General features: G+C 38.9%; 192 protein-coding genes, 1 tRNA gene and 1 pseudogene (1 of these 194 cut by a window edge). 107 read left to right on the plus strand and 87 right to left on the minus strand.

The genetic code is table 11. The annotated features are described in order from the left end of the window. The first annotated feature begins 314 nt into the window (after window positions 1-314). Together ACE1ET_RS08825 and ACE1ET_RS08830 are read left to right on the plus strand one after the other, a co-directional pair. A complete protein-coding gene (locus ACE1ET_RS08825; RefSeq protein ID WP_375728025.1) occupies window positions 315-2,207 on the plus strand; it encodes a fasciclin domain-containing protein in 1,893 nt (630 codons plus the stop codon). 102 nt (window positions 2,208-2,309) lie between these two features. Then, window positions 2,310-5,963: a BNR-4 repeat-containing protein gene (locus ACE1ET_RS08830; RefSeq protein ID WP_375728026.1), complete on the plus strand. Its 3,654-nt coding sequence runs from the start codon at window positions 2,310-2,312 to the stop codon at window positions 5,961-5,963. Window positions 5,964-6,045: 82 nt separating this feature from the next. Here the strand turns inward: ACE1ET_RS08830 and ACE1ET_RS08835 are convergent, their stop codons facing one another. After that, complete coding sequence (locus ACE1ET_RS08835) at window positions 6,046-6,966, minus strand: malate dehydrogenase (RefSeq protein ID WP_375728027.1); 921 nt, start codon at window positions 6,964-6,966, stop codon at window positions 6,046-6,048. A gap of 323 nt (window positions 6,967-7,289) precedes the next feature. Here ACE1ET_RS08835 and ychF point away from each other — a divergent pair, with 323 nt between their 5' ends. From ychF to ACE1ET_RS08860, 5 genes are all read left to right on the plus strand, one after another. Next, window positions 7,290-8,390 carry a redox-regulated ATPase YchF gene (ychF, locus tag ACE1ET_RS08840; RefSeq protein WP_375728028.1) on the plus strand — a complete coding sequence of 367 codons (1,101 nt, stop codon included), beginning with the start codon at window positions 7,290-7,292 and terminating at the stop codon, window positions 8,388-8,390. A gap of 204 nt (window positions 8,391-8,594) precedes the next feature. Next, the gene (locus ACE1ET_RS08845; protein ID WP_375728029.1) at window positions 8,595-10,115 is read left to right on the plus strand and encodes a hypothetical protein; all 1,521 of its coding nucleotides are present in this window, start codon (window positions 8,595-8,597) and stop codon (window positions 10,113-10,115) included. A gap of 55 nt (window positions 10,116-10,170) precedes the next feature. Then, window positions 10,171-11,103, plus strand: a complete 933-nt coding sequence (locus tag ACE1ET_RS08850; protein ID WP_375728030.1) for an endonuclease/exonuclease/phosphatase family protein — start codon at window positions 10,171-10,173, stop codon at window positions 11,101-11,103. A 25-nt stretch (window positions 11,104-11,128) separates the two neighbouring features. Continuing rightward, window positions 11,129-11,944, plus strand: coding sequence for an N-acetylmuramoyl-L-alanine amidase-like domain-containing protein (locus ACE1ET_RS08855; protein ID WP_375728031.1), 816 nt, complete (start codon window positions 11,129-11,131; stop codon window positions 11,942-11,944). Window positions 11,945-12,042: 98 nt separating this feature from the next. Next, on the plus strand, window positions 12,043-14,037 hold the full coding sequence (locus tag ACE1ET_RS08860) for a T9SS type A sorting domain-containing protein (protein WP_375728032.1): 1,995 nt from the start codon (window positions 12,043-12,045) through the stop codon (window positions 14,035-14,037). On the opposite strand, the gene ACE1ET_RS08865 is transcribed toward ACE1ET_RS08860, so the two are convergent. Continuing rightward, window positions 14,030-14,710: a pseudouridine synthase gene (locus ACE1ET_RS08865; protein WP_375728033.1), complete on the minus strand. Its 681-nt coding sequence runs from the start codon at window positions 14,708-14,710 to the stop codon at window positions 14,030-14,032. The genes ACE1ET_RS08860 and ACE1ET_RS08865 overlap by 8 nt on opposite strands. A 260-nt stretch (window positions 14,711-14,970) precedes the next feature. On the opposite strand from ACE1ET_RS08865, the gene ACE1ET_RS08870 reads away from it, so the two are divergent. The 6 genes from ACE1ET_RS08870 to ACE1ET_RS08895 all read left to right on the plus strand — a co-directional run bounded on the left by ACE1ET_RS08870 (window position 14,971) and on the right by ACE1ET_RS08895 (window position 22,110). Further along, window positions 14,971-16,107: a serine hydrolase domain-containing protein gene (locus ACE1ET_RS08870; protein WP_375728034.1), complete on the plus strand. Its 1,137-nt coding sequence runs from the start codon at window positions 14,971-14,973 to the stop codon at window positions 16,105-16,107. 97 nt (window positions 16,108-16,204) lie between these two features. Then, entirely contained in the window at window positions 16,205-18,985 is a 2,781-nt protein-coding gene (locus tag ACE1ET_RS08875; RefSeq protein WP_375728035.1) for a sensor histidine kinase, read from the plus strand. Window positions 18,986-18,990: 5 nt separating this feature from the next. Beyond that, entirely contained in the window at window positions 18,991-19,734 is a 744-nt protein-coding gene (locus ACE1ET_RS08880; RefSeq protein WP_375728036.1) for a LytR/AlgR family response regulator transcription factor, read from the plus strand. A gap of 32 nt (window positions 19,735-19,766) precedes the next feature. Further along, a complete protein-coding gene (locus tag ACE1ET_RS08885) occupies window positions 19,767-20,123 on the plus strand; it encodes a DUF4180 domain-containing protein (protein ID WP_375728037.1) in 357 nt (118 codons plus the stop codon). A gap of 96 nt (window positions 20,124-20,219) precedes the next feature. Further along, window positions 20,220-20,843 carry a hypothetical protein gene (locus tag ACE1ET_RS08890; RefSeq protein ID WP_375728038.1) on the plus strand — a complete coding sequence of 208 codons (624 nt, stop codon included), beginning with the start codon at window positions 20,220-20,222 and terminating at the stop codon, window positions 20,841-20,843. Window positions 20,844-20,940: 97 nt separating this feature from the next. After that, window positions 20,941-22,110, plus strand: a complete 1,170-nt coding sequence (locus ACE1ET_RS08895) for a hypothetical protein (RefSeq protein ID WP_375728039.1) — start codon at window positions 20,941-20,943, stop codon at window positions 22,108-22,110. Window positions 22,111-22,332: 222 nt separating this feature from the next. On the opposite strand, the gene ACE1ET_RS08900 is transcribed toward ACE1ET_RS08895, so the two are convergent. Beyond that, window positions 22,333-23,742 (minus strand): ligand-binding sensor domain-containing protein, encoded by a 1,410-nt coding sequence (locus tag ACE1ET_RS08900; protein WP_375728040.1) that lies wholly within the window; start codon window positions 23,740-23,742, stop codon window positions 22,333-22,335. 315 nt (window positions 23,743-24,057) lie between these two features. Between ACE1ET_RS08900 and ACE1ET_RS08905 the strand changes: the two genes are divergently transcribed. Both ACE1ET_RS08905 and ACE1ET_RS08910 read left to right on the plus strand, forming a co-directional pair. Next, the gene (locus tag ACE1ET_RS08905; RefSeq protein ID WP_375728041.1) at window positions 24,058-24,987 is read left to right on the plus strand and encodes an ROK family protein; all 930 of its coding nucleotides are present in this window, start codon (window positions 24,058-24,060) and stop codon (window positions 24,985-24,987) included. Between the two features lie 37 nt (window positions 24,988-25,024). Continuing rightward, complete coding sequence (locus ACE1ET_RS08910; protein ID WP_375728042.1) at window positions 25,025-26,203, plus strand: MFS transporter; 1,179 nt, start codon at window positions 25,025-25,027, stop codon at window positions 26,201-26,203. A 511-nt stretch (window positions 26,204-26,714) separates the two neighbouring features. Here the strand turns inward: ACE1ET_RS08910 and ACE1ET_RS08915 are convergent. Both ACE1ET_RS08915 and ACE1ET_RS08920 read right to left on the minus strand, forming a co-directional pair. Then, window positions 26,715-26,788: transfer RNA gene (locus ACE1ET_RS08915), tRNA-Pro, on the minus strand. A 256-nt stretch (window positions 26,789-27,044) separates the two neighbouring features. Beyond that, window positions 27,045-28,049 (minus strand): DUF2027 domain-containing protein, encoded by a 1,005-nt coding sequence (locus tag ACE1ET_RS08920; RefSeq protein ID WP_375728043.1) that lies wholly within the window; start codon window positions 28,047-28,049, stop codon window positions 27,045-27,047. 41 nt (window positions 28,050-28,090) lie between these two features. Here ACE1ET_RS08920 and ACE1ET_RS08925 point away from each other — a divergent pair, with 41 nt between their 5' ends. From ACE1ET_RS08925 to ACE1ET_RS08970, 10 genes are all read left to right on the plus strand, one after another. Then, complete coding sequence (locus tag ACE1ET_RS08925; protein ID WP_375728044.1) at window positions 28,091-29,293, plus strand: S-adenosylmethionine:tRNA ribosyltransferase-isomerase; 1,203 nt, start codon at window positions 28,091-28,093, stop codon at window positions 29,291-29,293. Between the two features lie 69 nt (window positions 29,294-29,362). Further along, window positions 29,363-31,360 carry a tetratricopeptide repeat protein gene (locus ACE1ET_RS08930; RefSeq protein ID WP_375728045.1) on the plus strand — a complete coding sequence of 666 codons (1,998 nt, stop codon included), beginning with the start codon at window positions 29,363-29,365 and terminating at the stop codon, window positions 31,358-31,360. A gap of 462 nt (window positions 31,361-31,822) precedes the next feature. Next, window positions 31,823-35,008: a SusC/RagA family TonB-linked outer membrane protein gene (locus ACE1ET_RS08935; protein ID WP_375728046.1), complete on the plus strand. Its 3,186-nt coding sequence runs from the start codon at window positions 31,823-31,825 to the stop codon at window positions 35,006-35,008. 20 nt (window positions 35,009-35,028) lie between these two features. Further along, the gene (locus tag ACE1ET_RS08940) at window positions 35,029-36,507 is read left to right on the plus strand and encodes a SusD/RagB family nutrient-binding outer membrane lipoprotein (protein WP_375728047.1); all 1,479 of its coding nucleotides are present in this window, start codon (window positions 35,029-35,031) and stop codon (window positions 36,505-36,507) included. A 17-nt stretch (window positions 36,508-36,524) separates the two neighbouring features. Next, window positions 36,525-37,232 (plus strand): BT_2262 family domain-containing protein, encoded by a 708-nt coding sequence (locus ACE1ET_RS08945; protein WP_375728048.1) that lies wholly within the window; start codon window positions 36,525-36,527, stop codon window positions 37,230-37,232. Between the two features lie 18 nt (window positions 37,233-37,250). After that, window positions 37,251-37,742: a lipid-binding protein gene (locus ACE1ET_RS08950; RefSeq protein ID WP_375728049.1), complete on the plus strand. Its 492-nt coding sequence runs from the start codon at window positions 37,251-37,253 to the stop codon at window positions 37,740-37,742. Between the two features lie 158 nt (window positions 37,743-37,900). Beyond that, entirely contained in the window at window positions 37,901-38,602 is a 702-nt protein-coding gene (locus ACE1ET_RS08955; RefSeq protein WP_375728050.1) for a hypothetical protein, read from the plus strand. 11 nt (window positions 38,603-38,613) lie between these two features. Further along, a complete protein-coding gene (locus ACE1ET_RS08960; protein ID WP_375728051.1) occupies window positions 38,614-41,367 on the plus strand; it encodes a TonB-dependent receptor in 2,754 nt (917 codons plus the stop codon). Continuing rightward, on the plus strand, window positions 41,357-42,511 hold the full coding sequence (locus tag ACE1ET_RS08965; protein ID WP_375728052.1) for a DUF4249 domain-containing protein: 1,155 nt from the start codon (window positions 41,357-41,359) through the stop codon (window positions 42,509-42,511). Before ACE1ET_RS08960 ends, ACE1ET_RS08965 begins: the two co-directional genes overlap by 11 nt. Next, window positions 42,504-44,108 carry a hypothetical protein gene (locus ACE1ET_RS08970; RefSeq protein ID WP_375728053.1) on the plus strand — a complete coding sequence of 535 codons (1,605 nt, stop codon included), beginning with the start codon at window positions 42,504-42,506 and terminating at the stop codon, window positions 44,106-44,108. Before ACE1ET_RS08965 ends, ACE1ET_RS08970 begins: the two co-directional genes overlap by 8 nt. Before the next feature lie 14 nt (window positions 44,109-44,122). On the opposite strand, the gene ACE1ET_RS08975 is transcribed toward ACE1ET_RS08970, so the two are convergent. After that, on the minus strand, window positions 44,123-45,520 hold the full coding sequence (locus ACE1ET_RS08975; protein ID WP_375728054.1) for a S41 family peptidase: 1,398 nt from the start codon (window positions 45,518-45,520) through the stop codon (window positions 44,123-44,125). Between the two features lie 138 nt (window positions 45,521-45,658). Between ACE1ET_RS08975 and ACE1ET_RS08980 the strand changes: the two genes are divergently transcribed. Beyond that, window positions 45,659-46,330 (plus strand): B3/B4 domain-containing protein, encoded by a 672-nt coding sequence (locus ACE1ET_RS08980; RefSeq protein WP_375728055.1) that lies wholly within the window; start codon window positions 45,659-45,661, stop codon window positions 46,328-46,330. A 182-nt stretch (window positions 46,331-46,512) separates the two neighbouring features. On the opposite strand, the gene ACE1ET_RS08985 is transcribed toward ACE1ET_RS08980, so the two are convergent. The 4 genes from ACE1ET_RS08985 to ACE1ET_RS09000 form a co-directional block, all read right to left on the minus strand. Then, complete coding sequence (locus tag ACE1ET_RS08985) at window positions 46,513-47,322, minus strand: hypothetical protein (RefSeq protein WP_375728056.1); 810 nt, start codon at window positions 47,320-47,322, stop codon at window positions 46,513-46,515. A gap of 59 nt (window positions 47,323-47,381) precedes the next feature. Then, window positions 47,382-48,659, minus strand: coding sequence for a tRNA (N(6)-L-threonylcarbamoyladenosine(37)-C(2))-methylthiotransferase MtaB (gene mtaB, locus ACE1ET_RS08990; RefSeq protein ID WP_375728057.1), 1,278 nt, complete (start codon window positions 48,657-48,659; stop codon window positions 47,382-47,384). A 25-nt stretch (window positions 48,660-48,684) separates the two neighbouring features. Next, complete coding sequence (miaB, locus tag ACE1ET_RS08995) at window positions 48,685-50,028, minus strand: tRNA (N6-isopentenyl adenosine(37)-C2)-methylthiotransferase MiaB (protein ID WP_375728058.1); 1,344 nt, start codon at window positions 50,026-50,028, stop codon at window positions 48,685-48,687. Window positions 50,029-50,113: 85 nt separating this feature from the next. Beyond that, the gene (locus ACE1ET_RS09000) at window positions 50,114-50,764 is read right to left on the minus strand and encodes an FAD-binding oxidoreductase (RefSeq protein WP_375728059.1); all 651 of its coding nucleotides are present in this window, start codon (window positions 50,762-50,764) and stop codon (window positions 50,114-50,116) included. Between the two features lie 107 nt (window positions 50,765-50,871). On the opposite strand from ACE1ET_RS09000, the gene lipA reads away from it, so the two are divergent. Then, on the plus strand, window positions 50,872-51,729 hold the full coding sequence (gene lipA / locus ACE1ET_RS09005) for a lipoyl synthase (RefSeq protein ID WP_375728060.1): 858 nt from the start codon (window positions 50,872-50,874) through the stop codon (window positions 51,727-51,729). A 3-nt stretch (window positions 51,730-51,732) separates the two neighbouring features. Here the strand turns inward: lipA and ACE1ET_RS09010 are convergent, their stop codons facing one another. The 7 genes from ACE1ET_RS09010 to ACE1ET_RS09040 are packed head-to-tail and all read right to left on the minus strand — an operon-like array spanning window position 51,733 to window position 58,540. Next, window positions 51,733-52,929: a hypothetical protein gene (locus ACE1ET_RS09010; protein WP_375728061.1), complete on the minus strand. Its 1,197-nt coding sequence runs from the start codon at window positions 52,927-52,929 to the stop codon at window positions 51,733-51,735. A gap of 14 nt (window positions 52,930-52,943) precedes the next feature. Further along, the gene (locus ACE1ET_RS09015; RefSeq protein WP_375728062.1) at window positions 52,944-53,603 is read right to left on the minus strand and encodes a CAP domain-containing protein; all 660 of its coding nucleotides are present in this window, start codon (window positions 53,601-53,603) and stop codon (window positions 52,944-52,946) included. 28 nt (window positions 53,604-53,631) lie between these two features. Continuing rightward, the gene (locus ACE1ET_RS09020) at window positions 53,632-54,315 is read right to left on the minus strand and encodes an ABC transporter ATP-binding protein (protein WP_375728063.1); all 684 of its coding nucleotides are present in this window, start codon (window positions 54,313-54,315) and stop codon (window positions 53,632-53,634) included. An 18-nt stretch (window positions 54,316-54,333) separates the two neighbouring features. Then, a complete protein-coding gene (locus ACE1ET_RS09025; RefSeq protein WP_375728064.1) occupies window positions 54,334-55,761 on the minus strand; it encodes an ABC transporter permease in 1,428 nt (475 codons plus the stop codon). Window positions 55,762-55,771: 10 nt separating this feature from the next. After that, a complete protein-coding gene (locus ACE1ET_RS09030; RefSeq protein ID WP_375728065.1) occupies window positions 55,772-57,187 on the minus strand; it encodes an ABC transporter permease in 1,416 nt (471 codons plus the stop codon). Between the two features lie 16 nt (window positions 57,188-57,203). Then, entirely contained in the window at window positions 57,204-57,953 is a 750-nt protein-coding gene (locus ACE1ET_RS09035) for an outer membrane lipoprotein-sorting protein (RefSeq protein WP_375728066.1), read from the minus strand. Continuing rightward, window positions 57,950-58,540: a TetR/AcrR family transcriptional regulator gene (locus ACE1ET_RS09040; RefSeq protein ID WP_375728067.1), complete on the minus strand. Its 591-nt coding sequence runs from the start codon at window positions 58,538-58,540 to the stop codon at window positions 57,950-57,952. Before ACE1ET_RS09040 ends, ACE1ET_RS09035 begins: the two co-directional genes overlap by 4 nt. Before the next feature lie 318 nt (window positions 58,541-58,858). Here ACE1ET_RS09040 and ACE1ET_RS09045 point away from each other — a divergent pair, with 318 nt between their 5' ends. Then, entirely contained in the window at window positions 58,859-59,296 is a 438-nt protein-coding gene (locus ACE1ET_RS09045) for an Hsp20/alpha crystallin family protein (RefSeq protein WP_375728068.1), read from the plus strand. A gap of 49 nt (window positions 59,297-59,345) precedes the next feature. On the opposite strand, the gene ACE1ET_RS09050 is transcribed toward ACE1ET_RS09045, so the two are convergent. The 3 genes from ACE1ET_RS09050 to ACE1ET_RS09060 all read right to left on the minus strand — a co-directional run bounded on the left by ACE1ET_RS09050 (window position 59,346) and on the right by ACE1ET_RS09060 (window position 62,639). Then, window positions 59,346-60,722: an MATE family efflux transporter gene (locus ACE1ET_RS09050; RefSeq protein ID WP_375728069.1), complete on the minus strand. Its 1,377-nt coding sequence runs from the start codon at window positions 60,720-60,722 to the stop codon at window positions 59,346-59,348. Between the two features lie 87 nt (window positions 60,723-60,809). After that, complete coding sequence (locus ACE1ET_RS09055; protein WP_375728070.1) at window positions 60,810-61,271, minus strand: Lrp/AsnC ligand binding domain-containing protein; 462 nt, start codon at window positions 61,269-61,271, stop codon at window positions 60,810-60,812. Window positions 61,272-61,370: 99 nt separating this feature from the next. After that, entirely contained in the window at window positions 61,371-62,639 is a 1,269-nt protein-coding gene (locus ACE1ET_RS09060) for a mechanosensitive ion channel family protein (RefSeq protein WP_375728071.1), read from the minus strand. A gap of 50 nt (window positions 62,640-62,689) precedes the next feature. Here ACE1ET_RS09060 and ACE1ET_RS09065 point away from each other — a divergent pair, with 50 nt between their 5' ends. Then, window positions 62,690-63,973 (plus strand): M64 family metallopeptidase, encoded by a 1,284-nt coding sequence (locus ACE1ET_RS09065; protein ID WP_375728072.1) that lies wholly within the window; start codon window positions 62,690-62,692, stop codon window positions 63,971-63,973. A gap of 3 nt (window positions 63,974-63,976) precedes the next feature. Here the strand turns inward: ACE1ET_RS09065 and ACE1ET_RS09070 are convergent, their stop codons facing one another. Further along, on the minus strand, window positions 63,977-66,373 hold the full coding sequence (locus tag ACE1ET_RS09070; RefSeq protein ID WP_375728073.1) for a transglycosylase domain-containing protein: 2,397 nt from the start codon (window positions 66,371-66,373) through the stop codon (window positions 63,977-63,979). Between the two features lie 136 nt (window positions 66,374-66,509). Between ACE1ET_RS09070 and ACE1ET_RS09075 the strand changes: the two genes are divergently transcribed. Beyond that, window positions 66,510-67,886, plus strand: coding sequence for an MATE family efflux transporter (locus tag ACE1ET_RS09075; RefSeq protein ID WP_375728074.1), 1,377 nt, complete (start codon window positions 66,510-66,512; stop codon window positions 67,884-67,886). Here ACE1ET_RS09075 and trmD read toward each other — a convergent pair. Beyond that, entirely contained in the window at window positions 67,876-68,553 is a 678-nt protein-coding gene (trmD, locus tag ACE1ET_RS09080; RefSeq protein ID WP_375728075.1) for a tRNA (guanosine(37)-N1)-methyltransferase TrmD, read from the minus strand. The two genes, ACE1ET_RS09075 and trmD, sit on opposite strands and share 11 nt — an antisense overlap. Before the next feature lie 133 nt (window positions 68,554-68,686). Here trmD and ACE1ET_RS09085 point away from each other — a divergent pair, with 133 nt between their 5' ends. Together ACE1ET_RS09085 and ACE1ET_RS09090 are read left to right on the plus strand one after the other, a co-directional pair. Next, window positions 68,687-69,793: a universal stress protein gene (locus ACE1ET_RS09085; protein WP_375728076.1), complete on the plus strand. Its 1,107-nt coding sequence runs from the start codon at window positions 68,687-68,689 to the stop codon at window positions 69,791-69,793. 32 nt (window positions 69,794-69,825) lie between these two features. Further along, a complete protein-coding gene (locus ACE1ET_RS09090) occupies window positions 69,826-70,176 on the plus strand; it encodes a helix-turn-helix domain-containing protein (RefSeq protein ID WP_375728077.1) in 351 nt (116 codons plus the stop codon). Between the two features lie 167 nt (window positions 70,177-70,343). On the opposite strand, the gene ACE1ET_RS09095 is transcribed toward ACE1ET_RS09090, so the two are convergent. The 5 genes from ACE1ET_RS09095 to cyoA form a co-directional block, all read right to left on the minus strand. After that, window positions 70,344-71,147, minus strand: a complete 804-nt coding sequence (locus ACE1ET_RS09095) for a M90 family metallopeptidase (RefSeq protein WP_375728078.1) — start codon at window positions 71,145-71,147, stop codon at window positions 70,344-70,346. An 87-nt stretch (window positions 71,148-71,234) separates the two neighbouring features. Further along, window positions 71,235-71,519, minus strand: a complete 285-nt coding sequence (cyoD, locus tag ACE1ET_RS09100; RefSeq protein ID WP_375728079.1) for a cytochrome o ubiquinol oxidase subunit IV — start codon at window positions 71,517-71,519, stop codon at window positions 71,235-71,237. Between the two features lie 28 nt (window positions 71,520-71,547). Next, on the minus strand, window positions 71,548-72,147 hold the full coding sequence (gene cyoC, locus ACE1ET_RS09105; protein ID WP_375728080.1) for a cytochrome o ubiquinol oxidase subunit III: 600 nt from the start codon (window positions 72,145-72,147) through the stop codon (window positions 71,548-71,550). 13 nt (window positions 72,148-72,160) lie between these two features. Then, entirely contained in the window at window positions 72,161-74,140 is a 1,980-nt protein-coding gene (gene cyoB / locus ACE1ET_RS09110) for a cytochrome o ubiquinol oxidase subunit I (RefSeq protein ID WP_375728081.1), read from the minus strand. Window positions 74,141-74,152: 12 nt separating this feature from the next. Further along, window positions 74,153-75,100: a ubiquinol oxidase subunit II gene (gene cyoA, locus ACE1ET_RS09115; RefSeq protein WP_375728082.1), complete on the minus strand. Its 948-nt coding sequence runs from the start codon at window positions 75,098-75,100 to the stop codon at window positions 74,153-74,155. 274 nt (window positions 75,101-75,374) lie between these two features. On the opposite strand from cyoA, the gene ACE1ET_RS09120 reads away from it, so the two are divergent. Next, entirely contained in the window at window positions 75,375-75,749 is a 375-nt protein-coding gene (locus ACE1ET_RS09120; RefSeq protein WP_375728083.1) for a hypothetical protein, read from the plus strand. Between the two features lie 98 nt (window positions 75,750-75,847). On the opposite strand, the gene ACE1ET_RS09125 is transcribed toward ACE1ET_RS09120, so the two are convergent. From ACE1ET_RS09125 to ACE1ET_RS09195, 15 genes are all read right to left on the minus strand, one after another. Next, window positions 75,848-76,204 (minus strand): heavy-metal-associated domain-containing protein, encoded by a 357-nt coding sequence (locus ACE1ET_RS09125; RefSeq protein WP_375728084.1) that lies wholly within the window; start codon window positions 76,202-76,204, stop codon window positions 75,848-75,850. A gap of 120 nt (window positions 76,205-76,324) precedes the next feature. Beyond that, complete coding sequence (locus tag ACE1ET_RS09130) at window positions 76,325-79,375, minus strand: copper-transporting P-type ATPase (RefSeq protein WP_375728085.1); 3,051 nt, start codon at window positions 79,373-79,375, stop codon at window positions 76,325-76,327. A gap of 12 nt (window positions 79,376-79,387) precedes the next feature. After that, window positions 79,388-79,615 (minus strand): SHOCT domain-containing protein, encoded by a 228-nt coding sequence (locus tag ACE1ET_RS09135; protein ID WP_375728086.1) that lies wholly within the window; start codon window positions 79,613-79,615, stop codon window positions 79,388-79,390. A 54-nt stretch (window positions 79,616-79,669) separates the two neighbouring features. Continuing rightward, complete coding sequence (locus ACE1ET_RS09140) at window positions 79,670-80,164, minus strand: hypothetical protein (RefSeq protein WP_375728087.1); 495 nt, start codon at window positions 80,162-80,164, stop codon at window positions 79,670-79,672. Between the two features lie 122 nt (window positions 80,165-80,286). After that, entirely contained in the window at window positions 80,287-80,544 is a 258-nt protein-coding gene (locus tag ACE1ET_RS09145) for an SHOCT domain-containing protein (protein WP_375728088.1), read from the minus strand. 61 nt (window positions 80,545-80,605) lie between these two features. Next, the gene (locus ACE1ET_RS09150; RefSeq protein WP_375728089.1) at window positions 80,606-80,797 is read right to left on the minus strand and encodes a hypothetical protein; all 192 of its coding nucleotides are present in this window, start codon (window positions 80,795-80,797) and stop codon (window positions 80,606-80,608) included. Between the two features lie 119 nt (window positions 80,798-80,916). Next, window positions 80,917-81,477: an AraC family transcriptional regulator gene (locus ACE1ET_RS09155; protein ID WP_375728090.1), complete on the minus strand. Its 561-nt coding sequence runs from the start codon at window positions 81,475-81,477 to the stop codon at window positions 80,917-80,919. Window positions 81,478-81,485: 8 nt separating this feature from the next. Continuing rightward, a complete protein-coding gene (locus tag ACE1ET_RS09160) occupies window positions 81,486-83,312 on the minus strand; it encodes an efflux RND transporter periplasmic adaptor subunit (RefSeq protein WP_375728091.1) in 1,827 nt (608 codons plus the stop codon). Window positions 83,313-83,315: 3 nt separating this feature from the next. After that, the gene (locus tag ACE1ET_RS09165) at window positions 83,316-84,548 is read right to left on the minus strand and encodes a TolC family protein (RefSeq protein WP_375728092.1); all 1,233 of its coding nucleotides are present in this window, start codon (window positions 84,546-84,548) and stop codon (window positions 83,316-83,318) included. Then, window positions 84,535-88,359 (minus strand): efflux RND transporter permease subunit, encoded by a 3,825-nt coding sequence (locus ACE1ET_RS09170; protein WP_375728093.1) that lies wholly within the window; start codon window positions 88,357-88,359, stop codon window positions 84,535-84,537. The genes ACE1ET_RS09165 and ACE1ET_RS09170 overlap by 14 nt, the downstream gene beginning before the upstream one ends. 59 nt (window positions 88,360-88,418) lie before the next feature. Then, window positions 88,419-88,793, minus strand: coding sequence for an HYC_CC_PP family protein (locus tag ACE1ET_RS09175; protein WP_375728094.1), 375 nt, complete (start codon window positions 88,791-88,793; stop codon window positions 88,419-88,421). 76 nt (window positions 88,794-88,869) lie between these two features. Further along, window positions 88,870-89,640, minus strand: coding sequence for a patatin-like phospholipase family protein (locus ACE1ET_RS09180; protein WP_375728095.1), 771 nt, complete (start codon window positions 89,638-89,640; stop codon window positions 88,870-88,872). Between the two features lie 4 nt (window positions 89,641-89,644). Then, complete coding sequence (locus tag ACE1ET_RS09185; RefSeq protein ID WP_375728096.1) at window positions 89,645-91,870, minus strand: TonB-dependent receptor; 2,226 nt, start codon at window positions 91,868-91,870, stop codon at window positions 89,645-89,647. Window positions 91,871-91,874: 4 nt separating this feature from the next. Then, entirely contained in the window at window positions 91,875-93,260 is a 1,386-nt protein-coding gene (locus ACE1ET_RS09190) for a PQQ-dependent sugar dehydrogenase (RefSeq protein WP_375728097.1), read from the minus strand. Between the two features lie 153 nt (window positions 93,261-93,413). Continuing rightward, window positions 93,414-94,430 carry a sugar ABC transporter substrate-binding protein gene (locus ACE1ET_RS09195; RefSeq protein ID WP_375728098.1) on the minus strand — a complete coding sequence of 339 codons (1,017 nt, stop codon included), beginning with the start codon at window positions 94,428-94,430 and terminating at the stop codon, window positions 93,414-93,416. A 261-nt stretch (window positions 94,431-94,691) separates the two neighbouring features. On the opposite strand from ACE1ET_RS09195, the gene ACE1ET_RS09200 reads away from it, so the two are divergent. The 7 genes from ACE1ET_RS09200 (at window position 94,692) to ACE1ET_RS09230 (ending at window position 100,335) form a co-directional block, all read left to right on the plus strand. Continuing rightward, window positions 94,692-95,294, plus strand: coding sequence for a TetR/AcrR family transcriptional regulator (locus ACE1ET_RS09200; protein WP_375728099.1), 603 nt, complete (start codon window positions 94,692-94,694; stop codon window positions 95,292-95,294). Between the two features lie 48 nt (window positions 95,295-95,342). Beyond that, the gene (locus ACE1ET_RS09205) at window positions 95,343-96,266 is read left to right on the plus strand and encodes an ABC transporter ATP-binding protein (protein ID WP_375728100.1); all 924 of its coding nucleotides are present in this window, start codon (window positions 95,343-95,345) and stop codon (window positions 96,264-96,266) included. Beyond that, window positions 96,263-97,045, plus strand: coding sequence for an ABC transporter permease (locus ACE1ET_RS09210; RefSeq protein ID WP_375728101.1), 783 nt, complete (start codon window positions 96,263-96,265; stop codon window positions 97,043-97,045). Before ACE1ET_RS09205 ends, ACE1ET_RS09210 begins: the two co-directional genes overlap by 4 nt. 381 nt (window positions 97,046-97,426) lie before the next feature. Then, window positions 97,427-98,365, plus strand: coding sequence for a hypothetical protein (locus ACE1ET_RS09215; protein WP_375728102.1), 939 nt, complete (start codon window positions 97,427-97,429; stop codon window positions 98,363-98,365). 207 nt (window positions 98,366-98,572) lie between these two features. Beyond that, the gene (locus tag ACE1ET_RS09220) at window positions 98,573-98,953 is read left to right on the plus strand and encodes a hypothetical protein (protein WP_375728103.1); all 381 of its coding nucleotides are present in this window, start codon (window positions 98,573-98,575) and stop codon (window positions 98,951-98,953) included. Window positions 98,954-99,287: 334 nt separating this feature from the next. Further along, window positions 99,288-99,680 (plus strand): hypothetical protein, encoded by a 393-nt coding sequence (locus tag ACE1ET_RS09225; RefSeq protein WP_375728104.1) that lies wholly within the window; start codon window positions 99,288-99,290, stop codon window positions 99,678-99,680. Between the two features lie 160 nt (window positions 99,681-99,840). After that, complete coding sequence (locus tag ACE1ET_RS09230; protein ID WP_375728105.1) at window positions 99,841-100,335, plus strand: hypothetical protein; 495 nt, start codon at window positions 99,841-99,843, stop codon at window positions 100,333-100,335. Window positions 100,336-100,598: 263 nt separating this feature from the next. Here the strand turns inward: ACE1ET_RS09230 and frr are convergent, their stop codons facing one another. Together frr and pyrH are read right to left on the minus strand one after the other, a co-directional pair. After that, window positions 100,599-101,162 carry a ribosome recycling factor gene (frr, locus tag ACE1ET_RS09235; protein WP_375728106.1) on the minus strand — a complete coding sequence of 188 codons (564 nt, stop codon included), beginning with the start codon at window positions 101,160-101,162 and terminating at the stop codon, window positions 100,599-100,601. A 47-nt stretch (window positions 101,163-101,209) separates the two neighbouring features. Next, on the minus strand, window positions 101,210-101,923 hold the full coding sequence (gene pyrH, locus ACE1ET_RS09240; RefSeq protein ID WP_375728107.1) for a UMP kinase: 714 nt from the start codon (window positions 101,921-101,923) through the stop codon (window positions 101,210-101,212). A 435-nt stretch (window positions 101,924-102,358) separates the two neighbouring features. Here pyrH and ACE1ET_RS09245 point away from each other — a divergent pair, with 435 nt between their 5' ends. From ACE1ET_RS09245 to ACE1ET_RS09275, 7 genes are all read left to right on the plus strand, one after another. Further along, entirely contained in the window at window positions 102,359-103,666 is a 1,308-nt protein-coding gene (locus ACE1ET_RS09245; RefSeq protein WP_375728108.1) for an acetyl-CoA hydrolase/transferase family protein, read from the plus strand. 235 nt (window positions 103,667-103,901) lie between these two features. After that, window positions 103,902-105,413 (plus strand): GH3 auxin-responsive promoter family protein, encoded by a 1,512-nt coding sequence (locus ACE1ET_RS09250; RefSeq protein WP_375728109.1) that lies wholly within the window; start codon window positions 103,902-103,904, stop codon window positions 105,411-105,413. A 65-nt stretch (window positions 105,414-105,478) separates the two neighbouring features. Then, a complete protein-coding gene (locus ACE1ET_RS09255; protein WP_375728110.1) occupies window positions 105,479-106,093 on the plus strand; it encodes a deoxynucleoside kinase in 615 nt (204 codons plus the stop codon). A gap of 9 nt (window positions 106,094-106,102) precedes the next feature. Further along, entirely contained in the window at window positions 106,103-106,870 is a 768-nt protein-coding gene (gene argB, locus ACE1ET_RS09260) for an acetylglutamate kinase (protein WP_375728111.1), read from the plus strand. Window positions 106,871-106,873: 3 nt separating this feature from the next. After that, window positions 106,874-107,926 carry a M20 family metallo-hydrolase gene (locus tag ACE1ET_RS09265; RefSeq protein ID WP_375728112.1) on the plus strand — a complete coding sequence of 351 codons (1,053 nt, stop codon included), beginning with the start codon at window positions 106,874-106,876 and terminating at the stop codon, window positions 107,924-107,926. Window positions 107,927-107,993: 67 nt separating this feature from the next. Next, window positions 107,994-109,922, plus strand: a complete 1,929-nt coding sequence (locus tag ACE1ET_RS09270; protein ID WP_375728113.1) for a sensor histidine kinase — start codon at window positions 107,994-107,996, stop codon at window positions 109,920-109,922. A 62-nt stretch (window positions 109,923-109,984) separates the two neighbouring features. After that, window positions 109,985-110,743 (plus strand): glycosyltransferase, encoded by a 759-nt coding sequence (locus ACE1ET_RS09275; RefSeq protein ID WP_375728114.1) that lies wholly within the window; start codon window positions 109,985-109,987, stop codon window positions 110,741-110,743. A 5-nt stretch (window positions 110,744-110,748) separates the two neighbouring features. On the opposite strand, the gene ACE1ET_RS09280 is transcribed toward ACE1ET_RS09275, so the two are convergent. The 6 genes from ACE1ET_RS09280 to ACE1ET_RS09305 all read right to left on the minus strand — a co-directional run bounded on the left by ACE1ET_RS09280 (window position 110,749) and on the right by ACE1ET_RS09305 (window position 116,780). Then, a complete protein-coding gene (locus ACE1ET_RS09280) occupies window positions 110,749-111,162 on the minus strand; it encodes an SRPBCC family protein (RefSeq protein ID WP_375728115.1) in 414 nt (137 codons plus the stop codon). A 12-nt stretch (window positions 111,163-111,174) separates the two neighbouring features. Beyond that, a complete protein-coding gene (locus ACE1ET_RS09285) occupies window positions 111,175-111,615 on the minus strand; it encodes a VOC family protein (protein WP_375728116.1) in 441 nt (146 codons plus the stop codon). 105 nt (window positions 111,616-111,720) lie between these two features. Continuing rightward, window positions 111,721-113,211 (minus strand): carboxypeptidase-like regulatory domain-containing protein, encoded by a 1,491-nt coding sequence (locus tag ACE1ET_RS09290; RefSeq protein WP_375728117.1) that lies wholly within the window; start codon window positions 113,209-113,211, stop codon window positions 111,721-111,723. A gap of 55 nt (window positions 113,212-113,266) precedes the next feature. After that, the gene (locus ACE1ET_RS09295; protein WP_375728118.1) at window positions 113,267-115,108 is read right to left on the minus strand and encodes a carboxylesterase family protein; all 1,842 of its coding nucleotides are present in this window, start codon (window positions 115,106-115,108) and stop codon (window positions 113,267-113,269) included. Between the two features lie 14 nt (window positions 115,109-115,122). Continuing rightward, complete coding sequence (locus ACE1ET_RS09300; RefSeq protein WP_375728119.1) at window positions 115,123-116,442, minus strand: serine hydrolase domain-containing protein; 1,320 nt, start codon at window positions 116,440-116,442, stop codon at window positions 115,123-115,125. Window positions 116,443-116,447: 5 nt separating this feature from the next. After that, the gene (locus ACE1ET_RS09305; protein WP_375728120.1) at window positions 116,448-116,780 is read right to left on the minus strand and encodes an MliC family protein; all 333 of its coding nucleotides are present in this window, start codon (window positions 116,778-116,780) and stop codon (window positions 116,448-116,450) included. A 182-nt stretch (window positions 116,781-116,962) separates the two neighbouring features. Between ACE1ET_RS09305 and ACE1ET_RS09310 the strand changes: the two genes are divergently transcribed. The 7 genes from ACE1ET_RS09310 (at window position 116,963) to ACE1ET_RS09340 (ending at window position 122,226) form a co-directional block, all read left to right on the plus strand. Further along, window positions 116,963-117,826: a mechanosensitive ion channel family protein gene (locus ACE1ET_RS09310; protein ID WP_375728121.1), complete on the plus strand. Its 864-nt coding sequence runs from the start codon at window positions 116,963-116,965 to the stop codon at window positions 117,824-117,826. Then, the gene (locus ACE1ET_RS09315; RefSeq protein ID WP_375728122.1) at window positions 117,816-118,871 is read left to right on the plus strand and encodes a DUF2891 domain-containing protein; all 1,056 of its coding nucleotides are present in this window, start codon (window positions 117,816-117,818) and stop codon (window positions 118,869-118,871) included. The genes ACE1ET_RS09310 and ACE1ET_RS09315 overlap by 11 nt, the downstream gene beginning before the upstream one ends. Before the next feature lie 30 nt (window positions 118,872-118,901). Continuing rightward, window positions 118,902-119,477 carry a Crp/Fnr family transcriptional regulator gene (locus ACE1ET_RS09320; RefSeq protein WP_375728123.1) on the plus strand — a complete coding sequence of 192 codons (576 nt, stop codon included), beginning with the start codon at window positions 118,902-118,904 and terminating at the stop codon, window positions 119,475-119,477. Window positions 119,478-119,585: 108 nt separating this feature from the next. Next, window positions 119,586-120,140, plus strand: a complete 555-nt coding sequence (locus ACE1ET_RS09325; RefSeq protein WP_375728124.1) for an ester cyclase — start codon at window positions 119,586-119,588, stop codon at window positions 120,138-120,140. Window positions 120,141-120,217: 77 nt separating this feature from the next. Beyond that, complete coding sequence (locus tag ACE1ET_RS09330) at window positions 120,218-121,060, plus strand: SDR family oxidoreductase (protein WP_375728125.1); 843 nt, start codon at window positions 120,218-120,220, stop codon at window positions 121,058-121,060. Between the two features lie 96 nt (window positions 121,061-121,156). Then, complete coding sequence (locus ACE1ET_RS09335) at window positions 121,157-121,636, plus strand: hypothetical protein (RefSeq protein WP_375728126.1); 480 nt, start codon at window positions 121,157-121,159, stop codon at window positions 121,634-121,636. A gap of 221 nt (window positions 121,637-121,857) precedes the next feature. After that, window positions 121,858-122,226 carry a hypothetical protein gene (locus ACE1ET_RS09340; RefSeq protein WP_375728127.1) on the plus strand — a complete coding sequence of 123 codons (369 nt, stop codon included), beginning with the start codon at window positions 121,858-121,860 and terminating at the stop codon, window positions 122,224-122,226. 188 nt (window positions 122,227-122,414) lie between these two features. Here ACE1ET_RS09340 and ACE1ET_RS20655 read toward each other — a convergent pair whose 3' ends face one another. Together ACE1ET_RS20655 and ACE1ET_RS20660 are read right to left on the minus strand one after the other, a co-directional pair. Next, complete coding sequence (locus ACE1ET_RS20655) at window positions 122,415-124,400, minus strand: lipocalin-like domain-containing protein (protein WP_473774475.1); 1,986 nt, start codon at window positions 124,398-124,400, stop codon at window positions 122,415-122,417. A 48-nt stretch (window positions 124,401-124,448) separates the two neighbouring features. Continuing rightward, window positions 124,449-124,997: pseudogene (locus ACE1ET_RS20660) on the minus strand (family 43 glycosylhydrolase); the annotation flags it as partial. 1,281 nt (window positions 124,998-126,278) lie between these two features. Here ACE1ET_RS20660 and ACE1ET_RS09350 point away from each other — a divergent pair. Then, window positions 126,279-126,854, plus strand: coding sequence for a Crp/Fnr family transcriptional regulator (locus ACE1ET_RS09350; RefSeq protein WP_375728129.1), 576 nt, complete (start codon window positions 126,279-126,281; stop codon window positions 126,852-126,854). Window positions 126,855-126,896: 42 nt separating this feature from the next. Here ACE1ET_RS09350 and ACE1ET_RS09355 read toward each other — a convergent pair whose 3' ends face one another. Continuing rightward, window positions 126,897-127,670: a class I SAM-dependent methyltransferase gene (locus tag ACE1ET_RS09355; protein WP_375728130.1), complete on the minus strand. Its 774-nt coding sequence runs from the start codon at window positions 127,668-127,670 to the stop codon at window positions 126,897-126,899. Between the two features lie 334 nt (window positions 127,671-128,004). Between ACE1ET_RS09355 and ACE1ET_RS09360 the strand changes: the two genes are divergently transcribed. Both ACE1ET_RS09360 and ACE1ET_RS09365 read left to right on the plus strand, forming a co-directional pair. Further along, on the plus strand, window positions 128,005-128,931 hold the full coding sequence (locus ACE1ET_RS09360; protein ID WP_375728131.1) for an alpha/beta hydrolase: 927 nt from the start codon (window positions 128,005-128,007) through the stop codon (window positions 128,929-128,931). Window position 128,932: 1 nt separating this feature from the next. Next, window positions 128,933-129,817: a leucine-rich repeat domain-containing protein gene (locus ACE1ET_RS09365; protein WP_375728132.1), complete on the plus strand. Its 885-nt coding sequence runs from the start codon at window positions 128,933-128,935 to the stop codon at window positions 129,815-129,817. 555 nt (window positions 129,818-130,372) lie between these two features. Here ACE1ET_RS09365 and ACE1ET_RS09370 read toward each other — a convergent pair. After that, a complete protein-coding gene (locus ACE1ET_RS09370; RefSeq protein ID WP_375728133.1) occupies window positions 130,373-130,678 on the minus strand; it encodes a hypothetical protein in 306 nt (101 codons plus the stop codon). Between the two features lie 401 nt (window positions 130,679-131,079). On the opposite strand from ACE1ET_RS09370, the gene ACE1ET_RS09375 reads away from it, so the two are divergent. From ACE1ET_RS09375 to ACE1ET_RS09420, 10 genes are all read left to right on the plus strand, one after another. Next, entirely contained in the window at window positions 131,080-132,993 is a 1,914-nt protein-coding gene (locus tag ACE1ET_RS09375) for an InlB B-repeat-containing protein (RefSeq protein ID WP_375728134.1), read from the plus strand. 401 nt (window positions 132,994-133,394) lie between these two features. After that, entirely contained in the window at window positions 133,395-134,663 is a 1,269-nt protein-coding gene (locus ACE1ET_RS09380) for a peroxiredoxin family protein (protein ID WP_375728135.1), read from the plus strand. 445 nt (window positions 134,664-135,108) lie between these two features. Next, entirely contained in the window at window positions 135,109-135,759 is a 651-nt protein-coding gene (locus ACE1ET_RS09385; RefSeq protein WP_375728136.1) for a class I SAM-dependent methyltransferase, read from the plus strand. A 66-nt stretch (window positions 135,760-135,825) separates the two neighbouring features. After that, on the plus strand, window positions 135,826-136,890 hold the full coding sequence (rsgA, locus tag ACE1ET_RS09390) for a ribosome small subunit-dependent GTPase A (protein ID WP_375728137.1): 1,065 nt from the start codon (window positions 135,826-135,828) through the stop codon (window positions 136,888-136,890). Window positions 136,891-137,020: 130 nt separating this feature from the next. Further along, window positions 137,021-138,652, plus strand: a complete 1,632-nt coding sequence (locus tag ACE1ET_RS09395; RefSeq protein WP_375728138.1) for a T9SS type A sorting domain-containing protein — start codon at window positions 137,021-137,023, stop codon at window positions 138,650-138,652. 241 nt (window positions 138,653-138,893) lie between these two features. Further along, on the plus strand, window positions 138,894-139,613 hold the full coding sequence (locus ACE1ET_RS09400; protein ID WP_375728139.1) for a DUF7151 family protein: 720 nt from the start codon (window positions 138,894-138,896) through the stop codon (window positions 139,611-139,613). Between the two features lie 60 nt (window positions 139,614-139,673). Next, window positions 139,674-140,159: an energy transducer TonB gene (locus ACE1ET_RS09405; RefSeq protein ID WP_375728140.1), complete on the plus strand. Its 486-nt coding sequence runs from the start codon at window positions 139,674-139,676 to the stop codon at window positions 140,157-140,159. A 111-nt stretch (window positions 140,160-140,270) separates the two neighbouring features. Continuing rightward, window positions 140,271-140,855, plus strand: a complete 585-nt coding sequence (locus ACE1ET_RS09410; protein ID WP_375728141.1) for a hypothetical protein — start codon at window positions 140,271-140,273, stop codon at window positions 140,853-140,855. Between the two features lie 100 nt (window positions 140,856-140,955). Continuing rightward, on the plus strand, window positions 140,956-142,209 hold the full coding sequence (locus ACE1ET_RS09415) for a M14 family metallopeptidase (protein ID WP_375728142.1): 1,254 nt from the start codon (window positions 140,956-140,958) through the stop codon (window positions 142,207-142,209). A gap of 179 nt (window positions 142,210-142,388) precedes the next feature. Further along, window positions 142,389-142,715, plus strand: coding sequence for a hypothetical protein (locus ACE1ET_RS09420; protein ID WP_375728143.1), 327 nt, complete (start codon window positions 142,389-142,391; stop codon window positions 142,713-142,715). Window positions 142,716-142,777: 62 nt separating this feature from the next. On the opposite strand, the gene ACE1ET_RS09425 is transcribed toward ACE1ET_RS09420, so the two are convergent. Further along, window positions 142,778-142,927, minus strand: coding sequence for a hypothetical protein (locus ACE1ET_RS09425; protein WP_375728144.1), 150 nt, complete (start codon window positions 142,925-142,927; stop codon window positions 142,778-142,780). 330 nt (window positions 142,928-143,257) lie between these two features. Between ACE1ET_RS09425 and ACE1ET_RS09430 the strand changes: the two genes are divergently transcribed. From ACE1ET_RS09430 to ACE1ET_RS09455, 6 genes are all read left to right on the plus strand, one after another. Further along, window positions 143,258-143,581, plus strand: coding sequence for a hypothetical protein (locus tag ACE1ET_RS09430; RefSeq protein WP_375728145.1), 324 nt, complete (start codon window positions 143,258-143,260; stop codon window positions 143,579-143,581). Window positions 143,582-143,597: 16 nt separating this feature from the next. Continuing rightward, window positions 143,598-144,251 carry a hypothetical protein gene (locus ACE1ET_RS09435; RefSeq protein ID WP_375728146.1) on the plus strand — a complete coding sequence of 218 codons (654 nt, stop codon included), beginning with the start codon at window positions 143,598-143,600 and terminating at the stop codon, window positions 144,249-144,251. Between the two features lie 59 nt (window positions 144,252-144,310). Next, a complete protein-coding gene (locus ACE1ET_RS09440) occupies window positions 144,311-144,874 on the plus strand; it encodes a Crp/Fnr family transcriptional regulator (RefSeq protein ID WP_375728147.1) in 564 nt (187 codons plus the stop codon). Window positions 144,875-144,948: 74 nt separating this feature from the next. Continuing rightward, window positions 144,949-145,848: an SDR family oxidoreductase gene (locus ACE1ET_RS09445; protein ID WP_375728148.1), complete on the plus strand. Its 900-nt coding sequence runs from the start codon at window positions 144,949-144,951 to the stop codon at window positions 145,846-145,848. A 74-nt stretch (window positions 145,849-145,922) separates the two neighbouring features. Beyond that, window positions 145,923-146,435: a flavodoxin family protein gene (locus tag ACE1ET_RS09450; protein WP_375728149.1), complete on the plus strand. Its 513-nt coding sequence runs from the start codon at window positions 145,923-145,925 to the stop codon at window positions 146,433-146,435. Between the two features lie 27 nt (window positions 146,436-146,462). After that, complete coding sequence (locus tag ACE1ET_RS09455) at window positions 146,463-147,440, plus strand: alpha/beta fold hydrolase (RefSeq protein ID WP_375728150.1); 978 nt, start codon at window positions 146,463-146,465, stop codon at window positions 147,438-147,440. 92 nt (window positions 147,441-147,532) lie between these two features. Here ACE1ET_RS09455 and ACE1ET_RS09460 read toward each other — a convergent pair whose 3' ends face one another. After that, the gene (locus ACE1ET_RS09460; protein WP_375728151.1) at window positions 147,533-150,058 is read right to left on the minus strand and encodes a pectinesterase; all 2,526 of its coding nucleotides are present in this window, start codon (window positions 150,056-150,058) and stop codon (window positions 147,533-147,535) included. A gap of 218 nt (window positions 150,059-150,276) precedes the next feature. Here ACE1ET_RS09460 and ACE1ET_RS09465 point away from each other — a divergent pair, with 218 nt between their 5' ends. Beyond that, window positions 150,277-152,478 carry a CotH kinase family protein gene (locus ACE1ET_RS09465; protein WP_375728152.1) on the plus strand — a complete coding sequence of 734 codons (2,202 nt, stop codon included), beginning with the start codon at window positions 150,277-150,279 and terminating at the stop codon, window positions 152,476-152,478. Between the two features lie 70 nt (window positions 152,479-152,548). On the opposite strand, the gene ACE1ET_RS09470 is transcribed toward ACE1ET_RS09465, so the two are convergent. The 21 genes from ACE1ET_RS09470 to ACE1ET_RS09570 all read right to left on the minus strand — a co-directional run bounded on the left by ACE1ET_RS09470 (window position 152,549) and on the right by ACE1ET_RS09570 (window position 185,119). After that, on the minus strand, window positions 152,549-153,871 hold the full coding sequence (locus ACE1ET_RS09470; protein WP_375728153.1) for an SPFH domain-containing protein: 1,323 nt from the start codon (window positions 153,869-153,871) through the stop codon (window positions 152,549-152,551). A 235-nt stretch (window positions 153,872-154,106) separates the two neighbouring features. Then, on the minus strand, window positions 154,107-155,690 hold the full coding sequence (locus ACE1ET_RS09475) for an arylsulfatase (protein WP_375728154.1): 1,584 nt from the start codon (window positions 155,688-155,690) through the stop codon (window positions 154,107-154,109). Window positions 155,691-156,426: 736 nt separating this feature from the next. After that, window positions 156,427-157,155 carry a hypothetical protein gene (locus ACE1ET_RS09480; protein WP_375728155.1) on the minus strand — a complete coding sequence of 243 codons (729 nt, stop codon included), beginning with the start codon at window positions 157,153-157,155 and terminating at the stop codon, window positions 156,427-156,429. Between the two features lie 75 nt (window positions 157,156-157,230). Continuing rightward, window positions 157,231-158,340, minus strand: coding sequence for a PrsW family intramembrane metalloprotease (locus ACE1ET_RS09485; RefSeq protein ID WP_375728156.1), 1,110 nt, complete (start codon window positions 158,338-158,340; stop codon window positions 157,231-157,233). A gap of 154 nt (window positions 158,341-158,494) precedes the next feature. Then, window positions 158,495-160,513, minus strand: coding sequence for a fibronectin type III domain-containing protein (locus tag ACE1ET_RS09490; protein ID WP_375728157.1), 2,019 nt, complete (start codon window positions 160,511-160,513; stop codon window positions 158,495-158,497). A gap of 23 nt (window positions 160,514-160,536) precedes the next feature. Continuing rightward, the gene (locus ACE1ET_RS09495) at window positions 160,537-167,424 is read right to left on the minus strand and encodes a hypothetical protein (RefSeq protein ID WP_375728158.1); all 6,888 of its coding nucleotides are present in this window, start codon (window positions 167,422-167,424) and stop codon (window positions 160,537-160,539) included. Then, on the minus strand, window positions 167,408-169,108 hold the full coding sequence (locus ACE1ET_RS09500; protein ID WP_375728159.1) for a hypothetical protein: 1,701 nt from the start codon (window positions 169,106-169,108) through the stop codon (window positions 167,408-167,410). Before ACE1ET_RS09500 ends, ACE1ET_RS09495 begins: the two co-directional genes overlap by 17 nt. A 191-nt stretch (window positions 169,109-169,299) precedes the next feature. Next, window positions 169,300-170,862: a T9SS type A sorting domain-containing protein gene (locus ACE1ET_RS09505; protein ID WP_375728160.1), complete on the minus strand. Its 1,563-nt coding sequence runs from the start codon at window positions 170,860-170,862 to the stop codon at window positions 169,300-169,302. A gap of 304 nt (window positions 170,863-171,166) precedes the next feature. Beyond that, window positions 171,167-173,665 (minus strand): carbohydrate-binding protein, encoded by a 2,499-nt coding sequence (locus tag ACE1ET_RS09510; RefSeq protein WP_375728161.1) that lies wholly within the window; start codon window positions 173,663-173,665, stop codon window positions 171,167-171,169. A 212-nt stretch (window positions 173,666-173,877) separates the two neighbouring features. Then, entirely contained in the window at window positions 173,878-175,431 is a 1,554-nt protein-coding gene (locus ACE1ET_RS09515; protein WP_375728162.1) for a S41 family peptidase, read from the minus strand. 229 nt (window positions 175,432-175,660) lie between these two features. Next, on the minus strand, window positions 175,661-177,112 hold the full coding sequence (locus ACE1ET_RS09520; RefSeq protein WP_375728163.1) for a serine hydrolase domain-containing protein: 1,452 nt from the start codon (window positions 177,110-177,112) through the stop codon (window positions 175,661-175,663). A gap of 161 nt (window positions 177,113-177,273) precedes the next feature. Then, the gene (locus ACE1ET_RS09525; RefSeq protein ID WP_375728164.1) at window positions 177,274-178,626 is read right to left on the minus strand and encodes a hypothetical protein; all 1,353 of its coding nucleotides are present in this window, start codon (window positions 178,624-178,626) and stop codon (window positions 177,274-177,276) included. A 377-nt stretch (window positions 178,627-179,003) separates the two neighbouring features. After that, window positions 179,004-179,567: a hypothetical protein gene (locus ACE1ET_RS09530; protein WP_375728165.1), complete on the minus strand. Its 564-nt coding sequence runs from the start codon at window positions 179,565-179,567 to the stop codon at window positions 179,004-179,006. Window positions 179,568-179,669: 102 nt separating this feature from the next. Next, entirely contained in the window at window positions 179,670-180,617 is a 948-nt protein-coding gene (locus ACE1ET_RS09535) for a hypothetical protein (protein WP_375728166.1), read from the minus strand. 129 nt (window positions 180,618-180,746) lie between these two features. Beyond that, on the minus strand, window positions 180,747-182,309 hold the full coding sequence (locus ACE1ET_RS09540; RefSeq protein ID WP_375728167.1) for a rhomboid family intramembrane serine protease: 1,563 nt from the start codon (window positions 182,307-182,309) through the stop codon (window positions 180,747-180,749). A 386-nt stretch (window positions 182,310-182,695) separates the two neighbouring features. Next, window positions 182,696-182,983, minus strand: a complete 288-nt coding sequence (locus tag ACE1ET_RS09545) for a type II toxin-antitoxin system RelE/ParE family toxin (protein WP_375728168.1) — start codon at window positions 182,981-182,983, stop codon at window positions 182,696-182,698. Next, window positions 182,976-183,215 carry a ribbon-helix-helix domain-containing protein gene (locus ACE1ET_RS09550; protein WP_375728169.1) on the minus strand — a complete coding sequence of 80 codons (240 nt, stop codon included), beginning with the start codon at window positions 183,213-183,215 and terminating at the stop codon, window positions 182,976-182,978. Before ACE1ET_RS09550 ends, ACE1ET_RS09545 begins: the two co-directional genes overlap by 8 nt. An 85-nt stretch (window positions 183,216-183,300) precedes the next feature. Beyond that, window positions 183,301-183,543, minus strand: a complete 243-nt coding sequence (locus tag ACE1ET_RS09555) for a hypothetical protein (protein WP_375728170.1) — start codon at window positions 183,541-183,543, stop codon at window positions 183,301-183,303. A 77-nt stretch (window positions 183,544-183,620) separates the two neighbouring features. Next, on the minus strand, window positions 183,621-184,145 hold the full coding sequence (locus ACE1ET_RS09560) for an SDR family NAD(P)-dependent oxidoreductase (RefSeq protein WP_375728171.1): 525 nt from the start codon (window positions 184,143-184,145) through the stop codon (window positions 183,621-183,623). Between the two features lie 302 nt (window positions 184,146-184,447). Then, window positions 184,448-184,777 carry a helix-turn-helix domain-containing protein gene (locus ACE1ET_RS09565; protein WP_375728172.1) on the minus strand — a complete coding sequence of 110 codons (330 nt, stop codon included), beginning with the start codon at window positions 184,775-184,777 and terminating at the stop codon, window positions 184,448-184,450. Between the two features lie 12 nt (window positions 184,778-184,789). Beyond that, window positions 184,790-185,119, minus strand: a complete 330-nt coding sequence (locus ACE1ET_RS09570) for a type II toxin-antitoxin system RelE/ParE family toxin (protein ID WP_375728173.1) — start codon at window positions 185,117-185,119, stop codon at window positions 184,790-184,792. A gap of 632 nt (window positions 185,120-185,751) precedes the next feature. Here ACE1ET_RS09570 and ACE1ET_RS09575 point away from each other — a divergent pair. The 6 genes from ACE1ET_RS09575 to ACE1ET_RS09600 all read left to right on the plus strand — a co-directional run bounded on the left by ACE1ET_RS09575 (window position 185,752) and on the right by ACE1ET_RS09600 (window position 192,054). Next, the gene (locus ACE1ET_RS09575; RefSeq protein WP_375728174.1) at window positions 185,752-186,549 is read left to right on the plus strand and encodes a glycyl-radical enzyme activating protein; all 798 of its coding nucleotides are present in this window, start codon (window positions 185,752-185,754) and stop codon (window positions 186,547-186,549) included. Between the two features lie 5 nt (window positions 186,550-186,554). Then, complete coding sequence (gene hypD, locus ACE1ET_RS09580; RefSeq protein ID WP_375728175.1) at window positions 186,555-188,918, plus strand: trans-4-hydroxy-L-proline dehydratase; 2,364 nt, start codon at window positions 186,555-186,557, stop codon at window positions 188,916-188,918. A 154-nt stretch (window positions 188,919-189,072) separates the two neighbouring features. Next, window positions 189,073-189,558 (plus strand): hypothetical protein, encoded by a 486-nt coding sequence (locus ACE1ET_RS09585; protein WP_375728176.1) that lies wholly within the window; start codon window positions 189,073-189,075, stop codon window positions 189,556-189,558. A gap of 252 nt (window positions 189,559-189,810) precedes the next feature. Continuing rightward, window positions 189,811-190,239, plus strand: coding sequence for a pyridoxamine 5'-phosphate oxidase family protein (locus tag ACE1ET_RS09590; protein WP_375728177.1), 429 nt, complete (start codon window positions 189,811-189,813; stop codon window positions 190,237-190,239). A gap of 55 nt (window positions 190,240-190,294) precedes the next feature. Further along, a complete protein-coding gene (locus tag ACE1ET_RS09595) occupies window positions 190,295-191,428 on the plus strand; it encodes a class-III pyridoxal-phosphate-dependent aminotransferase (protein WP_375728178.1) in 1,134 nt (377 codons plus the stop codon). Window positions 191,429-191,607: 179 nt separating this feature from the next. Continuing rightward, window positions 191,608-192,054 carry a hypothetical protein gene (locus ACE1ET_RS09600; protein ID WP_375728179.1) on the plus strand — a complete coding sequence of 149 codons (447 nt, stop codon included), beginning with the start codon at window positions 191,608-191,610 and terminating at the stop codon, window positions 192,052-192,054. On the opposite strand, the gene ACE1ET_RS09605 is transcribed toward ACE1ET_RS09600, so the two are convergent. After that, entirely contained in the window at window positions 192,024-193,340 is a 1,317-nt protein-coding gene (locus ACE1ET_RS09605) for an exo-beta-N-acetylmuramidase NamZ family protein (RefSeq protein ID WP_375728180.1), read from the minus strand. The genes ACE1ET_RS09600 and ACE1ET_RS09605 overlap by 31 nt on opposite strands. A gap of 114 nt (window positions 193,341-193,454) precedes the next feature. Between ACE1ET_RS09605 and mtaB (ACE1ET_RS09610) the strand changes: the two genes are divergently transcribed. The 9 genes from mtaB (ACE1ET_RS09610) to ACE1ET_RS09650 all read left to right on the plus strand — a co-directional run bounded on the left by mtaB (ACE1ET_RS09610) (window position 193,455) and on the right by ACE1ET_RS09650 (window position 201,915). Further along, a complete protein-coding gene (gene mtaB, locus ACE1ET_RS09610) occupies window positions 193,455-194,771 on the plus strand; it encodes a tRNA (N(6)-L-threonylcarbamoyladenosine(37)-C(2))-methylthiotransferase MtaB (protein WP_375728181.1) in 1,317 nt (438 codons plus the stop codon). Between the two features lie 3 nt (window positions 194,772-194,774). After that, window positions 194,775-195,572, plus strand: a complete 798-nt coding sequence (locus tag ACE1ET_RS09615) for an inositol monophosphatase family protein (RefSeq protein ID WP_375728182.1) — start codon at window positions 194,775-194,777, stop codon at window positions 195,570-195,572. Further along, window positions 195,569-196,468: a lysophospholipid acyltransferase family protein gene (locus tag ACE1ET_RS09620; protein ID WP_375728183.1), complete on the plus strand. Its 900-nt coding sequence runs from the start codon at window positions 195,569-195,571 to the stop codon at window positions 196,466-196,468. Before ACE1ET_RS09615 ends, ACE1ET_RS09620 begins: the two co-directional genes overlap by 4 nt. Window positions 196,469-196,525: 57 nt before the next feature. Then, a complete protein-coding gene (locus ACE1ET_RS09625) occupies window positions 196,526-197,536 on the plus strand; it encodes a glycosyltransferase family 2 protein (RefSeq protein ID WP_375728184.1) in 1,011 nt (336 codons plus the stop codon). Window positions 197,537-197,587: 51 nt separating this feature from the next. Further along, window positions 197,588-198,163, plus strand: a complete 576-nt coding sequence (locus ACE1ET_RS09630; protein WP_375728185.1) for an ATPase — start codon at window positions 197,588-197,590, stop codon at window positions 198,161-198,163. An 11-nt stretch (window positions 198,164-198,174) separates the two neighbouring features. Further along, on the plus strand, window positions 198,175-198,375 hold the full coding sequence (locus ACE1ET_RS09635) for a hypothetical protein (protein WP_375720266.1): 201 nt from the start codon (window positions 198,175-198,177) through the stop codon (window positions 198,373-198,375). A 143-nt stretch (window positions 198,376-198,518) separates the two neighbouring features. Beyond that, a complete protein-coding gene (locus tag ACE1ET_RS09640; RefSeq protein ID WP_375728186.1) occupies window positions 198,519-199,361 on the plus strand; it encodes a universal stress protein in 843 nt (280 codons plus the stop codon). A 69-nt stretch (window positions 199,362-199,430) separates the two neighbouring features. After that, on the plus strand, window positions 199,431-199,970 hold the full coding sequence (locus ACE1ET_RS09645) for a hypothetical protein (RefSeq protein ID WP_375728187.1): 540 nt from the start codon (window positions 199,431-199,433) through the stop codon (window positions 199,968-199,970). A 43-nt stretch (window positions 199,971-200,013) separates the two neighbouring features. Continuing rightward, window positions 200,014-201,915, plus strand: coding sequence for an amidophosphoribosyltransferase (locus ACE1ET_RS09650; protein WP_375728188.1), 1,902 nt, complete (start codon window positions 200,014-200,016; stop codon window positions 201,913-201,915). Window positions 201,916-201,976: 61 nt separating this feature from the next. On the opposite strand, the gene ACE1ET_RS09655 is transcribed toward ACE1ET_RS09650, so the two are convergent. Continuing rightward, on the minus strand, window positions 201,977-202,219 hold the full coding sequence (locus tag ACE1ET_RS09655; RefSeq protein WP_375728189.1) for a CDGSH iron-sulfur domain-containing protein: 243 nt from the start codon (window positions 202,217-202,219) through the stop codon (window positions 201,977-201,979). 157 nt (window positions 202,220-202,376) lie between these two features. On the opposite strand from ACE1ET_RS09655, the gene ACE1ET_RS09660 reads away from it, so the two are divergent. Next, window positions 202,377-204,599 carry an APC family permease gene (locus ACE1ET_RS09660; protein WP_375728190.1) on the plus strand — a complete coding sequence of 741 codons (2,223 nt, stop codon included), beginning with the start codon at window positions 202,377-202,379 and terminating at the stop codon, window positions 204,597-204,599. Between the two features lie 26 nt (window positions 204,600-204,625). Here ACE1ET_RS09660 and ACE1ET_RS09665 read toward each other — a convergent pair whose 3' ends face one another. Beyond that, window positions 204,626-205,123 carry a YciI family protein gene (locus tag ACE1ET_RS09665; protein ID WP_375728191.1) on the minus strand — a complete coding sequence of 166 codons (498 nt, stop codon included), beginning with the start codon at window positions 205,121-205,123 and terminating at the stop codon, window positions 204,626-204,628. Window positions 205,124-205,301: 178 nt separating this feature from the next. On the opposite strand from ACE1ET_RS09665, the gene accC reads away from it, so the two are divergent. From accC to ACE1ET_RS09680, 3 genes are all read left to right on the plus strand, one after another. Beyond that, entirely contained in the window at window positions 205,302-206,813 is a 1,512-nt protein-coding gene (gene accC, locus ACE1ET_RS09670) for an acetyl-CoA carboxylase biotin carboxylase subunit (protein ID WP_375728192.1), read from the plus strand. Between the two features lie 10 nt (window positions 206,814-206,823). After that, the gene (locus ACE1ET_RS09675) at window positions 206,824-207,327 is read left to right on the plus strand and encodes a biotin/lipoyl-containing protein (protein ID WP_375728193.1); all 504 of its coding nucleotides are present in this window, start codon (window positions 206,824-206,826) and stop codon (window positions 207,325-207,327) included. 115 nt (window positions 207,328-207,442) lie between these two features. Further along, entirely contained in the window at window positions 207,443-208,984 is a 1,542-nt protein-coding gene (locus ACE1ET_RS09680) for an acyl-CoA carboxylase subunit beta (protein WP_375728194.1), read from the plus strand. A gap of 302 nt (window positions 208,985-209,286) precedes the next feature. Here ACE1ET_RS09680 and ACE1ET_RS09685 read toward each other — a convergent pair whose 3' ends face one another. Further along, entirely contained in the window at window positions 209,287-209,478 is a 192-nt protein-coding gene (locus ACE1ET_RS09685) for a cold-shock protein (protein ID WP_375720276.1), read from the minus strand. 146 nt (window positions 209,479-209,624) lie between these two features. Continuing rightward, window positions 209,625-210,503 carry a hypothetical protein gene (locus tag ACE1ET_RS09690; RefSeq protein ID WP_375728195.1) on the minus strand — a complete coding sequence of 293 codons (879 nt, stop codon included), beginning with the start codon at window positions 210,501-210,503 and terminating at the stop codon, window positions 209,625-209,627. Window positions 210,504-210,839: 336 nt separating this feature from the next. Here ACE1ET_RS09690 and gdhA point away from each other — a divergent pair, with 336 nt between their 5' ends. From gdhA to ACE1ET_RS09745, 11 genes are all read left to right on the plus strand, one after another. After that, window positions 210,840-212,171 carry an NADP-specific glutamate dehydrogenase gene (gdhA, locus tag ACE1ET_RS09695; RefSeq protein ID WP_375728196.1) on the plus strand — a complete coding sequence of 444 codons (1,332 nt, stop codon included), beginning with the start codon at window positions 210,840-210,842 and terminating at the stop codon, window positions 212,169-212,171. 438 nt (window positions 212,172-212,609) lie between these two features. Beyond that, entirely contained in the window at window positions 212,610-213,158 is a 549-nt protein-coding gene (locus ACE1ET_RS09700; RefSeq protein WP_375728197.1) for an ORF6N domain-containing protein, read from the plus strand. Between the two features lie 304 nt (window positions 213,159-213,462). Then, window positions 213,463-214,338, plus strand: coding sequence for a hypothetical protein (locus ACE1ET_RS09705; protein WP_375728198.1), 876 nt, complete (start codon window positions 213,463-213,465; stop codon window positions 214,336-214,338). A gap of 123 nt (window positions 214,339-214,461) precedes the next feature. Then, the gene (locus tag ACE1ET_RS09710; protein ID WP_375728199.1) at window positions 214,462-215,064 is read left to right on the plus strand and encodes a hypothetical protein; all 603 of its coding nucleotides are present in this window, start codon (window positions 214,462-214,464) and stop codon (window positions 215,062-215,064) included. 57 nt (window positions 215,065-215,121) lie between these two features. Then, window positions 215,122-215,706: a hypothetical protein gene (locus ACE1ET_RS09715; RefSeq protein WP_375728200.1), complete on the plus strand. Its 585-nt coding sequence runs from the start codon at window positions 215,122-215,124 to the stop codon at window positions 215,704-215,706. Next, window positions 215,696-216,097: a hypothetical protein gene (locus ACE1ET_RS09720; protein ID WP_375728201.1), complete on the plus strand. Its 402-nt coding sequence runs from the start codon at window positions 215,696-215,698 to the stop codon at window positions 216,095-216,097. The genes ACE1ET_RS09715 and ACE1ET_RS09720 overlap by 11 nt, the downstream gene beginning before the upstream one ends. Before the next feature lie 157 nt (window positions 216,098-216,254). Next, window positions 216,255-216,530 (plus strand): hypothetical protein, encoded by a 276-nt coding sequence (locus tag ACE1ET_RS09725; protein ID WP_375728202.1) that lies wholly within the window; start codon window positions 216,255-216,257, stop codon window positions 216,528-216,530. A gap of 123 nt (window positions 216,531-216,653) precedes the next feature. Next, window positions 216,654-217,148 carry a hypothetical protein gene (locus ACE1ET_RS09730; protein WP_375728203.1) on the plus strand — a complete coding sequence of 165 codons (495 nt, stop codon included), beginning with the start codon at window positions 216,654-216,656 and terminating at the stop codon, window positions 217,146-217,148. A gap of 6 nt (window positions 217,149-217,154) precedes the next feature. Continuing rightward, a complete protein-coding gene (locus ACE1ET_RS09735) occupies window positions 217,155-217,892 on the plus strand; it encodes a hypothetical protein (RefSeq protein ID WP_375728204.1) in 738 nt (245 codons plus the stop codon). Window positions 217,893-217,975: 83 nt separating this feature from the next. Next, window positions 217,976-218,245 carry a hypothetical protein gene (locus ACE1ET_RS09740; protein WP_375728205.1) on the plus strand — a complete coding sequence of 90 codons (270 nt, stop codon included), beginning with the start codon at window positions 217,976-217,978 and terminating at the stop codon, window positions 218,243-218,245. Window positions 218,246-218,661: 416 nt separating this feature from the next. After that, window positions 218,662-219,567 carry a hypothetical protein gene (locus tag ACE1ET_RS09745; protein ID WP_375728206.1) on the plus strand — a complete coding sequence of 302 codons (906 nt, stop codon included), beginning with the start codon at window positions 218,662-218,664 and terminating at the stop codon, window positions 219,565-219,567. Window positions 219,568-220,025: 458 nt separating this feature from the next. Here ACE1ET_RS09745 and ACE1ET_RS09750 read toward each other — a convergent pair whose 3' ends face one another. Further along, window positions 220,026-221,642, minus strand: a complete 1,617-nt coding sequence (locus tag ACE1ET_RS09750) for an ABC-F family ATP-binding cassette domain-containing protein (protein ID WP_375728207.1) — start codon at window positions 221,640-221,642, stop codon at window positions 220,026-220,028. 235 nt (window positions 221,643-221,877) lie between these two features. Continuing rightward, complete coding sequence (locus tag ACE1ET_RS09755) at window positions 221,878-222,867, minus strand: T9SS type A sorting domain-containing protein (protein WP_375728208.1); 990 nt, start codon at window positions 222,865-222,867, stop codon at window positions 221,878-221,880. 474 nt (window positions 222,868-223,341) lie between these two features. On the opposite strand from ACE1ET_RS09755, the gene ACE1ET_RS09760 reads away from it, so the two are divergent. From ACE1ET_RS09760 to ACE1ET_RS09770, 3 genes are all read left to right on the plus strand, one after another. Next, on the plus strand, window positions 223,342-225,276 hold the full coding sequence (locus tag ACE1ET_RS09760; RefSeq protein ID WP_375728209.1) for an LTA synthase family protein: 1,935 nt from the start codon (window positions 223,342-223,344) through the stop codon (window positions 225,274-225,276). Window positions 225,277-225,453: 177 nt separating this feature from the next. Then, a complete protein-coding gene (locus tag ACE1ET_RS09765; RefSeq protein WP_375728210.1) occupies window positions 225,454-228,219 on the plus strand; it encodes a phosphoenolpyruvate carboxylase in 2,766 nt (921 codons plus the stop codon). A gap of 219 nt (window positions 228,220-228,438) precedes the next feature. Beyond that, window positions 228,439-229,116, plus strand: coding sequence for a hypothetical protein (locus ACE1ET_RS09770; protein WP_375728211.1), 678 nt, complete (start codon window positions 228,439-228,441; stop codon window positions 229,114-229,116). 81 nt (window positions 229,117-229,197) lie between these two features. On the opposite strand, the gene ACE1ET_RS09775 is transcribed toward ACE1ET_RS09770, so the two are convergent. The 3 genes in view from ACE1ET_RS09775 to ACE1ET_RS09785 are tightly spaced (at most 60 nt apart) and all read right to left on the minus strand, a layout consistent with a single transcriptional unit that may run on beyond the window. Next, window positions 229,198-229,512, minus strand: coding sequence for a hypothetical protein (locus ACE1ET_RS09775; RefSeq protein ID WP_375728212.1), 315 nt, complete (start codon window positions 229,510-229,512; stop codon window positions 229,198-229,200). A gap of 5 nt (window positions 229,513-229,517) precedes the next feature. After that, complete coding sequence (locus ACE1ET_RS09780; protein ID WP_375728213.1) at window positions 229,518-230,360, minus strand: alpha/beta fold hydrolase; 843 nt, start codon at window positions 230,358-230,360, stop codon at window positions 229,518-229,520. A 60-nt stretch (window positions 230,361-230,420) separates the two neighbouring features. After that, on the minus strand, window positions 230,421-230,686 hold the final stretch of the coding sequence (locus ACE1ET_RS09785; protein ID WP_375728214.1) for a Crp/Fnr family transcriptional regulator. The gene runs 301 nt beyond the window's last position; the window shows 266 of its 567 coding nt (coding positions 302-567); its start codon lies off the right edge, out of view; it ends in the stop codon at window positions 230,421-230,423.

Consider the following 230,686-nt stretch of genomic DNA (forward strand, 5'->3'; position numbering starts at 1 on the left):
AAAGTTGTTAAGCAGGTTGTACCATCTTCAGGCAAAGAAAACATTAGTATTGACGGCTCAGGATTATATATCATTAAGGCTGAAAGTGCTGGTGCAAGTAAATTGTTTAAGGTTGTTAAAACTAACTAGTATTATTAAAATATTTTATTTGAAAGGGTTGCCGTTTGGTAACCCTTTCTTTTTATTGTATTCATCGTTATTTTTAAAATAATTGTTAGTTATTCTTGTTTTTGTTTTATTAATTTTCTTTTAAATTGGATACTTTTGAATTGGCTTAGGTTCAGGGCAACTATTACAAAATACAATCATGTGATATGAAAATGCAATTTTCAGGTAACAGTTTTAAATATATTATTTTATCAGTTTTAGTATCATTATTTCTGCTTCAGGCGTGTAACAGCGATAAAATTGAAGAGAAAAGTTACTACACATTTACAGGTGAGCTAGTTGGGCAGTACCTTCGGACACGTCCGGATGTTTATTCAGAATTTGTAAAGCTTCTGGATACCACTAAGGTGATGAGTTTGCTGAATGCCTATGGAGAATTTACCTGCTTTGCACCTGACAACGAAGCGATGAGAGCCTTTTATAAGGAGAAGGGCAGGAATGATTTGTCTGAATTTCCATTGGATACGCTGACAAAAATTGCATATGACCATATTATTAACGGTTTTGTGGTTTCCAGTGATTTATTTGTGGAAGGCAGGTTGACACAGAAAACGATGAGTGACAGGTTTATTTCAATTTCCTACGCAAGTTTTAATACGGGTGATCTCACAATAAAGGTAAATAAAACTGCTCCAATCCTTCAGCCTGATATTGAACTTCATAATGGCGTAATTCATGAAATAGGAGAGGTGCTTAAACCAAGCGAAAAGACCCTTGTGGAAGCGTTATCGTCTGATCCGAAATTCAAGCTTTTTTATAAAGCTTTGGTAGCTACTGATTTGGATAAGATGCTCACTCCTATTGAGGATGAATCTTACGATCCGGATGCTTTTTATATTGATCAGTCGGCTGCTAATGTCAGAGTCCCCAAAACCAGAAAATATGGTTTTACAGCAATGGTGGAAAGTGATTCGACATATGCAAGCTATGGAATTACAACTCTTGATGAAATGGCAGCTTATGCCAAACAAATATATGACGTTGTATATCCTTCGGATGCTGGCATAACTGATATTACTGACAGGAGAAACAGCCTGAACCGATTTGTTGCATACCATCTGATTAACAAGGAAATAAATTATGTGAATTTCATTATTCACTGGGATGAAACCAACCATTCCATTAAAACGTATAATATGTTCGAATACATCGAAACCATGTGTCCGAATACACTGATGGAGGTACGCACAAACAGGAGCTCAAGTGAAACGAATCTTTTTAATATGGTTAATCCGGATGATCCTCAAAGTGCAGTCAGGCTAAATCCTGACAACTACGATAATGATGCGATCAATGGCGTTTATCATGAAATTGATAAAATTCTGGCGTACGATTTTAAGTTTGCCAGTTATATCTCCAGTAAGAGGTTAAGAATGGATGCGGCCAGTTTTTTCCCTGAATTCATGAATAACAATATTAGAGGTAAGGTCAATGTGGCAGGCATTAACTCTGAACTATGGAAATTTCCTCCGGGTTATATTGAAAGGGTACAGGTCTCTGAAGGAACCGAATTCGGATATTTTAATGCAGACGACAGATATCTTGATTATCAGGGGGACGAAGTTTATTTAAGAGGATTGTACAATTTTACAATAACAACACCCGCTGTCCCGGCCGGAACTTATGAGGTTAGATTTGGCTGGAAAGTTGAAACAAAACGTGGGGCCGCCCAGCTTTACTGGGATGGTATTCCATGTGGAATCCCACTGGATTTAAGAATTTTTGCAACAGATCCAAGCATTGGCTATGAAGTTCCGGGTTCAAACTCTGCTGATCCACAGGGATTTGAGAATGATAAAATGATGCGGAACAGAGGATATATGAAAGGGCCAGCCAGCTTCCAGGCAGCTAATACAACATGGTTTACCGGTAATGCACGTATAAACGATGGCTATTTGAGGAGAATTCTTGGAATTTATACATTTAAGGAAGCCAGCACACACACATTTACGGTAATAGCAGCACGTTCGGGTGAATTCATGTTCGATTTTCTCGAATTTGTTCCGGTTGAGGTGATTGAATCAGAAGGAATTGATTAGTAAAATATAGTGCATGATTATATGCATGCTGAGCAAAACGTCTTTTAAACTCCTCGGCAGTATTCAGTTCAAATGAAATGAAATAACTAATATTATTGATATATGAAACTTAAACTTCTACGTAAACGTCTATTAGGTGTATTAATCATAACAGGACTGTTGTCAGCTGTCGATTCAGGGGCTCAGGATAATTATGGCATTTATCTTCCCGGCGGAAATGGAACATCAAGTAACATTGATATTTCAGGTCTAAACCTGACAACATTACCATTTACGGTTGAAATGTGGATAAAGCCTGAAGGTACGCAGGCGGCTTATGCTGGCTTGTTTTATCACAGGGGTACCTCAAATGCCGGTCTTTATTATGCGGCAGACTGGGAAGGTGTTAACATGCTCAGGTTGGATTACGGTGGCGATAAGGTTGTAACTCCCGCTATTTCAACAGATGAATGGCACCACGTGGCAGTTGTCGTTACCTCCGGTTCAAAAACGATTTATGTGGATGGGGTGTCACTTGCATCCAATACAACGGCAAATTCACCTTATGATTTTACCGGTGGAGAGCTTTATCTGGGGTATGATAAAGCTATTATTGACAGAACTTTTAAAGGGATAATGGATGAAGTGAGGGTTTGGAACACCGAGCGTACCCTTCAGGAGCTTGAGGATAACAGGACTAAAACGCTTAATGGCGATGAAGCAGGACTGGTGGCATATTATAATTTTAATGATCAGGCTGCAGAAGCAACAGATCTGACAGCCAATCATAATAACGGAACCATAACCGGCGGAACCTACGTGCCATCAATAAGTCTGGCCGATGATGATGGGGATGGCATACCCGCATATAAGGATAACTGTCCGAATGTTTCCAATCCCGATCAGTTTGATTTCGATAATGATGGTATTGGTGATGAATGTGATGATGATCTGGATGGTGATGGTATTGTAAACGATCTTGATAATTGTGTGGATCTGCCTAATCCCGATCAAACGGATGTGGATGGCGATGGGATAGGAGATGATTGCGATCCTGTAGTTCCCGAAGGGCTGAATTACGGCCTTACTTTCCCTGGTGATGGTAATGCTACAAGTAATGTTGATATGTCAGGATTAGACCTAAACACGTTGCCGTTTACGATTGAAATGTGGTTTAAACCCAATGGTAACCAGGTTGATAATGCCGGCCTGTTGTTTAATCGTCCCGGAAACTTCGGGTTGCAATATGCTTCCGGATGGCAGGGATCAGGCAGAATACGGTTTATTACAGGTGCAGATATGATTCCGGGAACCTCTGAAGTTGATTACGGAACGGTGTCTGAAGCCATCGTTACGCCAAATGAATGGCATCATGTAGCATTTGTTTTAACCGATTCAACACGTCTTTTGTATCTGGATGGTGCTCTTGCGAAATCAACACGGGCTGGAACAGCTGATTCAAAATATGCACCATTTGATTTTTCTTCAGGAAATCTATTTATGGGATGGGATAGTGATGTAGCCAGCCGTACGTTTAAAGGTATGGTCGATGAGGTCAGGATTTGGAAGTCTGTGAGGACTCCGGAGGAAATTGAAGCAAACAAACTTGTTGTGCTTAATGGAGATGAAACGGATTTATTCGCTTATTATTCCTTTGATGACAGGGGTGGAATATTCAATGCGGATATAACAGATGTTACAGCTAATGATAATACATTTAGCAGAAGTGAAGCAACATACTTCTCCTTGTCAGATCTGTTCAGTCAGATGGAATTCAAAAGTTCTGACGCTTCTCAGCCAACCACGTATGTAAATACGGCAACACAGGATAATGTGGTGATGTGTGTTGAAGTGGTCACTCAGAATATGTTTAATCCGCTTTCTCTTGGTGCGATGTATCTTTCTACAACAGGTACGACATCTTTGTCGGATATTCAAAATGTGAAGATATACGCTACAGGAAATGATTCAACATTCAGTGCTGATGCATTGGTTGCAGAAACAGGTTCAGCACCGGGCACGTCTGTAGAACTTGTTGCTGATTATCCGCTTGTAAAGGGTAATAACTTCTTTTGGATTACTTATGATATCAGTTCATCTGCGTCTAAAGGTGATATTCTGGATGTTGTATGTGATTCCATGCTGATTACCGGTGATGTTGAGAAAACATATATCCCCGAAACTACAGATCCTGAAGGGGCACTGGAAATTAATCCGGATATCTTTATTCATTTTGTAAAAGAGCCAATTGATGTAATTACAACCAATGGTTTCGTGACTGCTAACGGATCAAACTTCGTTTCATTTCAGCAGGATGCTGTAACGACTTACAAGGGCTATCAATATGTTGCTTACTGGAATAAGGCTAAACATGTTTGTCTTGCACGTAAGCATTTGCCTGATGGTAACTGGGAGGAAATAGATTTTACAGACTATACCTCCAACCACGATTTAGCTGACAACCATTATACCATTTCATTTGGAATATGTGAAAAGGATGGTTCCATACATATTGCGTTCGATCATCACAATGATGCTCTCAGATACAGAATGTCTGATCCTGGATTGGCTAATAATCCTGAAACTGCAGATTGGAGTGCAACTTCTTTTGGTGCTATTCAAAATTACCTGGTAGATGGACAGCAGTTAACTGATGCTACGTTTCCAGGTGCAGTAACTTATCCACGCTTTATTTCAGAACCGGATGGGAATCTGTTATTTGAATGTCGAACGGGATGGAGCGGTGATGGTAATTCTCATCTGTGGGAATACAACGGAAGCTGGAGTTATGTTGGCGAGTATCTTCATGGAAGAGAGGACGGTATGCCGGCAGGATATACAAGTAAATGCGGATATATAAACGGTTTGCACTACACGCCGGGCGGTACACGTTTACATGTTTCCATGGTGTGGCGTGAAACACCTACAGCCTCAACGAATCACGATGTATCATATGCATATAGCGATGATAATGGTCGTACCTGGTATAATGCAGCAGGTACTAAGATTGCAACAACCGGCACCGATCCGCTGAACTATAACAAAGCAGGGTTTAAAGTATATAATATTGGTGAAAACCGGGGATTGATTAACCAGGAAGCTCAGGCCGTAGACAGTAAAGGAGGAATACATATCCTGCAATCTTATATGCTGGATTCGCAGCCCGATAACAGTGCATGGCCCGGATCACGTCAGCCGGCATGGTTAAGACATATTTATCAGGATGAGTTCGGTACATGGCATAGTGACCCGATTGCACCGGTGATGGTGGATAGAAGTGATATTGCAGTAGATGCTAATGATAACCTTTATGTGGTTGCACCGGGATATATGGTTTATTTTGCTTCTGCGGCAGATAACTGGCAGACCTGGACTGAATTTGACGTTTCTGAGAGCAATACTGCTACGGCTGAAGGTCTGGTTGATCGCGAATTGCTGCTGAACCAGAATATCCTGTCTTTTGTATTTGCACACAAGGATCTTGATGGAAAACTTATAATTCCTTACTATAAACTGGGGACGAGTACTTCGGTAGATAACGTGTTTACGGATAAGAATCTTGACGTTAAATGCTATCCCAATCCATCGGAATCTACTTTCAATCTGGTCGTAAAAGGTACTTTCAGTTATCAGGTATTTGATATTAATTCACGATTGATTGAAGTAGCAGTTGCAAAAGATAGGTGCATTATTGGATCATCACTTGATAAAGGACTTTACATTGTTAAAGTGATTCAGAATAATAACCAAAGTGCAACCCTGATAATTAAAAATTAGAAGGATGTAATCTGAAAATAAAATAGGGATCTTCAAATTTGAAGATCCCTATTTTATATATGTTGAAATTAAATTTCTGTTTTTATAGAAGACCGTTAACTTTTCTTACGCCCTCAGCAGAAGAAGCCAACTTTTCTTTCTCAGCATCGGATAAAGAAATTTCAACGATTTTTTCAATACCGTTTTTACCCAGTACGCATGGAACACCTAGAGATATGTCGTTTAGACCATATTCACCTTCAAGGAGTGCAGAACAGGGGAACATTTTTTTAGAATCCTGCGCAATGGCTCGTACCAGTTCTGATACAGCAGCACCGGGAGCATACCAGGCACTTGTGCCTAACAGTTTTGTAAGGGTTGCACCACCAACTTTAGTCGCTTCCACAACTTCAGACTGAACATCAGCACTCAGGAATTCAGAAACAGCAACACTGTTGCGCGTTGCTTTTTCAATCAACGGAACCATACCTGTATCACTGTGGCCACCGATTACCATACCTTCCACATCAGAAGCAGGACAACCTAACGCTTCAGCAAGTCTGTATTTAAAACGGGCACTGTCAAGGGCTCCACCCATTCCGATAATTCTGTTTTTAGGTAAACCTGTAGCTTTGTGTGTTAGATAAGCCATTGTGTCCATCGGATTACTTACAACAATAATGATAACTTCAGGAGAGAACTTAATCAGGTTTTCAGCAACTGTTTTTACAATACCTGCATTAATACCAATTAATTCTTCACGTGTCATTCCTGGTTTGCGGGGAATACCACTTGTAATAACTGCTACATTACTTCCTGCTGTTGCTGAGTAATCATTGGTAACACCTGTAACTTTTGTGTCAAAACCATTCAAAGAGGCAGTTTGCATTAAATCCATGGCTTTACCTTCAGCAAAACCTTCTTTAATATCCACCAATACTACTTCTTCTGCAAAATTTTTAATTGCAATGTACTCAGCACAACTCGCACCTACGGCACCTGCACCTACTACTGTTACTTTCATCTTTTTTGAGTTTTATTGTTCGTTATATTCGTTTGTTTTCAGGAGTGGCAAAGATATTAATTATTTCAATTACAGAAATATTTCTTTAATCTCAATTAACCTTTCACTGTATTTTATACACATTACAAATAAAACAATGAATTGTTATTATAGTTTCATCTTTATTCCTGTTTTATAACAGCTTAGTCATGCTCTTGATATAAAACGTTCCATAAAAATACAGCAAGCTTTTTATTGGTGCAAAATAGTTAACTATTTTAAGGATTAGTGTTAAAAAAGGATATGAAACACTACTTTTGCAAAAAAATATAATTTATACAATAATGGCGTTACAGTGTGGAATTGTAGGATTACCGAATGTTGGGAAATCAACCCTTTTTAATTGTTTGTCGAGCGCGAAGGCTCAGTCGGCAAATTTTCCGTTTTGTACCATTGAACCGAATGTTGGTGTTATTACGGTTCCTGATGAGCGGTTGAACAGACTTGCTGAACTGGTGAAGCCGAAACAAATTGTTCCGGCAACAGTTGAAATTGTTGATATCGCGGGTTTGGTAAAGGGTGCCAGTAAAGGTGAAGGCCTGGGGAACAAATTTTTGGCAAATATTCGTGAAACAGATGCTATAATCCATGTGTTGCGTTGCTTTGATAATGATAATATCGTTCATGTGGACGGTTCAATAAATCCGGTTCGTGATAAAGAAGTAATCGACACGGAGTTGCAGTTAAAGGATCTTGAGACTGTTGAGAATCGCCTGCAAAAGACAGAAAAAATCGCCAAGGTCGGTAAAGATGCAGAGGCCAAACGTCTGGTTGATGTATTGAAGCGCTACCAGTCTGCCCTGCTTGAAGGCAAATCGGCGCGTACCGTTGAATTATCAGATCAGGAAAAAGCAGTAACCAAAGATTTGTATCTGTTGACCACCAAACCTGTGCTGTACGTCTGTAATGTTGACGAATCGGCTGTGAAAACAGGAAATGAGTATGTGGAGGCCGTTAAGAATGCTGTAAAAGATGAAAATGCAGAAGTTATGCTTATTGCTGCGGCTACAGAATCGGACATTGCGGAACTGGAGGATTATGAGGAGAGGAAAATGTTCCTTGATGATCTTGGCCTGGATGAACCCGGTGTTTCAAAACTTATAAAAAAAGCGTATTCATTGCTGAACCTTAAAACATATTTTACAGCAGGCCCCCAGGAAGTAAGAGCATGGACGTTTCACGATGGTGACAAGGCGCCGCAGGCGGCGGGCGTTATCCATTCTGATTTTGAAAAAGGTTTTATCCGGGCAGAAGTGATCAAATATGACGATTATGTGAGTTTGGGGTCTGAGGCTGCATGCAAAGAAAAAGGAAAAATGGCCATTGAGGGAAAAGATTACGTGGTACATGACGGCGATGTGATGCATTTCAGGTTTAACGTGTAGCCCCTTATTTAGAATGACTTATTGATGCATTTGGAATAGATTGCCTGATCATTTTGTCAAAAGTTACATCTCATCTGATAACTAAAGGTTTCTTTACTGATACTTTTTAGGTCTGTTAAACGTTATAATTTAGAAAGATTTTCACTAAACAGAAATTTGATTTTTTTAAGATATTTTAATAAATTACGAATAAAATAAGTAAGCTTGAAACACGCTCTGAAAATCATATTACTTGCGCTTGTTGTCATCTTTTTTGCCTGTGAGCGCGAGGATGTTAATATGGATCCTAACGCCAGGTTGCAATTCTCGGTTGATACATTGTCTTTTGATACCGTTTTCACAACAGTTGGTTCAGTTACGCTTAATTTCAGGGTATACAACCCTTATGATAAAGACGTTGAAATTTCTGAGGTAGCTTTAAGTGGAGGTGAATTATCACCATTTCGGATCAACGTGGATGGATATGATGGTGGAGTTGATAAAAAGGTCAGTAACATCATTATCAGGGCAAGGGATAGTATGTATGTTTTTGTGGAAACTACACTTGATGCCAATAACGGAGATCTTCCATTGGTTATAACTGATTCGTTGTCTTTTATAACTAATGGTAATCAGCAGTTCGTGCAACTGTTGGCCTTCGGACAGGACGTTCATCATTTGAGTGTGGAAAATGCAGAATTTACCGTTGGTATTCATAGCGGAGATAATACGATTAAGGCAATTCTTTTAAAAACAACTGAACTTACCAGTGATAAGCCATACTTAGTGCATGATCATATAGTAGTTGATTCGTTGGAGACGTTGACTTTAAATGAAGGCGTTGTTCTTTACCTGGAAAAAAATGTCAGTATTCTAGTTAAGGGAACACTTAAAATTAACGGTACATTGGATAATCCGGTCCAGGTAAGGGGTGCCAGATTGGATGAACTATTTGATGGACTTCCATATGAAAAGGTTCCCGGGCAGTGGGGATATATAAGATTGCTTGCGGGAAGTATGAATAATGAAATTGATTACGCACGGATCAGAAATGGAATAATTGGTATTCAGGTAGACTCAGTTGTTACAGAGGATAAACCAACTCTGAAAATTACAAATTCTATTATTCAGAATATGACGGCGGTGGGGGTCTATGGTCAGGGAGCAGTTATAGATGCATCCAATTGCATCATTTCAAATTGTGGACAGTTTAATGTTTATCTGGGTATCGGAGGAAGTTACAGTTTTAATCAGTGTACCATTGGAAATTACTACACCTGGGGACGTGGGAAAACACCTGCTGTAGCGTTGAATAATTATTATTTGACAGAAAATAAGCGAGTTATAGCAAGGGATCTGGTTAAGGCAGATTTCCTGAACAGTATAATTTATGGTACACTTCAAACTGAAATTGCCCTTGTAAATACTGTGGATCAGGAGCCGGTAGATGCTGAATTTAATTATCTGTTCAATTACTGTATAATAAAAGGAGGTGCACCGGATGTGGATACATTAGACGGAGCCCATTTTAAACATGTGATGTGGAACAAAGATCCGAGGTTTGTTAGTCCGGCCGATGATTTTGATTTCAGTCTGGATTCTTTGTCTCCTGCAATAAATGCTGGTAATCTGGATTTTGTTACAGAAGATCTGGAATATGATATTTTTGGAAATTACCGCTTAAAAGATGAAGCACCCGACCTTGGAGCCATTGAGTTTGTTCCAAAAGCCAAAAAGGAAGAGTAACGTCTTATATTTAATTTTAATCTTTTTTTCGTTTTCATCGCTTTATGCACAGGAGGTGGACGAAAATAGTGTTAAAGTTATGTTTTATAATGTGGAGAATATGTTCGACCACATGAATGACTCCCTGACAAACGATGGTGAATTTACTCCTGAAGGACAACGGCACTGGACTTCCTATAAAGCTGGAAAGAAAGTTAATGCCGTTGCTAAAGTAATAATTGCGGCAGGAGGTATGCAGCCTGTTGAGCTGATTGGGATGGCTGAAGTCGAAAACCGAAATATCCTGAATAAACTAATTTTATATTCCCCTTTAAAAAATTACCGGTATGGACTGATCCATAAAGAATCTCCGGACCGACGTGGAATTGATGTAGCTTTATTGTATTTGCAGGAAACTTATTGTCCGATTGTCAGCAGGTTTATTATGGTAACTACCGATGACCCGGACTTCAGAACACGTGATATTCTTTATTCCAAGGGAATATTAAATCAAAAAGACACTGTTCATCTTTTTGTCAATCACTGGCCTTCACGGTATGGTGGAGTAGTTACATCAAGACCTCTCCGGTGCAGAGCGGCGGAAGTGCTAAAATCAATGACTGATTCACTGATACTCAATGATAGCAACTGCAATATTATCATTATGGGGGACTTTAATGATTACCCCGAAGATGAAAGCCTTACCAACTGTCTTGGGGCATCACAGAACGGAGCACTTATAAATTTAGCTTTGTACTCCAGTGATGAGGGGTCGTACAAATATCAGGGTCGGTGGGGTTATCTGGATCAGTTTATTGTCAATAAATCATTGTTTGAACGCAAAACCAATGGCCTGATTGTGAAGGAGTATGAAAAGGTTATCAGCTTTCCTTTTATGATGGAAAAGGATGATAAGTTTACAGGGGAAAGACCTTACAGAACATTTTCTGGATATAAATATAATGGTGGTTTTTCCGATCATCTTCCCGTTATGATTATTTTGAAATAAGCGGTGAATATCGTTAATTTACTTCATGTTAAAATGGATTATCAATAGTTTACTTGCATTTTCATTCATAGCCTGTCAGGCTCAGGAACAATCTGTGTATTATGCCGGCAGTTCAGAAAAAATGCTGGATTCAGTTTTGGCCGAACACAACTTTAATTCTCCCAAACAGGTTGCTTTTACATTTATAAATTATCCGTATAAATCGCATTCATTGGAAATTCCAGGCAGGGAAAGATTGGTTGTAGACCTCACCGGATTCGATTGTGTTACGCTGGTTGAGAACAGCATCGCATTATATCTGAGTGGAGGATCAGAAAATGATTATTTGAGTAATCTTAGGAATCTGCGCTACAGGGAAGGGATAATAAATGGTTACCTAAGCAGGTTGCATTACTTTACGGATTGGATTATTAATGCGGAAAAATCCGGCATAGTCAAGGATGTTACCGGTGAACTCGGAGGAAAACCGTATGCACCCCCGGTTTATTTTATGAGTGCGCATACTGATCTGTATCCAAGGCTGGAACGGCCAACACAGATTGATTCACTGAAACTGATTGAAGAACGTATAGGTAAAGCAAATGTGCGTTTTATTCCAAAGTCCTCCTTAACGTCTGAAGGAGTAGGGATTAAAGATGGAGATATTGTCGCCATTGCAACCAATATTAAAGGGCTGGACTTTACTCATGTTGGGTTTGCATTACGAAAGAATGATATCTTATATTTTTTACATGCATCTTCACAATTTCATAAAGTAATGGTTTCTGATGTACCTCTGTCAGAATATCTGGATGCACATACACACATGTTGGGGATAGTGGTTTTAAGGATGAAACAATAGAGGTTATTTTTATGTAAAAGCGAAGCCCCAGTGTAAATATTTTATTAATATTATGTTAAAATCGATAATTTTTTGTAATTTGCACAAAAAATCTACCAATGCTTAAATTGTACAGAGTATTAGCGCTATTGTTTCTTATTGACTTTAGTGTCGTAGTAATGGCACAGTCAGTATCACAAAATGACTCGTTGGCTTTAGTTGCTTTGTATAACTCTACCGCTGGTGAGAACTGGGTGAAGTCGGATAATTGGTTGGTCGGTAACGTTAATACATGGTACGGAATAGTCTGCGAAAATCAGAAAGTTAAGGCAATTAACCTCAGTGGAAATAACCTTAAAGGAGTTCTGCCGGATGAGATTTACACCTTAACGGATTTACGATATATTTACATTTCGTTTAATCAGGTTAGTGGTTCACTGAAAGAAGGTATCGCGAATTTGAATATGCTGGAGGTTTTGTGGGCCTCCAACAATCAGATGACCGGTCATATTCCGGCGGGCATCGGATCTACGGATAGTCTGAAAACATTGTATTTGAATGATAATAAGTTTGACGGATCTGTTCCTGAAACAATAGGAACATTACACAAACTGGAAAATATCAATTTAAGCAAAAACAGTTTTTCGGGAGCCATACCTCATAGCGTAGGGAATCTGTTAAATCTGAAATATCTTATTCTCAATGATAATGCTTTTACCGATTCTATTCCTGATGAACTGGCCAATCTTACGAAGCTTAGAACTTTAAAACTTAATAATAATTATTTCTCTTATATTCCGGATCTTTCAGGATTGATGCAACTCACCAATATACCAGGTAATGTTGTATTTACGATTCATACAAACTATCTTGACTTTACCGATCTGGAAAAGAACATGAGCATCATTGGCGATCAAGCCAATTATTACCCTCAAAGAACATTTCCGTTAACTACCTTAAAAAACCTGCATCCTGGTGATTCCGTGTATCTGAATATGCCTAATTCCAGTTTTATCGATACAGCCGATAGTAAAACAACATATCGGTATTTGTTGGATAATAAACTGGTTCAGGACTGGTCTGATGAAAGTGGCTATGTTGTTAAATCTGCAACATATGTAGATAATGGCTCATATATTTGTGAGGTTCGTCATGGGGATTTCCCTGATATGTCAATTAAAATAAGTAATGTAAGATTGTTGCCTCCGGCCGGATACTCCTGGTTGTCGCTTGGAGTAAAAATTGATGGTGCGTTGCTGGATACAATTGACTATGAGATTGTGGCTCTGAAAAAAACGGACGGTATTTATGTGCCCGTTCCTGTTCAGGATACTATAATGGGTATGCGGAAGGAGTTTTTGATTCCAACGGGAACCTATCTTTTTAATTTGGTTCCGGTGGGCAACGACACAGTACTAATGACCAGGTATCATAAAAATAGTGTACGATGGGTTAATGACCAGGAATCTGTTCTTGGAAACCGTAGAGACTACGCATTCAATATCAGTCTGATCCCTAAAGTATATCCGCAGGGTATTTGTTCGGTAAGTGGTACCGTAAATGAACTGGATGCTTTCTCAACCGATAATGGTGTTTCAGGCAGTGCCGCAAAAATGAACGCCATGGTGCTACTGTATTCTGTTTCGGAAGACAAATGGATTAACGAGCAACTTACTGATATAAACGGAAACTATTCATTCTCTGGACTGGATGAAGGACAATATTCTGTTTATGTGGATTATCCCGGATTCACACAGGATCAGATTAGGAAATTTAATGTGACAGCTGAAAATCCGGATCGTTCCGATATCAATTTTACCATGTATCTGCAGGATAATGTGATTATGGATATTGATCAACCAAAGTTTGCACAGGCAAGTATGAGCAATTTATCGGTATTTGCTGATTATTCAGGGAAAGTCCATGTCAGATTAAATCCTCCGGTTAAAAATGTAAATATTTCTATATTTAATCTTTCAGGAAAGCAGGTATATACACAGGTAAGTTATAGCGCTGAAGAAACGGTTTTGCCGGTTAATTTAAACAGTGGAATTTATATTTTTCAGCTGCAGTCGGGAGAAAATAAAATTGCGAAAAAATTTATGGTCAGATAAACTCTGAATGGAGCAACTGATTAAAAGATACTGGAAGTTCGGATGTGTATGTCCGGACTTCTTTTGTTATGGGATGTTCAAACTGCAACGATGATGCATGAAGCAACAGCCGGCTGATGTCAGTTTTTTCAGCGATAATCTTGTTCAGCATCCGGTCGCCGTGGTTATTATCACCAATAATATCGAATCGACCCTGTGCAAAATGTTGCCTTATCTGGTGCCAGCGACCGGTTTCGGGTGTAACTTCAACCCGACTCAGTGATACATTCTCAAATTCTTTGTAGCAGATAGTTGTAGAGACCGTTTTCATGGTATTGTAATGCGTGACAGCATTTTTTGAACCGCGCTTGCCCTGGTTCTTTACCTTGTTATCAAATGTTCCTGATCCCGGATTTTCCCTGACAATGGCATGATAAGTCTTGGTTATTTTCTTTTGTTCGAACAAAAGCGTTAATTCATGGGCAATTTCGGGACTTAAAGCAAGTAGCACTATCCCTGAAGTTTTGGCATCAAGACGATGAACATTATATACTGAACAATTCAGTTGTTTGCCAATTACCTTAGTCAAATAATCAGCATCGTGCGGCATTCCCTGTGTCATATGTATGGGCAAACCTTCCGGTTTGTCAACAAGTACCAAATAATCGTCTTTGTACAGAATATCAATTTCCATAATTGGTACAAAAGAACATAAATTATATATGTTCAGAAAGCTGAACCAAAAATCTTTTGTAAATTGCTTTTTTTAAGACACAAGACACAAGATTGTTTTACTTATTAAAATAGTGCGCTCTTAAGTCCTCTTTTTTTATCCCGAAGCTTCGGGAGAGGTTTCCTGACCGAAGCGTCAGTACGGAGGATTTCTCGAAAAATCTTATATCTTGAGTCTTGGTTCTTGGTTCTTGATTCTTATTATCTATAAAATATAACCCAATGAAACGAAAAGGCTTAAAAATTACAGGTGCTATTATTTTGCTGATCTTAGTGGTTTATGCATTTCTCCCACGATATGCACAAAGAGCATTGATCTATCTCACTGTTGATATTGATGATTATAAAATTTTTAATAACCGGGAGGTTGTGGCAGCTGATCCGGAACCCTGGGAGAAAGATGCGTTATATGGGGAAGTGAAAATTCCGGATAACTGGGTTGATAGTCTGGCTCAGTATAACACTGTGGCTTATGCCATCATTAAAGACAGTATGTTGTTTTTGGACGAATACTGGATGGGATACTCGGATTCAAGTTATTCCAATTCTTTTTCAGCAGGTAAAACCATTGTCGGATTTTCAATATTGTCTGCTATCGATCACGGGTTTATTGAGTCGCTTGATCAGCGCGTATCAGATTTCGTGCCTGAATATGATAATCCTGAAAACAAGGATCTGCGGATCAGGGATGTGATGACCATGTCGTCCGGACTTAACTGGGTAGAGAGTTATGGCGGTCTTTTTAACACAACCACGGAATCCTATTATGGATCAAACCTGATGAGCCTGATAACCGGCTTAAAAGTTGTGGAAGAGCCGGGAAAAGTATTTAAATATAAAAGTGGAAATACACAGTTGCTTTCGCTGGTACTGGAAAATGCAACAAATATGACCATGTCAGATTACGTGAGCAGGTATTTCTGGACACCTATGAATGCGCAATACGATGCCCTTTGGAGCCTGGATAAAAAGAACGGTGTTGAAAAAGCCTACTGCTGTTTTAATTCCAATGCAAAGGACTTTGCACGTTGGGGTGAGTTAATGTTGAGCCATGGCAACTGGAACGGGAAACAGTTGGTGTCGAAGGAGTTGATGACCGAAGCCTTGACACCCGCAACATATCTGGTTGGTGAGGATGGCGATCCGGTGGATTATTACGGCTATCAGCTATGGATCCTGAATTACAAGGGCATGCATATCCCTTATATGAGAGGCATTCTGGGACAATATGTGTTCGCCATTCCCGAAAAGAATATGGTGGTGGTTCGCCTGGGTGAGAAAAGAAGCAGAACATATATCAACCACCATCCTAAAGATGTGTATACATATATTGATCTCGCACTGGAGTTGACAAAATAATTACCGCATACAAATCCGGTAGTACATTACATAAATTATCAGAAGCACTGAACAGGATTTTTATGGAGATTCGTAGTGAATCTTTAAATGTGAATGTATGAAAAATTACCATGCTATTGTTTGTATTTTAATTCTATTCATTCAGTTATCTGCTGTAAAAGGACAAAATCAAAATAACCAGTTTAAGCCCGGTGATTGGTTTGAATGTGAAATGGAATTTGAAGGTGTACCTGTATTTCGTAATCATACGGTTCACCAGGGAAGTGAACCTAAAAACACCCAGTTAATTTCACTCCGTTTTACCTGTTCTGAAATTGAAGACGGACAACCGGTAAAGTGGAGCTACAAAGTATTGCGCTATAAAGAAGTTGGTCCTACTTTTAGAATGAAGAAATATAGAAAAATGGACAATGTTTTTGACTTTGACTCATGGTATCCTGATTTTTTTATGGAAGATATAGATAGTATTAGAAAATCATTAACTGGAACAATAAGCATAGATGATCATGGTACTATTCTTCATGATTATAGGTATGATGTTCAATTTAACCTAAGAAATTTTCTTCCTTATAAATCCGGTAGTAGGGGGTTAGTCTCCTATTATGTAACAAGAAGTATTCCAAATAACAACAATACATTCCCAATGTTGATCGAAAAGACCTCCAAAATTATTTTTAACGCTAAAAATTATAGAAAAGAAGTATCAGATACTTCAGGATTAAGACAGTTGGATTATCTCGGGAATGCTATAAACTCAGAAAGGAAATATTTGATTAGAGGCATGAAAGAGTTTGGTCGTACTGTTTGTACAGCCTATTTTTTATTCAATGATTTACCTTATGCGTTTATGGATCAACACCAGCATAAAGTATTTGCCATTACCAATGCCAGTTTCCCCTTACCAACAAAGGCTAAGATTGAAATAGTGGATAAAAGAACGGAGGCATCTCAAAAACCAAACAGTTTTAATAATATTATTAGGATAGCTTCGGGGAATCCCGCATTTGTAATGGATGAATCAGGAATTCCCGGATTGATCATATTCGATTCACGTAAGGCTGAAAAAACCTATGCATTGAAATGCGGGACTTCATTTAGTTTTTTTCCGGGTAGTAGACATGCCATTAATTTATTTCTTGAACCTGGTGATTCTATCCAGGTAACTTTAATGGATGATAGTGTGATTATCCGGGGGAGTGACAACAGCAGTTGGTGGAACAATAATCCGGAGTTAAATGCAAAATTGGTTGAAGACGCAGCAATAGATGCAGAATTTAAAAGTTATTTGCAACTTTTAATGCTATTAAAAATGAGATATTTTGCGTTAGACAGTCTTGAACCAGAGCAGTTCAAAACATCTATTCTGGATTTTTTTACGTTGAAATCCTATTACTACACTGGCCTTCCCGGTCAAGGTATGCCGGGAATATTCCATTTCGTAAGGCAATATAATAAAAGAAAAGACTACCTGATTAATGCTGTAGGTTCACCAACAAAAAAGGGGTTTGATTACGAGTATTACAAAAGTATTATTCAAAATACAGATTTTCCGCTCTACTTCGAATTGTATAGAACTTTAACGCGTGACGATAGCTATAATCAAATTGGTAAGGATATAAAGAAGTACGAAAATTTTAAAACAGTATGTGGTGATACCATATTAAAGAAGTATATTACCCAAATTCTTAATGGATATAAGGCATTACAGGTTGGTGAGATGCTACCCTTTCAAGATGTATTAACAGAAAATAATCAGAAGATAAGCATCCTTCCTGCCAGAGGTAAGTACGGTCTCGTATTTTTATACAGAGAAACAGATAGGGTAGATGAGTTTAAACTGCTTGTGGATAGTATTCCGGATTTTGTGCAAACAGTCTCTTACCGTGTAAATCATGATCTGTTGAAATTTTCAGATGGACTTCTTTCTTATAAATCTTTGAATGACGCGGATCATCTGGAACTCTATGGACACCCTTCACAAACCCGAAAGCTTGATAAATATATTATCGAGTCCCAACGTCCGATGCTGCTACTTTATAATGATAAGGGCAGGATTCTGTTAAATGAAAGTTTTGAAAGGGTGTACGGAAATGATATAGGATCATACAAAACGAAAATATTAAATGCTATTGATGACTATGAAGACCAGTCAAAAAATGAGACAGCAGGTTTATTGCTATTGATAGCAATATCGGTAATTGCAACAGGACTTCTGGTAATGATGATTTACCGGATGCGAATTAACCGTTTGAAGAAGCGCAATGCACAGCAACAGTTGCTGCAGGAACTTAAGTTAAAATCGGTTCAGTCGCAGTTAAATCCCCATTTTATTTTTAATGCACTGAACTCTATTCAGCAACTTATAAATTCAGCGCAATCTGAACTGGCTAACCAATACCTGGTTGGTTTCTCAAACTTACTTCGCGGTGTGTTGAAGAATGCAGACAAGAAACTGGTACCACTGTCCGATGAACTTGAAATGGTTAACAGTTACATGGAACTTGAAAAATTAAGGCTTGATTTTAAATTCCGTATTGATGTGGATTCCGACGTTTCAACAGAGCTGACAGAAATTCCGTATATGTTGTTTCAACCCTTAATTGAAAACAGCGTTAAACACGGGATTTCTAAAATCCCGGGGGGAAGAGAGATCAACATAAAGATTGAGGAAAATGGATCTGATATTGTGATAAGAATCCGGGACAATGGTCCGGGATTTGGCCATTTAACTCTGGATCAGTGCACGGAAAAAGGGAAGGGCCTGGTTTTAATTCAGGAAAAAATTGACAATATTTACGGAAATGATGGTCGGCTTGAACTTTCTTCAGGAGAATCGGGGAAAGGGGCAGAGGTCATAATTACGCTTAAAATCGGTTAGGGAGCATGATACATTGCGTCATTATAGATGATGAGGTCAGGGGCAGGGAAAATCTTGTCACTCTTGTAAAATTACATTGTCCTGAAATTAGTGTTACCGGAACTGCAGATGGTGTTTCTGACGGATTTGAACTTTTGAACCAAACAAAACCGCAGTTACTGTTTTTAGATATTGAAATGAAGGATGGAACCGGCTTTGATCTGTTAGCCAAATTTAAAAATCCGGCGTTTGAAGTCATATTTGTTACTGCATTCGACCACTATGGTTTAAATGCGGTAAAATTCAGTGCTGTTGATTATATTTTAAAACCCATTGAGTCAAATCAACTCGTGAAAGCAGTTGAAAAGGCTAAACAACGGATTAAGCTAAAAGAAGAAAATATACGTTTGCAGAATTTGTTGCATAATATCTCACAGCCTGACAGAAATAAGAGAATCGCTCTTCCATTTGTTGATCATATTGATTTTGTGGAGGTAAAGCATATCATACGTCTGGAAGCCGATGGGAGTTATACCAGATTTATCACAACAACAAGTAAGGAACTTATGGTGTCGGGGAGCCTGAAAGAATTTGATGAGATTCTCTCGGTACATGGTTTTATACGCACACATCAGGCCCATCTGATTAATCCAGAATTTGTTAAGACTTTAATAAAATCGGACGGTGGTTACCTGATTATGATGAATGGGGATAATGTGCCGGTTTCCCGGCTGCGGAAAACTGATGTGATTCAAAGTTTAAAGGGATAATTTGTATATAATCAATAGGAAGTAAGCTGACGATGAAAATACACAAACATAAAACAGGTGAAGGACATATTGCTGAAGTCGAATCAGAAGGTATCGTAATTAATTCCGCGGAAGATGCACTGAATTTGCTTGGCAATATGTATTACCAGGGCATAGAAAAGATTATCCTGCATCAAAAGAATATTACCAATGAGTTTTTTAAACTGAAAAACGGGATGGCCGGAGAAATACTGCAGAAATTCTCAAATTACCGGATGCGGCTGGCCATAGTTGGTGATTTTACTAAATATGATAGTAAGAGTCTGAACGATTTTATTCGCGAAAGCAACAAAAACAGGCACATTAATTTTGTTGGTTCGCTGGATGATGCACTTTCGGTATTAAACTAAACTAACTTTTGAAGCACTGTTCTGATGACATTTTTAGTCCGCTGCGATGTAAGGGTATAAACTGAACGAACGGTTTATCATCTAACATCAAGGCTAATGAAATACTTAAATGGTGAAAAACGTCTTTTACTGCTGATTTCGGTAGTATTCATTTCAATAAACAGTCCGGCACAATACTGGAAAACAAGGGACCAGTCTCAGCTGAAAAACTCTGTCAATATAGGACTGAATGGTTTTTATACATCCTCGCTGTATATTAATTACGGAAGGATGATATGGCCAAATCATGAAATAGTTATCGGTATTCCGCTTATTTCGGTGCCTGATTATCCGGAAAAAGGTTTTTTTCTGAATTACCGCTATCATTTTAAACCAAAAATCAATTCGCTGTTTGCAGGTCTGTTTTATAATTATTCTCAAATTGATGGTATAGTCAACTACTCCACGTATAATGGTGATATCCTGACCTCGTCACATGATTATCCCCATGTGACTTCCAACAGGTCTTTTGGTGTTAATGTGGGTAAAAAATGGGTGACAAAGCCTGGAATCTGTTTTACAGCCAGAATTGGATATGGTTTTAACCGATTTAAATCTGAGTGGAGTGAAGGCTATCCTGATGTTGAATTTATGAATGATACAGATAATACGATGAACGTTCTGGGGCACATTGATTTTGAACTTTCAGTAGGGTATGCCTTTAATTTTGTGCGGAAATAACGCAAAGGTTATTCAGGACAAATAAAAATGGACATCATTTTCTGATGACATTATCCCATGCTTTCGATGTAATGATGTAGTCACTTAATTTTTTGTTATGAAACGCATTCAGTTTATACTTATATCAATTCTCGTGCTTCTTGCTGCATGTAATGGAGGCAGATCGCAGAATACTACAGAAAACGGAGCGGCAACAGAACAGTTTGGTTTAGATGCCAAAACAGAAAAAACAGGTTGGTTTTCCGGATCAAATAAAAAACAGATACATGAATTTAAGGATGCCCGAACCGGTCTGGTGGTTTATACCGAAGAGTTTCCATCTGCATGGCAGGTGATCAGCAAGCCCAGTTATACCATGGATCAGAAATTGCCGGTGTTTTTAATGCAGATACAGGGCCCGGATAATCTGAAGGTTTTCAATACGCCAATTAAAATGTACTTTACCTACGATAATCAGCAGATGAACCAGTATTTAATGAATTCCGGAATGTCACAGATGGTAAGCCCTGAAGCATCTAACCAGCAGATATTGCAATATGAAGTGCAAGGCAGAATGCAAAAAAGCGGATTTGTCTATCAGGGCGAACGGAATATCCCGGAACTGAATAATTTTATTCAGGGAAAGATAAATGAGATGAACATTCCAAATTTTTATTTCAAAATATTAAATACCGAATGGACCAATAATAAGGGTGAAAAGGCTTTGGTTATCATTTCAAAATATATCCTGAAGCAACCGGACCCTTTTATGGGTGGTTCAACGGTTTGGTATTATTCTACGGAATATTTGTTTTCCAGAGAATCGGTTTATGAGAATGCCGTGACCCAACTGACCGGGTCTGCCATCAGTATGAAAGAAAATCCGAAGTGGGTGCAATACAGAAACCTGTTGACCCAGCAACGTATACAGGAATCCATGCGGCAGCATCAGGCTAATATGCAAAGCCGTCAGGCCGCATTTGATGCCCATCAGCGTAAAATGAAAGGCATATATGCCGCTCAGGATGCGAATTATAAATCATTCATGAACCGGAACTTTGGGAGCGGAAGTGATAATTCTCAACACCAGTTTCTGAATATGATCAACGAACAGGAAACGGTTTATAATCCCGCAACCGGGAATAACTACCAGGTAGATGCCGGTTCCACGGAATACTGGATGGACAGCCAGGGGAATTATATTCAGAATGATGACTTGTTTTATAATCCTAACGGCGATATCAACCTGAATGACCGTGAATGGACAAAGGCTCAAATTGTTCCCTGATAAGTTGTCAAATGAAACAGATTTAGTTAAACATAAATAGCTTTCAATTTTATACCTGTTAGCCTGAATTATCCGATATAACATGTGATTTACACAGTGACTCATCCGGGAACGACCGTTTTCGGATGAGTTCTTTGTGAATTTATTTTGCTTAGTTTTTTTAAAGTCAGCAGGATTGACAGTATCGTAGAAAATTTACCAGCGAAAATTTCAGCATTGAGTTTATTTGAAACAAACAGAAACGCCGTTTTCGGTTATGACCCATATATTTTCCTGTTTATCTTCAAAAATATGTTTTATGGTGTTAGACGCTAATACATCCTCTTTTGTGTATCGGGACCAATTATCACCGTCAAATTTATAGATACCTTTATTATTTACACCGAGCCAAATATTGCCGGTACTATCCTTAAATCTGTAATTATACCACCAGGCTTCATCATCGCTTTCCGTTACAAAAACCGGATTCCATGTATCTTCTTCCAGTTTTTGCAGGTATTTGTTGTCGCTGCAGGCCCATATATGGTCGTTACGATCTTTGATGATCCAGTTGTATTTGCCTTTTAACAGTCCATTGTTGGTTGTGTAGGTTTGCCAACTGTTCCCATCGAAAACAGAAACACCATTTTCTCCTCCAATCCAGAAATTTCCGTCACCAGGACTATTTGCAGAATAGATAGGAAATACAAAGCCATCTTTTTCAAAATTATAACTGGTCCATTTATTATCCTGGTAAAAACTCAAGCCTCTAAATACATTATAATTATGTGACTTTGTAAATGCCCATATTCTGTTTTTGTCGTCAACATAAAGAAAATATACCCAGTCAGCAGCAAGTCCGTTCTTTTTTTTGTAGGTTGTCCATTCACTTCCGTTATAACTTTGTAATCCATATTTATTGCCCAACCATATATTACCATCATTGTCCGTTACCTGGCAATCCAGTTCTGTTTGTTTTACTCCATTATAAATCTGCCAGTTTTCACCGTTCCATATACGGAATCCATTGTAGGTCAATACCCAAAAGTTCTTATATTTATCTGTAAAGAACTGTTTGAAGTGTTTGTTTTTTTCTAATGTTCTCATAGCTGTTCTTCCTGCCATGCCAGGATAAATTTCCCACTCTGTGCCGTTAAACCTGTACATTAACCCGATAGTCCATTTCTGAGTAAAATCTCTGGGAAACAGTTCAAATTTTTCTAAAAATGCCCAGATATAACCCTGTGCGTCCATACTATAATATTTAATGGTAAAACCCTGCCAGCCAAATCTTTTGTTCCATTGTTCCCTGTGGAACTGCCACTGTTTACCATCATACTCAATAAGGCCTGTTTTTGTGCCTAACCAAACATGTTCGCTAGGATCTTCGTTCATATACATAATGTCTTCAAATACAACCTGCTCACCAGTAACGGTATCTGTTATTTGATCAATATTTTTCCAAACATTGCCATCATAGATATTCACGGTATGACCTGTGAGTAACCATACATCTCCTGATTTACAAACCAGATGTTTTCTTGCATAATTGCCATCCAGTCCATTTTCAGTATTGAAGCTTTTCCAGTTGCTTTGACTTAAGACTGAGAAAGAGGCTAAATAAAACATGATAAATAAAAACAGATTTTTCATTTTAATTTGGTTTAAACCTGAAAATCAGAATATATTTAAATTATATTAAGCGATGAATTGATTTTGTGATTGGTATTGATTTTCAGATATTTATTACCTATAAATTTAGGCAAAAAAAATAAATGTTTTATCCTGAGGGTGATAAAACAAAATATTTTATTGTCTTTAATTTTTTGAAATTTATCTTAAATAGGTAATCATAAAATTAAGGAGATTCGGCATCTTTATTCTTTTAGATTAATGAGTAACAGGATGTGCTAAATTGTACTAATTTAGATAAAACACTATTATTAATAAAGCATTCGAATTTTAATAATGAAGCGATATTCAATAGGAGTTGATATTGGCGGAAGCCATATTAGTTGTGCCCTGGTCGATATGTACGAGGGCCACATTATGAAGGATAGTCATACCGAAAGAAAGGTTGATAACAAAGCAACGGCAGATGATATTTTATCAGCCTGGGCTGATGCTTTAAAGGCAACGGTTTCGAAAGTTGGAGAAGATAATGTTGCAGGTGTTGGCTTTGCCATGCCCGGACCATTTGCCTACGATACGGGCGTGGCCATGTTTGATGCATCAGTTGATAAATTTGAAAAGCTGTACAAGATTGATGTGGCTAAGGAATTAGCATCACGTTTAGGATTGGATGTGCCATATCGTTTTATGAACGATGCCTCGGCTTTTGCAGTCGGTGAAGCCTGGTTGGGCGAAGCCGCGGATGTCAATGCCAGTGTTTCGATAACCCTTGGAACGGGTTTCGGGTCAGCATTTATTTCTGATGGTGTACCGGTAGTGGAGGCAGAAGGTGTTCCCCCGATGGGTTGCGTGTGGCATTTACCTTTTAAGGATGGCATCGCGGATGATTATTTTTCTACACGCTGGTATATGGCCCGCTGGGAAGAAATATCCGATGAAAAGGTAGATGGTGTAAAGCCGGTGGCAGAAAAAGCTGAAACTGACGAAAGGGCACAGGCCGTATTTGCCGAGTTCGGAACCAACCTTGGAACCTTTTTAGGCCCCTGGCTGAAAAGCTTCGGAGCAGGAAAACTGGTTATCGGCGGTAATGTGACCGGTGCTTACAATCTATTTGGTCCTGCCTTCGAAGATGTATTAAAACAACAGGGTGTCACAACCCAAATTGTCCTGTCCGGACTTAAGGAAGATGCGGCTATCATTGGCAGCGCCCGGATGCTTGACGCAGATTTCTTTGCAAAGATTAAACCGGTTCTGCCGAAAATGTAACTAACAACGATACTAACCACTTAACACATCAGATACTATGGCTAAAAAATCAACATTTATAAAACTACTTCCTGTTTTGTTCGGATTCTTTGTAATGGGATTCTGCGACATCGTAGGCTTTTCATCCGATTATGCCCAGGAAGCCTTTGGGTGGTCCAATACAATGACAGGCTTTATACCATCCATGGTGTTCGTCTGGTTCCTGTTCCTGGGAATTCCCATTGGCACCAAAATGAACCAGTGGGGAAGGAAAAATACCGTGATGATCAGTATGGTGATTACCGTACTTGGAATGATCATACCCTTGGTAAACTATAACGGTGTCACCACAATGATTGCCTATGCACTGCTTGGAATAGGTAATGCCATATTGCAGGTATCACTGAATCCCCTGCTGAGCAATGTGGTTCCCGATCAGAAATTTCTCACCAGTAGTCTTACGGCAGGTCAGGTGGTAAAAGCCATCTCATCGTTATTGGGACCACAAATCGTATTATTGGCGGTTAATAAATTCGGAAACGGCGATAACGAACTGTGGTATTACAGCTTCCCGATTCTGGGTGCGATCACTCTGTTCTCGGCTATCTGGTTACTGCTGACCCCGATTCCCAAAGAAGTTGTTGCTGATGATGAGCATACCACCTCGTTTAAGGATACCTTTGCCTTGTTAAAGGATAAAAAGATACTGATCCTGTTTTTTGGAATTTTCTTTGTGGTAGGTGTGGATGTGGCCACGAACTTTATCAGCTCCAAACTCATGACCACACGCTTTGGATGGGAAAAGTCGGATGCAAGTATCGCCCCGCAGATCTATTTCTTCAGCCGTACGGTTGGTGCTTTGCTCGGCGCATTCCTTATGACAAAGATCTCGGAGATGCGGTATTTTAAAATCAATATCCTGCTTGCCATAGTAGTTGGCCTGGTGCTGGCCTTTGTGGAGGTGGAGATGGTAAACCTTGTGGCCATCGGCGCTATTGGTTTCCTGGCGTCCTGTATCTTCCCGATCATCTATTCCATGGCAGTACAGGCAAGGCCGAAAAAGGCGAATCAGATATCCGGTTTAATGATCACAGCGGTAGCCGGTGGAGGTGCAGTTACGCCATTGATAGGTGCCGCAACAGATGCTATTGGAATCATCGGTGGTGTATTTGTCATTCTCGCCTGTATTCTTTATCTGACATACTGCGCGTTTGGTGTAAAAGTTGAAAATGCATAATAATAGTGATCACGCTAAAATATGCAAAGGGTTTCGCTGCTGCGAAACCCTTTTTGTATTAAAGTCAGGAGGACCGACATTTCTGTAGAAAACAGTTTGTGTGAAAATAACAGAAACTCTGAAGGAGTGAAAGAATGTATTTACCGGATTACCTATTGTTGGTCGGTGATCAGGAATGGGGGAGATGCTCAAACAAAATCCCTGATTCACTATCGTGAATCTCTTTTATTTTGTGTAAAATGAATCATTAGCAAATAAGGTGAATAAGTCCGAAGGACTGACATTTTTGTAGAAAACAGTTTGTGCAATAATCACAGAAACTCTGAAGGAGTGAAAGAATGTATTAACTGGATCACCTCCTGCTGGTCGGTGATCTGATATTAGGGGAGATGCTCAAACAAAATCCTGAATGCTACGCATTCTTTAATTTTTTATTTTCCTCCATCTTCAAATGAATTTGGAATGTCGTCAAATAACAAAATCCTTTCGCATTGCGAAAGGATTTTGTTTGTCGGGGTGGCCGGATTCGAACCGACGACCTCGTCGTCCCGAACGACGCGCGCTACCGGGCTGCGCTACACCCCGTACTCTTTTCCGGGCGCAAATTTATAAAAAATTAGTTTGGTACGGATTTAAATTTCTGTTTTTTAAAATAAATATTCCTTAATGTCCGATTAAAGCTTCAGTGATTCCTCGCTACACTCGGAATGAACCTAATATCATGTCATTCTGAGCGTAATAAAATGAAGTGAAGAATCCTAAGTTATATTGATTATTAACCGGACAAAAATAGAAATTCCCCAAATTTTAAATCTTGGTTCTTGTGTCTTGGTTCTTGCGTCTACATAATTACCATCGTTGCTCCAAATCCGTATTCCCTGAACGATGCATCCTGGTGTCGCATTTTTTTGCGGTCCAGTTCTTTGCGTAATTCGGTTTTTAACGTGCCGTTTCCAATCCCATGAATAAACACGATGCGTTTGCCCTTATTGGTTTTATTTTCTTCCAGCACTTCTCTGAATTTTGCCATCTGATAATTCAGAATATCTGCATTGCTCAATCCCGATAAGTCGTCCAGCAATTCATTAATATGCAGGTCCACTTCCAGAATGGCATTTTTATCCTGAACCGGCTTAGTTTCCTTTTTAGGCGTAAAATCTTTTTCCAGCTTTACGTTTTCAATACTTTTTTCTGATAGTTGTTCAATTCCCTCGTAAAAATCATTTTTAATAATCGGGTTGATTACTGCAGGTTCATCAAAATAGTCGTTTGGTTTAAAACGCTTTGGTTCAAATTTTTCCGGTTTCAGGGTGACCGCAAAATCAACAACCCGTTTCTTTTCAAAAGGCTTGTCAATTTTAAAGAACTGTCCGTTTATCCATAGTTTCTGATTTTCCAGCAAAACCCTTTTTTCGTACGAATCCAGAAGAATTTTTGTGTTGGGTTCAATTACACCGTGAGCGACAATCTGTGATTTGTTGCCTTTTATCAATGCACACAAATACTGGCAAAAATAGTTGCTGTCGTTCACAAGATAAAGGTCCGTGTCGTCAACTTCAAAACTTTTCGGATCGCCTGGTATCCATGCAAAAAGAAGGTTAAGCTGTTCATTTTCAGGAGAATTTATTTCGGTATACTGGTACGTTTCTTTTACGGGTGCCTGAATCTGCTGCCTGACCGGTTCCGGCTCTGAATCCTCAACCTTAATACACTCGGTGATTAAAACAGGCACTTCAAAACCGTCATCCTGCAATACCACGGCAATCTTTTTATCCCTGATAGAGATTACTTTACCACCTCCCACATCATTCAGATACTTTATCTGGTCACCAACTCTGATATTCATGATTAATATTTTAGACTATTTTTGTAGCAAAATTAAGATAAATGGATGACCCGCAAAAAATAGATATCAACTTATTCAATTATTCTCTTCCTGATGAAAAAATTCCACAATATCCTTTAAAGGAAAGGGATGCATCAAAATTATTATTGTATAAGGGCGGACAGATTTCAGAAACCGTATTTAATAAAATAGGGGAACATCTTTTGCAGGACTCCTTGCTGGTGTTCAATAATACAAAAGTTATTCATGCACGGCTGCATTTTCGAAAAGCTACCGGTGCGCTCATCGAGGTTTTTTGTTTGGAACCTGTTCATCCTACCCAGCATCTCCTGGCCTTGCAGGCAACAGGCGAAGTAACCTGGAATTGCATTGTGGGGAACCTTAAAAAGTGGAAGTCCGATGTATTGAAAATGGAACTTTCTGTTGAAGGTAAAGCAACAGAGTTGAATGTTGAAATCGTAGAACGTAAGGAAGGTTCGGTGAATGTAAAATTCTGGTGGGACAACAATGTAGCTTTCTCCCAGATTCTGGAAGTAGCAGGTAATATTCCCATTCCACCTTATCTTAACCGTTCTTCGGAAGAGTCGGACAAAAATACCTATCAAACAGTTTATGCAGAAATAGACGGCAGTGTGGCTGCTCCAACAGCGGGTTTGCATTTTACAAAAAAAGTATTGAATGATCTTTCGAAGCGCGGTTTTGAGCAGGCAGAGGTGACCTTACATGTGGGAGCCGGAACGTTTCAGCCGGTGAAGAGCGAAAAGATTGGTGATCATAAAATGCATAAAGAAACCATCTTTGTATCTAGGAATGTTATTGAAAAACTGATTAAAACCGCTGGGCCTGTTATTGCCGTTGGTACAACATCTGTAAGAACGCTGGAGTCGTTATATTGGCTCGGTGTAAAAGCCTTAAAAGGACTCTGTATTGATGTGCTTGACCAGTGGGAACCATATAATCTGGGTGATGAAATTGCAGTGAAAGATGCTTTGTCTGCGCTATTGAACCATATGAAACTGAACGATCAGGAGTTTGTTTCGGCTTCAACCGGAATAATTATAGCACCTGGTTACAATTTCAGAATTGTGAAGGGCATTGTAACTAATTTTCATCAGCCCCGCAGTACCTTGTTGTTACTCATTTCCGCTTTTGTAGATTCGGATTGGAAAAATATTTACGATTATGCCCTGAACCATGACTTCCGGTTTTTAAGTTATGGTGACAGTTCATTGCTGTTGAAATAATGTAAGAACTCCCTTCCCGGCGAATAGGTATCTTCTGTTTTCATCCTTATATTTGCTTTTTATCGAAAAATGGGGTTGAGAACGCAACATATAGATACGGATAACAAGGAGTTTCAACAGGCGCTTCAGATTATTGAAAAAAGCAGTCAAAGCCTTTTTTTAACTGGGAAAGCCGGTACCGGTAAATCTACGTTTCTGAAATATATCTGCGAGAAGACCCGGAAGAAATATGTGGTACTTGCGCCAACCGGGATTGCTGCCATCAATGTTGGCGGTCAAACCATTCATTCTTTTTTTAAAGCGCCTTTCAGACCTGTTTTGCCCGATGATCCGGATTTATCAACTGCCAAGGGACGTATTTTTGATTTTCTCAGGTACAGAAAAAAACACAAAAAGCTTATTAAGGAACTGGAGCTCGTGATTATAGACGAGATTTCTATGGTTCGGGCTGATCTGGTGGATTTTATCGACAGGGTTTTAAGGGTCTATTCACAAAATATGCGGATTCCTTTTGGTGGAAAGCAGGTGTTGATGGTAGGAGACGTGTTTCAGCTTGAACCGGTGGTCAGGCGTGATGACTGGAATATTCTCGGACGGTTTTATAAGTCGCCGTTTTTCTTTTCTGCCAATGTGTTCAGCCAGATTGACCTGGTATCGGTGGAATTGAAAAAGGTTTACCGTCAGAAGAATGAGAATTTTGTTAAACTTTTGGATTCTGTTCGGATTAACAATTTGTCAGAAGAAGCACTGCACGCACTTAACTCAAGAGTTAACAGGTCGTTTGAACCGGACGAAAAGTCAAAAGAGCTTTTTATTACACTGGCTACACGCAAAGATACCGTGGATTACATCAACGAAAAGAACCTGAAAGATCTGCCGTCTGTCAGTTTTGAGTATAAGGGAAAAATAGAGGGCGAGTTTAACGAAAACAACCTGCCCACATCGTTGAACCTGGAGCTAAAAGTGGATGCTCAGGTTATGTTCATTAAAAACGATCCGGAAAAGCGTTGGGTAAACGGATCGCTTGGAAGAATTATACATTTGGATGATGAAGATATTGGTGTGATGCTTGAAGACGGGAACGAAGTTCTGGTGGACAAAATGGTGTGGCGTAACATTAAATATGAATACAATGAAAAGGAAAAGCGGATCGAAGAAAAAGAACTGGGGAATTTTGTGCAGTTTCCTTTGCGTTTGGCCTGGGCCGTTACTGTGCATAAAAGCCAGGGGCTGACGTTTGATCGCGTTATTATTGATATGGGTGAGGGCGCTTTTGCTGCCGGTCAGACTTATGTGGCGCTTAGCCGCTGTACATCGCTTGAAGGAATCGTTTTAAAACAACAGTTGAGACGAAAAGATGTATTTGTGAAAAAGGAGGTAGCTGATTTTTCACATCAATTTAATAATGAGCAGCTCATTAAGGGAAGCCTTCAGAAAGCGGAATCTTTCGGGAATTATCTGAAGGCACTTGAAGCTTTCAATACAAATGATTTCCAAAATTCGCTGGAATTTTTCCAAAAGGCGCAATTACAAAATGATATCACAAATCAACCATTAATAAAACGTTTTATAGCCATTAAACTGGCAGGGCTTGCTGCCTATAAAGAAAAACTGAAGAAGGAGAGCCTCAAGAAAATGGATATGATATCTGATTTTTCAGATATGGCAAAAGAGTTTTATGTGATGGGTAATGAATGTGCGACAAAAATTAAGGATCATAAATCAGCTTTGGCCAACTACAATAAGGCCATAAAGCTTAATCCGTTATTTTACGATGCGTATATCCGGAGAGGAAATACCTATATTAATCTAAAGGATTATCATAAGGCAGAAGAAGATTTTTCAAAAGCTATCCAGTTAAAACGTAAGGAATTTAAAGGCTATTTTAATCGTGGAAAGCTCTTTTTGAGCCTGAAAAGATATGAAGCTGCCATTGACGATTTAAAAGAAGCCACCTATCTTAAACGTGATCATGCACAGTCTTTTAGGCTACTCGGTGATGCCTATTCAAAAAATGGCGAACCGGTTTTAGCTGCAGAAGCCTGGGAAAAGGCTCAAAATTTGTGAATTTAACATAATAACATGACATATGTCATATAATTGAGATTGTTGCTTTTAAATTGACATTTTGATAGTAAAATTTCTGTATGGAAATTTCTTTTATTTAAAATTTGAATTATATTTGACACATGTAGATTTGTGAATGTGTAGTAGTACAGGATATCACATTAATTTTTTTAACAAATTTGGTTCTTACTTAATATTTTTTAACTTTGCTATTTAGGGTTCAGAAAGAAATTGATGTTAAGAGAAACAAAGAAATTCCATTTAGCAGTTGACTATTAATGAAAACTTTAGCGTTATTGTGAAAAAATATATTTCTTTTCCTTTAAACCACTTTGAGTTTTTAATGTTATTTAGTTTTCCTGTTAAATAAGGGGTTTCATATTTGTCAATAATTTAAAATTTTTAACTTTGCTTAAAGTCGTTTAACTAAACAAGGTAAATTAATAATTAAAATCAAGTTTTATGAGAAAGCTATTACTAATGTTTACCTGGTTGTTTTGTGTGATGGCGTTTGTTAATGCACAAACCAAACAGATTACAGGTACTGTTTATTCTTCAGAAGATGGCGGTACCTTACCTGGCGTGACAATCCAGGTTAAAGGGACAACCCTCGGGACCATCTCCGATGCTGATGGTAAATATTCAATTCAGGTTCCCGATGATGCAGCAGTTCTTAGTTTCTCCTTCGTTGGAATGGAGACTATGGATGTTGAAATCGGAAGTAAAACCACAATTAATGTTACACTTGAACCTTCGCAGGTTTCTATTGATGAGGTCGTTGTAACTGCTTTGGGTATTAAGAGGAAAGAAAAAGCACTGGGTTATGCTGCTACATCTGTTAACAGCGATGAGATTGTAAAGTCTCAAACCAACGATGTTATGAGTGCTCTTTCCGGTAAAATTGCCGGGGTGGACATTTCTACAAGTTCATCTTCACCTGGTGCATCAAATGCGGTTATTATTCGTGGTATGTCCTCATTAGGTGGTGCTAACCAACCACTATATGTTATTGATGGTGTACCTATCATTAATAATACTGTGGCGAGTACATCTTTAAACGGTGGTTACGATTTTGGTGCAGGTAACCAGATGATCAACCCCTACGATGTGGAGTCAGTAACAGTACTTAAAGGTTCTGCAGCATCTGCACTTTATGGTAGCCGTGCAAAGAATGGTGTAATTGTTATTACTACTAAAAGCGGTAAGAAAGATCAGGATATCAAAGTTGAAATTAACGGAACTGTACAGATGAGTGATATCCTCAGACTTCCTGAATACCAGAATGAATTTGGTATGGGTTGGGATGGTCACCACACATTGATTGAAAATGGTTCATGGGGACCAAAATTTGACGGTTCTATGCGTCTCTGGGGTACAATATATAATAACTCACAGAAATTAAAGCCGTTCGTTGCACAACCTAATAATCTGTATGACTTTTTCGATTATGGAATGAAATATTCAAGTAATATCTCAGTGTCCGGAGGTAATGGTAATACTACGTATTATGCTTCTTTATCTCAGGTTGATGATAACGGAATTATTCCTGAAGATCATGACAGACTGAAGAGATATACAGCAAAATTCAGAGGTACACATGAATACAAGAATTTCAAAATTAGTACCAACGTAAATATATCAAAGCAAAATAACGCTTTTGTGCCCACAGGTCAGGGATTTACTATAATGAATAACCTTTCTCAGATTCCAAGGGATATTAGCATTGTTAGTTTAAGGGATTATAAAACAGATGCGTTTAATAGTCTGGACTATTATTTTACTCCTTATGGTGTTATCAACCCATATTACGCGTTGGATAACCTGTACACTACTTATAGTTCACAGAAGGTGTTCGGTGGTATTGAAATGGAATATAAAATTACCAATGAGTTATCTGTTCGCAACCGTTTAGGTTATGATGCGACAGATTATGAGCAAAAGATTGCCAGCCCAAGATTGGTAACTACACCAGGAACACCAAACTTTGAGGAAGTTTCTGATCCGGGAGGTGTATTAAAATCAATGACCAGAAGAAATGAAATTAACAATGACTTTTTCATTAATTATATGAAAGAAGTTGGTGATTTTGATTTCACCTTGATTTTAGGTACTTCACTTCTTTCAAGAACATATAGTGATGTTAGTGCAAGTATTGCGAACCTTTCTATTCCTGATTTTTATGATTTATCAAATACAGCAGAAACGCCAACTGTTGGGGAGTATTACTCTAACTACAGGGTATTTGGTGCATTTTTTAACGCAGAAATTGCTTACAAGGATTTGTTATTTCTTACTTTGACAGGAAGAAGAGACTATTCTTCTACTTTGCCTAAGGAAAACAACTATTATGATTATCCTGCAGCACAGGTAAGTTTTGTATTTTCTGATCTTTTGTCGGATGACTTACAACGTGTTATCTCACTGGGTAAAGTAAGGGCTTCCTGGGGACAGACTGGTGCCGACGCGGGACCATATTTATTGGATCCGTATTTTGTAGCGGCTTCCGTAGGCAATCCATTCGGAAATATTAATTTTCCGTTGAGCCAGGTTAATGCTTATGAAGTGGGTAACAGACTTGCTAATATTACATTACAGCCAGAGATTCGTACGGAATATGAATTTGGTTTACAGATGAATTTTTTCACCGGACGTGTTGGTTTTGACCTGACTTATTATAATGGTGTATCAAACAAACAGATCTATAATCTGGAAATGGCACCATCAACCGGTTATACTTCACAGACGACAAACCTTGGTGAAATTACAAATAAGGGTATTGAGCTGCAGGTAGATCTCGTTCCAATTAAGACTCGGAATTTCAGATGGAACCTTTCCTATAACTACTACAAAAACGATGAAAAACTCGTATCCTTACCCGATGAGTTGGGTAATAAAGTTAACCTAGGTGGATTAAGTACTGTTGGATTTGTGGCCATAGTCGGAGAACCTCTGGGATTATTTGAACTGACTGTTCCTCAGAAAACAGCTGACGGAAGAATAGTTGTGGATAGTGATGGTTTACCGGTAGCTGCAGCAGAAAAGGCGATTGTGCCAAAAGCTGCGTATGACTATAGCATGGGTATGACCAACACATTTACCTATAAGGATGTAAGTTTAAGTTTTGATATCGATTACCGGCAGGGTGGTTTGATTTATTCCAGAACTAAAGACATCAATATGTTTACTGGTAACCTTAAAGAAACTATTTATAACGACAGAAATCCATTTGTTGTACCGAATTCTGTTAACGAAATTGCAGATGCTGATGGTGTAATGGATGCTGATGGCAGCGAAGAATTTGATTATGTTGAGAATACTGTTCCTGTAAATAACTCTACAATTGTTTCCTTCTTTATGGACGGTCGTGAAGAACTGGACAGGGCTTTCTTGTTGCCCAGAACATTTGTTAAGTTAAAAAACGTTTCGTTGAGTTACAGTTTGCCTAAAAAGCTTTTAGCTTCTACACCGCTTTCAGGTGTGAGTGTTTCGGTCTATGGTAACAATCTGTGGCTCTGGACACCAACGGAAAATTATCTGATTGATCCTCAGGTAACAACATTTGGTAATGATATTAACAGTAGATATGGTGAATTCTCTGCTAATCCACCTACAAGAAGCTGGGGTGCAAATGTGAAAATTACGTTTTAATTGAAAAAATGAAATATATCATGAAAAAGATAGTATTATTAATAACAATTACAGCTCTGTTTCTTGGAGGTTGTTCGGATTGGCTGGATGTCAATAAAGATCCAAACGTGCCGACAGATGTGAATACGGAGTTAATCTTACCTGCAGCAGAAGCTTCTATTGCGGTAAGACTGGGTGGTAACCTGTTCAATGTTACAGGATTTTTTGCACAGTATTGGACACAGGCTCCGGAAGCGAACCAGTATAACTCAATCACTACGTATGATTTACGTACTGATTTTATGGATAATGATTATACTGAAATGTTCGCAGGTGCTTTGAACGATCTGGAAAGAATCAGAACAAAGTCTGTTGATGCTGAGGACTGGGGTAATTATTTAGTTGCTACCACACTTAGAGTTTATGCTTATCAGATTTTAATCGATATGTTTGATCAGGTTCCTTTCACAGAAGCTTTAAAGGGAACGGAATTTCCACAGCCTAAATGGGATAATGGTCAGACTGTTTATGCAGCTTTACTTGCGGAAATTGATGAAGCAAAAAGCAAACTGAATTCTGACTCAGAAGTTGCAAATACAGACCTTATCCTTGATGGAAGTCTGGATGAGTGGATTGGATTTGCAAATGCATTAAAACTGAAACTGCTGATGCGTGAAAGCGATGTGGTTAATGTAACATCTCAGGTGAATGCTTTAATGAGTGAAGGCATGTTCATGACTCAGGATGTTGCTTTTTCTGGTTTTCAGAATGAAGTAAATAAGCGTAATCCATGGTATGAAACGACCAAACAGTTAAATACAGATGCTAACCACGTGGCAACAGTTAATATTATTCGTTTTATGGCTTCAAAAAGTGATCCAAGAATTGGCACTATTTTTAATCTTGCAGCAAACTCTGATACTTATGAAGGTATGTATCCTGCACTTAAAGAGATTGAACTTGGTCATTTAACTGGTGACTATAGCAGACCTTTCCTGTCTCCTACTCAACCGGTTTATCTATTCACAATGGCAGAACTCCATTTATTCATGGCTGAGGCTGAATTAATGTTAAATAATAGCGCTGCAGCAGCTAAACCGCATTTTGAAGCGGCCATTGACGCCAGTCTTGCTCTTCATGGTTTAGATGCAGATCCAACATTATATAATGCACCGGGTAGCAGTTATTATTTTGATGAAACTGCTTCACAGAATGCATTGCACGAATTGATTTTTATGCAGAAGTGGGTTTCATTGTGTGCTGTAAATAATTATGAGGCTTGGTGTGAAATGAGAAGGTCTGACGTTCCAAAATATTTTGGAAACATGGATGATTTTGGTGATGGTTCAACATATGTTGCAGGTCAGTATCTTGACCCGGCTAAAAACTTATTGCCCGATGGAGTCTATTATCCATACAGACTTCCATATCCGGATGCAGCTAAAAGTACAAATGAAAATACTCCAAGTTTAACTGGTACAACCGGATTTACAACTAAAGTATGGTGGGATACTAAATAATAAAATGAATTAGAATTATGAAAAAAGGAATATATATATTAGGACTTTTCACCGCGCTGATAGTTGTACTGTCAGGCTGTGAGAAAAAAATTACCTCCTGGGATAATTCAAAAATTACCTATTTTGTAACTTTTGAGCTTGAAGGTGATCAGGTAATGACAATTCCGGTAGGACAGGCCTATGCCGAGCCTGGTTATAAGGCTATGGAAGGTGAAACCGATGTAACTGGTGATGTTGATGTATCAGGTTCTATTGACCAAAACAGTTTGGGAGTGTATACTTTGACTTATTCTGCAGTGAATGGGGACGGGTATTCTTCAAGTGTTTCAAGAACAGTTATTGTTTACGATCCTTCTGCTCCTTCTGATGATTTTTCCGGAACTTATACAACTGCAATTACCCGAACTGAAAGTGACGGTACGAATCCAAGGGATTATGCGGCAGAAATGACAATTACAAAAGTTGCTCAGGGTATATTTTATGTGGATTGTCTTTTAGGCGGTACATATTCTATTGGTTATGGATACGGTGCAAGTTATGCAATGACAGGTTATCTTTCACTGAATTCTGATTACACGCTAACGCTACTTTCCAGTTACGTGCGTGGATGGGGCGACGGTTTGGAAGGATTCCAGAATGGTGTTTATGATCCTGTAACAGGATTACCTTACTGGGAGTCAATTTATGCAAGTGGCGATATTTATGCAGTTACAGCTAGTAAATAATTTTAAAATTGAATTACAATGAATAAGTTTATAAAATACATTATGGTTCTTGCTGTTATTGTTGGATTTGCAGCATGTCAGGAAGATTACGAGCCAGGTGGTACAGCCGTGCAGGATATGGCTGGTACCTGGTGGGTTAATATGTCTGTTATGGACGCTGATGGTAACCTTCTCGGAAGTTATGGCTATTATCAGTTATTAACTTACAATACATCTGATAATAGTACAGATAGTATGTGGGTGACAGATGATGGAAATTTCTGGGATTATAAAGTGAAAGTTGGAATAAATTATTCCAATAAAACTTTTACTATTAATGAAGGTAAAGATCTCATCTGGGACGATAATACAACTATCGAAAATGGTAAAATAATGGCTGGTGCAGCAACTGCTCCTTCAGGAACAGTCACCGACAGTATTTACTTTGAAGTTCAATGGGCAAGTGACCCGGGATATACCTATATCGGTTCAGGATACAGGTATACAGGATGGCCTGAAGATGATCATTAGTAAATAAATCTAAGTATTAATATAGATAGAGAGCTGTATTGTATAAATACAGCTCTCTCTGTTGTGTAACTAACCTATGATGTATATCACAAATATGACGTAAGTCGTATATATTGTCTATAAGTTATGTTATCTTTGTTTCCTTTTGAAAAAAATGCATGAAGTACAAAATATTTCTACCACTAATTTTAGTTTGGGGATTGTATAGTTTTGCTGCAAATAGCCAGATAAATGCTAATTCTCTTATGGAATCAGAACAGTGTGATAAGAGCATCCCACAGTTTATAACTACTGGAGTGGAATATCTTAATCCAAATCCGCAAGCTGAAGGCAATCCTTTTTTATTTAACGAAGTATTTATAAATTCTGATCTTTATTTCAGAGGCACATATATAAATGATGTGCTAATGAATTATGATGTTTTTAATCAGTCTTTTGTTTTAAACTATAAAAATGTTCTCGGAGGAGAGGTTAGGGTCATTTTACCTCAGGAGTATATTGATTCGGTTTATTTAGGGGATTTACTTTTTATTGCGGTTGATTTGGACTCGGCCAACACCAGGTATTTCAATGTTTTTGCGGAAAGTGGAGAACGAAAAATTATGATTGCTTATAAAAAGTTATATCAAATATCCAGTGGTCCGTCACAGAGTAGTTATCATTTTTCTGATTTGATTCAAACTTATTTTCTGATGGAGAAAGGTAAACTATATAAAATCAATAGAATAGGACATATTCGGAAATATCTGAGCGAAGAAGAAAATGCGCGTTTTAAGACTTTTATAAAAGGACACAGGTTGAGGTTAAGAAAATCTACACCAGAAGAGTTTAAGCAACTCCTTCAATATATTAATAATTGAAATTTTGTGTTATGAGGAGTGCACTTTTTGTGATATTGGTTTTATCATTTTATACCGGAATTAGTTTTGGACAGGATAGAATATCTGGTAATTATTATAATACCGACTGGAATGATTTTGTTAACGAAATTGAAGGCCAAACCAACTTCCATGTTTTTTATGATTCAATACAAACCAGGGAGATTCTTGTTAACGCTTTGTTGAGTAATACTCCTGTTGAAAGAGTTCTGTCTTCGGTATTAAAGCCTGTATCCTTAAATTTTCTTATTCGGGACAGCAGCATATATATATATAAAGGAGAGCCAGTTATTACAAAACTGAATTTCATTAATGTTGCAGATACTGCGGTTGAAATAAAGTCGTATGATATGGATTCTGAAAACGGTTTTATGCCTGGGCAGTATCGTTTTGAAAATATAGAAAAAGTTATTGTTGGAGAAAACCAGGGAAATTATTCAAAACCAGTCTCGGTTAAAATATATATTCAAAGCATGGAGGATGGAGCACCGATTCCGGGAGCCAGCCTGTATTTTGATGAGGAAGGAAAGGGGACAATATCTGATCTTGAAGGATATATAAATCTTGATTTAGTTCCGGGGAAGTATAATGCGACATTAAATTATATAGGCCGGGATGAAAAAAACATTGAACTGGATGTAAGGGGGCCTGGAATAGCGCATATTGAACTCATGAAAAAGGCTATCCCCATCAAGGAAGTCACAGTAAGGCAGTCAGTCAATAACACCGTGGCTAATATGAATACGGGATTTGAACGAATGGAATACAAAACATTAAAAGATTTACCAACTATGTTGGGGGAGAATGATGTGCTCAAAGCCGTACAAATGCTTCCCGGTGTTGAAAGTGTTGGCGAAGGAACCAGTGGGTTGTATATCAGAGGGAGTAACGCTGATCAGAATTTGGTATATTTTAACAGTATTCCTGTTTATAATACGTCACATTTATTTGGTTTTTTCTCAGCGTTTAACGGAGAGCTCATTAATGACCTGAACCTTTATAAAAGTCATATGCCAGCCAGTTATGGAGGTCGTCTGGCATCTGTTATGGAATTAAATTCCAAGAATGGTGATCTTCGAAAATTTAAAATGAGTGGTGCGATAAGTCCGATAACTGCAAGTATAATTGCTGAGGTGCCTGTTATTAAAGATAAAGCTTCAATTATAGCATCTTACCGGTCAACGTTTAGTGACTACATTTTATCACGCTTAGAATCGCCACTTTATAAACAAAGCAGTGGTGGGTTTAACGATCTGTCAGTATCAGCTAATTATCTACTTTCTTCAACATCTTCAATTAAAGGAACAGTATATTACAGTAAAGATCAGTTTCAACTGGGTACGCTTAATAAATATGAATATTCCAATAAGGGATATTCTGTGGTATGGAAAAAGGTATATAATACAAACCTGGCAACAAAGCTGGAGTTGGCGGGTACTGATTATTTTAATCAGAATTTTACACTGGACCCTGTAAGTCATGGATATAAAAAGTCATATTCCTTATTACATAATGAAGCTAAATTTATATTGACATATTCTAAGATTAAAAACAACATTTTCAAAGCCGGGTTAGATGGTATTCTTTATAATATTAACAGAAGTAATGTAGAGCCCCTTGAAGGATCAGTTATAACCGAAATTCCTATAACCAACGAGAAAGCAGTTGAAACAGCTGCCTTTTTAAGTGACGAGATAGAATTGACTAAATTCCTGAAACTATACCTGGGAATAAGGTATAGTGACTATTTTTATTTGGGTCCGAAAGATATTAATACATATATAAGTGGTATTCCAAGAAGTGATCAGAATATTGAGAAAGTAACTTCGTATGCAAATAATGAAGTAATTAAGAACTATTCGGGGGGGGAATTAAGAATGGCCATGAATTATATGCTTAACGAAAATAACTCTATTAAAGTATCGTTCGATCAGGGACAACAATACTTGTATCTGCTTTCAAATACGAATGCCATATCTCCACAGGATCAATGGAAACTGAGTGATAGTTTTCTTAAACCATCAAAAGGTTATCAGATGTCACTTGGATATTATAGATCAATTAATTATCCATCAATGTCTTTGTCTCTGGAGGTTTACAAAAAGAGTATTGATAATGTTCTGCAGTATAAGGATGGTGCTAATTTGATAACAAAGGATAATATTGAAACCGAAGTTTTGCAGGGGCAGCAGGATGCATATGGGATAGAGTTTATGCTTAAGAAGAATAAAGGGATTTTAACCGGCTGGTTTTCATATGCCTATTCAAACTCGTCAATACTTGTAGATGGAAATGAACCCTGGCAAAAGATCAATAACGGATTAAAATATCCATCAGATTATGATATACCGCATTCTGTAAATTTCTATTCCGTGTTAAGGGCGAGTAGAAGATTGAGCTTTGCTACAAATGCCGTATATGCTACCGGACGGCCTATGACATATCCACAGGGACTATATTATGTAAACGGTTTGCCATTTTTTGATTACAGTAGCAGAAATGCAGGAAGGATCCCTGATTATTTCCGAGTAGATATGTCAGTTAATCTGGAAGGTAATTTGAGGCGAAAAAAAGCATTTCATAGTTGGTGGAGTGTCGGAGTATATAATGTTACCGGAAGAAAAAATGCTTATTCTGTATTTTTCAGATCTGAGGAAAAAGGTTTACAAGGGTATAAGCTTTCCATTATAGGAGTGCCTGTATTTACGGTTACCTGGAATTTTAAACTGGGGAATTATGAGAATTAGTATAATAACCATAATAATTACATTTCTGCTAAGTTCATGCATTGAACCATTTATGCCGGATACTGATTCTGTAAACAGTGGAATTGTTATAAATGGTTCAGTAGAAAATAGAGAAGGATATCAGTTTATTTACGTTTCAAAGACATCGTTAATTACTGAGCAGATAAACAATCCGGTTTCAGGTTGCACAGTATTTGTAGACGACAATGCCGGAAATGGCTACTATTATGATGAAATTGCCCCTGGAGTTTATCAACGTTGGTATGCCGGCGATGATTTTGTATATAACAGGATATATACGTTACATGTTAAGACTCCTGAAGGTGAAGAATATGAAAGCGCACCGGAGACATTAGCTTATGTAGCGGAACTTGATACAGTTATGGCGGAAAGAGGGGTTGAAATTACTACAATACCGAAACTGTATTATGAAGGATTGCAGTTTACAGCGGACGTGAATTTCAACTCAGCTGCAAGTCCGTATGTTTTATTTGAGTTAACCGAAACCTGGGAATTTGAAGTGCCATTACCTATTGATTTTCTTTTTGATGATTCCGGTATTTACATGGCTCCGAATTCCTACAAGCAATTGAAGAGATGCTGGAAAACCCAAAAGGATAATCGGATTTACCTGGGCAGTTTAGCTGGAATAACCGGGAGTACTGTCGATGATATCCCTTTACAGTTTGTAACGATTGAATCCTCTAAGTTGCAAAAACGATATAGTGTGCTGGTGAAAATGAAATCTATAAGCAGCGATGCGTATATTTATTTCGAAGAACTTAAAAAACGAGTGCAGGAGTCAGGTTCTCTTTATGAGACACAACCTTCACAGCTTTATGGCAATATTAAGAATATAAACAATGAAAAAGAAAAGGTACTGGGGTATTTTTTCGCATCAGGAGTTACAGAAAAAAGGTACTTTATTAATAATGATTTTGGTTTTAGAACACATGAATTTGATGGCTGTATTTTAACTGTTCCAACAGATATTGCGGATTTAAATGAGTCGTTATATCCATATTATTTGTCGACAATAAGATTCGGCGAAAATGCAGGAGAGATGGGGATTGCTCAAAAGTACTGTTTTGATTGTATTCTTGCCGGAGGAACAACACTTAAACCGGATTTCTGGAATGAATAATAGGTTAACATACATAGTGTTTTTTGTGATTCAGTTTTTAGTTGCTGCATCAGGACAAAACAAACCAGACAGGAATGTACTGACAGAAGAGTACGTTTTTAGTATTGACAGGACGGTATATGTGGCAGGAGAAGATATATTTTTCAGTGCATACAATCTCCAGCAGCATTCTATTTCAAGTACGGTATTTTATGTTGATATTGTTACAGAAGAAGGGACCGCTGTATCTAAAGCATGTTATTTTATTAATTCCGGAAAAACTTCAGGAAAAGTAAGACTTCCTGCTGATCTGCCAGACGGAATTTATAAGGTTAGAGGTTACACCAGAGTGATGAGGAATTTTGGGTTAAATTCTTTCAATACCGTCATCATAAATGTTATAAATCCAACTTACAAAAACAGTAAGTATTTTTATTCTGATAGTAACGTTGTGAAAAATATGGGAGGTATTTTATTCCATGATTCCATTTTAACTCATACACGTAGCGAGGTAAGGCTGTCAGTAAAGTCAAAACATAGGTTTAACAAAATTCTTTCCATTAGTGTGGTACCTGAGGTTTCACTGACTGCAGGCACTTTTTCTCAAAGTAATTTAATTAGTGGAGATAGCTTCAGCATTTCGCCCGAATTGCGTGGTCAGATGGTGTCAGGAAAGGTGGATATGAATTCAGTTTCAAGCCAGTCATATGATATTCGGATGTATTATTCTTCGCCGGGTAGTTATCCGGTTTTTCTCATTTCACGTATTGATTCCCTGGGTCAGTTCTGTTTTGAACTTCCCCCTGGTCTGGGCAAACAGATATATATCGTTAATTCGGATCTTCAATATTTAAGTTTTAAAGTGCTTGCTGAATATGAAACAGAAGGTAATTCTTTTTCTGTTCATAAAACTATGATTGAAAATGAAAAGATACTGGAATTGTACAAAAAAATGATGCTAAATGCCCAGATCGCGAACAGATTTGTAGAGAAACATGAAGAGGAAAAGAGCAGGTCTTTTTACGGAAAACCTGAAATAATAATAGATACGGATGACTTTATTGAACTACCTTCTGTAACAGAATATATAAATGAATTATCAACTCATGTATTAATTCAGTCTCAGTCGGATACAAAAAAATTCTTAATTCTTGATGGATTGAAAAAGATTGTGGATCGCTCATATTCACCGTTGGTTTTAGTTGACGATATATATTATTCTAATATCAATAACATTTTGGAGATAAATCCTCTTTTGTTAGACAGATTTGAAATCATAGACAGAAAATTTATTGTAGGTGATTATACCTTCAGTGGCTTAATCAATATTAAATCAGATGACAGAAATCTGGCTGGTCTTAAGTTGCAGAAAAATGCTGTTACAGGAACTATTGAATATTGCCAGCAACCCTTTTATGGGAAATGGATATCAGATTCTGATATAAATTCAGTGAAACCTTTGGTACAAAACTGTATATACTGGAATACTGATATATCCCTGAATGAAGATGTTCGATTTAATACAGGAGATATCAAAACAAATTATGTAATTAAAATATGTGGTTTGGATAGTAATAATAAGCCTCTGATACAATATCAAAGGCTTATTGTTAACTGATGTTGTTATTTTTACTAATGATTTAATCTTTTTATTAAACCTTTCTTATCGTAGTTCAGTAATCCTTCCTGTATTCTGGGATTTCTGCCAGTTCGTCCAAAATACTTTAACGAATTTTTATGTTCTGCTATTACAGAGCTTTTTGTTGAAATGCCAGTTATGGCTTCAATGGCTTTATTTATCATAGGGTCATTTGTGTCTGCTATACCATATGCGTAGCTGTCATTAACTAAATAATCCGGTGCCAATCCTTTATAAAAACTTGTAAATCCATCTGCATTTGAGTACTGAATGACAATAGGCTGCATAGCCCAGGTGGAATCGGCATTGGGTAGGGTAATAGATGCTACATATTTCCCGTGTGTTGTGTCTCCGACACAAACAACATCCATATATGGTCTGAGACCTGTGATCGTTAACTCACTGGCAGATGCAGTGCCGTTTGTAGTCAAGACATAAATTTTCGATAAATTCAGATTATTTGTTACGGTATCAGTCATATTTATGTACAGGTTGTCTGTCCAGCCCTGGCTTTCAATATAACTTTGAAGATCTGAATTCCAGTTAAAATTAACAAGCCTGCTTTTCGCTGTCACCGCAGAAACCGGTGCAATATTGCTACACATATAATTTGCTGCACCTAAATCTCCACCAGGATTGTATCTTAAGTCCAGAATCATATCAGTTACGCCGCCGGTTTTAAAACGATTAAATACACTGTTTAAACTGGAATTAAAATCACTGATAAAACCAACATACATAAGATATCCTATTTTTTTGTCCCCAATGGTATACACAGTATCTTTAATGACAGGATTCTCTACAATCTGTTCTGCAATAACATGTTTGTTATCAGGGAGTTCTACGAGTGAATTCCCCTCATATCGGGATAATGTTAATACCTGATCATCAGTATAATAAAGCAGATCAAGATAATTGTTGACAGTAACAACCTGTGAGTTTACTTTAGTAATGATATCACCTCTCTTGATGCCAGCTCTAGCCGCTGGTGTGTTGGGATATACAAATTCAACAATACCAATTACATCAACATGCCTGCTGTCTTTATAGTATAAAGCAAGAGAGTAGCCCGCAGCTTTTTCAATACCTTTGAAACTATTTACAAGATCTTTATAGTTCTCTGTCAAAAAACTCCACTTATCTCTGTCACTGTATAACAATGAATGGAAATAATCAAATGGATCCTGATTTGTTTTAGCATAATCAGGCATCAGATTCCTCCATAAATAATAGAGATCCATGTCTTCCCAAATCCATTTATTTACCGGTGTGTTAACGCCTACAATTGTTGTGTCAATTTCAACAACTTCGCCACCTCCTGTGTTTGTTTTCTTCTCACAGGAGAAAAGTATTAGACTAAACAATACAAAAACTGGAAATATATATTTCATGATTTAAAATTTTTACGCGAACTAAATTACAAAAAAAATGCACTTAACGAAGTTAAATAACGTGAAGCAAAAGTCATGCCTGTTTGTCAGACATTTAAGGATGGTTAAATTTGTGGTTGATAACATAAAAAGTAAGAAATGAAAGAACCTGTCATCTTATTTCAGGATAATTTGAGATATGCCGTTCCGAATTTATTGTTAGGTGATATCGTTTGCACTGTTACCAACAGCGAATATAATCAGGAATTATGGGATGAGATCAAGGCATATGAAACTGAATTAAGAGAAAAACTAAAGATTGAAAGCGTAAAGCATATTCCGACTATCAAGGCAACGCGTGAAGCTTATAAGTCTTGTGGTAAGGATCCCAACAGATACCGGCCATCCGCAGAACAGTTGAACCGAAGAATTCTTCAAGGAAAGGAGCTATACCACATTTCTACTTTAGTCGATTTAATAAATCTCGTATCCCTTAAAACCGGGTATTCCATCGGGGGATTTGATTATGAATCTGTTGCGGGAGAGTTAAAATATGGCATTGGTCAAACTAATGAAAAATATGAAGGTATTGGAAGGGGCAAATTAAATATTGAGGGGCTACCGGTATTACGGGATGAGCTTGGGGGAATAGGAACACCCACCAGTGATGAGATACGTACCAGAATTAGGGGAAACAGCCGGTTATTGCTTATGAATATAAATGCATTTGATGGAGATACTGACAGGTTAAATGATACAATAAACTGGTCGGTTGCTCTTTTAAAAAAATATGTATCTGCAGAGATTCATTTTTTAACTGTAAACCGTTAATTGTTTATAGCTGAGTAAATAACTGTAAACCGTGATACTCACATTTATGGTTTTCCGTGAAAAAAAATACAGAAAATGGTTGTAAGTTTGAAACATCAAATAACATCAGATACCCTAAACTTAAATGTAAGAAAACGCCATCGTCGAATGCAGATGGCGTTTTTCATTTTATACTTTTATGCTTAGTTGCAGTCCTGATCATATCCATCACTATCCCAACAATGCCAGTCTTCGTCGTTGTAGAAGGACGGTGACTTTACCTGACCATCAAATACAGACCTATTCCATTGAATATTGACATCCACAAAATCTGAAACCTGGTCGTTAAAAATATGGATATCATAATATGCGTTGTAGTAATCCTCAGTTCTTCCGTAATGAATATAGGCACCCATATTCTTTTCCGGCACTCTGTAATCATTTAATTTACGGACAATTGTGAACTGTATGTCACCAACGTCATTGTTTTCGTATTTCCAGTCAATACGCAACATCTTTTCAGGGAATTCATTATTCCGGTTTAAAACCCAATAGCCTCCGCTTCTGTCAGTTGCCGATTTTCCACTGTACCACATAAATTCATCGAAACCTCCGACTCCTGTTTTTGTAATATACATTTTCCACTCAACAGAATCTGTCATAACTTCTCCTGTTAATCTTGCGGTATATGCTCCGCTAAAACCTTCAACAGTATAGGTCCATTCCCACATTTTTTCACCTGTCTTGACAGGAACATGACTGAAGGCGGTCTTAAATGATGCAACCGGAACAGCAAGATTTACATAAAGGATTGTATTCCAGAATGCAATGTTTATTGCGGCATAAGCATGATTTATAATTGTTCCTTCTGTAATTTCTGCTGATTTGGTTGATGTAAATGAACTGAAATCCATTTCCATGCTATTTTCAGGGGGCAGTACCAAAGCATCTTCCTTTTTTGTACAGGATGCTATAATAATCACTAATGATAAAAATAATGTTAAATTTTTCATAATCTGAAATATTTATCGAAATAAGTTTAATCAAAATTAATGAATTATTTACAATTTAACTAGTGTTCTGTTAGAAAAGGTTCCCCGTTTATGAAGATCAAAGTATTTAATTTAGTATCAATGATCTGGTTTTTTTGAGTGGCGCGGGTGTTAATTATAGGAATATAATGTTCTCCATATCCATGAAACCCTTCATTTGAGTGTGTTTCGGTTAAAAGTTTTTCTGTTTTGCCAATGAACCGTTTCAGGTAATTCAATTTGTTTTCATCCGATAAATCACGAATGACTTTACTGCGTTCTTCTTTTAACTTTTCATTAATATGATCCGTCATCCTGTCTGCCCTGGTTCCTGTCCGCCGGCTGTATTTAAACGTGTGGATATGGCTGAATTCAGCCTGATGGGCAATTTTTATGGTTTGCTCAAAGTCTTCGTTTGTTTCCCCCGGAAATCCTACAATGATATCAGTTGTAAAATTAAAATCAGGATACCTGGTTTTAAACGTTTCAATGACATTCATATATGTCTGTACATTATACATTCTTCGCATTCTTAGAAGTACTTTATCCGAACCGCTTTGTAAACACAGGTGGAGGTGTGGCATTAACTTTTCGTGTTGAAACAGGTCTGCGAACCGTTCTGTAAAACCATCCGGTTCAAGCGACGAAATTCTGAGTCTGAAATCTTCCGGCATATCCAGAATTTTTTCAATCAGATCTTCAAAGGTTTTTCCTTCGTAAGAATATCTGCCGATATTAACCCCTGTCAGCACAATTTCTTTGAACCCGTTTTCCAGGTTATGTCTGATATTGCGTATCACCTGTTCTGGTGAACGGCTTACAGCTCTTCCTCTTACCGTAGGAATAATACAGAAAGTACACATGTTATCGCAGCCATCCTGAATTTTAATCATGCTTCGGGTGTGGAACATTTGCTTGGCTGAACCATAGGAAAATGAATCCGGTTTGAGAAACTGTTCAGGAAATATTTCTCCCCTGAAATGGGCATCCAGCAGGTTGGGAATACTGGTCTTATGTTCGTTTTTAACGAGGTACGAGATGACATCTTTTTCCTTCAGCCTTTCTTCATGGTTATTGACCATACAACCCGTTACAACCAGAACAGGTTTATTGTTGCGCTTTCCGGCGCGGTTTATGTAATAGCCTGATTTTTGATCACTCTGTCCTGTTACGGTACATGTGTTAATAACATACGCATCAGCAGCATGATTAAAATCAACTACTTCGTATCCTTTTTCGTTGAATGACGTCGCCAGAGCCTCAGTTTCATACTGGTTTAAACGGCATCCAAGAGTTTTGAATGCTACTTTTTTTTGCATTTTTGTTTGGTTTGATCTGGTTGTATTAACCGGCAATAAGTGCATTAACAAGTTCTCCTTCAATTGAAAATGCTCTTGAGGAGGTAACTTTTATAGTTACGATTGATCCGATCAGACCCGGATCATCTTCTTTAATCTGAACGTTTATTTTTCCTTCAGTAAGTCCGGTCATATAACCTTCCTTACGGTGTTTTCCCGTAATTAAAACATCTATGGTTTTTCCTTCCAATGTTTTATTGTATATTTCACTGACTGCTTTTAAGTCTTCAGAGAGCTGATGCAGTCTTTGTTTTTTTGTATCAAGCGGAATATCATCCTGCCATCTGGAACTTACAGCACCGGGACGCGACGAATACATAGCGATATAGGCCATGTTGTACTGAAATTCTTTCAGGATTTTACGTGTATTTTCAAACTGTTCATCTGTTTCGCCTGTGAACCCGACTATAATGTCCGTGAATAAGGTAGCTTCCGGTATTATATTTCTGATTTCATCCACCAGTCTGCGATATTCCTCCACACTGTGTTTCCTGTTCATTTTTATCAAAACTTTGTCGTCTCCTGACTGAACAGGTAGGTGCACCTGTTTGGCAAGGCATTTATATTTTGCCATTACATGGAAAACATTCGGTTGCATATCCCGGGGGTGCGGTGACGTAAAGTAGATCCAGAGTTTTTTACCGGATGCATCGCCTATCTGACCAATTTTTTCGAGCAGTTGGGCAAATGAAAGTTCTTCTCCCTTTTTATCCAGTCCGTATGAATTTACGTTTTGCCCAAGAATGGTGATTGATTTATAATCGTTATCTATCAAATTCTGAATCTCATCCAGTATTTCAGCCGATGGCCTTGAAACCTCCCGTCCACGGGTGTAGGGTACGGCACAAAATGTACAGAATTTGTCACATCCGTTCTGGATCGGAACAAATGCCTCGTATGAGGATTTATAGTTTGGTTCAATATGCCAGAAAGTGGATAAATTATTATTGACCTTGAACGCAAAATTTGTGTTCAGACTGGCAGGAGTAACAATACCGTATTGTGCAATAATTTCCGGTAGCTTTGGTAGTTCACTCATCTGAAAAACAATATCAAACAGATCAAGAAATTTTTCTTTGTCTGATGGTAGAATACAGCCCGATATAAACGTGATCAGGTTTTTGTTGTTTTTCCATTTATTCCATTTGTGAATTCTGGAATAGACCTTGTCGATGGCTTTTTGTCTGACTGAACAGGCCAGAATTCCAATAACCTGGGCATCCTCTTCTTTATCAGTCCACTGATAACCCATCTCCTCAAATACAGCAGTGACCCTCTCTCCGTCGGAAAGGTTCATCTGACAACCCAGCGTTTCTAAATGAAATTTCATTTTTTATAAGATAAAAAGACAAAAGATTTAAGAATAAAGACCTCTTTTATGAAAAAGGAGGTGTCCCGATTTGCCGGGAGATGTATCAGAAATATACTTCCGTATGAATCTGATCCTGTTTCACACCTTTATCCTTCAGAATATCAAATACATCGTAAATCATATTTGAATTTCCGCATAAAAAATATTCGGATTTTGCGTCCGCTCCATGCCTGCTGAGATAATCGGTTACTCTGCCGTAAAAATCACCTTCAGTTTCACGGGATGTACATTGAATATAGCGGTAAGGATGGTACGCATGTCTGTCGTAAGATTCAAAACTGTACTTTACACCATGCAATACCATATAATCCAGTTTTGGATTGCTTCGAATCAGACTGTGGCAGGGTGAAATGCCTGTACCCGAAGCAATAAATATAATCTTTTTATCGCGTGGTGTTCCGTTGAGTATGAAATGGCCGTAAGGGCCTTCAATTTCTACGTCATCACCTACTTTTAGTTTGTGCAGTTTTTTTGAGACATCTCCTTCCAGAACTTCTTTTATCAATACCTCAAGGTACTCATCCTTTTCTCCACTGTAAATTGAGTATTCTCTTTTCTGTATATCGCCTTTTTTGCCTAAAGCCAGATACTGCCCGGACTGAAATTCAAATCCATTGCGTTCAACTCTTAAAACATAAACAGTATCAGTGAGTTCCCTTACCTCGATTACCTTATGCAAACTTCCTTTGTTCATCTCTTTTTAATTATTATTTAGACTATTTCTAAACATTTGGCAAAAGTAATTGTTCAGACTCATAAATGCAAGCTGAGTAGCATTTTAAACCAGTATAGAAAGTTGAGATGAGCTTAAAAAATGATACGATGCGCCTTCCCCGATGGATGAAGGTGCCCATGCCGAAAGGAACGAATTATTCACAGGTCAGGAACCTTATCAGAGAACACGATTTACATACAATATGCACCAGCGGAAACTGCCCGAATAAGGGGGAGTGTTGGAATGCCGGAACTGCCACTTTTATGATCCTAGGTGATAAATGTACCCGTAATTGCCGCTTTTGTTATGTTGATTTGCAAAAGCCGGATGAGGTGGACTGGGCTGAACCCATACGGCTTGCTAAAAGTATTCAGACGCTTCAGTTAAAACATGCGGTTATCACATCAGTGGCCCGGGACGATTTGAAAGATGGCGGTGCTGAGTTTTGGGCTCAGACGATACGTGCTGTAAAACGGCATAATCCTGGTTTAACGATGGAAGTTCTAATTCCCGATTTTGATGCAAAACCGGAGTTGCTGGATGTGGTAATTAAAGAAAAACCTGAAGTCATTTCGCACAACATCGAAACTGTGGAGCGTATTTCTCCGAATATCAGGAGTAAGGCCACATATGAAAAAAGTCTTCGTGTGCTTCGTTATATCGCAGGTTCCGGTCTGATTGCCAAATCCGGTCTTATGCTTGGTTTAAGTGAAACCGAAGATGAGGTAATACAGGCATTGCGTGATTTAAAAGATGTTGGGGTGAAGGTTGTCACCATTGGGCAGTATTTACCGCCGTCGGAACGTAATACTAAACTGGTGGAATACGTAACACCTGAAGTATTTAAACACTATGAGGAAGTAGGGCTTGCGATGGGATTCAGGCATGTAGAGAGCGGCCCCCTTGTGCGGTCATCATATCATGCAGAAAAGCATGTATTATAATTTCTAAAAACTGTATTTGAACCGGATATTGAAAAGGTGGCCTATGTTACCAAATTCATCGTCGGATGACCCATTAAATATCTGACCGATAAACGAGAAATCCACATTTTGAGCCATATTCCAGCTGATAGTTGGGCTTAGAAAGAATGAACCGTCTATTGGATTAACCATTCCGGCCAGATCCGCATTTACGATTGGAGAAAGCGGGTAACTAATCTGACCAAACAGGGACCATCTCGCAAATGACAATGTTTTAGGTGAAAGATCCGTGTTTAGTAAATAATTTATATCTCCAAAATTTCCGGTTCTGCCTTTGGAATTAAAAAGTACGGCAGCATGAAGGTACAAACTGTTGGAAAACATGTAGTCCAGGCTGACTGAACCCACAAACTGTTGAGCAGCCGAGCCTGTGGAATCAGGATTATAAAAGAAGGTTCCTTCACCACGAAAGCCCGCACCTTTAATGTCACCTGACCACCCGCCACCGGCTACAAGATCCTGTCGCATCTTACCGCTGAGTATCTGAAAATCATAATTTAAGGCATTGAACCGGTATAATCCGGCCATAGACATCTTGTCAAAATTTTCTTCCAACTGATACACCAATTCGAGTGATGATGCGTAACCCGTGTAATACTGAACCCGGACTGCATCAATGCCCGGTCGTTCTTCGTAATCAAAATCAAAAAACGAAAAGGCATTAAAGATATCATTCGGATTCCATACCAGGTTCACGCCCCAGTTGATGCGTTGCCTTCCGATTGTTACCTGCCATTTCCCTTTTGAATAATCCAGGTAAAGTCTGTCCAGAGTTGTATTCAAAATGAAATCAGGAGACTGGTCAGCAACATTCCATGACATGTTGAAATACCCATTATCGGCTTTCATAATATCTGCATAATTGAAGGCTGATCCAAGATTTAAAGCGTCGCCAAGCTTCAGAAAATCTCCCCATGTAAGGCGGTTGCGCATGCCTACATGAAATGTCAGATTATCGGTGGCATAATAATTAAAATTTAACCGGTTATGGATCAGATTATTGGAGATTAAAGGAATGTCTTTGGCTTTCCATAAGGTCTGCATGTCCTTCAGATAACCATCTACCGTAAACTTCTGCGCTTTTACAATGCTGAAAGGAACAGATAAAAGCATCAGTAAATAAGCAATACGGGCGAACCGGTATTTGAATTCTAATTTCACAAAGTGGTTATGTTTTACTTTTCAATATATTCACCGGCCATATCCATTACGCACATATGTCCATAATACGGATGCGGGCCGTATGCAATGCCGATGGCTGAAAATACGCCGTTCAAAAGATTTTTACGGTGTCCTCTTCCTGGAACTCCATCGTCAATGAGTAATGAGAGCACAATCCAGCGTGCTGAATTGTTGCCGTAGTCCACATTCTCTGCAGCTGTTTTTTTCCACTCGCCGTAACGTTTCATGCGTTCAAACGGGTTTGATCCGTCGCCGCCTGTATGGCCAACTTTCCCTGACCTGCCCTGATCGCGCATCAAATCCTGTGACGATCGGGTCAGCCCTTTTGATGCGTGTAATATTCCAACAGGATCAGCCTCATTAAGAGCGTCCACGCAATCGAGTAACGCTGATTTACCTTCGGCAGTAATTACCGGTACCTGTCCCGGATACCTGAAATACAGACCTTCGTAAAACTGTAATAAAGGTTTGATATAAATCTCTGCATATTTCTCAGGATTCGTTCTTACCATGTTGATTTCCAGGATCACTTCTTTTTCCAACTCCGACAGGTATTTCACATCTTTTGCTGTGTTCAGCTTTTCAATGTCCCAGGTTGCCCTGGAGTTTACCTGTGCAAAAAATGAATCGGAAGGCATTAAAATTGACATCATAATGATTAGGTTTTTAATAATTATACTTCTACTTTTTTTCATCGCTTACAATTTTCCCATCGTCTAATACGATGACGCGCCGGGCTTTATCAACCACACGCTGGTCGTGTGTACTGAATATAAACGTTATTTTTTCGTCTTTATTTAGTTTTTCCATGATTTCAAGTAAATTTCTTGTGGACTCCGAATCGAGATTAGCTGTTGGTTCGTCGGCCAAAACAAATTTCGGTTTTGATGCCAAAGCCCTGGCAACGGCTACACGTTGTTGCTGTCCGCCGGACAACTTGTTGGGACGGCTGTCAAGACGGTCTCCCAGGCCAACGGCACCAAGCAGTTCCTGCACTCTCTTGTCACGTTCTTCCTTTGGTTTCTTCTGCAGGTGCATCACAAACTCTGTATTTTCTTTTGCGGTCAGAACCGGGATAAGATTGTATGCCTGAAATACAAAACCTATATTGTGCAATCTGAAATCCACCATTTGCGAAGGTGACAGTGTGCCGATATCTGTTCCGCCTATATTGATATTACCGCTTGTTGGTTGATCTAACCCTCCCAGCATGTTCAAAAAAGTTGTTTTGCCGGAACCGGATGGTCCTACGATTGCAGTAAATTCACCTTCTTCAATTACAAGATCAACACCTCTTACAGCATGAACCTTGATTTCTGAATCGTTGTATATTTTTTCGAGTTTCTTTACTTCAATTACTTTCATGATCCGTATATTAAGGTGTTACATATCAATTCTTAAGGCATCTGCCGGTTTTAACTTTAATGCTTTTCTTGCAGGCATAATAGACGACAGGATAGCTGTCAGGATCACCATAAGTGTGATGCCGAAGAAAAAATGCCACTCTATGCCCGGATAAATGACGGATGCCCAACCCATAGCTTCCATACCTTCTCCAACACTGCTGAGGTTGATGCCGGTTCTACCGGTGATGTAAATGATGACTGCTCCCAGGATCATTCCAATAATGGCACCAACCAGTGTAAGGAAAATGGTTTCGAGCATGATCATGCTAAAGACTTTTTTCTTATTCATTCCGATCGCTAAAAGCATTCCAAGTTCTTTCAGTCGCTCAAGAATGGCCATTAGCATGGTGTTAATGATTCCAAAGGCCAGGGCAAAAAGGATAAATCCCATGATGATGTAATAGTAAAAATTCATGTATTGCGATAACATACCTGCATCGGGTGCCAGTTCTTTCCAGTCGAGAATGCTTAGATCGCTGAATTTATCCTGTAATTCACTCTTGAATTTCTTTAAGTCGTTACCGCTATTCAATATAACGGCTGTCTCATGAAAAACGTTACCGTTAAAACCTGCTAAATTTGCCAGATCGTCGTAAAGTACATACGCATTCATCTGATCGAACATGGTATTTGTGGTTTTGTAAATACCGCACACCCGAAATGCTTGGTACACCATTTGACCATCCTTGCCCGTAAAAGTGAACACAATTTTGGTTCTCAGCCTGTAATGTCGGGATGTTTCTGTGATGATCCTTCCGTAATTGTTCTGATCCTTTTTGCTTAGAATTTCTTCGAGTTTGCTCTGAAACAGTTTTTTTGTATTGAACCGTGTGCCTTTTATCTCTTCAAGTGTTGTGAGTGCATCCTGTGGCACTTCCAGTTTTTTCAGACTGTCCAGTACTTCATCGGTCACCATGTAAGTTTTGATCCGGAGTTGTTCTGCTGTTTTATCACTGATTACAACCCTGTTTTTCTCTCCCGCCTGCAGGAAGGTGCCTCCGTCAGGTTGAATTTTTTTATAGATATCTGATACGGCTTCTTCATCCTTCAGGTGAATGCCCTGGAGTTTTAATCCTGTATTTCCGAGGGATGTGGAGGCCATTGCCATGACCTTAAGCCGGTTGGAAAACGCTTTAACTTCATCGGAATTTTTTAAGAACTGAATCAGTTTTTCAGGCTGAGGAACCGTGTATTTTAGTTCTTCATTGATCAGATAATTTTTATTGTGGATCTGAATATGTGATACTTCCGTAAAAATGGCTGACTCAATACGTTGATCCACCCAGCCTTTCATCAGGCCTGCGGTAAAAACACCGGCTATAGTCCCAATGGTTACGGCTATGATAACCACCAGGCTTCTACGCTTACTGCGCCATACATTTTTCCAGGCTATTGACCAAATCATTGTTCTGTATTTAGTTTCTGAGTGCTTTAATTGTATTTAGTTTTAGAATGCTCCTTACCGGAAACCAGCAGGCCAGTGCTACCATCACAACTATGATGATGCCTTGTTTGTAAAAGTAACTGCTGAACCATTCCATCGGCATTACAGGATCCCATCCCATATCCTCAAGCATTTTGGCCATATCACCTCCAAGCTGAATGGGATGGTAATACCCGAAAAGTATGACCGGAACGCTCGCCAGCATACCCGAGGCAGCTCCAATAAATCCCAGTAAGGTCATTTCGATCGCAAGTATCCAGGCAAGTTTGGACCGTCTCATGCCGATGGCAACCAGCATGCCGAACTCCCTTTTGCGTTCAGCCACCATCATGAGCACTGTTCCGAAAATGCCAAAAAACACAATGGCATACAATATGCCCAGCATAATCTGACCACTCACATTATCACCTTCAATTTGTTGTTTGATAACCGGAATGAGTTCTTCCCAGTTTTTAACCACATAATTTTTACTGCCTATGACATCCTGAATCTTTTGTTGTGTCTCATCCATTTTGTCCGGATCTTTCAGGTTAATTGCCAGTGAGGTGATGTTGCCCTGCATGCCCAGAAAGATATTGGCTTCCTTCAGTGTCATGTAAATCAGTTTATTATCCAGATCCGGAGACGGTATGCTAACAATTCCCCGTACAGGGTAAATGCCAGCAGCACTTACACCATGGTAACCCTGTCCTAACAATACAACGGTATCGCCTACAGCAGCTTTCAGGTATCTGGAAAGTCGGTCAGACAGCAATACTCCGTTATCTTCTTCAGTGAGATAGTTAGACTTGAAAGCTGTTGCTTTGGTGATGATGTCAAGATATTTTTTAATTTCTTCTTTTGACAGCTGAAGATCAAGCTCTATTCTGGCAGTAGTGGAATAGGAGTAGTTCTTAAATTTTTCAATATTCTTTTTGATGTTGTCCGGCAACTGATCTGATTTGGATAATTGATCTACAGCTTCAGGAGTAAAGCGGTAATGGATCAGCTTGTGTTTGGGATTGGACAGCTGCAGTTCTTTTTCGGGTGAAATGCCAATCAACATTATTCCTTTGGATTGTGTGCCGTTGGAAGCTAGCGCGAAGGATTCAATGCGGGGAACGGTGGCCTGTACATTATCTATGTTGTTGATTTCATTTTCGAGGTTTTCGGTGTACTCAAAAGAATGGTTTATGTTGGGATCATTATAATATTCAGGCTGTTGTATCTGAAGGTAACCCGAGAAGGACTCAATGCTCTGTTTTATCATATGTCCATATGTTCCGAGTTGAAAAGAGCGCATTACAATGGCAATGAAAATTGCAAAAAAGATAGAGGTTGCCGTTATCAGCGTCCGTCTTCTGTTACGCCACAAATTTCGCCATGCAAGTTTTATAATATCATTCATATTGAATGTTTTTTATTTATCTGATCCGTTTCATATTTTGCTGTGAGAAGAAGTTATCCTGAATCGGAATGTTAAACGTTATCTTCAGAATTTCAACAACTGTTTTCTGATTGTCTTTGTCCTCTGGAATAATTTCAAGTCGTGTTGGTATGATGCGGCCATCCATTTCCTTGATGTTGTAGGCCAATTGAGTTCTTACCAGGTAATTGTCCTCATCGAAATATTCTGTTTTCATTTGCAAAAAATCCTTTTTTGATATCCACTGAAGAACTTTTCCCCATACAACGGCTGCATCAGGATTCGGGATCATCTCTATTTTGTAGCACGAATGGCCGTCAATATCTTCTTCGCCGATAATTTTGTGGGAATAATCTACGACAATGGATGATTCCTTTAGTATATCGTCATTGGTGTAATCAGAACCCATCCATCCCTGTGACATCATCGAAGGTGGTAGTTTGATTAATCTGCTGATTTTAGGATTCCAACTCCACATTTCGTTGCCTTTTTTCATAAACGATTGCCCCTTTTCCTGGGCAGGAGCAGTAATGTAGGTCAGTGAATTTTTCGTTCCCTCTGTCCAGCTTTTAAATTCTATGGTTCGTTCATACGTAGGTCGCTGGATGGTCATTTTCATTTCGATGTAACTCGATTTTTCACCTTCCATTTTATCGTTGGCCTTTTTTACAATGGCTTTGGCATCCTGGGCAGATGTGTTAGCCAGGGATATTACTAACAGTGAAATAACTGAAACTAAGTATTTCATGATACTGGTTTTTTGCAATATTTCTGAATAATTTCTTCTACAATTTCATCTATAGGAAACATAGTGGGATTTAATACATAATTAAAGGTGACGCCATCCAATAATGATCCAAACATTACAGCTTCTACCTGTGGATGTTTGAAACCCATATTTTGGAAATATTTCATCAGGCTGTGCATAAAAGTGACGATCATTTCTTTCATTTTAACCTGTAGTTTGTCTATGACATCCGGTTGGACGCTGACCTGGAAATATAACTTCCAGAAATTTGTATTGGTCTTGATCCTGTTGAATATTTCCCGGATGAAGTATTCCATTTCATGTATTTCAAGCTCGCCATCCTTGTTCAGATCATAGATTTCAATAATCTCATCAAATCCGTAAGATAAAATACTTTCAAGCAGATCATCCTTGCTTTCAAAATAATTGTAAAGCAGCCCTTTTGATATTCCCGCCTTTTTTGAAATCATGCTGATGCTTGTGTTAGCATATCCCTTGTCAGCAAACAAGCTGAGAGCGGCTTCAGAAATCAGTTTGATTTTTTCTGTACGTATTTCTTTGAATTGATCAGGTGTTCTTGGTGACATTTTTTTTGACTGAACGGTTGGTCAAAATTAAAAACAAATTTTTAATTAGGCAATAAAAGCGTTGATTTTTTATTTTTTTAAAGAGTGTTTATAGTTGGTTGTGGTTGTATGCAGTTGAAGAAAGTTTTAAAGAATAGGAGCTTAATAGTATGAATTCAGACTATATGGCATAGATATTTGAGACAAAATGTCATAATGACATGTTTTATAAACGAAATATGAAGTATTTTCCGGATTTTTTGTTTGGCGTCAGTTTTGAAATATGTAAGGCAAAACATAAAAATTGAATGTATAACAAAACAATAGGAGGATTAAATTATGACACTCGTAAGATTTAACAACAGTCCAAGAAGAGCTTCATTTCCGGAATTTTTTAACGATGTAATGGAAAATATGTTTAACGGTAATGAACCAGGCTCACCTTCGTACGACACCCCTTTATGCAATGTGGTAGAAAATAAGGAAGGTTTCAATATTGAGTTTGCTTTACCTGGTTTCAGCAAAAAAGAAGTGACCATAGATGTTGATAACAACGTATTGACAGTTAGCGGTAAGAAAGAAGAAAATAAAAACGAAACAGAAATGAATTATACCCGAAGAGAATTTAATTACGGAGAATTCAAACGTTCATTTACATTACCGGAAACCGTGGATCAGGATACAATTAAAGCAACATTCAGCGATGGGATTTTAAATGTTGAAATTCCTAAAAAACCGGAATTGCAACCAAAATCGCTGAAGATCAATATAAATTAATCAATATATTTTCTGATTCTTAAAGGGTGGCTTTACAGTTACCCTTTTTTTATTCATGTTCCAGATCAATTTCGGGAATAATGATGCGTTGATTTTTTCGCACGACTGCTTTTTTACGCCAGGCGCCAAATTTGTGATAAATTATAGAAAGAATTAATCCAACGGACCAGGCAATTGGGATGGCCCACCAGATGCCTTTTTCTCCCCAGATACTGCTCAGCCACCAGGCAAGAGGAATTCGTGCAATCCACAAAGATGCCAGTGTAATAAACATTGGAACCAATGTGTCTCCTGCGCCTCTGAATAACCCCTGATAGGTGAACATGGTAGCAAAAATGATATAAAACGAGCAGACGATGCGCAGATATTCCTTACCCGCATTAACCACATCGGGAGCATCTGTAAACAGATGCATCAGTTGATCATCGAAAAGGATGACAAGCAGTGAAACGGCAATGGAAATACCGCCAGCCATAATTACTGTGGTTATGTGTCCTTTGTTGACACGATCCATACTTCCTGCTCCTACATTTTGTCCCACAAAAGATGACAGTGCTGATCCAAAGATCATCGCCGGCATAGATGCGATGGCATCAATTCTGCCAGCCACAGTATATGCTGCAAGTACGCTGGTTCCGAATTTACTGACTATCGTAATCAATGCAGCCATTCCAAGTGCTACAAATGTTTGCTGAAAACCGGTTGGAAGACCGATGCGTAAACTCTGACGGAAGAGCAGTTTGTCGAAAACCATCTCTTTAATTTTGAAAGAAATGATTTCATGTTTCCGGTTCAGATATATGGCAGCACTTATAAAAGCTGTGCCGTGTGCTATAATGGTTGCCAGCGCTACGCCACTTACACCCATTTTGAAAACAACTACAAATAGCACGTCAAGCACTATATTTACCACGGTTGCCAGAATTGTAAAGATAAGTGGCGTGCGTGAATCTCCTAAACCCCGTAAAACTGAAGTAACGCCATTATAACCAAAGAAGAAGATTTGCCCGGCTACATAAATTCTGAAGTAGACAGTTGCATCATCAAACACGTTATCGGGTACATTTATCAGGCGAAATAAAGGATTGCTGAGCGATACGCCTAATACTGATACAACTATCGCGGCAAAGAACAGGAATATAAATATGGTGGACACGGCCTTTTTTACCTGGTTCATTTCTTTGGCTCCGTAATATTGTGAAATGACCACAGATGCACCGCTTCCCACGCCAATTACCATGGCGATCAAAACGTAAATAACCGGAAATGAGGATCCGACAGCGGCAAGCGCCTCCTTCCCGATAAACTTCCCCACAACAATACTGTCAACAATGGAGTAAAGCTGTTGGAAAACGTTTCCCAGAACCATGGGAAGGGCGAACGTGAAAATTTGTTTGCTCACAGAGCCTTTGGTGAGATCTCTCATAAATGAATCACAATATGCCTAAGTCTGCAAAATTGCAAAGGTGTGAGTTTTCAGGAAAAGAAGAAAATTATGGCAGAAAAATTGACGTTATTTAATAGGCGGTTGTTTGCTGTATGCTTCTTCCATGGAAATAATCGTTTCGGTAGAAGAAATTCCTTCAATATTCTGAAACTGATCATGAATAATACTCAGTAAATGGCGGTTGTTTTTGGCATAAACTTTTAAAAACATGGCATACTTTCCTGTTGTATAATGTACTTCCACCACTTCCGGTATTTTGTTAAGTTCTTCCACGACACCATGAAAAAGTGATGCCTTTTTAAGGAAAACCCCAACAAAACCACAGGTTTCGTATCCCAATGACGCCGGATTTAACACAAACTCAGAACCCTTTATCACCCCCATATTTATCAGCCTCTGTATACGCTGATGGATAGCCGCACCGGAAACATCACACTCACGTGCAACTTCTAAAAACGGAATACGTGCATTTTCACAGATAATGGATAAAATTTTCTTGTCAAGTTCGTCTAATTCGCGGTGTGCCATAGTTTTAATATAGTTTACAAATTGGATAGATGTACATTCTACCAAATAACAAATCTAATATTTTAATTATAAATTGTAAGTAAAATAGCGAAAAAAATATCAAACTCTAAGATTTTTAAAATCAGAACCTGTCGGTGCCTGAAAGACTCTCAAGCCGAATTCGGGTATTATGGCCAGAACATGATCGAAAATATCTGCCTGAATAGCTTCGTAGTTTGCCCAGGCCTGATCATTGCTAAATACATAAATTTCAAGTGGAATGCCTTTGTCTGTCGGTTGTAACTGTCTGACAAGAAAGGTCATATCCTGATGGATCTTCGGATGTTGCTTCAGGTAGTTTTCGAGGTATTTTCTGAAAATTCCCAGGTTGGTCATCCGCCGTCCGTTATAAACCTCATTTTCTCCGATTTTAAGTTTCTTATTGTATTCTTCAATTTCAATCTCTTTCTTGTTCACATAATCTTTCAGCATGTGAAAGGTTTTAAATTTTTTAAGCATCTCCGGAGGCGCAAACATTACACTGCTCATATCAATATTGATGGACCGTTTAATTCTGCGTCCACCTGATTCACTCATTCCGCGCCAGTTCTGGAACGAGTCAGAAACCAGGGCGTAAGTTGGAATAGTTGAAATGGTTTTATCCCAATTTTGAACTTTAACGGTTGTCAGATTAATTTCAATTACGTCACCGTCAGCATTGAATTTCGGCATGGAGATCCAGTCGCCCGGTTTTACCATATCATTTCCACTAAGCTGAACACTGGCGACCAGCCCCAGTATGGTATCTTTAAATACCAGAATAAGAACTGCAGCGAGTGCACCAATCCCGGTAAAGATTTTGGTCATGTTAATGTTGAAAATAATTGAAATAATGGCCAGAAATGTGAAGATGTAAAAAATGATTTTGAACAACTGGACATATCCTTTGATGGATCTGTTTTGTGAAATGGGAAACTGGTTGTAAATATCGTGCAGTGCATCCATAAAAGCGATCAGTACAAATAATATATTAAACGCAATGAACACAAAACATATATCTTCGAGGAACGACAGGAACAGATTGGAATCCGGGAATGCCGTTGGAAGTAGAAAATAAACAACCAGAACGGGAGCAATATGTGCCAGCTTACTGAAAACTTTTCGTTCCAGAAAAATATCATCGTATTTGTTTTTTGTTTTCTTTATGATCCGGGCAACAATCGCAATGATGATCTTTCTGAAAACAAAATCTACAGCTATGCTTAAAATAATTATAACTGCAAATATGCTGATAGTACGAAGAGTTTCTGCTGTAGACTGTGCAAAGCCGTGATTTGTAAACCAGCTGAGAATTGTGTCACTGAGCTTCTGATAAAATTCAATATCCATTTGACTTAAATTTGCTATTATTGTGGAAAACAAAATTATAATAAAGACACATGAAAAAAAAAGGTCTTATCATTCTCTTTACTTTTTACAGTGTAATTCTTTTCGCTGAAGTTAATTATAACGCTTTTTTTACAAATAAGGTGCTCCGGGTCGATCTGGTTTTGTCCGGTAACAAAACATCTCAAATGGCATCTGTTTCCCAGGTTTACGAAGAAAAACAGTGGGGTGGGCGTACTACAAAACTGGATGAGTTTCATGGGAAAGGAACCTATAAATATGATTTATATGATTTGAATACTGGAAAACTTATTTATACCGATGGGTTCAGTACACTTTTTCAGGAATGGCAGACAACAGATGAAGCCGAAAACATCGAACGGTCCATGGAAAACACAATTTATGCTCCATTACCCCAAAAAGATGTGAGGTTTGTTCTTGTTCATCGTGTGGATGGATTATTTACCGACACACTTCTAAATATTAATCTGAATCCTGAAGGTGAAATTGTTCGACCTACAGAAACTCCTGACTCAAAGACAAAAGATATATTAATCAGTGGAAAAACAGATGAATGTATTGATATTGTTCTGATTGCTGAAGGATATACCAAATATGATGAAAAATTGTTTTTTGAAGATGCGCAAAATTTTGCAGATGCCTTATTTACGTCAAAGCCATTTGCAGAAAATAAAGGTAAGTTTAATATCCGTGCCGTTATGTCGTATTCAGAAGAGGAAGGAGCAGATGATCCAGAACAGGCTATTTATGTGAAGACAGCTCTTAATTCGTCTTATAATACGCTTTACAGCGACAGGTACTTAATGACAAATGACCTGTATGATGTCAGCAATTACGCCTCCCTTGTACCGCATGATCAGATCATTATTCTGGTAAACAGTGAGAAATACGGAGGTGGGGGTATTTATAATTTTTACAGTATAAATTCAACCCGGGGACGCAAAAATCAACAGGTTTTTATTCATGAGTTTGGACATTCGTTTGCTGGTTTGGCGGATGAATATTATACATCAGATGTATCCTATAACGATTTTTTCCCGGCAGATATAGAGCCATGGGAACCGAACGTTACAACGCTTGTTGATTTCGATAGTAAATGGAAGGATATGCTGGATCAGGACACCCCGGTTCCTACACCTGCAAAAAATAAATATAAAAATACCATCGGTGTGTATGAAGGAGGAGGCTATGTTGCCAAAGGAGTGTACCGTCCGTTTATTGATTGCAGGATGAAAACAAATGAGGCAGAAGACTTTTGCCCGGTATGTGCCAGGGCAATAGTGCGTACCATAAACTTTTATACTAAAGGAGACTAATTTCTACCAGAAGTCATCCGGAGAATCCGGTGTTTTACCGCTTTCATTCTGTGATGGAACTGTGAATTTACCACAATCAAGATCTGTATTAAAGCCGGCTGGTTTTTCAAAGTCCTCCATGGGGTCGTAGCCCAATGTAGTATCGGCATATACACTCTTGAGAAACAAAGCAAAAATTGGCAAAGCCATCTCCGCTCCCTGCCCGTATGTAATATTATTGAACCGAATAGAACGTTCTTCTCCGCCCACCCAAACTCCTGTTACAAGGTTGGGTAAGACACCCATGAACCAACCATCAGACTGATCCTGTGTGGTTCCTGTTTTACCTCCAATCGGGCCCTTGAACTGGTATTTCCATCTTAGTCTGCTTCCTGTCCCACCTGGAGTGTCAACGACACCTTCCAAAAGGTTCAGCATCAGATAAGCTGTGTTTTCGTGGATCACTTCTTTCTTATACGGTGCAAATGTTGCGATGATATTTCCGTCCTTATCTTCAATTCTTGTTACAAATACCGGATCGGTCATGACGCCGTGGTTGGCAAATACCCCGTAAGCTTTTACCATTTCCTTAACTGAAAAATCCGGTGTCCCAAGACACATGGATGGGACGGCATCAATACTACTTGTAATACCCATGGAATGAATCAGATCTGCCAGTGTTTTAGGCTTAAACTCATTCATTAATCTGGCCGAGATGAAGTTGTTGGATTTCGCCAGACCCCATTTCAGGGTTACCATTTCGTTCAATCTTTCATCGTCACTATTATCAGGTGTCCATGGTCGGCCCAGATCATCATAAATGGTTATTGGTGCATTCAGAAAACGGGAACAAGGTGTATAGCCTTCCTGCATTGCCAGTGTATATAAAAATGGTTTAATGGTTGAACCAACCTGTCGGTGGCCGAGCGATACCATATCATACTGGAAGTAGGAATAATCAATGCCCCCCACATAAACTTTTACATGACCGTTCAGTGGATTCATAGACATCATGCCGGACCGCAGATAGTATTTCATATAGCGTATGGAGTCCATTGGACTCATCACGGTATCAATATCTCCATTCCATGAGAATACAGTTGTGCTGACGGGCGTGTCAAAGATCTTCAGAATTGAATCCCGTTTAACACCTGCTGCTGCTAAACGTCTGTATCTGTCGGTATTCTGCATAGCGCGTTCCAGAAAATCGTGCATGCGTTCAACACGTTCTTCAGGACTGTTTCCAATTTTGCTTGAGTAAGGTGCATACGGGCTGTTTGCTTCCTGTTTGAAGAATCTTGGCTGGACATCTTCCGACAAGTGTTTGTACATGGCCTGTTGCGCATATTTTTGCATGCGGGAATCAATGGTCGTATAAATCTTTAATCCATCGGTATACAGGCTGTAGTTTGATCCATCTGGTTTGAAATTTTTGTTACACCAGCCATAAAGAGGATTTGTTGCCCATGATATGCTGTCAGCAAGGTATTTACCGCTTCTGATATCCCAGCCTCTGTAATTCTTTTTAAGGGGTTTTTCAGCGGTCATAAACTGACGGATGAATTCCCTGAAATAAGGAATCGGGCCAACCTTGTGATCAACTTTATGATAATCCAGCTCTATTGGTAAGGTTTTAAGCGAGTCAAATTCATGCTTGTTGATGTAGTCAGCATTCATTAACTGTCCCAGTACAATATTTCTTCTTTTTTGTGTTTTTTCCGGAAAGCGTTTTGGGTTGTACAATGTTGGGTTTTGCAACATTCCTACAAGCATAGCTGCCTCCTCTATTTTCAGATCTTTAGGCGTGGTGTTAAAATAAACCCTTGAAGCCGTCTGAATACCAGTTGCATTATTGTTAAAATCGAACTTATTCAGATACATGGTCAGGATTTCCTCTTTGGTGTAGAAGCGCTCCAGCTGAACCGCGATCACATATTCATTCAGTTTCTGAAAAATACGTTTTATAAAGCTCACATTGTATGCATTTTCTGTGAACAGCTGTTTGGCAAGCTGTTGTGTAATGGTGCTGCCTCCTCCTGAATTTCTTCCTGTTACAACACCTGTCACGGCACGTAATATCCCTTTGGCGTCAATCCCTGAGTGTTTGGCAAAGCGGATATCTTCGGTTGAAATAAGTGCATTTACCAGATATGGTGAGAGATTGTTGTAATTTACTTTTGTGCGGTTCTCTCCCTGAAAATATATGGATCCCAGAATGACATTATCTGAAGAAATAAGTTGAGTTTCATATTTGTTTTTGGGGCTTTCAATTTCCTGAATGGGTGGAATATAACCAAGATATCCTTTTGAAATTGCCCAAAACAGTAAAATTACAGCAGCAATACCAAAAACGAATATCGACCAGAAAATAAGAACGTATTTTTTATAACTGGTTGGTTGTTTGAATTTTGTCTCGTTCATTAACGTATTTTTTATTACTGATACAGATCAATGCAAAGGTAGAATATACTTTCTAAAAACCAATTTTATAAAAACGTTGTAATTCTTTAATTATTGGCTCAGGATATTAATTTACCTTTGCACCTGAATTTTTCTGATGGATAAGACAAAAGCACTCGAAAAAGAAGGGATTGGCAAATTAATGTGGAAATTTTTCGTTCCTGCATTTATTGGTGTAATTGCCAATGCATTATATAATATTGTCGACAGGGTATTTATCGGGCAGGGGGTAGGATCGCTTGCGCTATCAGGCATCGGTGTCATTTTTCCGGTCATGCTCATAGTGATGGGGTTTGGTATGTTGATTGGCGTTGGCGCAGGCGTATTGGTCTCTATACGCTTAGGAGAGCGAAGCAGAGACGGGGCTGAACAGGTTCTGGGGACGACCCTACTGCTAATTTTAATCGTTTCCACTTTTATTGTTCTGGTAGTTTTTCTCATAAAGAAACCTTTACTTGAATCGTTTGGTGCAACTGCAGAGACGCTTGATTATGCCAACAGCTATCTGAATATTATTTTGTTTGGAACCTTTTTTACAATGCCGGGTTATTCGCTGAATAATATGATCCGAAGTGAGGGAAACGCCCGGATTGCCATGTATTCAATGTTGCTGAGTGCATCTGTGAATATTCTTCTGGACTACCTTTTTATTATGGTTTTTAAATGGGGTGTTGAAGGCGCTGCATGGGCTACCGTTATTTCAATGTTTGTGCTTTTTGTGTGGGTATTTATGCATTTTCGAAGTTCACGGAGCGTAATAAACCTCAGACCTGAACTGGTCCGGTTTGACTGGTCAATTGCAAAAAGTATAATTGCCATTGGAATGGCTCCGTTTGCGATGCAGATCGCTTCCAGCGTTGTGCAGGGGCTGGCCAATAAAATGCTGATAAAATACGGTGGAGACATTGCGGTAGGAGCATTTAGTATTGTAATTAGTGTGGTAAGTCTTGTTGTTATGTCCGTCATCGCAATCAATATGGCTGCTCAACCTATCATTGGATTTAATTTTGGTGCCAAAGTGTTTGTACGTGTTAAAAAAACGCTTCGTATTGCTTTGATAACAGCTACACTGGTAAGTATTTTTGCATGGATATTTACGCAGTTTTTCCCGGAGTACATTATTATGATGTTTAACGATGAGGATCCGCATCTTCTTGAAATTACATTAAGAGCCATAAAGATTATTACCATGACTTTCCCGATTATCGGTTTTCAGATTGTTGCCGGTAATTATTTTCAGGCTGTGGGGAATGCAAAAACAGCTATGTTTCTTACATTGTTGAGACAGGTGCTGGTACTTATTCCCTTACTTTTTTTATTGCCGGAATTCTACGATCTGGATGGCATATGGCTCAGTTTCCCTGTATCAGATACTGTATCGGCACTTGTTGTAATGGTATTTATGATCAGGGAATGGCGCAGGTTAACAAGTCTGTCCGGACCTGAGCTTGTCGCTGAAACGGTTAATCCTTGAGCAAATCAGGACGTAATTTTTTTGTACGTTCAACAGATTGTTCAAATTCCCATTCTGCTATTTTGGCTTCATGACCCGATAACAAAACATCCGGTACTTTCCATCCACGGAATTCTGCAGGTCGCGTATAAACCGGTGGAGACAGAAGGTTGTCCTGAAAACTGTCTGAAAGGGCTGATTGTTCATCCGAAATTACGCCGGGTATAAGCCTTACAACCGCATCGGAAATAATGGCTGCAGCCAGCTCGCCACCAGTTAGAACATAATCGCCTATTGAAATCTCCCTCGTTATAAAGTGATCACGAATGCGTTGATCGATGCCTTTGTAATGACCGCAAAGAATAATGATGTTCTCGTAAAGGGACATGGAATTGGCCATTTTCTGGTTCAGCACTTCGCCATCAGGAGAGGTATAAATAATTTCATCGTATGCACGTTTGGCTTTCAGTTCTTCAATGGCTTTTGCCACTGGTTCTATCTGAATCACCATGCCTGCACTGCCTCCAAATGCATAATCGTCAACACGTTTTGTTTTGTTCGTAGAGTAGTCCCTTAGGTTCACAACATTAAATTCAACAAGCCCTTTGTCCTGCGCTCTTTTTAGAATTGAAGTGTGCAGGGGGCTTTCAAGAAGTTCAGGTAAAACGGTGATGATATCTATTCTCATGGCAATATTTTTGGCAAAAATAGAATACATATAGCTAACTCCCTAAATGTTTAAGATAATTTAAATTGACTGTAAATTGAAAAATGCGTAATTTTAATCTGAGTCTGCGGACTTAAACTTTAAAACGACCGTCATGAAAGATAAATTGATCACCGTAGCCACTCACAGTTATGAAAAAGCTCAGTTCATAAAAATGGAACTTGAACGGGAAGGTATTGAATGTTATCTCAGCAATATCAACCTTATTCAGGGAGCATTTTCAGGGGGTGTAAAAGTCCGGATCAGTGAAGAAGATCTAGACAAAGGTCTTAAAATTATTGAGCACATTAATGAGGTATATTTTAAGGAAGAAAAGTTACCTGAATTTCCTAACCGGGTTCTGGTACCTGTAGACTTTTCTGAATACTCGTATAATGCCTGTGTTTTTGCCATTAGTCTTGCTAAAACCATTGGTGCTGAAATTGATCTGATGCATACCTACTTCAGTCCGCTGATCAATACACTACCGTATACCGAAACGTTTTCTTACGATCTGAACGTTGATAAAACCCTGAAGCAGATCGAAGATAAAGCCAAAAAGGATATGGATCATCTTCATGCCAAGCTGAAAAAACAGATGAAGGACGGCAGTCTTCCTACCCTTAAAACCAAAGTTATTCTGAATGAAGGTGTGCCGGAGGAGGAAATTCTGAGTTACGCAAAAAAATACAGGCCACAGATCATTGTAATGGGTACCCGTGGAAAAAACCGTAAGAATGATGATCTGATAGGCAGCGTAACAGCTGAGGTCATTGAACGGGCAAAAGTTCCGGTTCTGGCTATACCTGAAGATACACCTTTTAATAACATCAGTCAGGTTAAAACTTTGGCGTATATTACCAGTTTTGCTGATAATGATCTGGAGGCAATTGACAAGCTCATGCGGATTATTGGAAGGAATGATATTGATCTGCACTGTGTGCATTTGGGACATGAGGGAGAAGATCCCTGGGATGAGGTACAGCTAAGCGGATTACAGGATTACCTGAATAAAAAATATACCGGTAAGAAAATTGAATGTGAACTGATGGAGGGCGATGATCTACTGGTATCTATGGATAAACTGATTAGAGAAAAGAAAATTGATATTATTACATTAATTACTAAACGGCGTAACATTATAGCACGAATGTTTAACCCGAGTATAGCCCGCAGAATGATCTTTCATACAGACACTCCGTTGCTGGTATTTCATGCATAATGCATTTTGTAGAACCCCACAAAAACAGGAATATGAATACCCTGACGTTTAAAGAAGTATATGATTATATACTGGATAACAAACTTTACAGGGATCCAACGCTCACCCCATCCCGGCTTGCTCACAAACTTAAAATGTCTACAGCGGACCTTAAAAAGCTTTGCGTTGATTATTGTGGAAATGACTTTACCCTTTTCGTTACAGAATTGAGGGTTAAGGAAGCCAAACGAATGATTGAAGAAAGTTGTTACAGTGGATTTTCCATTGATGCCATTGGCAGGATGGCAGGATTTAACTCTAAAAATGAATTTGTGACCAGTTTTAAAGAGTTGGTTGGACGTATGCCCTGCGACTATAAGGCAAGTTATAAGTATATATTCTGATCCATATATTTGATGGATCAGGAAATGGCTGATGATTAAATCAGGCTTAAAAGGGGATTAATGGTCCTGTTTGATTGGGAATATTTTTTTATAATTATTTGACTATAAGTGTTCAGCGATTTTTTAAGCGCTATTGTATCTTGTTCTGTAGCATTTTATCGCATAAATTATATCACCGGGTTTTGTCGGAATATTTTAACCAGGTAGTTATACAACTCCGGATGACGCATCTTCATTTTATCAGGATCATCAAAAAAATACTCGGCTACAACTGCCAGAAATTCTGCATTGTTTTTTAGTGCGTATGGATTGATATCTGAATGGCCGTTTTTTATCGTGTTAATTTCCTTTTTGATCTCCCTGAGCCATGAAAAGGCAAACGAATTGTCAAAAAGAATTTTTGGTATTCCGTCAGTAACTCCATCAGCCATATCAATAAGATGGATGAATTCATGAATGCCGACGTTCTGTTTATGGCGAGTGCCGTCAAAGGCTGCTTCAAGATCGGGTCGTGATAATAAAACATGGCCACTTAAAAAACCATTACCTACCATTCCAAGGACGTTTCTGCCTTCCACTTCATTATTTGTCTGAAATTTCTTGTCAAAAGAGTTTGGATAGAGCAATATTTCATGTACCTCAGGATAGTTATAATATGGAAAGGCAAACATAGGAATAATTGCGCTTGAGGCAATCAGCAACGTATCTTCTTCTGAAACATCCGTGTCTATACCTGTAATCTTTTTTTCTGTCAGGAATTTTAATAGTCTGTTTTCAAACTCTATTTTATTGTCATCTGACAGATTACGGTAATATCTTACCCTTGACGATAATATTTTTTTGAATTCATCCGGTAAAGATTTTATATTATTTACGGGAGGACTTTTGTATGGCTTTGCAATGTACCTGAATGTGATGAAAATCCCTGTCAATACTGAAATAACAGAGAAAATGGTAATGACTTCCTGCATTTATCTGCGCTTTATGAATATTTTAAATTTCTCCATGCTTACAGATAATAGTTGCGTTCATCATCACTGCTGTTTTAAGACATGTTTTTACATCATTCGCTGATTGAGGGTAAACATGACCCAAATTGTCCCACCGATAAAAAAGGCGATCAGTAAAAAAGCAAATAACAGGGAGTATACATTCCAACGAGCACCGGATGATGTATCCAGATGAAGGAAAAAATGCAGGTGAACTAACATCTGGGCAACAGCAGCAATAAGGATTCCTACAATGATGATGTGTTTTGAAACCATTCCGGTTGCAGCCAATAAAAACGATGTGCCCGTTAATAAAAAGGCCAGAATAAATCCGATGATGTATTTTTTAGTCATTTCTTTTTAACTATTGTTATACTTCATATTAAACCACGCCAAGCAGGTACACTACAGAAAATACGCCTATCCACACAATATCAAGAAAATGCCAGAACATACTCAGTCTGTATATTCTGGATTTAACAGCCTGGGTCATCCCTTTTGAATACACCTGGAACAGCATGATCAGAATCCAGAGTAAACCAAATGTTACATGTGTGCCGTGCATCCCTACAAGTGTAAAAAATGACGATAAAAAACTGCTTCGCTGCGGACCGTATCCTTCGGATATTAAATGATGGAATTCATTAAGCTCCATAATAATAAAGCCTAGTCCCAGTATAAAAGTTATAATCAGTCCGATCAGTAAAAACTTCTTATTATCCTTTAGCATGGCAATAATGCTGAATCCCATAGTTACACTGCTTACAAGGAGGAATGTGGTCTCTCCAAAAAGATAAGGCAGGTTGAATAAGTCTTTCGGAGAAGGTCCGCCTGCATAATTGTGCCCTACTACAGCAAATGCAGAAAACAAAATGGAAAATAATATCAGGTCGCTCATTAAATAAATCCAGAACCCAAAGGCTTTAAGATCTGCTAAACCTGAATTATGTATTTCATCGTTATGTTTGACACTTTCATTCATTATCATATCAGTTTTATTCCGGGATTTTAAATGTGGGTTTTACGCGTTCCGATTCGATCCGCTGAACCTCGGCAGCAGGAATGGTGTATTCATCATCGTCGTTTGCCGATGAAATAATGATCATTGTAATAACTGCAAGAATACTGATAATCGCTAACCACCAGATATACCATACCATGGCAAAGCCAAAAGCCAGAACCAATATTCCTGTTACTGGCCCGAAAGCTGTGTTTTTCGGCAATTTGATATCAGTATATTTCTCTTGTTGATTATCAGTTGTTTTTTTTGATTTCATGACCCAGAAAGCATCCAGATCATCTACATGTGGAATAACCGCAAAGTTATAACTTGCAGGTGGTGAGGATGTGGCCCATTCCAGGGTTCGTCCGTTCCATGGATCCCCCGTGAGATCACGGTTTTTATTTCTTTCCCGGATGCTGACGTAAAGCTGAATTCCCATGAAAAGGATACCCAGGGCTACTATGAATGCTCCTACGGCAGCAATAATCAGATAAGGTTGCCATTCCGGATTCGGATAGCTTTCCAGTCGGCGCGGCATACCCATAAACCCAAGAATATATAATGGCGCAAATGCAACTACAAATCCGATTAACCAAAACCAGAACGATCGTTTACCCCATTTCTCATTTAATCTGAACCCGAATGCTTTTGGAAACCAGTAATTGAACCCTGCAAAATAACCGAACAACGCTCCTGGGATCAGTACATTATGAAAATGGGCAACGAGAAACAGACTGTTATGAACCACATAGTCGGCAGGTGGAATGGCCATCAAAACACCAGACATACCACCAAAAACAAATGCAATAAAAAAGCCAAGTGTCCAGTACATTGGCGTGGTGAGCCTGATACGTCCCCGGTACATGGTGAAAAGCCAGTCGTAAACTTTAACACCTGTTGGAATTGCGATCAGCATAGTGGTAATTCCAAAAAAAGCATTTACATCTGCCGTATTTCCCATAGTGAAAAAATGATGCAGCCATACTGTAAATGATAAAATCATTATGGCCACGGTAGCATACACCAGCGATTTATAGCCGAACAGTCTTTTACCTGAGAAAGTGGCAACTACTTCAGAAAAAACGCCGAAAGAAGGCAAAACAACAATGTAAACCTCAGGGTGCCCCCACATCCAGAACAGATTATTCCAGAACATCATATTGCCACCCATGGTATTCGTGAAAAAATGCATCCCCAGGTACCGGTCCATTGTCAGGAGTAGCATAGCACCGGTAATGACCGGGAAGGAAAAAACCATCAGTACGTTGGTGGTTAATGTCGTCCATGTAAATAATGGCAGCCGCATAAACTTCATGCCCGGAGCCCGTAACTTAATAATGGTTACCATGAAATTTATTCCCGTAAGGGTGGAACCTATACCAGCTATCTGGAAGGCCCACAACCAGTAATCAACCCCGGATCCCGGATTATATGTTTTTTCAAACAGAGGAGCCAGACCACTCCATCCGGTAGGTGTAAACTTACCAACACCGAGCGATATCATTATAAGGCCGGCAGCTGCAACTGTCAGCCACAGACTTATTGAATTAAGGAGAGGAAAGGCGACATCGCGTGCCCCTATTTGCTGTGGAACAACAATGTTCATTAATCCTACCAAAAAAGGCATTGCAACGAACACAATCATAATGGTTCCGTGTGACCCGAATATCTGATCATAATGGTCGGGCGGTAAAAAGCCTCCCGAGGAACTTGCCGCAAGTGCCTGTTGCGAACGCATCAAAACGGCATCTGCAAAACCACGCAGCAACATCACCTGCGCAAGAATGATGTACATGATGCCGATTTTTTTGTGGTCAAGACTTGTCAGCCATTCATTCCATAAATAGGACCATTTCCGGTAGTAGGTGATAAGAATGATGATCACTAATCCTACCAGAGTTGCTGAGCCAACTGCGATCATTATAATCGGATTGTCGTACGGTATATCGGATAACCTTAATCTTCCTAACACGTTATTTGTTTTTTATTTATTCAAATATGATCTATTATTACTTGAATTCTTAACTTCTATAGCATTATCAGAGCCATTATCGGGAGGTTTCATCTTTTCGTTTTTCATGAATTTTTTTATCAACTGATTGAATAAATCAGGTTCAACCTCTGAGAAAAGTTTAACGGAAGAATTATCCGATGGTTTTTCCAGATTTTTAAACGTTTTTAAATCCAGTTTTAAAGGGGATTGTTGTACCTTTTTTACCCACGCTTTAAATTCATCAGTTGTAACAGATTTAGCTTCAAAAAACATTGATTCATATCCCACTCCGCTGAATTCCTGGTTTTGCCCGGTAAGTGTCGCTGTATCTGATGCAATCAGGTTAAGATGTGTCTCCATACCGGCCATGGCATACATCTGGCTTCCGAGTTGTGGGATAAAGAAAGAGGTCATAACACTGGCAGAAGTCAGCCTGAATTCAAGCGGGGTATTTTCAGGAAATACCAGTTGGTTAACTGTGGCTATATCGTATTCCGGGTATATGAATAACCATTTCCAGTCGAGCGATATAACTTCAACCTGAACCGGATCGTTCGCATGCTCAATGGGTTTGTACGGATCAAGCTGAGACGTTTTAGTCCATGTTAAATAGGATAGTATGAGAACGATGCCCAAAGGTACAGCCCATATAAACCATTCTATTCGTGTTGAACCAGACCAATCGGGTGTATACTTTGATTTCTTGTTGCCGGCTTTGTATTTAAAAAGGAACCAAAAAGTTAATACAATAACAGGAATAACAACGATCAGCATTAACAGGAAAGCAATGATTATCAGATTTGACTCTTCCTTTCCTATAGCACCTTTTGACTGAAGGACGATAAATTTATCACAACCGGTAAGGAAGAATGAAATTAACGTCAGTAATAGCAGTGGTATTAATCTGATAGTATGATATTTATGATAAAAATTATTCAAGGAGAGTATAAAGTTTTTCGAATTAGTAGATATGTTTAAAATTAATATATAAAGATTTTAATATTTGATGGAGAATACCAAAGTATTTAAATAAAATTACGATAAAGTATGTGAAATTTGGTGTGTGTTAAAATTAAACAATGCCCTGCTTTGAAAAGCAAAAATCATTAAGGACTATAAGATAATTTGTTTAGCTTTGGGAAGATGATGATTATCAGACAGGACGCTTGATTAATTTTGACCTGGATTTGAAACAATGCCCAAGAGAGATATTATGAGTAAAAAAAATATTAGTGTAAAAATATTGTTGGCATTTTTAATAATAATACCAACTTTTTTAGTGGTTAGTGTTTTATTTCAAAATAATTATACGAAAGATGTTTTTAAAGAATATCCATTAATTAATTCTACGCAGCCGGTTAATAAAGTTATAATAAAAAGTGGCAGATACAGAGGAACAACTCTTCTGGAAGATGAGGACGGTAAGTCATTTAGTATTCGGGCATGGAGTTTTTCAAAAGGGCCAGGTAATTTAAGTTTTTATATTGACCCGGGAGACTCGATCGCATTAGAAAGAGGAAACGATACGTTATATCTTTATAAAAAAACAGGCGGGGTAATTCCTTTTGAAGTGCAATATCCGGAATGAAAATAGATGAATGCCGTAGTGAGAAACACTACGACATCCCTGATTGGTATTCTTTTCCAATCATTTTTATGATGAATTTTGCTTCTAAAAAAGCCCGATTATTTATCACTTTTTTCAACCGGACTAGTTCTGTCGTATTTGCAGCAGGCCGGCAGGTTATTATATGTTTCATCCTTTGCCTTATGCTTTCCGGTATCATGTCCTGCTTTGGCTATGGCTGTCTGGATTTTGTCCTTATCCGTTTTGCTGTCGTCAAATTTTACCTCCATCATTTTGGTGTCCTTGTTCCATTCTGCAGAGGTAACACCTTCCACGCCATTGGCAGCTTTTTCAATGCGTTTTTCACACATGCCGCAGTTCCCTGATACTTTAAATTTCTCTGTTTTGTTTGCTGCAAATGATGTAAACGAAGCCGTCAACATTACTGCTACTAAAATTAAAAAATTACGTTTCATATTAATTTGTTTTTATTGGTTATTAATTTAGATATAAGATATAAGACATAAGACATAAGATGTAAGACATAAGATATAAGACGTGAGACTTTTTTTATCTTGGTTCTTGTGTCTAATAAATCATTGTTTTCTCAATCGTAATGCATTTGATATTACCGATACAGAGCTGAAACTCATGGCGGTTGCTGCAATTACCGGCGATAGTAAAATGCCAAAGAACGGGAAAAGGATCCCCGCTGCAATGGGCACTCCGAGTGCATTGTAAACAAAGGCAAAGAACAGGTTTTGTTTAATGTTCCGCATAACCTTATGACTCAGTTCCCGTGCCCTGACAATGCCGTTAAGATCGCCTTTAACCAGTGTGATTTCTGCACTTTGCATGGCAATATCTGTACCCGTTCCCATGGCAATACCTATGTTGGCCTGGGTCAGGGCAGGAGCATCGTTAATGCCATCACCGGCCATGGCTACAATGCGTCCCTGTTCCTGCAGTTCTTTCACTTTTTTATATTTGTCTTCAGGAAGGCATTCGGCAGTATAACTGTCCAGATTAAGTTCTTCGGCAACCGTTTTGGCCGTAAACTGATTATCTCCCGTTAACATGTGTATTTTTACACCCATATGGTGCAGCGCCTTAATGGCTTTCGCTGTAGATTCTTTAATGGAATCAGCAACGCTAATGATGCCTTCAACGGTATGATCCGTGACAAGAAACATGACGGTCTGTCCTTCGGATTGCCATTTTTCAACAGTATCTGCAACTGTTTTATCCGGCCTGACGCCAAATTCTTTCAGGAAGCGTTGGTTCCCGAGTCCGGTTTTCTTCCCTTTATATACGGCATGAACACCTTTTCCTGACACAGACTCAAAGTTATCAACTTCAAAAAGACGAATCTTTTTCTCTTTGGCGCCTTTAACTATGGCATCTGCCAAAGGATGCTCACTGTTGGCATCAATAGACGCCGCCAGTTGTAGCACTTCCTCATCACTAAGTTTACCGAACGATTTGTACCGTTTAAGTTTTGGTTTTCCTTCGGTTAACGTTCCTGTTTTATCCACAATAAGTGTATCAACCTTATTCATTTCTTCAATGGCACGGGCTTCTTTTACCAGCACGCCGGATTGGGCGCCTCGTCCGGTTCCCACCATAACGGACATTGGTGTGGCCAGACCTAAGGCACAGGGACAGGCAATGATTAATACCGATACGGCATTAACAAATGCATACACATATGCAGGTTCCGGTCCCCAAATGGCCCAAAGTGCAAATGTGATTAATGCAACAGACACAATAATCTGTACAAAATATTTAGCTACTGTATCTGCAATATTTTGAATAGGAGCCCTGGTACGACTGGCCTGATTGACCATGTCAATGATCTGGGAAAGTAATGTATCTGATCCTACTTTCTCGGCTTTCATACGAAAAGTGGTTTTCCCGTTTATGGTTCCGCCGGTAACTTTATCTTCTAACGATTTGTCCACCGGAATCGATTCTCCTGTGATCATGCTTTCATCAATGGTAGCTTCACCTTTAATTAATGTGCCATCAACCGGAACTTTTTCACCGGGTTTTACAATCAGAGTATCTCCAGCCTGAACGTCTTCCAGAGGAATATCCTCTTCCTGGTTGTTGCGCAAAACATGAGCCAAGGGAGGCACAAGATCCAGAAGTGCTTTTATAGCAGAATTTGTTTTGTTATGTGCCCTAAGTTCCATTGCCTGGCCCACTAACACCAGTGTCAGGATCATGGCAGATGCTTCAAAATACACGTGAACATTTCCCTGATTGTCTTTAAACTGATCAGGAAAAATACCCGGAATGATCAGTGCCAGTACGCTGAAAATATAAGCTGCTCCAACACCCAGTGAAATAAGTGTCCACATGTTTGGGGATCGCCTGCGAACCGAGCTGTAGCCGCGTTTGAAAAAGTCCCATCCTGCATAAAAAACTACCGGCGTTGAAAGCGCAAACTCAATCCAGGACCAGACTTTCTTCGGGGCCAGACTCTCAAGGTTCAGAAAGTTAACCATCCCAGACATGGCAATAATAAACACAGGAACGGTAAAGGCGAGTGCAACCCAGAATTTTTTTGCCATTTTAAGATAGGCCTTTTCTGTGTCGCTTTTTTTCTGCTGTTTTTCAGGTACCAGATCCATTCCGCATTTGGGACACGAACCGGGATGATCCTGTTTCACTTTCGGATGCATCGGACAGGTATAGACTGTTTCCGTTTGCGATGCTTTTGAAGCCGATTCAATTTTATTCAGGTGCATACCACAAATCAGACAGTCGCCTGGTTCATCATATGTTTTATCACCTTCGCACTGCATCGGGCAATAATATTTCCCTTCGTTATCTTTTTTATGCACATGCGCTTTATGTTCCAGCATTTTCATTTTTTCACCAACCGGAATCAGATGCATGCCACAAACCGGGCAGTCACCTGGTTCATCGTATGTTTTGTCCCCTTCGCATTTCATAGGGCAGTAATACATCTGGTCTCCGGCTTTTGTATCCTTATGGTGTTGATGTTCATGGTGCGTGTGGGAGCCGGAATGCGTATGAGGTTTGGATCCAACCGGAACAAGATTCATTCCACAGACCGGACATTTACCTTTTTCATTGTAAGTTTTTTCACCCTCACATTTCATGGGGCAGTACCATAAATCGCCGTCTTGTTTTGGCATCATTGCAAATGATGGCTTACCGTTTCCCGAAGTTTCTGTATTTGTTTCTTTCAGGTTCATACCGCACACAGGGCACTTCCCGGGTTCATCGTATGTTTTGTCCCCTTCGCATTTCATCGGGCAGAAGTACGTTTTGCCGGTTTTTTGAGGAGCCATTACAAAGGCATGTTGATGCCCGTTCATGCCTGCTTGTTTTTCTCCTTTTTTTACAAGGTTCATTCCACAGACAGGACATTTACCCGGTTTATCGTAAGTTTTCTCACCTTCACATTTCATGGGGCAATACCAGATATCATCACCAGGTTTGCCGTCATTTGAATGTGGATGATGGTGTGAATGTGAATGACCCTGCTGGTTATGTTGAGAACCTGTGGGAACGAGGTGCATTCCGCACACAGGACAGTCGCCCGGACCGTCATATGTTTTTTCACCTTCACATTTCATCGGGCAGTAATATGTCTTTATATCTGTGTTCTTCATATTCAGAAAATTTTAGCTTTGTTTTATCCGTTTAGCTTTTTCTTCGTACTCTTTGTCGTTGATCTCTCCTTTTGCATATCTCTCATTCAGGATATCCATGGCTGATTTGCTGCTGTGTACTGTGGTACCAGAACTACCGTTCACAGTCCTGAAGATTATCCAGATTATCAGTATCATCAATGCGATTCCGATAATCCAGCCAAATCCCATTCCCCAATTCATTCCATTATAACCATACATGATATTATATTTTTCGTTTTAGAAAATTCATTTCTACGTATATTAACAGAAATATCAGTTATTAGAGTTCATCTGCCCATGATGGTTTTGATTCATCATCATACCATGACCATAAGAACCCATGTTCCCATGATGATTCATCATGTACATCATCTGAGGATGTTGCATCATCTGGTTAACCAGGTGCTGGCTCATAACCGTATCTGTGGCACTAACATTGACCATATTGTTCATCAGCGCCTGCATCATTTGTGGATTATTGTGCATTAAACTCAACATTTGGGTCCGGTTCATCATATACTGTCCCTGTGCCTGATCATTACTATTGTTTCCATTCATTTGCGCATTATTCCACATCATCAAGGCATGTTGATTGCCGTGCATGTTTTGCATAAACTCTGACATGAGTTGGTGATCATTCTGAATGGCATTAAATACTTCCTGCCTGCTTTCTTTAATTTCAAGCAGGTTGTTGATCGTCTTTGTTTGTCCAAAAATGTTCATTGTCATCAGGGCAAACATTGAGATTATTATCATTAATGTTTTCATGACATTGAATTTTTAAGATAAAAAAATATTAAAACATCGTATTGATACGATATACTATACTGTGCTTTCACACTTTAAAAAGGTTGGTACATCTGTATTTTTTTTGACATACCAAGTTTCTGTTACTTCGATTGATCTTTGATCAATTCTGATTTTTTCTCGTATTCACTGGTTCCAATTTCACCTTTGGCATATCTTTCTTTTAAGATGTCCAAAGCCGATTTTCTTCTTTTGATATTGGGATACATTTCCGGTTCGATGACCCGGAATATGATCCATGCAAGGACAAACATCAGGATGATTCCTGCCATCCATCCGTATCCCATTCCCCAGTGCATTCCATTAAAACCGTACATTTTAACCTCCGTTTTAGTTACCATAAAGTTACGCTCGTTTAAGCCCGGAAACGTTACACTATTTTTAGTTTGTGTTATATCATTTTCAGGTTTCCTGTTTTTCTTCCGCACATTCTGTAGCGTCTGTTATCTGGCACTTATCACAGTTTCCGTTGTCATCCATAGAACATGACCGGATATTGATTTCGGCATCCTTTTTGAAAAACAGTTTGATGCTGAAGATCAACAATAAAACAGCCATGACCACAACTGATAATATAATTGTTTTAAGTATCATTTTAGTTTGTTTTAATATTCAATATCTTCATTATCAATAACATTACAGATGTCGAAATGCTTATTTATTTCACCTTATTTAGTGTAAAAAAGTTTAAATGCAGGTATTACATTACCTGTTCATATATTATCAATGGACTGGCGTTTTTGGTCACCAAGATTTTTAAAATACGAAGGTGTAAACCCTGTGACTTTTTTAAACTGACCCGAAAGATGAGCCACGCTGCTGTATCCCAGTTCAAAAGCAATTTCACTCAGTGTTTTTTCATCGTAAACCAATAACTCTTTTACTCTTTCAATTTTCAGACTAATCAGATGTTTCTCAATGGTTGTACCTTCTACAGAAGAGAAAAGCGAACTCAAATAATTATAATCCAGGTTAAGCTTATCCGTTAAGTAGTCAGAAAAATTTTGTGTTTTGTCTCCCTGTCCATCGTATACATATTCTATTGTCAGTTTTTTAATTTGTTCTATCAAACGGCTTCGTGCATCGCTGATCAGTTCAAAACCAGTATCGTTCAATGCTTTTTCAATTTTTTGCATCTCAGCATCGGATATTTCAGAATCAACAGATACCTTGCCCATATCTACCTTTGCATTGCTGTACCCGGCATCTGAAAAGATACCGGAAACAGCCATGATGCATCGGTTACAAACCATATTTTTAATGTAGATCTTCATGGTATTTTTTATTTTAAAACTTCTTCAGTAGCTCCGCAGGTCAGCATATCTTCACCAAAATACGGATTACGGATATCTTCCGTATTGCTGAACCAAAAGGCGCCTTTATCATTATTAGCCATTGGACAAAACTGATAATATGTTGTAACATCCTTTAAACCAAATGTTTTAACAGTTTTATAGAATGTTTCATTAAAGCCAACAAATGCAGTCCGTTGTTTTTCAATGTCATTGGATTTTATCATATCCGATAGTTTCTCTTTCAACACATTTAACTGCTTCATCCACACCATATGACTTTCCCCTTTCAGCAGTTCCATGTTTACCTTACTCATTGCATTCTGAACATCAGATGCATCTTTACTGACTGCTGCCGGATCTGACGCCACAAAGGCATCTTTCATTTTCAGGTATGCCTGGTAAACGTCGGTAAGCTGTGATTTAAAATCCGGGTTAATATTATCAGGTTGGATTTTATTATTATTACTGGAGAGAGTTTCACTTTTTTTCTTACTTCCTCCCATGTCCATCCCGGGCATACTTCCTGCTCCCGAATCGCCGCCATCAGGGTTCATCATGCTTGTTGCACCCTGAAGCTGAGCTGCTGCATCAATTTTGAATACACCATTCACTGCAATTTCCTCACCTTCGGTCAGACCACCTGCTACCACATAAAAGTTTCCGGCCTCCGGCCCCAGATCAATCTGCCGGTAAATAAACGTCGGGTTTTCCCTGTCAGGAACTTTGACGTAAACAACGGACCGTTTGCCTGTCCATAATACGGCTGTTTTAGGTATCAGCAGATCGTTGCTACTGGCAGCTATTTCTGATTCAACAGTGCCGTTAACAAACATTTCCGGCTTCAAGACATTATTTTTATTATCCACATTGACCCTGACTTTTGCCACGCGGGTCGAACTACTGATAAACGGATCAATATAATTTACTTTCCCTGTGTAGGTTTTACCCGGAATGGCCTGCACCGTAAAACTCACTTCATCACCGTCTTTTATCCAGGGCAGATCACTTTCATAAGCATCAAAAACAACCCAGAGATGAGAGAGATCTGCAATGCGGAAAAGTGGACTTCCTTCTTTTATATAATCACCCAGTGCCACATGACGCATCATTACCGTGCCGGAAATAGGAGAGAGGACATTAAAATAGACCTGAGGCTCACCCTTTTCCTCAATGGCTTTAATCTGCTCGTTGCTAAGATCCCAAAGTTTTAATTTCGATTTGGCAGCATTATAAATGGCCGGTCGGGTATCTTTAAATGTAATTGCCTCCAGAAGTTCGCGCTGAGCCGCAATCAGTTCCGGTGAATAGATTGATGCCAGTTTTTCACCTTTTTTTACGTTCTGCCCGGTAAAGTTGATAAATAGCTTTTCGATGCGCCCGCCATAGCGTGCTGTCAGCTCTGCAATATTGCGTTCGTCAACCTGTACTTTCCCCTGGAGATAAATGGTCTTTTGTGGTGTGCCTTTTGTGACAGTCATGGTTTGAACATCGGCCAGTTTTGCCGCAGATTCGGTCATACTGATTTCATTTGGATTAATAGTCTCATCTGCCTGCAAAGAACTTAAGGGAATCAGATCCATACCACAAATAGGACATTTCCCGGGTTTGTCACTCCGCACCTGTGGGTGCATGGAACAGGTCCATATGGTTGTTTCTTCCGCATGGGAATGTCCCTCATGTAATTCGGTAAAATTTTGTGTTGTTGCCTGATGATGATGATTGTGAAAAAATAACCATCCCAGTATCAGTCCGACAATTAGTGTTCCCAACACCAGTTTATAATTCTCTTTAATATTTTTTATTATCTGTTTCATGATTTAATTGCCCATTAAATAGTTGAAAAATGATATGGAGGCCTGTTTGTCTGTTTTGGCCTTTTCCAGTTCAAGATTATATGTCAGAACCTTGCGTTCCATGCGAAGAATCTCTTCAAAGTTCCGGTTGCCGGTAGCGTAATCCGTTTCCAGCAGGGATAACGATTTTCTTGCCAGATCCAATTGTGTATTGTAAAGCTGTATCCTTCGCGATGCATCCTGGTAGTCCTTCCAGCCGTTTTCAAAAAGTACGGAAAGCTGATTCTCCTTTTTGATCTTCTCATTCTGTTTGGCTGATTCAAGATAGTTGGCCTCTTTTATCATCGCCTTGTATTTATTCCGGTAAAGCGGAATTGTAACACCAATGGTAGGAAACATGAAAGCATCGGTTCCTGCAAGATTATTTTCCCCTTTACCGATGATGGTATAATCCAGTCCGACCTTAAATGAAGGTTTACCCATATCAGAAGCAATATTTTTACGGTAATCCAGTGCATTCTGTTCGTAACTTATCACAGATAGCTGATGATTGCGGGACAAGACAGAATCCAGCGCTGCTTCCCGGTTCAACTTAAAATCGTTGGTCCAGATTGAATCCGGCAAATCTATAAGAAACGTGCCATCATCATTCAACAGTTTGTAGAAAGTGGTTTCCAACACCTTCTGTTTGTCATTCAGCAAGGCCAGTTGATTTTCCAGATCATTAATTTCAATGGTGATCCGGTATTCATCAAGTGAGGACACGAGTCCTGCTTCCACTTTTACTGTGGCCAGTTTACGAAACGTTTCCAGAATACCGATATTCTCTTTTGTGATATCGATCGCTTTCCGGTTCAGATAGAGATTGTAATAGGTATTGCGTACATCGTTGAATAATCCGGATTTGGCTTCTTTAAAACCTTCATACTTTGATTTCGCATTTTGAAGGGCTGCATTTTCTTTATTGGCCAGTGATCCAAACCAGGGAAACATCTGGGATGCAGAAAGTTTGAGCCGTTGGGGTCCCAAACGCGTTTCAACCGGTTGAATAAAGTAACCGAATGCCACCTGAGGATCGGGTAATGCTTTTACCTGGGGCGCCACTTCAAGTGCAGCCATGTAAGCGTTGAACTTCATCTTTAGTTCCGGATTATTTTCCGCGGCTTTCTGCAGGTAGTTGTTCAATGCTTCCTGCGCCCATATTCCTGAAGAAAGCATCAGGAAAAGGATTCCTAAAATGATCTTATGCTTCTTCATTATCTTTTATTTTAAGTGTTTTCATTTCTTTCTTTACCTTTTTTTCCTGCCACATGCTGTAAAAAACAGGCACCACGAACATGGTCATAACCTGAATGATCATACCTCCGAAAAGCGGGATAGCCATCGGAACCATGATATCAGATCCTTTACCGGTTGAAGTCAGTACCGGAATCAAAGCAATAATGGTGGTTGCTGCCGTCATCATTGCAGGGCGTACGCGTTTGGATCCGGCTTCCAGAACGGATTTTCTGACCTGCTGTACGCTGGAAGGGCTGTTTTTTTCAAAGACCTGCTTCAGGTAGGTGCCAACGATAACACCATCATCTGTTGCCACACCGAACAGGGCAATGAAACCTACCCAAACAGCCACACTCAGATTTATGGTTCCCATCTGGAACAGTTCATGGATATTGGTTCCTGCAATACTGAAATTCATGAACCAGGGCTGACCGTAAAGCCAGATCATCATAAAACCGCCTGAAAATGCGACAAGAATTCCTGAGAATGTCATTAATGAAACAGTAACAGAACGAAACTGGAAGAACAGGATCAGGAAAATGATGACCAGGGAAACAGGGACAACAATCATCAGACGTTTCGTTGCCCTGATCTGGTTTTCGTAATTACCCGTAAACACATAATTGACTCCGGCAGGTATCTTCAATGAACCTTTTGCAATCTGGTTGTTGAGATATTTTTGTGCATTTTCCACCACATCCACTTCGGCATATCCGGGTTTTTTATCAAAAATGACATAGCCGACCAAAAATGTATTTTCACTTTTTATCATTTGTGGGCCACGCACATATTTTATAGTTACCAGCTGACCCAAAGGAATCTGGGCGCCCGTCGGTGTGGGGATTAATATTTTTTTCAGATCTTCAGGATTGTCCCTGAATTCACGGGCATAGCGCATTCGTATGGCATAGCGCTCACGGCCTTCAACGGTTGAGGAGAGTTTCATTCCTCCAACGGCTCCGCTCAAAACGTTCTGAAGCTGTTGTATGCTCAGTCCGTAACGGGCAACGGCGTCCCGGTTAATCTCCATTTCCAGGTAAGGCTTTCCAACCACACGATCTGCAAATACTGACATGGGTTCAACCCCATCTACTTCTTTTAACGCGTGTTCCAGTTCCAAACCTGTTTTCTCAATGGTTTCCAGATTGGGACCAAAAACCTTAATCCCCATTGGCGCCCGCATGCCTGTTTGTAACATAACCAGTCGTGTTTGAATGGGCTGTAGCTTTGGTGCAGATGTCAATCCCGGAATGGTGGCCTTTTTGATGATCTCGTTCCAGATATCGTCAGGTGTTTTAATGTTATCTCTCCACTGCCGGAAATATTCGCCGTGCTTATCTTCAATTAACTGAGACTGATCAATAGTACGATATCCGTCCCTGTCCGGTTTGTAGGTTGAACCATCCTTTAACAGAAAGGCGTCATCCTTATCCGTTTTGAACCGCATCCGGTGTCCGTTTTCGTTCAGGATGTATTCCGGTTTGTAATTGATAACATTTTCGTACATGGATGTCGGTGCCGGATCGAGTGCTGAATTGACACGGCCCCATTTCCCGACAACATTCTCAACTTCCGGTATTGCGTTGATCCGTTTATCCAGCAGGGCAATAACATCCAGATTTTCTTCTATGCCCGAGTGGGGCATAGTGGTTGGCATCAGCAGGAAGGAACCTTCGTCCAGTGTTGGCATGAATTCCTTTCCTACACCGGGAAATGTTTTTTCTGCAGCCTGCCACACTGAAGTATCTTTGATGGCATTCGGCATAAATCCGAATACTTTTCCAAGTCCCTGCCAGACTACTATCCCGAACAGTACCACGATGACCGGAACAGAAAGAAACTGCCATTTATGACTCAGGCACCATTTCAGGATCACAGGATAAAAATGTACGATGGACATAAGGGTCCCAAGGATCATTCCAACCAGTACAATTGCAAACACATAGTTGACAAAAAAGCTGGTCTGAGCACCCAAGGGCATCCAGATCTGTGTAAGGTAAAAGATGACTACAAACAGGGTCAGAACCACATTGATGAGATTCACATACTTCCGTTTATTTTCGGGCCAACGGTTTTCATACAGGTTGTTGATGCCAACGGCCAGAAGAACCAAAGCAACCAGGTTCCCGGTGAAAACAGCAAGCAGCAGACCGGCTACGGCCAGTATGATATTAAAGATAAATCTTATCTTCTTTTTATCGAAGCGAATGGAGAAGATCAGATTCGCCAGCATCGGGATAAAAACAACGCCGATAAACAGCGCCGATAACATGGCAAATGTTTTGGTAAAAGCCAGTGGACGGAATAGTTTTCCTTCGGCAGCCTGCATGGCAAAAACAGGTAAAAAGCTGACCACAGTTGTGGCAAGTGCTGTGATTACGGCTCCGGCAACTTCCACGGTAGCGTCGTAAACCACAGTAAACAGCTTTCGTCCTTTAGCACCCTTATTCTCCGGCATGTCCAGATGCCGGATGATATTTTCAGTGAACACCACGCCAACATCCACCATAACACCAATGGCAATAGCAATACCTGACAACGCCACAATATTGGCATCTACACCAAACCGTCGCATAACGACGAAGGTCATCAGAACACCAATGGGCAGGAGGCTGGAGATCAGAAACGATGCGCGAAGGTTTAACACCAGGACAATAACAACCAGGATGCTGATCAGAATTTCCAGTGAGAGTGCTTCCTCCAAGGTTCCCAACGTTTCTTTAATCAGACCGGTACGGTCGTAAAAAGGAACAATGGTTACTTTTGAAACGGTCCCGTCTGCAAGCGTTTTGGATGGTAAGCCCGGTGCTATTTCTGCAATTTTGGCTTTCAGGTTTTCAATGGTTTTCATAGGATTGGCGCCATACCTTGCAACCACAACACCGCCAACAGCTTCGGCTCCACCCTTGTCAAGTCCCCCGCGACGGGTTGCAGGTCCGTAATTGACTTTGGCAACATCTTTTAAACGAACAGGGACGTTATCCCTTGTGGTGACCACGCTCTCTTCAAGATCCTTGATGTTTTTTATATAACCCAATACCCTCACCAGATATTCTACCCGGTTATATTCTATGGTTCTTGCACCGATATCGAGGTTGCTGTTTTTTACTGCAGCCATAATCTGGGCCACATTAACGCCATAAGCTTTCATGGCATTCGGGTCAATATCCACCTGGTATTCTTTTACAAAGCCTCCTATGGATGCCACTTCGGAAACTCCTTTGGCTGAAGTAAGTCCGTAGCGCACATAAAAGTCCTGGATGGTCCGGAGTTCCTGTGGATCCCATCCTCCAGCAGGATTTCCATCTTTATCCCGGCCTTCGAGCGTGTACCAGAAAACCTGGCCCAATGCAGTGGCATCCGGTCCCAGTGCCGGCGATACATCCTGAGGAAGTGTGCCTGCCGGTAAGGAGTTCAGTTTTTCCAGAATACGTGTGCGACTCCAGTAAAAATCCACGTCATCATCAAAAATGATGTATATACTGGACAATCCGAAAATGGAATTACTTCGAATGGTTTTGACTCCCGGAATACCAAGTAAAGCCGTTGTCAGCGGATAGGAGATCTGATCTTCTATATCCTGTGGTGACCGGCCCGGCCATTCGGTATATACTATTTGCTGGTTCTCGCCAATATCAGGGATGGCATCTACAGGAACCGGATCGGAGGGAAGAATACCTGTTTCCCAGCCGAAGGGAGAATTAATGATTCCCCAACTGATGAAAACAACCAGTATTAAAAATGTAACCAGTTTGTTTTCGAGAAAAAAACGGATGATTTTATTAAGCATAATTTACCAGTTATTGTTCTTGGATCAGTTTATAAAACACTGAAAAACAATTTGGTAAATCAAATTAGGAAAGTTTGTATTTTGGAAAGCCTGGATATTGTTGTTACCGGTGGTGGTCCGGTGCTAAGTTCTGTAAAATGTTGATTTTCAACGCCTGTTGTAGCTTCAGTTATATCGATAACAGCGTTCAGATAAAGTTGAATAACTGTTACAGGAAGTGAAGCTAATACATCTGCACCCATAAAGGTATCGGTAACCTTATATGATGCAACTTCATCCTTGCATGAGTTACATCCTGTATCACAACATTTATCTGCATGATGGTTTACTGAAACATCAACCAAATGGTTGTGGCAATAGTGTTTTGATATGGTAACGCCAGTTGTGGCTACCATAAGAATTAAACTTACTGTTATGTTCAGTATTAATCGCATACACTTAAAACGTGATACAAAGGTAAATGTTTATTCATTATCAGATACTTAAATAATCTAAAAAATGCTACAAAAATTATAGGATTGGAATTTTAAGGTCTTTAAGTTTTTCAATGCCAGCCCGATAACCCAGGTTGAAAAGTTTGTCCGGTTCCTTGATCTGTAATATGTCGTACTGGTTCAGTTCGCTCGGTTCAATGATTACGTCACAGGCTTTTTTACTTTCCCGCGTGTTCGATTCCACGCTTAAATGAAATGTCCGGACGGCAACCTGGAACAGGTTTTCTATTTTTTGTTTATTAATATGAGGTTCAAGGTTGACCGCAATAATTCTTTTGCAATCGTCTTTTATGGGTTCTACCGGGAGATTGTCATATAAGCCGCCATCCACATACATCGTACCATTCATTTTCACCGGTTCAAAAATTATCGGGATACTGGATGATGCCATCACCAGTTTATAAATGGAACCGGAATTGAAATACTCAACTTTACCATCAGTTATGTTCGATACGGCTATCCAGAAATCGATCGGAAGATCCTCAATGTTTTCCTGACTGATCTCTTTTTGTAACAATTCAGCCAGCCCGGTCAGCTTAAACAGCCCTGTTTTAGGAACTACAATTTTTGAGTATTTCAGGAATCCCCATTTTTTTATAAGTTCATACACATGTTCCGGATCAAGACCGGCAGCTAAAAAGGACCCGGCTATTGAGCCCGCACTGACCCCGGAAATAACATCCGGTTTCAAACCGAGTTCATACATGGCTTTTGCAACACCCAGATGGGCGATCCCTCTGGCACCACCGCCTCCCAATACCAGGCCGACTTTGTATTTTTCGAACATAAATCTAAAATGTTAAACGAATACCTGCCTGCATATTTCTGGGTTCACCAGGATAATAATAACGTGGTTCACTGCCATTAAACGATGGTGCATTCACCAGTATCATAGATGCAAAACGGGTATCTAATATGTTGTTTACGTGTCCAAATATACTAATTTTCAGACTTATTTGCTGGTAGAGCAAACAGGATATTTGGGCATTTATTAGCGAAAATCCGGCAGCTTTTCCTGAGTTACTGTCGTTAAGATATTGTGTCCCTGATATGAACCAGTTTGAGCTTAGGGTCAAACGCTGCTTGTATGAAATTTTAAGTTTATTATCAGAAGTAAATCCGGGAATCCCCGGTAATTTATATCCCGAATAATCCACATTGTCATCGGTAAAACTTGTAAAGTAATGATCGGATAAAGATAAACTACCGGTATAACTTATGCCAAAACCATCTTTCTGATCCACTATCTTCTGATGAAGCAAAAGTTCTATTCCCTGATGTTCCGTTTTACCCGCATTCACGGCATAAAACACATCCTCGGTTTCACGTTTGATCACTAACAGATTATTCATATACATTTTATACACGGTAAGCTCTGCATAAGTTAAACCGCGAAATAAATTCATGCGCAGACCGGCTTCTATATTGTAGCCCTGTTCCGGTTTAAGATTTGGATTAACCGTTCCTTCAGGGAGCAATGTTTCTTCCAGAGAAGGATGTGAAAATCCGTGCCCTGCAGAGAGATAGAATGAAATATCTTCAGATGCGGTATATGTCCATCCTATTTTGGGAGATAAAATTGGTTTATACGTATAATTTCCACTGACATCCATGTTGTCCTGAACGTAATTGTCTGTCAAACTGTAATTCAGAATATTCAGATTCAATCCGGCATCAGCTTTTAAATCTGATAAAATATCATACGAAGCATAGGAGAAGAAATTAATGTATTGCCTGACTTCGTTATTTGAATTTTTTAGTCCGTTTCGTTCTCCTTCATTCGTAAAAAAGAGGTTGTAGCCATATTTTTCTCCATAATATTCTGTGCCAAGCAACGCTTTAAACTTATTATTTTCATAGATGAGACGCTCCCTGAATCCCCAGAATACAGATTTATCACTTAAAATATCAAACGGACGTGATTCATACTGATTAAAAGTGCCGCCATATGCACTGGCTTTATTTGTCCAGTTCTTACGTATATTCGTTGTTGCTGATATCCCGCCAAGAAGTTTATGGTACTTTTCGTAACCTTTTACTGCCAGCCAGTTTGAAGCCGCTGTTTCAGGATGGTTTTTGTAATCTTCATACGAAAGGGAACTTGGAATCTGTGCATTGAGTTTAGTGTAAATCATATGCAGCAAAAGATGCGTTTTGCCGCTGTGGAAATTTGAATTCAGAAAAATATTGTGTCGTCTGTACTTATTATTCTCTCTAAAACCGCCAGAGGTGAGGTTACTGTAATTAACCATTGTATTAAAAGCACCTTTGGAATAGCCTGCTGTTGCACTGTGCCGAAAGGTGTTAAAGGACGCGGCTGATGATTGCAGGGTAAGACCGTTGTATCTGTTATTCTCAGGCAGAATCCGGATGACTCCCCCCAGACCGGAACCGTAGATTGCCGATGAAGGCCCTTTCAGTATTTCTATTCTGCTAATACCACTCAGATCCATATCTTCGATAACAGAAACACCATCACCGTTTGTAAGCGGGATATCACCGAAATAAGCTTTGATCCGGTTTGTGGCGTAAGGCGTTCTGGAACCGATGCCACGAATCGTGATCCTGTTGGTATTTAAAGTTCCCTGCTGCACATAAATTCCCGGCACCTGATTAAGCAGACTGACCGATGATAAGTCCGACTGTTTTTCAATGGTACTAACCGGGATCATAAAGTTGCTGCCGGAACTTTGTTTAAGCGGATCATTAAAAGGTGTGATACTTATCCTGACTTCAGGCAGGAAAGCAGGTTCAGCAGATAACGATATAACCAGGTTAGAAGCATTATTCCGTATAGCTACAATCTTATCCTGATAACCAATAAGACTTATTTTCAGTGTATCAGTGGAATTGCTTAAGGTAAAATAACCGTCCTGGTTTGTGGCAGCATGCTGTGAACCGGAACTTACAATTGCACCTTCCAGCGGTTGTTGTGTATCTTCATCAATGACCAGACCACTAATCTGTGCACTTATGATAAATGGAAAAAAGCTTAACAGCGAGAGTAAAACTTTCATTATATCAGTCTACTGGTACAAGTCTAAGAACTCCTATTCCTTCTACCGAAACATAAATCAGATTGTCTGGTCCCATTTTAACATCTCTGACGCGTCCAATGTCTTCAATCAATTTCTCCTGATGAATCACTTTATCGTTATTAAGCACAACCCGAACCAGATGTCTGAAGCGCAAAGAACCGATTAGAATATTTCCTTTCCAGTTAGGGTAGTTAGTCCCTTCCACAAAATCCATTCCGCTAGGGGCAATTGATGGATCATAATAAATTACAGGTTGTTCCATACCAGCTTTTGCAGTATCTTCTGTAATAATTGTACCATTGTAGTTTATTCCAAAGGTTATTTCAGGCCAGCCGTAATTTGCACCCCTTTTCTCAATATTAATCTCATCACCACCCCGTGGACCATGTTCATGCGACCATATTTCGCCACTTTCAGGGTGCATTGCCAGTCCCTGTTGGTTGCGATGCCCGAAATTATATATGGTCTTATCCGCACCTTCAACATTATAAAACGGATTATCAATTGGAACAGAACCATCATCATTTATCCTGTGCAACTTACCATTTGAATTCCCAAGTAGTTGAGCATTTTCCTTGTGGCCTCTTTCACCTATCGTAAAATAGAGATAGCCATTTCTATCAAATTCAATTCGGCTGCCGAAATGTTGCCCCCTTCGCGTAGCAGGATGTCCTGCATACAGTTCTTCAATGTTTGTAAGCTTATTGCCGTCCAGTTTAGCTCTTATTAGTGCCGTGTTCCCTCCATCTTTATCAGGATTTATAGCCGGTTTGGAATATGTGATATAAATCCAGCCGGTATTTTCATAATTAGGGTGAAGTTCAATATCCAGCAAACCACCCTGTCCAAATACAAATACAGGTGGAAGGCCTTCAATTGTGATCAACTCATTATTGGCAAAACGGTACAACGTTCCTGATCGTTCCGTTATTAACATATTACCATCAGGTAACCATGTCATTCCCCATACTACACTAAGACCTGAAATAACGGTATCAACGTAAAAATTCTGAACCTCTGAACTGATGATCATTTTATCTGAGGTTAGGATTTTATCATTATCGTTATTTTTTTCAAGAAGGTAATTAACCATGGCATCTATTTCATCATCTGAAAATGCAGCTTCAAACGAAGGCATGCCCATTTCCTCGCGTCCATATTTTACAGAATAAAACACTTCTTCATGTTCTTTCCCGTAGATCCATTCTTTATTAACAAATTTTTCTTTAGCTGGACCATGGCAGCCCATACAGTAATTGTTATAATTATCTTCAGCTTTTTTTACCGCCTTTATATCGGAAAAGCATGATAAAAGTGGAAATATCCCTGTAAATAAAAAAAGATGGCGAAATAAGTATGATCCGTTCATATATAATTATTGTTTTTTTTAAAACATTGATATATTGAATTGGTTCACTAATAACCTGTTGATTAATAAATAAAAAGCCCTCCTGAATACATCAGGAAGGCTAAAATAACTAAGCTGTATTAATAAGAGAATTGCTGTTAAGTAAAGCAAATATTATTCTTCATCGCCAAAGACTTCTTTTCGGTCAAGGTATCCATCCGCAATCACAGTCATTCTGATGTTTCCCTTATGCACCTGGATCATCGATGGAAGTAACAATGCCGGCACCATGGTTGCCCCGTTATTCATGGTGACATAAGAATTTGGTACCGGTTCATCTTTTGCCATTAACATGGCTATATTGGCAGTGGAATTTGCCAACGATTCAATGTATTTGTAAACTGTCATGGTTTGTTTTCCTTCTGCAATTCGTTTGCAGGCATCTGCCTGTGCATCCTGTCCTGACAAGAGCACTGTTTTACACAGATTATGTTCTTCCAATGCGCGTGATGCACCATTTGCGATTTCATCACTCGAAGCAACGATGGCATTTAGTTCTTTTCCCTGATTCAGGTAGTTGTTGATGATTTCGTAGGCATTGTCTGCATTCCAGTCGGCCACAAATTTATCCAGAACTACCGTAATGTCACCTTTTGTGATCAGAGGTTGAAGAATATTCATTTGTCCCAGTTTAAGTAACTGGGAGTTGTTGTCATTTGGTGATCCGCCTAGTATGGCATACTTCCCGGTTGGTTTGATCCGGGTTAAATAATCCGCCTGAAGTTCACCAACCTTGATGTTGTCGAAGGAAACATAAAAGTCGAGATCGCAGTTCTTGATGATCCTGTCGTAGGCAATAACTTTAAGATCCGGATACTGTTGCTTGGCTTCATTAACAATTACACCACAGGTTTCACTGTTTACAGGTGCAATAATGAGCACATCGATATTACTTTTTAATAAGTCCTCAATTTGTTCTGCCTGCACAGTTTCGTCATTCTGAGCTTCTTTAACCAGTACTTTGGCACCTGCATAATCCAATCGTTCAGTCATCAGATCCAGGTCTTTTTGCCACCGTTCCTGGTTAGGTCCTAAACTAATGCCTATTACCACATCTTTTTTCTGGGAACAACCCGCAAGAAGCATAACAGACATACTGAAAATAATAATTTTACGTAGAGTAGTTTTCATACTTAATCTGTTTTGTTACTATCCCGAAATGTTAGTGTAATAAATTTATGAAAAACAAGTGGTTAATATGAAATATGAAAAGTAGTTCTTGGACATGTTTTTAAGGTGTATTCCATACATTTAACCCATTACATTTAGGTTGTATGTTAGTTGGTGAATACGCAAATAGAGGCTGAAGATATTTAAGTATGAATATTTTTGGTTTATGTTTTGATAATTGAGAATAATAGTCATATTTTTGACAAACCAAACGGTCGGTTTATGCAGGACACCAGGACATACATTCTTAAAACATCATTGATACTTTTCCTTCAGAAAAGCTTTAAAGATGTGACAATGAATGAGATTGTACAGAAAACAGGATTGTCTAAAGGTGCCTTTTATCATTATTTTAAAAGCAAGGATGATCTGTATAAGGAGATTGTATCCATGTTTTTTAATTTTGGATCAGTTGATTATAACGCATTTGATCAAAATTCTCTGCTTGGTTTTTTAAAAAGCTATATCCGGAATATTGATGTATCGTTTAAAAAGATATATGAATTTACCGGAAGCAATGAAAATGATGATGTAAACCTGAACTTTATGATGATTATGTTCGAAGCCGTTAAGAAATTTCCTGAATTTCTTAAAATGGAGTCCGAGCAGTATGAGAAAAGTATGGCGGCGTGGGTCCCGGTAATTGATAAGGCTAAGGAAAGTGGTGAGATTAAATCGGAAACGTCATCTCAACAGGTAGCGGATACCTTCCTGTACCTTACTGACGGGGTTTTCATCAGATTTATTAACAGCAATAAATTTGAAAGTTATTCTAAAGCTTTAGAAGAGGCATTTAATGCGGTGTATGAAAATATGAAAGCGTAAAAAATTTTATAAGATAACAGACCGAACGTTCGGTATAAATATACAGGTATGGAAAGTATAATTCAAACCGCTTCTCTTGCAAAACATTATAAAGATGTGGTAGCTGTATCAGAATTGGATCTGGATATAAAAAAGGGAGAGATTTACGGCTTTCTTGGTTTAAACGGGGCTGGAAAAACAACTACGATCCGAATGCTGCTGGGATTAATTAGTCCTTCTTCGGGAAGCGTGTATTTAAAAGGCCAAAGAATGCATCCCGGGTATGCCGAAGGTTTAAGGTTAACCGGCAGTCTGGTGGAGATGCCACATGCGTATCCGAATCTTTCGGTCAGAGAGAATCTGGAGATTATTAGAAGACTGCGATTCATAAAAGACAGAAAGGCAGTAGATACTATATTGAAATTACTGGAACTGGAAAAATATGCCAACCGGAAAGTTAAGAATCTTTCTTTAGGCAATGCGCAGCGTTTGGGACTGGCAAAGGCACTGATTCATCAACCGGAAATACTGATCCTGGATGAACCGGTCAACGGGCTGGACCCGGAAGGTATTCATGATATTCGGGAAATGCTGAAGACTCTGGCAGCGGATCGTGGTGTAACCATCTTTATTTCAAGTCATATCCTGGGCGAAATTTCTTTAATGGCTAAGCGGATAGGAATTATTCACGAAGCAAGGCTGATCAGTGAATTCAAAACATCTGAACTGAACCGGTTGTGCGAAAAATATATGAAGGTTCAGACGGCAGATAATGCGCTTGCGGTAAAAATTCTGAAAAATAGCGGCATTCAAAAGTGTAAGGTTGCTGATGAAAGTATAAAAATAGAAGATCAAGGCGCCCTGAAATCACCATCTGATATTGCTGTATTGCTGGTAAATGAGGGGTTGCCACCATCTTTGTTAAAAGTGGAAGAGGAGAACCTGGAATCTTATTTTCTAAGAACCATTAATGCAAAAGGAGGTCCGCAATGAAACAGTTTAAAGCAGTTTTTATTACAGAATGGTTGAAACTCCGACATGCCAATTTATTTTGGATCACCATCTGTTTTTTCATTTTCATTCCATGCATGATGGGTTTTATGATGTACCTGAGTCAGCATCCTGAGATTATTGCCAAAATGGGAATTGTAGGTGCCAAGGCTAAATTCTTTGAGGATAATTCGTGGCAGGGGTATTTTGATATTTTAAACCAGTCCGTGGCGGCCATAGGCCTGATCGGTTTCGGTTTTGTGATTTCATGGGTGTTTGGCAGGGAGTTCACGGAAAAAACAATAACCGATGTCATGGTGATGCCGGTCAACAGGGCATTGGTTGTGATGTCGAAGTTTCTGGTTGCCATGCTATGGAACCTGTTGCTGATTATCGTGTTCTTTGCGGCATCCATTTTAATCGGACAATGGATGAATCTGCCGGGATGGTCGGCACATCTATTTAATTCAGCACTTATAAAATTTACAATTACCGCATTGTTGACCTTAATAGTCACAACACCGGTGGCATTTATTGCTGTTGCCGGAAGAGGCATCATTTTACCTATAGCCTTCGTCATTCTGGTACTTATTCTGTCTCAGTTTCTGGCAATGGCAGGCTTCGGACCGTATTTCCCGTGGGCCATTCCGGGTGTATTTACCGTGTCTGATCCGGCTCAGGGGATGGCGCTGGTTAATACAAGCTATGTTATTTTGATCCTAACCTTTGCGCTGGGAATTACCGGAACTGTTTTGTGGTGGCGTTATGCAGACCAGAAGTAAATATTTTGTTCGGCGCGAATATTTATATATCCTTTGAGCCTGTTTGATAAATGTAATTGAATTATTATTTTTGGGTATGAGTGACGTAGCTGAAAGCTACGCCTAACATATGGGACATTTACCCAACCAGTAAGGAATCCGAATAATTCTAACAGTAATGGTTTTCAAATAGATGATGTACAGGCTGCTCAAAAAGTCTTTAAATTTACTGCTGATAATTCAACAACACAAAGTGGACATCCTATTGAATTTGGATTAGTGACTTTTAAGGAAGGGAATAATGATCAAGCTGTTGTATTAACTGACTAAGAACCGGGATGATTCTTCACACTTAATAAGGAACTTTGAGAAATAAATTTAAACTTATATTATTTGCACAGGATGAAAAATAATATTGTTTTATATATATTCTTCATAGTAATTAATTTTGGCTGTACTCATAAAAGTATTGAGTTTAATTCAAAATCTCGTACGACAACGTACTCTTATAAAAAACTGTTTGATAAATCTCCGTATTTAATCCAAGAAATAGATAGTGTAGGGGAAATAGTTAGTCAAGTAAATTATGTTGATGATGAACTTTATTCTTCCTTTGTGTTAGACTCAATAACAGGTGATAGTATTTATAATACCTATTATAAGAATGGAGAATTTTGTTATACTGAAGTTTATAATCAAAGTGATACCACAATTTTTTTTCCGTATAAGAACAAAAAACTCTATGGTATTGCTAAATACTACCTAAAGGGAGAATTGGTACAGCGAATTCTATTTTATAATGACAGGGAGCTTGCATATGATTTAAATATTCCCATAGATAAGGATGATGTTTTATTTTTTGTTCTAAAGGATATTTCTAATACAAAGAAAGATTCAGTTATCGAAATTGTAAATGAAAGCCTTAAAACTTATGTATATCAATATAGTAGTTCCAATACGAAACATGAAATATATTCGATTGGGGCATATTTTATTGATAATCATAATAACATAGTTGATTCAATAAGTGACTATATTAATTTAGTAACTCCAGACAGCTTATCATTAAATAGTGCTTTAACCGTTAAGATTATGGGGCGAAAGATGTTTAAGAATTCTATAATTAACGTACATTTTTCGGAGATAGATTCTTTTTGTATAGATTCTTTGGGTAAGTATAAAATAAATTCTAAACTGAATGTTTTAGATTCTGTTTTAATCCCTTTAAAAAATATCGATGTCGGACATCACTTTTTGATTGGAGTTGTTGAGATTTTGAATACGGATTCAACGTTATTACAAAACTTTTATGTTTATAATGATTTTTACGTGGCAAAGTGACAACTTTCTAATGAGTGATTAATTAATTATTTTGTATTTAGATAATAGCTTCTGTGTATTCGGCGTTTTGTTAGGATTTTAGTTTCAGAGTTACATTTGGAGATTAGCCTATAGTTACAGATGATAGTATAGGAGTTACAACTCAAGATGACAATCCGGAATATGGTGGTGTAATTGCATCTAATGCTCAGGTGAAGGTTTCGACATATGGTTAGTGAAAGATCATGCCGCATTTGGAGTACAAGTTATTATATTTCAAGATGTTCCATCAGTAAAAGAAGGTACTTCTCATCGTTATCCTGTGGAAATGTATCAGTAGTCTCAAATCCGGTGGCATTTATTGCTGTTGCCGGAAGAGGCATCATTTTACCTATAGCCTTCGTCATTCTGGTACTTATTCTGTCTCAGTTTCTGGCAATGGCAGGCTTCGGACCGTATTTCCCGTGGGCCATTCCGGGTGTATTTACCGTGTCTGATCCGGCTCAGGGGATGGCGCTGGTTAATACAAGCTATGTTATTTTGATCCTAACCTTTGCGCTGGGAATTACCGGAACTGTTTTGTGGTGGCGTTATGCAGACCAGAAGTAAATATTTTGTTCGGCGCGAATATTTATATATCCTTTGAGCCTGTTTGATAAATGTAATTGAATTATTATTTTTGGGTATGAGTGATGTAGCTGAAATCTACGCCTAACATTGGGATATGGTGCAATAATTGTAGTTTTTAGAGATAAAGTGTTTGGATTTAGACCATGTAGGTCTTGTACCTGTAAATAAAGCATCCCCTATAATTACTTTAAAAGAAGCATATCCAAATGGGAGTGTTAGTGGACATCCGGATACACTTTTAAATCAAGTAGTAGATTTGAAGCAAATTCCAGTGAGTGTTAGAAATGGATCGTTCTAATTAATATAATACCAGATGAGTAGAAAAATAATTTCAACGATTGTTATTTTATCATTGACCATGTTTGGGAGATGTTCAATGTTAAAAATAAATATCAAGGAGTTGAGTCCTGTAGGTGAATACAATTATCATCAAAAAGGATTATACTCCGCTACTTTAAAGATTAATCCGGATAATACATTTGTGTACGAAAAGGTAGAAGCAGAATTACATTCTGTTTGCAAAGGAAATTGGAAAATTGTATCAGATAATGAATTGTTATTAAACTGTAAGAATACAAGGAGTTATCAAAATCCCATAGATAGCAGTTTTTTTCCACCTTTTAATATGATGGATGAAAAAATTATTTTCCTGAATAAGAATAAGATTAAGCACAATAAAATAATATTAAAAAGGATATTTGAATAACTAAATCCCTTGTTTGCATAGAGCATTTCGCTACGGCGTTCATTCTTCTGTTTATTAATTCTATATCTGTGTTTTCTAAGATTGGCTGGCGTTGATAATTATACCTTATCCTGAACATAATCGATCGCAGCAGAGTTCTATATGCAATTCACCGTTGGTTTTGGAAGAATTAGACAAACAATATTTACGCTGGGTGCAGATGGTGCAGTGGGAAGCATTTTCGTTGTACTGGATGTCGAACCTGATCCTGTGGTTTCCCTGGAGTTTTAGTCCGCATTTGGGAATGATACTGATGCTCACATCAGGAACGTTTATCTGGACGTGGGGCAGTTTCCATGCCTTAAGAAGATTCCCGGGAGAACTGTTGTACAAGGCAGCACTGATTGTGGCCATTCTGTTTGTCTCCATATCAGTGTTTATGAATTATATCTTTTTTGATGTGATCCGGAATGGCGCTGAAGATCTTTATCAACCAACTACGTATTATGGTTATGCTTTTGTTGCAGCCGTTCCGTTTCTCGAAGTTCTTATTCTTAAAAACCGCTTACAACTTAAAAAACTCGTCCTTAAAAAAGGATTGATTCTATATGGTGCGCCTGGCATCATAAGCATTATACTTTTGGCACTCATTATCCTTCTGGATATTAAGCTATGATCTTGATCGTAATAAAATTTTTAAAAAGTTACAGATAAATATCTGTGCCATTAAGGATTTGGTATAGCGTCACACTAAATGGTTAAATAAAACCTAAGTTGGCGCGGATATTTATCTCTAGCGTTCGGCGTATGGCTCTGGCCTACTCCGAACTATATGTAGAAGTTGTATTTTAACCTGGTGCAGATGAATATCTGCACTAACAAAGGATATTAAGATTTGATCGTGGACTAAACAAAAAAGCGGCAATTGCCGCTTTTTTATTATACTGTTAAAACTTCTTTTTCTTTCTTTTCAACCAGGGCATCAACCTCTTTAGAGAATTTATCTGTCAGTTTTTGAACCTGAGCTTCCGAGTCTTTTTCAATATCTTCAGAAAGGCCGTCTTTAACCAGTTTTTTCAAATGGTCGTTGGCATCACGTCTTGAATTACGAATACTGATTTTGGCTTCCTCACCAACATGTTTCACCTGCTTTACCAAATCACGGCGTCTTTCTTCAGTCAACGGAGGAATGCCGATACGGATCATTTCACCGTTATTATCCGGGTTAAATCCGAGATTGGCCACCATAATGGCTTTTTCAATGTCGTTAATCAGACTTTTTTCCCAGGGCTGAATGGCAATGGTCTTGGCATCGGGGGTGGAAATATTGGAAACCTGACTCAGCGGTGTCATTACACCGTAGTATTCTACCATGACTGAATCTACCAGCCTGGTATCGGCTTTTCCGGCACGAATATGAACCAGTTCCTGATCCAGATGCTTTACAGCATTTTCCATGCTTTCTTCAGCTTCCGCAATAATTAATTCTACATCGTCGTTCATGGCGATAATTTTTTTGTTTAAACAAAAATAATAAAAATTCAGAATATTCAGGGATGAACGTAGGTCCCGATATTTTCTCCCATAATGACTTTGTGCAGGTTTCCTGGTGTGTCCATATTAAAAACCACTATGGGCAAATTGTTCTCCTTACACATGGTTGTAGCCGTCAGATCCATCACCTTAAGTCCCTTGTTATAAATTTCATCATAAGAGATGGAATCGTATTTTACGGCATTGGGGTCTTTTTCGGGATCAGCCGTGTAAACTCCGTCCACACGGGTTCCTTTAAGCATTACATCTGCTTCAATTTCTATTCCTCTCAGCGATGATCCGGTATCCGTAGTAAAATACGGATTTCCTGTTCCGGCTGAATATATGGAAACATATCCATTGTTGAGGTATTCGATGGCTTTGTCCTTTGAGTAGAATTCGCCAACAGGTTCCATGCGTATGGCAGTCAGAACTTTTGAGGGAACACCTATGGCCTGTAATGCAGAATTCAGCGCCAGACTGTTGATGACTGTTGCCAGCATTCCCATCTGATCACCTTTTACTCGGTCAAAACCTTTGGCAGAACCGCTCAGTCCGCGAAAGATATTACCGCCACCAATCACAATACCAACCTGAACACCAAGGTCGTAAATTTCTTTGATCTGATTCGCATAGCTGTTAAGATGGTCCGGGTCGATACCATACTTCTGATCACCCATTAATGATTCCCCACTGAGTTTTAGCAGGACACGTTTATATTTACTGCTCATTGTTCCTTATACATTAGGTTTTTGCGGCACTAAAATACGAATAAAAGGTGGGTTCTGAAATATGGCTACAGAATGAGTGTATAAAATACATGTTTTCTAACAGTTTCTGAAAACGATTGCATCGTTGACTTTATCGGATGTTATTCTTAAATTTGGATGACTTTCTAAGGTAATTTTTTCATAGGTTAAGGTTTAGGTTTATTAAGAGAGGATAATACCTGTTATCCTCTCTTAACTTTTTTAAGTGCCTTTTATAAAAGGATTTAAGGTGTTATATTATATGCCTTGAAATAGGACGAAAATTACTGTAATTTAGTTTCATTATTCGTAAGGTTCGTATTACATTTGCAGCAATTCAGCTTAATTAGATAAAAAATTCTTTAATTAGGTAGGGATGCACCTCTTACAATCGCAAATAACAAAAATTATATATAGATGAAGACTATCAAATTTGTTTCACCGGAAGAAGCCGTAAAGGTTATAAAGACCGGAGACCGAGTTCATTTAAGTAGTGTGGCTGTTACACCTCATACGCTTATAAAACCGATGGTTGAGCGAGGAAGGAATGGCGAAATCTATGATGTTAAAATCCAGCATATTCATGTAGAAGGAGAGTTGGAATACGCCAATCCTGAATTTGAAGGAATATTCCTGGCCGAGCAGTTTTTTGTGGGTGGTAACCTAAGAAAACAGACACAGGCTGGTTATGCAGATTACATTCCGGTTTTTCTGAGTGAGACTCAAAAGCTGATCCGAGACGGTTACCTGAAAGTAAACGTTGCCATGGTGATGGTTTCTCCTCCTGATAAACACGGTTTTGTTTCGTTAGGAACATCTGTAGATGCCACAAAAGCTGCCATTGAATGTGCTGATACAGTTATTGCTGCTGTTAATCCCAATGTGCCACGTGCATGGGGTGATGCCCAGGTGCATGTAAATGATATAGATTTATTTGTTGAGGATAATATTCCGTTATATACGCACGATATGGGCGTTTTGACCGAAGTTGATACACAAATAGGTATAAATGTGGCAGAGCTTGTTGAAGACGGAGCGTGTTTACAGATGGGTATAGGAGGTATTCCAAATGCTGTGCTGGCTCAGTTGGGAAACCATAAAGACCTTGGTATTCACACCGAGATGTTTGCAGATGGCGTGTTGCCATTGGTGGAAAAGGGTGTGATAACAGGGAAGCACAAATCTATAGACCGTGGTAAAATGGTGGCATCTTTCCTGATGGGAACCCAGGCGTTATATGATTTTATTGACGATAATCCAATGGTTGCCATGATGGACGTTGCACATACAAATGGCGTTCATGTCATCCGTAAACTGGATAAAGTAACGGCTATTAACTCAGCACTGGCTATTGACCTCACCGGTCAGGTTTGTGCGGACTCTATCGGAACAAAACATTATTCCGGTGTTGGTGGTCAGATTGACTTTATCAGAGGTGCAGGGCATTCAAAAGGTGGTAAGCCGATAATTGCACTGCCTTCTGTAACGGCTAAAGGCGTTTCAAAAATCTCTCCGATTCTGTTGCCCGGTTCTGGTGTGGTGAGTACGCGTGCAAATATGCACTGGATTGTAACGGAATATGGTGCTGTTAACCTTTACGGGAAAACAATGCAGGAACGTGCCAAACTGATCATTTCCATTGCACATCCAAGTCATCGCGAATCACTTGATCGTGCAGCATTTGAACGTTTTGGCCCACACTATCACTTCGTAAGTAAAAAATAATAGAAGACGTCGTCTTTTATAACTCATAGTTATTAACCCCGGTTTTTCCGGGGTTTTTGTTTTTAAAGAATCATATTTTATTAATGTATCTACCCTGAGAAATGATCGTTTATTAAATTGGAAATAACTTGGATGTAAGTGATAAATATAAAATGCGTAACAGAAAGATCGTTATTTCATAGTTTCGTAACCCGGCGTATGAATGATTTTTCTATTTTTGTTAAAAACATAGAACATGCCCTTTATCAATTCTTTATTTTCATGGATCAATATAAAACGATTGAACCAGATCGATGAAATGCGTAAGGATCCCGTGTTTTTTCAACACGAGGAATTTAATAAACTTATTAAAAAGGGTGAGCGGACAGAATTCGGTAAAAAATACGATTTTGAATCCATTACACATATCAAAACCTTTCAGCAAAGGGTTCCTTTTCATAAATACGATGACCTGAAACCGGATATAGAACGGATGATAAAGGGAGAGGCCAATATATTATGGCCTAAGGAGGTGAAATGGTATGCCAAATCATCGGGAACAACCAGTGATAAAAGTAAATATATCCCTGTTAGTAAGGATTCTATGGAGGATTGCCATTTTAAAGCTGGTAAAGATGTATATGCTATTTACACGGATATTTACCCCGATAATAAAGTTTTTTCAGGTAAAAGTCTCACACTGGGAGGAAGTCACCAGGTAAGTCCGTTCAGTGACAGATCACAGGTGGGCGATCTTTCTGCTATATACCTGCAACATGTTCCGTTCTTTTTTGATCTGTTCAGAACGCCGGATACATCTATCGCATTACTGGATGAATTTGAAGAGAAGATCAATAAAATAGCAGAGGTCTCGGTGGAAGAAAATGTGACGAGTATTGTGGGTGTGCCATCGTGGAACCTGATCATGTTAAAACGTGTGCTTGAGGTAACCGGTAAATCAAATATACTTGAAGTATGGCCTAATTTTGAACTGTTTGTACACGGAGGCATCAACTTTGATCCTTACCGCGAACAGTTTCGACGAATCATACCGAGAGAAGATATGCGGTATATGGAGACATATAATGCATCGGAGGGGTTTTTTGCTATTCAGGATGACCTGAGTTCGCCGGATATGTTACTGATGATGGATTATGGTATTTTTTATGAATTTATACCGATGGAGGATATTGAGTCTTCCAATCCCAAGGTATATACGGTTGATGAAGTTGAAACCAATAAGAATTATGCCGTTGTTATAAGCACTAATGGTGGTCTTTGGCGTTACATCATAGGCGATACCGTTCAGTTTACATCACTTTACCCGCATAAGGTTAGGATAAGCGGCAGAACCAAACATTACATCAATGCATTCGGGGAGGAACTGATGGTGGATAATGCCGAAAAAGCGCTGAAAGAAGCCTGTCAAAAAACGGGGGCTATTATTCACGAATATACGGTAGCACCTGTGTTTATGGGAGATAAAAGCAAGGGACGGCATCAGTGGATGGTTGAGTTTGATCATGAACCGGATGATCTGAATATTTTTTCCGAAATTCTGGATCAGGCCTTACAAAAAGTAAATTCCGATTACGAAGCCAAGCGCAGGAGAAATGCAACGCTAGAACCACTCGAACTGGTTGTGTCGCGTAAAGGTCTGTTTCTGGACTGGATGAAAAAAAGAGGAAAACTGGGTGGACAAAACAAGGTACCCCGGCTGGCAAATTCACGCACCTATATGGATGAACTTATTGCCATGAACCAATAGAGAATATGGGGCATTTATTCATTGTTTTTTGCTATTTTTGATCCAATTATTCAAAACATAACGATATGCATATTGCTGTAGCCGGAAACATTGGAGCAGGAAAAACGACACTAACATCTTTACTGGCAAAACACTACGCCTGGACACCACATTATGAATCTGTAGATGAGAATCCGTATCTGGATGACTTTTATGAAGACATGAAACGCTGGTCTTTCAATCTGCAGGTGTATTTTTTGAATTCCCGTTTCGGACAAATGTTGAAAATCAGGGAAACCGGAGAAGATGTGATTCAAGATAGAACCATTTACGAAGATGCTCACATTTTTGCACCCAACCTCAGGGAAATGGGCCTGATGACCAACCGTGACTATGAGAATTATGAGTCTCTGTTCCAGTTGATGGTAAAGCTGATTCAGCCACCGGACCTGCTGATTTATCTGAAGGCCTCGGTTCCTACACTGGTAAATCAGATCCAGAAGCGGGGACGCGAATTCGAAGCATCAATCCGCCTTGATTATCTGAAAAGTCTGAACGAACGGTACGAGGAATGGATCAAAAGTTATAATTACGGAAAGCTTCTGATTATTGATGTGGACAAGACAAATTTCGCTGAAAATGCCACAGAGCTAAGGAGCGTGATCAATAAAATTGATGCCGAACTACACGGTCTGTTTTAATCATATTTCATGGAACATATTACGGTAGTTAAAGTAGGGGGGAAAGTTGTAGAGGATCGTGATTCTCTACAGAAACTGCTGGAAGGATTTTGTGCCATCAAGGGGCATAAACTGCTTGTTCATGGTGGGGGAAGACTGGCTACGACCATTGGCGATCAGCTTGGAATAGAAAGTAAATACATCAACGGTCGTCGTATTACTGACGAAGAAACATTGAAGGTCGTTACCATGGTATATGGCGGGCTGGTGAATAAAAGTATTGTTGCAAGTCTGCAGGCTTTGGGATGCAACGCTATTGGACTTACCGGTGCCGATATGAATGTGATTGAAGCCCATAAGCGTCCGGTAAAAGATATTGATTACGGCTTTGCAGGTGATATAGATAAAGTAAATGCAGGGTTATTAGCCGATCTGATCCATAAAGATGTGGTCCCTGTGATGGCTCCCCTGACACATGACCTGAACGGAGGCATGCTGAATACAAATGCAGATACCATTGCTTCGGAAGTAGCACGGGCACTGACTGAGTTTTATGACGTTTCGCTGGTATATTGTTTTGAAAAGAAAGGTGTGCTTCTGGATGAAAATGATGATGGAAGTGTCATTGGTGAACTGACGAGAGAACTCTATAAAAGGTATGTGGATGAAGGCCGTATTTCCGGCGGTATGATTCCTAAGCTGGACAATGCATATGCTTCTATTGATAAGGGTGTAAAGAAAGTCATCATCACCCGTTCTGATTTGATACATAAAAATTCCGGTACAACAATACTGTAATTTATGAATGCGGAAAAAGCCATCGAGATCTTAAAAAAACTGATTTCCATTCAGTCTTTTAGCCGAAATGAAAAAGAGGCAGCTGATTGCCTGCAGAAAGAGATTGAAGATCTGGGATATAAAGTGGACCGGCAGGATAATAACCTTGTAGTAAGATCGCATCACTGGAATGATACGAAACCGGTTCTGCTGTTTAATTCACACATTGATACGGTAAAACCGTCGGACAAGTGGGAGAGAGATCCGTTTACACCGCAGTTGGAGGACGGGATATTATATGGTTTGGGATCCAATGACGCAGGCGCAAGTGTCGTTTCGTTACTGGCTTCATTCATGATTCTGGATCAAAAGGAGCAGCCTTATAATTTAATTTATGTGGCATCGGTGGAGGAGGAAATTTCCGGATTGAACGGTATAGCCAGCCTGATAGAATACCTGCCACAAATAGATTTTGCTGTAGTAGGTGAACCGACCCAAATGCACATGGCCACTGCTGAAAAAGGACTGATGGTGCTTGACTGTACAGCGCTGGGGAAATCGGGGCATGCGGCAAGAAACGAAGGAATTAACGCAATTTACGAGGCTATACCTGATATTCAATGGTTCAAAACCCATAAGTTTGATCGTGTGTCTGAGTTACTGGGAGAAGTAAAAATGACAGTGACACAAATTGAAGCCGGACGACAACATAATGTTGTACCTGACAAATGTACATTTGTGGTCGATATACGGTCTAATGAACTTTACAACAACGAAGAACTGCATGAGATTATTCAGAGCCATGTAAAGTGTGAGGTCATTCCACGGTCGTACAGGTTAAATTCTTCTGCCACCCCGATGGATCATCCGGTTGTTTTAAAGGGACAGAAAATGGGACGTGAAACCTATGGAAGTCCAACCACGTCAGACCAGGCCGTATTGCCTTTTTTTTCGGTAAAAATGGGCCCCGGAGATTCTGCCCGTTCGCACACTTCTGATGAGTATATCGTTCTGAATGAGATTCGTGAAGGGGTAAAGATCTACTGTGAATTATTCGATGGGTTAGCTATTTGTTAATAATTTAACTGTTCCGGATACAAAAAAGCACGTTTTTCTATTTATTTTAGGCTAAACTTATGCAAACATGTCATCTGATAACTTCCGGGATTCTCAGGACGAAAACGTAGTTGCTGCATCTAAAAAATATAATCTGCTTTCCATACTGCAGGATAAATTAATTTCTGGTAAAGACAGGGGAATTTCAGATGCCTTATCCTCTTTTATGGACGTTTTGCCCAATGCCTTATTAATTACTGATTTAAAGGGAGAAATTGTCTATTCTAACTCAGGTTTATCAAATATGTTATTGCGTATTGGTCCTGATGTTCGAAGAACACAACAAATTATCAGAGAGGAGCTTAAAGTTTTACACAGAAATACACCTGACGTTCAGGGTAGTTACACCAAGCAGATTGAAACGGTTAACGGACTATTGGTTTTTGAAATTCTTGTTTCCGGATTAAAAGGATCAACGGGAAACATTACAGGCTATATTTATTCATTTTCTGACATAACAGCTCAGTATCTCAGCGATAAAGAGCTTAAAAGGAAGCATCATCAACTGATTGAATCACAACGCATATCTCATGTTGGTAGCTGGGAATATAATTTTGAGACAGACAGTTTTTTATGCTCCCAGGAATTCATCAATATTATTGGTATTGATTTTGAACCGGATTTAAATATCAAAAGATTGCTTGTGTCAGTCTTCGATAGACAGAAAAGATTGGAGGTCATGAATAAATATAAGCGCATAATACAGAGTGATCTTGATCTTTACACCCACGATATTACATTCAGAAATCAGTGGGGAAAGTTAATTATTCTATCTGATACGGGAAAAATTCTGCGGGATAAGGACGGCAATGTACTACGTATTTATGCTACAACACAGGATGTGTCTGAAAGCCGGATGATTAACGAAGAGTTGCGGAGAAGCAAGGAGAAAATTACGAGTCTTTTAAAGGCATTACCCGACAGGGTTTTGGTTATTAACAGGCAGAGTGTATTTACGGAATATTATGATAACCTTCCCGTTTTGTCTCAAGATGCTTCTGTAAATTATCGCGGATATCATATGACTGATGTGTTTAATCCGGAAACCTCTGAATTATTTCTGAATGCCTTGGATGAGACACTTAAGACAAAACAACAATGCAGTTTTGAATATAACGAAGGAGAGGGGCTTTTTGAAAGGTGGTATGAGGTGCGTACCTCATTGTGCAATGACGATGAAGTTGTTTTTCTTGTGAGAGAGATTACTCAAAGACGAAAATCCACTCAGGAATTGATAAAAGCCAAACAAAAGGCTGAAGAGAGCGATAAACTGAAATCTTCCTTTCTTGCTAACATGAGCCATGAAATTCGTACGCCTTTGAATGCCATGATGGGGTTTTCGAATCTGCTGGCTACGGAAGAACTGAGTGAGTCAGAAAAAAAGAAATATGCTTCCATAATTAATAAGAACGGTGATCAGCTGACCTCATTTCTCACCGATTTGCTTGATTTCTCGCGCATCGATAGTGGACAAATGAAGATTTATAAGGAGCAGATCCATTTAAATGATGAACTTGATAAATTGTATAACCAGTTTTCAGTTCAGGTAAAAGATTACGGGAAAACAGAGTTGCAGCTAAAGCTGGTTACTCCTTTAAATGATGAGGAAGCATTGATAATAACAGATCCCACGCGGTTTTCACAGGTGTTCTCCAATCTCCTGACGAATGCCCTGAAGTTTACGGAAAAAGGATTTATTGAGCTTGGATACCTGAAACCTTACAACAGTAAGATTCGATTTTATGTTAAGGATACAGGGAAGGGTATCCATAAAGAAGAGCAGGAGTATATTTTTAAACGCTTCAGGCAATCTGCCTCCAATGATGTAAAAAAGCATGGTGGCACAGGTCTGGGGTTAGCTATATGCCAAAGCCTTGTGGACCTGATGGGAGGTCGCATTTGGGTAGAATCGACTGAAGGCAACGGTGCAACATTCTGGTTTACACTACCATATTAATCCCTTGTTCAATCTGACAAAAAAGGCATACCTTGTACTGGTAATGGGTCAATAGTGAATACATGTTTATTTCTGTTGTGATTCCGGCATATAACGAAGCTGATTTTCTGGAGGAAACCATTCTGAATATCCAGGATAGGCTCAATGAACTTTTACCTGAAAAAGGCTTATGGGAAATTATTGTTTGTAATAATAATTCAACGGATCATACAGGTGAAGTCGCAAAGCGTCTTGGTATCCAGGTCGTTTTTGAACCGGTGAACCAGATTTCAAGAGCGAGAAATACCGGAGCGCATTCAGCCAAAGGGGAGTGGATTTTGTTTTTGGATGCGGACACGCATCCTGGAATGGAACTAATGAAAAATGTGCTTGACATCATCCGAAGCGGACGTTATATTGGTTGCGGTGCCACGCTGCAAATTACAGGCGGAACAAAATTCAATAAACTGAGGTTGGAACGGGTCAACCCGATTATACGCTATTTAAAACTTGCCGCTGGTTCATTTTTACTGTGTCGCAGAGATCTGTTTGAACAAACCGGAGGATTCAGCGAAGATCTATTTGCCCTGGAAGAGATTGATTTTGTATTTCGATTAAAACGTATCGGCAGGAGGGTGAATAAGAAATTCGGGGTGATTTATAACCATCCGGTGGCGACATCCGGCCGGAAAGATGAGTTGACTGTCTCTTCAATGTTCAGACTGTTCTTTTCTAATTTCATGGCAATTTTGTTATTTATTCTACATTTTATTCTGCCATCAAAACTAAACAGGTCTTTGGGTGCCAGGCTGTTGGGATACTGGTATAAAAAACAGAACTGAGTCTGTTATTTCTCTACATAATGTTTAAAATTATTTAGTATGGCCTGCCAGCCTTCCCGCTGCATCTCAATCGGATTGCTCTGCTCAGCTTCAAATGTTTCAATGATAGTGGTCCTGTCTTTATGTGCCCTGAATTCAACGATAACCTTTCTGTCATCATCAATGGTATAGCTGATCAGTTTATTCGGGACAACCTCCGTATATGTACCACTGAAATCGAACCCGGAACTTTTATCCCTGGCTTCCATCCGGTAAACAAACCTGCCTCCTTTCTTCAGATCATTTTTTGCCTGGGGCGTATGCCAGTCATTACTGGCATTATTCCATTGTTTAATATCTTCCGGAGACGTCCAGCTTTTCCATGCCTCTTCAACCGGTACAAGAATTTCTGCCTGTACCGCTATCGTAGTTCCATCCATAATCTGTTTAATTTATTTTTTTTCAGCGCAGTTAAACATCCAGAGTACACCAAATTTATCGACACATGTTCCGAAGTAATCGCCCCAAAACATTTCCTGTAATGGCTGGGTGACTTTTCCCCCTTCAGAAAGGGATACAAAAAGTTTGTCGGTTTCAACCCTTGTGTCCGGTTCAAGATTGATATTTATATTGTTCCCTTTATGTATGTTGAAGCCAAAAGTTTCCGGTGCATCTGCGCCCATCAGTTTGAAACCGTTTAAAATTGGAAGGGAAACATGCATGACCAGATTTGCTTCTTTTTCAGGAAGTGGAGGCATATTTTCTGAAGGAGGAACATCTTTGAATCTCATAATTCCATCACCCTCGAATTCTGCCCCGAAAACCCGTTTATAAAAATTAAAGGCTTCTTCAGTCTGATCCTTAAAATTCAGATATAAACTTACGCTTGCCATAGTATACGATTTTGTTATTTAGATCCAAAACAAATAGATTGCGTGTTTTGTTTGGTTCCGGCTTCAACAAAAACGTGAATTTTAAGGTTTTAACAATTGCCCGGCCTAAAATTTAACAGGGACTATTTTGGCAAAATCACTCCATGAACCGGAGTTGACAGAGTCAGTATAATTAACATTGTAATAGATGTCCTGTTTCATATCCCGGTAGTCCTCTTCGGAAATGTTACGCTCATCGATAACAAAAAATTCGAAGGCTTCATTTTCGGTGAATTCAATGGTAAGGTCGGATTTGATATCTTCCAGGGTTTTATCGAATAATTTGCGATCCCGCTTTTTAATAAATGCAAGGGGCCTGTTGATGGTTACATGAATGTCAGATTGTTTCGAAAATTGTTTAAGCCGGTAACTGTCACCGTTCTTCTCGAAATAAATCGATGCTTTGAACATATTTTCGGTGTATCCAACGCCTAATAACTGTATTGACTTTCCTGTTTTATCGGGGGCATATTCATAATCTGCCCTGAGCAAGGCATAGGTGTCGGATGTAATGTACATGCGTCCTTTGTATAATCCTCTGTTTTTGGGTGTAAAGCTTATGATATATACATATTCATCGTTAATGATGGTGCCACCCTCCAGCTTAAATTTATACTTGCCCGGTTCGTACAAAAACTGCCAGAGATCTTTATCAGAGAAACCTGTATAGCTCAGATTAAAATTAATATTCTTAAGTAGCAATACGAGCGGCTCCCTGTCCAGGGAATCATTAAGACTGGTTTTTTTTACAGTATCTTTCGGAACCGATTTTCGTTCATCTTTCAGTTCAATTCCGAGTATACCCGTTCTCATTTTCCAGTATTCGTTGGTATCCACCTCTAGAAAGGAGAGATTTGTGATGGAGTCTGCTACAAGATTTAGTGCATTCATATCAGGATTTAATCGCAAAGCATCCGTGGATTCCAGTTTGGTTTTCACAGTATCTTCTTTGTCTGCCGTTGTATAATAATTGCCTATAAAATCAGTATAGGAGATGAATTTCCGGTTCATCATCGTATTGATGTTTTTTGCAATTTGTTTTATCGGTTCTGCAGTTCTCTTTCTCAGATCAATATCAAAATCGTTAAAGTCGGTTACCGATCGATGGCGTACGAAAACTTCTCGTTTAGATGTTAAAGTGGTGTAATTTTTTGCTTTGTTTGCCAGAACTTTTTCCACTATGGCACGGGGATCAAATTTGTCAGGAAATACCGTAACCTCACTAATATTAAACGTGTTGCTCTCAAGATAAACATCAGGATTTTGAAGCATTACACGGTAGACAATGAGCTGGTTTTTGTACCCGATGTGACTCAGACAGATGGTGTCATCAGGCTCTGCATTTAGTTCTGCCGGTGAATACCTGCCCTGTTCATTACTGATTATGCCATCATATGTTCTCACTACAAAAATGTTGACATAGGGCAGTGGCTCATTTGTTATGGCATCAGATACGGTACCCTGACGATACAAATTATTCGTTATCTCTGTGTCGTTTTGTGATGTAATGAATTGACTGCTGCAAATAAAGATCAATAGAAACAAAATGGTTTTCATATACGGCATAGATAATCTGATGAACTGGAATTATTACTTTCTTTAAAAAACGGCTTTAAGGTAATTTAGTTACTTTATAAATGTGCTGTTGTTGTTTGTCTGAACTTTTTAAAATGTATAATCCATCCGGGTATTCAGACAGGTTAATTTGTGAAGTGTTGCAAAAAGTACCTAGTTTTTCCCCGTTAACATTGTATAGCATCGTCACAGAATTCTGCGAGTTGTTCGACGAAATGTTAATAATGCCGTTTGTTGGATTGGGATAAACCCGGAACTTATTTGTGGCGTCGATCTCATTTTTACTCAACGATGACGTGCAACCCTTAAAATTGATCACCTTGTCCCAGAAATCGGATTTTTCGGATCGCACACCGCACTGATTGCCATTTGGTGTGGCTTTAATCTCAAAGTAACAATCTTCGGACGCAGCATATTCCGGCCAGGTTGTAAGACCGTTTGTATTCGGGTTTCCGGTTCGTGCAAAATTGGTCCAGTATTGCAGCATGTTGTATTGAACACTGTCGTCCTGCGGTTTAAATAAGAAGCTGCTACCAAGCGTTGCATTTTCCCAGTTATTGAACACGTAGAACAGTTCCATCCCATGGTAGGAACCAAATGATGCAAGTTGCGGGACAGAGTGAGTGTATGTAAAAAAGTAGCGCCACACCGGTTCAGTCTGGTTCAGTTCGATGCATTGTGCTGTTCTTCGCACTGCAGAGGTGAACTGTGCATCTGTCAGGATTTGAACATATGCGTTTCTTGCCTCGTCCTGCGTTGACCCGGGCGGATAAAGCGACAGGGCTTCCGGCCTGAGAATTGCAGGAAGGTAAAGCGATACCAGGGCATTTACCATGGAAGGATAGACCACCAGTGGTGCGCTCAGGCTCATTTCATCAGCATTTGACCCGATGATTAACGGCATATGGTTGAACCGGCCTGACTGTATGATGTTTTCAGGATTATCTGTAAATAGCACATCATCAGTTACAGGACGCCAGTTTTGCTGTACGATACCGCCGTTGATAGGGATACTCAGTGTTTCAGACAGGCTGTCCGCGGGAATTTTTCGCATGCCGGCTATTTTTTCTTCATCTGTGCCGGTGTTAACAAAGTTGTCAACCAGTTCTATACCCTTCAGTTTTGCTTCAGCATAATCAGCCAGGCCTGGTATGGCACTTTGTATGATGGCTTTATGAAAAAGTCCTTTTGCTTCTTCTGTAAGAAGCAGGTTTCCTGTATTTACACCGCCGGCACTTTCACCGAACAGGGTTACATTTGTGGGATCACCACCGAATGCTGCAATGTTGTTTCGTATCCAGTGCAGGGCCAGAATTTGATCCAGTACACCATAATTCCCGGATATACCTGCCGTATTTTCAGCTTCCAGTCCTGGATGAACCATATAACCCAGGATGCCGAGACGATACTGGATGGTGACCACAACCACATCACCACGTTCACTCAGGTTTTTGCCGTCGTACAGTTTTGTTCCACCTGTTTCCTGACCGGTTGAGCCCTGCTGGTTCCCGCCGCCATGAATGAACACCATCACAGGAAGTCCGCCGCTAAGGTCAGGACTCCAGACATTAAGATATAGGCAGTCTTCATCTCCCATGATAGTAGCAGTAGTATCACCCTGTTCAAAGTTTTTCTGTGGGCAGGCCGGGGGATAATTCATGGCTTGCAAAGTATCGGTATGATTGTCAGGAGGAACCGGGGCCCGCCAGCGTAGTTCATCAACAGGAGGTGAGGCAAACGGAATGCCCAGAAATTCAAATACATTGCCGCTTTTATTGCCCGACACAGGTCCATATGCCGTTGTCACAACCTGCGACCTGAGGCAGTTGCTATTAACAAATAAGATGAGAATGAAGAATGTAATGCTTTTTAACTGCATAAAATCTGATCCTTTTAATCTTTCGTATAACGAAATTCACCACCTCCCTGTTTCAATACCATGGACTTATTTTCCGGATCAAACTCCATGACTATGCCGGCCTGATCGAAGTGAAACACATTGGGTACAGTTTGCTCCAGCGGAAAGGATGACTGGCCGGTTGCCTGTGCTTTTAGTGTATTTCCTTCGGTAAAGACCTTTATCTTCAGGGCAATCTGTGTGCTGGAGTATTCTCCTGAATATTTTTGCAGATCTGCTTCACTTGACTCAATGGTATTGAATTCGGGAATTCTGTAAGGTATGTTGTAATAGCTGTTCAGTACATCAATCATGATGGAATTCATATTGTAATTCATGCCGTTCGACGTCATGGCAATACTGACTTTATCCTCAGGAATATAACCTAAATTTGAGCGAAAACCATCAATGCCACCGTTATGCCCATATGCTTTTTTGTCTCCGAACCCGTATTCAAACATGCCCATCCCATAATTGTCTTTCATGGTTTTCATCTGATCCAGGCTTTCCTGTGATATAATCTTCCCATTAAAGAGTGCGGTAATAAAACGACACAGATCCGATGGTGTGGAAACGAGGGCGCCGGCTCCTACAGGTATGGACATATCTGTTTCGGGTGCTTTTACCCAACCCTGATCATAATGGTAGGAATAACTGTCCCCATTTTTAGGGTCAGCCGGACCACCATACGCGGTGTGCTTCAATCCCAGTGGTTTTATAATATATGTTTCAACCAGTTCTTTATACGGTTTTTTATATGTTTTTTCCAGGATAAAGGTTAGCAATACATAGTTTGAATTACTGTATTCTGCTTTGCTGCCCGGTTCAAAGTCGCTTTTAAAACCGGATATCAAATCGATCAGTTGCTTTTCCGTCCGCGGTTCTGTTTCCCAGTCCTTATAATCCGGTTCACTGGTAAGGTTGTGGATGCCGCTGTGATGGTTCAGCAGATAACGGATCTTTATCTTATCGGCGTTGACTACCTTAGGAAAGTATGTTATTATGGTTTGATCCAGATCCAGAATGCCTTTTTCCGCGGCCTTAAATGTAAGGGCTGCGGTAAACATTTTTGAGATGGACCCAATCCGGTATTCCGTTTCAGGCGTAGCAGGTATAGAATCCGTGAGATCTGCAAACCCGACTGCTTTGGTGTAAATCAGCTTCCCATCGTGCGCCACTGCAACGCTCCCCATGAATTTTTCATTTTGTTCCAGCGCTGTGAGCAGGCTGTCCAGTTTGGCACTGTTCATCTCCTGCGCCGGTACTATATGGCTTAACGATATAAGTAGGATGAAAACCAGTAAGATTCGTTTCATAATGTTTATTTTTTATTGGTAAATACGATGTCTTTTCCTTTTTTCAATGTGATCTCTCCGTGCCATTCGGTGTAGAGGTATTGTTTGTTGCTGTACCGGATTCCTGAAGCTGTCGTGTCCTGATGAAGAAGCATGGTGTCACCATTATGTACCAATTTACAGCTTCCTGACCCATTGTTGTATTTCAGAATCAGGGAATCTCCAGCCAAATTATAAACCGTGGTTTTAACTTCCTGTCGGATGGGTTTTGTTTTTTTCGTACCGCATGCTGATAGTATCATAATCAGAACCGATATTAAAAGCAGTATGGTGAGAGATGATACCTTTAAAATACGCATTTTACAGGATTTAAAAATTGATCCCAATTTACGAAAAGGCATTATGCAAGTCAATTAATTCTTTTTAATAGATTAAATTAGGAATAGCTGTTTCCTTTTTAACATGAAACTATTAATTTTAGCATCTGTTGTCTACGCTGGCTGCGTAAACTTTTTACGGATTAAGTTGTATTAATAGTATCATGGTGCATTTACTGGAGGAAATCAGGTCGTGGCTCGACACCGTATTGCTGACAGGGAAGGATTATACAATTACCATCTCCAACCTGTTAATAGCTTTGGTTATCATATTAATTACCTTACTGGCTCTGAATTTAATTAAAAAAGGTTTCCGTCGGTATTTTAAAAAGAAAACACCACAGGAAGCATCTTCCTTCTATTCAGTGTTTCTCATTATTAAGTATTTCATTTGGGTAATCGTCATTATACTCATTCTGGATTCATTTCATGTGAAAATATCAGTTTTCCTGGCCAGTTTTGCAGCTTTACTGGTTGGTGTTGGTTTAGGTATTCAGCAGGTATTCGGAGACGTGGCGGCTGGTATCATTCTTTTGTTTGAACGCAATCTGAGAATAAACGATGTGATTCAGCTGGATGACGGAACAGTAGGAAAAGTGACGGAAATAGGTCTGAGAACATCAAAAATAAAAACCAGGGACGATATTGTCACCATTGTACCGAATTCCAAGTTTGTCAACGATAAAATCATTAACTGGAGCCACATTGATTTTAAAACCCGTTTCAATGTTGGAGTAGGAGTGGCTTATGGTTCCAATGTGGAATTGGTGACAAAGATCCTTCTGGATTGTGCTGATCAGGTGAAGCTGATCGCAAACACACCCAAACCCTTTGTCCGTTTCGAAAATTTTGGCGACTCATCGCTGGATTTTAAAGTCTATTTTTGGGTGAGCGATTCTTTTCATGTGGAAAATGTGAAAAGTCAGATGCGTTATAATATTGACAGGGAATTCAGAGCGCATAAGGTAACTATTCCATTCCCGCAACGCGATGTTCATTTTTTTAATCCGGCAGCAAATGAAAAATAAATTGCTCATTATCTTTTTCATTCTTCCCCTGATAATGTTGGGACAGAATTTTACACCGGATCAGGCTGAGGTATTAAGTAAGCCTGCCTTAAAGTGCATTCAGAAGCCTTATCCCTATAAACCCGGAAAGGTGTTGGGATCAGCTGCTGATGTAGTGGCACCCAAAGTGGATCATCCGGCCTTTTACGGCTGTTTCGACTGGCATTCCTCGGTTCACGGTCACTGGACGTTGGTACGCTTGCTGAAATCCTATCCGGGTTTGCCGGAAGCAAAACAGATCAGAACCATGTTAGAGGAGAACTTGACAGCAGAACATATTCAAAAAGAGATTGCCTTTTTTGCTGACCCAAACAATAAAACATTTGAACGCACTTACGGCTGGGCCTGGTTGCTGAAGTTGCAGATGGAACTGCGCACATGGGACGATCCGCTTGGAAAGCAGCTCGCCGCAAATGTGCAACCTCTTGCCGATACCATTGTAAGTAAATACAATCGTTTTCTGGATAAACTGAACTATCCCATCCGTGTGGGTGAACATACCAATACAGCTTTTGGTCTGACCTTTGCCTGGGATTATGCCAATGCATTTGGTGAAACTGTGCTTAAGAATAAGATTGAGGATAAGGCTCTTGAATTTTACGAAAAAGACAAGAATTGCCCCATATCCTGGGAGCCAGGCGGCTTTGATTTTTTGTCTCCCTGTCTGATTGAGGCCGACCTGATGACCCGTGTAATGAATGAAGTGGATTATATGCTGTGGCTGCAACAGTTCTTGCCCGGATTGGGTGATGATGAAGGCATAAAGCTCGAACCAGCGGTGGTAAGTGACCGCACAGATGGTAAACTGGTACATCTTGACGGACTGAACCTGAGCCGGGCCTGGTGTCTGTTCAATATTGCGCATAAACTTCCGGGAGAAGATGAGGATATTGTTGCCATGGCCAAACAGCACCTTAATGCTGCCCTGCCTCATGTGACCAGCGGCGCTTACGAAGGCGAACACTGGCTTGCTTCATTTGCCGTGTATGCACTAATGTGTGAATAGTATTATTGTATTTAATGATAAATTCTGGTTATGCCTGAAGAAAGCAAACTGATCTACTATATTAAAAAGTGGATACACATCACCGAAAAGGAGGAAGAAGTAATTCTATCAGCATTTGAACCGGTTTTTATTAAGAAGAAGAAAGAAATTCTGGAACCGGGAGATAATTGTGATTATATATATTTCATTATTGAAGGGTGTTTAAGGTCGTATTTTGTAGATGAAAAGGGGGTTGAACATATATATCAAATCAGGTTGGATAACAGCTGGATAAGTGATCTTGAAAGTTTCTTTTCACGACGGGCATCAAAGTATTATATTGAATCATTGGAAAATACCCGGTTACTGAGGGTATCATATGAACGGCTGGAGTCACTTTACAATGAAGTGCCAGGTCTTGAAAGATACTTCAGGATTTTATTTCAAAAAGCATATGTAAATGCCTTGCAAAGGTTGAACTCTACAATGTGGGAATCTGCTGTTGACAGGTACAATGAACTGCTAAAGGAACATAAGGATATTTTTCAGAGAGTTCCGCTCGTATACATTGCTTCTTACCTTGGCATCACTCCGGAGAGCCTTAGCAGGATACGTAAAAAGCTGTGAACACCTGTTTCTCTTAACATACATCAATTTCATTTCTTACCATAGGTCAAGTGTGCGTGGCATAACTGCACGGTAACTTTGTACCATAAAATTTAAAAACAAAAAGAAATGAAAAAGGTAAACTTAATTTTAGCAGCATTAGTGCTGATAGGTACATTAGCTGCAAGTGCACAGTCAAATAAGGAACTTGCTGAAGCAAAGAAACAACTCAATGAAATTTTAGCCGGTAATAAATTAACAGAGCAGTATCTGCAAAAATTCGACACTCTGGATTTTGTAGTTTACAGTAACCAGGAATGGGAAAGGTTGCACGAAAGTCATGCACACAACATTCTGGTTTATTATCCTGACGGGAGCACGACTGTTGGTTTGGAAGATCACATCGCTGCGTTAAAACCAATGTTTGTTTTTGCTCCGGACACCAAGATTACGGTTCATCCTATTCGTTTTGGAACCGGACAATATACTGCAGTTACAGGCTATATTGAGGGAACATTTTCAAACCCCATGCCACTTCCCAATGGCGGCTCAATTCCACCAACCGGAAAATCATTCAAATTACCGATGGTTACCATTGGATTATGGAAAGACGGTGTGATGTATGAAGAGCACCTGTTTTGGGACAACCAGGCATTCATGAAACAAATAGGATTGGCAAACTAATGACAAAAGCTGTTTTCAGCGAACACAAATGGATCATTAGTTAGTTTTAATAAAAAGCAAATAAAAAAGTAATTAAGATGAAAATAGGAATAACAGGAGCAACAGGTCAGTTAGGAAGTCTTGTTGTAGAACAGGTAAAAAGGATTGTTGGAGAAGAAAACGTAATTGCATTGGTGCGTACACCTGCTAAAGCGGAAAAATTTGGCGTGGAATCCCGTGTATTTGACTATGAAAGGGCAAGTGAATTATCCGATGCGCTGGAAGGTATTGATCGCTTACTTCTTATTTCAGGAAGCGAGATTGGGCAAAGAGCACGGCAGCATGACAATGTTATTAATGCGGCCCGAAAATCAGGAGTAAAATGGATCGTTTACACCAGTTTATTGCATGCAGACTCGTCTTCACTGGATCTGGCGGAGGAACATCTGCTTACAGAAAAAGCGTTGCAAAATTCAGGTATTGCTTATACTATACTACGCAATGGCTGGTACACTGAGAATTATACCGGATCTGTACAGGGTGCCTTAAATGCAGGAAGTTTTGTAGGAAGTGCCGGTGACGGTAAGATATCATCCGCGAGCAGGATAGATTTTGCAGAGGCGGCGGCTGTGGTTATCTCTGATGAAAAACATAAAGGGCTGGTTTATGAACTTGCCGGTGATGAAGCATATACATTGGAGGAACTGGCAGCCGAAATTACGAGGCAGTCAGGGAAAACAATTCCTTATACTAACCTGCCGGAAAAAGAATATGCACAGATTCTCAAAAATGTTGGTTTACCGGAATTTTTTGCCGCAGCAATAGCCGGATGGGATACCAGTGCATCCAAAGGCGATTTATTTGACGATTCAAAACAGCTGTCAAAACTAATAGGCAGACCGACTGAATCCCTTGCGAATGCAGTGAATGCTGTATTATAATTAACAGAAAAGTCTGGTTATTTTGCCTGCAACATAATGTTGCAGGCAAAACCAGAAGCTTGATTTAAAGAGCGGTATAATGAAAAGCACTATAATATGATGGAAGACAGACTCTCACCGGATGCAAAAATATTTCTGATGATGGAAAATGAAGTCCTGCGATTTCAAATTTTTCAGAATAATGTACTGAATCAGGAAGTTGTTTTAAAGGCTGGCTATGAATTTATATCCGGAAAGTTTTTCAGACACGATATCCCAACATATGATGAAACGGATTATGCCATTAATCATATAGAGGATCAGTTGATGACACATAAATCCCGTATCCAAAGCAGTAGGGAATTGTGTACATCAGATGAAGAACTCAAAAATGTATTCAGAAAGAATGACCTTAATGAGAATTCGTACTCTCGCGAAAGTATTGAAAAACTATTTAGTAGTTATGCCCGCGTAATCATGGGTGCGCCAATTTCGGAGTTAAAAGCAGGCGTCACTCAAAAAGACTATGCAATTGTTCTGGTGTTACGGGAAATAATGCACCACTTAGACTTTGAATATTTAAACTTTTCGAATTAACATTCTGTATATTAGTATTATAGTATGTTTGGCTGAATTGTCTGTTGACACTTCTTAATCCCTTATTCTATTGTTCCTCTAGTAATAATGAACATCAGCTGTCAAAAGGCGGTTATATGTTAACTGACAGCTAATTAAAGCAATTGAATTTCACATAAATAAATGTCAGATTACCATAGATCTGACAAATTAAATTATGGTAATACTAAAATCATGACATAATGGGAATCACAGCAGGTATAATGATCATTTTAATCAGCATTGCACACAACGTGTATGGTGAAAAGAAACAGGTTCCCGAACTTAAAAAGATAACCAGTAACCCTGTCATGATAGGTTCATTACGCATCATGATCTTCCAGGGAGGGCTGTTGTTACTGGCCGTCGGAATCATTCAGGTACTGGTTTCGGCGGGAACCATTCACCTGCCAGGCATCTCTGCCTATTTCCCGGTAGGAATTGTGCTCATCAACTTCATCACCAGTCTGGTCATTGCTGCGCTTATTCACAGGGAAGTTTTTAAAGTCACTCTGCCACAGTTTGTGTTTTTTGCAGTCATCATTGTGCTGCAATTTCTGTCTCTATCCTGAACCGTATCATTGTGTTCTTCGTGATTTTTCCTTTGTATTTGCTTTGTGGTTTATTTATTACAAAGGGTACAAAAGATAGCAGGCATTCTGTAGTCTGAATTTTCATTGCTGCAGATGCGCCCCATATTTTGATGAGGATCATTACGTCCGGATCCCTATATAAGCCAGATTATAATTCGTTTAATGCTTTATTGCCATTTTGTAACCGAGATCTTAAACACACCTTTACCCTGACGAACTATATAAACGCCGGTTGGTAAACTGATAGAGGACAACCTACCATGCGCAACCCTAATTCCGGACAAATTGTACACCTCAGACACAGCGTTATAATCGATGCCGGCTTTAACGGATACATTTCCGATACCGGTAGAGGTTCCGTTTTTCACTTTGATGTTGTCAATGCCTATGGTTCCTGTACCACGACCGGCAAGAATCCAGAGTCCCTTAAGGATTCCATTCCCGTTTACTGCAGAAGTGCCGCTGTAGATCGTGCTGCCGGAAGTACGGTTGATTACTGTGACATCGGCTGTCTTCGCGGTAACATCAACTTTACCACTTATGGTGATCCAGGTTCCGGATGCGATTGAGAGGGCAGACGATGTTGAGCCGTTGACATACCATATGCTTCCATTGCTTCCGTTATAAGTCGGAGTTACAAGACGGAATATATAGCCGGAATTTGTGAGGCCATTGTTTGAATTGTTGTTGTCTGTGCTTATTAAAGCGACTTCACTCACTGAACGATCAACCACATTGCCGGGAGTCAGCTGTACATCAAACGAAAAATTATAGCTTGTAAGGCCGCTAACACCGTTGAATGTATTCAACGCACTGCGATTACCCGTACCGCCGTTGGTGTTTAATTCTATATAGTTGCTCTCAAGCGATAAGTCGTATAAGCTGGAGATAGAGCCATTAGGAGTAATCCAGGAAGATGCCAGACCGGCGTAGTCATAATCTTCGTAGAAAACATAATCAGACAAATCGACTTGTTCATAGGTTGACAGGTCGAGGTCGGCTGCATAGCCCAGAACAATATTCTTCACATCGTAATCAAATACCAGTTTTTTATTGCGATAGTAGCTTATGACAGCTGATACAATCTCGGCAGGAGTTGTTCCTGATCCATAGCTTGGCGTTACAGAAGCCGGGAATGTGAGCATCAACACACCGTCTTTATAATAGGCAATGGTACCGTCAGTATTATACGATACTGTCACATAGCAACTGGTATTCAGAAAAATTCTCCAGGCCGTCGATGATGAATACCCTGCCGATATGGCTGCAGTTGATAATGTGGCCTTAGCCTCGTAGAAATCTGCACTGTTGAAGCGTAATACGGAAAGAAATAAACTGTACATGTTGTCCGTAGAATGAGCTATTAATTCCCAGTCGCTTGTAATGTTATCCAGGTAAAAACTCAGCGACATACCTGTCCGGGAGTTGATACGGCTGCTTGGTGCTGCTGCATTGTATTCTCCGATATCAGCATACGATTCCAGTATAGCTCCCTCTTCTATGGGAAGGATGTCAGCAATGTTACTGGCTGATAACTGAATGGGTGATGTTCTGGTATAAACGTAATTGCCGCATGTTATGGTTAGTGTCAGAACCGTTGAGGTATTGGATGTCAGATCCTTCACTACACCTTCTGAACTTATCAATGTGGTATCCCATTTCCATGCATACGTGGCTCCGTAGTAACCTTCGGTAGGTAAGGAAAGTTGCGAACCACTGTAGGCCTCTGAGGGAACAGTACCGTTCATATTCATTACATTGTAGGCGACCGTTGCATCTTCGGGAAACGGCTTTCCTTCTCCCGCCATCTTATACCCCCATACTGAGATATCGTTGCCGACAGCGGTGAAACACAGGGTACTGTAATCCAGTCCTTCCATTTTTTGGGTCAGTAGCACACCCTGAAATGTCACATTGTTGATGCTTATGGTAATATAAGGACCATCTGAAGCCTGTGACCATGAGCCGGTATAGGCTCCTGTGACGGAACCGTCTGAATTCAGTTTGATCTCTTTCTCTTTTACACATTCCAGGTTGGCATAATCGGTGCCGGAACCGTGATAAAGGATGCTGTAGCTTCCTGCCACATCATTTGCAGAATAAGGTTCTGTTGTCAGGGTTTCACCGGCATACTGGAAAGGTGCTGCCGTAATGTATCCGTTTTTAGTCTGGAAGAGTTGATGTACACGAACCTGGTGGCCTTCTGTTCCATTGTCGAAGCGGGTGTGATAAACAAGATAGCTTTTTCCGTTTTCATCTGTAAACGCTGAATTATGGCCTTGAGCAGTGTAGCCGTCATCCATCCATCCCCACTTATAATAGGACATCAGGCGCAGTCCTACCTGTCCGTTAACTTTTCCAACACCGGTGTTCGTTGATGAGTAGCGGGCATCCTGTCCGGTCATATCAACATAAGGTCCGGTAGCCTGATCCGAGGCAAAAACACGCATGTTGTAACCACCTGCAGCGGTTAGGCCTCCGTTGGACATAAACAGGTAGTAGGTATCATTGATATACTGTATATATGAACCTTCACCGGATACATGATTGCCTCCGGCTACTTTGATGCCCTGGTATTCATCTGATTTGGCATTGGCGGCAGTTCCGTCGTTGGTGGTGTAGGTGTAGGTATAATCGCGCAAGCCGGTTTCAGCATCAAGACGCAGCATATATATTCCACCGAACCATGACCCGTAAGACATCCACAGATTGCCGTCTTCATCGTAAAATACGCAGGGATCGATGGCATTTACGCCATAAGTGTGGTTCCCGTTTCGAACGATGTTATAGCGCGAAGGAAATCCCTCTGACGGGTTGATCACATCATAAAAATCGGTTTCAGCGGCCTCACTCTGGTTTGTAAAACCTGAATATACCACCGGGCCTGCATAGGTCCAGTTACCATCGAGGGTGGTTGCAGTTAGTAAAACGATGGAACTGTACCAATTCTCCCCGTTGATACTCATATACATGCACCACTTCTGCATATCCTTGTTCCAGATAACATCGGGTGCCCACATGTTACCACTCACATTGTAGCTGTCGCTTCCTTTGGCAGACCAGGCAGCCGGTGCGGCAAACATAGTTGCATACGAATTGTTAATGTTGTTTCTGAATGTACTCCAGTTTTTCAGATCAGTTGAATTGGCCCAGGCCCTGTGTGAACCAAAAATATAATACACCTCGGAGGCATCTGCTGAATATTCCCCGGAAATCGTGCTTCCCGTTTTATAGCCAACAACAACCGAAGGGTCATGTACGGACACATAATGGTACGATTCAGCGTTAAAGTAGGTGTTGTATAACGATGTTATTTCACTGGTTGAGAGTGTATCCGAAGCATTGGCATTAAAACATAAAAAGGTAAGGACCGTAATCAGTACAGATGTTGTCAGCTTTATTATTCTCATTAGTATTTAATTTGAAGCAGGATTCTACGTTTTTAATTAGTCATTAAAAATATACAAATATTCAACAAGGATACCTTTTATAGTCTAAATTATTGATTCTGCTGGTTTCGCTGCTGTATTTTATAACAATATAAAGTAAGAGGATAATAGTTCTGGAACATGTTTCAACAGGTGGTGTGGTTAGTGTATGAAAGCAGGATCGTGTTGGCCAATATCCATCGTCACTCTCACACTCAGTCTCTCACTCCTTCATCCCATCATTGCAATCTAAAGCTTTATGCGAAAGAATGGGGTTACATTCACTACGCTCATTTCCGGGGCGACAAACATATCACCCCAACGGGGTTATGAAGATTCATTAGGGTTTAATTGCAGGTTGGAAGTACGATAAAGCAACCTTCTGTATGTTAAGTCTCACACCTCTTCTCTCACACTGTTGCTCACTCTTATTTTCTTTTTATATATCCAAATTCTCCCGGAGCGGTTCATCGTTCAGTACTTAACAGAAAAACGTTAACTTTAAACCCTTAACTGACAGATAAGTCAGGGTTGAATAATAGAGGGTAAGATGTTATGATGCCTGAATATCAGGTCTCATTAAAAAGCTGCGGTACACTTAAAATGAACGTATTCAAAACATTCATAGAAAAACATACGACTTTACCGGCGAAAGACTGGGAAACCATACAACGGGCTTTTACAAAAAAGGAAGTCTTAAAGAATGTACTGATTCTGAGCGAAGGTGAGATTTGCAGGAACTTTTACTTTTTAGAACGTGGCCTTCTGCGGTATTTTTATAATATCGATGGAAACGAAGTGGTTAAAACTTTTACGATTCCGCCGTTCTGCTTTACCTCTAAAATCAGCTTCAGAAATCAACGTCCGGCGCAGGAAAGTATACAGGCTCTGGAAAACTCTGTGGTTTGGCAGACCAGCTACGCACAGTACCGCGAGCTTGAAAAGATGGATACCTGGAACCGGTTCATCAACAGTTTGTTAAACGAAATTGATGAATTCTCTGAAACAATGATAATACAATCTAAAACCTTAACACCTGATCAACGCTACCAGTGGCTCACAAGGAATTTCCCGGCAAGCATATTGCAACGGATTCCGCAAAAGGATATCGCATCTTTTTTGGGTATTGCGCCGCAGTCTTTGAGCCGGATCAAACATAACATGTTCAAAAAAAGATGAGGTGCACCCTGTATCCGGATGCACCTCATTTAACCTAAAAGCTTAAAACTTTCTGCCGATATAAAAGGCATAGCCGTAGTACTGATTGTACTTTCTGTACAACGTTTCCTGGTGTCTTTCAGTGGCAATAAACCCTTCGGCAAAGATATTGCCGGCATGGTTTTTCAGAAAGTTTTCCCTGGGCTGAACCTGCTGGTCGTAAAAGTGCTCTGTCCAGCAGTTGACGGGCAAAACAAAAGCAGCAACAGGAAAATAACCTGCCTTTTGCATCTGTGCCAACTTGTTAGGGACGGTGTCAATGCCCGGATAGGCATCCATCCAGAAGTCATCAATTTCGGCCGGACGCTCGTTGGTGAACCAGCTTGCTTCTGATACCACAACGTATCCATCGTTTTTGAGAAACCTGCGCCAGTATTGCAGGCCTTTTTCAAAACCAATGTTGTAGATTGATCCTTCCGACCAGATAAGGTCGAGTGATTCCGGCTCAAATGAGAGGTCGTCCATTGAGCCGACAATGCCCTTTACCCGGTTCTGAAGATGTAGTGCTTCGGCGTTCCGGTTAAACAGATTCACAAAGGAGGGAAACAGGTCAACGCCTGTTATCTTTCCACCGGTATGCTGTGCCAGTACCATGGTCTGGCCGCCGGTGCCGCAGCCAAGGTCTGCAATTTCCGGCTCGTCAGGAAGATGTTCCAGAAAGCTGAGGGCTTTCAGTGTCATTTCGGGACTACCCGGTCCCTGGCGTTCTGTACCTGAATAATACTCGACGATAAGGTTTACATCGAAATCGTGGATTGAATTTGTATCGTTACTCATGATGTTTAAATTTAATTTAAGGCCTGATTCGCGATTTAGTCGCCTTTTATCAAACCAGTTTGTCCGTATATGTATATGAAAATAACTCCGGCAGGAATTTGCCTGAGTGTGCTAAGGGATAATCAATGTCCGGAAAGACAATGATTATTTACAATACCGAATCCAAATTTAATATAAACATCCAAAGATTTTACGGCGTCAAAAGTATATATATTTTAGTACAGAGGCGCAGTTTTCTTCATATTTTCTTGTAAAAAGTGAAAGAAATTAACATAGGTGAATTTTATTGCCGTATAAAAGATGAACCTTTGTTGTAAAAATTAAATGAACCCCAATGGCAGGTTTAAAAGCAAAAATTATACTGTATCTTTTAAGACACAGGCATGTTTTAAAGGGACAACTCAGACAGAAAGAATTTGAGCAAAGTGTTGAGGCGGTATTGAAGTTCAGGGAAACATGTGAGAAAGGTGGCGAACGCTTTGGTAAATTACCGGCAAATGTCAGGATGAAGCAGGAAATAATAAACCTGGTGCGGACCGAATGGATAGTTCCGGATCATGCACCCGATCATAAGCTGTTGTTTTATGTTCACGGTGGAGGATACGTATCCGGTTCATGCAACGACCATCGTTCAATCGTTTCAAAACTGACCCTGAAAACGGGCATCAGCACAATGTTGTATGAATATGGCCTGGCTCCTGAATATCCATACCCGTCTGCCCTGGAAGATTCCATCAGCACCTACCGCGAAATCCTAAGAAAAGGCTACCAACCTGAAAATATTATTGTTGTAGGAGAATCGGCTGGGGGAGGTTTGGCCCTGGCCTTATTGCTGGCGCTCAGGGATAAAAACATTGACCTGCCCAAAGCGGCTGTCGCCATCTCGCCATGGACGGACTTAAGCTGTTCGGGTTCATCGTATAAAACAAAGGGGAAGGTTTCTTTGGCTCCGCCTGAAAGCTGGAATGTATTCAGCCATTTTTATGTGGGAAAGAACGATGTGAATGATCCGTATATCTCACCCTTAAAAGGGAACCTGGAAGGTCTGCCTCCATTGTTTATCAATGCCGGAGATGCGGATGAGCTCTTCGACGATAGCCTGGTTTTTTATGAAAAAGCCAAACGTGCTGGAGTCGATATCACATTCAGAGCCGGAAAAGGAATGGTGCACTGTTATCCGCTGATGGCTCCGTTGTTTAAAGAAGCTACCGGGGCTCTGGATGAAATAGCAGAATTCATTAAATTAAAACTTAACGTTTAAGATGACCACAAAGGAACTATACACAAAACTTTCGGAGGCCTATTCCGATAAAAACCTGAACCGGATAACTGCAAAGCTCATCCTGCTGTACAAAAACAGGAATTACGGCAAAATCAGGGAAATGGCGAATAAAATATCACGGATCATTGCCATTGATGAAGAGAATGATGCGCGCTGCTTTTCAAAGCTCATCATGTTATATCATCCCGATAAGGGCGGGCAGATCCGAAGTGCGATAGAGCGCTTGTATGCACAAAACGATGAAGTACAATTGCGTGTCTTTTCGCATATATTATTGTTGGGAGATCCGGACCTTGTTGTGGTAGAAGACGTTGCAGAAGATGTGGATTACCATCCTGAATACGTGTGGGATGTGGATATGCAGGACGGATTTGCTTATGAGGACCCGGATGGCGAAGGTGAGGGACCTGCCGATGTGGATTATGAAAAATCATTTTACAACCTTATAAAGATACGGGAATACGGGGATGTTACGTTTGAATTTCCCTCGTACTATCTGGAGGATTTTGAGGAATTTGAAATGGCATACAGCGGACTCGAATCTCTGGATGGTGTGGAGTACTGCATTCATGCCAGGATTCTTGATCTGTCGGACAACCGGATAAGCTACATTAGTAACCTGTGGAACCTGCACCATTTAGAGGAGCTGTACCTCGGAAACAACCAGATTGGATATATCGATAGTTTAAGCAACCTGACCAGCCTTAGGGTACTCGATCTGTCCGGAAACAGAATTGATGATGTTTCTCCCCTGATGCACCTGGAAAATCTTGAATTGGTTAACCTCATCGGTAATCCCGTTCCCGCAAGCCAGATCAAACAGTTAAAAGACAAAGGCATCATTATTATGACCAGTAAGGTGTGACCGTAAGATAGCCTCTTGCTCTTGCCTCGTTCTCCGAAGTCCATACGGTGGAGATATTTGTTGCATTCAGTGCCCTGTTGCCCAAACTACACCATAAGCAGGTTGGACTCCCATCGGAGTCCTGTTTTTGTAGTATAATGTGGTTCTACAAATATATGACCCCATCCGGGGTCAAACCTTTTCATCTCTTGCCTTGTTCTCCGAAGTCTTAACGTAGGAGAACTCTTACACCTCTTTTCTCACACTGTTGCTCACACAATTTTTCCATGGTATTAATCCTCTAATATCTAATCTGAAAATCATTTTTTACCCCGGCCCTAAAGGGAACCTGATTTTCAAAATGCTTATTAGTTGCGATTTAGAAATTCATTTCCACACTCACTTTCTTTCTTCTTCTTACTCTACTTCAGAAGCTAACAGTCAACTTTACGTGCGGCCTTGATATGCTTTTACCTTTGCTGGTGGAATATATCTCCGGCCTTGATTTACATTCACTTTGCTCATTTACCCGGGGTTACAAATCTGTCACCTCTACGGGGTTGTTGTCATTCAGTATTATTTAAATGTGGGTTGGCTGCTCGAAAGGGTGCGGATTAAAGCGATGGAAATCTTACTATGTGAAAGGATCAGGTAGGTTGTTGCGGTTCTTTCGGGCAAGCTTTTTTTGTCTGCTTTTTGAAGCATCAAAAAGTAGAAACCGGGTGAATCCTGAGCAAAGCGAAAGAGAGGGTTACTGAGTTTATCGAAGTAGGGTGTTAAGCCCCTCCATTCGATGCAGTATTCAGAATAGCCCGGTTGTGGTAACATCAGGCCTTGCTTTATTCTCCGAAGTCCTGAAGCAGGAGAACTCTTACACCTCATTTCTCACTCTGTTACTCACACTGATTTTTCCCTGGTGTTAATCCTCTAATATCTAATCTGAAAATCAGTTTTACCCCAGTTCTAAAGGTAGTCTGGTTTTCATAAAGCTTCGTAGTTGCCATTTAGATATTCATATTCACTCTCATCCACACTCTTTTCATCCGTCTGTTTGGTTAAATTCCTGAAATAATTATCTTTAAACCTTTATATGAAGCGCACTCACAATACATTTTGTTGAGTATACGTGCAAATGCGGGTTAAACCTATCTTGTTCCTGTTTGGGTCAGACGGTAAAAGAATTAAAATGGTATGTTCCATATGTATTAACCTGAGTTCGGCACGCTTTAAAATTTAAATCACATATAAAACCGACAGATACAGCGATTCAATTACATGGTTTCATGAAAAAAATTCTAATTACAATTATACTGTCCATATTTTTGATGGCAGGCTTTGCGCAAAAGAGAATCCTTTTTGATAATACAAAAAACGAAACGGCTGGTAATGCCGACTGGATAATTGACGATAATCAGGCTACACCGAGTCCGGATCAGGCATACATAACATCAGCAACGCTGGAAAACTATTGGCAGGGCGCTCTGTCAAGTTGGGGTGTTGAGATGGTAAAGCGCGGGTTTTATGTTGAAACTTTGCCCGGTGGCGGGTCCATTACATATAATAATTCGTCCAATGCGCAGGATCTGTCAAATTATGACATTTTTGTGGTTTGCGAACCCAATAATCCTTTCAACAGCACAGAGAAGCAGGCCATGATCAGCTTTGTACAAAATGGAGGAGGCTTATTTATCATTGCAGATCACGCCATAGCCGACCGGGATGGCGATGGCTGGGATGCGCTTGAAGTATGGAATGACTTTTTTACCTCCTATAACAATCCGTTTGGTTTTACTTTAGACGCCGGCAGTAATATAAGCAGGGACCCTGCAACCAATGTTGCAGATCTACCGTCAAATACTATCCTGCATGGACCCGCAGGTGATGTGGATGGTCTTGCTTTTTACAACGGTGCAACGTTTACATTAGACAATGTCGCCAATTCAACAGCTGTTGGTCTGGTTTTTTATGATGGATATTCAAATACAGGTACCAGAGGTGTCATGGCTGTTTGTGCAAGTTTCGGCAAGGGGCGTGTTGTTGGACTTGGAGACAGTTCTGTAGCAGAAGACGAAACGGCTCACGATGGATCGAATACCTATCCCGGATGGTCTCAACCATTGAATGCTGGTGATGCAACCGGCGATGATGGTGTATTTATGACGAATGCTACTTTATGGCTCAGCATGTCGGATAATGGTAATAATAATAATGATGACAGTGAAATACTAAAAGAAGATTTTTCTACCTGTCCGGCTACCGGTTGGACAAGTTATTCAGTCGCCAGCAATATCAACTGGTCATGTAACAACCAGGCCATGTCTGTTAATGCATATAATGGTGATGTTGCATCGAACGACTGGCTCATTTCTCCGGTTATGGATTTCTCACAATTTTCTGACATCACACTGAAGTTTGATTTATGGACCAAATACAGCGACAATGGAATTACTGATCCGGAAGTGAGGGTAAAATATTCTGTGGATTATCCGGGAAGCGGAAATCCTGAGAACTTCACATGGACAGGTTTACCCTTTAGTTTTCCGGTAGAAAATTCACAGACATGGATAAATTCCGGTACTATCGATTTATCTGCAGTTTCAGAACCCAATGTTTGTATTGCCTTTCAGTACACCTCTTCAGGAACCGGAGCCGGTACATCGTCGTGGTGGCAGCTAGATAATGTAGTAGTTACCGGACAGCCGGCAATGACGCCGTTTATAATATCCACAACTGTAAATCCGGTAAATTCGGGTCTTATTACCGGATCAGGCAATTACGAAGAAGGTGAGACCGTTACGCTTTCTGCCACTGCAAACGGAGGCTTCACTTTTTTAAACTGGACCCATAACGGGAATGTAGTTTCAACGAGCTCAGAGTACACATTTACCGCTGCTGAAGATATAAACCTGGTTGCCAATTTTAAAGATATTACTGATATTGGCTCTGATATTGTTAACAGCAGCATAAGGGTATTCCCTAATCCGTCAGATAAGCATATAGTTGTTAGTGGTTTACCGGATCGTAAAAATCATAGAATTTCCATTGTAAGCATTAACGGTATGGAAGTGCAGCAATGTACGACAAAGGAGAAAACAGAGGTTATCATCGATTTAAGCAGATTAAATGCTGGCATGTATTTTATGCATATAAGGGGTGAAGGATTCAACGAGACATTCAAATTTATTCATATAAAATAAGGTGGCATTCGCTTCGCTCATTCACCCAGAGCTACAAACATATCATTCCTACGGGATTGTTGTCATTCAGTATTGTTTGAAATGCGGGTTGGTCGCTCGAAAGTGTGCGGATTAAAGGGATGGAAATCTTACTATGAGAAAGGATCGGGTAGGTTGTTGCGGTTCTTTCGGGCGAGCTTTTTTTGTCTACTTTTTGAAGCATCAAAAAGTAGAAACCGGGTGAATCCTGAGCAAAGCGAAAGAGAGGGTGTTAAGCCCCTACGGCTAACGTTAGATAGAAGCTACTGATGATATTTACGTGGCTCGTGAAATTACTGAATTCAAAACCTCTGACTGGTAACTATTTAAATTCAGGTTCGTTATATTATTACTTTAAACACTTTAATTAAAACCAAACTCTCATGAAAATCACTTATTTCATTTTCTTTATTACCATTACTGCTGGTATTATAAGCTGTAGTAGTAGGAAGGAAAATATGAATTCTTTCTCATCGACTGATGATACGCTCATTATTTCATCTGTAAAGCATCAGGGAATTAATATATTTAGTATAGGTGCTTCTAAGCTTCCGTTTAGAGACAGCTCTGAATGGAAAAGTCTGGATTGGTTCAAAAGCTATCCTGATTATAAAATAAGTTATCCTGATAACATACAAGATTTAAAGCTTAGTTTCCGGAATGTGTTTTTTATTCCTTTTCGTTATTATGACAAATCATCTAATAAGGTTATTATGCAAAAGAATAGAACATTAGCAGATCAACAGATAATAATTATTACAGGAAAGTTGGAAGGCAGAGAGGTGTTAATTATAGACAGCAATAACAATAAAGATTTAAGAGACGATCCGATACGAACAATACATGAGTTTGACTGGCGACATAAGAAGAACCTTATCGATTGTACATTCAGTGTTGATTATGGTGATAAAGTCGTTGAAGATACTGGTTGGTTTCAAATAGGTTTGTATAAGCAAAATTTATATGAAGCCACAGCCCAGCATTTGCTTGCGGATATCTATATTGACGCTGAAAAGTATCAAATTGGCGTAATTGATGATAATACAACGTCATTTTGCTTTTTCAGTCCAATGTTAGGCGTTTTGGAAAGCAACGGAATAAAGAAAGATACACTGGCAAAAGATGAACGGATTGAGCTTGGTGAGTATTTGAGTCTTGGTGGGCAGTTTTACAAATTTCATAAATTATACAGCGGTAGCGGTACAATTGTACTGACTAAAAATAGCAGACCTGATACTTTGACCGGAACGCAGAAAGGTATGTTAGCTGCGGATTTTAAAGTTAATACAATGGAAGGAGAGCTGGTTTCCTCTGAGAATTTTAAAGGCAGATATTTATTGCTGATTAATGTTTCAGCATGCTGGTCACAAGTAAGCAGTTATCAATGTTATAAGGACTTAACGGAAACATATAAAGATAAGTTTGATTATTTAGGCATTGATTATTCTCCCGTAACTCTTCGTCAGAATATTAAGGATTTAAAGCTAAGTGGTCAGTTTATTATAGCCGAAAATAATTCCATGATTCAAAAGACATACAGACCGGAGTATTGTTCCAGAACGTGCTTCCTGATTAATCCGGAAGGTCGCATCGCTGACCGGTTTGAAATATTTGACTGGAAATCACATCTGGCCAATTTCTTTGAAAACTGACAGCTAAATTTTGCGTGTGACTCTGATATGCTTTTACCTGTGCAGCACAGAAATATCACCGACCTTGATTTACATTCACTTTGCTCATTCATCCGGGGCTACAAACATATCACATCTACGGGGGTTGTTGTCATCCTGCATTATTTAAATGCGGGTTGGCTGCACGAAAGTGTGCGGATTAAAGCGATGGAGATCTTACTATGTGAAAGGATCGGATAGGTTGAGACTGTGATTAGTCCCGTCTCTAATATTCATACAACCTGTTTGCTTTTAAAGTTTTAATTGTTAATTTTAATGCGTTGATAACCAGACTGGAAAGCCTGTGATTAATTAAGTTGATGGAAAGTCAGTTTTTCATTTCAAAATGGATGATAAATTGGAATGAAATTCAACGTATTAATAGTTAGTTGAAAATGAACCGATACCGGGTAAAAAAAGAAATGACATGAATGATTTTTGGGAATCAATGTTTAAAAAGGAAAAAACAACATGGGGATTTGAACCATCTGATTCCGCTATTATATCAAAGGACTTCTTTCTGGAAAAAAATGCAAAGGAAATTCTGATTCCCGGAATTGGATATGGGAGAAATGCCAGGATATTCTGTGAGAACGGAATAAATATCACCGGAATAGAAATATCGAAAACCGCAATTGATTTGGCTAAGAGCACGAACAAGCTCAATATAAAAATCCATGAAGGTTCGGTAACAGATATGCCCTTTGATACTAGCGTATATGATGGGATTTTTTGTTACGCCTTGATCCATCTTTTAAATCAAAACGAGAGAAGAAAGTTTTTAAAGGACTGTTTCCTTCAACTGAAGCCAAACGGATATATGATTTTTACAGTTGTTTCAAAAAAGGCTTCGATGTATGGAAATGGAAAACAATTAAGTAAGGACAGATTTGAAATAATGAGGGGCGTTAGTGTATTCTTTTATGATTCAGGTTCTGTAAATAAAGAATTTGGAAAATATGGACTGGTAGAATTCTCAGAAATTGATGAGCCAATAAAACATATGGAGAATGAACCTCCATTAAAATGTATTTTAGTGAAATGTAAAAAAATGCCAGCGATTAAAACGCGGTCATAGTGCATTCCACCAGAAACAGGATGATGCAATACCGCGGAAACGGAATACTTTTTTTAATACTGAAAGATGACACTTGAAGATTTAGGATATAATACCGAACTGGAAAATTATCGTGTAAAGAATCATCTTGATTCTTTTGAGGTAGGACGCGTCATTTCTGAGCATAAGGAACGGTATATTGTTAAAACAGCAGAAAAGGAATATGATAGCGAAATAATAGGTAATCTGAGGTTTACAGCGAACAGTCGTTCTGATTTTCCTGCCGTGGGCGATTGGGTGGCTGTGTCGGAATACAATGACAGAAATGCACTGATTCATGCCATATTCCCAAGGAAAACAGTCATAGAAAGGCAGGCTGTAGGAAAGCAGGGAGAGAAACAAATCATCGCAACTAATATCGATCATGCCTTTATTGTTCAGGCCGTTGACCGTGATTTTAACATTAACCGGATAGAACGCTATCTGACTATTTGCTATACCTCAAATGTAAGCCCTGTTGTTATTCTCAGTAAAACAGACCTGATAGCTGAAGAAGAGCTCAAAGCATTAGTGACGGGTGTTAAGGAAAGAATAAAACAGGTTCCTGTAATAGCGCTCAGCAATGAAAATCAGAAAGGGCTAGATACAATCAAGGCGCGAATTAAAAAAGGGGAAACGTATTGTCTTTTGGGTTCATCAGGCGTAGGAAAATCTACACTTTCCAACAATCTTGCAGGTAGGCAACAGATGAAAACGAATGCGATCAGTAGCAGCACAAACAAGGGCAGACACGTTACAAGCCACCGTGAATTACTGCTTCTGGAAAATGGTGGTATTCTGATCGATAATCCAGGAATGAGAGAAGTTGGCGTGACAGATTCAACGCAGGGACTGGAAATCACCTTTGACGATATCATACGCCTGTCGAAAGATTGTAAATATAAGGACTGTACACACACCTCAGAAACGGGTTGTGCAATTATAGCGGCTGTTGAAAATGCGGAGATTGACAGATCATCGTACGAAAATTATCTGAGAATGGAACGGGAGAAAGCGCATTTTGAATCCACCGTTGCCGAAAAGCGTAAAAAGGCTAAGGAATTCGGGAAAATGATAAAGCAGTATAAAAAGAACAAGAATCATAGAACGTAAATATAAAGATTTTCCTTTCGGTGGAGTAGATTGGCGGTTAACTAGCCGGGACTTCTTAATCATATGATTTATAATAATATCGCCACGCAAAATGCATACGGCACTTATTAATCCCTCATATTACTTAACCATGGCACTGTTAAAACAAAAAGAACACATTTTAGTTGCAATTTTTTCATTGTGTTTGTTGCTTATTCCGGTTACAGGCCAGTGTCAGTATACCTATGGTGTTATGACTTCTAAATCGGATTCTCTTAGTCATGAAATATGGACAGCTTATGGTGGCGGCTATGGTGCAGTAAACCTGGTTAGTGCAAATTGTGTTGATCCTAATTCGAATGTGTATGTTGTCGGCAGGATTTTTATAAATATGAGGTTTAATGACATTAATCTGCCCATGGGATTGTTTGTTACGAAGTATGATTCTCAGGGAGATCTTCAGTGGGGCCGCTCTTTGACAGGTGGAACTATGGTCATAAACGGTATTGCGGCAGACTCTGATGAAAATTGCTATGTCCTTGGTAAATTTTCCAAAGGTATCTACGCCGGTACTGAAGAATTATACAGTGAACACTTCTGGGACGTTTTTATGGCCAAATATGACAACACAGGTGAAATACTGTGGTTGAAAAGTGTATTGCAATATGAAGGCAGGATTGAGCCTTGTGATATATCAATTAATGAAAGATACAGGCACATTTATATTACCGGACTACAGGATTCAGCTTTGAGCATGAAATACAATTTTTCCAGAATATTTATTGCAAAGTTTGATATGGATAATGGGGAATTAATTAAAAAAGACTCGATTGGATATTATTTCGGTTCACCTACTGCTTATGATAATGCAGGTTATGGTATTACAAATGATGGTTCTGACCTGTATATATCCGGCTCAATTAAAAACACGGATAGAATGGCGGATATCTATGTTGCAAAACTTGATACTGGCCTTAATATCATATGGGAAAAACAATTCGGTGATAATTATGACGGAAACTGGGGGTACGATATCACCATGGATGATGATCATTGTCTGTATGTAACGGGTGGTTTTTCGGATACTGTGAATTTTGATAACCAGATGCTTGCTGCCAGGGATCTGTCTGACCTGTTTGTTGCAAAACTAACGGATGCAGGCGATGTTTTATGGGCGAAAAGTGCCGGTTCCAACGGAGGCGGTTACAGGGGCGAAGATTTCGGATATTCCATTGCTTATGATCATAAGAACAGCATTTATGTATCCGGTTATGTCGGAGCAAATGCCAGCTTTTCTGAGGGTTTAAATACATTATATCAGGGGCCATTTCTGATGAAAGTATCTAAAAGTGGAGATATCAGGTCCGCTGTTTCGTTTTACAGCATGTATGATTCAAATTACGAAAGGGGCGTTGGGTTTGTATCATGCGACAAGAACTCCAATTTGTATTTTTCAACACATTTTATCGATACCTTACTTAGTGACAGAAGTACAGGCATGATGATGAATAGGATTGACGATAATCTGAAGATATACTCCGATAATAACAGAGGACAGCTAAAGATAAGTTATGAAGCGAATGAAAGTGAAACGCTTTATTTAATGATTACTGACATCTATGGTCGAAACGTATATCGCTGCATCAGAAAAACGGTTACAGGAACAAATACCTTTAATCTGGATTTAAATGATTTTCAATCCGGAATTTATATCATATCGGTGGGTAAGAATCACACCAGATGGTTAAGTAAGAAGTTTTATATTTGGAACAAAAAGCCTTAAAGTGTTCATTGCTGTTGATACTTGTTACTTTTATTCTTAACAGTCAACCTATTTGTTTTTAAGTTATTATTCGTTATTTTTAGTGCCAATAACCAAACTACCTGTATGTAATTCAATAAAACTAATGAAATTCACTTAGTGTTCCGCAACGTATGATAATACCTGATTAGTTTTGATTTATATGCTTGTTGTACAAAACATAATAAACTAAAGCTCACTTCAATTAACTAAATTCTAGAAAATGAAAATTAAATTTTTATTAAGCTTAGTAATATTTATAATATTACTGGGATGTAACAAAAGCGGTCTTGATGGCAGCAATTCTTTAATCGATTTTAAACGAGAACCGATAGGAGAGAATTGTTCATCTGGTGGATATAAAGTTAGTAGCGGAATTGACTTGAATGGAAACAATATTCTTGATGATGACGAGATTTTAACTGTTGAATATATCTGTAATGGTGATGATGGAACCAATGGAACCAATGGTTATAACTCATTATTAAATATAATTCAAGAGCCGATAGGTGACTTTTGCTCCGCCGGAGGTTATAAAATTATGAGTGGAATTGATTATAACCAGAATAATATACTTGATAGTGTTGAGATTCAAAACATAGAATATGCATGTAATGGAGAGCCTCAAAAGTTAGAGTTTAAAAATTATGTATCATTAATTAGTCAAACAGGGACAAATAATCCAACATCAAAAGTTTTACAAAATACACTTGACATTAATATTAGTTGGATCAGGTTGTCACTGGGAACATATGTTGGCACTTTAGATTCTCCAATCAATATAAACAAGACTATACTACTTTTTAGTACTCCAATGACTCATACTGGCGTTAGAGGACAAATTATTAGTGCAACCCAGGTAAGAATTCAGTTGCAGGCAGGCATCAATGCTTTTAGAGATAATTTTAGTAATTTATCATTTGAAATTCGCCAATTTGAGTGATTCAGATTAGATGATATTTTATTAGCTTGAGTTATTGAAATATGAAAAAGTTATTGAAATATGAAAAAGTTATTGATTTACACCTACATAATTTGGGGAGTTACTATTATGAGTTCCTGCTCTGCTACAAAAAATCCAGGTTTAAGTAATATGGTAGCAATAATGCAGGTGGATGAACCTATTCCGGGAGTTTGCAACAATTCCAGAGTAATTGCTATCCTTCCGTTTTCTGGTAATGGACAAGTAGAAGCTCAGGGGCCAATGACCGACGAAGAAATCGAAGAACAATTAAATGCCAGTGTCAATTTTTTACAGAATAAACCTGATTACAATGACAAAGGCATGGTTAATTTGATAATAAATTGTGAAGGTGAAATGGTTCGATGTCAAATAGATAATAAGACAAAAAGTCCTGAACTTGATGAGCAGATCGTTTCTGTATTTGCAAAATTGAAGAAATGGAAAGCAGGAACGGTTAACGGTGAGCCCGTTGACACATCAGTACTTTATAGCTTTAAAATTGAAAACGGTAAAATAGTTTTGTAATCTATATTAGAGCAGTTTTTTAATGCGCGGTTAAAGCGTATGCCGAAAGATCGGAAAAATTCATGCCACCAAATTGAATGAACCATTTTGAACCAAATAATATTGTGACTTATGTTAGATACCGGAATTAATATGGAAATTGTTCTGCTTATATTGGGGATTATTTTATTTTTGACTGTTGGGTATGTAAAATATAAATTTATTTATGATAAAATCAGAATTTCAAAATTAACAGGTGATGATTTAAAGTTTGATGCGATTCGGCCGATATATAAAAAGCTGAAACGAGGAGAATTGCCGGAAGTAAAACAAATAATGAGGAAGGCAAAAGATTTAGAGTACAGAATTTTGACATATGATGTGCTTAATACTTTTGATAAAAAGGATGTATTTCCGGATGAGTTGTTAAGCATTGAAAAATCTTCTGAAGGTTATTTAGCAAATTGGCTCAATATGCAATATGAATTTGGCGATATCCCGGATGAAATTGTTTATGAAAAGACAATTAGATTAAATAATGCCACTACTGTTCTGGTCTTTAAATTTAGGAAGTATTCATATAAGTGGATGATAGCTTATGTGGGTTATAAGTCATCTAAATTATACCCCTATTTGAAACCGGATTTTATTGGGAGTGATTTCATCTCTGAGATGGTTTCAAACCAGGAACTGGACAAGTATATGTGGAAAGAATAAGTGTTGACACACTATGTAAAATGCATTAAAAGTTTAATTTAAAGTAATCAGTTAGGGCACATCTTTTAACGCCTTCAAGTCTAACCAAATTTGCAGAATCATGAAAAAAGTTCTGAAAATAAGTCTTTACACACTTTTTGGTATTATTGTACTTGTTATTGGGGGTTCTTATGTTAGTTATCGTAATTTTTGGGCAGAGGATCCTCTGGTTCAGGTTGACTCCACGTATTTGTCCTATTATCATGAAACCTATAACGAATGTAGGGATGCCTTTGTGAGAAGTGTTGAAAATATCGAGACTGATTTTGACAGTGTGAAAACAGGAAAGATGTATGTCCCGGGAAGCGCAGATGATGATTTAACCATAGACTGGTGCTACATTCCGGCAAAAGGAGACAAGGAAAAACTGTTGATCCTGAATTCAGGATTGCATGGCATTGAAGGTTATACCGGAAGTGCCATACAAAGTATGTTTATCGATAAAATTCTGAAGCAGCAGTTGCCAGATAATATGGGAGTCCTGTTTTTACACGGACTGAATCCCTATGGGTTTAAATACCACAGGAAGGTTACCGAAAACAATGTCGATCTAAACAGGAATTGCTTAGCTGAGGGGGAACCGTTTGATATAAAGAATGAGGGTTACGCAGAAATGACTGATTTTTTAATGCCGTCAGAACCTGTTAATTACAACAGCCTGCATAACCGTTTTTTCCATCTTGTTTCAATTTACATGATACTGCAGAAGTCAATGCCTGTTTTGCGTCAGGCAGCGCTTCAGGGACAGTACGATTATAATAAAGGTATTTACTATGGCGGGAAAGACTACGAACCACAGGTTAAATCACTCAAACCATTTTTAACCCAAAAGATTCAAAAGTATAAAATGGTACTTAATGTGGATTTGCATACCGGATACGGCGAAAGGGGTAAAATGCACCTGTTTATCGATAAACCAGATGATGAGGCAGTGGAGAAAGGGATAGAAACCATATTTAAAGGCTCGGAAATTGACTGGGGCAGCAGTGATGATTTTTATACGATCAATGGTGAATATATTACCTGGGTTAATAAACTGGTTCCTGATGTACTCTGTATTCCCATGTGTTTTGAGTATGGAACTCTGAATAGCCAGGAAACCTTTGGATCATTAAAATCAATTCAGATCATGATTCTGGAGAACGAGGGTGCGCACTATGGCTATAAAGACAAAAAAAATGAAACGGCTGTAAAGCACCTCTTTGATGAGATGTATTTCCCCTCATCGCCTGCATGGAGATCGAAAGTAATGTCAGATTCATATACTAATATGGGTATGATGATGGAGAATTTTAAAAATTTCGAAGAGGATTAATATTAAAAACAATTTTATATTTATATCTTGTCCCTAACTGACAGTACCGGAGATACTTTATATTGGTAAATAAACTAAGAACCTAAAAGTGAAGTCCCGTAGGGATGTCATATAAAAAATTAAGTTGAGTTTTTCTTTTAACCCTAATAAGATTGTTTCACATTTAATAATTTAGTGCTATGAAAACCTATAAAATTTTTATTCTGTCAATTTTTACTCTATTGGTTTCCTGTAATATGAGGGAAGTTAAACCGAAAAATCAGGTGAAGCCAATTCAGATTGAAGTCACAGAGAACAATACTGTTTTACTCAATGGAACGGTCGTGGAAATTGACAGCATTGGGCCGTATGTTTCCAGATTATTTTCAACATATTCAGATAAACAGGGAAGAAAAGTGGTTGTAAATCTGACGGTTGCAAAAAATGTGAAAGCAGGAGTCATCTCTGACATAAAATACCAGTTAAGAAAGCCTAAGGCCCTGAAATTTAATTATAGAGTAAAATAGAATAATCAAGCGGGCAGTCTTTCAAAAGAGAATTATTTTTCAGCTAACTTTTGAGTGACGAGCTATTTGTCCCATTTTATGACGACCTCATTAATCATGGTGGTAGCCCCACCGTTATACTCGATCCCAAAACTTCCTTCCCGGTTAGGCAAAACAATTGCTTCAAGATCCACATGATCTTTTACTTCCGGGGAATAAGCGGCTTTGTTCATTTTATGGGCATAGAGACGCGGTTAATCACATCTCTTAGATATTCGCCACCTGTTTGCTTTTAAACTTTTATTTTGCTAGTTTTATAGGGGTATTAGCTGAAACACAATCATTTGTATATAATACGTGAACTTGATAAAAAGTCGGTTATCGTTCCATGTTAGAAGATAAAGCAGAATTCGTGTGAGTAAAGATGCCAGAGTAAAAGGCAAGCTTAACCAACCCGTAGCAGCCTTAAGAAATTTATATAAGAGTCAGACAAAACAATAATAACAATGATTTATTTTTTTGGAGTCTTTTACATATTGCATGGATTAGTACACTTATTGTATATGGGACATAGTTTGGGTTATTTTGAATTGGAAAAGGGTTTTATCTGGCCGGATAATTCAAAGTTGCTAGCTAATACTTTTAGCTTGAAAACAAAAAAAATGCTTGCTGGTGTTTTATGTATTATTGCTGCGATATGTTTTGTTTTGTCAGGTGTTCTTTTAATAATAGGTCATACATGGAATAATGCAGAGGTTATTATCGCTATTACTTTGTCTACGCTTCTGTTTATTGCATTTTGGGATGGGAGCAGGCGCAAATTACACACTCAGGGGGGAGTAGCAATATTAATAAATATATTAATTCTTTTTTATACATTAATTTGATAATAGCTAATTATTTATGAAAGATGTTAATATAACTTATTATAATAAAAGAGTAAACGTTACGGCCTCTGTAATAGGAGTTCTGCTAGGTCTGTCGGGTATTTTTAATCATGGATTATTTGAAATTCTGCAAGGTAATATTACAACAAATGGATTTTATATTGAAGCTATTGGTGTAAAACATAGATTCTGGTTATATGGTACTGAAGGAGCCTTTACATTAATTCACAATTATCTTGTTACAGGTATTAGTTCTGTTTTAGTTGGTGTGACAATTATTTTATGGTCAATAAAATATTTACAAATAAAACATGGGGCAATAATTTTTTTAGTGCTTTTAATATTACTTACTCTTGTGGGTGGAGGAATAGGTCATATCATACTTTTTTTACCAACCTGGGCATTTGCTACACGAGTAAGTAAATCGTTAGATTGGTGGAAACATATATTATCTTTTCAGTTGAGAAAGAAATTCTCTGCTCTATGGATTTATTTCTTAATAGCAACATTAATTTCATGGCTAATTGTGATGGAATTAGGAATTTTTGGTTATTTCCCGGGACAAGACAATCCCGAGATTATCCTAAATATTGTATTTATATTTTTATTTTCCACAGTAATACTAGCATGTTTATCTTTTATTTATGCGATTTCCGGAGATATTGATTAGTATAAGTGAAATCAGGTTACTCATTAATATACATTGTTAAATAAAAATATGTCGGCAAAATGAAAATTGACGAGAATATAGCAAAGAAGTATAATTTAACTGAAGAAGAAATAGCATTGACCATGAGCGGTTATGCGCCTTTGGTAGTTGAGGCGAATGAATTTTTTTTAAAGGAAGGCAAAATTTGTAATTATATTGGTTTTGTAGTAAAAGGTTTACTCCGATCCTACATTTATGATGAGGAGGCCAATGAAATAACATCTGACTTCTTTCCTGAAAACACATTGATTATTTCGTTCGATAGTTTTAATAACCGGGTTCCGTCTAAAGAGAATATAAAAGCAATTGAGAACTCTGAGTTAATGGTCATTTCCTATGAATCGCAAAAGGAATTGTACCGTAAAATACCAGCATGGAATCTTATCTGCAGGGATTTAGCCGATTATAAAAGCAGAGAAATGATAGAAAGAGCCAACCGGTTTCAAATCATGTCTGCTACGGAACGTTATCAGACTTTTTGCAATGAACATCACGATTTGCTACAACGCACAACACTTGGGAATATAGCTTCCTATATTGGTGTTGATATTGCCACTTTAAGCAGAATACGTAGGAAGAGATAGGCGATTTTGACTTTTGTCAAATGATTCTCCCACAGACTCATAATAACTTTGTTTCATCATTTAAAACAAGTATTATGAGCATAGCGAAACAAATTACCATCATCGGAGCAACAGGCAATATTGGAAGTGTTGTTGCCAAAAACCTTATTCAATCAGGTTATGAAGTAAAAGCAATCGTGAGAAACCTTGAAAAAGCGAACAATCTTTTTAGGGATGAACCTCATATAACAATTGAGAAAGCAGATCTGAAAGATGTTTCAGCTTTAAAGAGTGCATTGAAAGATACGGAATATTTATACTTAAATCTTTCAACACAAAGTATTAAAATTGATACGCCCTTTGCACCGGACAGGGAAGGTGTAGCAAATATTCTGAATGCTGTAGATAAAAAGTGTATTAAACAAATTATTTGTATTTCCGGTCTTGGGGCCCTGGATAATGTGCAGAAGCCTGCACGATTTAAGTTTATCCCCAATATAATACGTAAACAAGGTCATAAACTCATAAAAGAATCCGGAATTCCGTATACTATCCTTCATTGCAGTTGGTTTATTGATAGTTTCATTTTTTATGAACGAAACCATACCTATGCAGTAATGGGTGACACCCAAAATCCGATTTATTTTACGAACTGTTTGGATTTTTCAAAACATATAGCAAACGCAATTGGAAATCCTGAAGCATTTTATAAGGAGTTCCCAATCCAGGGGACAGAAGGTATTAAACATCCTGAAGCAGCAAGACTATTCTTTTCTGTATATGATAAAGGGACCAAAGTCAATATATTCCCGCATAGGATGATTAGTATACTGGCGCATTTTAAAAATGAAATGAAGATTTTAAAGCACATGTCCGATTATTTTTCTCAGTCTGTAGAAACATATTTGGCTGATGAATACGGGACGTACTCTGTTTTAGGAAAACCCGGAATGAGACTTGAAGATTACGCACTAAGATTAAGAAATGAAAGATAAGAAAAGTCGATTTTGATTTTTATCAAACAATCAATTATTCAAACGGCCATATTTTACATAAAATAATTCAAAAGATGAAAACACTTATTATATCGTACTCATTTACAGGAAACAATGGAAAGCTGGCGAAAAAAATTGCCCGGGGTTTAAATGCAGACCTTATAGTCGTGGAGGAAAAGAAAAAAAGGACTGTTATGACTATTCTTTTTGATGTACTCTTTAATCGAATTCCATCAATTGATGAACCTGAAAAAAGCATGGACATGTATGAAGATCTGATCTTTGTTGCACCTGTCTGGTTCGGCAAAATTGCGACTCCGTTCAGAGCATTGTTCATGGACTTGAAAGGGAAATCAAAGAGCTATTCTTTTATCTCTTTAAGTGCCGGGGCTAATGGTAAAAATACTGATCTGGAGAAGGAACTTATTGAGAGAACGGGATCAATGCCGAAAATGGTAATCAATCCCCTTATCAGCGAGATACTACCGGCAAATCCAAAACCAGGCAGAAAACAACTGGAGGCTTACAGGCTTACAGATTCAGATGCAGATGGTTTGGTAAAAGGCGTATTGAATGAATTAAACTAATATATAACATATAACACCATTACTAAGATGAAAGATTCTAAAAGCATAACACTGAGCCTTGTAGCAGTGTTTTTACTAACTACAGCTTGTTCAACAAATAAAAAGTTGACTGCACCGGCGTCACTATACAAAACGCCTGAGGGAAAAGAAATTGCATTTAAAAGTTACGACAGATCTATGGAACTATGGAATGTTGCATATTCTGAGGCATACGTAAATACTGATTATGGACAGTCACATGTTATCATTTCAGGTGAAAATAATAAGCAGACACTGGTTATATTACCCGGCCTGTTTGGAGATGCTTCTATGTGGTTTCCAAATGTTGGCAAACTTTCTGAACATTACAAAGTTTACACGCTTGACATGATAAATTATGGTGGTAAAAGTCAGCCGGAAGGAAAAGCAATAACTGAGTTCAATGACTATAAAATTTGGTTTAATCAGATATTAAATCATTTCAAACTTGAGAGTGTTGCAGTTATGGGAGTTTCTTATAGCAGCTGGCTTTCATTATCGTTAGCCAGGGAAATGCCCGATGCAATAACATCTGTTATCATGCTGGACCCATCAGAGACATTTATGCCTATGAACGGCGGAATTGCGTGGAAAGGATTTAAATCATTTATGTTTTTCCCAAATAGAAAAAAATATGCCGGATTTTTATCCTGGTTAGGAGGAGGATACTCTAATGAACAAATGGATATATGGACGGAACATATGCTTGATGTAATTGAATACGGTACAACAAAAATGTTTGATGTGCCACAACACAGAATCTATGCTCCTGAAGAATTAACCATGATTGAAATGCCGGTATTAATAATGGCAGGTGGTAAACCTATTCTTTATGATGATCCTGAAGTTTTCAAATCAAACGCGCAAAATGCTTTGCCACATGCAGAAATAATCATAGTCCCAGGTGCAGGACATGGATTAAATATGGAAAAACCTGAATACGTTAATAACAGGATCATTGAATTTCTCGGAACAGAAAAAATCTGACTATATAAAGCCTGGGCTCGAAAACCAGGTATGTAGACGCAGTGCGAAATATTGGGTGATGTGGTTTTTTAAATCACGTCACCCTTTTTAAGTCATAATTTCGGTTTTTCCCATATCACAACGACCTCATTAATCATGGTGGTAGCGCCACCGTTATACTCGATCCCAAAACTTCCTTCACGGTTAGGCGAAACAATTGCTTCAAGATCCACATGATCTTTTACTTCCGGGGGATAACCGGCCTTGTAATAGTCATTCAGGCAGGACGCATGTGCCAATAGCTGATCACCTTTTAGTTCAACGGTGAGCCGGCACTGAGGCCTGAAACAACTTGTAGGAATAGCTTCCGTCAATTGGGTTACATAACCATTATTATACTCAACCAGGTAAGCCTCTACTGTATTGGCAAATTTCGTTTTTCGGATGAACCTGATGCCATAGCCTGTTTTTGTTTCCGGGTTGTAACTGATCAGCACATCCATGTAGAGTGGTGCCACACTAAAGCCCTGTCCGGCTGTTTTGAATGGCGTTATGGTAAGTTCAGCGCTCATATCACCAAATGTCGGGCCAACCGGAGTATAACTCATGGACGCATATCTGCCGGTTTGCAGTAATCCGGTCATACCTTCAGAACCTCCGCTGCCTTCGCCAACATACCAGGCATCCCGGTTGAAATCTTTTATGGCAGAAGTGTCAAAAGGAGCAAAGCGCCAGAAGCCGGGAATAACTTTGGGCTGATTTTTAACACAAACATTTATGAAATCAGTTTGCAATGTGAGCGGATCTGCTTTAACATCTTTTTCCCGGATTGGTTTTTGAAGTATGAATGATTTAACCGGACCAGCATCACTGCGCAAATGTTTCGGTGCCACCTTTACCATGATATAATATCCGATATCTCCTGCCGATAATTCGTAGTGGAGCAAGGGATTGTTTTTCCTGGAAACGGCAGTCTCAATTGGATTCTCACCATTGGCATCACTACATCTAAACCAACTCACCATGGACTCGTCTTCGTACTTCATTTTTTCGAGTCGGTAGTTTACGGACAAAGTACCATCAATATTCTTCTCAATCTTTGGGAGAGAAACAAACATAGGTGGATTCAGTTTTGCCGGTTTAATGCTTAAACTAATTGCACCTTCAAGCCCGGATATGTTGGAGGCTGTCAGTAAAACCTTTTGAATGCTGTCACTGGTGTTTGCCGGAATCACCTTGCATACGTTTCCGTTTTTGGATATTTCCGTTTTAATGAATGCTTTATCCCGTTCAGAGATATTCCAGCTAACCGATTCTGCTGCTGCTTCATAATTTCCAAACCGGATCAGGTCAACCTTTAGAACTGAGACATCTTTACCTGTTTCAATGGTATTTTCGGAAGCCTTAATCTTTAACTGAACCGGAATACCGGTAAGACTGATTTTGTTTTCTTTTTCAGCTTTTAAAACAGTTTGTTTAATGCTTTCCGGGTCCCAGTCATCATTGCCCTTAAGCAGGTTATACGTGTTATAGATAACTTTACCCTTGTAGTTAAATTTATACGCATTTAACTCTGGTGAACCTGTAATATCTATAGTACTTTGCGGATCCTTTTTACTGATGGTAATTTGCTTCCCGTTCAATGTTACATTACTCTGGTAATTTTTCATGAAAGGTGGCGGAAAATCGCGCCAGCCGATGTAGTTTAATGCATCGGCATGAAAGCGTGTGTCTATAACGGCAACCTGACCATTAGCTTTTGTAAAATATTGTGTCCCCCGCGTATATGACCGGATGTCGCAATTCAGAAAAACAGCACCGGTACCGGAAGTGTGGTAGAAGGGTTTGGAACTGTAAAAGTCAAACGTACAATCTTTATATACACCTGTCCCGCACAATGCATCGTCGGTACATTCCATGTGGCAGTTCTCGAACAATATGCGTTTGGCTCCCACAAAATTACACAGGTTCAAGCGACTGATAAAGTGCGTATTGCGGGCAATTATTTTGTCGCCATTGCAATGGATCAGTTGAGCCTGAACAATGGCATCGGACCTTTTTTTACGGTTCAGCTCAGGATTTAGAGGATATTTCAGATCCACGTTACAGTAATTTCCGAAGGTGATGTTTTCAGATGAAGTGCCATTTCCCAAAAAACGGAACATGGTATAATTACCTTTAGCACCTAATGTTTGACCACGGTTACACGCCAGAACTACATTTTCAGGATTTTGGTTCAGCCCGTAAAACCTTAGCCAATCACATTTTATAACCAGGCCGTAAGGCACCGATCCGTCGCCCGGATCACGTACTTCAGGATCATCAGGATTGTCTATCCAGTATACCCAGGGCGCAATATAAAGAACCATAGGTTCATCTTCGGTTCCATCAGTCAGATGTTTGGCTGCATCATTAATGGTATTGAACACAAACGGGTTGTCTGCAATTTCTTCACTGGTCAATTGGCCGTCAATAAAGAAAGCTTTGGGGCCTAGTTGTATTGTGTCGTTGTCATAGACAATATAGGTGGCAAAAAAATCAATCGGATCATTTTTATCCAGCGTTAGATATTGAGAGTTCTGAGCGCTTACTGTTATGGATAACACAAATATGGAGAGAAGGAAAATGGATTTTTTCATAACGAATCACTTGAATATTAGCTTTGTAAAATTAACCGAAAATCTGCAGAATACAGATTTTAGAATTGTTGAATTTACACTTAATGGGAAACAAAACCATATAATAACTTTAATTTCAGGTTGTAAGGTGTTATATTTGTCAGTGATAAGGTAATTGTGTTTGGTAGAGAATCTTCTTTCCTGCACGCACATTGGAAAAAATCTCAATAAGGTTGGTGATGAAAAAATACGTATTGATATTCACTGTAATTCTGTTTTCTGCCATTTTTAAAATATCTGCTCAAACGCACTGGGAAAGTATTGTGACCGAGTCGGATGAATTTAAATACCTGGTACCACAAACAGAGCCATCTGCAGACTGGATACAGTCTGACTTTGATGATTCTTCATGGAGCAGCGGGCAAGGCGGTTTCGGATTTGGTGATAATGATGATAATACCATTGTGGAAACCGGTTCATCGCTATATCTCAGGAAAAAATTCACAATGCCCTCTTCGGCGGTATTATTTACACTATACCTTGATATTGATTATGATGATGCGTATGTGGCCTATCTGAATGGGGTGGAAATTGCACGCTCTTCAAATTTGCCGGCTGGAACACCTGGGCTTACCGCAAGCCTGACAACCGATCACGAAGCAATGCTGTATTCCGGTGGAATGCCGGAAAGGGTTATGCTGAATCCTGATATTTTGCTGGATGGTGATAATATTCTTGCGGTTCATATTTTAAACTGGAGTACAACATCCTCGGACTTATCGGCCAGGGTGTTCCTGAATGCTGAGATTAATGGTGAGGATATTTTATTTCACCCGGTTCCTGATTGGTTTGAGTTGCCCGCAGAACAGGAGCTCAGCAATCTGCCGCTTATAAAATTCGATACACAGGGGCAGGCCATACCGGATGAACCTAAAATCATGGCAAAAATGCAGGTATTTAACAGTCCTAAAGGAGTGAATAGTTTTAAAGATACGGTGTATGAATACAATGGCTGGGTTGGGATTGAAATTCGGGGAAATACGGCTCAGATGTTCCCCAAAAAGAGTTATACCGTTGAAACCCGTCTTGAAGATGGCTCAAATAATAATGTGGAATTGCTCGGGATGCCAAAAGAAAATGACTGGGTTCTTCATGGTCCTTATTCAGATAAAACATTAATGCGTAATGTGCTGGCTTATCATATCGGAAACAGAATGGGAAAATGGAATCCTCATACACGGTTTGTGGAGGTAATGATCAATGGAGAGTATCGTGGTGTATATGTATTTGAGGAAAAGATAAAAATTGATAAAAACAGGGTGAATATCGCAACCCTGAAACCGGAAGATATTACAGGCGATCAGCTGACAGGGGGTTATATCATGAGTATTGACAGGGAACAGGTTGGCAGTTTTGATTCTCCTTATATAGGCAGAACCGGAACTTATCCGGTCACTTTTTCCTATGTTGATCCCAAATATGACGAACTAAACGATACACAGCGGAATTACATCAAAAACTATATTTTTAGTTTTGAGGATGCACTGAAAAGTGATGATTTTAAAGATCCCGAAATTGGTTATCGCCATTATATAGATGTTGTGTCGTTTATCGATTATTTTATTATTACAGAGCTTAGTAAGGATATTGACGGATATCGCGTAAGCGTCTATTTCCATAAAGATAAAGACAGCAAGGGAGGTAAACTGACCTTGTCTCCATTTTGGGACTACAATCTCTGTTTTGGGAATGCGAACTTCTTAGGAGGTGATATTACTACCGGCTGGATGAAAGATGATAAACCGAACGGTATAGGTTCGGGTGATTTTGGGAATGAGATTCCCTTCTGGTGGGATCGGTTCAGGGAGGATCCGTTTTTTGAAACCGTGCTGAAATTCAGATGGGAAAAACTGAGGGAAGGTGTGCTAAGTAAAGACTCGTTGAATAATTTTGTTGATTCATGTGCCTTTGTGTTACGCGATGCCCAGGAGAGAAACTTCGATAAATTCAACATCCTGAGCACTTACGAATGGCCAAATCCTTATGTTGGAGGAACCTATGCAAATGAAATAGGTCATCTTAAATCGTGGATTAGCCAGCGCATTGACTGGCTGGATGCGCAGATTGGTGCTATTGAAGAAGCATTCCCAAATGGTATTGAAGAACAGTATGTCCCACAAAATAGTGTGGCTGTTTATCCGAATCCTTTTAATGACAGATTTACTATTTCATTTGACTTACAGTCAGGCGATGATGATGTTGTTGTTGTCATCAGGAATGTGCTTGGTCAGGTCGTCTTAGAACAACGCAGATTCTGTACTTCCGGGAAAAATACATTTGAATTTTCCACTGAGAGTATGGGATCAGACGGTAATATTTTCTTTTATTCTATCAGGGTAGGAGACAGGATGTTTAAAACAGGAAAATTAATAAGGCAATAAAAAACCGGACAGATTTGTTTTTGATAACAACAAACTGTCCGGCCTAAACTATTCTGTAATTTTTATACTCTTATCTTTTAGTTGTTTGCAACTGCTTTGCCATGGCTGCACCAATCAAACTTTCCAGTGGTGTGCCGCCTTTTGCATCACCGGCCATTATCATGGTTTCAGGAAATTTAATTTTTGCAATTTCTGCTGCTACTTTTACATCCCTGTCCAGTTCCATTTGTAATTTTACTTCAGGTGTAATACCGGCACTCACTTTTCTTGAGATTTCATAGGCTTCAGCATCTGCTTTTACCTTAATTTTCTGCGAAGCAAGTTTCTCTGTTTCAAGCTGAATGGCAGCCAGTTTTTTGTTGGTTTCTTCCTGCTTCAGTTTTGTTTCAATGGCAATCAACGTTTTAACCTGCTCTTTCTCCTGTTTTACCCTCTCTTCGGCCTTATCTCTTTCACCTTCCGCAATAATTCTTGCCTGGGCATCTTTGGCTGTCTTAATCTTCTGTTGTTCCAGCTGTCTTTTTGCTGATTCGTCTCTTTGAGCTTCCAGTCTTTGTTTAAATGTCGTTTCCAGGAAGATATCATCCACAATAACCTGGGATACAATAATTCCGTTTTTGGTAATTTCGTTTGGGATCCTTTCCGGCACGCCATTTTTTAAAACTTTTTTTACGGTGTAATTTGTTTTGATGCCCTGAATTGATCTTTTATCCTGAGGTTTGTCTATATCGGCATAAATGGTATCGTACGATGTAATTTTATTTACTTTATAGGAACCGCCACTAAGCTGTTCTTCAAATGTGGTTCTGAAGTTCTGGGCTTCACCCGATATGTAATCCTGGGCTGCAAACATATAACCGGTATTCGACATTACCTCTTTTACAGTAGGAATCAATGTAGTTTGTATAAGATTGTCCAGACTTTTAAATTCAACGGCCAATGATATAAACTGTTCTGCTGATTTAGGTAACTGAAATCTTGCAGATACTTTAGCTGTTGCTGTAACCTGGTCAATAAATCTTATAGGAATGGGTTGCATAATGCCTTCGATGGCATCAATGTCTTTCATGTCCGATTTCTCATCTACTACTTTAACATCAATGTATTTATCCCATCTGTCTATTTTTGCAAATCCTCTCCACTTAATTCCTTGTTCCATTTCGGCATTCATTTTGCCACTCGGATAGACAAGTAAATAGTTGTATCCTCTGTCTGCAAAAAAGAAAAGGGACTTTAGCAACATTAAAAAAATTCCTACAACGATAAGAAAATAAGCAGGACCTTTCCGGATGCCTTTTAACAATTTTGGAAATTTTTCCTGCTTTTCAAGCTTTGAAAGTATAAGGGCTGCAATACCGGCAACCAATACAATAAATCCTAAAAATGTGATCATAGTAAGTTAAATTGGTTATTTAAAATATTTAGTTGTTAATTCTCCTCAGGTAGCTTTTTATTCAACAAAACAATTTCTTCAGGCACTAAAATAATTCAAAATTCAACTTGAAATAAGCTAAGAGGATAATTTATTCCGGTTTTAAATAAGAACCAGAATTGTCAGAACCTTCATTTTGACCTAAAGACATTCAGAAAGGACTCAATGATGGCTTTAATTAGGATGAACAGGTAAATTAGTTGCTTTCTGCTCTTTTGGGTAATACATTATGGCTGTAAGCCCATTCGTTCCATTTGGCACTGAGTTCTTCGATGAGTTCAGGATTTTCTTCAGCAACATTCTTTGATTCAATGCGATCATTAGCTATGTTAAACAGTTGCCATTTCTCATCCTTGAGATTCTTTATAGCTTTCCAGTCTCCCTTGCGGACGGCAAAATGACCCTCGTGTTCCCAGAACATATACGCATGCTTTTTGCCTTTTCCTTTTATGATGGCTTTAACCAGACTGATGCCTTCATTTGGATAAATTTCCTTTCCATTATATTCAACAGGATATTTGGAATTTGTCAGATCCAGAACAGTTGGCATAATATCAATCAGGTAGCCTTTGGTGTTCACAATATTACCCGCATTGTGTTTAGCCTTTTCCGGCCAATGTACAATAAAAGGTGTTGAAATACCGCCTTCATGAACGAGTGTTTTATATTTATTTAGAGGAGTGTTGCAGGCATTTGCCCAGCCTATCCCAATAGAGCTGAACAACCACACATCCGGATCATTAATTTTCGAAATATCCATTCCTCCGAATTCATTCCATGGTTCGGGGCAGGCTCCGTTATCTGACATAAATATGATTACTGTATTCTCTATCCGGTCCGTTTCTTTTAGATACGAAACAAGTTTCCCAACATTGTAGTCCAGACAATACACCTGGGCAGCATAAGTAGCCATCCGGTAGTCTGATTCATCTTTTTGTTTCTCATCTACATCCACCCAGGGCCGGACCCGTCGATCCCGCTTTGACAAAGTGGCTTCTTCGTTGAAAATGCCAAGTTCCTTCTGTTTGCTTAAGCGGTTTTCGCGCATCTTATCCCAACCAAGCGTTTTATATTTTCCCCGGAATTTTTCAATGTCTTCTTCTTTTGCCTGTAATGGCCAGTGAGGTGCGTTAAATGCCAGGTAGAGAAAAAAGGGATCCTTAACCGGATTTGATTTTATGAATGCGATGGCACTGTCTGTAAAGGCATCAGTTGTATAATACGGTTGATCCGGTGCGGGCAGTTTCTGATCCTGATATGTTAGTCCTCTTGATCCGGATGGTTTCAGGTAGCTGCTGGCTCCGGCAATGATGCCATAATATTTTTCAAAGCCACGTTGAAGTGGACGATTTTCAGGCTCAAAATAGCCTAAATGCCATTTTCCGGTCATGTAGGTATGATAACCGTTTTGTTGCAGCACCTGTGCCATGGTTACACAATTCTGGTTCAGATGTCCCTGATACCCGTCTGTTCCCCATTTTTCTGCATCCGGGGTTTCCGGCGATTCAGTCATGTGACCAATACCTGTTTGGTGAGGATAAAGACCTGTCATTAAACTAGCCCGCGTCGGGCAGCATCTTGCTGTGTTATAAAATTGGGTAAACCGGACACCATTTTCTGCCAGCGCATCAATATTTGGCGTTGGAATTTCACTGCCATAACAGCCTATGTCTGAAAAACCCATATCATCGGCAAGGATGATAATTACATTAGGTTTTTGTCCTGAGATGGTCATAATGCCCGTTGCTGCTGCGATAGAAAGTGCCAGTTTTCTAACCATGTTGATTAATTGTAAGAGGTTTAAATTTAATACAATGGACCTTGTATTTTTACTCAGTAATGGGTAAGACTTTAGAAAGGGAAAATGAAAAGACAGAGTTATCTGTCCATATGGAATACTACTTTATTCAAAATCACAAGTATGTAAAAAATTATGAGGCTGTCCAAAAAGTGATAACAGAATTTTCTTTCCATACGGATTGTAAGTAGTTTTTACAAAATTACCCCTAAATCCCCAGAAGGGGACATAAAGCCTTCCGTCAGCTGACGGAGAGGTTTGGAGGGGTAAAATAAAGATTGCTTACAATTTATAAGTTCAAAATGTTTTTGTTTGTCATTTGGGACAGCCTACTTTGGAAGGAAAGTGGAAGATTATGAGTTTTGCAATCCTGAAAGCATGGATACAATGCAACGGAATTTTATTATATTGAAATACATTCTTAAAAGGGTTAAATCTTCAATCACCTTAGGGGCATAATTTATATACTCCAGCACATAATTCAGAAACATATTTGCCAATATTTTTCTCATTTTTGATCATTATATGTATAACAGAATCCCTCATTTTCCATTCTGAACACTTTGGAAGAACAGTCATCAATCAGAACAATTTCTGCCGGAGCGGAGAGTTGATTGATCTGATCCGAATGGTGCATTTACAAGATCACATTATAATTAAATATGGGAATGCAGATTGGATGCATACGCCAAATTGAACGTGCAATTTCAAGAATAATTTAAAATGTATAGTTATACGAAATTCCCAATCCTCCAACGTAACCATACGATTTAAAAACTTCATCCCATAAAAGTGTATTTAACCGTGCATTTATTTTATCAGCGGTTTTTTCATTTATAGTCAGTACCGATTGGGTAGATATATATTTATACGCAGATAGTTCAATTTTGATGCAATGGTTATTGGCCTCTCCCAAATACAGTTTCCTCCCAATGCGTAATCCCATGCCATACATGTTCATCCCCAGCTTTGCGTTTGTTTCTGTAAAAGTAAAAGGAAAATAGGAGATGAATTTTAAACCGGTAACGGATTCAATCAAATCTACAGGAGTGTCTGATGCGGTGAGTTTGTCATATCTGAATTCCGGTCCGGCATACCAGCTTTTCCCTCTTCCAAAATTATAATGGACACCAACGGTGTTCATCCACCCAAAATCGTATGCGGAATTGAGGATATCGATATAAATCCCTTTTATTCCAAGGTTGTCCAGTTCATTAATGATGATATCGGAATACGGTGGAACAAGGAAGCCTGTCTTTAAAGAAAATTCAAAGTTCTGGATCTGATAGTTCAATCCTGCATAATGCTGGTATGGAAAATCTGTTCCTATTGAAAGACTTGTTTTTTGGGCACTCAGAATATTGGTGTAAAGTATCAGATTTAAGGAAACCAATAGGATAACGATAGTCCGGTTCTTTATCCTTAGAGCCCTGGATTGTTTTTTCATGGTAAATTGAGTTTTGATTTTTCTAATTTGCAAGTTTATGAATTTAAAACTCAAATAAACCTCTAAAGTTCAATCTCAGGTAATTGTTGGTTTAAAAGTTGTATCGGGTTTTAACTCCGTGGCTCTTAGTCCGATACTTTTAAGAATTAAACCTATGACAGGTTTGTTCAGTAGATTTTCTCTGTCTGTGGTATTTGTTTGTTCCAGCCATTCCCCCAATGAATCTATATCAGAGCTTAATATTTTTTTCCGGGTGTCATATGCAATTGTCTTTTTGTCGTCCATGTAAACTATGATATCCTTTTTTCTGAGCCTTCTTATAAAGCTTTTGATCCTGAGAATTGGTCTGGAATATGCAAACAAATGCTTTACATTTTTTTCGTTAAATGCATATTCTCCACATTCACTGCAAACCGAGGTTTCTATTCTGTGAAATTTAAGTGTTTTATTTTTAAAATCCTTATGGCACGAAGCACAATACTGCACATGAGTTTCACCGGTTTCGGTAAACAGACCGGCGACTATTTTCTCTCTGAATTCAGAGAACCCAAGTGCTGCTTTTAACACCCTGAACTGCAGAATGATCAGTAGGATGAAAATAAATATAAAGAGGAAGTTCAATTCTTTGTGAAACAATACACCATCATAAAAACCGTGAGCTATGGCTGCAATAAGAATGGAAATTAAAATACCGGAATAATTTTTTCGGATCCTTTTATGAATATAGAACGCAATACCCATATACCCTGAAAACGAAATGTGACCGATGACTGCAGATATGGATCTTTGAAATAAAATAAGATAATGGTTTTCATAGCTAAATGCATAAAAGATATTTTCAATAACTGCAAACCCGAGGGATATTGCCGTGATGTATATGAGTCCGTCCACGATTTCGTTAAAATCTTTTTTTATAAATGAATACACGATAAGAAGTGCAATAAACTTTGATAATTCTTCAATGATCCCAACTTTGATGATCGCATCCAGAAAATTATACTTTACAGGGGTAAAGCTGTAGAAGACCGTCGATGTAATAATGGCGATAATTCCTCCGGTTGCCATAACCAGAAGAAGTTTAAAGAAAGGCTCTTTTTCATACATATCATAGCTTCTGACTCTGAGCAGGTAAGCAATTCCAATGAGTATTGCCAGAAAAATAATGGTGATGGACTGAAGATTCATTACAGGTAAAGTTAATCCTGGTTAAAGGCTCAAGATATTTATTTTTTATGAATCCGCTGCATTTTAGTGGAGGTTTAAAACGAGTTTTTATACCTCTGTTTTTTAAAAACAGTGAATAAGAAACCTAATAGATGTAATTTTTCAGTTAGGTCATTTACATATCCAATGTAACAATCCTGCTTTGATTACTCTCCCTGCCGTACTTGTCGACAGCTGTGATGAAATAAAAATAAAGCACACCTTGTTTTACATTCTTATCCATAAAACTCAGCGTTTTGGAATCTGTCACTTCCAGCATAAAAGGTTCGGTATTTGACTCATACCTGTAAATGCGGTAGTGCTCAATGTCAGGATTGTAAACTGCCCCCCATGAAATTAAAATGGCATTATCACGGGTTTGCAATTCCGGCATGGATGGAATTCCCGGTTTTATATCCCGGAATGTTTTTGTGGCTGTATTACTGAATGAACTGTAGGCACCGAAAAGGTTGAACGCCTTAACCGCATAAGTATATGGTTGACCCGGAATGACGGTTGTATCCATATAATAGTTCATTACGGTTCCTGGAGACTGTTTGTAAATCAGTTTAAAGTCTTTGTTTGACGTGTCTTTTCTGAAGACCTCATAGCCGCCAAGCGCATTTTCACGCTGTGTAAGATCTTCCCAGCTGAGTGATATGCCATTTTTCATTTCACTTAACATCAATCTTCCCGGATTGGCTATGTGTGTCGGAAGGCCCGGACGGACCATGATTTTTTCAGTAAATTCGCTGGTTAAATATACATCGTTTACACTTTTTACCGCATAGGTATAACTAAACTTCCCGGAAAGTGACCTGCTGCTGTCAATGTAAGTTGTGAATGAATCAGTTTTTAAAACCAGATCTGATATTTGTTGCAGGGTATCCATATACCCTGATGCGCGATACACATAAAATCCACTCACATTTTCTTCATTGCTGGTGAAGAATAATTTAACGCCTTTGCCTTCTGGTTCTCCATAAAAAATTTGGGGAGGTAAAGGTATGTCGGAACCATTGTAAAGACCCGAAAACCTGATTCCGGGATGACTTTCGCCAATGGCGGTATTTACAGTAAGATAATAGTAATAGTTTTCCATAGCCGTTGTCACATAATCCGTATAACCGGTGTCCTGCACCGGTATTTCGGCTAGTCTTTCGTAGTTTCCATCGTAATCCTGACTTCTGTAAATGCAGATACTTCTGGCTAAAGGAACCGGATCGAGTTCCCAGCTCAGCCGTATGCCATATCCCTTTTTCAGGGAAACAGCCTCTAATTTCCGAAAGCTGATATCCGGTACTTTCTGAAAACTGTTGGCTATGACCGGCTTGCAACTTTTTCCCGTATTCCCGAATAGATCCACCGGTGCAACCGTATATTCATACATCGAATTGGGTACAATGCTTGTGTCAGTGAGTGTAACAAAAACGGTATCACCTTCTATGTTGCTTATTTCGGTTGTGCCCTGAACGGGAATAAAGTCACCCTTTCCGTATATTCGCCTGAACGTGTTGAGTTTGGCCATCTCGTTTTTATGTTGATCACGAAAAAAGTACCAGCTTATCTCAATTCTGTCTTCTGTTTCGTTTACACCGTAATAGTTCAGGGAGACAAACTCCGGAACCTGTTTCGGATCAACAGAAGTACTGGTTTTAACATCGTCTGAGTTTCCGTTTGCATCCTCATAATGAACCCGGTAGCGGTATGATTTTCCTGGCTCAGTCTCAGTATCAAGAAATGCAACACCAAGGGTCAGCAATGCTGCCGGATAGACCTTGTACCTGAACATGGTGATGTCGCTGTGTGTATCGGGATAGTTGATGACGGAATCGCTGTAGACCAGTAGGACGTCAGAAAAAACCGGGAATAGTGAGATATTCTCACGAAGTTTATCGTTTAAGTCCTGTCTGTTGCCTGAAAGTTGTACTTCCCCAATTGTTGTAAATCTTTCTTCGGTTCCCGTACCACGTTCAACGATGTATTGCCCCTGAACCGGTATTTTATCGCCCAGAAAAATAAAATTTCCCTGTGGCGTTGGTGTGACAAAATCAGAGTCGGATTGTCCGTTCATGTACGAAAAGCTATTCATAATCAGCAGGACAAGCGTTAAAATAGAAACCTTCATTATTCTCAGCATTTTATAGTGTCTCATTTTCATGATGTTATATCGTTGAACTATTTGCAATTTCCCCTCTTCACATTATTACCGCTGCAGGAACCCCAGCCAAGGCTGTAGTCTGCCCCGGATCCTGAATTAAAACTGACATTGAGTTTAAGGGACTCTGAAATATCAATGTTCAGACAGGGATCGATACAGACTCCTACTCCAAACTTTTTGGCCCCTGTACACTGACTGACATGTGTATTTAGACTGATGCTGCCACAGCCGTTGATACCGAATGTGCCTGAGCCGGTGTCAAACCAGCCGTCGACACCCATTTCGGCAACAGTACAAAAACTCAGATCTGTACATAACATGGAACTGGCAGTAAAATATGCTTTGGCAAAAGCCATCACACCGGCTCCAAAGATCATATTATCATTAAAACTCATCCAGAGCCGTGCATCCAGTCCCGCTTTTGCGCCGAATGAAACAGATCCTACAAGTAATTCGAGATTGTATGACGGAATAGGTACCTGGATGGATTTCTGACCTGTGAAGAAGAAACCGTTCACACCATTTGCAAGGGTGGAAGGCAGATGTTTATTGTACGCATACTGCATCAGGTTATCCTCCATAAGTGAGGTAAATTCAGAATAACTGCCGATGATCATTCCAGCCTTGATGTTACCTATGGGTTCAGGAACTCCGAAATCACCACCGCCGGTAAAATACCATCCTTTGGAGTCTACCAGCATTTCAAAGTTGGCACTTTCAATCCCAAGTCCGCCAAACTTTTTACCTTTTACACTCAGACTTCCATGTAAGCGTGAAGCTTTAAAGTCATAGGTTATTTCGAGGTTGCCAAATGGAAGATCCATATTGCTGACACCCAGTTGCTGGTTGTCGGCTTTTACAGCTCCAAAAGCGGTAAAGGTAAGTCTTTTGTAGGCATCTGTTATTCCAGGTGTGCCTTCAAGATCTCCACTGAACGTAAAGTAACCCCAATCCGTATTTGCCGCATTGACGTGCATATTCCCCAATACATCTTCAAGACGGGTTGTATTACCGCTTCCTATGGCAAGCTGCTGACCGGGAATTACATCAACTTTTGTGGTCATCCCACTCTTTCTGTATATTTTGGCGTTGAGACTAAACAATTCTGGATCCGTGACTTTACCGTCTGAGATAAAGCCGTTTTCATCCAGGGTCTGATTATTGCCTGCAATGAATTGTACATGTCCTTTGCCTTCAAAATAGAACGGGATAGGGTGCAGGTTGAGTTTTATATCCGTTCCCGGTTTGGAAATATCCATGAGTGCTGTGTAACCGGTACTGAGTTTTGGAATACCCAGATTCGCCGTCCCGTTCAACTGAAAGAAATTATCATCTACGGCGATGCCGATAGGCGTAAACTTAAATACGTCATAAAAAATTACGGGATTCGTGGTCATACCGAAACCCAGCAGTTTTTCGCCGTTACTTAACAGTGCAATTGACTGTAAGGTAAACTTGTCATAAGCCTTCATGCCCGGAAGTCCGCTGAATGTTGCGGCTGGAGCGTCGTATTTCCCAATCAGACTCATGGCGTAGTGCCCGTTTTTATTCTGACCTACAGATGCGTCATACCCAAAATTAAAGTTAACGGTGTTGTTATCAATGTTCAGGGTGACAACCTTCGACAAGGTGAAATTATCAAGTACAGCGTGTCCGATATCCAGTTGCCCGGGTTGTATCAGCAGATCTTCAACCGGTATATCCAGAATCTCTGCATTAATAATACCCTTAGGTGCTGTTATTCCACCCGAGGTTGATGTGAAATACCATTTGTCAATTTTTAATTTCCATTTCTCAAGCGGTATTTCCAATGGTACGTCACTGCTTACAGGGAATATCTTATCATGGGTTATTTTTAATTCCCCGAGGGCAATGGTTGGATTTCCGGATAAAGGAAGATTCAGTTTCATGTTAAGTGGCAAACTGATATTGTCATCCAGAATAACGGATGTGGTATGATCCGCAGTGACATCAAATCCAAAAAGTTTAAATGCTAAATCCTTATTATCCGCAGTTGCTAAACGGAATCCTTTTTTCTCCGAAGCTGCCGCATATTTTGAACGGAACATCCTGATACTTTGTGAGGTCGATCCCGTGTTCCCCAACCATAAGTTTTCGGTAAAGTTTCCTTCAATGTCTCCCTGATCAAGGCTAAAGGATTGTTTCAGCAGTTTAACTTTTCCGTCAATATACCCCAATCCTGTATTATCGGAAGCTATTTTTACCAGATTTCCGCTTACCGGTTTGCCAACACACATAAATGTTTGATACAGGTTGGCATACAATTCAGGCATTTTAGTATTGACCTGTCCGACAACCGGTTTGGCATACGGAATATTCAGGCTGTCCATCCGTGTACCCGGTATGAGTTTTGTCCACCCGAATGGTAATATTTGCGGATCATTGCTAAAACTGAAATTATCGTTAGACGGGACAGCAATGAAATTTCCACGGACTTCAATCTGTGTAGGTGATATCTCTTTCAGTTCCATGATCTCCACCGGAATACCCATTATTTCGGTAATGTTCATGTTGTTGTAAACTTTCAGGTTAAAGTTAACGGAATCCGTATGTGGAATTCCAACCAGTTTATAATCGCCAACGGTGGTTACCAGTGCTGATGATTTTACAGCATTAACCTTAAGCTTATAATTGGAGTTGTCAGGAATAAATACTGAATTGTATTGCGCATTGATCTGGGCAGGAACCGATAATTCCATATAGTCATTGTTGCTGCTCTGTGGCTTCTCTTTATTAAAACTAACCTTTTTGGAATCAAGGTAATTCTGAAACGCGCTTTGTATTGAAATGATTTCACCTGACTTTTCAGGGAAAAGAGGAACCTTAAGACTGTAAAGCCCTTCTGCGTTTGTGTAAACCTGGTTCGGAATGCTGTTAGCCCCGTTTTCTACAAATACCCTCGCCTGGTTAACAGGGCTTTTGTTTTTACCCAGGGTTACCTTCCCATGAATACGGGTGGCTTCAGGTAGAATCTCCAGGTACGTTACATAATCTTTTGTACTGTTGTTGGAAAGATTTACTGTTTTTTGATATAACAACTCATCTTCGGGAGGAACTATTTTTACCTCGAAATTATCATCCAGGTTTTTAAATTCATATTCTATATAGCCATATTGGTTGGTCACTAATGTTGTGCCGAGTATGGTAACTTTGGATCCCGGAACCGCCTTCAGAAAGTTCGTCGATTTACCGGTTACATATATTCTCATCCTGTGTTTCAGACTATGAACTTTTAAAGGTTCAGGAAGGTAGGTGTCGTTGTTGTCTTTTACATTCAGTTGGAAGACTTCGGTTGAGTAGGCATTGGTTTTTAAGGGTTGAACCGTAACTTCATTAAAACCTGAAGGAAGATAGATCGCGAATTCTTCACTTTGATGGAACTGGAAGGTTCCATTGTTAACCGTCCCGGAGATAACTGTTTTTGTCTGGGTTTCCACCTCAACACCATTTGGCGTTTTTATCCTGGCTTTTACGGGATTTCCTTTTTCATCCGTCACCTGTCCGTAAACAATTCCTTTGGGTTGAAGTTTAATACTACTCAATAGATCTAACTGATCACCTCGTTTCAGAATTAAATCATCATTTGATGCAGGATTGGTATAACTGTTATAGCCTGTTTTAAATACGAACAAACGTCTTTCCGGCCCAATTAGGGCATTCGCTTCATTTTCCTGTATTGGAAGATTGTTATACTCAAAGTACCCGTCCGCATCCGACGTCCGGGATTCATAAATTATCGTGAATTCCGGTTCATTTATATTATCCGTTACAAAATCGGCGACCTGCTCAATCCAGTTATCGGATGGTTCTTTTTCTATTTTAAATTTCGACCGCAACACAATTCCTGCTCCGGGAATTGCCTGGTCATAAACCGCATCCTGAACCCTGCCAATTATTCTTGGATTGTTAGGGGTAAGATGAACCACAGAATTATATGCTTTAAGTGTATATTCACTGTTCGTAAGGTATTTGTCTGCAGGTACATCATGATTGATCTGATAGGCAGGCTTATAGGTATAAAATCCTTTATTATCATTGGTCTGAGCCCAGACATAATACCGGTCTGTATTCTTATCAGGACGGACCATTCTTCCAAACACAGTATAACCCTCTGCATTGGTAACTCCCTTTGAAATCACAGGGTATGTGCCAAATGAGGTTTGAACGGTTTCGTTTTTATTGGATTCGGCTGCTCCTTCGTCTTCAGGAATTTCATTATCACGGTCATAACGCCTCAATACGGTCACATTCACTCCGCCCATGGATTTTCCCTGTCCGGCGGCCTGGTTGGCAATACTGTTAACAGACAACACCTTTACCTTGAGGTTATAACTCTGAACATAGGACACCAGTGTTCCGATATCAACAGATGAATTGGGCTGAACCTTGATGTTGACATCAGGACTGCAGTAATACGGACTTTCAACTACTAATCGTAATACCCGGTGTAAACGTCCCTTAAAAAGGGTTATGGCTTGAGGAGGACTAAACTGATCCTGATTCGGTTTTAATACGGTAAACTCAAAATTGTCGGTAACAATACCGGTCTCATCGGTATGAACAAAGGTAAAGGAGAAAGAACCGTCGGCATTCGTTGTAGTGGTTGCCAGGGTTTTGTTCAGGTTAGGGAAGAAGGTATTTCCCGCCTCCTTTGCAAAACCGGGAATATCATCGTTGGTTATTATCATATTGCCGGCTTCATATGATGTATTCCCGAGTGTGGCATCTTCAAGTAAATACATTTCTTTAAGGCTTATTTTAATGCCTCCCAGCGGTTTGGAATCATAGGTGTTCAGATAACCGTCGGTATAAATGGCAGGATCAGTTGGAGGAAGACCCGGAATAAATACACCCGGTGTCTGGCTGTATTGCAGGTTGCTCTGATTGATCGTTTCAGAATAAGTAAGCGATGACGCATTATTTTGCCCGTAGATATCTTTGTAGTTGATGACTTCTTTTGAATCCGAAGGTATTGATGTTTTTTCTGCACTTTGTTGCTGTTTACCTGCTAAGACAGATGAGATATCAGCAGGTTGTGAAGTGCTCTGATCACCACCGCTTTGGATGTGCGGAACCAGTGAGTAGAATTTATAATTCAAGCGGCCGGAAACGGTGGCATATGGCACCTGTTGAAGATTGCCTGTAATGGGTTGTTTTTTCTTGACCTCAGGAACCTGATTCTGTGTTGCTATGATAATATCCGGATTAAAAAACAGTCCGTCACCAGGTTTCCCGTATATAAAGCTGCAGGGTTCACTGTGTCCGTTATTTTTGAATTTTGTTCCTGTTTCTTCGTCGTGTGCAATAACTTCCCAGGCATAATGTTTACCGGATTCCAGTAAGGGTTGTGCCGGTCCGTAAAAAAAGGATGTCCCGGTGACTTCTGTTTCAAAGAACGGTGGGGTGGGAGCGCTTTGTAGTGCCTTTCCCGGGGCTATATCAGGGGATAAAATCTCGGCAATCCGGAGGGTGTATTGTGTAAATGCCGGAGCACCGGGAGATGGTGTCCAGTTAAATACGATATTCTGTACCCCGTTATCCGCAATGGTATCTTCACATAAAGGGCTGACAAGCTGTGGCGGTTCGTGGTATGCAATCGTAAAGTAATTGCTGCATCCTGCCGGAAATGAGGACGATATCTGATTGCCCTCTTCATCATAAACATTGAAACAAACCCTGTAACTTCCCTCCGGCAGTCCTCTGGAACTTACTGCAGAGGCTGAAATTCCGGATAAAGTGAGGTTGTCCGGATCAAAATATTCATACAACTCACCGGACGTGAGTACTGCAGGTATGTTTGCCATAAGTTCTGTAAAAGAGGAGGGCATAAAATCCGGGCGTGTTGTGATCACAATACCATTGTCACCTTCCAGTTGCATGCGCAGTTTTACCAGTACATTTGAACCAGACTGGAGGGTTAACATGGTTTTTTCTCCTACAGATGCGAGTATGGGTGAAACCGGCGGCATCACCTGTGTAATTGCGGTGACATTGGGCGGTGTTATCGTAAAGCTTGTACAGCCAACCGGATCTTCACCGGTGGCAGGTTCACCAACATCATACCACAACCGGAAACAGAGGGAGTAATTTCCGGGAGGCAGACCACGCGTCATTGCCCGTTCAGAAGATATTCCTGAAAATGTAAGTGCTGTTTCTGAAAATAAGGTGTTCAGATCAGCCCCGGTAATGACTTTGGGTATAAACCTGTTCAGACTGAAATAATCCGGCGTATTTTCTGTGGATTGAACAGAGATGCCATTATCGCCGCTGATTGAAAGGGTAAGAAAACAGCGCTCAACTTCTGCATTGGCATTTAGCGTTACCATAATCTGATTCGTGATATCACTCAACGGTTTGTCATACGGTGCTGAAAAAGATGTCGTAATAGTTACGGTTCGTTCAGGAATGATAAATGTGGCGCATCCTGACGGTGGTTCTCCCGAAAGTGCCGGTCCGTCGTAAGTCCAGGCACGGAAGCAGAGCTGATAGGTGCCGGGAGGCAGACCGTTATCGTAAACACTTCTTGAATAATCGTTACTGAATTGCAGGTAACGTACAAAAAAAAGATTATCCAGGTCACCGTTCATCCCGTTCAGTGTGGAAGGGTAATAGGTGTCTGTTTTAACGGATGAGGTGATTCCGATGCCGTTTTCCTCTGATGTTAGGGACATGTCGATGAGACAATCGTTTGAACCGGCGGCGGTCAGATTAACCATGGTATGGGTCTTGATTTCCTCAATGGACATGTATGGTGAAAAAGGACCGGTCACTGTTGTGCTTACAGTTACCTGACCGTAGATTTGAGACACTGAAATAAGGATCCAGGTCAGTAGTAATGTGGTACGATAATTTATGTTGCCGAAAAATCTAAAAACTGTAAACATAATTCAGTTCTCCTTTTGTTTCTTTAAATGATCCTGATCCGGACTGTAACGCCTTGTTGTTATGAAAGTAAAGTCGTGCACTCAGACGCTGATTTTTTTTAATCCTGTAGGTCAGACGCGTATTGAAGGTTGAAATTCTGTTGTTCTTATTATCATCTATTTTAACCGTCATGACAGATTCTGACACGGACAGGTTCAGTTTACTTTTGGCAAAGGACCTGGAAAATGATATGGACGGACCATTATACACATTTTTCTGCAGGCTGTTGCTGAATGCCGTATGGATATAGTTAATGCCGGTGTTTATTCCTGTTTTTGTCAGTAAGAAGGTATAACCAAGGATAAAATTCGACGTGTTGAAATCTGTAAACGAGGAGGTGTTCACGTTATCATCGGTGAGTTGCTGGTAATTATAATTCATGAGAAATGTATGAACCATGGTTTCTTTTTGAAGCACATAATTTTGGGTGATCCCAAGATTCTTTGTCGACTGTGAAACCTCCAGCATGGTATCCAGGGGAGAAAATCCTGATTTCTGTCCTATGCCGTAATTGGAATAAAAGGCCGATACCGAATAGTTATTCACTGGTAAAGCCGAAATATTCAGGGAACTTATGGTTCTTCTTGTGGTCACTTTTTTAGTATCCTTCAGGTTGTCGTGCTGAAACCCGAAACTGGCAGATATATTCAGTTTATTGTTGAACAGCTTTACTTTAGGTTCCAGGGTTATATTCTGCAGGTCATTCAGAAAATAATAGGCTCCCATGCTTCTGAATCCCGGGTCAATCCGTTTAATCCGGAACTTTATTCCGTATTTTGCTTCCTGGTAGGACAGGGAGGTCTCAAAGGCCGAGCCAAATTCCGTGGTGGTTCTGTTGGAAAATAATCCCGATAATGAGTTCACAATAAAACCACCCGATGTATCTTTTATGGCTGTTCTGAAGTCAGCGGTGTAACTGCTCTGCGCATATTCCAGTTCAAAAAACAGATGATCGCTTATTTTTTGATGCGTGGTCAGACCTGCTACCATATTTTCCGATGGCAGAACATTGTAATTGGTTGGCACCGAATCCAGTGAGTTCAGTTTATCCGTAGCCCGTAAAAATAACAGATCCACAAAATTATCTTTGGTACCGTAGCCTGCTTTGATTATGGTGCCGTTTCGTTTAAAGGATGGCGTCTGTACTTTACTGTTAAGGTCATCATCCGGTTTTTGTTCAATGGCTTTTAACAAGCGTCCATGTATTACAGCCAGACGAAATTTTCCGGGGGTCAGCTCAAGGCCAGCTCCACTGATGGAATGGCCGGCAAGCGTATATTTTGACCAGTTCAGGCTTTGATAACCCAGATAAAGTTTCGCCCATTTATAATACGGGGTGATGCCAAACTGATTCAATGGTTGACGAAATTCCCTTTGTTTGTCTGTAAGGAGAAATGATACCGGAGCCGAAATGCCAAATGCCGAAATTTCAAAATTTCCTCTGAAGATGTATGAAAAAGGCTCATAGGAAGCTGTTTTGCCATCAACATTGTAAAGGATGGCCGAGGCACCAAGTGAACCTTTGATGTCTATCGGCTTTTCATTTTTTATATTCTGCAGGTCCTGAGCCTTTATAATCTGAATCGAATAAAAAAGGGCCAATAACAGCAGGCTGACCGGCAGCCTTAGGTTTTTAATCTTCATGTTATAAATAATTACAACATATCAGCATTAAATGCCGGATTTTAGGGGTATAGGTACAAGTAAATGGTTTTCAGAATGAAATCCCTTACGATCATACCAGCCACTTTCTGATATAAATGTATGACATTTTAACCAAATTTAATACTTATTAATGAAAATGAAAAAATATGCTTACGGGGATGGGGACCAACTCAATGGATTATAACCCGTTGTCTTAAGGTTTTATCAGATGTCGTTATTTCCCAGATATAGACACCTTGTTTTAAATGCATCCGGAAGGTTGAATTCGGTGCGTTTAATACATCGTTAAATACACTGACGCCCTGAAGATTATATATTCTTAATACTGCATCCGGCTCAAACTGATCATGAAGATCAATGGTTATGACATCGTTTGCAGGATTAGGGTATATGCTGAACGCTGTATTTCGGAATGGATTGCGGACTGAAACCGTTCTGCTGCAAATTGTATTGACATTGATGCTATGCTCAAAACTGACAAATGCAGGTGACATAGTCGTCAGTTCAGGATCATCAAGCTCCAGGGTGCTTTCGTAACTTGTTGTGCTGAGATCACGGGTTTTAAATTCAACAGGTGATGTATTGCAGGATGAATTACCTGCTGTGTCTGTAACAATGAAATAAGGACCTGTTGTGGCAGTTTTTCTCCCTGCCAGAAGATATGTATTTCTGCCGGTTTCCATTGGCATGGATAAGGAAGCAAACGGACCATTACCATATTCTTTAGCCCAGATAATATTTCCATTTATATCCAGTTTGAGTGTAAATGAACGGATATCCTCATAGTTTAGAATTCTGCCGGAAACTAAAATCTGATTATTAAGAATAGCTGTGATGCCAAAGGCCTGTTGAATCTGAACGGGTTCCTGCTGTATTTCCTTCGTCCAGACCGGATCACCGTTAACAGCACTGACACGCATGAAAACCATGTGCGTTGCATTGGTAGCTACTGAATCCGCAATATTTCCTGAAATTATCAGATCACCATTGTCAAGCATTGCAATGTTGGTGGCAGAGGCATCAAGACCTTCGAAATCATATTCTTTGAACCAGTTATAACCCGTTGTTCCGGTACTCAGAATATAGGCGCCATATGCATTGGTTGTCGTGTTACGGGTGTTTCCGCAGATGAAAAAGTTACCTGCTCCGTCGCTTACCACATCATCAGGAACAGGTCCACCGTTAAATTCTGGCTTAGCTATGCGGATCTGGTTTAGTATGCTTCCATCTGATTTGGTGTGGATAATTTTTGTGGGTTTACCCGATACGCCATACCTGATGATCAGGACCAGCGAATTATCAGACTGCTCAAAAACACCAAGGGTGGCATCATCATATGAATTATCGTATAGCCTATGCCACAGCACATTCCCGTCTCCATCAATTTTGTACATGCTGGCACCGTAGTAAGTTGAAAAATCTGTTCTGGTTGTTCCCCCAACAATAAAATTGCCATCCTGTAGTTTGGTTAAGGTACGGAAGTTATCCTTTTTAAGCATGTTGTAGCTTTTAAACCATAGCATATTCATTACGGAGTCCATTCTCAGCACTATGGCATAGGCCGTGTCGCTGGTAGGCGGTTGTGCATAACCGCAGGCCATGTAGCCCTTGTCCGGAAGCTGTACCATATCCGTCAGGCTGACCAATGATCGGGAATAAAGTTCTTTTTCGAAGAGGTGTTGTGCATTTAAAGTGAGTGGGAGCAATAATAAAAAGAGTAATTGCTTTTTCATAAGAATGCATTTTATGATGTCCACTGCCGGCTTTTGCGTTCGTCAACCGGTATAATTTAAACAATCATGGTAACATATAGTTTGATAAAGCGATTAAATGCATTTCGTTGTGTACTTACGGTTTGGTTTGAATAAACACATTTGTGCATATCCCGGATCACCTTGCGTGAATCTGGCGGAGCGAGTCAGGAAAGGAATGGCCATGACGAAAAGTGCAGGTAACGAACGCTGATATGTTTTGTTTTAAAGAGCGGCCATGCACTACGCGTGAGTTAGCGAGCGTTTTCTCTTAAAATCTCTTCAATTATTCTTTAATAAATTTTAATGTTTCTGATATTTTATCATCTTGTATCTTTATAAAACACATGCCATTCGGTATTTTTTCAATATTAATTGATTGACCTTTGGTCTGAAACAGCTTTGTTCCTGACATATTATATGCAATTAAGTCTGCATCTGCTGATACACCTGTTACAAACAGTATAGTGGTAACCGGATTAGGATATAACCCTATATCCGAAGTTGGTGAAACACTTACATCTTCAACCGCGGTTGGTATTGAAAATGAGATATAATTTGTATTGAATTCCTGTGCATCAATATAGAATCGCATAACATGTTGGCCTGCAGATAAATTTACATTAACTGTTACATTCTGCCATACCTGCCAGCCACCCGTGTTTGGTACCGTTTGTATACCTGAAATATCTGCTCCGTCCATTTCAATATGGAATGATCCACCAACAGGAGAAGCAACACGGGTAATCATTTCATAAGTGCCCGAAGCTGACACATTCACTGTATATTCAAGCCATTCGCCGGTAACAGACCAGTCGATATTATACCCGCCCTCATCACAAGCTTCAATGTCTACACCATCTGAACGATATACTTCACTCTGATTGCCTACATTGGCATCGTGATAGGCAACACCTTCGCCACCATTGTCGTAATTTTCCATTTGAACGGTACCAGGTATTGAAATAATACCTGCATAAGGTGATTGTGTGGGAACATCTTCATCTGTTACTATTGCCTGCCTTACATCTGCCGGTGATACTGTTTGGCTGCAATTTGTAAAATTAATATCCTCTGCATATCTGATGTAATATCCCCACGCTGGAAGCATGCCAAAAACATTGTATTCGGGATAATTTCCTGTATATTCACCGGGTCTTCCGGGAACAGAGGTTGCACCCCCTTTAAACGAATTTACACTAACATTATTAAAGGTTATATCTTTTACTTTATAAATGGTACCATCTGAATTTATTCCGCTGATACAGCTGCCGATATTATCCGTAATATTTCTAAAATCTAAATTAGAAAATGTAATACCGGTTATGCTCCCGGTTTTTGTTGGAGCGCCGACAGGCCTATGACCTCGTTTTCCTGCAGAATGCAGAAGAAAAAAGGCGTTTGCTGTAGTTGCCAGGTTTATCCTGTCGAAGGTAATATTAGAAAAGTCTGCGCCATCCAACCCCTGAAGAGAAATTCCGCATAAACCACCTCTTCCTGATCCGTTTATGGCAATATCCTGAAGTAAACAGTTTGTAAAAGCTCCATACGTTAAAGTACCGAATTTTATTTTATTGCCTGTCGTACCATTTACTGTTACATTTTTAATGGTCAAATTATTTACACCTCTTGTTGAACCGCTTTTGGGACAGATCGCATCGTCCTGGCATAAAATTGTACTGTTAGTAATTGTTACATCGCGAGAGTCACAAATATCAATCCCATCTTTATTTACGCCATAAGTAGAAGTGTTTATGTTGATTCCATCCACTATTACGGTATCACATTCCAAAATGACAAAGTCCCACATCGCGCTGTTCAAAATTTCAACATTAGCAACTCTTACATTTTCCGAATAAGCTAAATACAGAGCCATTGGTCTGAGAGTCTCATCTTTGTTATGATCCCATATCGGGCAATCACCATTGCCGTCGATTGCACCACCGCCTGCAATCGTTAAATTGTTGGCTTCCTCTGCATAAACAAAGGCTTCTTTGAGTTCCCAACCGCCACCTCCCAAAACGCCGGATAACCATACATTGGCATTATCCGCATGCTGAGTTATTGCAGGATACAAAGAATTATCCTGTATTCCTTTCAATACTGCGGTGTTATCAATCCAAAATGTCATGTTGGATTTCAATTTTATCTGACCCGACATATATGTTCCAGTTGATAAAATTACTGAGCCTCCATCAGAACATGCGTCTATCGCTGCTTGTATTGCCTGGGTATCATCTGTACTTCCATCACCTTTTGCGCCATAATCTTTTACATTGTATTGAGTTCCCGTAGGACTGCAAAGCCCATCATCACTGGAAACTGCAATGTTATCTATATTTGGACCGCCACTTGAAGTATTTGCCATAAGTTTAACGGTGTTATTACCCGCATTAAGATTGACAGTAACTCTGCCAATCCAGTAATAATTCCAGTCTCCAAAATGGGATGGAAACATCATGTCTTTGATAACAACACCGTTTACGGTTAATTCACACTGGCGATTAGCTCCGCTTGCATTCGCATATTTAATCAATAGAGTATGATTTCCAGCTGTTTCACAAAATATATTATTCCATTCAACATATGAACCGTTTCCCCCCATATCAAGATAACCTGATCCAACGTATGGGAAATTTGATGTACCGACGGTACAATCTGATGATTTATTGGTATAATTTTCACCCTCGTAGTAAGAAGTACGAAAGACTTTTGCACCTTGAGCATTTATGGTTCCTGACGAAACAATTATTAAAATCACTAAAACGACCAGTTTAAATTTCATAATGTTTTTTAAGTTTTGTATCAAAGCTTCAATGTTAAAGCAGGGTAATTGTTACTGTAAGCATACAGTTATTATTCCCAGCATAATATATATACAATAACGAGAATAATATTACTTGCTGTTAATAGAATCTTTTTAAACTTTAATCGGAATTAATGAATGATCAGGATATTTTCAATGTGAATTTGCTATTGACATATTGTTATGTGACGTTATTTTTTATCATTTATCAATTTCAGGGTAAACTCTAACACTCTGTCTTTATGATTTATATCATCTTCTATTGAGTTCCTTACTGTAAAATCAGGTATTACGCCCCGTTGATTATCTGTACCGCAAGCACTAAATGCCTGTTCCCATGAGGTCATAATTTTCAATCCTGTATCCGGAAGTTTAAATATGTGAACATCTCCAAAATTCACGGTTGCTCCGCCTGTTTCTTCTCCTATTATGGTGCCTTGTCCATAACACTTATATGCTGAAGCAAACCCCTGTGCAGCCGAAAAGGTTCCGTTATTGGTTAATAAATATGTTTTCCCTTTGTATCGTAAAGGAAGTTCTTTTAACTGGCGCAATCCCGGAATTCGTGTGTAAGATTCCCGTGCCTTAGCATCTTTAATATACGGTAGCTTCTTTTTTACCTTTCCTGTAGCAATAAGCTCATTACTGACTTTTACAATTGCAGAATCAATATCATTATGCGGTTGATTGAAAATATATTGTTCAAGCCATGCTGTTATGATAGAATATCCTCCGCCATTGTCCCGTATATCGATGATTAAATGTTCAATCCCCTTATTTTTTAATTTGCTGAACGTAGTTTTGTAGAAGCTTTCGTAGTTTTTTAAATCCATACAGCTAAAAAAACCGATATAACCTGTTTCAGGTGTCAATTCCCTGTAAAATAATTTTTGAGGTTTCTGAAATTTTGACTTAAAAAAATGAAACATATTTGAGGCAACACTTCCGTTCACTGTTTTTTCAATAATTTCTTTACTGTTATATTCAACGTATTTAATTTTAAAAGGCTTGAAATTATTCCAGATACTGATGTTGACAGGTTTGGTTATCAGATAATTTCTAAAGGCTTCATTTTCATAGCTTACCAGGTTACTCCATTCATCAATTACCTGTTTTATGCCTTTATTATTTATCTCAATAATTTCCGAACCAAGTGGAACAGAGCTCAATAACGATAAATTAGTCGTCACAAAAAGTCTGTCATCAATAATTTTTGTTTTATAAGGGAAAGTTCTTCGAAACATAGATTTTGACGCTAAGAGATTTTCCATGGGTCTGGTATGACCTGTCCTGAAATGTGAGGTTAAGCGTGCACAAACTTTAAAAAATTCCAGCTCAGAAACCTTTTCCGGTAAATTATTTATTTCGTTGTTATATTCAATTAAGAAGGAATCTTTGGGTATCAAATGGTAAATATCCGGATGAATATGTTCCAGTGATTCAATCATATAATTCAGATCATTGATGGCTGTTTGTTTTGAAATGGGCTTATCCTGCATATAATAGACCAGAAAGCCAAAGCAAAATAAAATTGTGAATAGATGCCCAAACACTTTAGCTTTTAAGAAATCCTTAAATCGTATTTTCCTTCTGATGAAATATTCGATACTTATAACGATTACTGTAGGAATTAACACGAAGAGGTATAGAGAAATTATATCTGTGAGTGTAAACAATCCACTTGCTATCATATAGATAACGAGGAGTCCAAGAATGATTGAGGTAATTCGGATTTTCCACTTCATTTTATAAAATTTAAGCTATTGAAAGGTTAGTTGCGTTTTTCCACTTACTTCGTTAAAATAAATAGATTACAAACTATCTATTTTTACAAATAACGAAACTTTAGAATGAATATACGACTAAAATTTAGTTAATTCAACAATCGGTCTGAAGCACAACCTTGTAATATAATGACGATTAAATACCGTTTAAATGCATTTCATTTTATACATTGTTATAGGCTGTCTTTGATTACCATCCGAAAGCGACAATTTGATTACTTTCATTGAACTGCAGGTCAAAACATGGGGTTAAATCAACAACTTTTCCATCTTTCGATTCCAAAACAATATCGTAGCTCATATCCCCGTATTCTAAAATATGGTTCAGCCGATATCCCAAAAACTCTTTCTGCATGTCCTTCATCCAAATTTTGAATCTTCGTTCTCTTTCTTTACTGGCGACATGTTTGTTGATGAAATCATCTATGTTCTTGTCATCGGTCAAAATTAGTTTTACAAACTGATGTATGATTTCAAGTTGTTTATTTGTAATATCGGTACTGCCATGTTTTATACTTTTCATTTTAGGTACAATGGGAGTATAGTTTTCCTTAAATAGTAATTGCTCTATTTCCCACGCAACTATCTGAGTGTCGTATCTTAATTCGTTGGTCATATATATGATTACAGTATTTTCTACAGGGAGTTGTATGAAATCGGCATAAAATACACCATTTGAGCCGTTGTGAGCTATAATTTTTGTATTCCTGTCACTATTCATTATGGTCCATCCGTAAGCATAGTGTGAATTTCCTGATTCATTTTCTTTTACGTGGGGAAAAGTGAGTTGTTCAAATGATTTTTTAGAAATTATTTTGTTTTCTTTTAATGCCTTATACCATTTATATAAATCGGAAGGATTAGAAAGTATGCCTCCATTGCCTTTTAAATGCCACGAGATTTGATTTGAGTCTGCCTGCCATTTCATAAGGTGAGTTCCCCAATCTTCCCCGCATTTATAACCGTGGGCAATTTGAGTTGTATCCCATTTGGGGAAAAGATAACCTGTATGTTTCATCCCTGCTTTTTGAAAAAGATGTTCCTGCAAATAGGTCTCATAATCTGTTTGCGCAACTTTTTCAATTATCATAGCTAGAATACTGTAACCCACGTTGGAATAACTAAACTGTTTTCCTGGTTCAAAATCCAATGGTGAATTATAAACTTCGCTTAAAAACTTCTCTTTTGAGATGGGAACGAAATCCACTCCGTAACCAAGATTTCCAACTATTCCTGAAGTATGGGTAAGCAATTGATGAATAGTAATGTTTTGTTTGTCTTTAGGAATGTTTTCAAAAAATTTGCAAATAGAATCGTTTACCGATAATTTGCCTTTTTCCTGTAATTTTAGAATAGCAGTTGCTGTAAATTGTTTTGTTAATGATCCTATTGTGAAAATGGTTTCTTTAGTTACAGAAAGATTTTCGTTTTTGTTTCTTAATCCAACACCACCAGAGTAAAGTACTTCTCCGTCTTTAGCTACTAAAACGCTTGCTGAAAGTCCATTTTCATTACATTCGTCCATATAGGATTCAAGTCTGTTTTTTAAAGAATTAACTCTGTCATTTGAGTTGGTTTTGTTTTTGCAGGAAACACAAAGCGTTATAATTATTACTATGATTGAAGTATATCTTTTCATCATCTTTTTATGGTTTTGTTTTATTTGCCCCTAATGTTGTAATATAATGACTATTAAATACCGTTTAAATGTCTTTCATTTGGTACGGGATTCACCTTGTCGCCCCAAGGCCGTGGCGTACAAACCCAGCCATACCTTATGCCACGTGTTGTTAGTTCGTGATTTTATTTATTCTTCACTGATTCAAAAAAATCTACTATTTTCGGAAGAGCCGAATCCCAAATACTAATGTGGTCAGCATTTTCAAATTTCATAAAATTAAAGTCTTCAAATACGTTTTCGGCTATATCTTTTGTCGTAATAATTTTATTTAAAATATCCTGATGCTCATTAGAACCTGTAACAAGTAAAACAGGTAATTCAGTGTTGTTATTAATTTCATCTTTTGATAACCAAAGTGCAGTTCCTCCAATAGGTGCAATAGCTCTAAAGAATTTATGATATTTTAATCCGGTCTGCCATACTAAATCACCACTATTTCCACCACCCGTAAGGAAAATTTCACGATCATTTATGGAATATAATTTCTTAATTCTATCGATTGAGGTGAAAAGTTGCAAGTCCCGATCCTCAGAATTCCTAAAATTGCCCACACAAAGGATAATCCAGTTTAATTCATCTGCTTTATTTTTCAGGAATTCCTGGTTGTTGAAAAAAGCATCAACCTCCATACCCATAGGGAAAACCGCAACTAAAGGATATTTTTTCTCAGGATGGTATTTTTCCGGAATATAAATTCGATAGTAGTTATCAATATTATCTATTGTAACAGATTGTTTTAAATCACCAGTCAATGTATATAATTTTGCATTATTCTCAAGTAATGAAAGGTATTTCCGGATTAAATTAATATCATTTGGATAATTAATTTTCCCCATATAGTCTTGTTTGAACGCTCTGTTATCCCATACAAATTGCATTCTGGCAATAGCTGGAAAATTTCTGGCAAACCCTTCATAACCATTTTGTTCTTTTTCTAAACTATGCTGCATATAACTAAGTGATTCAATTACTGTTTTGTATTGAGCGTCAGCATCGTTTAATTGTATCCGATTAATTTGAGTTTCAATATTTGCATATAATTGATTGAGGTTTTTGACTGCCAAAAATGTATAAGGCGCTTCAGGAAGAGAATCTCCATCCGGGGTTATTAGTTTATAGCCAATGTAGAACAAACCTTCTTCTTTCAGTTTAATAGGGATATTAAGATTATAGTTTGTGATCTTGTCTATATTGAATTGAAATTTCTGAATGGCATTCCAGGCATTATCCCTTAAAATAAACCGGGCTTTATACGTCCCTGATAAAGGTTCCCCTAAATCAAAAATTGGCTCAATGTTTATCGTGATAGTATCTTCCAAATCCGATATTCCTTGTTGAGGCATTATTCGTAATGCGCCAGCAAATTCATAATCTTCAATTTTATAGTCATGGTAGTTTAATGCGATTGCCTTTATTGTATATCTGTAGGCAAGATATTTTTCATGATTCTTTTTTGCATTATTGGCCTGTTCCAATAACTGCTGTACACGATCTGAAACAGCGACATTTTCGCTCCTTAGCCGGTCAATGGTACGTGGAAAAGCGTTAACGACCGGGTTGTAATCAATTGTTCTAAGTTCATTGAGTTGTTCACCCCTGATAACTAAACAGGAAGAGGTGTCCGATATTTCCTGACCAAATATTCCATTGAATACAAGGAAAGAAAGTATTATTAGAATTGTAAACCTCATAATTAATATATTTCAGGTTGTTTTATTCGATTACCTAACTTATTTCAAATATCAAATTGACAAATTAGCCCAATAATCAACAAAAACATGCCATTTTGTAGTTTGTATTAAAACCAAATGCACTCATGTCCATGTGCTAGGCAATGTTCGTTTTAAAATATTTAAGGGATATTTTTAAATTCATCGAATATCAGATTCTCAATAAGTTCATATTTCTTTTCTACTTTATCCTCTTTGTCAGGGAAATTGGTTCTAAACTGAAATTGATTGTTTCTGTTATTTACTTTTATTTCCACAACGTATAAAGAAAAAGGCTGATGATCAAAAGTGTAACCAAACGAGTCTTGTGATGTATAATCAATAAGTTTTAATGAATCAACGATTTCAAAGAAACTTTCAAAGCCGCTTTTGGGCGTTATCTGTTTCTCTGTAAATATTTTTTCTGTTTTGTGCTTTATAAGTCCTTTTTTAACTTTGAAGCCAAACTCAGTATAATTAGCATGGTTCCCATGCGTGAGATCTGACGAAACAGTAATGACCTTATCAATAGATGTCCCGTTATTAAACCAGACTCTGAATACTTTTTTTGAATCATTCGTTTCTATCGGGAAAAGCCTTTCACTCGCATATGATATATTTCTAAATGGCATTACAACTTCATTACTTGTTGAACAACTAACAATTAAAACCATACAAATTAGAACTATAAAATTCGGTAGCTTCATCTATTGTAAATTTAATTTTTAAAATTGGTGCTAACATTTTATGGTATGGTGTCGTCCCGATGTACATCGGGATGTACTATATCATGTGTTGTACGCTGGCTATTATTCAATGTTTATCATTTCTTTTGTCAAATCATCGAAAGGTATTAATGCAAGTTTCTGTTTACTACTGCCAGACATCATACCTTTTTGAGTCGTTTCTAAAATCCCGTTATATTTTAACCAACGTCCTTTATTTATAGAAAATTCAGCAATCCCAGTAAAACTCATTGATAGTGAAGTCTCAATCTTTCCATTAGTCATTGGATTTTTCATGTATCCACTTGCTGATTCTGAAATGTCATATTTAATGACAGCAATTGTATCGTTTTTATCCTTAAGTATATCTATCAATTCGACATTATTTGTCCTGTCAGCTGATCTGCAAGCAAAAGATTGGTCAAATTGTAGATAGCTAACATTTAAGCTCCAGGTATCACCAATTTTTACAGGTCTGTCTGGTAATTCAAAATACATCGCTATTAAATTTTTCTGTGCTCCTTTTAAATAGAAACTTTCAATCTTTCCACTTTCATTAATTTCTCCTCTTAGAACAATTCCTTTCATCATGCTTGCAGGATTGAAATTTTTAGGGTCGATTGGTTTGTTGTCTTTGTCATTGAAATCTTCAGTGAACATTTTTGTCTCAATATTGCCTCTATCATTCCACTGCATTGTCGTAATGAATGAAGTCTTTTCGAATTCCTTTTTTAATCCATCGAATATTTTTTTAAACTCTTCTTTCGGCATATTTTTGTCGTCTCCGAAGTCAATTTCAAGATCAGAACTCTCAACTTGCTCCATTGCGGTCTTATAACCGATTGTTTCATCAGGTTTAAGTTTCCATTTTAGAGAAATCGCATCAGAATCAGAAATAGATTCCCGATTTTGTTTTGAGTCCTCTTGATATTTTTTAATCTGTTCTTGGGTGTTAGTTTTACTCTTTTGTTCATTCGATGAACAGCTTAATGTAAAAAGAGCAACTGTAATAATCATTATGTGTTTTTTCATATGAAGTATGTTTGTTTAGCGGATAGCTGTGAGAAATCGTTGCGCACTTCGAAGTACTGCCGTATAAAGCCGTTGCTGTCGTTGATTAAATGTTATGTTGTTCAAATTTACCACAATCCGAGCAATGTTTTATGACCGCCTTTTGGCAGCCGTACCTTTTACTTTATTTTCGATCATTATTATCGGATAAAAAATCAGTCCAATAATAAATCCACTTAAAAGTCCTCCAATATGAGCGGCATTATCAATTCCTTCTGCTAGTCCAAACAATAGATTAAGCCCTACAAAAATCAACGAAATAATAAAAAATAAACCTCCAACATCGTCAGGAATTGATTTTGTTAGATATAACGATAAAAATGCGCCATAAAGTCCAAAGATTGCACCCGAAGCACCTATACTTAAAGTCGTATCATGCCAGTACAAACTTGTCAAACTTGCTAAAACTCCGGTTACTACAAATAATATTAGATATTTTATATGTCCTAAAAACGGCTCAAGGATAACTGAAACAAAAACTAATCCTGAAATATTAAATATCAAATGCATTATATTTCCGTGAAGAAATACACATGTAAAAAGTCTCCACCACTCTCCATCCTCAGTTAGTGGAGTATAATTAGCCCCATATTTTATTAAATCGGCTCCTTTAAATGATATGAATCCAGATCCTCCAGATACCAATATTAAATACATAAGAACCATACCGTAAAGAATAAGAGGCGTAATTACATAACCGGATTTAAAGGATATATAACCAAGAAAATCTTTCCAATCCTGTTGAGCTTCTTTATCAGGTTTTCCAGCTTTTACTCTGTTAAGTACCCGTACATCGTAACCTGGTATGCTAATCATAATCAGCCAAACGATGCAACTGATAAGAGAAGAACCGAAGATCCAAAACAAGCTATTACCACTTCTCGCAGAATAAGGCTCGCTTACTCCAACAAGAATAACATCTGTAGGCTTAAATTTTTTTGTCGTTATTATGGCGTTACTAAAACCATCAAATTCCTTAGAATTGCCTAACCTCTCGAAATATGTAAACTTAGAGAAGTCTCTATTATTGAAATCATTCTGGCTTTCTGATGCAAATTTTTTGAATTCTATATCCTTTTGCCCTTTGCTTAGGTTATTACTGATTTTATTTCTGTATTCATGCCCTAACCAACCAAGCGGGGTATTTGAATCAACCTCATTTATTGATTCAAAAATCGGCATTGCTACGTAAATCATCATATTTAAATCACTACCGTATTTTTTAGGAATTACTTCATAATCCCGGTATATACCAATAGTATTCTTATCGATGTAATAGTTTTCAAAAGCGTAATACTTCGTTTTATCAAAGTTGTTAATCTCATTTATAGAAGTCAGTTCGGTTAATTTTCCAGTTGATGTTTGAATATAATTTTGTGCAATTAATATTGGTGCTGTAATGCCCACCCAAATAAGCATTGTGCAGAATTCAATCCAGTCTCCTAACTCAAGGATTTTTAATTTTTGTCTGATATAAAACCAGGCAGCTAACCCCGCTAAAGTAATAGGTATTCCAAATTCAAGGAGCATTTTTTTTAATGAAAAAAGTTGTAGCTCAATAAAAAGCAGCCAATGCAAAAAGGTGTATCCGCTGACTAATATTATCATTGTCAGGATAGCGGGTTTGTATATTATCAGTAGTTTATCTTTCATCTAATTGTTTATTTCTTGCTCTGTCACTTTTTATGGATGGCTGCCAACTGGTATATATACCAATAGTTATACTGTTTTTATGCATCATTCAAGGCGATAAAGCCCATTTCTAATTTGCTATATTTTTGTTGAATGTAATGTTCATTTTGCATAACAGGTTTTATCCGACTGTATCCAGGAGATACAGGTTCTTTTCACTTTGGTGAGACTAAAATACATAAAAAAAGCGATACAACAGACAAAAGGGAAGGGGCAAAACTTAAACATACAGGAACGGCAAATGTGTTTGAAGGTGTGGTTGGATTTTCAAATGGCACGCAATATTCCTACTATGACCGTTTGTTGTCAATAGTACTTTTTTCATTAATGATTTTAATATCAGATAATTAAATAATATTATTTAAATCCTGCATTCCAACAATTGCCATGATCTCAACAATATTATCATTTACTCTGAAATATATACTATCGGAACCACAAGCACATCTTCGATATCCTTTTTTTATATAATCTACAGATTCAAATGCAAAAGGTTTTTGGGCAATAATTTCAAAATATTCAAAGAATGATTCAAAGTATAAATCTGCTTGTGTAATGCCAAATTTTCTTACTCCGTAATGGTGAATACGTATCAAATCTTCTTTAGCTACGTTACTTAGTCTGTATTTAGCCATTAAGTAACGACTTTGATTGTTTTAAGATTTGTTCTTTCGTATCATCCGTAAAACCACTTCTTTCAGATCTTTCAAGTTTTGCTCTAATCCAATCTATATGAGCTTGCTGTTTCCTGGCCTGTCTGATCAAGTCGTTAACAAGTTCACTTTTACTCGAATATTCTTCGCTTTCTACTTGTGTTTTTAACCACTCATCGTTGGGTTTTGAAAATGATATACTTTGTCTTGGCATAATTTTTTATTTTGTGATGTAAATTTACACCAAATTTGAATCACTTGCAACTTTCTCAGTATTATTGGCTGTTGCATAAAGTGCTTTATTCCAATCTATCATTTTTTCTAAAATTCCTAATCATTTTTAGAGTCATGTTTTTATCAATGAAACCGAATATTTTTGTCAGGTAATAATAAATCTTAAATGATGTTGGAAATATTATCAATGATTTATTTTTCTTTACTCCATATAAAATTATTTGAGAAGCATATTCTGGAGAAATACCTTTTTCAATAAAGTCAATTGGTCGTTGTTTTCCTTGTTGATTTGTATTAATAAGCTCCATGTTTTTCCCAATCATTGTTTTTATTGTACCAGGACAAACAGTCGTTACTTTTATATTAAAATCTAAAGCTTCTAATCTTAAAGCTTCGAAAATGAAACAGCTCCATGTTTTGAAACAGAATATGGAGTACTTACTGCTGTATATTCTAAAAGTCCTGATATTGATGTTATATTGACAATATGTCCTTGTTTTACTTTACTCATTAACTTGAATGCTTCTGTTGCACAGGATATTAATCCAAATAAATTTACATCAATTACTTTTTTCCAATGATTTATATTTAAGTCTCTAATTTCTCCTCCTATCGTAATACCTGCATTATTAAACATGTAGTCAATACGTCCGAATTCTTTGCTAACATTGGTAATTACATCTCTTATTTGTTTAGTATTTGTTACATCTAATTGAATAGCCCGGGAATTATTATCCTGAGTTTTAGAATGTATTATTTCTATAGTATTTTCTGCTAATCTTAAATCTTTATCTGTACATATCACTATAGCATCACATGTTGCAAGATTTAAACAGATAGCTTGTCCTAGCCCAGAACCACCACCTGTAACAACAACAATCTTGTCTTTATAGAAATCTGTAAATTTCATAGGATGTAGTATGTTTTAGTATTTTACGCTAACAAGTATATATACAAATAGTTATGCTGTTCTGTTTTTATGGGTTGTTCTGATCATTTCGCAAGACAGTTTATATCAGAGCGTATCAATATGATACAGGTTCTTTTCAGTTTGGTGAAACTAAAATACATAAAAAGATGATACAACAGACAAAAGGGAAGGAGCAAAACTTAAAAATGCCGGAACGGCAAATGTGCCGGAACGTATGGTTGGATTTTCAAATGGCACACAACTTTTCCACTATGACCGTATGTTGCATGCAGTTGTTTCTTTTAGGCAATTTCAAGGTGAGAATCTGAATCGAAATCAATCGTCATTTTAACTTTAGCTTTTAATGCTTCAAAAACTCTTAAAACAGTTGAGAATCTAACATCTTTGGTATTGTTCTCAATTTTGGAAATCTGAGCTTTTTGAACTCCAATTAAATGACCAAGTTGTTCCTGAGTAAGATTTTGTTCTTTCCTGGCTTTTTTAATCATATCCCCAAGAATATCTAATTTCAATTCAAATTCAAATTTTTCTCTGTTTTCAGTTCCTCTTTTACCGATATAATCATCAGTCAATTCTTCAAGAGAATATGTTTTAATTTTCTGTTGTTTCATGATAAATTTCTTTTAATCGTTAAAATAATCATTTTTAAGTTTCTCAGCTTTTTCAATCTCTTTTTTGGGAGTTTTCTGAGTTTTTTTGATAAATCCATTGGTTGCAATGACTAAAGTATTTTGATTATCTCTCTTATCCCAAAATGCAAGAAGTCTGATTTGTTTATTTTTAAACCTCGTTCTGAACTCCCAAATTTCACCATCCAGTTTTTTAAACAATTCAGGATCGTTAGTTGCTTTAGATTTCCAAATATTGAAAAGAATTTTTTCCCTTGTCTTTGAGTCTAATTTATCTAAAAATTCTTTGGCATTAATTAGAAATATTACATCGTATTTGTTCATTCATGATTATTTAACAAAAATACAAATAATTTCCTTATTGGGAAACATTATTGAAGGCTAAATTCGTCATTCCACAATAACCTACATCTATCATATATACTGACAGTCATGCCGTTTTAAGAGTCATTTGAGGCGATAAAGCCGATTTCTAAGTTGCTTTATTTTTGTTGAATGTAATGTTCATTTTGCATAACAGGTTATATCCGACTGTATCCAGGAGATACAGGTTCTTTTCACTTTGGTGAGACTAAAATACATAAAAAGATGATACAACAGACAAAAGGGAAGGGGCAAAACTTAAACATACAGGATCAGGTTATTCGGATTTAGGTTATAAGTGTTTTTGATGCGTGGTTTTACGATGAATCATCCAATGTATTAGCATGCATGTAAAAAATGGCCCTGCATTGAATTAACATATCAAAACTTTAGTACATTTGTACCAATGATTTACCTCAATTTACATATCATCCAAAATAATGCAAGCGGCAAAGGTCTCTTTGAATGCCGTATGTATTATAATCTCTGATAACGTTCCCATACGGAACATTTCCTCTTTTCGTTTTCTATAATAATTCATAATTCTATCATTATCCGAAGCTTTAGCGCAGGATTACTAATTCGTAATTAAATTGTCAGGTATTATTTATGATATAAAGCGTTTCGCCGTTCATGACGGACCCGGAATCCGCACTACCGTCTTTTTTAAAGGATGTCCGCTCCGCTGTGCATGGTGCCATAACCCCGAAAGCATTGATCCGAGACCTTTGGTGTCAGACAAGAAAATTATTGTGGACGGATGTGTGATGAATGAAACGGAGGAAACCGGCCGGACCTGGACAACAGAAGAGGTGATGCGTGTTCTGGAACGTGAAGCGGTATTTATGGAGGAATCGGGTGGAGGTGTCACATTCTCCGGAGGAGAACCCCTGCAGCAGACCGGTTTTCTGGAAGACCTGCTGATTCACAGCAAGAAAGAGGGCTATCATACGGTTGTGGATACATCGGGACAGACAGCCTGGTCGAATTTTGAACGGATTTTGCCCATGACCGACCTGTTTCTGTTCGATCTGAAACATGTTGATTCGGCAAAGCATGAGGCATTTACAGGAATTCCCAACAGGCTGATATTAAAAAACCTGGAAAGCCTGGCTACGAACGAAAAAAGAATCAGGATCCGGGTACCGGTCATTCCGGGATTTAACTTTTCTGCAGAGGAGCAGGAAAGGATCGCATCGCATATTAAAAGGTTGAACGGCAGTGTGGAACAGGTGGATTTACTGCCTTTTCACGCCATTGCAGCGCATAAATACAAACGATTTGGTATCGGGAACCGCATGGAAGGGATCAAATCGTTATACGAAGAAGATTTGACCGACATCGTCGGGATATACACAAAAGCAGGAATTTTAACCACTATTGGAGGATAGGCAAAATGAACGAACGCATTTCTAAATTACGCACACAAAGTCTGGATGCCGTGAACCGGCTGAATCCGGAAAGGGCGCTTTTAGTTACTGAATTTTATAAGAAACCGGACGCAGAAAAAATGTCCGTCCCGGTTCAAAGAGGCATGTGTTTTAAATACATCGCCACAAACAAGCACCTGTGTATTAACGAAGGTGAACTGATAGTAGGCGAACGCGGGCCGGAACCTAAGGCCACACCCACTTACCCTGAAATATCGCTTCATTCTCCGGAAGACATGGAGATTCTGGACACCAGACCAAAAGTCTCATTCAAAGTGAGTGAAGATACCAAACGGATTTACAAGGAAGTGATTACACCGTTCTGGAAGGGACGGACCAACCGTGACCGCATTATGAATGCGCTGCCTGAAGAATGGCATGCGGCATATGAGGCCGGAATGTTTACAGAATTTCAGGAACAGCGTGCGCCGGGGCATACCGTAGGCGGCAAAAAGATCTGGAAAAAAGGAATGTTTGACCTTATTGAGGATGTGAAGCGTTCAGAAAAAAAATGGCAACAGTCTGACGATTCCGGTTCAGAAGAAAGACTGGAAGAACTGAAGGGAATGCGTCATGCAGCAGAAGGACTTATTATCTGGGCTGAACGTTATGCCAATGCCCTGGAAGAACTGGCTGAAAAAGAAAAGGATGAGACCAGAAGGGCTGAGTTGCTTGAGATGGCCCGTATCTGTAATAAGGTGCCTGCGCATGCTCCGGAAACTTTTCACGAGGCTTTACAGCATTACTGGTTTATTCATTTGGCAGTGATTACAGAACTGAATCCATGGGATTCGTTTAATCCCGGTCGTCTGGATCAACACTTATTACCGTTTTACGAGAAAGGCCTGGCAGACGGGTCACTCACCAAAGAACGTGCTGTTGAACTGTTGCAGGCATTCTGGGTAAAATTCAACAACCATCCGTCACCACCAAAAGTCGGAGTTACCGCACAGGAAAGCAACACCTACACAGATTTCTGTCTGATCAATGTGGGTGGTGTAAAAGAAGATGGTACCGATGCCGTGAATGAAATGTCGTATATCCTGCTGGATGTGATTGAGGAGATGCGCCTGCTGCAACCCAGTTCCATGGTACAGCTGAGTAAGCTGAATCCGGATAAGTTCATTGAACGGGCTGTTAAGATTGTGAAAACAGGATTTGGCCAGCCTTCCATTTTTAATACGGATGCTATTGTACAGGAACTCACCGCCCAGGGAAAATCGCTGATCGATGCCCGTAATGGTGGTGCCAGCGGCTGTGTTGAAAGTGGCGCGTTTGGAACAGAGGCTTATCTGCTGACCGGCTACTTTAATATTCCTAAGGTGCTGGAAGTAACACTGAATAACGGTGCGGATCCCAGAACCGGAAAAACGATTGGTCTGCAAACGGGTGATCCGGAAAGCTTTGCCACTTTTGATGCTCTGATGGAAGCTTTCACAAAGCAGCTGAATTTCTTTACCGATATTAAAATAAAGGGCAATAATACCATCGAAAAGGTATTTACCAAACATATGCCGGTGCCCTTCCTGTCATTGATAATCGACGATTGTATCGATAATGCAGTGGATTATAATGCCGGTGGCGCCAGGTACAATACCTCATACATTCAGGGTGTGGGTATGGGAACCATTACCGATGCCCTAACGGCTTTAAAAGTGCATGTGTACGACAAACAGTCGCTGTCAATGGGAGAGTTCCTTGCGATACTGAAAGACAATTTTGAAGACCATACTGAATTCCTGTATGAACTGTTGTATAAAACACCGAAGTATGGTAACGACGACGATGCTGCCGATGATCAGTTGCGTGATGTGTTTGAAATTTATTACGATGCAGTAGATGGGAAGCCCAACAGTCGCGGCGGTTATCACCGGGTGAACCTGTTGCCAACCACCTGTCACATCTATTTTGGTAGTGTGATCAAGGCACTGCCGGACGGACGTAAAGCGGGAGTGCCGCTGTCAGAAGGGATCAGCCCCGTTCAGGGCGCTGACCGCCAGGGACCGACATCTGTGATTCGCTCAGCAGCCAAGATTGATCATTTACGAACCGGCGGTACACTGCTGAACCAGAAATTTGCACCGGCTTTCTTTAAAGATGATACGGCCATTTCGAAAGTGGCAGCTTTGGTACGGAGTTACTTCAGGTTAAACGGTCACCATATCCAGTTTAACGTAGTGGATGCAGACACATTAAAGGATGCACAGAAAAAGCCACAGGATTACCGCGATCTGATTGTACGTGTGGCGGGTTACAGTGATTATTTCAACGACCTGGGTTACGACCTTCAGGACGAAATTATCCGCCGCACAGCCCACGAAGGCGTTTAAGATGTTCTCCTTTTTTAAAAGAGATCCCGATGAACATCAGGATAAGATTTAATATACGGCCCCTTGTTACAGCGAGGGGCTTTTCTTTTTGTGTTAATGCAACCAAAGCGATTAGAAAAACATCTTTTACAGGTTAAATGTCAAACTGTTACCAATGAACCCCATTTATAAATTACTATCCATCGCATTTGTATTTGCAATTTGCATTTCCTGTGAGAAAACGGAAAAAAATCCAGCCTTAGACGACTTTTGTAGTGCAGCACCTGCGGGATGGAATTGCGAAATCGTACGGGATAATTTTGATATCAACGATTATCCAAAAAATGCCTATGTTCCGCTTGCTGTTATAAAATATCAAAATCCAGACAGAGCGTTTGAAAAATATGTGGATACGCCGGTAAGTTCCTCACTTATTCTCGATTTTTATCCCATAGCCCAAAAGCAGGAGCTGATTGATTTTATCCGGTCTCAGCAGATGTATTCATGGTGCATCCCCATATATTACGGAGAAACAAAAGAGTATTTTATCATTACATCACCGTGCTTTATCAATAGCGGAACTTTCACCGATGAAGCGGATTCCTGTATTGAGGATTTGCACAATGCCCTGGAAGAACTTATTACAAAAAACAGTTATTGACTTTTAAGGAGACATAAAAACTTTATGCAAGGTACAAGTAATATTTTATGTACTTTAGAATCCGGTATTGAACCGGTCTTGTTTTCCTGCTTGAACAGTTATGTAAGAATTACCATTTGAAACATTATTTTAGTTAATCAGATAATACGATATATTTCCATGATTGACTATTTTCATGCTTTTGAACAGATTAAAATGAAAAAATATCACTTACATAACCGCCCAAATCGTGAGATTAAAGACAAAGAAGAGATGGAGCGGATTTTAAAGAATGGCAAATATGCGATCATCTCCATGTGCAGGGAGGATGAGCCATATATCGTAACGCTTAGTTATGGCCACGATCCCGAGAAGCAATCCTTATATTTTCATTGTGCTCCTAAAGGGCTGAAACTTGATTTCCTGAACGCTAATAATAGAGTTTGTGCAACAGTGATTGAGGATGGCGGTTATATTATAAATGAGTGTGGACACGAATATAAATCTGTTGTTTTTTGGGGCGATATGCAGATAATAGGTGATGTAGAGGAGAAAAAACATGGGATGCGTGTTTTGCTCCATCATCTGGAAACCACAGATTCTGTTATGAAAGAAAAACTACTTAGGTGTGATGATTTTTACGCACAAATGGAGATCCTAAGACTTGATATTAAACAGATTCATGGGAAAGCCGGACGATAAAGACATTAGAACGAGAGAAAAACTGGAAGTTAAATTTTGCCCTTTATATTGAAGAATGAAGAAGGATATTATACCATTTTATAGTTGCAGCGATAAGCTGATTGTAAAATCAAAGGATTGTTATTTGTTTGATTCAGACGGAAAGAAATATATAGATTTTGAATCGGGAGTGTGGTGTGCTAATATCGGGCACAGCAATACGCAGGTAATTAAGCGAATAAATACGCAAATCAAAGAGTCAATTCATCATGGATATCATTTTAGAAATAATTCTGCGGAAAGGCTTTCATTAAAACTTCAACAGTTAATTGGGTTTAAGAACGGGGCAAATGTCTTTTTGAGTTCTGGCTCTGAAGCTGTGAACCTTTCAATAACATTAGCCAGACATTTTACCGGAAAGAAGAAAATCCTAAAAATTAATAATTCATACTTGAGCGCTTATGGATTTGGACAAATATCTGATGAAAATGCATCAATAGTTAATGTAAGATTTAATGATTCAGATTCAATCCATCATATTGATTTTACAGATATTTCTGCTCTTGTAGTTGAAACCGGTGGTGCGTCCGTCGAAATGATAAGATTTCCTGATAATGAATTTATGGATGAATTAATCCGGGATTGTAGAAAAAATAGTTGTCTTATTATTGCTGATGAGGTTACGACCGGTATAGGTAGACTAGGGAAATGGTTCGGGTTTCAATATTATGATTTTATCCCTGATATGGTCGTGGCGGGAAAGGCCCTTGGCAATGGATATCCTATTAGTTCAGTTACGATAAACTCGGTACTGGCAGGTAAATTTGAGCAAAAACCATTGAGATACGCTCAGTCTCATCAAAATGATCCTTTGGGATGCTCGGTTGCTCTTGAGGTCATTAAAATAATAGAAACAAACAACCTGATTGAAAGATCGAGGGAAACAGGAGATTATTTTAAACAACAGCTTGATCAGATTAAATTCAGATATCCTGAAAAGATAAAAGAAGTAAGAGCGCGAGGATTAATGTTGGCAATAGAATTTAAGGAGTCGGTAAACGGTGAGTTGATAAGTAGGGAACTGTTTGATTACGGAATGGTGATAGGCTATAAATTAAATACTTTGAGGTTCTTGCCACCTTTGATAATTACAAATTTAGATATTGATAAATTGGTTCGTAATTTGGATAAGGTTTTACAAAAGAAATAACATTAAATGTACAACAAGCAATAAAAAAGGAAAATTGGTCTTAGGTTCAACCATTTTCTCAGTCTTACGCAGCACAGCTCCTAGTTTGTAACGGGGAGTTTTCTTTTTGTCGTTTAACGATATTATTTGAATGTTTGATTTCGTGAGTTTCAATGGAGAGCTAAAAATTGGTGCGAAGCATGGCAGTAAGGAAATGTCTGATCCCATTAATAATATCACCTGTTCCGGGTTTTACTTTACGTCATATTCTTTTGGTTACAATAATGACATCCCCTTGGGATTCAGCTCAATTTACAGATGAATTAGTACAAAATAACGAAACCCGAAGGGTTGATATAATTGTAACATGTAATTATGTAGTAAGTTTTGTAAATCCTGAAAGGATGACAGAATTAACATCGGCATCATTCCAGCCGTTTCCCATCCAATCCACACATGGGTTTTACAGGTGTGATCACAATGGCCACATCGCACACCGGACAGAGGTAGCGCTCGCAACCGGTGCAGGCAAAGCAGTTAGAGCAAATTACCGTCAGATCTTCCTTGTGAAAGGAATTGCCGCACTGTGTGCATGTTATTTTTTCTTCAACCTTGTTCACTTGTTTGCCGTTTCAAAATCGGGGTAAAGTAAATATTTTTTTCGCATCAACAGATAGGCATTCAAATCCGTTTGCCAGCTTTCCGTAATTTGTGATTCAGTTTGTCCGGCTTCAACTTTTTCAATAAAATCAGGATCACCCATCAGCATTTCAATCCATTCGGGGCGTTCAAAATAAGCGGCAGTGTCTTTCGTAATTTTCAGATAATCAAAGAAGTATTGCAGGGTGAAGTTTGGCGGATCAATGTTTCTCAGATCAATCCCGTAACACAGTTCGTCTTTATGTTTAGGATTCAATGCCATGCCTTTAATCGATTCCGGTGTAAATGTAAATGATCCGTACGTTGAATCCGGATACCCGATCACCTGAAATGGAAAACTGGTTCCGCGTCCGACATTCATATTGGTTCCTTCGAAAATGCAAAGCGAAGGGTATAAGCGTACTGACTGATAATTGGGCAGATTGGGTGATGGTTTTACAGGAAGTTCGTAGCGCGTATTATGATCCCAGTTTTGAATATTGATCACCCGTAAATCGCACTGCAGATCGTCTTTCAACCAGCCTTCGCCGTTGATCATTCGGGCCAGTTCACCCATCGTAAGGCCGTAAACCACAGGTAAAGGTAATATTCCGACAAACGATATAAGGTCCATGTCCAGTACGGCACCGGCCACATAATCGCCATTGGGATTAGGCCGATCCAATACAATGATTGGAATGTTATTTTCTGCACAGGCTTCCATCACATAAAAAAGCGTTGAAATATAAGTGAAAAATCGAACGCCTACATCCTGCAGGTCAAATACCACAATGTCGATGCTGTCCAAATCTTCCGGTTGTGGCTTTTTGTGCGATCCGTATAACGAGATTACAGGCAATCCGGTTTTGGGATCAATACCATCTTTTACCAATGCACCTGCATCTTCATTTCCACGGAAGCCATGCTCGGGACTGAAAATCTGTTTCACATTAATATCCAGGTTCAGTAAGGAGTCGGCCAGATGTGTTTGGCCAATATGGGATGTATGATTGACCACCAGTGCGACAGATCTTTTCTGAAGCAGTGGTAAATACTCCAATGTCTGACAGGCACCGGGTCTGATCTCCATTTGTTGATCTCTGCAGGAACTCACAAAAGGGAATAAAAGCAACAGTATTGTTGTAATAGTAAAATGGTTGATAATTGTAATCTTTAATTCCCTGAATGGATTATTTTGTGCGGGAAGGCTTGCCCCTTCAGGGGCCGGGGGTGTGAGAAGGCAATTGGTATTTGCTCCCTGAAAGTATATTATTATCAGTTTAAAAAACTTCATGTCCTGAATTTGAATGCTAAAAATAATGAAAAATTGCCAGCCACTCAATCTTCTCACAGACACATTTGGCTTTTTATTTTACCTTTGCACACTGAATCTACAGGCTTTTAACAGATGATTGATACCTCTGTATTTCAGAAAAAAAGGGTAAAGTTTTATACACTCGGGTGCAAACTCAATTTTTCAGAATCTTCCGCCATCGGTACCACCTTAAAAGATGCAGGTTTTCTAAACGCTGCAAAGGGTGAACAGGCTGATCTGGTTGTGATCAATACATGTTCTGTGACAGAGCTTGCTGATAAAAAATGCCGCAATGCCATACGTTCTGAGATACGGAAAAATCCCGGCGCTTATGTAGTGGTAACAGGGTGTTATGCGCAGCTAAAACCGGAAGAAATTGCAGATATTGAAGGCGTAGACCTGATCCTTGGTTCAAACGAAAAGTTCAGGATGCTGGATTTTATAGACCATATGGAGAAGGAAAGCCGGGCAGAGGTGCATGTAAGCAAACTAAAAGATATAGAGGCATTTTATCCGTCATACTCCGGTTCGGACCGGACCAGGTGTTTTCTGAAAATTCAGGATGGTTGCGATTATTATTGTTCCTACTGCACCATTCCGTTTGCACGTGGCCGTAGCCGTAGCGGCAGTGTGGCAGAGACCATAAAAACTGCTGAAGAAGCGATTCGTGACGGAGCCCGGGAAATCATACTTACCGGTGTAAATATCGGGGATTTTGGTAAAGGGAGCGAAGAAAGTTTCTATGACTTTTTGGTAGCTTTGGATAGCATTGATGCGGATGTCAGATTCCGTATCGGTTCGGTTGAACCAAACCTTTTGACCGATGAAATTATCGATCTGGTTGCCGGTTCAAAACACATAGCACCGCATTTTCATATTCCGTTGCAGTCCGGATCGGATGAAGTTCTGAAACTTATGCGCCGTAAATATGATACAACACTTTTTAAAAACAGGGTTGAAACTATCAAACATAAATTGCCGGATGCATTTATAGGTGTGGATGTGATAGTGGGTGTGAATGGTGAAAGCAAACAACAGTTTGAAGAGGCTTATAGCTTTATTTCGGATCTGGATGTGTCACAACTTCATGTATTTACCTATTCCGAAAGGGAAGGTACCCAGGCGTTAAAGATAGATCACAGGGTGCCGGCAGGAGAGAAAAAGGTAAGGAGTCAGCGTTTACTGATGTTGTCTGATAAAAAGACACGGGCCTTTTATGAATCGCAAAGCGGAAAGGTAAGACCGGTTCTGTTTGAAAGCCAGAATAATGGTGGAATGATGTTTGGATTTACAGATAATTATATCAAGGTGAGCTACGCTTACACGCCTGAGATGATCAACAAAATAACACATGTGAAATTAACCGGCATGGAGCATCAGTTTGAAACCATGACCTGTAAAATGATATAAAGAATGGATTATAAAAATGTATGCGACGAGGTTGTTAAACTTGTTAGAGAAACAGGCCGCTTTATTATGAGTGAGCGCAAATCGATGACCGGTGATGATATTGAGATAAAAGGCAAGAACGATTTTGTGACCAAATTCGATAAGCTGTCAGAGAAACGTTTGGTAGAGGGACTGGGCAGGATTCTTCCCGAAGCAGGGTTTATAGCCGAAGAAGGAACATCGGACAAAAAAGGCGAGGTTTATAACTGGATTATTGATCCGATAGATGGAACCACTAACTTCATGCATGCATCGCCGCCATTCAGCATAAGTGTGGCTTTGCAGGAAAATGATGATATAGTGATCGGTGTGGTTCTTGAGATGTTCAGCGATGAGTGTTTTTACAGTTGGAAAGGCGGAAAAGTATTTATCAATGAGAAAGAAGTCCGCAATTCGGGATGCGCAAAGTTAAGCGATGCCCTTATAGCAACCGGATTTCCTTACAAGGCATTTGGCTTACTGGAAAACTTTATGGCATCGTTGATCTTTTTCATGGAAAAATCGCATGGAGTACGCCGTTTAGGATCCGCCGCAATTGATTTGGCGTATGTGGCAGCAGGCCGGTACGATGCATTTTATGAGTATAACCTGAACCCATGGGATGTGGCAGCAGGAGCTTTTTTGGTAGAGCAGAGTGGCGGTAAGGTATCGGATTTTAAGGGGACCGGAAATTATCTTTTTGGCAAAGAAATGGTTGCTGCCGCACCGAAGGTCTTTCCTGAGTTTTTTGAAGCAGTCAGTACCATTATGACAAAAAAATGAAAGCATTAGGCTTTTACATCTTTCTCATTTTTTTTCGACCGTTTTTATGGTTGCCTCTTCGGGTATGGTACGTTCTGGCAGATTTTCTGTACGTTGTAATGTATTACATTGCAGGCTACCGCAAGCGGGTTGTCGCCAAAAACTTAAAAAGGGCATTTCCTGAAAAAGAACCTGAATGGATTCATGCCATAACTAAAAAGTATTATAAGCATCTGGCTGACTATTTTATAGAGTCGCTGAAACTGGATGCATTCAGTAAGCCGACCTTAAAAAAACGGTGCACATTCAGGAATCTTGAACTGATTGCAGATGCCAATAAAAAAGGCAGGGATGTCATTATTTTTTTGGGGCATTATGCCAATTGGGAATGGATAACTTCCATGCCGCTCTGGATTGAGAATTTACAGTGTTTTACGGTTTATAAGCCACTTAAAAACAAGTATTTTGATCGGTATTTTTTGAAGATCCGGCAGCGTTTCGGTGTGACCCCAATTCCGATGAAACGCTCAGCCCGTGAAATCATTAAGTTTCACAACGAAGGGAAACGAAGTGTTTCCGGATTAATAGCGGATCAGAACCCGGGAAGTTTTGATGTGCGGTACTGGGTGAAATTTTTGAATCAGGACACAGCCGTTTTTGAAGGGGGTGAGAAAATTGCTCAGAAATTGGGTGCTGCAGTGGGGTATATGAAGATGAAAAAAGTTCGTCGTGGTTATTACGAGACAGAAATTATTCCTATGTTTGACGATGCTTCCAAAACGGAGCCACATGAGATTACCAGAAAATATTTTGAATTGCTGGAAAACGATATAAGAGAAAGACCGGAACTCTGGTTGTGGTCACATAAACGCTGGAAACGCAAAAAGCCGGAAGAGTTGATCGCGGAGGAGTTGTAAACTTAGTGAACAAAAAATAAATCTTATGTCCTGGATCTTGTGTCTTAAGTCTTATAAATGAAAGTCGCTGTTGTCATATTAAACTGGAATGGAAAAGCCTTGCTGGAGCAGTTCCTGCCTTCGGTAACAAAGTATTCTGCCGATAAGGATACTGTTGTGGTTGTAGCTGATAATGGTTCAACGGATGACTCAGTTGAATTTGTAAAAAAGACATATCCTCAGGTGCAGATTTTGCCACTCGAAGAAAATTACGGATTTGCATTAGGTTACAATAAAGCCCTTGAGCAGGTAGATGCAGAATTTTACGTGTTGCTGAATTCTGATGTGGAGGTGACGAAAGATTGGCTTAAACCACTGATATCCTTTCTTGATACCCATCCGGAGGCGGCCGTTTGTGGTCCCAAAATTCTGGACTATAAGGATAAAACAAAATTTGAATATGCCGGAGCAGCTGGTGGTTTCATTGATAAATATGCTTATCCGTACTGTCGTGGTCGTATGTTTAATACGGTTGAGAAAGATGAAGGACAGTATGATACCAATGCAGAATGTCTGTGGGTCAGTGGTGCCTGCCTGGTAACAAGAGCATCGGTGTACAAAGAACTTGGTGGACTGGATGAACGCTTTTTTGCCCATATGGAAGAGATTGATTTTTGCTGGCAGGTTAACAACAGTGGATATAAAGTTGTGAACATACCGGAATCGGTAATTTACCATGTTGGAGGCGCCTCGCTGGCTATGGGAAATCCACACAAAACCTTTTTGAATTTCAGGAATAGTCTGTTGTGCATGTATAAAAACACCGAAAAGGCAGACTGGAACAAAATTCTTTTTAAGCGTTTGATTCTGGATGGAATTGCTGCGGTAAAATTTTTATTTACTGATAGTCCGGCACATTTAATGGCGGTTTACAGGGCGCACAGGGAGTTTTTTAAACTGAAGAAATTTTATACACCTCTCATAAGTTCCGGTTCGGATAGCTCCGGTAAAAAACTTGTTATGCAGGGGTCAATTGTATTGACCTATTATTTTAAAAAGATACGGAAATATTCTGCTCTTTCTAAATAGTCAGAACAAAACAAGAGAAGAGTGGTTGTATAATTAGCTTAAACAGAGCACATGGATGATCAGGAAAAACATTTGTTTATTGCAGCCGGGCCTAACGGTTCCGGTAAAAGTACGTTTGCACGACAGTTTTTAAAGCAAAACGACTATATTTTTATAAATGCAGATGAGATAGCACGGGAGCTGAATCCAACGGAAATGGAATCAGCCAAGTTATCCGCAGGCAGGGTGTTTTTTCAACGATTATATGGAAATATTGAAAAGGGAAATAATATTTTAATAGAGAGTACCCTTTCAGGTTCTTACTTTCACAGGTATTGGCCAAAGATCAGAGAAAATGGATATAAGATCACCATTATTTTTGTTTTTTTGGAGCACCCAAGGATTTGTATTGAAAGAATTAAGGAAAGAGTTATTAAAGGTGGACACTATGTTCCCGATGCTGATGTAGTACGCCGCTTCTACCGTAGTAAGCGGAATTTCTGGAATCAGTACCGTCATGAAGTGGACAACTGGTACATGTTTTTTAACTCGGATGATAAGTTCATGGAAGTTGCCTTTGGCAAAAAAAATGACTACATCGTCAAGAACAATGAGATTTTTGATTTATATTTGCAGGACGTAATGTAATGTATTTTTTTATGAGGTTTGAAAAAATGGATGATTTGGAAGTTTTCCAAATTGGCGTTGAGATTGAGAAAATCGGAAACGAAGCCATTAAAACTGTAAAAAAAGAAAACCGTAAGATGGGGATCCCACTGGTTTTCTCGAGAAACGGGGAAATTTATTATGAATTACCCGATGGTTCAGTAACTAAAGAAAGCCCATTCAGAAAAAATTAAAACGAACGAAGGGACTAAAAAACCGGATAAACTTATCCGGTTTTTTTTATGTCCTTTTTGTCATATCTTTAGAGAACAAGAAAGCTGTTTATACGGATTGAACATATTAAACCGTGCACACTTACGTGCCTGAAAAATATTAAATGATGAAAACACTACTGGTTCCTGTTGATTTCTCTGAAGAGTCTATGGCTGCGGTTAAGCAGGCATTAGAACTGGCGAATGCCGTAGGATTGTCCATCCGGTTGATCCATGTGAAAAAGAAAAAAAGCTATTACCTGGGATTTTCAACATCAAACGAAGAACAATTTCCTGATGATGAGATAAAATCGCATCTTGAAAGTGTTGTCAAAAATTTTAAATCTGGCTATAAAGCAGGCGGAAAATTTGAATTTGTGATTCGACATGGCAGTATAACCCATGAAATAATAGAAGAAAGCGAGGCGGAGGATGTGTATGCCATTTTAACCGGGTTACAGGGTAATACATCTTTAAAGGATTATCTCGTTGGCAGTAATGCATACCGAATTGTTGCAGCTGCTGAAAAGCCTGTTTTTGCGGTCAGGAAAAGCATGGAAACAAGACCTGTAAAGAAGATCCTTCTTCCGATTGAAGATAAATCGGATACCCGGGTTAAAGTTCCTGTTGTTGCTGCATTGGCAAAAGAACTGGATGCTGAAATTATGGTGCTGGGAATTACGGATAGTCCTTACGAAGAAATGCTGGCCAAGGTTCAGATATATGTCAAACAAACGCTTGAATATTTCAGGGAGCGTGATCTGAAATGTTCATCCAAAGAGCTGGTATCTGTTGAAGTGCCACAAAAAATTGTTGCCGTTTCAAAAGAAGAGGGAGCGGATATGATAGCATTTGTATCAGATATGACAGATGATATTCTGGGTCAGATGTTATCCGTTTCTGTGAAATACATACTACATCAGGCTGAATGCCCGTTATTATGTGTGCCGGTTAACATTTTAGATTAATAATTAAAACTTTTTATTCTGAAACATCATTTTAATTACCTATTTTTGCAGCTCAAATTCAGGGATATCATGTTAAAGAATTTTTTAGCATTTTTAGTATTGTTTTCAACTGTGTTTGTAGCTGCTGGTCAGACAAATATGGTCTTAACAAATCCTGAAACGACGCGTTCTGAAAACGCTGATTCCACTAAATTTATTTATGCTTCCTCTACTGATGGTGGTGTTGTGCATTATTACAGGGACAAAAGGCTGGATAAAATTTTCGATATACAAAAGAATATCAATAAACGTAAAGATGGAATTCCTGGTTTCAGGGTCCAGTTATACAGGGGAAACTCCCAGAAGCTTTCTAAGGATAAGGCATTTCAGATTGAAGCCATGGTATATCAGAAGTTTGGAGCGGATGCCAATGTGGAGGTGCTCTTCTTTACCCCATACTGGAGGGTACAGGCAGGAAATTTCAGGACGCAGAGTGAGGCGATGAAGATGGAAGCCAGGTACAAAAAGGCTTTTCCCGATATGGCCGATGATATATCGGTTGTGCCGGCCATGATTAAGTTTCCCGAGCTGAAGAGGAATACAGAACAAGAATATAATGAAGGGCAGTAGTGGATACTGCCTTTTTTGATTGATATAAAGCAACTTAAGTTCGATGAGTGATCAGATTAAACATGAATGTGGGATTGCGCTGATCCGTTTACTCAAGCCCATTGAGTATTATAAGGAGAAGTATGGTTCGTGGATGTATGGCCTTAACAGGTTGTATTTAATGATGGAAAAACAGCACAACCGTGGCCAGGATGGTGCCGGTGTGGTTAGTGTTAAAATAGATCAGCGTCCCGGAACGGAATATATATTCAGGGAACGCTCCATTAAACAGAATCCGATCCAGGCCATCTTTAAAAATATTTATGGCTCATTCGATGAGTTTACCAACGATGATCCATCCAAATATCAGGATATACCATGGGTAAAAGATAACCTTCCATTCATAGGTGACGTTTACCTTGGGCATCTTCGCTATGGGACATTCGGTCGTAATTCAGTTGATTTTTGTCATCCGGTTATGCGAAATAATAACTGGAAATCCCGTAACCTGGCTCTGGCAGGGAATTTTAATATGACCAATGTAGATGAGATCTTCAATCACCTGATTGAATTGGGTCAGCATCCCAAAAGTTATACAGACACTGAAACAGTTCTTGAGAATATAGGTCATTTTCTGGATGAAGAAAATCAGTTTTTGTTCAGGAAGTTTAAAAATGAACGTTTTACGAACAGGGAGATCTCGTCACTGATTGAAAAAAACCTTGACATTGCAAAGATCATGGAGCAATCAAGTAAGCGTTGGGATGGTGGTTATGTAATAGCCGGTATTATCGGACACGGTGATGCTTTTGTAACGCGAGATCCATGGGGAATCAGACCTGCATTTTATTATAAGAACGACGAAGTAGTTGTGGTGGCATCTGAGCGGCCTGTGATACAGACGGCGTTTAAAGTCCGCTGGAACGAGGTAAGTGAAGTTCAGCCGGGTCATGCCCTGATCATTAAAAAAGATGGTACGGTTAGTGAAGAAATGGTTCGCGTGCCGCACAAACGTCAGTCATGTTCCTTTGAGCGCATTTATTTTTCCAGGGGCAGCGATAAAATGATCTATAATGAACGCAAACATCTTGGTGAGTTGCTTATTCCGCAGGTGATGGAAGCAGTGGATCACGATATAGAAAATACGGTATTTTCATATATTCCGAATACGGCAGAAACTGCATTTCTGGGAATGATGCGCGGATTAGAGAAGCAACTGAACGAGTGGAAAATAGCGAAACTAAAGGAACTGGGACCAGATGCTGATGAGAATGAAATCCATAAGATTCTTTCAATGACGCACCGTTCAGAGAAAATAGCGGTTAAAGACGTTAAAATGCGTACGTTCATTACGGATGATGATAACCGCGATGAGATGGTGGCACACGTGTATGATGTAACGTACGGCATAGTGCAGAATGAGAAGGATAACCTTGTAATTATTGATGATTCCATCGTGCGCGGTACAACGCTGAAGCAAAGTATCCTGAAGATCCTTGACAGGCTGCATCCTAAGAAGATCGTCATTGTGTCATCTGCTCCACAGATCCGTTATCCGGATTGCTATGGTATTGATATGGCAAAGCTGGGCGACTTCTGTGCATTCAGCGCAGCAATACAGTTGTTAAAGGATCAGGGCAAGCAAAAGGTTATTGATGACGTTTATGAAAAATGTAAGGCTCAGCAATATCTTCCAAAAGAAGAAATTGTAAATTATGTAAAAGAGATTTATGCCGGGTTTACAGATGAAGAGGTTTCTGCTAAAATTGCCCAAATGCTTACTCCTGAAGATATGCAGGCCGAAGTACAGATTGTGTATCAAACGGTGGAAAATCTGCATGTAGCCTGTCCGAACGACAGGGGTGACTGGTATTTTACCGGAGATTATCCAACGCCTGGTGGAAATAAGGTAGTTAATACAGCATTTATCAATTACATCGAAGGTAAAAACCAACGGGCATATTGATAAACGTTATGAAAATATGTGAACACTCTTCTGGTTTTCAGAAGGGTGTTTTTTTATGCATTTACTTTAATGTATTGTGTGTCCCGTCACAGAACGGAGGTGTGGAAGTTTGTTTGCACATACAGAAAAATACCTTTTTCGTTTCTTCTGCCTTAAATATTACAGGAGTGAATTCAGTTACCTTGTGTGAACCATCGCAAAACGGTTGATTGGCAGATCGGCCACATCTGCACCATGCATAGGTTTTACCTTTTTCAATTTCAAATGCTCTGGGTGCTTTTCCTGCAATTTGTCCTTTTTTCATCTGTCTTATTTTTTAGTTTATGACATCGAACATGGTGAAGGATTAAAAGTTTAGTAAATTTAAAGCTTTTAACGCTGTTTTACAAACATTTGAACAACAGAGATATAATCTTGCTTTGTGTGTTTAAATATTTTATTTTTACTGAAATAACCTTTTTATGGCAAAGTCTCTTGTAAATAAAAATGCAACATTCGGTACCTGGCCTGTTTTCCTGACGGCTATATCAACAATACTTGGAGCAATTCTTTTTCTAAGGTTCGGTTATGCCGTCGGTAACCTCGGTCTTTTAGGCGTACTGACCATCATATTAATCGGACATCTGGTAACCATTCCGACAGCTTTGGCTGTTGCAGAAATAGCTACGAACCAGCGCGTACAGGGAGGAGGAGCCTATTATATTATTTCACGTTCCTTTGGTTTAAATATTGGCGGAGCCGTAGGGTTTTCGCTGTATCTTTCGCAGGCCATCAGTGTGGCATTTTACATCATTGCTTTTGGTGAGGCTTTTCATCCGTTACTGAACTATATTTCGGAATCCACTGGATTTGTTATTCATGTACAATGGATTAAGATCGTTACCATGGCCATCCTGGCAGTTCTGATCCTGACCAAAGGCGCTAATCTTGGGGTTAAGGCATTGTATTTTGTGGTGGCTGTTTTATTTGTGGCATTGGGGATGTTCTTTTTCGGTCATACCATAAAGCCGGGAACCGAATTTAATCCCAGTGAACATATTCTCGCACCTGACAGCTTTTTTTATGTGTTTACAATTATTTTCCCCGCATTTACCGGTTTGGCAGCAGGAATAGGCTTATCCGGTGATCTTAAGGATCCGCAAACATCAATACCAAAGGGAACAATATGGGCTACGGTGGTAGGAATGCTGATATACGTTGGTGTGGCTTATAAACTGGCCATTAGTGCTTCTCCGGAGGATCTGGCTTCAAATCAGCTGATAATGCAGGATATTGCATTATGGGGACCGATTATTCCCATTGGCCTGGCTGCTGCATCGCTCTCTTCTGCTTTAGGCTCAATTATGATTGCACCGAGAACGCTTCAGGCAATAGGTTACGATAATGTATTCCCCAAAACATGGTTTAATAACTGGCTGTCAAAAGGCCGTGAGAATGATAATGAGCCAATAAACGGTTCTGTGATCACCATTATCATTGCCTTTGTTTTTGTGGTAATGGGCGATGTGGATTTTGTGGCAAAGGTTATCTCCATGTTTTTTATGGTGACCTATGGTGCCATCTGTCTTATTTCCTTCCTGGAACATTTTGCTGCTGATCCGTCATACCGGCCAACATTCAAACATAACAGGTGGTATTATTCATTAATCGGAGGTTTATTGTCTTTCTGGCTTATGTTTAAAATGAACCTGCCGTATGCAGCTCTTTCCTTATTATTGATGGCGCTGTTTTATCATTGGGTTAGTGTAAACAATAAAGAGAAGAAAGGGTTGCAAAAACTATTTAAAGGCGTGGTTTTTCAGTTGAGCCGGTCACTGCAGGTGTTTGCACAGCGTGCCAATAAAGAGGACAGGGAAGTTAGCTGGCGGCCATTTTTGATCTGTATTTCCGAAGATACCTTTAAAAGGCGCAGTGCTTTTGACCTTGTCCGGTGGATCTCGTACAAATATGGATTCGGTACATACATTCATTATATTAAAGGTTTGCTGAACCGGAAAACCAGCGATGAATCGAAAGTGGTTCTTGAACGGTTAATCAAACTGGCAAGCGGAAGTAAAAACAGGGTTTACCTCGATACCATTATCAGTCCTTCCTATACTTCTGCCATAGCACAGGTTATTCAGTTGAACAGTATTTCGGGAAAGGGAAACAATATGATTTTGTTTGAGTTCTCGCATACTGAACCGGATTCGCTTAGAAATGCACTTGATAATTACAGTTTAATTCAATCGGGAGCATTTGACGTATGCATTCTGAATACAACCTATAAAGGATTTGGTTATCATCAGACCATACATATCTGGATCAGTGAGAAAGATTATGATAACTCGAACCTGATGATTCTGCTGGCTTATATCATTGTGGGGCATCCGGACTGGAAAAACGGGGTCATCAAGATTTTTTCTTTGACACCACAGGAAGATGTGGAGCATAAGAAAGCCGCGCTGATGGAACTGATTAAGTCGGGACGTTTGCCCATCTCACCGTCCAATGTGGAGCTGATTCCGTTTGAAAACGGAAAGGATCCGCACCGCATTATTTCACGCTATTCCGAGGATGCCGATTTAACAATCGTTGGATTTACCACTGACGACCTGAAACTGGGTCTGGACTATTTTACGTCTTTCAACGATACGTCTAATATTCTGTTTGTAAATGCCTATAAGGATAAGGAGATTGTATAGACACACTAATAGCGTGTCTATACAATCTATATATCCTTCATCGCAATACGCTGATGTATTTCAGGCAGTTCCTGTATTGCTGCGGAACCGTACCACGGGTGTAGTTCCATAATCAGTCTCCCGGATTTTACAGCCGGATCCGTTTCTGTTAATTCTCTGGCCGCTTCAATGGATTCCACATTAAAAATATAAATACCTCTTAATTCACCATTATCTAAAAAGGGACCTGCCATTACAAGTACACCCTTTTCTGCCAGGCGTTTTATATTATCAAGATGAGCACGCTGAATTGCTTTGGCTTCATCGTCGGACTGGCTTCTGTTTGGACCTGATTTTAAAAATACCATTACATATTGCTTCATGCCATAATCATCAGCCTGGAGTTTTTTAGCGAGTACAGAGTCTTTTTCAACGACTCCGCTTTCGTTGTTTGTGCTGTTTTTTGAGGTGTTATTGCACGAACTTATAAAAATTGTTAAAATCAAGACGTTGATTGTGAGGAGGATAGATTTTATTTTCATCATATACAGTTTTTTATATAAAAACAATTACTACTTTTAAATGTTCTTACTGTGTTTGGGTTCGCCCGATATTGATGTGTTTAAGAACTTTGGGACAGAACAATTATATTAATCAGATGTTTTACTCTAAGGTAATTCAAAAGACTACCGGTAGATAGAGATCGTCTTTAAAAATCAATATATGGACATAAAGAAAGTCTTAATTGCTAACCGGGGGGAAATTGCAGTTCGAATTATCCGTTCCTGCAGAGAGATGGGGATTAAAACAGTGGCTGTTTATTCTGAAGCAGACCGTAATTCATTGCATGTCAGGTACGCTGATTATGCATATTTTTTAGGCCCGTCACCCTCAAACGAGAGTTATTTATCAATCACTAAAATTTTACAGGTTGCCAAAGATTCCGGTGCTGATGCTATTCACCCGGGTTACGGTTTTTTGTCTGAGAATGCAGAGTTTGCCAAACGATGCAGGAAGCAGGGGATTATTTTTATTGGTCCTTCCGCCCAGGCTATTTCAACGATGGGTGATAAAATAACGGCCCGTCAAACCATGATCAATGCAGGTGTTCCGGTTGTTCCGGGAACTCAGAAAAAGATTGTGGGCGAAAAGGATGTAAATAAAGTAGTACAGGAAATCGGATTTCCGGTTATGGTAAAAGCCTCTGCCGGAGGTGGTGGAAAAGGGATGCGTTTGGTACGTAAGGCAGAAGACCTGTTATCCGGAATTAATGCAGCAAGGTCGGAAGCCAGTGCTGCTTTTGGCGATGACGCTGTTTATATTGAAAAATATATTGAATCACCTCATCACATTGAGTTCCAGGTAATGGCAGACAGTCACGGAAATGCCATTCATCTGTGTGAACGTGAGTGTTCTGTTCAACGCCGCCACCAAAAAGTGGTAGAGGAGACACCTTCTCCGTTAATGACACCTGAATTAAGGGCTCAGATGGGTGAAGCTGCTGTTGCTGCGGCAAAAGCCGTGAGCTATGAAGGCGCAGGTACCATTGAATTTCTGGTTGACAACAGTGGTAACTACTTTTTTCTTGAAATGAATACCCGCCTTCAGGTGGAGCATCCGATTACCGAACGTGTTGTAGGTGTTGACCTTGTTAAGTTGCAGATTCTTGTGGCTCAGGGAGAAAAATTACCATACACTCAGAATGATATTAAGCAAACTGGCCATGCGATAGAGTGCCGAATATATGCAGAGGATCCGGATAACAATTTTATGCCAAGTCCGGGATTAATAAAGCATATTACTGAACCGAAAGGATTAGGGGTACGTACCGATGGCTATGTTTACGAAGGATACGAAATACCCCTTTTTTATGACCCGATGATCTCTAAACTGATCGTTTGGGACAGAACTCGTGAAGATGCTATTGCCCGTATGAAACGGGCTCTTCACGAGTATAAAATTACCGGGGTTAAAACCTCAATCGGTTTCCTGAAACGAATTATGAATCATGAAGATTTTAAAAAAGGAAACTACGACACCCACTTTATCGACAACAATATGGATGAACTGATGCAAACAGAAGGTGGAAGCCATGAACGTTGCAGGGACATCGCCGCTATTGTTTCTCTGATTGATTATCACCGTAATCTGGCAACTTCGGAAAATAAGCTGAAGGATGATACAACCAAAAAGTGGATTGAGTTCGGACGTAAAATGGGTGTGATTCGCCTCTAATTTGAAGGTTATGGAAGTAAAGATCAATAATGAATTAATAGATGTAAAAATCGTCAGTATCAAGGGAAACATGGCCACACTATCCGTTGATGGCCGTGAGTACGAAATTGATATAACGATGGTGGAACGCGGCGTTTATTCGTTGCTGCATAAAAATCATTCCTATAATGTGGAACTCATACACGGCAGTGAATCGCGTAAATACATGGTGAATACGCAATACCGTTCATACAACGTTGAGATTGTGGATGCGCAGACCAAATACCGGGAGAACAGGAACAAAAATCAGGGAATTGACGGTGCCGGTTCGGTATCCTCACCAATGCCGGGTCGTGTGGTTAAACTTCTTGTTAAGAAAGGTGATAAAGTGAAAGCCGGACAGCCGGTGATCATCGTTTCTGCCATGAAAATGGAAAGTGAGTATAAGTCTGGTATTGATGGTGAAGTGAAAAAGGTCATGGTTAAAGAAGGTCAGACAATAGAAGGTCACCAGACGTTAATGGAGATAGAGTAAAAAGTTGTAAGTAAGTCATACGTTGTGAATCAGTGATAGTAACCTGTAACAAATCACTTCTTGATACTTGATGCTTGATACCTGATTCTTAAAGAAAAATACATAAAATCAGATTATGTCAGAACTTGAAAAGAAATTCAAAGAGTTTGAAAAGCGTAGTGCAGAGGCTGATTTAGGCGGTGGTGTTGAGCGCATAGAAAAACAACATGAGGGTGGTAAAAAAACAGCCAGGGAAAGGTTATCCGATCTTTTGGATCCGGGTACTTTCGTAGAAATCGATAAGCTGGTAACGCATCGTTGTGCCCAGTTTGGAATGGAAAAAACCAAAATTCCTTCTGACGGTGTCATTACAGGTTATGGAAAAATAGACGGGCGTTTAGTTTATGTATTCGCTCAGGATTTTACTACGTTTGGAGGTACTCTCAGCCGTGCCAACGCCGACAAGATCGTCAAATTACAAAAAATGGCCCTGAAAATGGGTGCTCCGCTTCTGGGCCTCAACGATTCCGGAGGTGCACGCATACAGGAAGGCGTACAAAGTCTGGCCGGTTATGCCGATATCTTCCAGCTGAATGTGAAAGCATCCGGTGTTATACCGCAGATATCCGCCATTATGGGCCCATGTGCCGGTGGTGCAGTATATTCGCCTGCACTCACAGACTTTATCATGATGGTTCGTGATACAAGTTACATGTTTGTAACCGGACCGGATGTTATCAAAACGGTTACACACGAAGAAGTGACCAAAGAAGATCTGGGAGGTGCCATGGCACACAACAGCAAAAGTGGTGTGGCCCATTTGATGGCTGAAGATGATGTTCAGGCCATGATGTTGCTGCGCGACCTCTTAAGCTTTATTCCATCCAATAATATGGAAGAAGCACCTGTTGTTCCAACAATGGATCCGCTTGACAGGGAAAGTGAATTGTTACAAAACCTTATTCCGGCTGATCCGAATAAACCATACGATATTAAAGAACTGATCACCGAAGTGGTGGATGAGAAGAATTTTCTTGAGATTCAACCGCATTATGCGCAGAATATCGTTATTGGTTTTGCCCGTTTCAATGGGCGGAGCGTGGGTATTGTAGCTAATCAGCCCGCACATCTTGCAGGAGTACTTGATATTGATTCATCCGTGAAGGGTGCACGGTTTGTACGCTTCTGTGATGCCTTTAATATTCCTATTGTCACATTTGTGGATGTTCCTGGTTTTCTGCCTGGAATGTTGCAGGAATTTGGTGGGATCATTAAGCATGGAGCAAAACTTTTGTATGCTTTTGCCGAAGCCACAGTGCCTAAAATTACTGTCATTACGCGTAAAGCCTATGGAGGTGCCTACGATGTGATGGCGAGCAAGCATATTGGAGCCGATGTTAACTATGCCTTTCCTACAGCGGAGATTGCTGTGATGGGGGCCGACGGAGCAATCAATATTCTTTACAGGAATAAGATTAAAACCAACGAAGACAGGGAAAAAGCTATTAAGGAATATAAGGATACGTTTGCAAATCCTTACAAAGCTGCTGAACTTGGTTATGTGGATGAAATAATTCTTCCCAAAGATACCCGTCTGAAACTGATTCAGGCGCTGGATATGACTAAAACAAAGAGTGACGGTAATCCACCTAAAAAGCACGGTAATATACCGTTGTAAGTTTGGTGCTAACGATATAAAAAGCTGTTCTTCAGAACAGCTTTTTTATTTGGCATGGAGCTGTTAATTTGAAAACTCAGGAACAATCCATTAGTCCATTGTTGTATTCGGTTGAGTAAGTTTAATATTGTCCTCCTTTTTTTAAAAGGAGGTGTCCGTCAAATGACGGGCGGAGGATTTTGGATATACTTAATATGTCGTTTTTTAATCTCCTAATCTCCACTTTAAATCGTTTTTTAGGCACAAAAAAAGGCTGACCGACGGTCAACCTTGGAAGTCCTTTTATATTTGGATCAATAATATTAAGCAAGCTTTACATTAACTGCATTTAATCCTTTTCTTCCTTCCTGAAGATCAAATGTTACTTCATCATTTTCTCCAACCTGATCAACCAGGCCAGATACGTGTACAAAATACTCTTTGTTTGTTTCTTCATCTTTAATAAAACCATAACCTTTAGAATCATTAAAGAATTTTACAATACCTTTATTCATTACTTATTTTAATTAAAATTTAGGCAAAGGTAGGATTAAAAACCGGTTATAAAAGAAAAAAATGAGATTATTTAAAAAAATTCTAAAAAAAAGATCCTTAAAGTAATCTGTTTGCTCTCAGTATATTAAACTATACTTCCTAATAATCAACTTAATTCGAATACTGCCTGTCCGATAAGATAACCATCTGCGAATACGTCAACACGATATTCTCCCTCGAACAGAAACTCCTCAATCTTCCAGTATCCACATACCTGCATGGCTTCACCTTCGTACTCTATAACCCGCATAATGGAATAAAGAATATCCTTATCCTGATACTTAAAGGTGTTATTTGAATCTTTTATAAGGACCTCATTATTGGGAGCCGTAATTCTTAAGTACACAGGTTTTTCCCCAACAGGTGTTGTAATGTTCTTGCTCAGATTAAAACAAATTTCAATTTTTACTGCCTTACTCAGTCTTCGGGTTGTTCTGCTTCGGTCATTCAGCATCTCAATACTAAAATCAGTTGCTTCCAGCTGAGACGCAATTTCCACCTTTTTCACCAGTGTTTCTTTTTCTTCCTGCAACTTATTTACGGTCTGTGATGCCTCTTCATAGCGCTGAACTACCTTTTTGTTTTCTTCCCGCAGTTCCTGATTTACCTGGCTCAGGGAATCTATCTGGAATACATAGTGCTTCATTACTTTACGCATGGTTGAAAGCTCCTTTTTGTATTCTCTGATTTTATAAGCATTTGTAGCTTTAACGGTTTCCAGTTCTTCCATCAGCTGAACCACCTTTTGGCGTTCAATTTCAAGACGCAGAATCATAGAATCGGTTTGCGGCATCAGCGAATCATATTGAAATGCAAGTTCCCGGTAGTCTCCCAGAAGAGAATCCTTTTCAATGTTAAACGATTCCTCCATCTGATTCATCTGGTTGTTCTGTATAAAAAACATGACTAAAACACCTGTGAGTATTACCGAGATTACCACCACTAAAGTGATCACAAATTTCTTATCCGTTAAGCTTATGTTCATATGATTCTGTTCTTTGCGAATTTGTCTTGTGTCTTATGTCTATTATCTTAAGTCTTAAAATAATTTTCCACAAAAATATACCTTTAAATCTTTATTTGAAACGGAAACGGCTTTTAATAATTGTAATCTGATCCCGATTTATTAACAGTTTAGCTTTCGTCGTAACGTTTACCTGTCAATTAAGAACCGATTAATCGGTAAATGTTCCGGTTAACGTAATTTGATGCTGTTGTTTTTATAATTAATATCCTGATCCATAAAGTTTTCCGGGCTGATAAAAATCATTCAGAAAGCGTGGTGTTTTTTGTTCATTTATAGAAATATAAATCAAAAACTATGAACACCGAACAAGTTTTAAAGAACCTCATTGAAAAAAATCCAGGTGAGGTTGAATATCACCAGGCAGTACGTGAAGTACTGGAGTCTATTGAAGAAGTGTATAACAAAAACCCCCGTTACGAAGCAGCCAATATTATTGATCGGATTACCGAACCGGACAGGATCCTGATGTTTCGTGTGCCCTGGCAGGACGATCGGGGTAAAATTAATGTGAATCGTGGCTATCGTATTGAGTTTAACAGTGCGTTGGGCCCCTATAAGGGTGGTTTACGCTTCCATCCTGAAGTTAGCCTGGGAACCTTTAAGTTTCTTGGATTTGAGCAGATCTTCAAAAATGCTCTGACTACCTTACCTATGGGAGGTGGCAAGGGTGGATCGGATTTCGACCCGAAGGGTAAATCTGACAACGAGGTTATGCGTTTTTGCCAGAGTTTCATGACAGAATTATACCGTCATATCGGTCCCAATACGGATGTGCCAGCCGGTGATATTGGCGTGGGCGGGCGGGAGATCGGTTTTCTGTTTGGTCAGTATCGTCGTCTGGTCAACCGCTTCGAAGGCGTGCTCACAGGAAAAGGAACACACTGGGGTGGAAGCTGGATCAGAAAAGAGGCAACCGGTTACGGTTTAGTGTATATTACCGAAAAGTTCCTGGAAGAACATGGTACTACCATGAAGGATAAAATAGTAACAATTTCCGGTGCCGGAAACGTGGCCATCTACGCAGCCGAGAAAGTACAGCAACTGGGAGGTAAGGTGGTGACAATGTCTGACTCAAATGGCTGTATTATAGACATGGACGGTATTGACCTGGATCTTGTAAAAGAAATAAAAGAGGTGCGGAGAGGCCGGATTCTTGAGTATTGTGAGACAAGGACAAAAGCTCAGTACAGCGAAGACCGCAATGATGTTTGGAAAGTAAATACAGATGTGGCATTGCCGTGTGCCACACAGAATGAGCTGGACCTGGAATCTGCCAGGATTCTGGTTAAAAACAATTGCAGTATTATTGCAGAAGGGGCTAATATGCCAACCACCCTGGAAGCTACCAAATATTTTCTGGAACAAAAAGTTGGTTTTATTCCGGGTAAGGCAGCCAATGCTGGTGGTGTAGCCGTTTCAGGACTGGAAATGTCGCAAAATGCCATGAAGCTGATGTGGATGCCGGAAGAGGTGGATAACCGCCTGAAGCAGATCATGCTGAACATTCATAATGCCTGCGTGCAGTACGGAAAACAAAGCGATGGTTATATCGACTACGTAAAAGGTGCTAACGTGGCTGGTTTCTTCAAAGTCGCCAACGCCATGCTGGATCATGGGCTGGTGTAATCAGTGAAACTGTCAATTCAGAATCATTAATTATAATGTTCTGAATTGACATAGTTGAACTGATCCCGACAACGTAGTTCGTCGGGATACTAATAGGTACACAGTAATTTGCTCGGCGTAGCTTTTAAGCTACGTCGTTTTTAACAACTAAGCCCATGGCGTAGGCTGGAGCCGACCCCTACACCAAAAATGTGGGTTGTGAAACGGCCAATTCAAATCATGACATTTTTTGTGAGAAGACTCCGTAGGAGTCAAATATTGGTAGTCCGGGGTAACACCGGGGGATTAAAAGATCATGTAAATCAAGGCCGGAGAATGCAACTCCAAATGAAATGAGAACCCGTCAAGGCCGCATATATTCTGTTAATGAAATATTATTTTGTATTTAGGTTTTTGTATATTTATGTAATTTGTTGAATATTTTATTACCCATTAGCCATGTCAAATATTATTATACCACTTGAAACAATAGCCACTAAAATACTATTATTGAGGGACGAAAAGGTTATTTTGGATATTCATTTATCAGATCTGTATGATGTTGAAACAAGAGTCTTAAAACAAGCTGTAAGAAGAAATATTGAACGATTCCCTTTAGATTTTATGTTTGAATTAGAAGATGATGAAATTGAATTACTGGTATCACAAAATGTGATACCTTCCAAAAAGATACTTGGAGGGGCAAGGCCGTTTGCATTTACCGAAACAGGTGTCGCAATGCTATCCAGTGTTTTAAAAAACAAAAAGGCAATAGATATTAACATTGCCATAATGAGGACTTTTATAAAATTGAGGAAAGCATTAAATGATAATACAAAACTCATGAGACGACTGGACGACATTGAGTACAAGTCTGCTGATCACAACAAAAAAATAATGCTGATATTTGAATATTTAAAACAGTTTGAAGAAGCAAAACAAAAAGAAATTAATATTTCCAAAAGGAAACGTATTGGGTTTAAAACATATGATAGTCAGGAAGAATAAGCGAATAAAAAATCTGCACCTGACTTGAGAATACGAAAGATTAACGTAATTTTTCAGATCTTATTTGTAAAAAGACTTCGTAGGAGTCAAATATTGGTAGCCAAGGGTAACACCCCGTGATTAAAAGATCATGTAATTTAAGGCCGGAGAATGCAACTCCAAATGAAATGAGAACCCGCCAAGGCCGCATAAAGTTCTGACATATGAAATGTTGAAATATTGGGTTGTTTTTGTATATTTACTTTGCTGTTGAATAATAAAAGACTCTGAAAGGACATTATGAAGTATTCTTAAAATTATTAATGTGAATAGAATTGCCCCCATTATTACGCTCGTATTGTTATTTGGAATTCTGAATAATGCAAGTGCTCAGAAATCAGAAAAGCATCTGAAAATAAATAAAATAAAGGAAATTGATTCAATTAATAATTATATAGTTCATAATAATATCATTGACTATACAGATATAGCATTACTATCAAAAGATGAAAAGAATCATTTAAAAAGTGCATCCTTAAATGATGTTTATATAAGGACTTTTAATACTAAAAAAATATCTCCTGATAATAACTGTTTTGTGGCTTATTTCGAGGGAGAAGCTCCCTCAAAATATATCGGTTTTTTTAATAAGGATGGGGATATACTACATATCAGCGAAGTAAATATTGAACCTGTTGTCAATTTCTCATCTAATAGTAACTTTTTGGTTGTTTTCAGTTTTTATCAAAATGTCTTTTTTTGTTTCACCAATAAAGGGGAGCTTATATTTAAAGGTTTATTTGACCAAATTTTACCTGATGCTGATATCATTCATAATGCTTTTGTTGATGATACGGGTAAATATTTGCTGGTTAGTTCATCGTATATGTTGCATATGATAGATCTGTCAAAAGGAGAAATTTTATGGGAAATAAAAACAAAGTCCAGGAGAGTAATAAATTGTCATTTTAATTCAAAACTTGGTATTGTTGCTACAACTGCACTATTAGCTGATAAAGACATGATTGATAAAGAGGATATTTTTAATCTTGAGTTTAGGTCAATAAAAAATGGGACAGAAAAGGGCAGAATTCCAAATGTCTCCAAAACTATCGTAAAAGGTAAGCATATTCTGGCCAGATCTAATAATAAATGGTATGACTATGAAGCGATATGGGATCCTGATGAAATGATCAAATGAGCTATTACATTGTATATATTCTTTGTTGTTGAAAATCAACTTATGAAACATTCAAATATTTTTATTCTGTTTGTTTTTTTTAGTGTTCATAGTTTTGGATCTATCCCGGTTAAGGTTTGTTGCATGGATACCATATTCTCTGATAATTATGACTATAAGGCCATAATTAAGCCTCTTGGCTGTAGTTTTGGTGGATGTTTTGATACTGAATATTATGAGCAACATGAAGATAGTTTATTGTCAAGATTTCCTGAAATTAATAAACAATTTATTGTACTGTTAAAATCCGGAAAGGACGGTTTATATGAAAATATTAAACAAGTTGAAATTGATCCCTCGGATGTTTATCTTCTAGGTAATATATATGCTACATCATATTTTATAACAAATAATGCGAAATATTTTGTTGTAGAAAAAATAATGAATCATGGGGCGCATTTAAATATAGTTTGGTACGTATTTGAAACGAATGGTGCAAAAGCTAAACTTTGTTCAGTTAATAATGGGGATTTTTCATTTATGCTCCAGAATCTGATTTCAGTAATGCCATATGATCAAAAACGATTCTCTCAGGATTATAATTTAAAATATAATAAAAATGAAAATTTGCCTTTTAAATTACAGACAATGGTAAAGAACGAAATGACATTTAAGGTGAAATTCTATGATTCTCAAAAGAAAAGATATATAAAAAGAAAGGCTGTAATTCACTTTGAAGATTTTTAGGATATAAAAAACAGATAATTTAGATATTGAATTGGAATGATTGTTGAAAATGAACACATGAAATTCAGACTTATATTTCAAACTGTAGTATTAGTGCTTTTGCTTGTTGGATGTGATCAAAACAATACAACAGACATTAATTTAGAGGGACTTTGGTGTGCAAATTATAAAGATTCTGTTTACGTTGAGTTTATGATAGCTCATGATTCCTTGCACGTTTATGCATGTGATACAACGGGGTTTATGTTAGGAAATCAGTTGTATTCATATGAGTTTTGTCGTGACAGTTTAATTATATCTACAATGTCCTTGAAAGGTGTTGAATTTAATAGAAGAATGTATACAGGAAAAATAGAAATATTAGATTGTAATACATTCCAATCATATGAAGGTTTAGGTTTCGGCAATACAAAAATGGTATTTCATAGGTTTAGCGATGTAACGAACTTTGACGATTATATATATTACAGCACACATTGCATGATACCATCAATTAGAAGGGAGTTGTTTTTGAAGGATTATGGTCATGGAGATGTAATGAAGTTTTTTAATGGTATGGATAGCTTGGTAGAATTCTTTTGGGATATTAATGAAACTAAAATTGATACCACAATAGAAATAATAGAACCGGTTGGATATTGAAATTATGTGGTTTGAAAAAATTATTAAAAATCGGAGTAAAATAACCTTCACATTGGCGGTATTGACAATATTGTATTTCTTTTTTACTCTGGATGAATTTAAACGAAAAAACTGTGACCATGTTTATAACGCATTTTTGGAATCTGAAATAACAGGTGTAGTCATAAAAAAGTATATAGATTATAAAAATCATTCTTTTCCTTTGATAGACATAAAAAGTAATGGTTCAGTTTATTCATTTTCACTACCTATGGATAGGAGCGGATTTTATGAATTCATATTTAAAGGTGACACAATAAATAAGGATGAATATGATAATAAAATCATAGTTAAAAACCCTGAAATGGATACATGTTTTATCATTAAAAACTTTTGTGATAGCTTAAATTAGGTTGGTGTAAAGGGTATCTTAATCAAGGCTGGAGAACACTTCTCCGGATGAAACAAAGTCTATCACGGGTAATTGGAGAAACTTGGATAAGGGAAGTGAAAGATGTTTCATTGAAAAACACATATTATAGTGAAAATGGTATTAATTATTGATGGTTATGATTGGATTTTTTAGCGCTATAATATCCTTATTTATAGTTTTTGGCTCAATTAATAAAATGAAAGAGCATCTGAAAGATGATATTGATGAAAAAAGTCTAAAAAGAATTATTCCTAATCAGAATGATATAAAAATTGTATTTATTTTCCTTGGTAAGATTAGTAATACAACTGATATAAAATTAAAAAGGCAATATCAATGGACTTTCATGCTTTTTTTAATAGGGTTTTTAGGTTTTATTTTTAGTATTTACTTCAATATAAAGTCTTTCTAAAAGCAAGATGCAAGTAGTTTAATTGTTCGGCATAGCTTCTAAACTACGTCGTTTTAAACAACTAAGCTCGCGTTATGAGTTAAGTTGGAGTCTATTAAACTGAAAATATTTAAAGCGAAGAAAATGATTAAGTTATTTTTAATGGGATTCTTGATAGCTTATGCAGCTATTACCCTTATTTCATGTGGTCATAGAACATGCAGTGATAGTGAATTAAGATTCGTAAAACAGGATTCAGAAGGTGATGATTTATTATTTTTGATTAAAAAATTGCAAATTAATTCTGATTATGGATTTGGATATGTACCCCTTGTTTTTGTTCTTGAAGTGCATAATAACTTGAATCATGACCTAAATGTCAGTGAATATTATTATAAGTATTACATTGAAATTGACACAAATTCATTGGAGCTGCGCTATTTTGATTCTGATACCATTATGTTAGACGCTAATGCTAAAAGGTTTTTTAGAGTTGCATTAAAATATGGTTATATGCCTGATTATGTCGAAGACATAAAAAAGCAATTAAATGATCCCGGAAAATTTAAACTTTTTGGAGTAACGGAAATGGATACTGTCATAATCGAAAAATCATCAGATTTTGTTCTTTGTAAATGATTAAATATGTCTTCATTAATATATAGGGGGTTTAAGATTACAAGAATAATATTATTGTTATCATTTGTTTTAATCTATAGTTGTAACAGGAACATACAGTTCAGTAGTAATATTAGTGGGGTGTACCAGAATAGTGAAAGCAATGAAATTATTATGATTCAGGATTCTTTTATTATAACTAATTGGATCCCCTATTGTCTGGAAAAGATACAACTAAGTAATAGAATTTATAAAGTAACTGAGCTAAATTGTTGTTCCGATAATATTAATTCTCACATAGACAGTATTGAAGTACGAAAAAACGGGGTTGAAGTCTATTTTGAAGGATATGCAAGATCATTCTCGAAAGTTAAATTGCTGGCTGAAAAGAATTATATTAGTTCCGTTTCACTAAAAATTATAATAAGACCTTATTGGTTTACATGTCAAGAGTTTACTGTTGTAAATAATGACCATTTAATAATAGATGGTAAAAAATATGGTTTAAGCTATAAGATACCATTTGAGATAATTGATTTATCTAAAATTGAAATACCAAAGGATAAATCATTTCCTCCCCCAGGAGAAACTTATTTTGAATTAGAATTTCAGGAGAGTTCTGGAGTTCTTTCCAAGTATATTTTATATGGTGATTTAACTTATCCGGTTGAGTTGCAAGTTATTGAAATGGAAATATTTTTAAATGCAGTTATTCAACTGTACATTAATGGAGAAATGACACATTTTAATACTGAAACGGAATGAAAAATAGTAGAATATTATTTGTTTTTCTTATTCTTTTATGTGTAAGTTGTAATAGGAGAAAATCATCCGAGGATTATTTAAATATGCCTGAATCAATCGGGATTGAAGAATTATCTCATCTAAAAGAAAATATAATATCATACGATTCTCTTCATGTTTCGTGGAGATTTTTTAATGCCGTTCATTTTAGTAATTTAAAGGTTTATTCAATTGATTCTAATATCAGCAATATAGTTTTTTGTGCCGTTAAGGATAGCAAAAATCAAATCTATTTTTTCCAAGATGATACTTTTTATATATATACCTTAGTTCGTAAGACTCAAATTGATTCAGTTAATATTCTTTTAGAGTAGATCTATTACCCTCTGTTTGCGATGGCGTCTTTGGCTAAGACACCATTTTTATGGATGCATTGCCCTGGGGATATGCTTAATTTGCCTAAAAAGTACAATTATTTTAGCCTTTATGGTTCGGTCAGGATTTTCAATCCCAAGTTATTACCTCAGAAATTAAAGTTAATGAAAATAAAAGCCGGAAAGCATATCTCCAAATGAAATAAAAGCGAATCAAGGCCGCAAAAAGTTCTCACATATGAAATGTTGAGATATTGGGTTGTTTTTGTATATTTACTGACATTGTTGGATGAAACCTTAAAAAATAAACGTTCCACACCATTTGAACCTAGGTGTAAATAAGACAAAGGTGTATATAGTAATAGGTTGGATTATACATTAAACCCTGATCTTTATGAATTTTTAAAATGTTAAAAATGAACACTAATAGATTTTGTTTGTGTATTACTATGATTAATTTTTTCCTATCAGAGAGTTCCAATTCACAGGATTTTGTTGAGGTGCTAAAAGTACCATGGGATACAGTAGGAGGTATTAAGACTGAGGTAGGTTATTCAGAAGTAATAGGACTTGTAGATTTTACAATTCTAAATGATTCTTCAGCAGCTTTGTTATGTAATGTGGATAAAAAAGTAAAGATATATAACCTTATAACAGATACTTTATCATATGAATTTAATCTTGACGAATACTGCGATTATATCGAATATGATGAGACTAATAAATTATTTTATCTGGTTAACGGAGAAGAGGCTTATGTGTTTTCTGTTGATGGTAATTATTTAAGAACAATCCAATATAATCATAATGAATACCTTAGTACTGGTTTGATTATTAATAATGGCCAGGTTTTAATGAAGTGTAATGGTCAACGGTTTATCACTCTGGTTGATAAAGGAAGGGTATTAAATATAGATGAACAAAGTTATACTGTAGAGAGAGGTGAAATCTTAAATGATGGTACTCATATTATCGTTGATGGAAAAATACCACAGGGGGAAGTTGAATTCAATGTTTTTAATGATAAGTTTCGGAAAGATTTCAAAATAAAAACTAAACAACATTCTTTAGGTGTGAAGGTTATAGGAATTATTGACAGCATACTTATTTTTATAGAGTATATTGAGTCATTTGACGGTACAGGTGGGTTTGACTTTAAAGCTGAATTAAACTTTTATTCCCTGATTGACGGTGAAAGGATACACGCAAATATTCTTAAAATTTATTATACAAGTATCAATAAAGAATTTGAATTATTTAATGACAATTTGTATAATCTGATTAATGCCGTTGATGGAGCAACATTATTAAAACTAAGTTAAAAAGATGTAAAGGGTAAAATGGCAGAAAAGGTCAATATTGTGTATCCTTCCAGTTTGAATTATAATTATCATTACAATTACCATCTAAAAAGCTTAAATGAATAACTACTATGTTATCAGGTTGCTTGCATCACAGTTTTGTACCCTTGCTCGGCGTAGCTTTTAAGCTACGTCGTTTTTAACAACTAAGCTAATGAAGTAGGCTGGAGCCTACACCAAAGTTTGATTAGTGAAGCGGTCAATTCAAATGATGACATTTTGTGTGAAAATGACTCCGTAGGAGTCAAATATTGGTAGCCCGGGGTAACACCCCTGGATTAAAAGATCATGTAAATCAAGGCCGGAGAATGCAACTCCAAATGAAATAAGAGCGAATCAAGGCCGCATATTCTGGCGGATTTTTGAAATAATGACTAATGTGTATTCTGAATATTATTGATTTTCAATAATGAAACTAATTACCCTTCATACATCGCATTCCGTCGTTCCCTGATTTTATCATCAGCCAGATAGTCTTCAAAATCCATGTATTTGTCAATAATACCGGTGGGTGTTAATTCAATAACCCGGTTACACACGCTTCGGATAAATTCGTGGTCGTGCGATGCCATCAGGATGTGGCCCGGATAGGTCTTCATATTATTATTAAAGGCCTGGATCGATTCCAGATCAAGGTGGTTGGTCGGATGATCCAGAATAACCATATTGGGCTGTTGCAGCATCATGCGTGAGATCATACAACGCATCTTTTCTCCACCGGAAAGCACGGTGCAGCTTTTAGTAATCTCCTCCCGGTTAAACAGCATTTTACCTAGATACCCCCGCAGGTAGCTCTCGTCGGTATTGGATGAAAACTGACCAAGCCAGTCCAGCAGGTTCATGTCCTTCTCAAAGAATGCCGTATTATCCTGTGGCAGGTAGGCTGTTTTGATGGTTTGGCCCCATTCCACCTGATCAGGCTTTGTTTTTATTTCACCCAGAATCATTTTAAAGAACGTGGTAACCGCACGGTTATCCCTGGAGATAAGCACAATTTTATCATCCTTTTCTACCGTAAAACTGACATCTTTAAACAAGGTTGTACCTTCCAGTTCATATTCCAGTCCTGTTACGGTCAGTATCCGGTCTCCGGCAGGGCGTTCAGGTTGAAAAATGATACCCGGATAGCGCCTTGTTGAGGGTTGAATTTCTTCGATCTTTAGTTTTTCCAGCATCTTTTTACGGCTGGTGGTCTGTTTCGATTTAGCCACATTGGCACTAAAGCGCGAAATGAATTCCTGCAGTTCTTTCTTTTTCTCTTCCGCTTTCTTGTTCTGATTGGCCTGCTGTCTTAGAGCCAGCTGACTGGATTCATACCAGAAGGTGTAGTTGCCGGAAAATGTTTTAAGTTTTCCATAGTCTATGTCCACAATGTCAGTACACACATTATCCAGAAAGTGACGGTCGTGTGAAACGACAATTACCGTATTTTCAAAGTTTGAGAGGTAGTTTTCAAGCCAGAGAACTGTATCAAGGTCCAGATTGTTGGTTGGCTCATCCAGCAACAGGTTGTCCGGATTTCCAAACAGAGCCTGGGCCAGCAGTACTTTTACTTTTAGTTTGGCATCAATATCCTGCATCAACTGATAATGAAATTCCTCTTTTACGCCAAGGCCGCTTAAAAGCATGGCCGCATCGCTTTCTGCATTCCAGCCATCCATAGTGGCAAAATCATCTTCCAGCTTTGCCGCTTTAAAGCCATCTGCTTCAGAAAAATCAGGTTTGGCATAAAGTGCATCCTTTTCCTGCATGATCCTGAAAAGATCTTCATGTCCACGCAATACAGTTTCGAGAACAGGATATCCATCAAACGCATTGTGATCCTGTTTTAAAACAGAAAGGCGTTCTCCCGGGCCCAAAGCTACTGAACCGCGGGTTGAATCCAGTTCCCCTGAAATGATACGCAGGAATGTGGATTTTCCCGCCCCGTTGGCGCCAATTACACCATAGCAGTTGCCGGGCATAAATTTCACATTAACATCGGTGAAAAGGGGAGTTTTATCAAATTGAATGGCCAGATCAGAAACTGTTATCATAATATTTTTATGTGCTCTTTGTTATCGAATCTATTGAGCGCGCAAAAGTAATCAATTAAACCGGAACGGAAAGTTATTTTGAAAAACTACTGAAAAGTGAGAGATAATTAGTTATATCAGTAAAGCAACATGAAAAAGTTTTGAATCGTGAAATTTTGTTTCCTGGTATATTCACGGGCATAAAAAAGGGATAATGCAAACAGCATTACCCCTTATAAGTATTTTAATAAATGAATTACTGAACGATAAATTTACCGGTAACAGTTCTGCTGTCAACTGTTGCTTTAACCAGGTAAACACCTTTGTTAAGATTGGTAACTTCAGCAATGTGGTTTGAAACAATGGGCTTATTAACCAGCTGTCCACTTAAAGTGTACACACTTACATTACTGAGTTTTGCATTTGAAATACGAACTGTTCCATTGTAATTTACAATAGTCAGCTTCGCAGCTTCTGTTTGCACATCATCAATGGCTGTCACCTGATCTGCCATGTAGGCTACAAGGTTAATGAAAACTTTTGCACCATCATCTGCATAATTCCAGTAAGTGGCAGGTTCAACATTATCCTGTCCGTTACCCATATAAGCACGAGGTCCTAATGGGGTACGTCCACTGGCAGGAAGCTCAACATTTGCATCATGCAGTATTAAAAGGATACGATCATCATCTGTTTTTGCCAATACAGTTCCTCCTGCATCACCTGTTTCAGGTGTCAGATTACTGGTATAACCAATGGTCCAGTCAATAGTTGAATTTGTGATTCCTTCAAAAACCGGACTTGACAAATCCTGAATCAGTGCCTGAACTACTTTGGTATCATCAGTATTCTGGTGTTCAGTGCCTCCGGTTACATAACCCAATCTGTCACCTCTGATAACCCAGGGACTTGTGTGAATAACAGGAGCTGTAATTTTTCTGTAGATTTCAGACTGAGGATCATTGATCACATCACCACTGTTCACAGAGCGGCCAACAATAACAACATCCGCTGCATTAAGTGTAGTCAGTACATCTTCGCTTGTAATTGATGAAGCATCAAAAGGTGTAACATTAAAATAATCTCCACCTTTAGCAGCTGTGATTGCATCAATTACGGGTTGTTCTGACTCAATGGCATCACCTGAAGCCAGGTCCGTAACACAAATGTAAACTACATTTTTTTGAGCATTAATTGTCGCAAAAGCCACAATAAAAAATACGATAAGTGTAAAAAGCTTTTTCATAAAATTAGAATGTTTTAGTGATTAGTTAGAATTAGTTAGTGGGCTAATATATAAAAAAAACCTTGTGATTTGAAATTTTGAGAGGCTTTTCAGTCGTTATGTCAAAATTTTTGGCAATCGATTGCTTAAAATGACCCATTTTGACTTAAAATGCACATTGATATTGATTTCGGTGATAAAGTTTCAAGTATGCTCTGAAAAAATAAAATGCCAATATCACATATTTATTTTGACCTGATAAACCGAAGAAAAAGTGAAATGGTCTGACATATAGTAAATATATTTATTTCTATTGGTTTTTACCATTTGCGATAATTTAATAGAAAAAGAATTTACAGTCGGGTTGAGATGATTTGATTTATGAAAAACAAAATCGTTACATCAATAACTTTTAGGTTGAAATGAAACAAATTCGAATTATTTAAGACATCTGAGCTGTTTTAACTACTTTTATGCTGTTGATATTGAACCTATATGAATACGTATTTATTTAAACGATTCCGCATCAGTGGATTTTTTGTTCTGCTGTATCGTTTCGTTATACTACTTTTTTTATACGCCATATGCAGGGTACTGTTTTATCTGTTTAATACAGATATGTTTCAGAATGTCACCCTAGCGGGTTTTGGAAAGATGATGCTTGGTGGACTTAAATTCGATATCAGTGCTATTTTTTATCTCAATAGCATATGGTTTATTTTAGCGATCATACCATTTCCATGGTTGTATAGCCTGGGGTACAGACAATTTCTGAAGTGGCTGTTTGTGATTATAAATGCATTCGGTTTAGCTTTAAATGTCATCGACTTTGAATATTATCCGTTTATTCTTAAGCGAACCACCTTTAGTATTATCGGTAGCTTTAAATACGAAGTCAATTTGTCTAAACTTGCAGGCCGCTTTATAATTGACTATTGGTTTGTGTTTGTCGTTTGGATTATTTTAATCTTTTTACTGGTGTTTTTATATAACCGCGTAGAGCGTAAACCCATCTCATTTAAACGGAAATGGATGGCCTATCCCGCAGGTTTTTTTTGGCTTTTATTATACGTTGCAATAGCGGTAATTGGTATGCGGGGAGGTTGGCGTCACAGTACACGTCCTATTACACTGAGTAATGCAGGAGATTATGTCAGCTCTCCGGAAGAAGTGGCAATTGTGCTGAATACACCTTTCAGTATTATCAGGACATGCGGTAAAGAGACGTATACCCAAAAGAACTACTTTACATCAGATGAACAGATGATCGCCTATTTCAATCCGGTTTATCCTGCTAATGATTCCCTGAAACTATGCGGTAAAAATGTGATGATAATTATATTGGAAAGCTTTTCAAGGGAACACTTTGGTTGTTTTAATGATTCTCTTGAAGGTGAACCGTATAAAGGCTATACTCCTTTTCTGGATTCACTCGCAGGTGAGAGTCTTGTGTTCCCTAATGCTTTTGCCAATGGCCGAAAATCCATCGATGCGCTTCCATCTGTTGTTTCGGGCTTACCTGCATTGGTTTTGCCGTTTGTTCTTTCGGAATACTCTTCGGACGAAGTAAGCAGTATGGCCGGATTACTGAGCCGTGAAGGCTATAATACAACATTCTGGCATGGGGCACCAAACGGTTCTATGGGATTTTCTGCTTTCACTAAAATGGTTGGATTTGAGCATTATATGGGCAAAAAGGAATTCAACGATGACCGGTATTTTGATGGTATCTGGGGAATATGGGATGAACAGTTTCTGCAATTTATAGCAGATAACACAGGGAAAGATAACATACCTTTTCTGAATGTTTTCTTCTCACTTTCGTCTCATCATCCTTACAAAGTGCCTCAAAAATATGAAGGCGTTTTTCCGGTTGGAGATATGCCTCTGCACAAATGTGTGGGCTATACCGATAATGCTTTAAGGCTGTTTTTTAAACGTATATCAAAAGAACCCTGGTTTAAAAATACCCTGTTTGTGATTACAGCAGATCACAGTACAACACCGGTTCACAGGGAATATAAAACCAATGTGAATGCATTTGCCATACCTCTTATATTTTATACGCCTGACGGAAGTTTAAAGGGTGTGGATGAGCGACTGGCACAGCAAACCGATATTATGCCATCTGTATTGCATTACCTTCATTATCCGGGCTGCTATGTGGCATTTGGAGACAATTTGTTTGATAAACAAAGCAAAACATATGTTCTGAATTTTATTGGTGATAACTACCAGTATATGGAAGGTGATCTGGTGATTTATTTCAATGGTAAGAACGTCACATCAGTGTTCAATTATAAAAGCGATCCCTTCCTGAAACACAATATTATATCCACAGTTGATATCACCCGGCAGGAGCAGAAATTAAAAGCTGTTATTCAGCAGTACAGTAACAGGATTATAAGTAATAATCTGATTTGCAGGTAAAAAATATCAAGGGAGAACAACGAATATTACGCAGGTTTTTTCTCCTGGGGTTAAATGGTGTTTTTAATTCTACCGTTTTCTGTTGGATACCGGGTCTAAGGCTAAATGATATTTCCCGGGCGTTTTATGAACTGTTAATATGCTTTTCCTGTTTTGGTACTAAACATAGTTCTCAGCATGAAAAGTGTATTCGAAGAAGTAAAAAGCGCATTGGGAAAACCTTATGACGATCTGAACTATCTCCTTGAATGTGTGAAAGAAGTACTGGAAGAGAGTGGAAAACACGAATTTGTACCCTATATTCCCTGGATCAGGCCAAACGTTAATCCTCCGGAAGATGTACTCCTCAGTAACGATTATATTCACTTATTATCATTAAGTTTTCAGCTGCTTAACCTGGTTGAAGTGAATGGTGCGGTTCAGAGCCGGAGAGCAAAAGAAGAGAAGGAGATGGCTGGCGTAAACGGACTTTGGGCATCAAACTTTAAATTGTTAAAGGAAAATGGGATTACGGAAGATCAGATTCTGGAAGTTTTACCCGATATCCTGATTGAACCTGTACTGACTGCCCATCCAACGGAGGCCAAACGGACAGTTGTTTTAAAAGAATATCGCAAACTTTACCTGTTGCTGGTAAAGCGTGAAAACAAAATGTATACTCACATTGAACAGGAGGATATTCGCGATGAAATCAAGCATATATTACACAGACTCTGGAATAACGATGAGATTTACATTAAAAAGCCAAGGGTGGAATCCGAACTTGATAACATTCTGCATTACCTGACCAGGGTATTTCCTGATGTGGTTATTTTATTGGACAAAAGACTCAGACTGGCCTGGAAAGAGGTTGGTTTTGATCCTGAGAAATTGAAAGATAACGATCTGTTCCCCGGGTTGTCATTTGGCAACTGGGTTGGTGGTGATCGTGACGGCCATCCTCTGGTAACTCCGGAAATCACCAGAATTACTCTGAATCGTTTACGCATACACGCTTTTATCATTGTTAAGAAAGAACTGATTATGCTGGCAGGTAAGCTGAGTATTTACCAGGAAATTAATGGTGTGAGTGAGCAATTTGCTGAACGTATTCATGCCTTGGTACAGGAACTTGATACAGACGGGGTGATGGTTCTGAAAGAAAACAGTTCTGAAATTTTTAAGGCGTATGTATTGCTCATGTTATATAAACTTCCGATTGACGTGGTACATGAGCACAACATTGATTTACAGGACAGGGATAATGCATACAGTCATTCAGGACAGCTTTTGAATGATATTGACTTATTATACCGGGAACTGATGGAGTATGGAATTCCGGAAGTGGCGCATGTGGATGTCGGACGTTTCAGACGTATTTTGAAGATTTTTGGTTTTCATCTGGCTCAGCTGGATATTCGTCAGAATAGTGCGTATCACGAAAAAGCGCTACATCAGATAATTGCTGCCTCCATAGATGAAAATACAGCTGCTTCCGTCATGAAGGATGAAAAAGATAAACGAATCTTTCTAGCAAGAGAACTGAAAATTAACCGACCATTTCTTGTGTCACATTCAGAAGCCGGTAAGGAAGCCATGAATGTGATTGAGACTCTCAAAGTGGTTAGCGAACATGTGAGCCATTATACGAGCCGCTCCATCGGAAAACTTATTGTGAGCATGACCCGTAATGCGGGAGATTTACTTACTGTGTATCTGTTTTTACGTGAGGCAGGTCTGACCCAAAAAGCAGAAAACGGACTTTCAACAATACTGCCCGTTGTTCCATTATTTGAAACTATTGATGACCTTGTGAAAAGTCCTGAGATTCTTGATGATTATCTCAGTCAGGATATTGTAAAGAACAGTTTGAAACTACAGGCTGGTGAAAAGGGCGTGATGATACAGGATGTCATGATCGGGTATAGCGATAGTAATAAAGATGGTGGTATTCTGGCCAGTTCATGGTTTTTGAACCAGGCTCAACGGAAGCTGACGGAGACGGGTAAAAAGCATGGAGTAGTGATCCGGTTCTTTCATGGTAAGGGTGGAACCATAAGCCGTGGTTCGGGGCCGATACACTGGTTCATAAAGGCTTTGCCGCACAATTCCATCCAGGGAAAATTTCGTGTGACAGAACAAGGGGAAACTATTGAGCGAAAATATGCCAACATGGTGAACGCATCCTACAACCTTGAGTTGATGCTGGCCACTGTTTCGGCTCAGACGATATTACACAAATATACCTCTGAAAAGCAGGATGAAATTTCAGAGCTGTTCAGACATCTCGGAGAACGTGGCAGTTATTTTTATCATCAGTTGTTGTCTGACCCTGATTTCCTTCAGTTTTTTTCCGAAGCCACGCCTATTGATGTTATTGAATCGAGCAAAATAGGATCACGACCGGCACGCCGGACAGGTAAACGGTCTATGGATGACCTCAGGGCAATCCCGTGGGTATTCAGTTGGGCCCAGACCCGGTTTAACATTACAAGCTGGTATGGAGTGGGATCAACGCTGAATGAGTTACATAATGAAAATCCGGAAGCATTTTTCAAACTTAAACGATTGGCAAAATATGAGTCTTTTGTGCGGTATGTGCTTACCAACCTGGATTCTAGCCTGGCTGCTACCGACGAAGAAGTCATGAAAAAATATGCAGGACTTGTAGAGGATGAGGTCGTACGTCAAAATATTATGAATAAGATAGTTGGTGAGTTGGAGCTGACCCGGAAAATGTTGTCAGAATTGCTTGGTAAACCAATCAGTGAACGGAGGATGAACCACTTTTATTCTACAATGCTCAGGGCTGATGCATTAAATTCACTGCATGATGCCCAGGTGCAACTGATCAGAAAGTGGCGCAATATAAAAGGTGAGAATACTACGGAGGAAAATGATCTGTTGTTTGCTTTGCTGCAATGTGTAAACGCCATTGCCAATGCATTGGGTTCAACCGGTTGATATAACTTTTTTCTATACTGGGCGCCTTGCAATGCGTGGTGAACAATTCTGAGTTTCAACTCTTAAAATTAAGTACATAAAAGAGTTATTATAAATGACTAACGTGGTCCCTCGTATCAAAAGAGGGGAGTAGGAGATTCTATGTGTATAGTGCTTTATATCTGGCAGGTTTTTTGCTTGTCTGTTAGCTGATAATTCCCGATATAAAAAGTTAACACCATGAAGAAACTCGTACTCTTTTCCTTTTTAATCCTGTTATTTTCAGGATGTGCAACCTACAACAGTTACAAAGCATATCATGCATATAGTGAAAGTACCGGTTTTAATGTATATGTAGATAGCTATGGTAACGACTCTGTTTGTATAGGCAAAACATGTGTTCTGGTGCCTGAAGACACAACCATAATTCCTTATGACCTGCAGTATCTGGAATTTTATAACCAGATCGTAAAGGTATTTAGCGATAAGGGATACCGGATGGTAAAGGATTTAAAAGATGCAGATTATGTCATTTACTTTAAATACGGGATGAGTGTTCCCGATTTTGATGTTACTGAACAACGATTGCCGGTGTGGGCTCCTACTGGCGCTGTAGATTCAGAAGGTGAAGAAGAAATGGAAATTGTTGGTTATCAAACGGTGAATAAAACTAAAACAAAATACCACCGGTATCTGTATTTAACGGCTTACGATATTGCATATTCAAATTTGCATCATCAGCTTAAAGTTGTATGGCAGGCTGAAATTGAAAGCACCGGCGAGATAGAAGATTTTCGACGGGTTTTCCCTGTTTTACTTGCCGGATCAGAAAAGTATATCGGACATAACAGTGGTCAAAAGCAGAAGATTTTGGTGTACGAAAAATCTCACCGTGTACAGGAACTGAGAGCGGATTAATTGTTTTGTAAAAATGAAACAAACGACTATAGTACTGGTCCGTTAGAAATATGTTTTAGTTATTTACGATGTATGTTCATATCAACGGCAATATGCCTGAATTTTATCAATCAATCCTTTTTCGTAAGCTTCTTTTACGGGTTTCCACTCACCAAGTCTGTTTAAAAACAAACTGGCGTAGTTTCTCTGTATCAGAGTGCCATTGAATAAATAATATTTTATCCTTTCTATACCATCTGTATTTTCAACCAGGCTTAGTGCGAAATCCACATACCGTGTTATTGCCAATGTTGATTCAATATTTAAATGATTCATGATGTAGTCAACATCTAATGAATTTCCACTATGCGCTTTATCAATCAATGTTTTTAGTTGTCCGGTAAACTCAAATTTCATTGTAATCAGTTTTTTAAAAATTCCAGTATTTTAGTTGTTTGATCTATCAAAACATGACCTGTGTTTTTTAATACATGACATTGTATATTGTCGACATGCTCTTTTAAGCGCGATGCTGCTTTTTCTGAATTGTAAAAACAGTCGTTTTCACCACCAATAAATAAAGTTGATGCTTTTATTTTGCCAAGTGATTCGTTTGTAAAAACCGGTAATGCACCTGTCCGTGGGGTAAAATACTTCTTAATTAATGCGGCAAATTCAAGAGCCTGACTATCAATTGTCAGGTTTCCATAAACCATTTTATTGAGTTGATTAAATCCCCAACTTCCTGTTAATGATGTAAGAATAATCCATAGAACAGATTTCAGTTTTATCTGCGTTACACCGGCAGTAGCCATTAATATCAGCTTATCTACCTTATCCGGATGATTAATCGCGTAATCCATAGCAATCCATCCTCCAAGAGAGCAACCGATTAATGAAACCTGGTTTAATCCCAGATTTTCGGTAATTGCAGAGATCCAGTTGGAATAATTCTCATCTTTGAAATCTGGTCTGTTTTCTGAGCTTTTTCCGCACTCGCCCGGTATATCGACCGCGAATACATGAAATGTCTCAGATAATATTTTGGCATCATAAGCCCACATGGCCGAATTGGATCCCGTGCCGTGTAATAAAAGAATTGCCGGGTTCACTTTGTTACCGCTTTCTATAATATGTGTTTTTCCTAATTGTGTGTCAATGTAAAACTGTATGGACGGTTGAGTCCATTGTGACAACAGGGAATAATAGTACTTTATAATCTGTTCTTTGCCCTCGTCTGTTTTGTAGATAGATGTCTTTGCCATTTTTATTAATTTTGATTTGGCAAAGTTCAGCAAGGCAAGCGGTATTTTTTTTGATCCAGGTCACAAAAATGAACTTCTTCTGATTCTACTTAATGTTTCCCTTGATACACCAATTACAGATGCAATATGTCCAATTTTAGCTCTTTTAATGATTTCGGGAGCAATTTCCCGCAGGTATTCGTACTTTCCTTTGGCATCTCTTTGATTCAGAGCTTTTGAATGCTTGTCAATATTAACAAATTCACGTTCCATTAAGGTGCTTGTAAAAACTATAAATTGAGGATATCGGGAAAGTTTTTCACTATTGGTTTTTGTAATTCCTATGA

It is taken from the genome of Quyinboa mangrovi, assembly GCF_042219825.1.
Lineage (GTDB): Bacteria > Bacteroidota > Bacteroidia > Bacteroidales > UBA5342 > JBHJHP01.

Excerpts from the sequence above, each read along its gene's own strand:
- ACE1ET_RS08825 (WP_375728025.1), top strand. The coding sequence starts at position 315 with ATGAAAATGCAATTTTCAGGTAACAGTTTTAAATATATTATTTTATCA.
- ACE1ET_RS08830 (WP_375728026.1), top strand. The coding sequence starts at position 2,310 with ATGAAACTTAAACTTCTACGTAAACGTCTATTAGGTGTATTAATCATA.
- ACE1ET_RS08835 (WP_375728027.1), bottom strand. The coding sequence starts at position 6,966 with ATGAAAGTAACAGTAGTAGGTGCAGGTGCCGTAGGTGCGAGTTGTGCT.
- ychF (WP_375728028.1), top strand. The coding sequence starts at position 7,290 with ATGGCGTTACAGTGTGGAATTGTAGGATTACCGAATGTTGGGAAATCA.
- ACE1ET_RS08855 (WP_375728031.1), top strand. The coding sequence starts at position 11,129 with ATGTTAAAATGGATTATCAATAGTTTACTTGCATTTTCATTCATAGCC.
- ACE1ET_RS08860 (WP_375728032.1), top strand. The coding sequence starts at position 12,043 with ATGCTTAAATTGTACAGAGTATTAGCGCTATTGTTTCTTATTGACTTT.
- ACE1ET_RS08865 (WP_375728033.1), bottom strand. The coding sequence starts at position 14,710 with ATGGAAATTGATATTCTGTACAAAGACGATTATTTGGTACTTGTTGAC.
- ACE1ET_RS08870 (WP_375728034.1), top strand. The coding sequence starts at position 14,971 with ATGAAACGAAAAGGCTTAAAAATTACAGGTGCTATTATTTTGCTGATC.
- ACE1ET_RS08875 (WP_375728035.1), top strand. The coding sequence starts at position 16,205 with ATGAAAAATTACCATGCTATTGTTTGTATTTTAATTCTATTCATTCAG.
- ACE1ET_RS08880 (WP_375728036.1), top strand. The coding sequence starts at position 18,991 with ATGATACATTGCGTCATTATAGATGATGAGGTCAGGGGCAGGGAAAAT.
- ACE1ET_RS08885 (WP_375728037.1), top strand. The coding sequence starts at position 19,767 with ATGAAAATACACAAACATAAAACAGGTGAAGGACATATTGCTGAAGTC.
- ACE1ET_RS08890 (WP_375728038.1), top strand. The coding sequence starts at position 20,220 with ATGAAATACTTAAATGGTGAAAAACGTCTTTTACTGCTGATTTCGGTA.
- ACE1ET_RS08895 (WP_375728039.1), top strand. The coding sequence starts at position 20,941 with ATGAAACGCATTCAGTTTATACTTATATCAATTCTCGTGCTTCTTGCT.
- ACE1ET_RS08900 (WP_375728040.1), bottom strand. The coding sequence starts at position 23,742 with ATGAAAAATCTGTTTTTATTTATCATGTTTTATTTAGCCTCTTTCTCA.
- ACE1ET_RS08905 (WP_375728041.1), top strand. The coding sequence starts at position 24,058 with ATGAAGCGATATTCAATAGGAGTTGATATTGGCGGAAGCCATATTAGT.
- ACE1ET_RS08910 (WP_375728042.1), top strand. The coding sequence starts at position 25,025 with ATGGCTAAAAAATCAACATTTATAAAACTACTTCCTGTTTTGTTCGGA.
- ACE1ET_RS08920 (WP_375728043.1), bottom strand. The coding sequence starts at position 28,049 with ATGAATATCAGAGTTGGTGACCAGATAAAGTATCTGAATGATGTGGGA.
- ACE1ET_RS08925 (WP_375728044.1), top strand. The coding sequence starts at position 28,091 with ATGGATGACCCGCAAAAAATAGATATCAACTTATTCAATTATTCTCTT.
- ACE1ET_RS08930 (WP_375728045.1), top strand. The coding sequence starts at position 29,363 with ATGGGGTTGAGAACGCAACATATAGATACGGATAACAAGGAGTTTCAA.
- ACE1ET_RS08935 (WP_375728046.1), top strand. The coding sequence starts at position 31,823 with ATGAGAAAGCTATTACTAATGTTTACCTGGTTGTTTTGTGTGATGGCG.
- ACE1ET_RS08940 (WP_375728047.1), top strand. The coding sequence starts at position 35,029 with ATGAAAAAGATAGTATTATTAATAACAATTACAGCTCTGTTTCTTGGA.
- ACE1ET_RS08945 (WP_375728048.1), top strand. The coding sequence starts at position 36,525 with ATGAAAAAAGGAATATATATATTAGGACTTTTCACCGCGCTGATAGTT.
- ACE1ET_RS08950 (WP_375728049.1), top strand. The coding sequence starts at position 37,251 with ATGAATAAGTTTATAAAATACATTATGGTTCTTGCTGTTATTGTTGGA.
- ACE1ET_RS08955 (WP_375728050.1), top strand. The coding sequence starts at position 37,901 with ATGAAGTACAAAATATTTCTACCACTAATTTTAGTTTGGGGATTGTAT.
- ACE1ET_RS08960 (WP_375728051.1), top strand. The coding sequence starts at position 38,614 with ATGAGGAGTGCACTTTTTGTGATATTGGTTTTATCATTTTATACCGGA.
- ACE1ET_RS08965 (WP_375728052.1), top strand. The coding sequence starts at position 41,357 with ATGAGAATTAGTATAATAACCATAATAATTACATTTCTGCTAAGTTCA.
- ACE1ET_RS08970 (WP_375728053.1), top strand. The coding sequence starts at position 42,504 with ATGAATAATAGGTTAACATACATAGTGTTTTTTGTGATTCAGTTTTTA.
- ACE1ET_RS08975 (WP_375728054.1), bottom strand. The coding sequence starts at position 45,520 with ATGAAATATATATTTCCAGTTTTTGTATTGTTTAGTCTAATACTTTTC.
- ACE1ET_RS08980 (WP_375728055.1), top strand. The coding sequence starts at position 45,659 with ATGAAAGAACCTGTCATCTTATTTCAGGATAATTTGAGATATGCCGTT.
- ACE1ET_RS08985 (WP_375728056.1), bottom strand. The coding sequence starts at position 47,322 with ATGAAAAATTTAACATTATTTTTATCATTAGTGATTATTATAGCATCC.
- mtaB (WP_375728057.1), bottom strand. The coding sequence starts at position 48,659 with ATGCAAAAAAAAGTAGCATTCAAAACTCTTGGATGCCGTTTAAACCAG.
- miaB (WP_375728058.1), bottom strand. The coding sequence starts at position 50,028 with ATGAAATTTCATTTAGAAACGCTGGGTTGTCAGATGAACCTTTCCGAC.
- ACE1ET_RS09000 (WP_375728059.1), bottom strand. The coding sequence starts at position 50,764 with ATGAACAAAGGAAGTTTGCATAAGGTAATCGAGGTAAGGGAACTCACT.
- lipA (WP_375728060.1), top strand. The coding sequence starts at position 50,872 with ATGAGCTTAAAAAATGATACGATGCGCCTTCCCCGATGGATGAAGGTG.
- ACE1ET_RS09015 (WP_375728062.1), bottom strand. The coding sequence starts at position 53,603 with ATGATGTCAATTTTAATGCCTTCCGATTCATTTTTTGCACAGGTAAAC.
- ACE1ET_RS09020 (WP_375728063.1), bottom strand. The coding sequence starts at position 54,315 with ATGAAAGTAATTGAAGTAAAGAAACTCGAAAAAATATACAACGATTCA.
- ACE1ET_RS09025 (WP_375728064.1), bottom strand. The coding sequence starts at position 55,761 with ATGATTTGGTCAATAGCCTGGAAAAATGTATGGCGCAGTAAGCGTAGA.
- ACE1ET_RS09030 (WP_375728065.1), bottom strand. The coding sequence starts at position 57,187 with ATGAATGATATTATAAAACTTGCATGGCGAAATTTGTGGCGTAACAGA.
- ACE1ET_RS09035 (WP_375728066.1), bottom strand. The coding sequence starts at position 57,953 with ATGAAATACTTAGTTTCAGTTATTTCACTGTTAGTAATATCCCTGGCT.
- ACE1ET_RS09040 (WP_375728067.1), bottom strand. The coding sequence starts at position 58,540 with ATGTCACCAAGAACACCTGATCAATTCAAAGAAATACGTACAGAAAAA.
- ACE1ET_RS09045 (WP_375728068.1), top strand. The coding sequence starts at position 58,859 with ATGACACTCGTAAGATTTAACAACAGTCCAAGAAGAGCTTCATTTCCG.
- ACE1ET_RS09050 (WP_375728069.1), bottom strand. The coding sequence starts at position 60,722 with ATGAGAGATCTCACCAAAGGCTCTGTGAGCAAACAAATTTTCACGTTC.
- ACE1ET_RS09055 (WP_375728070.1), bottom strand. The coding sequence starts at position 61,271 with ATGGCACACCGCGAATTAGACGAACTTGACAAGAAAATTTTATCCATT.
- ACE1ET_RS09060 (WP_375728071.1), bottom strand. The coding sequence starts at position 62,639 with ATGGATATTGAATTTTATCAGAAGCTCAGTGACACAATTCTCAGCTGG.
- ACE1ET_RS09065 (WP_375728072.1), top strand. The coding sequence starts at position 62,690 with ATGAAAAAAAAAGGTCTTATCATTCTCTTTACTTTTTACAGTGTAATT.
- ACE1ET_RS09070 (WP_375728073.1), bottom strand. The coding sequence starts at position 66,373 with ATGAACGAGACAAAATTCAAACAACCAACCAGTTATAAAAAATACGTT.
- ACE1ET_RS09075 (WP_375728074.1), top strand. The coding sequence starts at position 66,510 with ATGGATAAGACAAAAGCACTCGAAAAAGAAGGGATTGGCAAATTAATG.
- trmD (WP_375728075.1), bottom strand. The coding sequence starts at position 68,553 with ATGAGAATAGATATCATCACCGTTTTACCTGAACTTCTTGAAAGCCCC.
- ACE1ET_RS09085 (WP_375728076.1), top strand. The coding sequence starts at position 68,687 with ATGAAAGATAAATTGATCACCGTAGCCACTCACAGTTATGAAAAAGCT.
- ACE1ET_RS09090 (WP_375728077.1), top strand. The coding sequence starts at position 69,826 with ATGAATACCCTGACGTTTAAAGAAGTATATGATTATATACTGGATAAC.
- ACE1ET_RS09095 (WP_375728078.1), bottom strand. The coding sequence starts at position 71,147 with ATGCAGGAAGTCATTACCATTTTCTCTGTTATTTCAGTATTGACAGGG.
- cyoD (WP_375728079.1), bottom strand. The coding sequence starts at position 71,519 with ATGACTAAAAAATACATCATCGGATTTATTCTGGCCTTTTTATTAACG.
- cyoC (WP_375728080.1), bottom strand. The coding sequence starts at position 72,147 with ATGAATGAAAGTGTCAAACATAACGATGAAATACATAATTCAGGTTTA.
- ACE1ET_RS09120 (WP_375728083.1), top strand. The coding sequence starts at position 75,375 with ATGAGTAAAAAAAATATTAGTGTAAAAATATTGTTGGCATTTTTAATA.
- ACE1ET_RS09125 (WP_375728084.1), bottom strand. The coding sequence starts at position 76,204 with ATGAAACGTAATTTTTTAATTTTAGTAGCAGTAATGTTGACGGCTTCG.
- ACE1ET_RS09130 (WP_375728085.1), bottom strand. The coding sequence starts at position 79,375 with ATGAAGAACACAGATATAAAGACATATTACTGCCCGATGAAATGTGAA.
- ACE1ET_RS09135 (WP_375728086.1), bottom strand. The coding sequence starts at position 79,615 with ATGTATGGTTATAATGGAATGAATTGGGGAATGGGATTTGGCTGGATT.
- ACE1ET_RS09140 (WP_375728087.1), bottom strand. The coding sequence starts at position 80,164 with ATGAAAACATTAATGATAATAATCTCAATGTTTGCCCTGATGACAATG.
- ACE1ET_RS09145 (WP_375728088.1), bottom strand. The coding sequence starts at position 80,544 with ATGGTAACTAAAACGGAGGTTAAAATGTACGGTTTTAATGGAATGCAC.
- ACE1ET_RS09150 (WP_375728089.1), bottom strand. The coding sequence starts at position 80,797 with ATGATACTTAAAACAATTATATTATCAGTTGTGGTCATGGCTGTTTTA.
- ACE1ET_RS09155 (WP_375728090.1), bottom strand. The coding sequence starts at position 81,477 with ATGAAGATCTACATTAAAAATATGGTTTGTAACCGATGCATCATGGCT.
- ACE1ET_RS09160 (WP_375728091.1), bottom strand. The coding sequence starts at position 83,312 with ATGAAACAGATAATAAAAAATATTAAAGAGAATTATAAACTGGTGTTG.
- ACE1ET_RS09165 (WP_375728092.1), bottom strand. The coding sequence starts at position 84,548 with ATGAAGAAGCATAAGATCATTTTAGGAATCCTTTTCCTGATGCTTTCT.
- ACE1ET_RS09170 (WP_375728093.1), bottom strand. The coding sequence starts at position 88,359 with ATGCTTAATAAAATCATCCGTTTTTTTCTCGAAAACAAACTGGTTACA.
- ACE1ET_RS09175 (WP_375728094.1), bottom strand. The coding sequence starts at position 88,793 with ATGCGATTAATACTGAACATAACAGTAAGTTTAATTCTTATGGTAGCC.
- ACE1ET_RS09180 (WP_375728095.1), bottom strand. The coding sequence starts at position 89,640 with ATGTTCGAAAAATACAAAGTCGGCCTGGTATTGGGAGGCGGTGGTGCC.
- ACE1ET_RS09185 (WP_375728096.1), bottom strand. The coding sequence starts at position 91,870 with ATGAAAGTTTTACTCTCGCTGTTAAGCTTTTTTCCATTTATCATAAGT.
- ACE1ET_RS09190 (WP_375728097.1), bottom strand. The coding sequence starts at position 93,260 with ATGAACGGATCATACTTATTTCGCCATCTTTTTTTATTTACAGGGATA.
- ACE1ET_RS09195 (WP_375728098.1), bottom strand. The coding sequence starts at position 94,430 with ATGAAAACTACTCTACGTAAAATTATTATTTTCAGTATGTCTGTTATG.
- ACE1ET_RS09200 (WP_375728099.1), top strand. The coding sequence starts at position 94,692 with ATGCAGGACACCAGGACATACATTCTTAAAACATCATTGATACTTTTC.
- ACE1ET_RS09205 (WP_375728100.1), top strand. The coding sequence starts at position 95,343 with ATGGAAAGTATAATTCAAACCGCTTCTCTTGCAAAACATTATAAAGAT.
- ACE1ET_RS09210 (WP_375728101.1), top strand. The coding sequence starts at position 96,263 with ATGAAACAGTTTAAAGCAGTTTTTATTACAGAATGGTTGAAACTCCGA.
- ACE1ET_RS09215 (WP_375728102.1), top strand. The coding sequence starts at position 97,427 with ATGAAAAATAATATTGTTTTATATATATTCTTCATAGTAATTAATTTT.
- ACE1ET_RS09220 (WP_375728103.1), top strand. The coding sequence starts at position 98,573 with ATGGTTAGTGAAAGATCATGCCGCATTTGGAGTACAAGTTATTATATT.
- ACE1ET_RS09225 (WP_375728104.1), top strand. The coding sequence starts at position 99,288 with ATGAGTAGAAAAATAATTTCAACGATTGTTATTTTATCATTGACCATG.
- frr (WP_375728106.1), bottom strand. The coding sequence starts at position 101,162 with ATGAACGACGATGTAGAATTAATTATTGCGGAAGCTGAAGAAAGCATG.
- pyrH (WP_375728107.1), bottom strand. The coding sequence starts at position 101,923 with ATGAGCAGTAAATATAAACGTGTCCTGCTAAAACTCAGTGGGGAATCA.
- ACE1ET_RS09245 (WP_375728108.1), top strand. The coding sequence starts at position 102,359 with ATGAAGACTATCAAATTTGTTTCACCGGAAGAAGCCGTAAAGGTTATA.
- ACE1ET_RS09250 (WP_375728109.1), top strand. The coding sequence starts at position 103,902 with ATGCCCTTTATCAATTCTTTATTTTCATGGATCAATATAAAACGATTG.
- ACE1ET_RS09255 (WP_375728110.1), top strand. The coding sequence starts at position 105,479 with ATGCATATTGCTGTAGCCGGAAACATTGGAGCAGGAAAAACGACACTA.
- argB (WP_375728111.1), top strand. The coding sequence starts at position 106,103 with ATGGAACATATTACGGTAGTTAAAGTAGGGGGGAAAGTTGTAGAGGAT.
- ACE1ET_RS09265 (WP_375728112.1), top strand. The coding sequence starts at position 106,874 with ATGAATGCGGAAAAAGCCATCGAGATCTTAAAAAAACTGATTTCCATT.
- ACE1ET_RS09270 (WP_375728113.1), top strand. The coding sequence starts at position 107,994 with ATGTCATCTGATAACTTCCGGGATTCTCAGGACGAAAACGTAGTTGCT.
- ACE1ET_RS09275 (WP_375728114.1), top strand. The coding sequence starts at position 109,985 with ATGTTTATTTCTGTTGTGATTCCGGCATATAACGAAGCTGATTTTCTG.
- ACE1ET_RS09280 (WP_375728115.1), bottom strand. The coding sequence starts at position 111,162 with ATGGATGGAACTACGATAGCGGTACAGGCAGAAATTCTTGTACCGGTT.
- ACE1ET_RS09285 (WP_375728116.1), bottom strand. The coding sequence starts at position 111,615 with ATGGCAAGCGTAAGTTTATATCTGAATTTTAAGGATCAGACTGAAGAA.
- ACE1ET_RS09290 (WP_375728117.1), bottom strand. The coding sequence starts at position 113,211 with ATGAAAACCATTTTGTTTCTATTGATCTTTATTTGCAGCAGTCAATTC.
- ACE1ET_RS09295 (WP_375728118.1), bottom strand. The coding sequence starts at position 115,108 with ATGCAGTTAAAAAGCATTACATTCTTCATTCTCATCTTATTTGTTAAT.
- ACE1ET_RS09300 (WP_375728119.1), bottom strand. The coding sequence starts at position 116,442 with ATGAAACGAATCTTACTGGTTTTCATCCTACTTATATCGTTAAGCCAT.
- ACE1ET_RS09305 (WP_375728120.1), bottom strand. The coding sequence starts at position 116,780 with ATGCGTATTTTAAAGGTATCATCTCTCACCATACTGCTTTTAATATCG.
- ACE1ET_RS09310 (WP_375728121.1), top strand. The coding sequence starts at position 116,963 with ATGGTGCATTTACTGGAGGAAATCAGGTCGTGGCTCGACACCGTATTG.
- ACE1ET_RS09315 (WP_375728122.1), top strand. The coding sequence starts at position 117,816 with ATGAAAAATAAATTGCTCATTATCTTTTTCATTCTTCCCCTGATAATG.
- ACE1ET_RS09320 (WP_375728123.1), top strand. The coding sequence starts at position 118,902 with ATGCCTGAAGAAAGCAAACTGATCTACTATATTAAAAAGTGGATACAC.
- ACE1ET_RS09325 (WP_375728124.1), top strand. The coding sequence starts at position 119,586 with ATGAAAAAGGTAAACTTAATTTTAGCAGCATTAGTGCTGATAGGTACA.
- ACE1ET_RS09330 (WP_375728125.1), top strand. The coding sequence starts at position 120,218 with ATGAAAATAGGAATAACAGGAGCAACAGGTCAGTTAGGAAGTCTTGTT.
- ACE1ET_RS09335 (WP_375728126.1), top strand. The coding sequence starts at position 121,157 with ATGATGGAAGACAGACTCTCACCGGATGCAAAAATATTTCTGATGATG.
- ACE1ET_RS09340 (WP_375728127.1), top strand. The coding sequence starts at position 121,858 with ATGGGAATCACAGCAGGTATAATGATCATTTTAATCAGCATTGCACAC.
- ACE1ET_RS09350 (WP_375728129.1), top strand. The coding sequence starts at position 126,279 with ATGAACGTATTCAAAACATTCATAGAAAAACATACGACTTTACCGGCG.
- ACE1ET_RS09355 (WP_375728130.1), bottom strand. The coding sequence starts at position 127,670 with ATGAGTAACGATACAAATTCAATCCACGATTTCGATGTAAACCTTATC.
- ACE1ET_RS09360 (WP_375728131.1), top strand. The coding sequence starts at position 128,005 with ATGGCAGGTTTAAAAGCAAAAATTATACTGTATCTTTTAAGACACAGG.
- ACE1ET_RS09365 (WP_375728132.1), top strand. The coding sequence starts at position 128,933 with ATGACCACAAAGGAACTATACACAAAACTTTCGGAGGCCTATTCCGAT.
- ACE1ET_RS09370 (WP_375728133.1), bottom strand. The coding sequence starts at position 130,678 with ATGAGGTGTAAGAGTTCTCCTGCTTCAGGACTTCGGAGAATAAAGCAA.
- ACE1ET_RS09375 (WP_375728134.1), top strand. The coding sequence starts at position 131,080 with ATGAAAAAAATTCTAATTACAATTATACTGTCCATATTTTTGATGGCA.
- ACE1ET_RS09380 (WP_375728135.1), top strand. The coding sequence starts at position 133,395 with ATGAAAATCACTTATTTCATTTTCTTTATTACCATTACTGCTGGTATT.
- ACE1ET_RS09385 (WP_375728136.1), top strand. The coding sequence starts at position 135,109 with ATGAATGATTTTTGGGAATCAATGTTTAAAAAGGAAAAAACAACATGG.
- rsgA (WP_375728137.1), top strand. The coding sequence starts at position 135,826 with ATGACACTTGAAGATTTAGGATATAATACCGAACTGGAAAATTATCGT.
- ACE1ET_RS09395 (WP_375728138.1), top strand. The coding sequence starts at position 137,021 with ATGGCACTGTTAAAACAAAAAGAACACATTTTAGTTGCAATTTTTTCA.
- ACE1ET_RS09400 (WP_375728139.1), top strand. The coding sequence starts at position 138,894 with ATGAAAATTAAATTTTTATTAAGCTTAGTAATATTTATAATATTACTG.
- ACE1ET_RS09405 (WP_375728140.1), top strand. The coding sequence starts at position 139,674 with ATGAAAAAGTTATTGATTTACACCTACATAATTTGGGGAGTTACTATT.
- ACE1ET_RS09410 (WP_375728141.1), top strand. The coding sequence starts at position 140,271 with ATGTTAGATACCGGAATTAATATGGAAATTGTTCTGCTTATATTGGGG.
- ACE1ET_RS09415 (WP_375728142.1), top strand. The coding sequence starts at position 140,956 with ATGAAAAAAGTTCTGAAAATAAGTCTTTACACACTTTTTGGTATTATT.
- ACE1ET_RS09420 (WP_375728143.1), top strand. The coding sequence starts at position 142,389 with ATGAAAACCTATAAAATTTTTATTCTGTCAATTTTTACTCTATTGGTT.
- ACE1ET_RS09425 (WP_375728144.1), bottom strand. The coding sequence starts at position 142,927 with ATGAACAAAGCCGCTTATTCCCCGGAAGTAAAAGATCATGTGGATCTT.
- ACE1ET_RS09430 (WP_375728145.1), top strand. The coding sequence starts at position 143,258 with ATGGGACATAGTTTGGGTTATTTTGAATTGGAAAAGGGTTTTATCTGG.
- ACE1ET_RS09435 (WP_375728146.1), top strand. The coding sequence starts at position 143,598 with ATGAAAGATGTTAATATAACTTATTATAATAAAAGAGTAAACGTTACG.
- ACE1ET_RS09440 (WP_375728147.1), top strand. The coding sequence starts at position 144,311 with ATGAAAATTGACGAGAATATAGCAAAGAAGTATAATTTAACTGAAGAA.
- ACE1ET_RS09445 (WP_375728148.1), top strand. The coding sequence starts at position 144,949 with ATGAGCATAGCGAAACAAATTACCATCATCGGAGCAACAGGCAATATT.
- ACE1ET_RS09450 (WP_375728149.1), top strand. The coding sequence starts at position 145,923 with ATGAAAACACTTATTATATCGTACTCATTTACAGGAAACAATGGAAAG.
- ACE1ET_RS09455 (WP_375728150.1), top strand. The coding sequence starts at position 146,463 with ATGAAAGATTCTAAAAGCATAACACTGAGCCTTGTAGCAGTGTTTTTA.
- ACE1ET_RS09460 (WP_375728151.1), bottom strand. The coding sequence starts at position 150,058 with ATGAAAAAATCCATTTTCCTTCTCTCCATATTTGTGTTATCCATAACA.
- ACE1ET_RS09465 (WP_375728152.1), top strand. The coding sequence starts at position 150,277 with ATGAAAAAATACGTATTGATATTCACTGTAATTCTGTTTTCTGCCATT.
- ACE1ET_RS09470 (WP_375728153.1), bottom strand. The coding sequence starts at position 153,871 with ATGATCACATTTTTAGGATTTATTGTATTGGTTGCCGGTATTGCAGCC.
- ACE1ET_RS09475 (WP_375728154.1), bottom strand. The coding sequence starts at position 155,690 with ATGGTTAGAAAACTGGCACTTTCTATCGCAGCAGCAACGGGCATTATG.
- ACE1ET_RS09480 (WP_375728155.1), bottom strand. The coding sequence starts at position 157,155 with ATGAAAAAACAATCCAGGGCTCTAAGGATAAAGAACCGGACTATCGTT.
- ACE1ET_RS09485 (WP_375728156.1), bottom strand. The coding sequence starts at position 158,340 with ATGAATCTTCAGTCCATCACCATTATTTTTCTGGCAATACTCATTGGA.
- ACE1ET_RS09490 (WP_375728157.1), bottom strand. The coding sequence starts at position 160,513 with ATGAGACACTATAAAATGCTGAGAATAATGAAGGTTTCTATTTTAACG.
- ACE1ET_RS09495 (WP_375728158.1), bottom strand. The coding sequence starts at position 167,424 with ATGTTTACAGTTTTTAGATTTTTCGGCAACATAAATTATCGTACCACA.
- ACE1ET_RS09500 (WP_375728159.1), bottom strand. The coding sequence starts at position 169,108 with ATGAAGATTAAAAACCTAAGGCTGCCGGTCAGCCTGCTGTTATTGGCC.
- ACE1ET_RS09505 (WP_375728160.1), bottom strand. The coding sequence starts at position 170,862 with ATGAAAAAGCAATTACTCTTTTTATTATTGCTCCCACTCACTTTAAAT.
- ACE1ET_RS09510 (WP_375728161.1), bottom strand. The coding sequence starts at position 173,665 with ATGAAATTTAAACTGGTCGTTTTAGTGATTTTAATAATTGTTTCGTCA.
- ACE1ET_RS09515 (WP_375728162.1), bottom strand. The coding sequence starts at position 175,431 with ATGAAGTGGAAAATCCGAATTACCTCAATCATTCTTGGACTCCTCGTT.
- ACE1ET_RS09520 (WP_375728163.1), bottom strand. The coding sequence starts at position 177,112 with ATGATGAAAAGATATACTTCAATCATAGTAATAATTATAACGCTTTGT.
- ACE1ET_RS09530 (WP_375728165.1), bottom strand. The coding sequence starts at position 179,567 with ATGAAGCTACCGAATTTTATAGTTCTAATTTGTATGGTTTTAATTGTT.
- ACE1ET_RS09535 (WP_375728166.1), bottom strand. The coding sequence starts at position 180,617 with ATGAAAAAACACATAATGATTATTACAGTTGCTCTTTTTACATTAAGC.
- ACE1ET_RS09540 (WP_375728167.1), bottom strand. The coding sequence starts at position 182,309 with ATGAAAGATAAACTACTGATAATATACAAACCCGCTATCCTGACAATG.
- ACE1ET_RS09545 (WP_375728168.1), bottom strand. The coding sequence starts at position 182,983 with ATGGCTAAATACAGACTAAGTAACGTAGCTAAAGAAGATTTGATACGT.
- ACE1ET_RS09550 (WP_375728169.1), bottom strand. The coding sequence starts at position 183,215 with ATGCCAAGACAAAGTATATCATTTTCAAAACCCAACGATGAGTGGTTA.
- ACE1ET_RS09555 (WP_375728170.1), bottom strand. The coding sequence starts at position 183,543 with ATGGAGCTTATTAATACAAATCAACAAGGAAAACAACGACCAATTGAC.
- ACE1ET_RS09560 (WP_375728171.1), bottom strand. The coding sequence starts at position 184,145 with ATGAAATTTACAGATTTCTATAAAGACAAGATTGTTGTTGTTACAGGT.
- ACE1ET_RS09565 (WP_375728172.1), bottom strand. The coding sequence starts at position 184,777 with ATGAAACAACAGAAAATTAAAACATATTCTCTTGAAGAATTGACTGAT.
- ACE1ET_RS09570 (WP_375728173.1), bottom strand. The coding sequence starts at position 185,119 with ATGAACAAATACGATGTAATATTTCTAATTAATGCCAAAGAATTTTTA.
- hypD (WP_375728175.1), top strand. The coding sequence starts at position 186,555 with ATGAACGAACGCATTTCTAAATTACGCACACAAAGTCTGGATGCCGTG.
- ACE1ET_RS09585 (WP_375728176.1), top strand. The coding sequence starts at position 189,073 with ATGAACCCCATTTATAAATTACTATCCATCGCATTTGTATTTGCAATT.
- ACE1ET_RS09590 (WP_375728177.1), top strand. The coding sequence starts at position 189,811 with ATGGAGCGGATTTTAAAGAATGGCAAATATGCGATCATCTCCATGTGC.
- ACE1ET_RS09595 (WP_375728178.1), top strand. The coding sequence starts at position 190,295 with ATGAAGAAGGATATTATACCATTTTATAGTTGCAGCGATAAGCTGATT.
- ACE1ET_RS09600 (WP_375728179.1), top strand. The coding sequence starts at position 191,608 with ATGGCAGTAAGGAAATGTCTGATCCCATTAATAATATCACCTGTTCCG.
- ACE1ET_RS09605 (WP_375728180.1), bottom strand. The coding sequence starts at position 193,340 with ATGAAGTTTTTTAAACTGATAATAATATACTTTCAGGGAGCAAATACC.
- mtaB (WP_375728181.1), top strand. The coding sequence starts at position 193,455 with ATGATTGATACCTCTGTATTTCAGAAAAAAAGGGTAAAGTTTTATACA.
- ACE1ET_RS09615 (WP_375728182.1), top strand. The coding sequence starts at position 194,775 with ATGGATTATAAAAATGTATGCGACGAGGTTGTTAAACTTGTTAGAGAA.
- ACE1ET_RS09620 (WP_375728183.1), top strand. The coding sequence starts at position 195,569 with ATGAAAGCATTAGGCTTTTACATCTTTCTCATTTTTTTTCGACCGTTT.
- ACE1ET_RS09625 (WP_375728184.1), top strand. The coding sequence starts at position 196,526 with ATGAAAGTCGCTGTTGTCATATTAAACTGGAATGGAAAAGCCTTGCTG.
- ACE1ET_RS09630 (WP_375728185.1), top strand. The coding sequence starts at position 197,588 with ATGGATGATCAGGAAAAACATTTGTTTATTGCAGCCGGGCCTAACGGT.
- ACE1ET_RS09635 (WP_375720266.1), top strand. The coding sequence starts at position 198,175 with ATGAGGTTTGAAAAAATGGATGATTTGGAAGTTTTCCAAATTGGCGTT.
- ACE1ET_RS09640 (WP_375728186.1), top strand. The coding sequence starts at position 198,519 with ATGATGAAAACACTACTGGTTCCTGTTGATTTCTCTGAAGAGTCTATG.
- ACE1ET_RS09645 (WP_375728187.1), top strand. The coding sequence starts at position 199,431 with ATGTTAAAGAATTTTTTAGCATTTTTAGTATTGTTTTCAACTGTGTTT.
- ACE1ET_RS09650 (WP_375728188.1), top strand. The coding sequence starts at position 200,014 with ATGAGTGATCAGATTAAACATGAATGTGGGATTGCGCTGATCCGTTTA.
- ACE1ET_RS09655 (WP_375728189.1), bottom strand. The coding sequence starts at position 202,219 with ATGAAAAAAGGACAAATTGCAGGAAAAGCACCCAGAGCATTTGAAATT.
- ACE1ET_RS09660 (WP_375728190.1), top strand. The coding sequence starts at position 202,377 with ATGGCAAAGTCTCTTGTAAATAAAAATGCAACATTCGGTACCTGGCCT.
- ACE1ET_RS09665 (WP_375728191.1), bottom strand. The coding sequence starts at position 205,123 with ATGATGAAAATAAAATCTATCCTCCTCACAATCAACGTCTTGATTTTA.
- accC (WP_375728192.1), top strand. The coding sequence starts at position 205,302 with ATGGACATAAAGAAAGTCTTAATTGCTAACCGGGGGGAAATTGCAGTT.
- ACE1ET_RS09675 (WP_375728193.1), top strand. The coding sequence starts at position 206,824 with ATGGAAGTAAAGATCAATAATGAATTAATAGATGTAAAAATCGTCAGT.
- ACE1ET_RS09680 (WP_375728194.1), top strand. The coding sequence starts at position 207,443 with ATGTCAGAACTTGAAAAGAAATTCAAAGAGTTTGAAAAGCGTAGTGCA.
- ACE1ET_RS09685 (WP_375720276.1), bottom strand. The coding sequence starts at position 209,478 with ATGAATAAAGGTATTGTAAAATTCTTTAATGATTCTAAAGGTTATGGT.
- ACE1ET_RS09690 (WP_375728195.1), bottom strand. The coding sequence starts at position 210,503 with ATGAACATAAGCTTAACGGATAAGAAATTTGTGATCACTTTAGTGGTG.
- gdhA (WP_375728196.1), top strand. The coding sequence starts at position 210,840 with ATGAACACCGAACAAGTTTTAAAGAACCTCATTGAAAAAAATCCAGGT.
- ACE1ET_RS09700 (WP_375728197.1), top strand. The coding sequence starts at position 212,610 with ATGTCAAATATTATTATACCACTTGAAACAATAGCCACTAAAATACTA.
- ACE1ET_RS09710 (WP_375728199.1), top strand. The coding sequence starts at position 214,462 with ATGGATACCATATTCTCTGATAATTATGACTATAAGGCCATAATTAAG.
- ACE1ET_RS09715 (WP_375728200.1), top strand. The coding sequence starts at position 215,122 with ATGAAATTCAGACTTATATTTCAAACTGTAGTATTAGTGCTTTTGCTT.
- ACE1ET_RS09725 (WP_375728202.1), top strand. The coding sequence starts at position 216,255 with ATGATTGGATTTTTTAGCGCTATAATATCCTTATTTATAGTTTTTGGC.
- ACE1ET_RS09730 (WP_375728203.1), top strand. The coding sequence starts at position 216,654 with ATGATTAAGTTATTTTTAATGGGATTCTTGATAGCTTATGCAGCTATT.
- ACE1ET_RS09735 (WP_375728204.1), top strand. The coding sequence starts at position 217,155 with ATGTCTTCATTAATATATAGGGGGTTTAAGATTACAAGAATAATATTA.
- ACE1ET_RS09740 (WP_375728205.1), top strand. The coding sequence starts at position 217,976 with ATGCCTGAATCAATCGGGATTGAAGAATTATCTCATCTAAAAGAAAAT.
- ACE1ET_RS09745 (WP_375728206.1), top strand. The coding sequence starts at position 218,662 with ATGAACACTAATAGATTTTGTTTGTGTATTACTATGATTAATTTTTTC.
- ACE1ET_RS09750 (WP_375728207.1), bottom strand. The coding sequence starts at position 221,642 with ATGATAACAGTTTCTGATCTGGCCATTCAATTTGATAAAACTCCCCTT.
- ACE1ET_RS09755 (WP_375728208.1), bottom strand. The coding sequence starts at position 222,867 with ATGAAAAAGCTTTTTACACTTATCGTATTTTTTATTGTGGCTTTTGCG.
- ACE1ET_RS09760 (WP_375728209.1), top strand. The coding sequence starts at position 223,342 with ATGAATACGTATTTATTTAAACGATTCCGCATCAGTGGATTTTTTGTT.
- ACE1ET_RS09765 (WP_375728210.1), top strand. The coding sequence starts at position 225,454 with ATGAAAAGTGTATTCGAAGAAGTAAAAAGCGCATTGGGAAAACCTTAT.
- ACE1ET_RS09770 (WP_375728211.1), top strand. The coding sequence starts at position 228,439 with ATGAAGAAACTCGTACTCTTTTCCTTTTTAATCCTGTTATTTTCAGGA.
- ACE1ET_RS09775 (WP_375728212.1), bottom strand. The coding sequence starts at position 229,512 with ATGAAATTTGAGTTTACCGGACAACTAAAAACATTGATTGATAAAGCG.
- ACE1ET_RS09780 (WP_375728213.1), bottom strand. The coding sequence starts at position 230,360 with ATGGCAAAGACATCTATCTACAAAACAGACGAGGGCAAAGAACAGATT.